Source organism: Microbacterium sp. (genome assembly GCF_017305435.1).
Classification (GTDB): Bacteria; Actinomycetota; Actinomycetes; order Actinomycetales; family Microbacteriaceae; genus Microbacterium.
This window is the reverse complement of sequence record NZ_JAFKIP010000003.1, coordinates 56,488-287,173: the sequence shown is the minus strand read 5'-3', so window position 1 is coordinate 287,173 and position 230,686 is coordinate 56,488. Positions and strand designations below refer to the sequence as shown.

General features: G+C 69.5%; 196 protein-coding genes, 3 tRNA genes, 4 pseudogenes and 1 riboswitch (2 of these 204 running past the window's edge). Of the genes and pseudogenes, 115 read left to right on the top strand and 88 right to left on the bottom strand.

The genetic code is table 11. The annotated features are described in order from the left end of the window. The 3 genes from radA to J0I43_RS04695 form a co-directional block, all read right to left on the bottom strand. A protein-coding gene (gene radA, locus J0I43_RS04705) for a DNA repair protein RadA (RefSeq protein WP_292859819.1) crosses the window boundary here: on the bottom strand, positions 1-109 show its 5' end (the start). 1,253 nt of this gene lie to the left of the window's left edge; 109 of the gene's 1,362 nt are visible here — the first part of the coding sequence; it begins with the start codon at positions 107-109; its stop codon lies off the left edge, out of view. Between the two features lie 61 nt (positions 110-170). Further along, positions 171-1,124 carry an L-lactate dehydrogenase gene (locus tag J0I43_RS04700; protein WP_292859816.1) on the bottom strand — a complete coding sequence of 318 codons (954 nt, stop codon included), beginning with the start codon at positions 1,122-1,124 and terminating at the stop codon, positions 171-173. Between the two features lie 4 nt (positions 1,125-1,128). Beyond that, positions 1,129-2,547, bottom strand: a complete 1,419-nt coding sequence (locus tag J0I43_RS04695; protein ID WP_292859813.1) for an MFS transporter — start codon at positions 2,545-2,547, stop codon at positions 1,129-1,131. A gap of 111 nt (positions 2,548-2,658) precedes the next feature. Between J0I43_RS04695 and J0I43_RS04690 the strand changes: the two genes are divergently transcribed. The 4 genes from J0I43_RS04690 (at position 2,659) to J0I43_RS04675 (ending at position 5,599) form a co-directional block, all read left to right on the top strand. After that, positions 2,659-2,749, top strand: a tRNA-Ser gene (locus J0I43_RS04690). Positions 2,750-2,909: 160 nt separating this feature from the next. Then, positions 2,910-4,634, top strand: a complete 1,725-nt coding sequence (locus J0I43_RS04685; protein WP_292859810.1) for an MDR family MFS transporter — start codon at positions 2,910-2,912, stop codon at positions 4,632-4,634. 1 nt (position 4,635) lies between these two features. Then, positions 4,636-5,109 carry a MarR family transcriptional regulator gene (locus J0I43_RS04680; RefSeq protein WP_292859807.1) on the top strand — a complete coding sequence of 158 codons (474 nt, stop codon included), beginning with the start codon at positions 4,636-4,638 and terminating at the stop codon, positions 5,107-5,109. A 52-nt stretch (positions 5,110-5,161) separates the two neighbouring features. Next, positions 5,162-5,599: a MarR family transcriptional regulator gene (locus tag J0I43_RS04675; RefSeq protein WP_292859804.1), complete on the top strand. Its 438-nt coding sequence runs from the start codon at positions 5,162-5,164 to the stop codon at positions 5,597-5,599. 36 nt (positions 5,600-5,635) lie between these two features. On the opposite strand, the gene J0I43_RS04670 is transcribed toward J0I43_RS04675, so the two are convergent. Beyond that, on the bottom strand, positions 5,636-6,559 hold the full coding sequence (locus J0I43_RS04670; protein ID WP_292859802.1) for a LysR family transcriptional regulator: 924 nt from the start codon (positions 6,557-6,559) through the stop codon (positions 5,636-5,638). Between the two features lie 54 nt (positions 6,560-6,613). Between J0I43_RS04670 and J0I43_RS04665 the strand changes: the two genes are divergently transcribed. The 9 genes from J0I43_RS04665 to J0I43_RS04625 all read left to right on the top strand — a co-directional run bounded on the left by J0I43_RS04665 (position 6,614) and on the right by J0I43_RS04625 (position 14,946). Further along, a complete protein-coding gene (locus J0I43_RS04665; RefSeq protein ID WP_292859799.1) occupies positions 6,614-7,396 on the top strand; it encodes an SDR family NAD(P)-dependent oxidoreductase in 783 nt (260 codons plus the stop codon). Then, entirely contained in the window at positions 7,393-8,109 is a 717-nt protein-coding gene (locus tag J0I43_RS04660; protein ID WP_292859796.1) for an SDR family oxidoreductase, read from the top strand. The genes J0I43_RS04665 and J0I43_RS04660 overlap by 4 nt, the downstream gene beginning before the upstream one ends. 46 nt (positions 8,110-8,155) lie before the next feature. After that, complete coding sequence (locus J0I43_RS04655; RefSeq protein WP_292859793.1) at positions 8,156-9,028, top strand: ABC transporter substrate-binding protein; 873 nt, start codon at positions 8,156-8,158, stop codon at positions 9,026-9,028. Between the two features lie 93 nt (positions 9,029-9,121). After that, complete coding sequence (locus J0I43_RS04650) at positions 9,122-9,907, top strand: amino acid ABC transporter ATP-binding protein (protein ID WP_292859790.1); 786 nt, start codon at positions 9,122-9,124, stop codon at positions 9,905-9,907. Between the two features lies 1 nt (position 9,908). After that, complete coding sequence (locus J0I43_RS04645; protein ID WP_292859787.1) at positions 9,909-10,571, top strand: amino acid ABC transporter permease; 663 nt, start codon at positions 9,909-9,911, stop codon at positions 10,569-10,571. Next, the gene (locus J0I43_RS04640) at positions 10,568-11,215 is read left to right on the top strand and encodes an amino acid ABC transporter permease (RefSeq protein ID WP_292859784.1); all 648 of its coding nucleotides are present in this window, start codon (positions 10,568-10,570) and stop codon (positions 11,213-11,215) included. Before J0I43_RS04645 ends, J0I43_RS04640 begins: the two co-directional genes overlap by 4 nt. Then, positions 11,212-12,045 (top strand): aspartate/glutamate racemase family protein, encoded by an 834-nt coding sequence (locus J0I43_RS04635; protein ID WP_292859781.1) that lies wholly within the window; start codon positions 11,212-11,214, stop codon positions 12,043-12,045. The genes J0I43_RS04640 and J0I43_RS04635 overlap by 4 nt, the downstream gene beginning before the upstream one ends. Continuing rightward, positions 12,042-13,334 (top strand): NAD(P)/FAD-dependent oxidoreductase, encoded by a 1,293-nt coding sequence (locus J0I43_RS04630; protein WP_292859778.1) that lies wholly within the window; start codon positions 12,042-12,044, stop codon positions 13,332-13,334. The genes J0I43_RS04635 and J0I43_RS04630 overlap by 4 nt, the downstream gene beginning before the upstream one ends. 22 nt (positions 13,335-13,356) lie before the next feature. Next, positions 13,357-14,946 carry an SLC13 family permease gene (locus J0I43_RS04625; protein ID WP_292859775.1) on the top strand — a complete coding sequence of 530 codons (1,590 nt, stop codon included), beginning with the start codon at positions 13,357-13,359 and terminating at the stop codon, positions 14,944-14,946. A gap of 6 nt (positions 14,947-14,952) precedes the next feature. Here the strand turns inward: J0I43_RS04625 and J0I43_RS04620 are convergent, their stop codons facing one another. Continuing rightward, a complete protein-coding gene (locus tag J0I43_RS04620) occupies positions 14,953-16,386 on the bottom strand; it encodes a D-alanyl-D-alanine carboxypeptidase (protein ID WP_292859772.1) in 1,434 nt (477 codons plus the stop codon). A 35-nt stretch (positions 16,387-16,421) separates the two neighbouring features. After that, positions 16,422-16,532, top strand: a riboswitch (TPP riboswitch). Between J0I43_RS04620 and J0I43_RS04615 the strand changes: the two genes are divergently transcribed. The 3 genes from J0I43_RS04615 (at position 16,524) to J0I43_RS04605 (ending at position 19,487) form a co-directional block, all read left to right on the top strand. Next, a complete protein-coding gene (locus J0I43_RS04615; RefSeq protein ID WP_292859769.1) occupies positions 16,524-17,186 on the top strand; it encodes an ECF transporter S component in 663 nt (220 codons plus the stop codon). Its footprint overlaps the riboswitch before it by 9 nt. A gap of 4 nt (positions 17,187-17,190) precedes the next feature. Further along, positions 17,191-18,702 (top strand): ABC transporter ATP-binding protein, encoded by a 1,512-nt coding sequence (locus J0I43_RS04610; RefSeq protein WP_292859766.1) that lies wholly within the window; start codon positions 17,191-17,193, stop codon positions 18,700-18,702. Then, the gene (locus J0I43_RS04605) at positions 18,699-19,487 is read left to right on the top strand and encodes an energy-coupling factor transporter transmembrane protein EcfT (RefSeq protein ID WP_292859762.1); all 789 of its coding nucleotides are present in this window, start codon (positions 18,699-18,701) and stop codon (positions 19,485-19,487) included. Before J0I43_RS04610 ends, J0I43_RS04605 begins: the two co-directional genes overlap by 4 nt. Before the next feature lie 53 nt (positions 19,488-19,540). Here the strand turns inward: J0I43_RS04605 and J0I43_RS04600 are convergent, their stop codons facing one another. Beyond that, entirely contained in the window at positions 19,541-20,530 is a 990-nt protein-coding gene (locus J0I43_RS04600; protein WP_292859759.1) for a sugar-binding transcriptional regulator, read from the bottom strand. A gap of 124 nt (positions 20,531-20,654) precedes the next feature. Here J0I43_RS04600 and J0I43_RS04595 point away from each other — a divergent pair, with 124 nt between their 5' ends. The 3 genes from J0I43_RS04595 to glpK all read left to right on the top strand — a co-directional run bounded on the left by J0I43_RS04595 (position 20,655) and on the right by glpK (position 24,784). Beyond that, positions 20,655-22,370, top strand: a complete 1,716-nt coding sequence (locus J0I43_RS04595; RefSeq protein ID WP_292859756.1) for a glycerol-3-phosphate dehydrogenase/oxidase — start codon at positions 20,655-20,657, stop codon at positions 22,368-22,370. Between the two features lie 90 nt (positions 22,371-22,460). Then, positions 22,461-23,219 (top strand): MIP/aquaporin family protein, encoded by a 759-nt coding sequence (locus tag J0I43_RS04590; protein WP_292859753.1) that lies wholly within the window; start codon positions 22,461-22,463, stop codon positions 23,217-23,219. A 50-nt stretch (positions 23,220-23,269) separates the two neighbouring features. Continuing rightward, positions 23,270-24,784, top strand: coding sequence for a glycerol kinase GlpK (glpK, locus tag J0I43_RS04585; protein WP_292859748.1), 1,515 nt, complete (start codon positions 23,270-23,272; stop codon positions 24,782-24,784). Between the two features lie 171 nt (positions 24,785-24,955). On the opposite strand, the gene J0I43_RS04580 is transcribed toward glpK, so the two are convergent. Continuing rightward, positions 24,956-25,348 carry an MmcQ/YjbR family DNA-binding protein gene (locus tag J0I43_RS04580; RefSeq protein ID WP_292859745.1) on the bottom strand — a complete coding sequence of 131 codons (393 nt, stop codon included), beginning with the start codon at positions 25,346-25,348 and terminating at the stop codon, positions 24,956-24,958. Positions 25,349-25,368: 20 nt separating this feature from the next. Continuing rightward, positions 25,369-26,094, bottom strand: coding sequence for an aminoglycoside 3'-phosphotransferase (locus tag J0I43_RS04575; protein ID WP_292859742.1), 726 nt, complete (start codon positions 26,092-26,094; stop codon positions 25,369-25,371). Between the two features lie 172 nt (positions 26,095-26,266). Between J0I43_RS04575 and J0I43_RS04570 the strand changes: the two genes are divergently transcribed. The 3 genes from J0I43_RS04570 to J0I43_RS04560 all read left to right on the top strand — a co-directional run bounded on the left by J0I43_RS04570 (position 26,267) and on the right by J0I43_RS04560 (position 28,892). Next, entirely contained in the window at positions 26,267-27,037 is a 771-nt protein-coding gene (locus J0I43_RS04570; RefSeq protein ID WP_292859739.1) for an SDR family NAD(P)-dependent oxidoreductase, read from the top strand. A 112-nt stretch (positions 27,038-27,149) separates the two neighbouring features. Next, complete coding sequence (locus tag J0I43_RS04565) at positions 27,150-27,938, top strand: enoyl-CoA hydratase/isomerase family protein (RefSeq protein WP_292859736.1); 789 nt, start codon at positions 27,150-27,152, stop codon at positions 27,936-27,938. A gap of 123 nt (positions 27,939-28,061) precedes the next feature. Continuing rightward, positions 28,062-28,892 carry an NAD(P)-dependent oxidoreductase gene (locus tag J0I43_RS04560; RefSeq protein WP_292859733.1) on the top strand — a complete coding sequence of 277 codons (831 nt, stop codon included), beginning with the start codon at positions 28,062-28,064 and terminating at the stop codon, positions 28,890-28,892. A gap of 197 nt (positions 28,893-29,089) precedes the next feature. On the opposite strand, the gene J0I43_RS04555 is transcribed toward J0I43_RS04560, so the two are convergent. The 5 genes from J0I43_RS04555 to J0I43_RS04535 form a co-directional block, all read right to left on the bottom strand. Then, complete coding sequence (locus J0I43_RS04555) at positions 29,090-29,977, bottom strand: Cof-type HAD-IIB family hydrolase (RefSeq protein WP_292859730.1); 888 nt, start codon at positions 29,975-29,977, stop codon at positions 29,090-29,092. A 33-nt stretch (positions 29,978-30,010) separates the two neighbouring features. Then, the gene (locus J0I43_RS04550; RefSeq protein ID WP_292859727.1) at positions 30,011-30,808 is read right to left on the bottom strand and encodes an HAD family hydrolase; all 798 of its coding nucleotides are present in this window, start codon (positions 30,806-30,808) and stop codon (positions 30,011-30,013) included. Between the two features lie 111 nt (positions 30,809-30,919). Then, complete coding sequence (locus J0I43_RS04545) at positions 30,920-32,338, bottom strand: glycoside hydrolase family 1 protein (protein WP_292859724.1); 1,419 nt, start codon at positions 32,336-32,338, stop codon at positions 30,920-30,922. 100 nt (positions 32,339-32,438) lie between these two features. After that, on the bottom strand, positions 32,439-34,310 hold the full coding sequence (locus tag J0I43_RS04540; RefSeq protein WP_292859721.1) for a beta-glucoside-specific PTS transporter subunit IIABC: 1,872 nt from the start codon (positions 34,308-34,310) through the stop codon (positions 32,439-32,441). 139 nt (positions 34,311-34,449) lie between these two features. Continuing rightward, positions 34,450-35,325, bottom strand: coding sequence for a PRD domain-containing protein (locus J0I43_RS04535; RefSeq protein ID WP_292859718.1), 876 nt, complete (start codon positions 35,323-35,325; stop codon positions 34,450-34,452). A gap of 102 nt (positions 35,326-35,427) precedes the next feature. Here J0I43_RS04535 and J0I43_RS04530 point away from each other — a divergent pair, with 102 nt between their 5' ends. The 4 genes from J0I43_RS04530 to J0I43_RS04515 are packed head-to-tail and all read left to right on the top strand — an operon-like array spanning position 35,428 to position 39,028. Then, on the top strand, positions 35,428-36,171 hold the full coding sequence (locus tag J0I43_RS04530) for a sulfite exporter TauE/SafE family protein (RefSeq protein WP_292859715.1): 744 nt from the start codon (positions 35,428-35,430) through the stop codon (positions 36,169-36,171). A gap of 48 nt (positions 36,172-36,219) precedes the next feature. Continuing rightward, entirely contained in the window at positions 36,220-37,461 is a 1,242-nt protein-coding gene (gene rlmN, locus J0I43_RS04525) for a 23S rRNA (adenine(2503)-C(2))-methyltransferase RlmN (RefSeq protein ID WP_292859712.1), read from the top strand. Between the two features lie 58 nt (positions 37,462-37,519). Further along, positions 37,520-38,533, top strand: coding sequence for an aldo/keto reductase family protein (locus tag J0I43_RS04520; RefSeq protein ID WP_292859709.1), 1,014 nt, complete (start codon positions 37,520-37,522; stop codon positions 38,531-38,533). Positions 38,534-38,539: 6 nt separating this feature from the next. Next, positions 38,540-39,028, top strand: coding sequence for an NUDIX domain-containing protein (locus J0I43_RS04515; protein WP_292859706.1), 489 nt, complete (start codon positions 38,540-38,542; stop codon positions 39,026-39,028). 147 nt (positions 39,029-39,175) lie between these two features. On the opposite strand, the gene J0I43_RS04510 is transcribed toward J0I43_RS04515, so the two are convergent. From J0I43_RS04510 to J0I43_RS04475, 8 genes are all read right to left on the bottom strand, one after another. Beyond that, a complete protein-coding gene (locus tag J0I43_RS04510; RefSeq protein ID WP_292859703.1) occupies positions 39,176-39,712 on the bottom strand; it encodes a ribonuclease H in 537 nt (178 codons plus the stop codon). A gap of 40 nt (positions 39,713-39,752) precedes the next feature. Then, a complete protein-coding gene (locus J0I43_RS04505; RefSeq protein ID WP_292859700.1) occupies positions 39,753-41,375 on the bottom strand; it encodes a polyketide antibiotic transporter in 1,623 nt (540 codons plus the stop codon). Beyond that, positions 41,372-42,328: an ABC transporter ATP-binding protein gene (locus J0I43_RS04500; RefSeq protein ID WP_292859697.1), complete on the bottom strand. Its 957-nt coding sequence runs from the start codon at positions 42,326-42,328 to the stop codon at positions 41,372-41,374. Before J0I43_RS04500 ends, J0I43_RS04505 begins: the two co-directional genes overlap by 4 nt. Before the next feature lie 43 nt (positions 42,329-42,371). Beyond that, the gene (locus J0I43_RS04495) at positions 42,372-43,565 is read right to left on the bottom strand and encodes an acetyl-CoA C-acyltransferase (protein ID WP_292859694.1); all 1,194 of its coding nucleotides are present in this window, start codon (positions 43,563-43,565) and stop codon (positions 42,372-42,374) included. A gap of 72 nt (positions 43,566-43,637) precedes the next feature. Continuing rightward, entirely contained in the window at positions 43,638-46,028 is a 2,391-nt protein-coding gene (gene ppsA, locus J0I43_RS04490; protein ID WP_292859692.1) for a phosphoenolpyruvate synthase, read from the bottom strand. A 63-nt stretch (positions 46,029-46,091) separates the two neighbouring features. After that, positions 46,092-46,946, bottom strand: a complete 855-nt coding sequence (locus J0I43_RS04485; protein WP_292859689.1) for a pyruvate, water dikinase regulatory protein — start codon at positions 46,944-46,946, stop codon at positions 46,092-46,094. 148 nt (positions 46,947-47,094) lie between these two features. Further along, complete coding sequence (locus J0I43_RS04480; protein WP_292859686.1) at positions 47,095-48,531, bottom strand: APC family permease; 1,437 nt, start codon at positions 48,529-48,531, stop codon at positions 47,095-47,097. Positions 48,532-48,692: 161 nt separating this feature from the next. Further along, positions 48,693-49,166 (bottom strand): Lrp/AsnC family transcriptional regulator, encoded by a 474-nt coding sequence (locus J0I43_RS04475; RefSeq protein WP_292859683.1) that lies wholly within the window; start codon positions 49,164-49,166, stop codon positions 48,693-48,695. A gap of 133 nt (positions 49,167-49,299) precedes the next feature. On the opposite strand from J0I43_RS04475, the gene ald reads away from it, so the two are divergent. From ald to J0I43_RS04445, 6 genes are all read left to right on the top strand, one after another. Beyond that, complete coding sequence (ald, locus tag J0I43_RS04470; protein ID WP_292859680.1) at positions 49,300-50,373, top strand: alanine dehydrogenase; 1,074 nt, start codon at positions 49,300-49,302, stop codon at positions 50,371-50,373. A gap of 192 nt (positions 50,374-50,565) precedes the next feature. Further along, complete coding sequence (locus J0I43_RS04465) at positions 50,566-53,475, top strand: aminotransferase (protein WP_292859677.1); 2,910 nt, start codon at positions 50,566-50,568, stop codon at positions 53,473-53,475. A 71-nt stretch (positions 53,476-53,546) separates the two neighbouring features. Next, positions 53,547-54,200, top strand: coding sequence for a GntR family transcriptional regulator (locus tag J0I43_RS04460; RefSeq protein WP_292859673.1), 654 nt, complete (start codon positions 53,547-53,549; stop codon positions 54,198-54,200). Beyond that, complete coding sequence (locus J0I43_RS04455) at positions 54,197-55,717, top strand: MmgE/PrpD family protein (RefSeq protein WP_292859671.1); 1,521 nt, start codon at positions 54,197-54,199, stop codon at positions 55,715-55,717. Before J0I43_RS04460 ends, J0I43_RS04455 begins: the two co-directional genes overlap by 4 nt. Further along, on the top strand, positions 55,717-56,619 hold the full coding sequence (prpB, locus tag J0I43_RS04450; RefSeq protein ID WP_292859668.1) for a methylisocitrate lyase: 903 nt from the start codon (positions 55,717-55,719) through the stop codon (positions 56,617-56,619). Before J0I43_RS04455 ends, prpB begins: the two co-directional genes overlap by 1 nt. A gap of 3 nt (positions 56,620-56,622) precedes the next feature. Then, a complete protein-coding gene (locus tag J0I43_RS04445; protein ID WP_292859665.1) occupies positions 56,623-57,807 on the top strand; it encodes a bifunctional 2-methylcitrate synthase/citrate synthase in 1,185 nt (394 codons plus the stop codon). A 62-nt stretch (positions 57,808-57,869) separates the two neighbouring features. Here the strand turns inward: J0I43_RS04445 and J0I43_RS04440 are convergent, their stop codons facing one another. Beyond that, positions 57,870-61,538 (bottom strand): choice-of-anchor I family protein, encoded by a 3,669-nt coding sequence (locus J0I43_RS04440; RefSeq protein ID WP_292859662.1) that lies wholly within the window; start codon positions 61,536-61,538, stop codon positions 57,870-57,872. A gap of 197 nt (positions 61,539-61,735) precedes the next feature. Here J0I43_RS04440 and J0I43_RS04435 point away from each other — a divergent pair, with 197 nt between their 5' ends. The 7 genes from J0I43_RS04435 to J0I43_RS04405 all read left to right on the top strand — a co-directional run bounded on the left by J0I43_RS04435 (position 61,736) and on the right by J0I43_RS04405 (position 69,833). Then, positions 61,736-62,893 (top strand): acyl-CoA dehydrogenase family protein, encoded by a 1,158-nt coding sequence (locus tag J0I43_RS04435; protein WP_292859659.1) that lies wholly within the window; start codon positions 61,736-61,738, stop codon positions 62,891-62,893. 31 nt (positions 62,894-62,924) lie between these two features. Beyond that, positions 62,925-63,701, top strand: a complete 777-nt coding sequence (locus J0I43_RS04430; protein WP_292859656.1) for an enoyl-CoA hydratase-related protein — start codon at positions 62,925-62,927, stop codon at positions 63,699-63,701. A gap of 83 nt (positions 63,702-63,784) precedes the next feature. Continuing rightward, on the top strand, positions 63,785-64,561 hold the full coding sequence (locus tag J0I43_RS04425) for an electron transfer flavoprotein subunit beta/FixA family protein (RefSeq protein ID WP_292859653.1): 777 nt from the start codon (positions 63,785-63,787) through the stop codon (positions 64,559-64,561). A gap of 10 nt (positions 64,562-64,571) precedes the next feature. Continuing rightward, positions 64,572-65,570 carry an electron transfer flavoprotein subunit alpha/FixB family protein gene (locus J0I43_RS04420; RefSeq protein WP_292859650.1) on the top strand — a complete coding sequence of 333 codons (999 nt, stop codon included), beginning with the start codon at positions 64,572-64,574 and terminating at the stop codon, positions 65,568-65,570. A gap of 98 nt (positions 65,571-65,668) precedes the next feature. Continuing rightward, positions 65,669-67,180: a cytochrome b/b6 domain-containing protein gene (locus tag J0I43_RS04415; protein WP_292859647.1), complete on the top strand. Its 1,512-nt coding sequence runs from the start codon at positions 65,669-65,671 to the stop codon at positions 67,178-67,180. Between the two features lie 27 nt (positions 67,181-67,207). After that, positions 67,208-68,212 (top strand): LacI family DNA-binding transcriptional regulator, encoded by a 1,005-nt coding sequence (locus J0I43_RS04410; protein ID WP_292859644.1) that lies wholly within the window; start codon positions 67,208-67,210, stop codon positions 68,210-68,212. Positions 68,213-68,321: 109 nt separating this feature from the next. Further along, positions 68,322-69,833: an alpha-N-arabinofuranosidase gene (locus J0I43_RS04405; RefSeq protein ID WP_292859641.1), complete on the top strand. Its 1,512-nt coding sequence runs from the start codon at positions 68,322-68,324 to the stop codon at positions 69,831-69,833. 88 nt (positions 69,834-69,921) lie between these two features. Here the strand turns inward: J0I43_RS04405 and J0I43_RS04400 are convergent, their stop codons facing one another. The 7 genes from J0I43_RS04400 to J0I43_RS04370 all read right to left on the bottom strand — a co-directional run bounded on the left by J0I43_RS04400 (position 69,922) and on the right by J0I43_RS04370 (position 79,478). Then, positions 69,922-70,428, bottom strand: a complete 507-nt coding sequence (locus J0I43_RS04400) for a GNAT family N-acetyltransferase (RefSeq protein WP_292859638.1) — start codon at positions 70,426-70,428, stop codon at positions 69,922-69,924. Between the two features lie 242 nt (positions 70,429-70,670). Beyond that, on the bottom strand, positions 70,671-71,726 hold the full coding sequence (locus J0I43_RS04395; RefSeq protein WP_292859635.1) for a zinc-dependent alcohol dehydrogenase family protein: 1,056 nt from the start codon (positions 71,724-71,726) through the stop codon (positions 70,671-70,673). Positions 71,727-71,804: 78 nt separating this feature from the next. After that, positions 71,805-72,581, bottom strand: a complete 777-nt coding sequence (locus J0I43_RS04390) for a hypothetical protein (protein ID WP_292859632.1) — start codon at positions 72,579-72,581, stop codon at positions 71,805-71,807. Beyond that, complete coding sequence (locus J0I43_RS04385; RefSeq protein ID WP_292859629.1) at positions 72,578-74,887, bottom strand: hydantoinase B/oxoprolinase family protein; 2,310 nt, start codon at positions 74,885-74,887, stop codon at positions 72,578-72,580. The genes J0I43_RS04390 and J0I43_RS04385 overlap by 4 nt, the downstream gene beginning before the upstream one ends. A 44-nt stretch (positions 74,888-74,931) precedes the next feature. Next, positions 74,932-77,058, bottom strand: a complete 2,127-nt coding sequence (locus tag J0I43_RS04380) for a hydantoinase/oxoprolinase family protein (RefSeq protein ID WP_292859626.1) — start codon at positions 77,056-77,058, stop codon at positions 74,932-74,934. After that, positions 77,058-77,501, bottom strand: a complete 444-nt coding sequence (locus J0I43_RS04375) for an acetone carboxylase subunit gamma (protein ID WP_292859623.1) — start codon at positions 77,499-77,501, stop codon at positions 77,058-77,060. Before J0I43_RS04375 ends, J0I43_RS04380 begins: the two co-directional genes overlap by 1 nt. Before the next feature lie 45 nt (positions 77,502-77,546). Next, a complete protein-coding gene (locus J0I43_RS04370) occupies positions 77,547-79,478 on the bottom strand; it encodes a hydantoinase/oxoprolinase family protein (RefSeq protein WP_292859620.1) in 1,932 nt (643 codons plus the stop codon). A gap of 163 nt (positions 79,479-79,641) precedes the next feature. Between J0I43_RS04370 and J0I43_RS04365 the strand changes: the two genes are divergently transcribed. Continuing rightward, positions 79,642-81,426 carry a helix-turn-helix domain-containing protein gene (locus tag J0I43_RS04365; RefSeq protein ID WP_292859617.1) on the top strand — a complete coding sequence of 595 codons (1,785 nt, stop codon included), beginning with the start codon at positions 79,642-79,644 and terminating at the stop codon, positions 81,424-81,426. Positions 81,427-81,626: 200 nt separating this feature from the next. After that, on the top strand, positions 81,627-82,187 hold the full coding sequence (locus J0I43_RS04360) for a thioesterase family protein (protein WP_292859614.1): 561 nt from the start codon (positions 81,627-81,629) through the stop codon (positions 82,185-82,187). 18 nt (positions 82,188-82,205) lie between these two features. On the opposite strand, the gene J0I43_RS04355 is transcribed toward J0I43_RS04360, so the two are convergent. Continuing rightward, positions 82,206-83,105, bottom strand: a complete 900-nt coding sequence (locus J0I43_RS04355; protein WP_292859611.1) for a LysR family transcriptional regulator — start codon at positions 83,103-83,105, stop codon at positions 82,206-82,208. A 92-nt stretch (positions 83,106-83,197) separates the two neighbouring features. On the opposite strand from J0I43_RS04355, the gene J0I43_RS04350 reads away from it, so the two are divergent. After that, the gene (locus J0I43_RS04350; protein WP_292859608.1) at positions 83,198-86,899 is read left to right on the top strand and encodes a bifunctional proline dehydrogenase/L-glutamate gamma-semialdehyde dehydrogenase; all 3,702 of its coding nucleotides are present in this window, start codon (positions 83,198-83,200) and stop codon (positions 86,897-86,899) included. A 233-nt stretch (positions 86,900-87,132) separates the two neighbouring features. Here J0I43_RS04350 and J0I43_RS04345 read toward each other — a convergent pair whose 3' ends face one another. After that, positions 87,133-87,867 carry a hypothetical protein gene (locus J0I43_RS04345; RefSeq protein ID WP_292859605.1) on the bottom strand — a complete coding sequence of 245 codons (735 nt, stop codon included), beginning with the start codon at positions 87,865-87,867 and terminating at the stop codon, positions 87,133-87,135. 201 nt (positions 87,868-88,068) lie between these two features. On the opposite strand from J0I43_RS04345, the gene ddaH reads away from it, so the two are divergent. Beyond that, positions 88,069-88,953, top strand: coding sequence for a dimethylargininase (gene ddaH, locus J0I43_RS04340; protein WP_292859602.1), 885 nt, complete (start codon positions 88,069-88,071; stop codon positions 88,951-88,953). Beyond that, complete coding sequence (gene rocD / locus J0I43_RS04335) at positions 88,950-90,167, top strand: ornithine--oxo-acid transaminase (RefSeq protein WP_292859599.1); 1,218 nt, start codon at positions 88,950-88,952, stop codon at positions 90,165-90,167. The genes ddaH and rocD overlap by 4 nt, the downstream gene beginning before the upstream one ends. Positions 90,168-90,193: 26 nt before the next feature. Here the strand turns inward: rocD and J0I43_RS04330 are convergent, their stop codons facing one another. Beyond that, positions 90,194-91,762, bottom strand: a complete 1,569-nt coding sequence (locus J0I43_RS04330) for a molybdopterin-dependent oxidoreductase (RefSeq protein WP_292859596.1) — start codon at positions 91,760-91,762, stop codon at positions 90,194-90,196. 110 nt (positions 91,763-91,872) lie between these two features. Between J0I43_RS04330 and J0I43_RS04325 the strand changes: the two genes are divergently transcribed. From J0I43_RS04325 to J0I43_RS04290, 8 genes are all read left to right on the top strand, one after another. Further along, positions 91,873-93,546, top strand: coding sequence for a circularly permuted type 2 ATP-grasp protein (locus tag J0I43_RS04325; RefSeq protein ID WP_292859593.1), 1,674 nt, complete (start codon positions 91,873-91,875; stop codon positions 93,544-93,546). Positions 93,547-93,609: 63 nt separating this feature from the next. Further along, the gene (locus J0I43_RS04320) at positions 93,610-94,542 is read left to right on the top strand and encodes an alpha-E domain-containing protein (protein WP_292859590.1); all 933 of its coding nucleotides are present in this window, start codon (positions 93,610-93,612) and stop codon (positions 94,540-94,542) included. After that, positions 94,539-95,411, top strand: a complete 873-nt coding sequence (locus J0I43_RS04315; protein ID WP_292859587.1) for a transglutaminase family protein — start codon at positions 94,539-94,541, stop codon at positions 95,409-95,411. Before J0I43_RS04320 ends, J0I43_RS04315 begins: the two co-directional genes overlap by 4 nt. A 97-nt stretch (positions 95,412-95,508) precedes the next feature. After that, positions 95,509-96,087: a TetR/AcrR family transcriptional regulator gene (locus J0I43_RS04310; RefSeq protein ID WP_292859584.1), complete on the top strand. Its 579-nt coding sequence runs from the start codon at positions 95,509-95,511 to the stop codon at positions 96,085-96,087. A gap of 140 nt (positions 96,088-96,227) precedes the next feature. After that, entirely contained in the window at positions 96,228-96,641 is a 414-nt protein-coding gene (locus J0I43_RS04305; RefSeq protein WP_292859581.1) for a PEP-utilizing enzyme, read from the top strand. A gap of 44 nt (positions 96,642-96,685) precedes the next feature. Then, a complete protein-coding gene (locus J0I43_RS04300; RefSeq protein ID WP_292859578.1) occupies positions 96,686-98,125 on the top strand; it encodes a hypothetical protein in 1,440 nt (479 codons plus the stop codon). A 106-nt stretch (positions 98,126-98,231) separates the two neighbouring features. Further along, positions 98,232-98,849 (top strand): hypothetical protein, encoded by a 618-nt coding sequence (locus tag J0I43_RS04295; protein ID WP_292859575.1) that lies wholly within the window; start codon positions 98,232-98,234, stop codon positions 98,847-98,849. Between the two features lie 5 nt (positions 98,850-98,854). Beyond that, a complete protein-coding gene (locus J0I43_RS04290; protein ID WP_292859572.1) occupies positions 98,855-101,407 on the top strand; it encodes a pyruvate, phosphate dikinase in 2,553 nt (850 codons plus the stop codon). Positions 101,408-101,438: 31 nt separating this feature from the next. Here J0I43_RS04290 and J0I43_RS04285 read toward each other — a convergent pair whose 3' ends face one another. The 8 genes from J0I43_RS04285 to J0I43_RS04250 all read right to left on the bottom strand — a co-directional run bounded on the left by J0I43_RS04285 (position 101,439) and on the right by J0I43_RS04250 (position 109,495). Further along, positions 101,439-103,574 (bottom strand): helix-turn-helix domain-containing protein, encoded by a 2,136-nt coding sequence (locus tag J0I43_RS04285; protein ID WP_292859569.1) that lies wholly within the window; start codon positions 103,572-103,574, stop codon positions 101,439-101,441. Positions 103,575-103,596: 22 nt separating this feature from the next. Continuing rightward, complete coding sequence (locus J0I43_RS04280; RefSeq protein WP_292859567.1) at positions 103,597-104,631, bottom strand: alcohol dehydrogenase catalytic domain-containing protein; 1,035 nt, start codon at positions 104,629-104,631, stop codon at positions 103,597-103,599. A gap of 1 nt (position 104,632) precedes the next feature. Further along, the gene (locus J0I43_RS04275; protein WP_292859564.1) at positions 104,633-105,934 is read right to left on the bottom strand and encodes a malate dehydrogenase; all 1,302 of its coding nucleotides are present in this window, start codon (positions 105,932-105,934) and stop codon (positions 104,633-104,635) included. Continuing rightward, a complete protein-coding gene (locus J0I43_RS04270) occupies positions 105,931-106,557 on the bottom strand; it encodes a BMC domain-containing protein (protein WP_205282173.1) in 627 nt (208 codons plus the stop codon). The genes J0I43_RS04275 and J0I43_RS04270 overlap by 4 nt, the downstream gene beginning before the upstream one ends. Next, entirely contained in the window at positions 106,554-107,414 is an 861-nt protein-coding gene (eutJ, locus tag J0I43_RS04265; protein ID WP_292859555.1) for an ethanolamine utilization protein EutJ, read from the bottom strand. The genes J0I43_RS04270 and eutJ overlap by 4 nt, the downstream gene beginning before the upstream one ends. Then, positions 107,411-108,787, bottom strand: a complete 1,377-nt coding sequence (locus J0I43_RS04260; RefSeq protein WP_292859552.1) for an aldehyde dehydrogenase family protein — start codon at positions 108,785-108,787, stop codon at positions 107,411-107,413. Before J0I43_RS04260 ends, eutJ begins: the two co-directional genes overlap by 4 nt. A gap of 71 nt (positions 108,788-108,858) precedes the next feature. Further along, positions 108,859-109,170: a BMC domain-containing protein gene (locus tag J0I43_RS04255; protein ID WP_292859549.1), complete on the bottom strand. Its 312-nt coding sequence runs from the start codon at positions 109,168-109,170 to the stop codon at positions 108,859-108,861. A gap of 40 nt (positions 109,171-109,210) precedes the next feature. Continuing rightward, entirely contained in the window at positions 109,211-109,495 is a 285-nt protein-coding gene (locus J0I43_RS04250; protein ID WP_292859546.1) for a EutN/CcmL family microcompartment protein, read from the bottom strand. A 249-nt stretch (positions 109,496-109,744) separates the two neighbouring features. Between J0I43_RS04250 and J0I43_RS04245 the strand changes: the two genes are divergently transcribed. The 3 genes from J0I43_RS04245 to J0I43_RS04235 are packed head-to-tail and all read left to right on the top strand — an operon-like array spanning position 109,745 to position 112,499. Next, the gene (locus J0I43_RS04245) at positions 109,745-110,788 is read left to right on the top strand and encodes a hypothetical protein (protein ID WP_292859543.1); all 1,044 of its coding nucleotides are present in this window, start codon (positions 109,745-109,747) and stop codon (positions 110,786-110,788) included. Positions 110,789-110,805: 17 nt separating this feature from the next. Further along, positions 110,806-111,795, top strand: coding sequence for an HAD family hydrolase (locus J0I43_RS04240; RefSeq protein WP_292859540.1), 990 nt, complete (start codon positions 110,806-110,808; stop codon positions 111,793-111,795). Beyond that, positions 111,792-112,499, top strand: coding sequence for a tyrosine-protein phosphatase (locus J0I43_RS04235; protein ID WP_292859537.1), 708 nt, complete (start codon positions 111,792-111,794; stop codon positions 112,497-112,499). The genes J0I43_RS04240 and J0I43_RS04235 overlap by 4 nt, the downstream gene beginning before the upstream one ends. Before the next feature lie 19 nt (positions 112,500-112,518). Here the strand turns inward: J0I43_RS04235 and J0I43_RS04230 are convergent, their stop codons facing one another. Genes J0I43_RS04230 through J0I43_RS04210 form a run of 5 tightly spaced genes read right to left on the bottom strand, consistent with a single transcriptional unit; the run spans position 112,519 to position 118,088 of the window. Then, positions 112,519-113,340, bottom strand: coding sequence for a CoA ester lyase (locus tag J0I43_RS04230; RefSeq protein ID WP_292859534.1), 822 nt, complete (start codon positions 113,338-113,340; stop codon positions 112,519-112,521). Next, on the bottom strand, positions 113,337-113,840 hold the full coding sequence (locus J0I43_RS04225; protein WP_292859532.1) for a MaoC family dehydratase: 504 nt from the start codon (positions 113,838-113,840) through the stop codon (positions 113,337-113,339). Before J0I43_RS04225 ends, J0I43_RS04230 begins: the two co-directional genes overlap by 4 nt. Further along, positions 113,837-115,870, bottom strand: coding sequence for a biotin carboxylase N-terminal domain-containing protein (locus J0I43_RS04220; RefSeq protein ID WP_292859529.1), 2,034 nt, complete (start codon positions 115,868-115,870; stop codon positions 113,837-113,839). The genes J0I43_RS04225 and J0I43_RS04220 overlap by 4 nt, the downstream gene beginning before the upstream one ends. Positions 115,871-115,875: 5 nt before the next feature. Then, entirely contained in the window at positions 115,876-117,456 is a 1,581-nt protein-coding gene (locus J0I43_RS04215) for a carboxyl transferase domain-containing protein (protein WP_292859526.1), read from the bottom strand. Then, the gene (locus J0I43_RS04210; protein ID WP_292859523.1) at positions 117,456-118,088 is read right to left on the bottom strand and encodes a biotin transporter BioY; all 633 of its coding nucleotides are present in this window, start codon (positions 118,086-118,088) and stop codon (positions 117,456-117,458) included. Before J0I43_RS04210 ends, J0I43_RS04215 begins: the two co-directional genes overlap by 1 nt. A gap of 145 nt (positions 118,089-118,233) precedes the next feature. On the opposite strand from J0I43_RS04210, the gene J0I43_RS04205 reads away from it, so the two are divergent. Beyond that, positions 118,234-118,725, top strand: a complete 492-nt coding sequence (locus tag J0I43_RS04205) for a MarR family transcriptional regulator (RefSeq protein ID WP_292859520.1) — start codon at positions 118,234-118,236, stop codon at positions 118,723-118,725. A gap of 45 nt (positions 118,726-118,770) precedes the next feature. On the opposite strand, the gene J0I43_RS04200 is transcribed toward J0I43_RS04205, so the two are convergent. Then, entirely contained in the window at positions 118,771-119,181 is a 411-nt protein-coding gene (locus tag J0I43_RS04200; RefSeq protein WP_292859517.1) for a MarR family transcriptional regulator, read from the bottom strand. Positions 119,182-119,375: 194 nt separating this feature from the next. On the opposite strand from J0I43_RS04200, the gene J0I43_RS04195 reads away from it, so the two are divergent. Together J0I43_RS04195 and J0I43_RS04190 are read left to right on the top strand one after the other, a co-directional pair. Further along, positions 119,376-119,702: an RNA polymerase subunit sigma gene (locus tag J0I43_RS04195; RefSeq protein WP_292859514.1), complete on the top strand. Its 327-nt coding sequence runs from the start codon at positions 119,376-119,378 to the stop codon at positions 119,700-119,702. Next, positions 119,699-120,037, top strand: coding sequence for a peptide ABC transporter permease (locus tag J0I43_RS04190; protein ID WP_292859511.1), 339 nt, complete (start codon positions 119,699-119,701; stop codon positions 120,035-120,037). The genes J0I43_RS04195 and J0I43_RS04190 overlap by 4 nt, the downstream gene beginning before the upstream one ends. Positions 120,038-120,051: 14 nt before the next feature. Here the strand turns inward: J0I43_RS04190 and J0I43_RS04185 are convergent, their stop codons facing one another. The 5 genes from J0I43_RS04185 to J0I43_RS04165 form a co-directional block, all read right to left on the bottom strand. Further along, the gene (locus J0I43_RS04185) at positions 120,052-120,411 is read right to left on the bottom strand and encodes a protein-L-isoaspartate carboxylmethyltransferase (RefSeq protein WP_292859507.1); all 360 of its coding nucleotides are present in this window, start codon (positions 120,409-120,411) and stop codon (positions 120,052-120,054) included. Between the two features lie 112 nt (positions 120,412-120,523). Next, a complete protein-coding gene (locus J0I43_RS04180) occupies positions 120,524-121,936 on the bottom strand; it encodes a rhamnulokinase family protein (protein WP_292859504.1) in 1,413 nt (470 codons plus the stop codon). Next, entirely contained in the window at positions 121,933-123,981 is a 2,049-nt protein-coding gene (locus J0I43_RS04175) for a bifunctional aldolase/short-chain dehydrogenase (protein WP_292859501.1), read from the bottom strand. The genes J0I43_RS04180 and J0I43_RS04175 overlap by 4 nt, the downstream gene beginning before the upstream one ends. Position 123,982: 1 nt before the next feature. Then, positions 123,983-125,155 carry an L-rhamnose isomerase gene (gene rhaI, locus J0I43_RS04170; RefSeq protein ID WP_292859498.1) on the bottom strand — a complete coding sequence of 391 codons (1,173 nt, stop codon included), beginning with the start codon at positions 125,153-125,155 and terminating at the stop codon, positions 123,983-123,985. Then, complete coding sequence (locus J0I43_RS04165; RefSeq protein ID WP_292859495.1) at positions 125,152-125,514, bottom strand: L-rhamnose mutarotase; 363 nt, start codon at positions 125,512-125,514, stop codon at positions 125,152-125,154. Before J0I43_RS04165 ends, rhaI begins: the two co-directional genes overlap by 4 nt. Before the next feature lie 133 nt (positions 125,515-125,647). On the opposite strand from J0I43_RS04165, the gene J0I43_RS04160 reads away from it, so the two are divergent. Continuing rightward, entirely contained in the window at positions 125,648-126,670 is a 1,023-nt protein-coding gene (locus tag J0I43_RS04160) for a LacI family DNA-binding transcriptional regulator (RefSeq protein ID WP_292859492.1), read from the top strand. 21 nt (positions 126,671-126,691) lie between these two features. Here J0I43_RS04160 and J0I43_RS04155 read toward each other — a convergent pair whose 3' ends face one another. Next, positions 126,692-127,702 (bottom strand): LacI family DNA-binding transcriptional regulator, encoded by a 1,011-nt coding sequence (locus J0I43_RS04155; RefSeq protein ID WP_292859489.1) that lies wholly within the window; start codon positions 127,700-127,702, stop codon positions 126,692-126,694. 164 nt (positions 127,703-127,866) lie between these two features. Here J0I43_RS04155 and J0I43_RS04150 point away from each other — a divergent pair, with 164 nt between their 5' ends. The 4 genes from J0I43_RS04150 to rhaS all read left to right on the top strand — a co-directional run bounded on the left by J0I43_RS04150 (position 127,867) and on the right by rhaS (position 132,575). Beyond that, positions 127,867-129,381, top strand: coding sequence for a sugar ABC transporter ATP-binding protein (locus tag J0I43_RS04150; protein WP_292859486.1), 1,515 nt, complete (start codon positions 127,867-127,869; stop codon positions 129,379-129,381). Next, complete coding sequence (locus J0I43_RS04145) at positions 129,378-130,409, top strand: ABC transporter permease (RefSeq protein WP_292859482.1); 1,032 nt, start codon at positions 129,378-129,380, stop codon at positions 130,407-130,409. The genes J0I43_RS04150 and J0I43_RS04145 overlap by 4 nt, the downstream gene beginning before the upstream one ends. Further along, the gene (locus J0I43_RS04140) at positions 130,406-131,464 is read left to right on the top strand and encodes an ABC transporter permease (protein ID WP_292859479.1); all 1,059 of its coding nucleotides are present in this window, start codon (positions 130,406-130,408) and stop codon (positions 131,462-131,464) included. The genes J0I43_RS04145 and J0I43_RS04140 overlap by 4 nt, the downstream gene beginning before the upstream one ends. A 61-nt stretch (positions 131,465-131,525) precedes the next feature. Then, positions 131,526-132,575 (top strand): rhamnose ABC transporter substrate-binding protein, encoded by a 1,050-nt coding sequence (gene rhaS, locus J0I43_RS04135; protein ID WP_292859476.1) that lies wholly within the window; start codon positions 131,526-131,528, stop codon positions 132,573-132,575. Between the two features lie 66 nt (positions 132,576-132,641). Here the strand turns inward: rhaS and J0I43_RS04130 are convergent, their stop codons facing one another. The 8 genes and pseudogenes from J0I43_RS04130 to J0I43_RS04095 all read right to left on the bottom strand — a co-directional run bounded on the left by J0I43_RS04130 (position 132,642) and on the right by J0I43_RS04095 (position 139,989). Continuing rightward, positions 132,642-133,367 carry a creatininase family protein gene (locus J0I43_RS04130; protein ID WP_292859472.1) on the bottom strand — a complete coding sequence of 242 codons (726 nt, stop codon included), beginning with the start codon at positions 133,365-133,367 and terminating at the stop codon, positions 132,642-132,644. Beyond that, positions 133,364-134,344: an aldo/keto reductase gene (locus tag J0I43_RS04125; protein WP_292859469.1), complete on the bottom strand. Its 981-nt coding sequence runs from the start codon at positions 134,342-134,344 to the stop codon at positions 133,364-133,366. The genes J0I43_RS04130 and J0I43_RS04125 overlap by 4 nt, the downstream gene beginning before the upstream one ends. A 142-nt stretch (positions 134,345-134,486) precedes the next feature. Next, complete coding sequence (locus J0I43_RS04120) at positions 134,487-135,353, bottom strand: AraC family transcriptional regulator (RefSeq protein ID WP_292859466.1); 867 nt, start codon at positions 135,351-135,353, stop codon at positions 134,487-134,489. Positions 135,354-135,375: 22 nt separating this feature from the next. Continuing rightward, complete coding sequence (locus J0I43_RS04115; protein WP_292859463.1) at positions 135,376-136,662, bottom strand: cytochrome P450; 1,287 nt, start codon at positions 136,660-136,662, stop codon at positions 135,376-135,378. Between the two features lie 31 nt (positions 136,663-136,693). Next, positions 136,694-137,869, bottom strand: coding sequence for an FAD/NAD(P)-binding oxidoreductase (locus tag J0I43_RS04110; RefSeq protein ID WP_292859461.1), 1,176 nt, complete (start codon positions 137,867-137,869; stop codon positions 136,694-136,696). After that, positions 137,866-138,063: pseudogene (locus tag J0I43_RS04105) on the bottom strand (ferredoxin); the annotation flags it as partial. The gene J0I43_RS04110 and the pseudogene J0I43_RS04105, both read right to left, overlap by 4 nt. Before the next feature lie 94 nt (positions 138,064-138,157). Continuing rightward, positions 138,158-139,534: an MFS transporter gene (locus tag J0I43_RS04100; protein ID WP_292860592.1), complete on the bottom strand. Its 1,377-nt coding sequence runs from the start codon at positions 139,532-139,534 to the stop codon at positions 138,158-138,160. 14 nt (positions 139,535-139,548) lie between these two features. Further along, positions 139,549-139,989, bottom strand: coding sequence for a MarR family winged helix-turn-helix transcriptional regulator (locus J0I43_RS04095; RefSeq protein ID WP_292859460.1), 441 nt, complete (start codon positions 139,987-139,989; stop codon positions 139,549-139,551). Positions 139,990-140,282: 293 nt separating this feature from the next. Here J0I43_RS04095 and J0I43_RS04090 point away from each other — a divergent pair, with 293 nt between their 5' ends. Then, positions 140,283-141,695 carry an HNH endonuclease signature motif containing protein gene (locus tag J0I43_RS04090; protein ID WP_292859458.1) on the top strand — a complete coding sequence of 471 codons (1,413 nt, stop codon included), beginning with the start codon at positions 140,283-140,285 and terminating at the stop codon, positions 141,693-141,695. Between the two features lie 3 nt (positions 141,696-141,698). On the opposite strand, the gene J0I43_RS04085 is transcribed toward J0I43_RS04090, so the two are convergent. Next, the gene (locus tag J0I43_RS04085) at positions 141,699-143,330 is read right to left on the bottom strand and encodes a DHA2 family efflux MFS transporter permease subunit (RefSeq protein ID WP_292859455.1); all 1,632 of its coding nucleotides are present in this window, start codon (positions 143,328-143,330) and stop codon (positions 141,699-141,701) included. A gap of 66 nt (positions 143,331-143,396) precedes the next feature. On the opposite strand from J0I43_RS04085, the gene J0I43_RS04080 reads away from it, so the two are divergent. The 5 genes from J0I43_RS04080 to J0I43_RS04060 are packed head-to-tail and all read left to right on the top strand — an operon-like array spanning position 143,397 to position 149,420. Then, the gene (locus tag J0I43_RS04080; protein ID WP_292859452.1) at positions 143,397-144,281 is read left to right on the top strand and encodes an alpha/beta hydrolase; all 885 of its coding nucleotides are present in this window, start codon (positions 143,397-143,399) and stop codon (positions 144,279-144,281) included. A 10-nt stretch (positions 144,282-144,291) separates the two neighbouring features. After that, entirely contained in the window at positions 144,292-146,007 is a 1,716-nt protein-coding gene (locus tag J0I43_RS04075) for a LuxR family transcriptional regulator (protein ID WP_292859449.1), read from the top strand. 9 nt (positions 146,008-146,016) lie between these two features. After that, positions 146,017-147,066 carry a biotin/lipoate A/B protein ligase family protein gene (locus J0I43_RS04070; protein WP_292859446.1) on the top strand — a complete coding sequence of 350 codons (1,050 nt, stop codon included), beginning with the start codon at positions 146,017-146,019 and terminating at the stop codon, positions 147,064-147,066. Next, a complete protein-coding gene (locus tag J0I43_RS04065) occupies positions 147,063-147,905 on the top strand; it encodes a DNA methyltransferase (protein ID WP_292859443.1) in 843 nt (280 codons plus the stop codon). The genes J0I43_RS04070 and J0I43_RS04065 overlap by 4 nt, the downstream gene beginning before the upstream one ends. Positions 147,906-147,959: 54 nt before the next feature. After that, entirely contained in the window at positions 147,960-149,420 is a 1,461-nt protein-coding gene (locus J0I43_RS04060; protein ID WP_292859440.1) for a carboxylesterase family protein, read from the top strand. On the opposite strand, the gene J0I43_RS04055 is transcribed toward J0I43_RS04060, so the two are convergent. Further along, positions 149,393-150,013: a TetR/AcrR family transcriptional regulator gene (locus J0I43_RS04055; protein ID WP_292859437.1), complete on the bottom strand. Its 621-nt coding sequence runs from the start codon at positions 150,011-150,013 to the stop codon at positions 149,393-149,395. The genes J0I43_RS04060 and J0I43_RS04055 overlap by 28 nt on opposite strands. Before the next feature lie 97 nt (positions 150,014-150,110). Here J0I43_RS04055 and J0I43_RS04050 point away from each other — a divergent pair, with 97 nt between their 5' ends. Both J0I43_RS04050 and J0I43_RS04045 read left to right on the top strand, forming a co-directional pair. Then, the gene (locus J0I43_RS04050; protein ID WP_292859434.1) at positions 150,111-151,412 is read left to right on the top strand and encodes an MFS transporter; all 1,302 of its coding nucleotides are present in this window, start codon (positions 150,111-150,113) and stop codon (positions 151,410-151,412) included. Between the two features lie 25 nt (positions 151,413-151,437). Next, the gene (locus tag J0I43_RS04045; RefSeq protein WP_292859431.1) at positions 151,438-153,708 is read left to right on the top strand and encodes a glycoside hydrolase family 3 C-terminal domain-containing protein; all 2,271 of its coding nucleotides are present in this window, start codon (positions 151,438-151,440) and stop codon (positions 153,706-153,708) included. A gap of 13 nt (positions 153,709-153,721) precedes the next feature. On the opposite strand, the gene J0I43_RS04040 is transcribed toward J0I43_RS04045, so the two are convergent. The 3 genes from J0I43_RS04040 to J0I43_RS04030 are packed head-to-tail and all read right to left on the bottom strand — an operon-like array spanning position 153,722 to position 157,009. Further along, the gene (locus tag J0I43_RS04040; RefSeq protein WP_292859428.1) at positions 153,722-154,573 is read right to left on the bottom strand and encodes an alpha/beta fold hydrolase; all 852 of its coding nucleotides are present in this window, start codon (positions 154,571-154,573) and stop codon (positions 153,722-153,724) included. Positions 154,574-154,592: 19 nt separating this feature from the next. Next, positions 154,593-155,753 (bottom strand): galactokinase, encoded by a 1,161-nt coding sequence (gene galK / locus J0I43_RS04035; RefSeq protein ID WP_292859425.1) that lies wholly within the window; start codon positions 155,751-155,753, stop codon positions 154,593-154,595. Next, entirely contained in the window at positions 155,750-157,009 is a 1,260-nt protein-coding gene (locus J0I43_RS04030; protein WP_292859422.1) for a galactose-1-phosphate uridylyltransferase, read from the bottom strand. The genes galK and J0I43_RS04030 overlap by 4 nt, the downstream gene beginning before the upstream one ends. Before the next feature lie 111 nt (positions 157,010-157,120). On the opposite strand from J0I43_RS04030, the gene J0I43_RS04025 reads away from it, so the two are divergent. Next, positions 157,121-158,089: a LacI family DNA-binding transcriptional regulator gene (locus J0I43_RS04025; RefSeq protein ID WP_292859419.1), complete on the top strand. Its 969-nt coding sequence runs from the start codon at positions 157,121-157,123 to the stop codon at positions 158,087-158,089. 108 nt (positions 158,090-158,197) lie between these two features. Here the strand turns inward: J0I43_RS04025 and galE are convergent, their stop codons facing one another. The 5 genes from galE to J0I43_RS04000 form a co-directional block, all read right to left on the bottom strand. After that, positions 158,198-159,187, bottom strand: coding sequence for a UDP-glucose 4-epimerase GalE (gene galE / locus J0I43_RS04020; RefSeq protein WP_292859416.1), 990 nt, complete (start codon positions 159,185-159,187; stop codon positions 158,198-158,200). Positions 159,188-159,205: 18 nt separating this feature from the next. Next, positions 159,206-160,969: a beta-galactosidase family protein gene (locus J0I43_RS04015; RefSeq protein WP_292859413.1), complete on the bottom strand. Its 1,764-nt coding sequence runs from the start codon at positions 160,967-160,969 to the stop codon at positions 159,206-159,208. Positions 160,970-161,066: 97 nt separating this feature from the next. Then, positions 161,067-162,413 carry a sugar ABC transporter substrate-binding protein gene (locus J0I43_RS04010; RefSeq protein ID WP_292859410.1) on the bottom strand — a complete coding sequence of 449 codons (1,347 nt, stop codon included), beginning with the start codon at positions 162,411-162,413 and terminating at the stop codon, positions 161,067-161,069. Between the two features lie 86 nt (positions 162,414-162,499). Continuing rightward, positions 162,500-163,378: a carbohydrate ABC transporter permease gene (locus J0I43_RS04005; RefSeq protein WP_292859407.1), complete on the bottom strand. Its 879-nt coding sequence runs from the start codon at positions 163,376-163,378 to the stop codon at positions 162,500-162,502. After that, complete coding sequence (locus J0I43_RS04000; protein WP_292859405.1) at positions 163,375-164,295, bottom strand: carbohydrate ABC transporter permease; 921 nt, start codon at positions 164,293-164,295, stop codon at positions 163,375-163,377. Before J0I43_RS04000 ends, J0I43_RS04005 begins: the two co-directional genes overlap by 4 nt. A 116-nt stretch (positions 164,296-164,411) precedes the next feature. Between J0I43_RS04000 and J0I43_RS03995 the strand changes: the two genes are divergently transcribed. Together J0I43_RS03995 and J0I43_RS03990 are read left to right on the top strand one after the other, a co-directional pair. Then, a complete protein-coding gene (locus tag J0I43_RS03995) occupies positions 164,412-165,452 on the top strand; it encodes a LacI family DNA-binding transcriptional regulator (protein WP_292859402.1) in 1,041 nt (346 codons plus the stop codon). 116 nt (positions 165,453-165,568) lie between these two features. Then, entirely contained in the window at positions 165,569-169,627 is a 4,059-nt protein-coding gene (locus tag J0I43_RS03990; protein WP_292859399.1) for a glycoside hydrolase, read from the top strand. 83 nt (positions 169,628-169,710) lie between these two features. Here J0I43_RS03990 and pgm read toward each other — a convergent pair whose 3' ends face one another. Both pgm and J0I43_RS03980 read right to left on the bottom strand, forming a co-directional pair. Continuing rightward, positions 169,711-171,354, bottom strand: a complete 1,644-nt coding sequence (pgm, locus tag J0I43_RS03985) for a phosphoglucomutase (alpha-D-glucose-1,6-bisphosphate-dependent) (RefSeq protein ID WP_292859396.1) — start codon at positions 171,352-171,354, stop codon at positions 169,711-169,713. Between the two features lie 56 nt (positions 171,355-171,410). Beyond that, positions 171,411-172,061, bottom strand: a complete 651-nt coding sequence (locus tag J0I43_RS03980; protein WP_292859393.1) for a hypothetical protein — start codon at positions 172,059-172,061, stop codon at positions 171,411-171,413. A 64-nt stretch (positions 172,062-172,125) separates the two neighbouring features. On the opposite strand from J0I43_RS03980, the gene pheA reads away from it, so the two are divergent. Then, positions 172,126-173,097: a prephenate dehydratase gene (pheA, locus tag J0I43_RS03975; protein ID WP_292859390.1), complete on the top strand. Its 972-nt coding sequence runs from the start codon at positions 172,126-172,128 to the stop codon at positions 173,095-173,097. A gap of 124 nt (positions 173,098-173,221) precedes the next feature. On the opposite strand, the gene J0I43_RS03970 is transcribed toward pheA, so the two are convergent. From J0I43_RS03970 to J0I43_RS03960, 3 genes are all read right to left on the bottom strand, one after another. Beyond that, complete coding sequence (locus J0I43_RS03970; protein WP_292859387.1) at positions 173,222-174,268, bottom strand: LLM class flavin-dependent oxidoreductase; 1,047 nt, start codon at positions 174,266-174,268, stop codon at positions 173,222-173,224. A gap of 157 nt (positions 174,269-174,425) precedes the next feature. Then, positions 174,426-175,775 (bottom strand): deoxyribodipyrimidine photo-lyase, encoded by a 1,350-nt coding sequence (locus J0I43_RS03965; protein ID WP_292859384.1) that lies wholly within the window; start codon positions 175,773-175,775, stop codon positions 174,426-174,428. A gap of 5 nt (positions 175,776-175,780) precedes the next feature. Further along, positions 175,781-176,803 (bottom strand): diacylglycerol kinase family protein, encoded by a 1,023-nt coding sequence (locus J0I43_RS03960; RefSeq protein ID WP_292859381.1) that lies wholly within the window; start codon positions 176,801-176,803, stop codon positions 175,781-175,783. An 87-nt stretch (positions 176,804-176,890) separates the two neighbouring features. Between J0I43_RS03960 and J0I43_RS03955 the strand changes: the two genes are divergently transcribed. The 19 genes and pseudogenes from J0I43_RS03955 to J0I43_RS03865 form a co-directional block, all read left to right on the top strand. After that, positions 176,891-177,700: a DNA-formamidopyrimidine glycosylase family protein gene (locus tag J0I43_RS03955; RefSeq protein WP_292859378.1), complete on the top strand. Its 810-nt coding sequence runs from the start codon at positions 176,891-176,893 to the stop codon at positions 177,698-177,700. A 46-nt stretch (positions 177,701-177,746) separates the two neighbouring features. Then, positions 177,747-179,027 carry a serine--tRNA ligase gene (gene serS, locus J0I43_RS03950; protein WP_292859375.1) on the top strand — a complete coding sequence of 427 codons (1,281 nt, stop codon included), beginning with the start codon at positions 177,747-177,749 and terminating at the stop codon, positions 179,025-179,027. After that, positions 179,024-179,950 carry an HAD family hydrolase gene (locus tag J0I43_RS03945; RefSeq protein WP_292859371.1) on the top strand — a complete coding sequence of 309 codons (927 nt, stop codon included), beginning with the start codon at positions 179,024-179,026 and terminating at the stop codon, positions 179,948-179,950. Before serS ends, J0I43_RS03945 begins: the two co-directional genes overlap by 4 nt. 112 nt (positions 179,951-180,062) lie before the next feature. Next, positions 180,063-180,147, top strand: a tRNA-Ser gene (locus J0I43_RS03940). 21 nt (positions 180,148-180,168) lie between these two features. After that, entirely contained in the window at positions 180,169-181,467 is a 1,299-nt protein-coding gene (locus J0I43_RS03935) for an LCP family protein (protein WP_292859368.1), read from the top strand. Positions 181,468-181,564: 97 nt separating this feature from the next. Beyond that, positions 181,565-181,653: transfer RNA gene (locus J0I43_RS03930), tRNA-Ser, on the top strand. Between the two features lie 263 nt (positions 181,654-181,916). After that, complete coding sequence (locus tag J0I43_RS03925; RefSeq protein WP_292859366.1) at positions 181,917-182,045, top strand: hypothetical protein; 129 nt, start codon at positions 181,917-181,919, stop codon at positions 182,043-182,045. Between the two features lie 129 nt (positions 182,046-182,174). Continuing rightward, complete coding sequence (locus J0I43_RS03920; RefSeq protein WP_292859363.1) at positions 182,175-183,197, top strand: substrate-binding domain-containing protein; 1,023 nt, start codon at positions 182,175-182,177, stop codon at positions 183,195-183,197. Between the two features lie 19 nt (positions 183,198-183,216). After that, on the top strand, positions 183,217-184,746 hold the full coding sequence (locus J0I43_RS03915) for a sugar ABC transporter ATP-binding protein (RefSeq protein WP_292859360.1): 1,530 nt from the start codon (positions 183,217-183,219) through the stop codon (positions 184,744-184,746). After that, entirely contained in the window at positions 184,739-185,683 is a 945-nt protein-coding gene (locus tag J0I43_RS03910; RefSeq protein ID WP_292859357.1) for an ABC transporter permease, read from the top strand. The genes J0I43_RS03915 and J0I43_RS03910 overlap by 8 nt, the downstream gene beginning before the upstream one ends. A gap of 31 nt (positions 185,684-185,714) precedes the next feature. After that, positions 185,715-186,104, top strand: coding sequence for a Rid family hydrolase (locus J0I43_RS03905; protein WP_292859354.1), 390 nt, complete (start codon positions 185,715-185,717; stop codon positions 186,102-186,104). Continuing rightward, the gene (gene hydA, locus J0I43_RS03900) at positions 186,101-187,480 is read left to right on the top strand and encodes a dihydropyrimidinase (protein WP_292859350.1); all 1,380 of its coding nucleotides are present in this window, start codon (positions 186,101-186,103) and stop codon (positions 187,478-187,480) included. Before J0I43_RS03905 ends, hydA begins: the two co-directional genes overlap by 4 nt. A gap of 1 nt (position 187,481) precedes the next feature. Continuing rightward, positions 187,482-188,738, top strand: a complete 1,257-nt coding sequence (locus tag J0I43_RS03895; protein WP_292859347.1) for an FAD-binding oxidoreductase — start codon at positions 187,482-187,484, stop codon at positions 188,736-188,738. 8 nt (positions 188,739-188,746) lie between these two features. Further along, positions 188,747-189,493: an aspartate/glutamate racemase family protein gene (locus J0I43_RS03890; RefSeq protein WP_292859344.1), complete on the top strand. Its 747-nt coding sequence runs from the start codon at positions 188,747-188,749 to the stop codon at positions 189,491-189,493. 8 nt (positions 189,494-189,501) lie between these two features. Beyond that, positions 189,502-190,461, top strand: coding sequence for a nitrilase-related carbon-nitrogen hydrolase (locus tag J0I43_RS03885; protein WP_292859341.1), 960 nt, complete (start codon positions 189,502-189,504; stop codon positions 190,459-190,461). Continuing rightward, positions 190,451-191,275: an FCD domain-containing protein gene (locus tag J0I43_RS03880; RefSeq protein WP_292859338.1), complete on the top strand. Its 825-nt coding sequence runs from the start codon at positions 190,451-190,453 to the stop codon at positions 191,273-191,275. Before J0I43_RS03885 ends, J0I43_RS03880 begins: the two co-directional genes overlap by 11 nt. Before the next feature lie 41 nt (positions 191,276-191,316). Then, positions 191,317-191,952: a bifunctional 4-hydroxy-2-oxoglutarate aldolase/2-dehydro-3-deoxy-phosphogluconate aldolase gene (locus tag J0I43_RS03875; protein WP_292859334.1), complete on the top strand. Its 636-nt coding sequence runs from the start codon at positions 191,317-191,319 to the stop codon at positions 191,950-191,952. Continuing rightward, the gene (locus J0I43_RS03870; protein ID WP_292859331.1) at positions 191,949-192,893 is read left to right on the top strand and encodes a sugar kinase; all 945 of its coding nucleotides are present in this window, start codon (positions 191,949-191,951) and stop codon (positions 192,891-192,893) included. The genes J0I43_RS03875 and J0I43_RS03870 overlap by 4 nt, the downstream gene beginning before the upstream one ends. A 28-nt stretch (positions 192,894-192,921) precedes the next feature. Continuing rightward, a pseudogene (locus J0I43_RS03865) lies at positions 192,922-193,113 on the top strand (cytochrome ubiquinol oxidase subunit I); the annotation flags it as partial. A 298-nt stretch (positions 193,114-193,411) separates the two neighbouring features. Here J0I43_RS03865 and J0I43_RS03860 read toward each other — a convergent pair. Both J0I43_RS03860 and J0I43_RS03855 read right to left on the bottom strand, forming a co-directional pair. Then, a complete protein-coding gene (locus J0I43_RS03860) occupies positions 193,412-194,404 on the bottom strand; it encodes a site-specific integrase (RefSeq protein ID WP_292859328.1) in 993 nt (330 codons plus the stop codon). Between the two features lie 139 nt (positions 194,405-194,543). Next, positions 194,544-195,134, bottom strand: coding sequence for a hypothetical protein (locus J0I43_RS03855; RefSeq protein WP_292859326.1), 591 nt, complete (start codon positions 195,132-195,134; stop codon positions 194,544-194,546). Positions 195,135-195,259: 125 nt separating this feature from the next. Here J0I43_RS03855 and J0I43_RS03850 point away from each other — a divergent pair, with 125 nt between their 5' ends. From J0I43_RS03850 to J0I43_RS03830, 5 genes are all read left to right on the top strand, one after another. After that, on the top strand, positions 195,260-195,511 hold the full coding sequence (locus J0I43_RS03850; RefSeq protein ID WP_292859324.1) for a helix-turn-helix domain-containing protein: 252 nt from the start codon (positions 195,260-195,262) through the stop codon (positions 195,509-195,511). Continuing rightward, entirely contained in the window at positions 195,508-195,771 is a 264-nt protein-coding gene (locus J0I43_RS03845; RefSeq protein WP_292859322.1) for a glutaredoxin family protein, read from the top strand. The genes J0I43_RS03850 and J0I43_RS03845 overlap by 4 nt, the downstream gene beginning before the upstream one ends. Then, positions 195,768-196,658 (top strand): hypothetical protein, encoded by an 891-nt coding sequence (locus tag J0I43_RS03840; RefSeq protein WP_292859319.1) that lies wholly within the window; start codon positions 195,768-195,770, stop codon positions 196,656-196,658. Before J0I43_RS03845 ends, J0I43_RS03840 begins: the two co-directional genes overlap by 4 nt. Beyond that, positions 196,655-196,930: a hypothetical protein gene (locus J0I43_RS03835; protein WP_292859316.1), complete on the top strand. Its 276-nt coding sequence runs from the start codon at positions 196,655-196,657 to the stop codon at positions 196,928-196,930. The genes J0I43_RS03840 and J0I43_RS03835 overlap by 4 nt, the downstream gene beginning before the upstream one ends. Before the next feature lie 233 nt (positions 196,931-197,163). Next, complete coding sequence (locus tag J0I43_RS03830; protein WP_292859313.1) at positions 197,164-197,361, top strand: hypothetical protein; 198 nt, start codon at positions 197,164-197,166, stop codon at positions 197,359-197,361. 11 nt (positions 197,362-197,372) lie between these two features. Here the strand turns inward: J0I43_RS03830 and J0I43_RS03825 are convergent, their stop codons facing one another. The 4 genes and pseudogenes from J0I43_RS03825 to J0I43_RS03810 form a co-directional block, all read right to left on the bottom strand. Continuing rightward, entirely contained in the window at positions 197,373-198,479 is a 1,107-nt protein-coding gene (locus J0I43_RS03825) for a zeta toxin family protein (protein ID WP_292859310.1), read from the bottom strand. Between the two features lie 184 nt (positions 198,480-198,663). Next, positions 198,664-199,020 carry an HNH endonuclease signature motif containing protein gene (locus J0I43_RS03820; RefSeq protein WP_292859307.1) on the bottom strand — a complete coding sequence of 119 codons (357 nt, stop codon included), beginning with the start codon at positions 199,018-199,020 and terminating at the stop codon, positions 198,664-198,666. 602 nt (positions 199,021-199,622) lie between these two features. Continuing rightward, positions 199,623-200,779: pseudogene (locus J0I43_RS03815) on the bottom strand (IS3 family transposase). 230 nt (positions 200,780-201,009) lie between these two features. Then, a complete protein-coding gene (locus tag J0I43_RS03810; RefSeq protein ID WP_292859304.1) occupies positions 201,010-202,056 on the bottom strand; it encodes a LacI family DNA-binding transcriptional regulator in 1,047 nt (348 codons plus the stop codon). A 184-nt stretch (positions 202,057-202,240) separates the two neighbouring features. Between J0I43_RS03810 and J0I43_RS03805 the strand changes: the two genes are divergently transcribed. The 6 genes from J0I43_RS03805 (at position 202,241) to J0I43_RS03780 (ending at position 209,275) form a co-directional block, all read left to right on the top strand. After that, positions 202,241-203,149, top strand: coding sequence for a nucleoside hydrolase (locus tag J0I43_RS03805; RefSeq protein ID WP_292859301.1), 909 nt, complete (start codon positions 202,241-202,243; stop codon positions 203,147-203,149). Positions 203,150-203,234: 85 nt separating this feature from the next. After that, positions 203,235-204,269 carry an ABC transporter substrate-binding protein gene (locus J0I43_RS03800; RefSeq protein WP_292859298.1) on the top strand — a complete coding sequence of 345 codons (1,035 nt, stop codon included), beginning with the start codon at positions 203,235-203,237 and terminating at the stop codon, positions 204,267-204,269. Further along, positions 204,266-205,042: an ABC transporter ATP-binding protein gene (locus tag J0I43_RS03795; RefSeq protein WP_292859295.1), complete on the top strand. Its 777-nt coding sequence runs from the start codon at positions 204,266-204,268 to the stop codon at positions 205,040-205,042. The genes J0I43_RS03800 and J0I43_RS03795 overlap by 4 nt, the downstream gene beginning before the upstream one ends. Next, positions 205,039-206,658, top strand: a complete 1,620-nt coding sequence (locus tag J0I43_RS03790; RefSeq protein ID WP_292859292.1) for an ABC transporter permease — start codon at positions 205,039-205,041, stop codon at positions 206,656-206,658. Before J0I43_RS03795 ends, J0I43_RS03790 begins: the two co-directional genes overlap by 4 nt. Before the next feature lie 33 nt (positions 206,659-206,691). Then, on the top strand, positions 206,692-208,068 hold the full coding sequence (locus J0I43_RS03785; protein ID WP_292859289.1) for an amidohydrolase family protein: 1,377 nt from the start codon (positions 206,692-206,694) through the stop codon (positions 208,066-208,068). A gap of 370 nt (positions 208,069-208,438) precedes the next feature. Further along, complete coding sequence (locus tag J0I43_RS03780; RefSeq protein WP_292859286.1) at positions 208,439-209,275, top strand: hypothetical protein; 837 nt, start codon at positions 208,439-208,441, stop codon at positions 209,273-209,275. A 467-nt stretch (positions 209,276-209,742) separates the two neighbouring features. On the opposite strand, the pseudogene J0I43_RS03775 reads toward J0I43_RS03780, so the two are convergent. The 4 genes and pseudogenes from J0I43_RS03775 to J0I43_RS03760 all read right to left on the bottom strand — a co-directional run. Further along, positions 209,743-210,816, bottom strand: a pseudogene (locus J0I43_RS03775) (ISL3 family transposase); the annotation flags it as partial. A 78-nt stretch (positions 210,817-210,894) separates the two neighbouring features. Beyond that, positions 210,895-211,503: a recombinase family protein gene (locus tag J0I43_RS03770; protein ID WP_292679364.1), complete on the bottom strand. Its 609-nt coding sequence runs from the start codon at positions 211,501-211,503 to the stop codon at positions 210,895-210,897. A gap of 212 nt (positions 211,504-211,715) precedes the next feature. Next, the gene (locus J0I43_RS03765) at positions 211,716-212,285 is read right to left on the bottom strand and encodes a CueP family metal-binding protein (RefSeq protein ID WP_292859283.1); all 570 of its coding nucleotides are present in this window, start codon (positions 212,283-212,285) and stop codon (positions 211,716-211,718) included. Positions 212,286-212,370: 85 nt separating this feature from the next. Continuing rightward, the gene (locus J0I43_RS03760; protein WP_292859280.1) at positions 212,371-212,775 is read right to left on the bottom strand and encodes a hypothetical protein; all 405 of its coding nucleotides are present in this window, start codon (positions 212,773-212,775) and stop codon (positions 212,371-212,373) included. Between the two features lie 121 nt (positions 212,776-212,896). On the opposite strand from J0I43_RS03760, the gene J0I43_RS03755 reads away from it, so the two are divergent. The 4 genes from J0I43_RS03755 (at position 212,897) to J0I43_RS03740 (ending at position 219,519) form a co-directional block, all read left to right on the top strand. Continuing rightward, positions 212,897-213,328: a DUF6153 family protein gene (locus J0I43_RS03755; protein WP_239282151.1), complete on the top strand. Its 432-nt coding sequence runs from the start codon at positions 212,897-212,899 to the stop codon at positions 213,326-213,328. 81 nt (positions 213,329-213,409) lie between these two features. Then, on the top strand, positions 213,410-214,015 hold the full coding sequence (locus J0I43_RS03750) for a DUF305 domain-containing protein (protein ID WP_292859274.1): 606 nt from the start codon (positions 213,410-213,412) through the stop codon (positions 214,013-214,015). Between the two features lie 258 nt (positions 214,016-214,273). Next, entirely contained in the window at positions 214,274-216,322 is a 2,049-nt protein-coding gene (locus J0I43_RS03745; RefSeq protein WP_292860589.1) for a heavy metal translocating P-type ATPase, read from the top strand. Positions 216,323-216,396: 74 nt separating this feature from the next. Beyond that, complete coding sequence (locus J0I43_RS03740) at positions 216,397-219,519, top strand: type ISP restriction/modification enzyme (protein ID WP_292859270.1); 3,123 nt, start codon at positions 216,397-216,399, stop codon at positions 219,517-219,519. Between the two features lie 161 nt (positions 219,520-219,680). On the opposite strand, the gene J0I43_RS03735 is transcribed toward J0I43_RS03740, so the two are convergent. Continuing rightward, on the bottom strand, positions 219,681-219,962 hold the full coding sequence (locus tag J0I43_RS03735; RefSeq protein ID WP_292859267.1) for a hypothetical protein: 282 nt from the start codon (positions 219,960-219,962) through the stop codon (positions 219,681-219,683). Between the two features lie 296 nt (positions 219,963-220,258). On the opposite strand from J0I43_RS03735, the gene mobF reads away from it, so the two are divergent. Next, entirely contained in the window at positions 220,259-223,306 is a 3,048-nt protein-coding gene (gene mobF / locus J0I43_RS03730) for a MobF family relaxase (protein WP_292859264.1), read from the top strand. Between the two features lie 4 nt (positions 223,307-223,310). On the opposite strand, the gene J0I43_RS03725 is transcribed toward mobF, so the two are convergent. Further along, complete coding sequence (locus J0I43_RS03725) at positions 223,311-223,571, bottom strand: hypothetical protein (protein WP_292859261.1); 261 nt, start codon at positions 223,569-223,571, stop codon at positions 223,311-223,313. 516 nt (positions 223,572-224,087) lie between these two features. Between J0I43_RS03725 and J0I43_RS03720 the strand changes: the two genes are divergently transcribed. The 5 genes from J0I43_RS03720 to J0I43_RS03700 all read left to right on the top strand — a co-directional run bounded on the left by J0I43_RS03720 (position 224,088) and on the right by J0I43_RS03700 (position 230,481). Next, positions 224,088-225,413 (top strand): ABC transporter substrate-binding protein, encoded by a 1,326-nt coding sequence (locus J0I43_RS03720; protein ID WP_292859258.1) that lies wholly within the window; start codon positions 224,088-224,090, stop codon positions 225,411-225,413. Between the two features lie 88 nt (positions 225,414-225,501). Beyond that, a complete protein-coding gene (locus J0I43_RS03715) occupies positions 225,502-226,371 on the top strand; it encodes a carbohydrate ABC transporter permease (protein WP_292859255.1) in 870 nt (289 codons plus the stop codon). A gap of 1 nt (position 226,372) precedes the next feature. Beyond that, positions 226,373-227,218: a carbohydrate ABC transporter permease gene (locus J0I43_RS03710; RefSeq protein ID WP_292859252.1), complete on the top strand. Its 846-nt coding sequence runs from the start codon at positions 226,373-226,375 to the stop codon at positions 227,216-227,218. Then, the gene (locus J0I43_RS03705; protein ID WP_292859248.1) at positions 227,118-229,397 is read left to right on the top strand and encodes a glycoside hydrolase family 2 protein; all 2,280 of its coding nucleotides are present in this window, start codon (positions 227,118-227,120) and stop codon (positions 229,395-229,397) included. The genes J0I43_RS03710 and J0I43_RS03705 overlap by 101 nt, the downstream gene beginning before the upstream one ends. 85 nt (positions 229,398-229,482) lie before the next feature. Beyond that, positions 229,483-230,481: a LacI family DNA-binding transcriptional regulator gene (locus J0I43_RS03700; protein WP_292859245.1), complete on the top strand. Its 999-nt coding sequence runs from the start codon at positions 229,483-229,485 to the stop codon at positions 230,479-230,481. 110 nt (positions 230,482-230,591) lie between these two features. Here the strand turns inward: J0I43_RS03700 and J0I43_RS03695 are convergent, their stop codons facing one another. Beyond that, a protein-coding gene (locus J0I43_RS03695; RefSeq protein WP_292859242.1) for a single-stranded DNA-binding protein crosses the window boundary here: on the bottom strand, positions 230,592-230,686 show its 3' portion. It continues 358 nt past the right edge of the window; 95 of the gene's 453 nt are visible here — the last part of the coding sequence; its start codon lies off the right edge, out of view; it ends in the stop codon at positions 230,592-230,594.

The following is a 230,686-nucleotide window of genomic DNA, read 5'->3' as shown; positions in this document are numbered from 1 at the left end:
CGGTGCCCCACTGCTGGCATTCGCCGCACCGGCCGACCCACTTGACGCTCGTCCAACCGCATTCGGTGCAGCGGTAGGCGAGCGTCGTCGCTGCGCGTTTGGATGCCATGGCTCCACGCTAGCCGCGGCTTCCGACATGGCGTCCCTTTTCCCGCGAGGGCAGAAGGGGGTCAGCGCAGCGAGTCGGCGACCTCGCGCAGCGCGTCGGCGGAGTGGTGGAACAGTTCGAGCTCGGAGGGCGAGAACGTGGTCTCGCGAATGGGCTGGGCTCCCACCGCGGACAGGACCGAGGGCACCGAGAGCGCGACGCCGCTGACGCCGTGGAAGTCCTCGAGCACGGTCGCGACGGGCATGACGGTGTGCTCGTCACCGAGGATCGCCTCGACGATGCGCGCGCCGGAGAGGCCGATCGCGTAGTTCGTGGCGCCCTTGCCCTGGATGACCTTGTAGGCGGCATCCCGCACATCGACGGCGATCTGGTCGAGCTCTTCGACGGTGAAGCGGGGCTGGCCGTCGAGCGGCTGCCATTCCAGGATCGGCACCGTGCCGATCGTGGCGTGCGACCACAGCGGGAACTCCGTGTCACCGTGCTCGCCGACGATGTACGCGTGCACGCTCGAGATCGAGACGCCCGCGCGCTGGGCGATCTTCCAGCGCAGGCGCGAGGTGTCGAGGACCGTGCCCGAACTGAAGACGCGCTCGCGCGGCAGGCCGCTGACCTCCTGCGCGATGACCGCCATGACGTCGGCGGGGTTCGTGACGACGACGAAGATCGCGTCGGGGGAGCGCTCGAGGAGGTCGGGGACGAGTGAGCGGAGGATGTTCGCGTTGATGCCGGCGAGGTCGATGCGCGTCTGCCCGGGCTTCTGTGCGGCGCCGGCGGTGATCACGACGACGTGCGAACCGGCGGTGACGTCGAGGTCGGCGCCGCCGATGATGTCGCTGGAGCCGGTGAACTGCGAGCCGTGGGCGAGGTCGAGGACCTCCGCCTCGACGCGCGCGGCGGCGATGTCGTAGAGCGCGACGTGGCGCGCCGATTCGCGGATGAGGGCGGCGTAGGCGACGGACGAGCCGACTGCTCCAGCGCCGACGACGGTCAGTTTCGAGTTCTCGATCACGCTCATGCGTTCAGTCTGACAGTGCGCGTGACCCCGTGCCACTGCCGTCCGGCGGGCGTGGCGCCCGCCGCGTCGGATTGCGTACCCCGATCGCCGAGATCACCGATCCCGCGACGAGGAGCGCCCCCGTGACGAGTGCGACCCGGTGGAACCCCGCGAGGTCGAGCGCGCCGCCGATGATCGCCGACAGCGACGCGATCGCGAGGAGGCCCGCGACGCGCGCGACCGCGTTGTTGACCGCCGAGGCGATCCCCGAGCGGGCCGGGTCGGCGGATCCGAGGATCGCCGCCGTCAGCGGCGACACCGTGATCGCGAGGCCGAGGCCGAGGATGATCATCGCGGGGAGGACCTGCCACCAGTAGTCGAAGTCGGTGCCGACGAGGAGCAGCAGGAGGCATCCCGCCGCCATGACGAACGGGCCGACGGTCATGAACAGGCGCGGCCCGAGGCGGCCGGACAGGATGCCGATGCGTGAGCTCAGTGCGATGACGAGGATCGTCGCGGGCAGGCTCGCGAGGCCCGCGAGCGTCGCGGAGAGGCCCGCACCCTGCTGGAGATAGACGGAGACGACGAACCCGTTGAGCGAGAGCGCGGCGTAGATGAAGAGCGTCGCGAGATTGCCGGCGGAGAAGGTGCCGCTGCGGAACAGGTCGAGCGGCAGGAGCGGGGGCGACGCCGTGCGCTGGCGCAGGACGAAGCCCGCGAAGAGCAGGATGCCGAGGCCCAGCGATCCCCACAGCCACGGCGTCGCGGGGCCGCCGGCCGCGGTCGGGAGCTCGATCAGCGCGAGCACGGCGAGCCCGAGCCCCGCTGTGCACAGGGCCGCGCCGATCCAGTCGATGCGCGCGTCCGGGCGCCGCTCGTCGCGGGTGTCGAGTCGTGGAAGGAGGGCGAGGGCGACGCCGATCGGCAGCACGTTGATGAGGAAGACCCAGCGCCAGGAGAGGTTGTCGACGATGACGCCGCCGAGGAGCGGGCCCACGATCATGGCGCCGGTCGTGAGTGCGGTCCACAGCCCGATCGCTCGCGAGCGCACCGGCTCGGCCATGGTCGACGTGATGAGCGCGAGCGAACTCGGCACGAGGAACGCGCCCGCGACGCCCTGGAGGGCGCGAGCGGCGATGAGGAGCTCGATCGACGGTGCAGCGGCGACGGCGACCGACGCGACGCCGAAACCGATGAGACCGATCCGCAGGACGAGCAGGCGTCCGTAGGCGTCGCTCGCCGCGCCCGCGACGAGGATGAGCGCGCCGAGGGTCACAAGGTAGGCGTCCACCGCCCACTGCTGTGTGGACAGTCCGCCGCCGAGCTCGCGCGCGATCGCGGGGAGCGCGACGTTCACGACGGTGCCGTCGAGGAAGGCGACGAACGATCCCAGCACCGCGATCGTGACGACGAGGCGCTGCTGCGGCGTCATCCGATCGGTCATGGTCCCACGCTAGGACGTGGCGCCGACACCGTGGGGTGAGCCGGTGATCGGTCGGATCGGTGGGATCACGCCGGTTCGCGGCATCCGCCGGACTGTCGTAAGATGGTCGACGGTGACGTGTCCGAGCGGCCGAAGGTGCAACTCTCGAAAAGTTGTGTAGGGTAACCCCCTACCGTGGGTTCAAATCCCACCGTCACCGCCATTCTCCCAGATCAGCCCCTGCTTTCGAGCGGGGGCTGATCTGCGTTCGGGCGCCCGTGCTCGCGCCCGCGTAATAGTTGACCGGTATCGATAGTCGACAAAGCGCAACTAATGAGATATGGTTGACGCCGATCAACTTTCAGCAAGGAGCACGACCCCTCTTGACCGCCGTCACCGCATCGCACCACACGCATCATTCCCCGCAGCGCACCCCGCGCGAAGTCTTCACGGCCATCTCCGGCCTCATCGTCGGCATGTTCGTCGCGGTGCTCTCGGGCACCGTCGTCTCGACGTCCATGCCCGTCATCATCGCCGACCTCGGCGGCACCCAGTCGCAGTACACCTGGGTGATCACCGCGAGCCTGCTGGCGACCGCCGTCTCGACCCCGATCTGGGGCAAGCTCGCCGACCTCGTCGACCGCAAGATCCTCATCCAGCTCTCGCTCATCCTGTTCACGGTCGGCACCGTCATCGCCGGATTCTCGACCGACACGAACATGCTCATCGCCGTCCGGGTCATCCAGGGCATCGGCGTCGGCGGCCTCATGTCGCTCGTGATGATCGCCGTCGCGCTCATCATCTCGCCGCGCGAGCGCGGCAAGTACATGGGCGTCGTCGGCGGCATCATGGCCCTCGGCACGATCGGCGGCCCGCTCCTCGGCGGTCTCATCACCGACTGGTGGGGCTGGCGTGCCAACTTCTTCGTGGGCGTGCCGTTCGCGATCGTCGCACTCGTGCTGCTGCAGTTCACTCTGCACCTGCCCAAGCCGCAGCGCGCGAAGGTGTCGATCGACTACCTCGGCATCGTCCTCCTCGCTGTCGGCGTATCGACCCTCCTGATCTGGGTGTCGATGGGCGGCAGCCAGTTCGCCTGGGACTCGGGCACGAGCTGGATGCTCGGCGTCGTCTCCATCGCCGCGATCATCGCCTTCGTCACCGTCGAGTTCTTCGTCGCGGAGCCGATCGTGCCGATGTCGCTCTTCCGCAACCGCACCTTCACGCTCTCGGTCCTGGCATCCATCGCCATCGGCGTCTCGATGTTCGCGACCTCCGTCTTCCTCGCGCAGTACTTCCAGCTCGCGCGCGGCGCGACGCCGACCGAGTCGGGCCTCATGACGATCCCGATGATCGTCGGGCAGATGGGCGCGTCGATCGTGATCGGCCAGCTCGTGAGTCGGTTCGGCAAATGGAAGGGCTGGATGCTCACCGGCTCGGTGCTCACCCTCATCGGTGTCACCCTGATGTCGACGCTCCGCTACGACACGGCGTTCTCGCTCGTCGCGGTGTACATGTTCGTGCTCGGCGCGGGCCTCGGCATGGTGATGCAGAATCTCACGCTCATCGTGCAGAACGACACCCCGCCGACGCAGCTGGGCGCGGCATCCTCGAACGTCAACTTCTTCCGCACGATCGCCGGCACGATCGGCGTGACGGTCATGGGCTCCATGCTCGCGACCAAGGTCACCGACTACATGACGGATGCCTTGACCGGCTTCACCCCGTCGAGCCAGGCCGAGATCGACGCCCTGAAGGCCCTCGGCTCGGGTGACGTGCCCAAGGTGTCGGCGCTTCCCGACTCCATCCGCGCACTCGTCGAATCGGCGTACGGGCACGGCATCGCCGATGTCTTCGTCATCGCGATCCCGCTCGCCGTGCTCGCGATCATCGCGATCGCGTTCGTGAAGAACAAGCCGCTGTCGACCAAGACCGCCGCCGAGCACCTGCGTGAGCAGGCCGAGGAGTCGGCGATCGGGGTGGCCGAGGCCGAGGTCGGCGCCTCCACCCCGACCGAGGCGATCCGGCTGCAGGCCGAGGGCGCGGATGCCTCCGTCTCCACCGGGCGCGTCGGCATCCTCACCGACGACGACGCGGAGCGCGGGCGCTGAGATGACCACGGCAGCGCTGGGCGGGGTCGACGAGGTCGCGCACAGCGACGACCTGGACGCGTCGCTGGGCGAGTTCCAGCTGCGCCTGAGCATGATCTTCGGTCGTGCTCGGGCGCAGTGGAAGGAGTCCGCGGCCCGCGTCCACCCCGATCTCCAGCCTGCCGGGTACAAGCTGCTGGCGTGCATCGCGCGGAGCGATCGGGCGAACGCGCATCAGCTCGCCGAACTGTTCGAGATGGACAAGTCGGTGATCAGCCGTCAAGTGCGCGCCCTCGAGGACTGGGGCCTCATCGTGTCGCGCCCCGACGACCGCGATGCGCGGCAGCGGGTGCTCACGGCCACCCCTGCAGCCCAGGCCGCGCTCGCGGACGTGCGGGTCGAGTACGCCGCGCGCCTGAGAGAGGTGCTCGCGCATCTCGCCCCCGAGGAGCTCGACGCGGCGGGCAAGGTGTTCCGCTGTCTGTCGGAGATGTGACGCGGCGCGGCCCGATCCGGGCTCGCACCGCTCTCCCCGTACACTTGCGGTCATGAGCGCGACCTCCGATCGGGATGCCGCGATCGCCCGTCTCGAGCAGGACTTCGGGGCGCTCTTCGCGCGCATCCGCGTGAACTGGCGTGAGGCGGCGGCGACGGTGCACCCGGATCTGCAGCCGCTCGGGTATCGCGTGCTCGTCGCGATCGCCGACGGCACGGTGACGTCGGCAGGGGAGATCATCGAGCGGTTCCAGACCGACAAGTCGGCCGTCAGTCGTCAGCTGCGCCAGCTCGAAGAGCTCGGCTTCGTCGAGAGCCGGCCAGATCCCGCCGATCGGCGGGCCCGCGTCCTGGCCGTCACCGACCTCGCCCGCGAACGCATCGCGGTGGCGCGCAGCGACCGCGAGGCCCGCCTCGGGGCGCGGTTGGATGCCTGGAGCGCCGACGACCTCGCGCTCGTCTCCGCCCTGCTGCGCGACCTCGCCCGCTGACGCGCGAGCCACGCGCGCGATCCGCGCCGCCCAGCGCTACCCGGTCTCGGGCGCGCCGAGTCGCGCCAGGATCTGACGCGCGAGCGTCATGAATGCCGCCGTCGCAGGAGAGATGGAACCCGTGCGCCGCGTGACGAACGCGTAGTGCTCCTCGACGGAGGGGACGAGCGGCGCCATGTAGAGGCCGCGCTCCGCGATCACCGAACGCCCGACGTGGTACGAGACCAGCGAGTCCCCGACGCCCTGGGCGGCGAGCTCCAGGGCGTGCGTCTGGAACTCGACCTCGATGATCGGCTCGAGCCGCACGCCGGCCGCCTGAGCACGCTCGAGCAGCGAGACGCGCAACGGGTCGTCCTGTGACCATCGCGCTTCCGAGAGGATCAGGGGACGCGTCGCGAGGGTCGTGATATCGATGGGCGTGCGCGTGTGCTCGGGGTTCCGTGACACGTAGACGACGTGATCCACGAACACTCCAGGCGTCAACTGCAGCTGACGGTCATCGATCGGCAGCTGGACGATTCCGGCTTCCAGATCGCCGGCACGCACCGATTCGGCGACCTCGGACGAGTTCAATCCGGTCACCTTCACCCGGACCGCGGGGTACCGCGCGTGGAACTCCCGGATCAGATCGGTTAGCAGGTAGAGGTGGGCGCTGTTGAAGGTGCCGAACAGGACCGTGCCCTCTTCGAGAGACCGGACGCGGCGGCCGAAGTCGGCGATCTCGCCCGCATCGGCGAGCGTCTTCTCGGCGAGTGGCACGAGCTGTTTGCCCACGTCTGTGAGGAGCAGGCGCCGTGACGTGCGGCTGAAGAGCTTGAGCCCGAGGCTCGTCTCCAGCACCGAGATCTGCTCCGAAAGGCTCGGCTGTGCGATGTGGTGCTCGGCGGCTGCGGCGGAGAACGTTCCCAATCGCGCCGCCGTCAGGAAGTACTGCAGCTGGCGGATCGTGGGGTGCGACATGGTCCTCATCTCAAGGAACTTCCTATAGTCAGCATACTGGTTTGAGGATTGTCCTTGGTCTTCCTCGATGGTCGACTTGTCCTGCACGACGACGAGACGACCGAGAGGGCACACGTGGACACGACGACCAAGCCGGTGGCATTGATCACCGGGGCCTCCAGCGGCATGGGGCGCAGCGCGGTAGAGGTGTTCCTCGACCGGGGGTACACGGTCGTGGCCCTCGATGTCGCGTCGGATGCCGCGCCGCCGGCAGCCGACGCGGGCGACCTCCTCCCGATCGTCGCCGACGTCCGCGTTCGTGACGACGTCGCCGCCGCACTCGAGGCGGTGCTGGCACCGGGACGGGCCATCGACGTCGTCGCCAACATCGCCGGCGTCTACCCGCCGACGACTCTCGCCACCTACGACGACGACACGTACCGGCGGATCTTCGACATCAACGTCCTGGGGGTGCTGAACGTCATCGCGGCCGCCCGACCTCGCCTGCGGCGTGGCGCCTCGATCGTCAACTTCGCGTCCGTGGACGCCTTCACGGTATCGCGCGGCCAGCTGCTCTACGGCGCCTCGAAGGCCGCGGTCGTGATGCTGACGAAGTCGCTCGCGCTCGAGCTCGCGCCCGACGGCATCCGCGTCAACGGCATCGCCCCCGGATGGGTCGCCACGCCCGGCAACTCCGCGACGGGCCGGATGGAGGCGGCCGCCGCGTCGATCCCCCTCGGCCGCGTGGCGACCCCCGAGGAGATCGCCGCATGGGTCTGGCTCGTCTCCCAGCCCGAGTACGGCGCCTTCCTCGACGGCGAGACGATCGTGCTCTCGGGAGCGGATGTCATGCGATGAGCACCGTCGTGATCACCGGCGCCGCCCGTGGTCAAGGAGCCGCGCACGCCGCCGCGCTCGCCGCCGCGGGCTATGCGCTCGTCCTCACCGACCGCATGGACGATGCGGGTGAGGAGGTCGCCTCGACACTGCGCTCATCCGGCGCCGACGCCCGCTACTACTCGCTCGACGTCGCCGACGAGGGCGGATGGGGCACTCTGGCGACGACGCTCGAACGCTCGGGTGCGCATCTCGTCGGGCTCGTCAACAACGCCGGCATCCTCCGCTACGGCACGATCGCCGAGACGGATGCCGCCACCTGGCTGCTGCACGACCGGGTGAACGCTCTCGGCGCCTTCCTCGGCATCCGCGCCCTCGCGCCGCTCATGACCGGCGGCGAGGGCTCGATCGTCAACATCTCGTCGACGGCGGCGCTCGTCGGCTCGGCCGGCTACGCCGCCTACTCGGCCTCCAAGGCCGCGCTGCTCGCACTCACCCGCGTCGCGGCCGTCGAGTACGCGCCCGCCGTCCGCGTCAACGCGATCTGCCCGGGCGGTGTCTCGACGCCCATGAACGACGACGAGCCCATCGGCGGGACCTCGTCGACGGCGCCGCTCGCCCGCCGCGCCCGCCCTGAGGAGATCTCGCCGCTCGTCACCTACCTGATCTCGCCCGCATCCGCGTTCGTCACCGGCTCCGTCCTGACGATCGACGGCGGACTCACGGCCGTCTGACCCCTCCGACCCGCGCTGTACCCGACCATCAAGAAAGCAGGAAGCCATGCCCCGCACCACCCGCGCCCGCGCGCTCACCGCGCTCGTGTCCGCCGCGTCCGTCGCACTGCTGCTGTCCGGCTGCGCCGGCGCAGCCGCACCCGCCTCGACCGTCTCGGCGGACTGCACTCCCGCTCACGAAGGACTGACCACCTTCACCCCCGGCACGCTCACCGTGGGAGTCCCGGAGAACCTCCCGTACACCCAGACCAAGGGCACGGATGCTGCGGGGCTCGAGATCGACGTCGTCCGCAAGCTCGCGGAAGCCGAGTGCCTCGCGCTCGCGTTCGTCCCGATCACCTACGCCAACGGCATCCCGATGATCAGCGAGCAGCACCGCACGGACATCATCACGGGCGGATGGTACGTGACCGAGGCCCGCGCGCAGCAGGTCGGCTTCACGAGCCCGACGTTCTTCGACTCGATGGGCATCATCTCGAAGGACGGCATCGACACGGTGTCCGGGCTCGAGAGCGTCGGTGCCGTCGGCTCCGGGGCGGGCTTCTCGTGGGAGGCCGACATGTCCCGCATCCTCGGCGGCAACTTCAAGACCTACCCCGGCACGGCGGAGATGAAGCAGGACCTCATCAACGGGCGCATCCAGGCGGCACTCGACGGCTACGCGGTCGCCACGGTGGCCTACGCCGACACCGACTTCGTGGTCAAGCCCGCCGCCGAGGACGACCGTGTCGCCATCACGACCGAGCAGCCCATGATCGCGTTCCCGATCGACAAGGACAACACGGCGCTCGCCGATGCCTTCAGCGCGCTCATCGACGGATTCCGCGCCGACGGAACGCTCGCCGAGCTCAACGCGAGCTACGGTCTGCCCGACTCGCTCATCGTCCCCGCGGACAAGGCGGCGACGTCCATCCGCTGACGCATCGCCCGGGCGGGGCGCCGCGCCGACCGGCCGCCCCGCCCGCGGCATCCCTCCCATCGGCCGTCCCGGCCCCGAATCCGAGGAGTACTCGTGGCACGACCCCTCATCACCCAGGCGAACGAGCTCGCCATCGCGGGCGTGACGATCGAACAACTGTCGAAGAGCTTCGGCGACCATCTCGTCCTCGATGACATCTCGATGACCGTCACTCCAGGCAGCGTGACGGCCCTCATCGGTCCGTCCGGGTCCGGCAAGAGCACGCTGCTGCGGTGCGTCAACCTGCTGGAGACACCGGATGCCGGGACGATTACGGTCGGCACGCAGACGATCCACGCCGGGCGCCGCGTCACCGATCGGGATCTCCTGGCCTTGCGCCGGCAGGTGGGCATGGTGTTCCAGTCGTTCAATCTCTTCCCGCATCTGAGCGTCCTGCGCAACGTCGCCTTCCCGCAGGAGAAGATCCTCGGCCGTTCCCGCGAGGAGGCGGAGGCTCGGGCGCTCACCTTGCTCGAGCGCGTCGGGCTCAAGGACAAGGCGCACCAGCACCCGGGGCGATGCTCCGGCGGCCAGCAGCAGCGCATCGCGATCGTGCGGGCCCTCGCTCTCAACCCGCGCGCCATGCTGTTCGACGAACCGACGAGCGCCCTGGATCCCGAGGTGGGCGTCGAGGTGCTCGCCGTCATGCGGGAGCTCGCCGAGTCCGGCATGACGATGATCGTCGTCACTCACGAGATGCAGTTCGCTCGCGACGTCGGCGACCACCTCGTGGTGATGGCCGACGGGCACATCATCGAGGAGGGCGTTCCGCGCGAGGTGATGGCCGACCCGCGCGAGGAACGGACCCGGCGGTTCCTCAGCGCCGTCCTGGAGCGGTGAGATGACTGGCGTGGACATCGGCGGCGCGATGCTGCTCGTGCTCATGGGGCTGCCGATGACGCTCCTGGTCACCGCGCTCGCCTACCTCATCGGGCTCGTCCTCGGCATCCCTCTCATGCTCGGGCTGCGCTCCCGGATCACTCCGTTCCGGCTCTTGCTGCGCTTCGTCGTGGACATCATCCGCGGCGTGCCGCCGATCGTCTGGCTCTTCCTGATCTACTTCGGCGTGCAGGTCGGGACCATCAGATTCGATTCGCTCTCCGCGGCGATCGTCGGCCTCGGCCTCATCTCCAGCGCCTACCTCGCCGAGATCTACCGCGGTGCGTTCGCGACCGTGCCGCGAGGGCAGTCCGAGGCCGCCGCGGCGCTCGGCTTCGGCTCCGTCACGACCTTCGCCCGCGTGCTCGTGCCGCAGGCGTTCCGCACGGCGCTGCCGTCGATGGCGACCTTTCTGCTCTCCCTCCTGAAGGACTCCTCGATCGCCTCGACGATCGGTGTCGCGGACATGGTCTTCCAGGCGACGATGTTCGCCCGGCAGAACCCCGCCGTCGCCGGCATCGTCCCGTTCGTCCTCGCCGCCGCGGTCTATCTCGTCGTCTCGCTGCCGATCGCCATCACGGCGCGCCGGCTCGACACGAAGCTCCGGAAGGAGGCGATCGCGTGATCGATCTCGCCGAATACCTGCCACGTCTCGGGCAGGGCCTCGTCGTGAGCCTCCAGCTGACCGCGCTCTCGGTCGTCTTCGGGTACCTCATCGGGCTGCTGTTCGCGCTGGGCGTGTCGGCGCAGCGGGGCTGGCTGCGCTGGCCGTGCCTCATCCTCGTCGAGATCGGTCGCGGCATCCCCGCTCTCGTGGTCCTCTACATCGTGTACTTCGGGCTGCCCGCGCTGGGTGTGCTCTTCGAGAACTTCTGGGCGGCGGTGCTGGGCCTCACCTTCACGGCTGCGGCGTACTCCTCCGAGATGATCCGCGCCGGCATCCAGTCCGTCGCGTCCGGTCAGCGGGAGGCGGCGGCCGCGCTCGGCCTCACGCGCACGACGACATTCGTGCGCGTCGTGCTGCCGCAGGGGCTGCGGGCGTCGATCCCTGCGCTCATGGGGCTCGCGATCATGTCCTTTCAGGGGACCTCGCTCGCCTACTCGATCTCGGTGAACGAACTGATGAGCCAGGCGTACCAGGTCAGCACGATCACGTTCCAGTACCTCCTCGTCTACGCCGTCACCGGCCTCATCTACGCCGCGATCGCCGTACCGACCACCTGGCTGTCGGTGTGGGTCGAACGCCGACTGAACAGGGGGTACGCGTGAAGACGCTCGTCTGGCTGGAGGCGACGGCGGGTGCACCCGAGCTCGCCCCGCTGTGGGAGTTCCTCGCGGATCGGGTCGACGCGCTGGCAGAGGGGCGGGTCGCGACGCGGGTCGTCCACGCCGGAATCGACGCGGGCGGCATCCGGACGGCGCCCAACCGGCTGCTGAGCGATGCCGCAGTCCTCGCACGCGCCGTCGAGGTGGATGCCGGGGACGCGGCGGATGCGCTCGTCATCGGCTGCTGGGGCGCGCCGACCTCGGCGGTGCGCGCCGCCGTCGGGATCCCGGCGACGGGGCTCGCCGACGCGAACGTCCGGGCCGTCGGGTCGCTCGCGCGCCGCGCCGTCGTGGTCACGGTGGCGGAGAGCCTCGTCCCGGTGTTCGCCGACGAGATCGACGCCCTCGGGTCGGCCGGCTTCCTCATGGACCGGCCGGTGCGGGCGTACGCCCCCGAATCGACCCACCTCGACGTGCTGCGGGCGATCGAGGACCCCACCGACCTCATCAGCCGGTTCGACGCGACGGCCCGGCGTGCCGTCGACGACGGCGCCGACGCGATCGTCGTCGGCTGCGGCTACCTCGCCCCGATCTTCGCCGCCCACGGCTACACGGCGGTCTCGACCGCCGCCGACGTGCCGATCCTCGACTGCAATCGCATCGCCCTCGAGCACGCCCTGCACCTGCGCACCCTCGCGGATGCCGGCATCGCGCCGACCGCCCGCGGATACCTGCGGCCGGTCCACGCGCGGCACCGGGCGCTCGCCTCGGCATCCCATCGTCTTCTCGGCTCGACGCCGCTGCCCATCCCCCAGGAAGGAACCACCCCATGACCGTCTACTGCGTGATCGGTGCCGGCGCCGCCGGTATGTCCGCGCTCGTCCAACTCACCCAGGCCGGCTACGACGTCGACTGCTTCGAGAAGAGCGACCGCGTCGGCGGGCACTGGAACACCGACTACGACGCGCTGCACCTCATCACGTCGCGCGACATGACCGGCTTCGAGGGCTTCCCGATGCCGACGGACTACCCCTACTTCCCGCGCCGCGACCAGGTCCGCGACTACCTCGGGTCCTACGCCCGTGAGCACGGCCTGTATGAGAAGGTCCGGTTCGGCGTGGAGGTCGTCGCGGTGTCGCCGCGCCCGTCCGCCGGTCCCCTCGGCTCCGCCGGGTGGACGGTGACGCTGTCAACGGGGGAGCGGCGGGACTATGACGGGGTGTTCGTCGCCAACGGGCACCTGTGGGATCAGAAGGTTCCCGCGATCGGCGCGGATTTCACCGGCACGCAGGTGCACTCGGGCTCATACCGGAACCCGTCCGACATCGCGGGGCGCAGGGTCCTCGTCGTCGGCGCCGGCAACTCGGGGTGCGATCTTGCCGTCGATGCCGCACAGCATCGGTTCGAGGTCGACATCGTGATGCGTGAGGGGATGTTCTTCCAGCCCAAGTCGTACTTCGGGGTGCCGCGGCAGGAGATCGCCTGGCTGGCCGGATTCTCTCCGGAGGAGCAGGACTTCCTCGCGCGCATGCTCGCGAAGGTGTCGATCGGCGAGGCGAAGGACTATGCCGGGATGCCGGCGCCGAAGGCCGCGACCCTCGCGGAGGGCAAGGCGGTCGTCAACGACCTGCTGCTCTACTGGGTGCAGCACGGACGGGTGCACATCCGCCCCGCGATCGACCGGATCGACGGGACGACGGTCCATTTCTCCGACGGCACGAGCGGCGAGTACGACACGATCCTGTGGGCGACGGGGTTCCACGTGTCGCTGCCGTTCCTCGACGAGACGCTCCTTGAGCGACGGGCGGCCGTGCCGCTGAGATACGGTGGCGGGATCGTACCGAAGGGCCTCGAGAAGCTGTACTTCATCGGGCTGACGGCCCCCCGCGGTCCGCAGCTGCCGATCTACGGCGTTCAGACGAAGCTCGCCATCCGGATGCTCGATCTGCACGAGCGTGCGGGCGGGTTCGCTCCGCTCGCGGCCTACCTCGGCGAGCTGCAGGATGCGGACGACCGTGTCGACATCGTGCGGCTCACGTGGCTCGAGCAGCTCGCCGATACGGAGCGACTGCTCGATGCGTTCGCGCTGTCGCGGGCGGGGGCTCTGTCCACGGCCGGATGATCGCGCGGTCTAGGCTCATGCCATGGATGCCGCGGCCTGGACCTTCCTCATCCTCGGCGTCGCGATCGTCGCGTTCGTCAGCGGCCGGGTTCCGCTCGCCGTCGTCTCGGTCGGGGTCGCTCTCGCTCTCTGGGCGACGGGCGTCCTCACGCTCGGCGAGGCGCTGTCGGGGTTCGGCGACCCGACCGTCCTCTTCATCGCGAGCCTCTTCGTCGTGAGCGAGGCGCTGGATGCCACGGGAGTCACCGCCTGGCTGGGTCAGCAGGTCGTGACGAGGGCGGGCACCGGGCGCGTGCGCCTCACGGTCGTGATCGGCGCGATGGTGGCGGTGCTGTCGGCGTTCATCTCGATCAACGGGGCCGTCGCGGCTCTGCTCCCGGTCGTCGTGGTGGTCGCGGTGCGGGCGGGGCTCGTCCCGTCGAAGCTGCTCATCCCGCTCGCCTTCGCCGCGAGCGCCGGCTCTCTGCTCACCCTCACGGGCACGCCCGTGAACATCGTCGTCTCCGAGGCCGCGGCGGCGGCCGGCGGCCGGGAGTTCGGCTACTTCGAGTTCGCACTCGTCGGCATCCCGCTCGTCCTCCTCACTGTGGCGACGGTCGCGCTCGGCGGCGATCGCCTGCTGCCGGCCCGCACACCGGAGCACTTCGGAGACGCCGCGGACCCCAGTGAGCTCGCCCGCGCGCTGCGTTCGAGCTACGACGTCTCCCTCGAGACGGGGGCGCTGTTCAGCGCGCGGCAAGGCGTCGCCGAGATCCTCGTCGCGCCGCGCTCGCGCCTCATCGGGCGCACCGTCACCGTCGGGATGACGACGCGCGACGACGGCCTCGTCATCCTGGGGCTGCGCCGAGGCGAAGACGATGGCGCGGGCGCGACCCGCACGACGGGCAGCGGGACGCTCACGCTCCAGGCCGGCGACGCCGTGCTGGTCCAGGGGCCCTGGGGTGCGTTGACGCACTACACGCGGTCGGCGGACGTGATCGCCGTGACCCCGCCGCAGGCCGTGCAGCGCGCCGTGCCGCTCGGCCGCGGGGCCAAGCGCGCGCTCGTGATCCTCGGGGTGATGATCGTGCTCCTCGCGACCGGACTCGTGCCCCCTGCCGTCGCGGGCCTCCTCGCGGCGGGCGCGATCATCCTCACCCGCGTGCTGACCGTGCCGCAGACCTATCGCGCGATCGAGTGGACCACGGTCATCCTCATCGCCGGCATGGTGCCACTCTCGGCGGCCTTCATCGCGACGGGCGCCGCCGCGCGGGTCGCCGACGTCGTCCTCGGGGCGATCGGCGACAGCGCGCCGCAGCTCGCGCTGCTCGTCCTCTGCGTCGTGACGATGGTGCTCGGCCAGTTCATCTCGAACGTCGCGACCGTCCTCATCGTGACGCCGATCGCGGTCGCCATCGCGCAGAGCCTCGAGCTCAGCATCCTGCCGTTCATGATGGCGCTCACGGTCGCCGGCGCCGCGTCGTTCCTCACGCCGATCGCGACGCCCGCGAACCTCATGGTCCTGCAGCCGGGCGGGTACCGCTTCGGCGACTACTGGCGCCTCGGCATCCCGCTCATGATCGTCTACCTCGCCGTCGCGGTGCTCTACGTGCCGCTCGTCTGGCCGTTCTGACGGCGGTCAGTCCGCGAGGCCGAACAGCTGCAGCGGGTGGGTCAGGCGCCACCACGGGTCGGGGTCGGGGATGTCGGCGGTCAGGCGTGCGCCCGTCGACGCCGCCCCGAGCGGACCCTTCGTCGACACGGTGCCGACCTCGGCGTCCGCCGCGCGGGCGTCTCCGAGCGACAGGTCGGATGCCACGGGAGCCGCCTGCGTGTTCCACAGCAGCAGGGACAGGTCACTCGTGGTGACGACCTGCGACGTCGCCCCCCACGCCGTCGTGACGGTGCCGACGATGGTCCCGGTCGGCAGCACGGTCGGCACGGAGGCTTCGGCTGCGACGTCGCTCAGCAGGCGCGCGGTCTCGCTGTCGCGCGCCGCGTCGTCGGGTTGCGCAAGCGCCACCGCGTACACCCGCAGGGTCGCGTCGCCGACGGGCTGGACCTTCGCGGCGAGCAGGTTGTAGAGGTCGGTGAGACTGCCGGTCTTCAGGCCCACGATCGCCGGATCGGCGAGCAGGTCGTTCGTGTTGACGACCTGGCCGGCGCCGGGGAGGTCGACGACCGGGGTCCGCACGATCTCGGCGATGACGGGGTTGGCGAGCGCGAGGCGCGCGAGCGTGATGAGGGATGCCGGGTCGGCGGTGTTCGCCGGATCGATCCCGGTCGGCTCGACGACGGTGATGCCCGGCAGGTTCTTGCGATCCAGCCACGCACGTGCGGCTTTCGCGAACACGGTGTCGGTCGGCCAGATCGTGCTCGCGAGGCGGTCGGTGTAGTTGCCGGCCGATCCGATCAGCATGCCCTGCAGCATCTGGTACTGGCTGAGGCTGCCGTCGACGGGGGCGTCGAGCGCGGACTCGTCCTCGGCGAGATAGTCGTAGTAGGTCTCCTGGTCGCTCTCGCCGAACGCGAACGACGGGCCGCTCTCGCCGACGGCGAGGGGCATCTGATCGAGCACCATGAGCGCCGTCACGAGCTTCGTGATGCTCGCCATCGGCACGGCGTCACCGGTCGATGCGGGTGTCGCGTCGATCCCGGCGACCCCGACGGCGGCGGCTCCCTGCGCCGGCCAGACGATCGCGGTCGGGGCTCCGACGAGGTCGGGGAGGGCGACCGGAGCGATCTGCGGCGCGACCGCCCAGAGCGGCCACAGCAGTGTGGTCGCCGCGTACGCGCCGATGACGCCGAGGCCTGAGAGGATCGGCACGACGACGCCGGGTCGCAGGGGCGAGCGGTGCGGCCGCCGCGCGAGCAGGTCGGGTGCGATCTCGGTGCCTGGCGTCGTGCGGAGGGCGACCGTGCCGTCCTCGAGCCAGCCGAGGGCCTGCCGTCCGCGCGCGTTGCGCACGACGACGGCATCGGTGCCCGGCGCCACGGCGTTCTCGTCGGTCGTGGCCGCCACCGACTCGCGATGCGCCCGCCGCGAGGTCACGGGGGCGTCCTCGATGGTCACCCGACCAAAGTTACCCGGTCCACGGCTATACTCATCGTCACACCCACGGGAGTCCGGTAAGCCGGGCTGAGAGGAAGCGATCCACGCTTCGACCGTCGAACCTGATCCGGATCATGCCGGCGCAGGGAGGAGAGAATATGCACGCGTCTGCGTCCCCATCCACCGTCCGCTCGTCGGATGCCGCCAGCGGCGCCCGACCGAACGGCCCCCGTTCCGGACGCCTGCGCTGGCGGGTCGTCGACATCGTCGTCGCGAGCGTCATCGGCGTGGCATCCGGCCTGATCTTCCTGCTCTGGAACATCGGCTACCTCGGCCCGAAGACACTCCTCGAGCCGCTGCTTCCCGGCCTGCAGGGCCTCCTCGACGGACCGTGGCTGTTCGCGGGCGTGCTCGGTGCGCTCATCATCCGCAAGCCCGGCGCCGCGATCTACACCGAGACGCTCGCGGCCGTCGTCTCGGCGCTCGTCGGCAACCAGTGGGGCGGGTTCCTCACGCTCGAGGCCGGCCTCGTGCAGGGCCTCGGCGCGGAGATCATCTTCCTCGTCTTCTTCTACCGTGCGTGGAGTCTGCCGGTCGCGATCCTCGCGGGCGCGGGCGCGGCGCTCGCGGGCGGCATCAACAACCTCATCCTCTGGTACGCCGGAGCCGATGCCGCGTTCACCGTCATCTACCTCATCAGCACCACCGTCTCGGGTGCCGTCATCGCGGGTGCCCTGTCGTGGTTCCTCGCGCGCGGCATCGCCGCGACCGGCGCGCTCGATCGCTTCGCGTCGGGCCGCGAGCGGCGCGAGCTCGTCTGACGGGATGCCCGGCTCCACAGCAGCCTCGCCCGCAGCCCCACCCGCGCGCGTCTCCGCGCGCGGGTGGGGCTGGCGGCATGCGTCGCGTCGGGCGTGGGCGCTCGCCGGGGTCGATCTGGAGATCGACCCCGGCGAGCGGGTCCTGCTCCTGGGTGCATCCGGGGCGGGCAAGTCGACGCTCCTGCACGCGCTCGCGGGCGTGCTGGGCGGGGACGAGGAGGGCGAGTCGCGCGGGGAGCTGCTCGTCGACGGCGAGCCCCCCGCGGCCGCGCGCGGTCGGTCGGGGCTCGTCCTGCAGGATCCCGACGCGCAGGTCATCCTCGCCCGCGTAGGCGACGATGTCGCGTTCGGGTGCGAGAACCTCGGCATCCCGCGCGAAGAGATCTGGCCCCGCGTGCGGCAGACGCTGGATGCCGTCGGTCTCGACGTTCCTCTCGACCGCCCGACCAAGGCGCTCTCCGGAGGGCAGAAGCAGCGCCTCGCGCTCGCCGGCGCGCTCGCGATGCGGCCGGGCCTGCTGCTCCTCGACGAACCCACGGCGAACCTCGACCCGGCGGGTGTCGCCGAGGTCCGTGACGCGGTGGGGCGCGTGCTCGATGCCACCGGCGCGACCTTCGTCGTCGTCGAGCATCGCGTCGACGTGTGGCTCCCGCTCGTCGACCGCGTGATCGTCCTGGGCGCGGAGGGCGTCGTCGCCGACGGCGCGCCGGACGCCGTGCTCGGCACCCGCGGAGCCGCGCTCGCCGCCGCGGGGGTCTGGGTCCCCGGCATCCCGCCTGCCCTGCCGCCCGCGCCGGAACGTCCCCCCGGGGAGGTGCTGCTGCGCGGGCGGGGTCTCGCCGTCGCGCGCGTACGGGGCGTGCCCGTCGCGTCGGGCCTCGACGTCGATGTGCGCGCCGGCGCCGCGCTCGCGATCACAGGCCCGAACGGCGCCGGCAAATCGACGCTGGCCCTCACGCTCGCGGGACTGCTGCCCGCCGCCGCGGGCGGCGTGGTCGCCGCCGAGACGCTGGATGCCGGGGCCGGCGACAGCCCGATCCGCTGGCGCTCGCGCGAGCTGCTGACCCGGATCGGGACGGTGTTCCAGGACCCCGAGCACCAGTTGCTGCGCACGACCGTGCGGGACGAGCTCGAGGTCGGCCCGCGGGCGCTGCAGCGGTCGGCGCGGGGCCCGAGCGATGCGCAGATCGCGGCCCGCACCGACGATCTGCTCGAGCGGCTGCGGCTCACGCCCCTCGCCCGTGCGAACCCGTACACGCTCTCCGGGGGCGAGAAGCGCCGTCTCACGGTCGCTGCGGCCCTCGCCACCTCGCCGCGCGTCCTCGTGCTGGACGAGCCGACGTTCGGTCAGGACGCGCGCACGTGGGCCGAACTCGTCGCCCTCCTCGCGGCCCTGCGCGACGAGGGGGGTGCGATCGTCGCGGTCACGCACGACGAGGCGGTCGTCGCGGCGCTGCACGCGGAGCGGTACGCGCTCACCGGGCCGGCGGGGACGGCCGCGGGGGAGGCGCCGTGACCCTCCTCGACACCCGCGCGCGAACGGGCGCCGTCGCGCGGATCAACCCCGTCGCCAAGCTCGCCGCGAGCGCGCTCATCGCGGTGCCGCTGATCCTGACGCTCGACCCGGTCTCGGCGGCGGTCGCCCTCGTGCTCGAGTGCGTGCTGTTCGTCTTCGCAGGGCTCACCTGGCGCGAGTTCTGGGTGCGCACCTGGCCGGTGTGGCTCGCGGCGCCGCTGACGGCGCTGACGATCGCACTGTACGGCGAGGCATCCGGCGAGATCTATCTGGAGTGGTTCGTCGTGCGCGTCAGCGAGGGGTCGTTGGCGCTCGCGCTCGCGGCATTCCTGCGGGTGCTCGCCGTCGCGCTGCCCTCGGTCGTCCTGTTCGTCACGGTCGATCCGACCGACCTCGCCGACGGGCTCGCACAGGTCGCGCACCTGCCCGCGCGGTTCGTGCTCGGAGCGCTCGCGGGCCTCCGGATGGTCGGGCTCTTCCTCGACGACTGGCGTGCGCTCGAGCTCGCCCGGCGGGCGCGGGGCGTCGCCGACCGCGGACGCATCCGGCGTTTCGTCGGCATGGCGTTCGCGCTGCTCGTGCTCTCCATCCGGCGGGGGTCGAAGCTCGCGACGGCGATGGAGGCGCGGGGCTTCGGCGCGCCCGTGCCGCGCACATGGGCGCGGACGTCGCGCTTCGGGGCCGCCGAATGGGGCCTCCTCGCGATCGGCGCCGCGATCTCGGCGCTCGCCGTCGGGGCGGCGGTGCTCGCCGGCACGTGGAACTTCATCCTCGGTCCGCGCTGAGTGGCGCTGAGTGGCGCTGAGCGGCGCAAGCCGCGCGAGCGTGCGCGGCGAGATCAGCGCCGCGTCGACCGCGCGGGTGCAGAGCTCACGAGGGCGCGGGCCACGCCCTCGTCGACGACGAGGTCGGTGACGAGCGCGGCCGCGAGCGCGCCGCGCAGCGCCGTCAGCTTCGAGAGGCTCGACACGATGCAGACGCGGCGGGGAATGCGCCGGATCGCCGTGAAGCTCGGCCCGCTGGAGCGTCGGTTCAGGTCGATGCCGTCACTCGATCCGTCTTCGCGGTAGAACACCGTCGCGCAGTCGCCGACGATGCCGTCGCGCAGGAGCGCGCGGGAGTCCTCGCCGGTGAGGTAACCGCCGGAGTAGACGTGCGAGGGCACGTCGGCGCGCGGCGAGCCGAGGCCGAAGATGAACATGCCGATGTCGTCCTGCGCGTCCAGCACCCGGCGGATCGACCGCTCGCGCCACATGAGGTCCTTCGTGTGCGGGTCGTCGAAGAGCGCCGGCACGGGGAACAGCTGCACGTCGGCGCCGAACGCATTCGCGAAGCGCTCGAGGATCGACGACGCGTACGGCAGCCCCGAGGTCATCGGGTTGGCGGCGCCGTTCATCTGCACGACGTGCACGTTGTGCAGCCGTCGCGCGGGCAGCTCGCGTGCGACGGCGGAGACCGTCGCCCCCCACGCGATGCCGATGCTCATGTTGTCGTCGGCGAGGGTCGCGACACGGCGTGCCGCCGAGCGGGCGACGCGGGCGAGGCGTTCCGCGTCGCTCGCGCGCACGGGCGTCGGCACGATCTCCGCCGTCACGCCGAACAGATCGGTGATCCGCTCGGCGAGGCTGTCGATGCCGTCCTGCGGTGAGTGCACCGTGATCTCGACGAGCCCGATCTCGCGCGCGTGGGCGAGGAGGCGCGAGATGGAGGAGCGGGAGATCCGCATCTCGGTCGCGATGTCCTCCATCGTGAGTTCCTGCACGTAGTAGAGGTGCGCGGCGCGCAGCGCGTCCCGTGTGCGCACGTTCGTGACGTCGTCGGACTCCATCGGGGCTCGCCTTCCTGCACGATCGTGCTCTTTTTCCCGGTGGTCGCACATTCGTGCAAGGGGACTTGTGCGAACGTGCGCAGTTGCTCAAGTGTAGGACGCGTCACCGAGGAAAGGATCGACGATGATCGACACGACACAGCTCCGTCCGAGCGTCCGGGCGCTCCGCGAGCGCCCCGAGGCCGATGTCCTCGTCATCGGCGGCGGCATCAACGGCGTCGCGACGTTCCGCGATCTCGCGCTGCAGGGGGTCGACGTGGCCCTCGTGGAGCGCGGCGACTATGTGTCGGGTGCGTCCTCGGCATCCAGCCACATGGTCCACGGCGGTGTGCGCTACCTCGAGAACGGCGAGTTCCGACTCGTGCAGGAGGCCGTCGTCGAGCGGAACGCGCTCGTCCGCAACGCGCCGCACTTCGTGAAGCCGCTCCCGACGACGATCCCGATCCACAAGACGTTCTCGGGCATCCTCACGGCTCCCTTCCGTCTCCTCTTCACGCACGGTCGCGGCAAGCCGCGCGAGCGCGGGGCGCTGCTCATCAAGGTCGGGCTCACGATGTACGACACGTTCTCCCGCGACGGCGGCTCGGTGCCGCGGCACACGTTCCACGGCCGCAAGGCCTCACGCGAGCGTTTCCCCGACCTCGACGACCGCTTCGCCTACACCGCGACCTACTACGACGCATCGATGCACGATCCTGAGCGCCTCGCCCTCGACGTCCTGCGCGACGGTCAGCAGGAGGGCGCCGCGCGCTCGGCGAACTACGTCAGCGCGGTCGGCGCGACCGGCAGCGCCGTGACCCTCCGCGACGAGGTCTCCGGCGAGGAGTTCGCCTTCACCGCGAAGGTCATCGTCAACACCAGCGGTCCCTGGACCGACCTGACCAACACCGCGCTCGGTGCGCCGACCCGCTTCATGGGCGGCACGAAGGGCTCGCACATCGTGCTCGAGAACGACGAGCTGCTCGCGGCGACCCGCGGCAACGAGATCTTCTTCGAGGCATCCGACGGCCGGATCGTCCTCATCTACCCGCTGAAGGGGCGCGTCATGGTCGGCACCACCGACATCGACGCCGATCCGACGAAGCCGGTCGTGTGCACCGACGACGAGATCGACTACTTCTTCGACCTCATCGCGCAGGTCTTCCCCCGCATCGCCGTCACGCGCGAGCAGATCGTCTACAGCTTCTCCGGCATCCGTCCGCTTCCGCGGCACGACGACGTCGCCCCCGGGTTCGTCTCGCGCGACTACCGCGTCGAGCAGGGCGACCTCGCCGGTACACCGGTGCTGAGCCTCGTCGGCGGCAAGTGGACGACGTTCCGGGCGCTGTCGGAGCATGTCGCGAACGACGCGCTGACACTCCTCGGCCGACGCCGCACACAGTCCACGGCGAACCTCGCGATCGGCGGGGGAGCGGGTTACCCGAAGGATGCCGGGGCGCGGGCCCGCTGGATCGATGCCCACCGCGGCGCTCACGAGGCGGCGTTCGCCGACCGCATGCTCGAGCGCTACGGCACCTATGCAGCGGAGCTCCTGACCGCCCTTCCGGTCGCGCAGCATCCTCTCGAGCACGCCCCCGGCTACTCCCGCGAGGAGATCGCCTTCCTCGCGGAGCGCGAGGAGGTGGTGAACCTCATGGACCTGCTGCTGCGCCGTACGTCGGTCGCGTTCGTCGGCGGCATGACGCCCGAGACGCTCGCGGAGATCGCGGATGCCGCAGCGCCCGCCCTCGGCTGGGATGCCGCGCGCACACGCACCGAGATCGAGGCGGCCACGGCGAGTCTGCGCGACGCGCATCGCGTCGACCTGGGCCACGCGGGGGTCGCCGCCCTCACCCACTGAGGCGGGGAGCGCACGCGCTCCCCGCCCACGACTCCGGCGCGGCCTGACGCCGGTCCCTCCTCAGGCCACCCACGAAAGGTCAATGTCGACATGCAAGACGTCAATCTGGGGCTCTACTTCCTGTCCGAGATGGTCGGTACCGGGATGCTCCTCCTCCTCGGTGGGGGTGTCGTCGCGAACGTCATCCTCAAGGGGACGAAGGGCAACGGCGGCGGCACGCTCATGATCAACTGGGGCTGGGGACTCGCGGTGTTCGCCGGTGTCCTCGTCTCGGCGTATTCCGGCGCGCAGCTCAACCCCGCCGTCTCGATCGGCCTGCTCATCGCAGGCAAGATCACGTTCACGCACTTCCTCGTGGCGATCGCCGCCCAGTTGGTCGGCGCCTTCCTCGGTGCCGTGCTCTGCTGGCTCGCGTACAAGGACCACTTCGACGCCGAGCCCGACCCGGCGACGAAGCTCGGTGTGTTCTCGACGGGTCCCGCGATCCGCTCGTACGGCTGGAACCTCGTCACCGAGATCATCGGCACGTTCGTCCTGGTCTTCGTCATCTTCGCGTTCGCCGACTACGGCGACGTGCAGATCGGCGTGCCGGGCGGCCTCGGCCCGCTGACGGCCGTCCCCGTGGCCCTCCTCGTGGTCGGCATCGGCGCATCCCTCGGTGGCCCGACCGGCTACGCCATCAACCCGGCGCGTGACCTCGGCCCGCGCATCGCGCACGCGATCCTCCCCATCAAGGGCAAGGGCTCGAGCGACTGGGCGTACTCCTGGGTGCCCGTCGTCGGTCCCCTCATCGGCGGCGCGCTCGCTGCGCTGGCCTCGCCGGTCCTGCTCCACCTCGCCGGCGCCTGAGCGGGCGCCGGATCCCTCCCGACCAGGCAACAGACAAGGAAGTCACTCTCATGGCTCAGTACATCATCGCCCTCGACCAGGGCACCACCTCCAGTCGCGCCATCATCTTCGACAAGAAGGGCTCGGTCATCTCCGTCGGCCAGAAGGAGCACGAGCAGATCATGCCGCGCGCCGGATGGGTCGAGCACGACCCGATCGAGATCCGCGACAACATGCGCGAGGTCATCGGCGTCGCGCTCGGTCGCGCCAACCTCACGCGGCACGACATCGCCGCGATCGGCATCACGAACCAGCGTGAGACGGCCGTCGTGTGGGACAAGAACACCGGCATCCCCGTCTACAACGCCATCGTCTGGCAGGACACCCGGACGCAGCCGATCGTCGACCGGCTCGCCGGCGACGAGGGCGTCGAGCGGTTCAAGGACATCGTCGGTCTGCCGCTGGCGACCTACTTCTCGGGCACGAAGATCGTGTGGATCCTCGAGAACGTCGAGGGTGCGCGCGAGAAGGCGGAGGCGGGCGACCTGATCTTCGGCACGACCGACACGTGGGTGCTGTGGAACCTCACCGGGGGTCCCGACGGGGGCGTGCACGCGACCGACGTGACGAACGCGTCGCGGACGCTGTTCATGGACCTGCACACGCTGCAGTGGCGCGAGGACATCCTCGCCGAGTTCGGCGTGCCGCTCTCGATGATGCCGGAGATCCGCTCCTCCTCGGAGGTCTACGGCGAGGCCCGCGACACGTCGCTGCTGCGCGAGACGCCGGTCGCCGGCATCCTCGGCGACCAGCAGGCGGCCACGTTCGGCCAGGCGGCGTTCGACGCGGGTGAGAGCAAGAACACCTACGGCACGGGCTGCTTCCTGATCTTCCAGACCGGGACCGACATCGTGAAGAGCGAGAACGGGCTGCTGACGACCGTCGGCTACAAGCTCGGCGACGAGCCGGCGCACTACGCACTGGAGGGGTCGATCGCGGTCACCGGGTCGCTCATCCAGTGGCTGCGCGACCAGCTCGGGATCATCTCCTCGGCGCCCGAGGTCGAAGAGCTCGCCCAGAAGGTCGAGGACAACGGCGGCGTGTACTTCGTGCCCGCGTTCTCGGGGCTGTTCGCGCCGTACTGGCGCCCCGACGCGCGTGGCGCGATCGTCGGCCTCACCCGCTACGCGAACCGCAACCACATCGCCCGCGCGGCGCTGGAGGCGACCGCGTTCCAGACCCGCGAGGTGCTGGATGCCGTGAACGCCGACTCGGGCGTCGACCTCACCGAGCTCAAGGTCGACGGCGGCATGATCGCCAACGACGCGCTCATGCAGTTCCAGGCCGACATCCTCGGAGTGCCGGTCGTGCGGCCGGTCGTCGCGGAGACGACGGCGCTGGGCGCGGCCTACGCGGCGGGCCTCGCGGTCGGGTTCTGGAACGACCTCGACGAACTGCGGGCCAACTGGCAGGAGGACAAGCGCTGGGAGCCCTCGGGCGATGTCTCGGAGCGCGAGCGTCAGCTGCGCCTGTGGAAGAAGGCCGTCACGAAGTCGATGGACTGGGTCGACGACGACGTCCGCTGAGCGGGGCTGAGCCCGCCGCCGCCGCCGCCGTCGTGCGGGCGAGCGGGCGGGGCCGGTGAACTCCGCAGAATGTCACGTACTCCGCAGCCGAAGGTGGATCCGGCTGCGGAGTACGTGCGTTTCTGCGGAGTACGTGCACGAGCTGCGGGGTGGGGGTGGATGCCTCGGGCGTCACCCGCGCGCATCGAGAGCCGTGACGAGCCGGTGCGGCGCGGACGCCCGGTACGAGGCATCCAGCAGTTCGCCGACCTCCGCCCAATCGGTCGACGGTCCGAGGTCGAGCGCGAGCCAGCCGTGCGGCCACAGGTACGCGGGCTCGAAGAAGCGGCCGTCCTGCCGGAGCGCGGGGTCGTCGGCGGGGTCAGGTCGGAACAGGAGCGCCGTGTCGTGGCGGCGGCCCGTCTCGCCGCGCGGCGCGCCGCCGTAGTAGGCGAACACCTTGGTCGTGAAGAACGTCGGCCGCCCGTGCGTGATCTTCTCCGCCGCCTCCGGCAGCGCGAGCGCGATCGCGCGGACACGCGCGAGCACCGGGTCGGCGTCGTCGAACATGATCGGGTGGGTCATGGGGCCATCCTGCCGCGTGGTTAGGTCGCGTTCCAGAGGGCGCGGTAGTAGCCGAGACGCTCCTCGTCGGGTTCGATGCCGTACGCATCTGCGAGAGCACGCTCCCATCCGGGTCCGTAGCTCCACGTGGTGCTCATTGCGGCGACGGCGATATCCGCCCAGCGATCGGCGACGCCGAGTGCGCCGAGATCGACGTGCGCGAGCGCACGCCCCTCGTCATCCAGCAGCGTGTTGGGCGCGCACGCGTCGCCGTGACAGACGACGAGCAGGTCGATCGGCGGGGGTGAAGGCAGAGCGTCGGTCACGTGGATGCCCCGCGCCGCGGCCTTCGCGATTCGCGTCGGAACAGACCAATCGAAAGGGCAGTCGGCAACCGGGAGGGCATCGTGCAGCGCGCGCAGCCCCGCGCCGATCGCGCGCACAGCAGTCGGCGGGTCGAGGAGCCAGCGTGGATCCACGGCTGAGAGGCCCGGCAGGGCGCGGGTCACGAGCCATTCGTCTTCCCCATCGTCGTCGAACTCGAGCACGTCGGGCACCACCGTGTACGCCGAGGCCCAGCGCAGACGTTCGGCCTCGGTGGACATCGAGGTCTCGTTGTGCAGCGGACCGAACTTGATGTACCGGTCGTCCTCCGCTCGGAACGTCACGCCGCCGACGCCGTTGATCCAGACGGGGCTGACCGCCGCACCGCGCGCGAGTGCGCGGACGCGCTCGGGGACGGCGAGATCCGGGGCTGGGACGCTCACGTCGCGTCCGCCGCCCGCTCATCGGCGCGCTTGACCTCGAGATCCATGCGCTCCAGTGAACGCCGTATCGTGCAGTCGCGCCACCCTCCTTCTCTTCGTGAAACTGGGTTTCTGCACTTTTGATACTCGATCTCATCGCCTAGGCTGGTCGGGAGTTCGAAGGAGAGCACACATGGACATCAGCGGAGCATCCGCGCTCGTCACGGGTGGCGCCAGCGGTCTCGGGTTCGCGACGGCGCAGCGCCTCGCCGCCGCCGGAGCGCACGTCGTGATCGTCGACCTGCCGTCCTCGCCCGGCGTCGACCGTGCGGCCGAACTCGGCGGCACCTTCGCCGCCGCCGATGTCACCGATCCGGATCAGGTCGCCGCGGCCGTCGCCGCCACCGGCGCCGCCGGGCCGCTCCGCGTCGTCGTCAACTGCGCGGGGATCGCGCCGCCCGCGAAGGTCCTCGACCGTGACGGAGCCCCCACCGACCTTGCGCACTTCGAGAAGATCGTCCGGGTGAACCTCGTCGGGACGTACAACGTCATCGCGCAGGCGTCGGCCGCGATGGCTCGGACCGAACCGACAGCGGGAGCCGGCGGCGGAGACCGCGGAGTCATCGTGAACACGGCATCCGTCGCCGCGTTCGACGGTCAGATCGGGCAGCCCGCGTACTCGGCATCCAAGGGCGGCGTCCACGCCATGACGCTGCCGATCGCGCGCGAGCTCGCGCGCTACGGCATCCGCGTGTGCACGATCGCGCCGGGGATCATGGAGACTCCGATGCTCGCGGGCCTTCCCGAGGCTGCGCAGGCGAGCCTCGGAGAGCAGGTGCCGTACCCGCAGCGCCTCGGACGCCCGGACGAGTACGCGTCGCTCGTGCTCGAGATCGTCCGCAACGGCTACCTCAACGGCGAGACGATCCGCCTGGACGGCGCGATCCGGATGGCGCCGAAGTGATGGTCGCGCCCGCCCGACTCACTCGAGCCGCCTGGCCCGCCTGACCCGCCTGACCCGCCCAACCTCTTCGAACCGCTCGACCGCTCGAACCGCCCGACCCGGAGACCCGCCGATGACCGACTCGATCCTCTACCGCCGCGAGGGCGCGCTCGCGCGCCTGACCTTCAACCGCCCCGCGTCGCTCAACGCGATGGGGTTCGAGATGGGCCGTCGCTGGCGCGATCTCGCGCACGAGGTGACCGCCGACGACACGGTCGGTGCCGTGCTGTTGGATGCCGAGGGCCCCGCCTTCTGCGCCGGCGGCGATGTGCTCGAGATGGCCACGAGCGGGGCCGGCGGAGCCGACGTCACGGCGATGGCGGAGATCATCCACGACGGCATCCGCACGTTCGTCGAGTCGGCGACGCCCGTCGTCGCCGCCGTGCAGGGGGCGGTCGCGGGCGGTGGCCTCGGGCTCATGCTGACGGCCGACTACGTCGTGGCGAGTCCGCGGGCGAAGTTCGTCAGCCGCTACGCCAACATCGGGCTCACCCCCGACCTCGGCGTCTCGACCCTCCTCCCCGCGGCGATCGGCCAGACCCGCGCGCTGCGTCTGCTGCTGCAGGACGAGACGATCGACGCCGCCACGGCGCTCGACTGGGGTCTCGTAGCCGAGGTCGCCGACGACCCCGGCGCCCGTGCCGCCGAGGTCGCGCACTTCTGGCTCGCGGGCGCGACCGCGGCCTTCGGTCAGGCGAAGCGCCTCGTGCGCGCGGGTGCGCGGCGAGCGTTCGAGGGCAACCTCGCCGACGAGGCGCGCTCGATCGGCGCGGCTTTCGACACCGCCGAGGCTCGCGCGCGCGTCGCGGCCTTCGCCGCGGCATCCCGCAAGAGCGCCGCCGCACCCCCGCCGCTCACCTGACCGTGTCCCACTTGTGGCTGGTTCTCGCCTCGCAAACCAGCCACAAGTGGGACAACCCCCACCCGAAGTGGGACGACCCGCACGAAGTGGGACAACACCACACACGCACCCAGAGGAGAACGCATGACCACGCTCGCCGGCAAGACCATCCTGATGTCGGGCGGCAGCCGCGGCATCGGGCTCGCGATCGCGCTGCGCGCGGCACGTGACGGCGCGAACATCGCACTCATCGCGAAGACCGACACTCCTCACCCGAAGCTCGAGGGCACGGTGCATTCGGCGGCCGAGCAGATCGAGGCGGCGGGCGGCCGCGCGCTCCCGATCGTCGGCGACGTGCGCGACGACGACACCGTCACCGAGGCCGTGCTGAAGACTCAGGGCGAGTTCGGCGGCATCGACATCGTGATCAACAACGCCTCGGTCATCGACCTGTCCGGGTCGCTCGAGCTGGCGGCGAAGAAGTACGACCTCATGCAGGACGTCAACGTCCGCGGCACGTTCATGCTCAGCCGCACTGCGGTGCCGATCCTCAAGGATGCCGAGAACCCGCACATCCTCTCCCTCTCACCGCCCCTGAACATCACCCCGCGGTGGCTCGGCGCGCACACGGGGTACACCCTCGCGAAGTACGGCATGACGATGGCGACGCTCGGGATGGCGGCCGAGTTCGCGAAGGACGGCATCGCCGCGAACAGCCTGTGGCCCGAGACGACGATCGCGACCGCGGCCGTGCAGTACGCCCTCGGGGGCGACCGCATGATGAAGGTCAGCCGCACGCCCGAGGTCTACGCCGACGCCGCCTACGAGGTTCTTCTCAAGCCGGCTCGCGAGTACAGCGGGCAGACGCTCATCGTCGAGCAGGTGCTGCGGGATGCCGGGGTCACCGACTTCTCCGGCTACGCCGCGACCCCCGGCACGCCCGACAGCGAGCTGTTCCCCGACATCTTCCTCTGAGCCGGCGGCCGTCCGCGGCGCGGCCGTCCGCGGATCGAGGCCGGGCGCCGCCCGCGGTTGCCGAGTGTCCAGGACACGCGGTCGCGGTACCCGCGGCATCCGCGTGTGTTGGACACTCGGCGGGGTCGGCGGCGGGCGGGGCGGGGCGGGGTCGGCGGCGGGCGGGGCGGGGCGGGGTCGGCGGCGGGCGGCGCGCGTCAGACGAGACCGAGGCGCACGAGCGCGCCGTGCACGCCGTCGTCCAGCACGCCCGTCGTGACGAGGTCCGCCTTCGCCTGCAGCTCGGGGTCGGCGCCGCCCATCGCGACGGCGGTGCCGACGACCGCGAACATCTCGACGTCGTTCCAGCTGTCGCCGATGCCGACGGTGTCCGCGGCATCCCGCCCCAGCGCCTGCAGCACTTCGAGGATCGCCGAGCCCTTGTTGACGCCGAGCATCGCGATCTCGCCGTTCGAGCCGCCGGGCATCGGGATCGACCCGGGGATCACATGGAACGTGTCGCCGAGGTCCTCCTCGGCGCGGTCGAGGGTGTCCGAGCTCGTGCTGATGAACGTCGCCTTGACGACCTGGTCGAGGTCGACGTCCGCGATCGGGCGGTATCCGATCATCGGTGCGGGCTCGTCCTCGTCGAGCCCGAGTGCGCGCAGGTCCTCGGCGTGGCGCTCGCGCCGCTGGCGGAAGAACTCCTCGGCGATGCCGGCGACGCCGCTCGACGCATACACGCCCTCGTCGGTCTGCAGGAAGTAGTGGATGCCGTGGCCCTCGAAGTACGCGATCATCCGGTCGACCGCGGCGCGCGGCATGAGGTGCGCGGCGAGGCGCTCCTCGCTGCCGTCCTCGCCGAGGCGCACGGCGAAGGCGCCGCCGTTGGTGATCGCGCCGTCGAAGCCGATCGCGCGGACCGACGGGTGGATGTCGCCCGCCGACCGGCCCGTGCACAAATACACCAGGTGGCCGTTCCGGCGTGCCGAGCGGATCGCGGTGACCGTCGATGGGGCGATGACCGTTCCGTGTTCGAGGATCGTCCCGTCGACGTCGATGAACACGATGCGCTGAGAGGAGTCCGTGGAAGTCACATGCCCCATCCTTTCGTATGCCGGTGAACGGATGCTGAGGCCTCAGATCAGCCCGTTGCGCACGAAGGCGTTGTAGACGCCGTCGTCGTCGATCGCCGTCGTGACCTGGTCGGCCAGCGCCTGCACCGCCGGCGCGGCATTGCCCATCGCGATGGACGTGCCGCACACCTCGAACATCTCGGCGTCGTTCCAGTTGTCCCCGATGCCGATCGCGTCGGCCGGGTCGATCCCCAGGTGGGCGAGCAGGGCGAGGATCGCCGCGCCCTTGTGCACGCCGCGCGGCGCCACCTCTCCCGACGCCCAGAACGCGACCGGAATCGTACCGCCGACGACCGCGAACTCGGCGGCGAGTTCCGAGAGCGCGCGCTCCGCGGCATCCCGATCATCGGTCACGAACACGAGCTTCGCCATCTGAGCGTCGTCGAAGTCCGCCGGGTCGTGGAACACCTTCATCGGGATCGCCGTGCCCTCGAGCTTCGCGGCCATCATCTCGGCCAGTCCTTCGCTCGCGAAAAGCTGGTCGTACGACTGGAAGTACGAGTGGATGCCCAGGCGCGCCAGATATCCGCGCAGTCGCGCGACCTCGGCCGGCGAGAACAACGTGCCGGCGACGATCTCGTCGCCGACCGAGGCGAACGCGCCGCCGTTGCTGACCGCGCCGTCGAAGCCGATCTCCTTCAGCTCGCCCTGAATCTCGGCCATGCCGCGGCCCGTGCTCAGGAAGACGAGGTGCCCGCGGGCGCGGGCGGTGCGGATGGCGGCCACGGCGGATGCCGGGATGTAGTGCCCGTCCTGCATGATCGTGCCGTCGACGTCGAGGAAGATCGCCTTCGTCGTCATATCGCTCCTAACCGAATGCGCGAGGGGTCGCGACACGCGGTGACCGCGCACAGCGCAGCCGCGTGTCGCGACCCCTCGCGAGGTGGTGGTGGTGGTGGGGTGAGGTGGAGGTCAGCTGTCCAGCGATGCGCCGTTCGTGCGGATGACCTCGGCATACCAGTCGAACGACTTCTTCTTGTAGCGGTCGAGGCTGCCCGAGCCGTCGTCGTTGCGATCGACGTAGATGAAGCCGTACCGCTTCGACAGCTGCGCCGTGGATGCTGAGACGAGGTCGATGCAGCCCCACGTCGTGTAACCGAGCACGTCGACGCCGTCGGCGATGGCTTCGCCGACCTGGACGAGGTGGTCGTTCAGGTAGGAGATGCGGTAATCGTCGACGACGGTCTTCACGCCGTCGACCTCGACGAGCTGGTCCTTGGCGCCGAGCCCGTTCTCCACGATGAACAGCGGCTTCTGCCAGCGGTCCCAGAACTGGTTCAAGACGATCCGCAGGCCCACCGGATCGATCTGCCAGCCCCACTCGCTCGCCTCGAGCGTCGGGTTCGGCACGCCGCCCATGATGTTGCCCTCGCCCTTCGCCTGCAGCGCGGGATCGGCGGTCGCGGCGACCGACATGTAGTAGCTGAACGACACGAAGTCGACCGTGTTCTGCAGGTCGTCGCGGTCCTCGTCGGTGATCTCCAACTCGATGCCCTTCTCGCGGAGGGTCCGCAGGAAGTAGCCCGGGTACGCGCCGCGCGTGTGCACGTCGCCGTAGACGAGGTTCGAGTGGTCGAAGTCCATGACCGCGAGAGCATCGGCCGGCGACGGGCTCAGCGGGTAGACCGGCATCGACAGCACCATGCAGCCGATCTGCGCGTTCGGGGCGACCTCGCGGGCGATGCGGGTGGCGCGCGCCGAAGCGACGAGCTCGTGGTGCATCGCCTGGTAGAGGGTCTGCTCGGAGAGTTCGTCCTTCGGGGTGTTGATGCCCCCCGACATGAACGGCGCGTGCAGCAGCGAGTTGATCTCGTTGAAGGTCAGCCAGTACTTCACGCGGGCGCCGAAGCGCTCGAAGAGCGTCCGCGCGTAGCGCTCGTAGAAACCGATCATGCGGCGGTCGGTCCAGCCGTCATACGTCTCGGCGAGGTGCAGCGGTGTCTCGTAGTGCGAGATCGTCACGAGCGGCTCGATGCCGTGCTTCTCGAGCTCGTCGAGCAGGCGGTCGTAGAAGGCGAGGCCCTCTTCGTTCGGGGTCTCCTCGTCGCCGAGCGGGAAGATGCGACTCCACGCGATCGAGAAGCGGTACGTCTTGAACCCCATCTCGGCGAAGAGGGCGATGTCCTCCGCGTAGCGGTGGTAGTGGTCGATGCCGACGAGCTTGAGGTTGTCCGGCGTCGGCTCCGCGACCCGGGGGAAGATGCCGCCGTCGGGCAGGACGTCCTGCACGGACAGTCCCTTGCCGCCCTGGTCGTACGCTCCCTCGAGCTGGTTCGCGGCGGTCGCGCCGCCCCAGAGGAAGGTCGCGGGGAAGGTCGGGGTGGTGCTCATGATGTCATCCGTTTCGTGTGTCTGCGTCGTGGAGAGCTGGGGTGGGATGCCGGGGGCGCGGGGCTTCACCGCGCCCCCGGCAGGTCGGTCGCCTCCCGCGTCAGCGGGTGGCGAGGGCCGATTCGACCGAGACGGCCGTGAAGAGCGGCTCGCCGTGGGCGATGGGGCCCGACGCGGCATCCGCGATCTCGGGGTAGAGGTCGGGGTTGGTGACGATCACGGGGGTCGTGAGGTCGTACCCGGCCTTCTCGATCGCGTCGCCGTCAAACTCGACGAGCAGGTCGCCCGCCTTCACCTGCTGGCCGCTCGTGACCTTGACCGCGAAGTGCTCGCCGTTCAGCTTGACCGTGTCGATGCCGACATGGATGAGCACCTCGGCGCCGTCCGCGTGGCGCAGGCCGAACGCATGCCCCGTGGGGAATGCGGCGACGACGGTCCCGTCGAACGGGGCGTAGACCGCACCCGAGCGGGGCAGGATCGCGACGCCCTTGCCGAGCGAGCCGTCGGCGAAGGCGGCGTCGCCGACCTCGGCGAGCGGAACGACCGTTCCGTCGAGAGGCGACAGGATCACGACGTCGTTGGCGGCGTCGGCGCCGGCGACCTCGACGGTCTCATCGACCGCGGGCTCCTTGAAGAAGGCGACCGTGAGAGCGAAGGAGAGACCGATCGCGACGAGCAGGCCGAGGCCCATCATCACCATGTTGCCGTTGCCCAGGAGCGCGGTGACCGCGAGGCCCGACGGGACGATGAACGCCGTCGAGAACACGCCACCGAGCGAGATGATCGCACCGCCGAGCGCACCGCCGACGATGCCGAAGGCGAAGGGGCGCTTGAGGGGCAGGTTGATGCCGTAGATCGCGGGCTCGGTGATGCCGGCGAGGAAGCCGGAGATCGTCGCGGGGGCAGCGAGCGAGCGGGTGTTCTTGTTGCGGGTGCGCACCCACACGCCGGCGACGGCGGCGGCCTGCGCGAGCACGGCGGCGAACACGGGGGCGATGAGCAGCATCTGACCGGTCGTCTGGAACTCCACCTGGAAGAGCGGCACGAGGCCCCAGTGCAGACCGAAGATGACGAACACCTGCCACAGGCCGCCCATGATCGCGCCGCCCAGCCACGGGGCGACCTCGAAGACCCAGCCGATCGCGCCGCCGATGCTGCGACCGACGATGTCGGAGATCGGGCCGACGACGACGAAGACGAGCGGCACGGCGACGAGCACGACGATCATCGGCGTGACGAAGCGCTTGATCGCACTCGGCAGCACCTTCATGAGCCAACGCTCGGCGTGGCTCTGCAGCCAGACGATGATGATGATCGGGATCACGCTCGACACGTAGCTGACCATCGTGAACGGGATGCCGAAGAACGTCAGGTCCGGAGCACCGACGACGGCGGTGATCGTCGGATACACGAGCGCGCCGGCGATCGCGAGCGACGTGAACTCCTGCGCCTTGAAGTAGCGCGCCGCCGTGATCGCGAGGGCGAGCGGCAGGAAGTTGATGAAGGCATCCGACAGGGCGTTGAGGACCAGGTAGGTCGAGCTCGTCGGGTCGATCCACGAGAACGTGACCGCCGCCGAGAGGAACGCCTTCAGCAGGCCGGTTCCGGCGAGGGCCCAGAGCACGGGGGTGAAGATCGAGGAGATCATCTTGATGAAGCGGTTGAACAGGTTGCCCTTGTTCTCCGGCTCGCCCGCGGCCTGCGCCGCAGCTCCCGCCCCGCCGATGCCGGAGATCTTGCCGATCTCGGCGAACACCTCGGGCACGTCGTTGCCGATGACGACCTGGTACTGGCCGCCGGCCTGTGCCGTCGTGATGACGCCGGGAACGGCCCGGATCGCCGCGGCATCCGCCTTCGACTCGTCCTTCAGCACGAAGCGCAGCCGCGTCATGCAGTGGACCAGCGAGGTCACGTTCTCTTCGCCGCCGACGCCCTTCAGGACGTCTGTGGCCGTCTTCGCGTAATCCGCCATCGGATTCGCCTTTCTCTGTGTGAGGGTCCGGGCATCGCTGCCCGGGCAACAAAAAAACCTGGACTCGATTCATCGTGTGAACGATGAGGTGAGTCCAGGTTTCGCCCGCTGATGCGGTAACGATCCTGAGGATCTGCCGTCAGGATACCACCGGTCGGAGGTTTTCGCCAGGGCCGATCTGCGACTTGAGTCTCTCGATGTGGACGATGAGGTAGAGCACCTCTTCGTCGGTGAGCTCCGACTCGGTCGCGGCCCGCACGTAGTCCTTCACCTCGGTCGCGATCTCGAACGACGCCGGGTAGGAGTGCTTCGCGAACTCGAAGAACGAGGTGTCATGACTGCGCAGCATGGTGCGCGAGACGAGCCGCTGCAGGAGGAACTGCACGTGCAGGACGAAGCGTGCGTAGTCGAGGCTCTCGGTGTCCAGATGCACGCCCAGTCCGTTCTCGACCGTGATCACGACGTGCTGCACGCGCCGGAACAGCAGGGCGGCGGTGCCGTTCGGCTCGTCGCGGGTGGCGTTGAGCAGATGCATCGTGAGGAACACCGACTCCTCGGGCGGCAGCGGCCTCTCCAGCGCCGTCGCGATGGACGCGGCCATCTCCGCGGCCGCGGCGAACTCCTGCGGGTGCAGGACGCGCAGCTCGGGCATGGATGCCGCGGGGATGCGCACCCCCTGATCCAGCCGCTCGAGCACGAACTGGATGTGGTCGATCACCGCGATCGTGAAGCCCCGTCCGAGGGCGCGGCCGAGTGTGCGCTCGGCGCCGTCGACGGCCCGGCTCACCGCCTCGAGCACGGGGTAGGGCACCTCGGCGAGCAGGCGCAGCTCGTTCTCGGCGCCGTCTCCGGCGTCGAGGATGAAGGTCTTCTCGACGCGGGCCGGGTCGATGGCATCCGTCGGCTTCAGCCCGAACCCGATGCCCCGTCCCATCAGGACGCGCTCACGTCCGGATTCGTCGATCTGGATGACGACGTTGTTGTTCAGCACTTTGTGCACTGCGACGCCGCCCATGCCCAGAAGTCTAGGGCGGCCCCGGGGCGCCCGGCCGGGCGTGACGGGAGGAAAAACCCGCAGACGATACCGTGGGCGACGTGATCGATGCGCGAGGGCGGGATGCCTGAACTCAGTGCCCTCGGCTGGGCGGTGCTCGTGCTCGGTGCCGCCGTGATCGGCCTCTCGAAGGCGGCGCTGCCCGGAGCCGGCACGGTCGCGGTGGCGCTGTTCGCCGCCGTGCTGCCCGCGAAGGAGTCGACGGGCACGATCCTCCTGCTCCTCATCGTCGGCGACGTCTTCGCGCTGATCAGCTACCGGCGGCACGCCGATTGGCGCACCATCGTGCGCCTCGCCCCGGCCGTCGTGGTCGGCCTCGTCATCGGCGCGGTGTTCCTCGGGTTCGCGTCGGACGTCGTCGTGCGGGTGACGATCGGGGTGCTGCTGCTGCTCGTCGTCGGGATCACCCTGTGGCGTCGCCGAGCGGTCGCCGCGGTCGTTGCCGAACCGAGCCGCGTCGCCGCGGGGCTCTACGGGAGCGTCGGCGGCTTCACGACGATGGTCGCGAATGCCGCGGGCCCGGTCATGTCGATGTACTTCCTGGCGGCGCGCTTCCCCGTGCAGGCGTTCCTCGGCACATCGGCGTGGTTCTTCGCGATAGTGAACGTGGCGAAGCTGCCGTTCTCGATCGGGCTCGGCCTGATCGGTCCGGGCGGCCTCCTCATCGACCTCGTGCTGGCTCCCGTGGTGATCGCGGCGGCCTTCGTCGGGCGCGCGATCGCACGGCGCATCGACCAGCGGCTGTTCGAGCGGATCGTCATCGTGCTGACCGTTGCGGGCTCGCTGTACCTCTTGCTGCCGCGCTGAGGCCACGCGCCCCGGCATCCGTCCAGTCGCCGCCGGTACCCTGGGATCATGACTGAACCGGGCCCCGTGCGCACGACGACTCCACGCCCCGCGCGCCAGGTGCGTCCTCGGACAGAGGGCTGGACCCAGAGAGTGGATGCCGAGGGCAAACCCCTCCTCCAGTTCGCGGCGCCCAAGAAGGGCATGCCGCCCACCCACCTCGCCGACCTCACGCCCGCTCAGCGGGTCGAGAAGGTGAAGGAGCTCGGGCTCCCGGGCTTCCGGGCGAAGCAGCTCGAGAAGCACTACTTCCAGCACTACACGGCCGACCCGGCGCACATGACCGACCTGCCGGCATCCGGTCGCGGCGAGCTCGTCACGGGCCTCCTGCCGCACCTGCTCACCGAAGTGCGCCGCCTGCAGACCGACCGCGGCGACACGATCAAGTTCCTCTGGAAGCTGCACGACGGCGCGCTCGTCGAGTCGGTGCTCATGCGCTACCCCGGCCGCATCACGCTGTGCGTGTCGAGCCAGGCCGGCTGCGGCATGAACTGCCCGTTCTGCGCGACGGGGCAGGCGGGCCTCACCCGCAACATGTCGGCGGGCGAGATCATCGATCAGGTCGTGCGGGCGAACGCGGCGATCCGCGCGGGGGAGCTGGGCCCCGCGGAGCACCCCGACGAGCGCGTCACGAACATCGTGTTCATGGGCATGGGGGAGCCGCTCGCCAACTACAACCGGGTCATCCAGGCCGTGAAGACCATGGTCGACAAGGATCACGGCCTCGGCATGAGCGCGCGCGGCGTGACGGTCTCCACCGTCGGACTGGTGCCGGCGATCAACAAGCTCGCCGACGAGAACATCCCGGTGACCTTCGCCCTGTCGCTGCACGCGCCCGACGACCTCCTGCGCGACGAGATGATCCCGATCAACTCGCGCTGGAAGGTCGACGAGGCGCTGGATGCCGCGCACCGCTATTTCGAGAAGACGGGCCGCCGCGTCTCGATCGAATACGCCCTCATCAAGGACATGAACGACCACGCCTGGCGCGCGGACCTCCTCGCCCAGAAGCTCAACGCACGCGGTCACGGCTGGGTGCACGTCAACCCCATCCCGCTGAACCCGACCCCCGGGTCGGTGTGGACGGCGTCGGAGAAGGACGTGCAGCGCGAGTTCGTGCGCCGGCTCAACGAGGCCGGCATCCCGACGACCCTCCGCGACACCCGCGGCAAGGAGATCGACGGCGCCTGCGGTCAGCTCGTCGCCACCGAGGAGGACCGCGCCGTCGCGGCATCCGTCCCCGTCGACTGATCGCGTCACATCCCGTCGCTCGGCCCGCGGCATCCACCGTCGCCGCTAGCGTGGGGTCATGGTCAACTATCGCTATCTCGGCAACAGCGGCTTCAAGATCTCGGAGATCACCTACGGCAACTGGGTCACGCACGCGTCGCAGGTGGGCGACGACGCGGCGATCACGACCGTGCACAAGGCGCTGGACCTCGGGATCACGACCTTCGACACCGCCGACACGTACGCCAACACGGCGGCGGAGGTCGTCCTCGCGAAGGCCCTGAAGGGGCAGCCGCGCGAGTCGCTCGAGATCTTCACGAAGGTGTACTTCCCGATCGGACGCAAGGGCGCGAACGACACCGGGCTGTCGCGCAAGCACATCTTCGACGGCATCCACGGGTCGCTGCGCCGCCTCGAGGTCGATTATGTCGACCTGTACCAGGCGCACCGCTACGACTACGAGACGCCGCTCGAAGAGACGATGCAGGCCTTCGCCGACATCGTCCGCCAGGGCAAAGCCCTCTACATCGGCGTGAGCGAATGGACGGCCGAGCAGCTGCGCGACGGCCACGCGCTCGCTCAGCAGCTGGGATTCCAGCTCGTCTCGAACCAGCCGCAGTACTCGGCGCTGTGGCGCGTGATCGAGGAGAAGGTGATCCCGGCGTCCGAAGAGCTCGGGATCTCTCAGATCGTCTGGTCGCCGCTCGCCCAGGGCGTGCTCACCGGCAAGTACCTGCCCGGCCAGCCCGTGCCGGAAGGATCGCGCGCGACCGACGAGAAGAGCGGCGCCAACTTCATCAAGCGGTTCCTGCGGGATGACGTGCTCGAGGCCGTGCAGAAGCTGACGCCGATCGCCGAGGAGGCCGGCATCACGGTCGCGCAGCTCTCGCTCGCGTGGGTGCTGCACAACCCGAACATCGCCGCGGCCCTGGTCGGAGCCTCGCGCCCCGAGCAGCTCGAGGACACGGTCAAGGCGTCCGAGATCGTGCTCGAGCAGTCGGCCTACGACGCGGTGAACGCCGCGCTCGCGTCCGTCGCGGTCTCGGACGGATCCGCGACGTACACGGTCTCGCCGAAGACGCGACTCGTCTGAACCGCCGTGGCGGTGACGAGCGCCGGCATCCTGCTGCACCGGGCACTCCCGGACGGTGAGGTGGTGGTGCTCGTCGCCCACATGGGCGGGCCTTTCTGGGCGCGCCGCCATGAGGGCGCGTGGTCGATCCCGAAGGGCGAGTTCGATCCGGCCCGCGAGACGGCGATCGATGCCGCGCGCCGGGAGTTCCGCGAAGAGCTCGGCGTCGACGCGCCTCCCGGGCCGTACGCCGAGCTCGGCACCTTCGCCTATGCGTCCGGCAAACGGGTGACCGTGTTCGCGGCGGACGGATCGGCGTTCGCGGCATCCGACCCGGTGTTCGTGTTCGGGGAGTTCGAGATGGAGTGGCCGCCGCGGTCCGGACGGCGGCAGTCGTTCCCCGAGGTCGACCGCGCGGAATGGGTGGGGCTCGCCGAAGCCCGCTCCCTTCTGGTCGCGGGCCAGCGCCCGGCCCTCGACCGACTGGTCGGGATGCTGGGCGTCGGCGGTTCCTGACCTCGGAGATCGGGCGCACCGGGCGTGGGTGCAGCGTGCACAACTCCTTCGATACGGTCGAGAGGCGCCCCCCGAATCGTTTCGCCCTGCCTGTGCGTGTCGAATCGAAGGAGTTGTGCACCGGCGATGCGCGGGCTCAGCGCATTCTCAGCGCTTCTTGGACGGCGCCGCGCTCACATCGAGGGCCGGATGCAGGCCGCCGAGGCTCGACCACGCGCTCGCGGTGCCCTTCGCGGCGTGATCGGCGCCGCGCACGGCGCGCTCGTCCGCCCACTCGTTGAGCACGTGCCCACGGTGCCCACGCACGTGCTCCAGCACGACGTCGGGGAGACCCGCCGCCCGCCGCGCGTCGCGGGCGGCGATGAGCTGCTCGAGCAGGTCGCGGTTCTTGGTCGGGGCGCCGGTGGAGGTCTTCCACCCCCGGCGGCGGTGGGCGTCCATCCACGAGGAATACGTGTCGATGGCGTACTTCGAGTCCGCCTGCACGACCAGATGCGGGATGCCGGCGTGATCCTCGATCGCCTTCAGCAGCCCCATCAGCTCGCCGATGTTGTTCGTCCCGACCGGGATCGCCCCCGCCGCCCACTGACCGTCCTCGCCGACCCAGGCCCAGCCGGTCGGTCCGGGGTTGCCCTTGCAGGCGCCGTCGGTGGCCACGGTGTACGTTTCGGCGGTCTCGCTCACTCCTCGACGGTAGTCGATGACCGCGCCGTCGTCGCCGCGGTCATCCCGCCGGCGCGAGCTCCCGTCGGCGCATCGCGGCCACGGATGCCGCGGTCAGCGCCACGACGGCGATGACGATCCACCACAGGCCGCCCGCGTCGATGCCGTCGGTGGTCGGCGACGGAGCTGCGGCGAACGGGGACACCTTCGTGGCGGACTCGGCCATGCCGAACAGCGGGCCGAACAGCCCGATCATCGCCGCGACCATCACCAGCACCCAGCCACCCGCGATCGTCAGGCGCGGTGCGAGCACGAAGATGAGCGCCGTGAGGCCGACGAAGACCCAGGCCGCCGGCAACTGGCCTGCCGCCGCGATCGCCGCGTCACGCACGAGGGTGCCCGTGTCGTCGGTCGTCAGCGCGCCGAAGACCGCCCCGGCCGTTCCGGCGACGAGGGTCAGCGCGGCGGCGACCATCGCCACGATGAGGTAGTCCGCGAGCCACCGCACGCGCGAGATCGGAGTCGCGAGCACGATCTCCGCGGTGCCGCGCGTCTCCTCCCGGCGCGCGAGGGCGATCGTCTGCACGCCCGCGCAGGCGGCGAGGATGCCGAGCATGAGGAAGAACACGACGACGATGCCCCGTTCGAGGTCGCCGCCTCCGCCCGCGAGCTTGTCGAGCACCTCGGCGACCGACGGGTTCTGGCCCCCGATCTGGTTCGCGACCGCCCCGAGCGACGTCGCGAGGACGCCCGTGAGCAGGCCGCCGACGACCCATCCGACAATCGACGCGGTCGACTGCCGGGTGATCAGCGCCAGGTTCGAGCCGAAGTCGGCCCGTGCTCGCGCCCGACCGGTGCGCTCCGCGACGAACGCGCCGCCGATGTCGCGCCGCGATTGCAGCGCTGCCGCGGCGGCGATGAACAGGGCCGAAGCGATGCCGAGCAGGCCGACGGGGCCGGCGGCATCGGCGTCGAAGGCGCGCACGTTCTCCGCCCAGCCGAACGGCGACAGCCAGGTCACCCACGAGCTGTACATGCGCGTGAGATCGTCGCTGGGGGTGCCGAGCGTGTTGCCGATGCCCGCGAGGACGAACGTGCCCACGAGGACCCAGACCGCGAGCGCGTTCGCTCCGCGCGACGTCGGCATGAGCTGCGCCGCGACGAGGCCGACCCCGAGGAACACGACGCCGACGAGGGTGCACGAGACCCCGACGAGCACCGATCCGGTCACGGCCGCGCCGTTCGCGAGGAACGCCGCTCCGACGAGGGCGCCCAGGGCGATGTTCGCGACGATGCCGTGCACGAGGGTCGCGACAAGCGGCATCCACCGCCCCGCCGGCGTCGCGGAGAGGAGCTCCAGGCGTCCGTCCTCCTCATCGCCGCGGGTGTGCCGCACCGCGAGGAACGAGCTCATGAGCGCGGCGAGCAGGAGCAGCCACGGCAGCAGCAGGAAGACGACCATCTGCGACTCGCCGGCGCCGGAGGGAAGGCCGCGGAAGAGCAGGATGACGGGGTTCGCCATGACCGTCGCGAGGAGCGCGGTGCGCTGCTCGGCGTCTCCGTAAGAGGTGACGACTCCCGCGAAGCCGGATACCGCGAGGGCCGCCGTGCCGCCGATCCACAGGATCAGCTGCACCGCATCGCGCCGCAGGCGCTGTCGCAGCAGGGGCAGGAGGGTGCTCATCGCTGCGCGCGCTCCCCGATCTGATCGCCGCGGCGGATGGGCGGCGTGCCGGCCGGATCGCCGTAGTGGCGCAGGAACAGCTCCTCGAGCGACGGCGGCGCGATCCGCAGGCCTTCGACGCCGAGGGCGCCGAGCCGGGGGAGGGATGCCGCGACCGCGTCGCTCGGCAGTGTGAAGCTGACGCGGCCGGCATCCTCCGCCACATCCTCGGCTCCCGGCACGGTCGCCGCCGTGGTGACGTCGACGGCCCCGCCCGCGATGAAGGAGACCTCGGTGCGGGTGAGGTGGCGCATGTCGGCGAGGGTTCCCGAGTCGACGATCCGCCCGGCGCGGATGATCGAGACGCGATCGCACAGCAGCTCGACCTCGGAGAGGATGTGGCTCGACAGCAGCACCGTCGCGCCGACGGCGCGCACGCGTGCGATCTCGCTGCGGAAGACGACCTCCATGAGGGGGTCGAGCCCGCTCGTCGGCTCGTCGAGGACGTAGAGGTCGGCGGGCACGGCGAAAGCGGCGATGAGTGCGACCTTCTGACGATTGCCCTTCGAGTACGCCCGGCCCTTCTTGCGCGGGTCGAACTGGAACGCGTCGTTCAGGCGCCGGACGGATGCCGCGTACTCGGCGCCGCGCCCCCCGCCGCGGAGGCGGCTGAGGAGGTCGATCGCCTCGCCGCCGGAGATGTTCGGCCAGAGGCTCACATCCCCCGGGACGTACGCGATGCGCCGGTGCAGCTGGGCGGCATCACGCCACGGATCCGTCCCGAAGACGCGCGCCTCGCCGCTCGTCGCCCGCGCGAGCCCCAGGAGGATGCGGATCGTCGTCGACTTCCCGGCGCCGTTCGGGCCGAGGAATCCGTGCACCTGACCGGCCTCGACGCTCAGGTCGAGTCCGTCGAGAGCATGGACGCGGCGGTAGTGCTTGTGGAGCGCACGCGTGCGAATGACAGCATCCATGAGGCTGAGAGTACGCCTCCGGTGTGCGATCAGATCCCTGCGATCAGATCCTCTCGATGACCGTGGCGTTCGCCATGCCCGCACCTTCGCACATCGTCTGCAAGCCGTAGCGGCCGCCGGTGGCCTCGAGCTGGTTCACCAGGGTCGCGAGCAGGCGCGTCCCGGACGAGCCGAGTGCGTGGCCGAGGGCGATCGCGCCGCCGCGGGGATTGAGCTTCGCGGGGTCGGCGCCGGTCTCGGCGAGCCACGCGAGCGGAACCGGAGCGAACGCCTCGTTGACCTCGAACGCGTCGATGTCGCCGATCGACAGGCCCGCACGGGAGAGGACCTTGGCGGTCGCCGGGATGGGGCCGGTCAGCATGTAGAGCGGATCGTCGCCGACGACGGAGAAGGCGGAGAAGCGGGCGCGGGGCCTGAGCCCCAGGGCCTTCGCCTTCTCCGCCGACATGATGAGCGCGGCCGAGGCGCCGTCGGTGAGCGGAGACGAGTTGCCGGGCGTGATCGCCCACGCGATCTGCGGGAAGCGTTCGGCGTAGTCCTCGCTGAAGAAGGAGGGGTTCAGCCCGCCGAGACCTGCGGAGGTCGTCGTGGCGCGCACGGTCTCGTCGACGGTGTGCGCGCGGAGGATGCCGTCGGCATTCGTCACGGGGACCGGTACGATCTCGCCGGAGAACAGGCCGTTCCGCTCGGCGGACGCGGCCCACGCGTGCGACTGGGCCGCGAAGTCGTCGAGCTGCGCGCGCGAGAAGCCCCACTTCGCCGCGATGAGCTCGGCCGAGACGCCCTGGTTCACGAGCCCTTCGGTGTACCGGGCGCGGAGCTTGCGGCCCGAGATGTCCTGCCCGAGGGTCGATGCGCCCATCGGCACGCGGCTCATGGATTCGACGCCGCACGCGATGACGACGTCCTGGGATCCGGACATGATCGCCTGCGCGGCGAAGGCAGCCGCCTGCTGGCTGGAGCCGCACTGGCGGTCGACGGTCGTCGCGGGCACGTGCTCGGGGAAGCCCGCTGCGAGAACCGCCTGGCGCGTGACGTTCGTGGACTGCTCACCCGCCTGCCCGACGCAGCCGCCGATCACGTCGTCGACGAGGGCCGGGTCGACACCCGTGCGCGCGACGAGCGCTTCGAGCACCGTCGCGAGCAGGTCGACGGGGTGGACGCCGAAGAGGGCGCCGCCCGGCTTGCCCTTCCCGGACGCGGTCCGGATGACGTCGACGATGACGGCTTCGTTCATGTCTCCAGGATGCCGCACGGAACTCGCGCCCGCGCGGCATCCCCTCGACGGATCCGAGAGGTGCGGCGCCTCTCAGCGCACGGGCGCCTGCGAAGCCCGATGCTCCACCCCGGCCAGGCGCAGCCACGTCTCGACGACGGTGTCAGGGTTGAGCGAGACCGACTCGATGCCTTCCTCGACGAGCCACTCGGCGAGGTCGGGGTGGTCAGACGGGCCCTGACCGCAGATGCCGACGTACTTGCCGGCCGTGCGGCAGGCCGCGATCGCGAGCGACAGCAGCTTCTTCACGGCCGGGTCGCGCTCGTCGAAGGTCGCCGCAACGAGCCCCGAGTCGCGGTCGAGCCCCAGCGTCAGCTGGGTCATGTCGTTCGAGCCGATCGAGAACCCGTCGAAGAACTCGAGGAACTCCTCCGCGAGCAGGGCGTTCGACGGCAGCTCGCACATCATGATGATCTTCAGATCGTTGAGCCCGCGGCGCAGGCCGTTCTCGGCCAGCAGCTCGACGACGGCGTGCCCCTCGCCGACCGTGCGCACGAACGGCACCATCACCTGGACGTTCGTGAAGCCCATCTCGTCGCGCACGAACTGCAGCGCCTCGCACTCCATGTCGAAGCACGCGCGGAAGTCGGGCGAGATGTACCGGGATGCCCCGCGGTAGCCGAGCATCGGGTTCTCCTCGTGCGGCTCGTACAGCTCGCCGCCGACGAGATTGGCGTACTCGTTCGACTTGAAGTCGCTCAGCCGCACGATGACGGGCTCGGGCCAGAACGCCGCCGCGATCATCGAGACCCCCTCGGCGACGCGGCGCACGAAGTAGTCGCGCGGCGAGTCGTAGGCGGCCGTCGCGGTCGCGATGCGGCTCTGCAGCTCGGTATCCAGGGCGTCGAACTCGAGCAGCGCCTTCGGGTGGATGCCGATCTGGCGGTTGATGATGAACTCGAGCCGCGCGAGGCCGACGCCCCGGTTCGGCAGACGCGAGAACGAGAACGCCTGGTCGGGCGTGCCGACGTTCATCATGATCTTGACGGGGGCATCCGGCATGGAATCGAGGCGCGTGACCTCCTCCTCGAACGGCAGGATGCCGCGGTACACGAACCCGGTGTCGCCCTCCGCGCACGAGACGGTGACCTCGTCGCCGTCTCGGATCGTCGTCGTGGCATCCCCCGTTCCGACGACGGCGGGGATGCCGAGCTCGCGTGCAATGATCGCCGCGTGGCACGTCCGACCGCCGCGATTGGTCACGATCGCGCTCGCGCGCTTCATGATGGGCTCCCAGTCCGGGTCGGTCATGTCGGCGACGAGCACCTCACCGGGCTGGAAGTCCGCCATCTGGTCGAGGCTGCGGAGCACCCGGGCGGGGCCGGCGCCGATCCGCTGGCCGATCGCCCGGCCGACGGTCGCGACCTCGCCGCGCGCGCCGAGCACGAATCGGCGCGTCACCCCGGCCTCGACACGGGAGACGACCGTCTCGGGCCGCGCCTGCAGGATGTAGATCCGACCGTCGATCCCATCCTTGCCCCACTCGATGTCCATCGGGCGCCCGTAATGCTCCTCGATGACGAGCGCCTGCCGGGCGAGCTCCACGAGATCGGCGTCGTCGATCGAGAAGCGCCGGCGGTCGTCCGCCGCGACGTCCTCGAAACGGGTGGAGGCGCCCGCCTCGGTGGCGTCGGTGTACCTCATGGCGATCGCCTTCTCGCCGACCGAGCGCTTGAGCACTGCGGGGCGCCCGGCGCGGAGCGCCACCTTCGAGACGTAGAACTCGTCGGGGTTGACAGCGCCCTGCACGACCGCCTCGCCGAGCCCGTAGGAGCTCGTGATGAAGACGGCCTCATCGAACCCCGACTCGGTGTCGACGGTGAACATGACGCCGGCGGCGCCCACGTCGGAACGCACCATCTTCTGGATGCCGGCCGACAGGGCGACCTCGTCGTGGTCGAAGCCGTGGTGGGCGCGGTAGGCGATCGCGCGGTCGTTGTAGAGCGAGGCGAACACGGAGCGGATCGCGGCGAGCACGTTGTCGATGCCTGCGACGTTCAGGAAGGTCTCCTGCTGGCCGGCGAAGGAGGCATCCGGCAGGTCTTCCGCGGTCGCCGACGAGCGCACGGCGAAGGATGCCTCGGGGTGCGCGCCCGCGAGCTTCTCGTACGCGGCGCGGATGTCCGCCTCGAGGTCTGCGGGGAACGGCTGCTCCTCGACCCACGCGCGGATCTGCGTGCCCGTGTGGGTGAGCGCGGCCACGTCTTCGACATCGACCCCGCGGATGATATCGGCGATCTGCTCTCTGAGGCCCCCCTCGGCGAGGAAGGCACGGTACGCGTCGGAGGTCGTTGCGAACCCGCCCGGCACGCTGACGCCGAGCGAGGAGAGATGCGAGACCATCTCGCCGAGCGATGCGTTCTTGCCACCCACGGCGGGGAGGTCTGCCATGCCGAGCTGGTCGAACCAGAGGATGCTGCTCATGTGTCGGGCCTTCCGTGAGGTGAGGCGCACCGGAGGGGTGCACGCCGGGGGAGCCGCACCGGGTCAGGTGCGGAGTTTGAGGGACTGCATGATGACGGCGGACATCTCCTCGACGCTCTTGGTCGACGAGTTGACGAAGGGGATGTGCGTGCGGCGGTAGAGGTCCTCCGCGCGGCGGAGCTCGAGCGTGCACTGCGCGAGCGAGGCGTACGTCGAGTCGGGTCGGCGCTCGTGGCGCACCTGGCTCAGGCGGAGCGGCGTCGTCGTCAGCCCGAAGCAGCGGGCGGCGAAGGGCGCGATCGGCCGGGGCAGGCCCTCGGTGGGGAAGTCGTCGTCGGTCAGCGGGTAGTTCGCGACGAGGAGCCCGTACTGGAGCGCCAGGTACATCGTCGTGGGCGTCTTGCCGCACCGCGAGGGGGCCACGATGATGACGTCGGCCTGATCGAGCGCACGCATCGACTGCGCGTCGTCGTGCTCGATCGCATACTCGACGGCGCGCATGCGCGCGAAGTACTGCTCGGTGTCGCCGACGGTGTGGAACGAGCCGAGCTGCTCGGAGGCCGTCGTGCCCAGGGCCTGCTCGAGTTCGGTGAGGTGCCCGCCGAGGAGGTCGATGTGGGTGGCGCGGGCGCCGCTGAGCACGCGCGCGACGGCGGGGGACCGGACGGTGTGGAAGACGATCGGCTGCGCCCCGGCATCCGCGGCGCGATCGATTTCGCGGAGGGCCGCCGCGGCGCCCTCCGCCGAGTCCACGAACGGGATCGTGTGGTGGCGGAACGTCACGCCGGGGAAGTTGACCAGCAGCGCGCGGCCGAGCGTCTCCGCGGTGATGCCCGTCGAGTCGGAGACGAAGTACGCCGCGCGCGGTGTGGCTTCGGCCGGAAGCGCCGACGGTGAACGGGGGGTAGGTGCCGCCATGGTCCGACGCTACGAAAAGTTCGGACCTCTCTCCCCCGATTCAGCTACACAAGAATCGAGGAACTTTCGAGTGGGAAAGGAAGAGGGGATGCCGAGGCCCCAGCCCCCGGCATCCCCGGCTCTTCCGCGTGCGGATCGCGAACGCGGATCAGATCTGCGAGCGCGGCCCCGGCTCGACGATCTTGTTGAACCCGGTGACGGGCTGGTTCTCGTCGAACGAGACGATCGGCCGTCGGAAGCCGCGCGTGAGGAACACCAGGTAGAGGAGGCCGAGACCCGTCCAGATGAGGCCCACGATGAGCGCGTGGTCGTCGAGGTTCACCCACAGCAGGCCCGTGAGGAGCATGCCGATCGCCGGCATCACGATGTACGTGAAGACGTCCTTCGGAGTCTTGCGGCGTCCGCGACGGACCGCGAAGTATGCGATCACCGAGATGTTGACGAACGTGAACGCGATGAGGGCGCCGTAGTTGATGTAGTCGACGATCTGGTCGAGCGTGAACGCGATCGCCGCCAGGCACACGATGCCGGTGAGGATGACGGTGAACACCGGAGTGTGCGTGCGCGGGCTGACGTAGCCGAAGAACCTCTTCGGGAGGACGCCGTTGCGGCCCATCACGAGCAGCATGCGCGCGACGGAGGCGTGCGAGGCGAGCCAGGATGCCAGGGTGGCCGCGAAACCGGCGGCGGTGAGCACGGCCTGGAGCCACAGGCCGCCGACCTGCGAGCCGATCTCGGGGAGCGTCGAGTCGGAGATCGCCTCTTCGGGGAACGCCTCGTACGACGGGAAGCGCAACTGCGTGAAGTACGCCGCGACGAGGAAGATCGCGCCGCCGATGAGCACCGTGAGGAGGATCGCGCGCGGCATGATCTTCGGCGTCTTCGCCTCCTCGGCGTACATCGTCACGGCGTCGAAGCCGATGAACGAGAAGCACACGACCGTGGCTCCCGCGAGGACCGCGCCGAAGGAGACCTCGGGGTGGATGAACGGCCGCACCGAGGCGATCGTGCCGGCGCCCGCACCCTGCAGGAGCTGGACGGCGACCATCACGACGAAGACCGTCATCACGATGATCGAGAAGACGAGCAGGATCATGTTGACGTTCGAGGTGCCCCGCATCGTGACGTAGATGATGCCGGTGACGCCGGCCGTGAACACCACGACCCAGATCCAGCCGGGCACGTCCGGGAAGAAGGCCTCCATGTAGCTGCGGAGGATGAGTGCGTTGACCAGCGGGAGCAGCAGGTAGTCGATGAGCGAGGTCCAGCCGACGAGGAAGCCGAGGCTCGGGTGCATCGACTCGCGCACGTACGTGTACGCGGACCCGGCGCTCGGGATCGCGCCGACCATCTTGCCGTAGCTGATCGCGGTGAAGCCCATGACGATCAGGGCGACGGCGTACGCGGCGGGGACGACGTTGTTCGTCTCGACGGCGACGTTGCCGAAGGTGTCGAAGATGACGGTCGGCGTCATGTAGCCGAGGCCGAGGCCGACGATCGACCAGAGGCCGAGTGTGCGGGCCAGGTTGGGTGTGCGGCGGGCGGTTGCGGTGCCCGCGAGTGACTCGTTCGTGATGACCTCCATGGACGTCGGCGCGGTGCGCGAAGGTGTCGGGTGATCGAACATTAGGGGCGCTGCGTTTCCGATGTGTAGCGTTCGTGTCTCACCGGATGACACGGCGCGGCCATGTCCGGACGGTTCGACCGGAGGAGGTGCTCGATGCGGACGATCGGTGCGGAGGCCGCTCAGACGCCGCGGCGGCCGTCGGTGCGCTCGAAGATGAGGCTCGTGTTCGTCGCGGCGACGATCGAGTGCGTCGACAGATGATCGGTGACGAACGAGCGGAGGTCCGCGCTGTCGCGCCCGCGGAAATGGATGACGAAGTCCTCCGCGCCCGCGACGTAGAAGTACTGCGCGACGTCGGGGTGCGCCTTCAGCTCCTCCGCGAAGCGGGTGAGCTGGGCGCGCGCACCCGGCCGGATGCGCACCGAGACGAGTGCCTCGGTGCGGTAGCCGAGCGCCGCGGGATCGACCTCGACGGTGAAGCGGCGGATCACCCCGCGCGACACGAGTCGCGCGATGCGCGCGTGCACGGTCGAGGCGGCGACGTCCAGGTGCTCCGCGAGGCGGCTGAGCGGCTGGCGCGCATCGATGCGCAACTCGTCGACGAGTCGGAGATCGGTGGCATCCATCGAAGGATTCGTCGCATCATGCGCCATGTACCGATCGTAGTTCGATGAGTCCCGCCGATTCCACCGAATCTGCGACGACTCTTGTCGGCTCCCCTCGCGCCTGTCATCGTTCACTCCGCGCCGCCTCGATCGAGGCCGCGCGGAGTGGAGGAGCGCGCGCATGATCATCGGTGTCCCGGCAGAGATCAAAGACAGCGAACGCCGCGTCGGCATGACGCCGACGGGCGTCGACGAGCTCGTCGCGCGCGGCCACCGCGTGCTCGTCCAGTCGGGTGCCGGCGCCGGGTCGGGCTTCTCCGACGACGCCTATCGTGCGGCGGGCGCCGAGGTGGTGGCGGGCGCCGCCGACGTGTGGGGAGCGGCGGAACTGCTCGTCAAGGTCAAGGAGCCCATCGCCTCCGAGTACGGCTATCTGCGCGCGGACCTCACCCTTTTCACCTATCTGCACCTCGCCGCCGCGCCCGCGTTGACGCAGGCGCTGCGGGATGCCGGGACCACCGCGATCGCGTACGAGACCGTCCAGCTCCCCGACCGGTCGCTGCCCCTGCTGGCGCCGATGAGCGAGATCGCGGGGCGCCTCTCGGTACAGGTCGGAGCGCAGCAGCTGCTCGGCCCGGCCGGCGGTCGCGGCATCCTGCTCGGCGGCGTCCCGGGGACGCCCCGCGGCCGCGTCGTCGTCATCGGCGGCGGCGTCGCGGGCACGCACGCGGCGCAGATGGCCGTCGGGCTCGGCGCGCACGTGACGATCGTGGACGTGTCGATCCCGCGCCTGCGCGTGCTCGACGAGCAGTTCGGCGGGCGGGTGGACACGCGCGTGTCGTCGCGGAGCGTCATCTCCGATCTCGTCGCCGACGCCGACCTCGTCGTCGGGTCGGTGCTCGTGCCGGGCGCCGCGGCGCCCAAGCTCGTGACGCTCGACATGGTCGAGCGGATGCGGCCCGGGTCGGTGCTCGTCGACATCGCGGTCGATCAGGGCGGCTGCTTCGAGGGCACGCACCCGACGACGCACTCCGACCCGACCTATCCCGTGCACGACGCGATCTACTACGCGGTCGCGAACATGCCGGGCGCAGTGCCGCTGACCTCGACCCTCGCGCTCACGAACGCGACTCTGCGGTACACGCTTGCACTCGCCGATCAGGGCGTGGATGCCGCGCTCGAGAGCGACGCGTCGCTGCGCGCCGGGCTCTCGATCCGCGGCGGCGAGGTCATCGACGCGCGCATCCTCGGCTGATTCCGGCTGATCTGGGCTGATCCCCGGCTGATTCCCGCCGGGTCTTCCGTCGGGTGGGCGTTCCGTATTCAGTCTCCGCGGAGCGGTCACCGCGGGCGGCCCGCGGAATTCCGGGGGAGAGGGCCGGGGCCGCGCCCGGGCAGACTGAATACGGAACGCCCGCCCGCCCGCCCGCACCCTATGCTGACGCGCATGACCGACGAATGGCTGCTCGCCCGGCCCGAGATCGACCTGGACGAGGCTCGCGCGCTCGCGCGCCTCGCGTACGGCGTGGATGGTGAGCTGCACGAGCTCGGCAGTCAGCAGGACCGCAACTTCCTCGTGACGGATGCCGCCGGCGCGGGCGTGCTGCTGAAGATCTTCCACCCCTCGGTGCCCGCCGAGGCGGTGGCGCTGTATCTCGCGGCATCCGATCGCCTCCGGGATGCCGGGATGCTGACCCCGCGCGTCCTGCCGACCGCGGACGGCGCGCGCGTGACGTCCATCGCGTGCGACGACGGCGCGACCGCGATCGTCGCCGCGTTCGAGATCGTCGACGGCGAGCCGCTGTCGGACGTCGCGACCGTCGACGGCGCCTACGCCGACGAGCTGGGCGAACTGGCAGGAGATGTCGTCGCCGCGTTCGCCGCGCTCCCCGAAGCGGGTGCCGACCGAAACCTCCAGTGGGAGCTCGGCAACGCCCTCGCCGTCGTCGAGCAGCTCCAGGGCGATCTGCCGGACGATCGGCGCGAGCTCTGCCTCGCCGCCGCGCGCGGCGCGGCCGCCGAGCTCGCCGCCGTCGCGGGAGCGCTGCCGCGCCAGATCATCCACGGAGACGTCACCGCGGACAACGTCATGCGAGACCGGCGCGGCCGGCACTGGGTGATCGACCTCGGCGACACCGCGCTCTCGTGGCGGGTCGGCGAGCTCGCCGTGCTGTGCGCGGACCTCTACGGTCGCACCGGCGACCTCACGATCGTCGGCCGCGCCGTCGCTGGTTTCGACCGCGCTGCGCCGCTCACCGACGACGAACTGCAGGCGCTCTGGCCCCTCGTGGTGCTGCGCGGAGCCGTGCTCGCCGTCAGCGGGTGGAGCCAGCTGCGCATCGACCCGGGCAACGACTACGCGCGCGAGCGCGTCGAGCACGAGTGGCGGGTGTTCGACGCGGCGCGCCGGGTCGCGTCGGCGGATGCCGAGCTGCAGCTGCGTCTCGCAGCGGGCCGGCCGCATCGCCGCGGGCTGATCTACGCCGCGCTGCTCGCCGCGGACGAGGATGCTGCGTCCGCGGCGCCGGCCGTGCTCGATCTGGGGGTGCGCAGCCCGCTGCTCGATCGGGGCCGCTTCCTCGAGCCGGGCATCGAGACGGCGCTCGCCGGCGCCGCCCTCGCGAGCCCCGACACGACCGCGGTGGCGGCACGGTTCGGCGAGGCGCGGCTCAGCCGCCTATCCGCCGATGTCACTCACCCGGCGGCGACGCGCGCGCGGGTGGTCGAGATCTGGACGGCGGCGGGCGCCGGCACCCATGCGCCCTTCGCGGGCATGCTCACCCGGGGCGACGGGTTCATCGAGCTGACGGATGCCACGGTCGTGCTCCGTATCGCCGGGGTCGCCGGCGACCCGGTCGCGCCGACGGGGCCGGTGGCGGCCGGGACCCCGATCGGCACGGCCCTTGCAGGCGACGACGGGCTCGGCCACCTGCTCGTCTCCCGTCGCCTCGCGGGTGCCGAGCGCGACGACCTCTTCGCCGGCGCCGAGGACGAGTTCGAGCGCCCCGGGGCCGCCGATCCGTCGGCGATCCTCGGCATCCAGCCCGCCCCGGATCCCATCCGGGCAGAGCGTCGCGCGCGCCGGCGTCGCGAGAACGCGATCGGGGCAGCGGCCGAGCGCTTCTACGCCGAGCCGCCGCAGATCGAGCGAGGGTGGCAGGCGCTCCTCATCGACACGCGCGGGCGCGCCTACGTCGACCTCGTCAACAACGTCACGGCGATCGGCCACGCCCACCCCGGCTTCGCCGACCGCGTGAGCCGCCAGCTGCACCTGCTCAACACGAACTCCCGCTTCCTCTACGACGCCTATGCGGAGTTCGCCGAGCGGCTCGTCGCGCACGCACCCGATCCGTCGCTCGACACCGTCATCCCGGTCAACAGCGGGTCGGAGGCCGTCGACCTCGCCCTCACCCTCGCGCGCGTCGCGACCGGCAGCCGCGACGTCATCGCGGTGCGCGAGAGCTATCACGGCTGGACGGCCGCCGCCGACGCGGTGTCGACGTCGGCGTTCGACAACCCCGCGGCCGCCGCGTCGCGCCCCGAGTGGGTGCACCTCGTCGACGCGCCCAACGCCTATCGCGGCCCTCATCGCGGGCCGGATGCCGGGGCGCAGTACGCGGCGGAGGTCGCGGCGCTCGCCGCCCGCCTCGCCGACGAAGGCCGACCCGCCGGCGCGTTCATCTGCGAGCCCGTCCTCGGCAACGCGGGCGGCGTGATCCCGCCCGAGGGGTACCTCGCCGCGGTCGCCGATGCCGTGCGCGCGCACGGCGGGCTCTTCATCGCCGACGAGGTGCAGGTCGGCTACGGCCGCCTCGGCGCGGCGTTCTGGGGCGCGCAGCTCCACGGCGTCGTGCCCGACATCATCGCCGTCGCGAAGGCCGCCGGCAACGCCTACCCGCTCGGGGCGGTGCTCACGCGACGCGAGATCGTCGACGCGCTCGCGCGGGAGGGCACGTTCTTCTCCTCGGCGGGGGGCACACCCGTGAGCGCCGTCGCCGGGTCCGCGATCCTCGACATCATCGACGGCGAGGATCTGCAGCAAAACGCCGCCGATGTCGGCGGTGCGATCGCGGACGGCGTCCGGGCGCTCGCCGAGCGGCATCCGCTCATCGGGGCCGTGCACGGCAGCGGGCTGTACCTCGGGATCGAGCTCGTGCGGGGCCGGGAGAGCCTCGAGCCCGCGCGCGCCGAGGCGGCGGAGGTGTGCGAGCGGATGCTGCGTGAGGGCTTCATCGTGCAGGCCGCCTCCGAGCGGCAGAACGTCCTGAAGGTCAAGCCTCCTCTCGTGCTGACCGCCGATCAGGCTCGTGCGTTCGTCGCCGCGCTCGATCGCGTGCTGACCTCTTTGTATACCTGAGAGAGAATAAGGCGCCCGCCGCTCCCGTGAGCGGGGATCTTTGTATACACTGACCTTCCAGGAGGTCACGGATGCGCGCGAGCGATCGGGCATACGCCACGCTGCTGGACGAGATCCAGTCCGGCGCACTGCGCCCCGGCACCGTGCTCGGCGAGGTCGAGCAGTCCTCCCGCCTCGGCGTCAGCCGGACCCCGCTGCGTGAAGCGCTCTCGCGCCTCACTGCCGACGGACTCGTCGCCCAGGCATCCCCCCGCGTGACCGTCGTCACCGACATCGACGCGGGCGACATCCGCGCCCTGTTCGAACTGCGCCGCGCGCTCGAGGAGACCGCGGCGCGCGCGGGCGCCACCCGGGGCGACCGCGAGGTCTTCCGCGCCCTCGCGAGCGAGTTCGCGGCGACGGATGCCTCGGCATCCCCCGACGCGTACTACGCCCTGATCGCCCGATTCGACCGAGAGCTGGATGCCGCCGTCGCGAACGACTACCTCACGGCGGCGCTGCGGAACGTCCGCACCCACCTCGTCCGCGTGCGACGGCTCGCGCGCGACAACCCCGATCGCCTCGCGGCATCCGTCGCCGAACACCGCGTGATCGCGGCGGCGATCGCCGCGGGCGACGGCGAGCTCGCGGCGCACGCGACCCACGTCCACCTGCACAACGCCCTCACGTCGATCCTCGACACCCTGCACGTCATCTCGTCCGACACCCCGGAGGCCACCCCATGACCGTCATCCATCACGTCCGCGTCCACCGGAGCGAAGAGAACCTCGCGCGGGAGGACCAGCTCGCGTACGAGATCGCCGAGGTCGCCGCCGACCCGGTCGCCGTCGACGCCGAGGTCGTGGAGATGATCATCAACCGCGTGATCGACAACGCGTCCGTCGCCGCCGCCTCGCTCACGCGCGGGCCTGTGACGGCGGCGCGCAGCCAGGCCCTCGACCACCCGGTGTCGCGGAACGGCCATGGCGGCACGGTGTTCGGCGAGCCGAACGAGACCGTGTCGAGCCCCGAGTGGGCGGCGTGGGCGAACGGCGTCGCCGTCCGCGAATTGGATTACCACGACACGTTCCTGGCGGCGGAGTACTCGCACCCGGGCGACAACATCCCGCCGATCCTCGCGGTCGCCCAGCATGTCGGCGCGGACGGCGCGGCACTGGTGCGCGGCATCGCGACGGGCTACGAGATCCAGATGGACCTCGTGCGCGCGATCTCGCTGCACAAGCACAAGATCGACCACGTCGCCCATCTCGGGCCGTCGGCCGCGGCCGGCATCGGCACGCTCCTCGGTCTCGACGTCGAGACGATCTCCCAAGCCGTCGGGCAGGCACTGCACACGACGACGGCCACGCGGCAGTCGCGCAAGGGCGAGATCTCCACGTGGAAGGCGCACGCCCCCGCCTTCGCCGGCAAGATGGCGGTCGAAGCCGTCGACCGTGCGATGCGCGGGCAGACCTCGCCGAGCCCCATCTACGAAGGCGAGGACGGCGTCATCGCGTGGATGCTCGACGGCCCGTCCGCGAGCTACGACGTGCCCCTCCCCGCGCCGGGCGAGCCCAAGCGCGCGATCCTCGACTCGTACACGAAGGAGCACTCGGCCGAGTACCAGGCGCAGGCGTGGATCGACCTCGCCCGCAAGCTCCACCACGAGGCATCCTTCGACCCCGCGGATGTCGCGTCGATCGTCCTGCACACGTCGCACCACACGCACTACGTGATCGGCTCGGGCGCGAACGACCCGCAGAAGTACGACCCCGCTGCCTCGCGCGAGACGCTCGACCACTCGATCCCGTACATCTTCGCGGTCGCCCTGCAGGACGGCGGCTGGCACCACGTCGACTCGTACCTGCCGTCGCGTGCTGCACGGGAGGACACCGTCGCGCTCTGGCACAAGATCACGACGGCGGAGGATCCGGAGTGGACCCGCCGATACCACTCCGAGGACCCGGACGAGAAGGCCTTCGGCGGGCGCGTCGAGATCACGCTGCAGGACGGCACCGTGATCACCGACGAGATCGCCGTCGCCGACGCGCACCCGCTCGGCGCTCGTCCGTTCGCCCGCGAGAACTACATCGCGAAGTTCCGCCTGCTCGCTGAGCCCGTGCTCGCGCCGGAGGAGATCGAGCGGTTCCTCGACCTCGCCCAGCGTCTGCCGGAGCTGACGGCCGCCGAGGTCCGGGAGCTCAACATCGTCGCGAAGGCGGGCGTCTTGGCATCCGTCACCAGCCCGAAGGGGCTCTTCTGATGCTGTACGCCCAGACTCCGGCCGCCGAGAAGCGACGGCTGCTGCGCGAGCGGCTCGCCGCGGGCGAGCTCCTGCGCTTTCCCGGTGCGTTCAATCCGCTGAGCGCCCGGCTCATCGAGCGGAAAGGCTTCGAGGGCGTGTACATCTCGGGCGCGGTGCTGTCGGCCGACCTGGGCCTGCCCGACATCGGCCTCACGACGCTCACCGAGGTCGCCGGGCGTGGGCAGCAGATCGCCCGCATGACCGAGCTCCCCGCGATCATCGACGCCGACACCGGGTTCGGCGAGCCGATGAACGTGGCCCGCACGATCCAGACGCTCGAGGATGCCGGGCTCGCCGGCACCCACATCGAGGATCAGGTCAACCCGAAGCGCTGCGGACACCTCGACGGCAAGCAGGTCGTCGACCAGGACACCGCGCTGAAGCGCATCCGCGCGGCCGTCGACGCCCGCCGCGACCCGAACTTCCTCATCATGGCGCGCACCGACATCCGCGCCGTCGACGGGCTCGCCGCCGCGATCGACCGCGCCAAGGCGCTCGTTGACGCCGGGGCCGACGCGATCTTCCCCGAGGCGATGGCCGATCTCGGTGAGTTCGAGGCCGTGGCATCCGCCGTCGACGTCCCGGTCCTCGCCAACATGACCGAGTTCGGCAAGAGCGAGCTGTTCTCGACCGCCCGGCTGAAGGATGCCGGGGTGCAGATCGTCATCTGGCCGGTGTCGCTGCTGCGGATGGCCATGGGGGCGGCGGGCCGCGCGCTCGATACCCTGAACGAGGAGGGGCACCTGACCTCGCAGCTGGATCAGATGCAGCACCGCGCCGACCTGTACGACCTCCTCGACTACGAGGCCTACAACCACTTCGACCAGAGCGTCTTCAACTTTCAGATCACGAGGGAGTGACCCATGACGGACATCAAGAAGGGCCTGGCCGGCGTCGTCGTCGACTACACGGCCATCAGCAAGGTCAACCCCGAGACGAACTCGCTGCTGTACCGCGGGTACCCCGTGCAGGAGCTCGCGGCGACCCAGCCGGCTGACGCCGTCGCCTACCTGCTGTGGAACGGTGAGCTGCCGACGCCGGAGCAGCTCGAGGCGCAGCGCGAGGAGGGCCGGCCGTGGCGCGCGCTCGCGCCCGAGGTGAAGGCCGCGATCGACGCTCTCCCGCTCGATTCGCACCCGATGGACGAAGTGCGCACCGCGGTCAGCGTGATCGGCGCGATCGACCTCGCGGGTATCGACAACGTGCTGGATGCCGTGGGCACGATCGAGCAGAACCGCGCCCGCAGCCTGCACCTGTACGCCGCGCTGCCCGCGATCGTCGCCTACGGCCAGCGCCGTCGGCACGGGCTCGAGCCGATCGAGTGGCGCGAGGACCTCGACTACGCCGCGAACTTCCTCTGGATGGCCTTCGGTGAGGAGCCCGAGCCCGTCGTCGTGGATGCCTTCAACCGCTCCCTGGTGCTCTACGCGGAGCATTCGTTCAACGCCTCGACGTTCACGGCGCGCGTCATCACGTCGACGCTCAGTGATCTGTACTCCGCCGTCACCGGGGCGATCGGCGCGCTCAAGGGACCCCTGCACGGCGGCGCCAACGAAGCCGTGATGCACATCTTCGACGAGATCGGCGAGGCCGCGAACGTGACGGCGTGGCTCGACGACGCTCTCGCATCCAAGCGCAAGATCATGGGCTTCGGTCACCGCGTCTACAAGCGTGGCGACTCGCGCGTCCCGACGATGCAGGCGGCGCTGTACAGCCTGGTCGACCACTATGACCGGCCCGACGTGAAGGAGCTCTACGACACCCTCGAGAGCGAGTTCGTGGGCCTCAAGGGCATCTACCCGAACCTCGACTACCCGTCCGGCCCCGCGTACAACCTGATGGGATTCGACACGCTGACCTTCACGCCGCTGTTCGTCGCGGCGCGCGTGGCGGGCTGGACGGCGCACATCATGGAGCAGATGGGGTCCAACGCCCTCATCCGGCCGCTCTCCGAGTACAACGGGCCCGACGAGCGCCACATCGAGGGCTACACCCCCGACACGGCCACCCTGCGGGTCGCGGAGCGCCCGGAGGAAGCCGCCGACTGACGTGCGGGACGAGAACGGCTCCGGATGCCAGGCATCCGGAGCCGTTCTCCGTGCGGGGTGGGTCAGACGCTCGCGCGCCCGCTGCGCCGTCGCGCGACCAGTACGAGACCGGCGGCGAGCAGGATCGCCGCGAGCACCGTGACGAACCCGATCGGGAACGTGCCGCCGGTGGCAGCGAGGCTGCCATCGGCGAGGACGGTCACGGGGAGCCGCACCTCACCCGTGCCCGACGTGAGCACGAGCGTGTGCGCGCCGGGGGTGAGGTTCGCCGGCACGGTGACCGTGAACGAGACGCGCCCGTCCGTTCCCGCAGCGGGGATGCCGGTGATCACGATCGGGTCGCTGAACAGCGTCGCCGCGAGCTGCTGAGCGGGCAGCAGTCCGGCCACGTTCACCGTGAACGACTCGCCCTGCAGGACGCGGCCCGTCCCGTACGTGATCGCGGCGGCCTCGAGTGCGGCGCCGAGCTCTTCGGCGGTCGGTCCGCCGGTGCTCGGAAGGTCGCCGCCGCCCGTGCGCACGACCGCGCGCCCGAGCGGTGCCGGGTCGACGACGTCGTGCGCCGCGAAGTACGCGACCGTCGCCTGCAGGTCGACCTGGCCCGTGTCGGTGCGGTCGGTGCCCTGCGCGAAGGTGACGAAGTTGTCTCCACCCGCCGCCAGGAACGAGTTGGTCACGACGGTGAACCGGTCGCTCGCGGCGATCGTCTTACCGTCGAGGCTCATCGACGCGATGCGCGTGCCGCGCGGGGCAGTCGGGTCGTACGTGTACGTGAAGCCCTCCGACACACCCAGGTGCAGCTTCGGTCGCGACGAGCCGTCCGGCTGCCACTGCTCCTCGAGCACCGCCTTCAGCTGCGCCCCGGTGAGGGTGACGGTGACGAGCGTGTTCGCGAACGGCTGCACGTTCGCCACGTCGCGGACGGTGACGGTGCCGTCGCCGACCTTGATGAGGTCGGCGCGCAGGCCTCCCGGGTTCATGAGGCCGATCTGCGCGGGCGTCCCCGCGTAGTCCTCGTTCGAGGTCGCCCACAGGTACAGGTCCGCGACGGTGTTCCCGAGCGAGGACTCGACGCCCCGATCCGAGCCGCCCGTGCCACCCCGCAGGATGTCCGCGCTGATGGCGCCGACCTCGACCGTGCCCTTCTCGTTCGCGACGGACACGGCGTCCGACACGATCTTCGCGACCGCGGGGTCCGCCGGGTAGGCGGCAGCGCCGTTCACGACGAGTGGAACCAGCGACGGCGTGACGGAGACGAGCTCCTTCGTGGTCGAGTCCACGGTCAGGTCGAGCTTTCCGAGCGTCGTGCCGTACTGGTGCGCCTGGATCACCGGGCGCTCGCCGCCGGGGCCGGCGACCTCGCACGCGAACGACTGGTGCGTGTGGCCGGTGACGATGGCATCCACCGCGGCGGATGCCCCGCGGATCAGCTCGCCGAACGCCGTCGTGTCACCGGCGACGGCCTCGCAGGACGCCGTCGCGGGGCCTTCGTGCGTGAGCAGCACGATGACGTCGGCGAGGTCGCCGTCGGTGATCTTCGCCGCGACGCGATTGACGGCCTTGAGCTGGTCGCCGAACTCGATGCCGGCGATCCCGGTCGGGGTGACCATCGCCGCGGTCTGCTCGGTGACGGTGCCGATGAAGGCGATGCGCACGCCGTCGACGGTCTCGACCCGGTACTCGTCGAGCGCCGGCGTCTTCGCGCCCTTGAGGTACACGTTCGCGCCCAGGGAGAGGTGGCTGCCGCCGAGGGCCGGCGTGACCCGGTTCTTGAGGTCGTCGAAGCCCGCGTCGAACTCGTGGTTGCCCACGGCGCCGACGTCGAGACCGGCGGCCCTGAGCGCCTGGATCGTCGGGGTGTCCTGCTGGATGAAGGACGTGAACGTGGATGCCCCGATGTTGTCGCCCGCCGAGACGAACAGCGTGTTCGGGTTCTGCGCCTCGAACGCGTCGACCGCGCCGGCGAGCACGGCGGCGCCGGCCTCCTTGTTGGCGAGGTTCTGCTCGATGCGCCCGTGGAAGTCGTTGATCGTCAGCACCTGGATGTCGGTGAGGCCGTTATCGATCGCGAAGAGGGTCGTCGTGCCGGAGACCTCGTTCGCGACGGCGAGCAGCGGCTCGCCGGTCGTGGACTGCTCCGCGGGGATGAACGTGACGCCCTCGGCGCCGAGGTCGAGCGATGCGGCGCTCGGCTCTTTGCCCGCCGTGAAGTCCCGGTTGTTGACGTAGGTGACGAAGGTCGCGGCGGCGGGGTCGGTGATGTCGTAGACCATGATCCCGCCGACCCGCTCGAGGCCGACGAATGCGTAGGTGCGGCCGTTCACGGCGCCGATCGCGACGTTCTCGGGTTCGGGGCCCTTCGCCGCGCTGCGGGTGTCGAACCCGGTCTCGTCGTGGCCCGAGTTGAAGTAGTCGGGGATGGCGTCGGCGATGATCTGCTCGAACCCGTCGCCGGAGTCGAAGACCTGCTCGCCGGCCGTCGTCCAGATCGAGAAGGAGCGCCCGCCGTAGCTGTAGAGCTCGCTGTAGCAGTCGGCACCGTCGGCGATGCCGAGGTCCGTCGCGATTTTGAGGCGTCCGAGCTTGGCGTCGGCCTTGGAACCGGAGAGCGGGCTGTCGGCGCAGACCGCGGCGAGCCCCTTCTTGCCGAGGTCCTTCACGCGGGCCTCGTCGATGTACGAGCCCCACTCACGCGCGTCGCCCTCGTTCGCGGTGACGAGGTAGGTCTGCCCGGCCGCCTGGTAGGACGCGATGCCGTCGGGCATGTACACGCCCTTCAGTCCCGGGTAGGTGGCGATGTCGATCGCCGAGTCGCGGTCGCTCGCGTCGAGGCCGTTGCCCGCCACACCGTGATCCTTGAATCCGAGCGAGTACAGGTCGGTGACGGATGCCGAGGCGAGGTCGATGACGGCGATCGCGTTCGCCTCCTGGATCGCGGCGTACGCCGTGCCGCCGTCGATCGTGATGTACTCGGGCTCGAGGTTGCGGCTGACGCGGTTCGCCGCGAGCGGGCGCTCGCCCTGGTCGGGCGCGGCGACGTCGGGGCCGAAGACGCGGACGTCCGCGGGGAGGTTCTCGCCTTCGTAGGCGCCGAAGCCGGCGAGGCGCACGTCGCTCTGCGACGGCGCCGCCTTCCCGGCGGGGAGGCTGACGACGCCGACCGAGCCCTCGGGGTCGAGCGAGAAGTCCGCGGCGGGTTCACCCTCGTTCGCGACGACGGCGTACCGGCCGTCCTTCGAGACCGTCACCATGTCGGGGAGGGCGCCGACGGTGACGCTGCCGAGCACGGTGGGGGCTGCGGCGTCCGCGTCGAAGAACACCAGGCGTCCGGGGTCGGTCTTCACAGGGTTCTCGAGCGCGATGACGCCGAGGCCGTCCGCGCGCACCGCGACCGAGTTCGCGATGCCGTCGGAGGCGATCTCGTAGAGCTCCGCGGGTGCGGTCGCGTCGGAGTAGTCGAGCACGGTGACGGCGCCGGCCTGCGCGTTCACGACGAAGAGGCGGTCGCTGTGGGCGGCGACGATCTCGGCGGCGGATTCGCCGAACACGCCGGTGGCGTGCGTCCCGATCGGGGTGAGCGAGATGGCGGCATCCTCCGCCGCGTGCACGAGCGGCACGGCGGGGTCGGGCGCGGCGAAGGCGGGGGAGGCGAGCGGTGTCAGGGCGAGCGTGCACACGAGTGCGGCGGTGGTGACGGCGCCGATCGTGCGACGCCGGACAGGCGAAGGCATGGATGTCCTCAGGTCGTATGGGCAGGGTGCCTTCTGCCTAACGATCTCCGGTGGCGCGGGCGTGACCCGCGGGTGAACGAACGGGTGGTCCGTGCCCTCCGGCGCTCGCCGCGGCGGACGGTCGTCACGTACACTGAGCAATGTGCCCTACCCGGCGCTGACGAAGATGTCGATTTGTCTCACGAGGACGTGACTGCATGAGCATGACTGCCATACCCACTGCGCTCTCCGCCGAAGAGCGGGATGCCATCCTGGACGCCGTCCGCGAGTTCGCGCAGACGCGGCTCGCGCCGGGCGCGCTCGATTGGGATCGGCGCAAGCACTTCCCCCGGGACGTCCTCGCCGAGGCGGGCGAGCTCGGCCTCGGGGCGCTGTACGTACGCGAGGACGTCGGCGGCACGGGCCTGCGGCGCGAGGACGCCGCGGCGATCTTCGAGGCGCTCGCGATGGGCGACCCGACGATCGCGGCGTACATCACGATCCACAACATGGTCGCGTGGATGATCGATCAGAACGGCACGCCCGCGCAGCGCGAGCAGTGGCTGCCGCGGCTGGCGACGCTGCGCGACCTCGGGGCGTACTGCCTCACCGAGCCCGGCGCCGGGTCGGACGCCGCGGCGATCACGACGAGCGCGATCGCGGACGGCGACGAGTACGTGCTGACGGGCGTCAAGCAGTTCATCTCGGGCGCCGGCGAGGCATCCGTCTACGTCGTCATGGCGCGGACGGGTGCGCCCGGCGCTCGGGGCATCACGGCGTTCCTCGTCCCGGCGGATGCCGTGGGCCTGAGCTTCGGCGCGAACGAGCACAAGATGGGGTGGAACGCGCAGCCGACGCGGCAGGTGATCCTCGACGAGGTGCGCGTCCCGGCATCCGCCGTCCTCGGCGAGCTCGGCGGCGGGTTCCGCATCGCGATGAAGGGCCTCAACGGCGGGCGCGTCAACATCGCCGCGTGCTCGATCGGCGGTGCGCAGTGGGCCCTCGACCGCGCCATCCGCTATGTGCACGAGCGCTTCACGTTCGGCGAGGCGCTCGCCGAACGCCAGTCGGTCGTGTTCGCCCTGGCCGACATGGCGACGGAGCTCGTCGCCGCGCGGGCGCTCGTCGAGCGGGCCGCGCGTGCGATCGACGAGGACGCCCCCGACGTCGCCGTCCAGTGCGCGATGGCGAAGCGCTTCGCGACGGATGCCGGGTTCGAGGTCGCCAATCGGGCGCTGCAGCTGCACGGCGGGTACGGATACCTGCAGGAGTACGGCATCGAGAAGGTCGTCCGTGATCTGCGCGTGCACCAGATCCTCGAGGGGACGAACGAGATCATGCGCGTCGTCATCGGCCGCGGCATCGTCGGCGCGTGATCGGCGCCGACGAGGCTGGAAGACTGACGCCATGACCGATTACGAGACGATCCTCGTCGAGACGCGCGGGCGCGTCGGCTGGATCACCCTGAACCGTCCCGAGGCCCTCAACGCCCTGAACACGCAGGTCATGCGCGACGTCGTCGCCGCCGCCGAGGCGTTCGACGCCGACACCGCGATCGGCGCGATCGTCGTGACCGGCAGTGAGCGGGCGTTCGCGGCGGGCGCGGACATCAAGGAGATGGAGCAGAAGTCGGGCCGCGAGATGCTCATGGACGACCATTTCGGCGCCTGGGCACGCTTCGCGGCGGTCCGCACGCCGGTGATCGCGGCGGTCTCGGGCTACGCGCTCGGCGGGGGATGCGAGCTCGCCATGATGTGCGACATCATCCTCGCGGCCGACACGGCGCGCTTCGGCCAGCCCGAGATCACTCTCGGGGTCATCCCGGGCATGGGCGGCACGCAGCGACTCGTCCGTGCCGTCGGGCCGTACGTCGCCGCGGATCTGGTGCTCACGGGGCGCCTGCTCGATGCCGCCGAGGCCGCCGAGGTCGGACTCGTCTCGCGTGTCGTCCCGGCATCCGAGCTCGTCGCGGAGGCGGAGAAGGTCGCGGCATCCGTCGCCGAGAAGTCGCTCGTCGCACTCTTCGCCGCGAAGGCGGCGCTGGATGCCGCCCTGGAGAGCTCGCTCGCCGAGGGTCTGCGGTTCGAGCGGCAGGCGTTCTCGGGCCTCTTCGACACCGAGGACCAGAAGGAGGGCATGGCCGCCTTCCGCGAGAAGAGGGCGCCGCGGTTCAGGAATCGCTGACGGTGGCGACGGTGATCCGCCGTCTCACACAATCTGAAACTGCGTCTCATCTCCTATGATGGGTACAGCGCGAAGGAGATGCGATGAAGATCGTGGTGCTGGTCAAGGAAGTCCCCGATACCTACGGTGATCGGAAGCTGAGCCTGGAGACGGGGCTCGCCGATCGCGCCGCCTCGGAGCGCGTCCTCGACGAGATCGGCGAACGCGCCCTCGAGGTCGCGCTGAGCTACGCCGACGCGAACCCCGGAACCGAGGTTCAGGTCGTGTCGATGGCGGCGGAGGCATCGGCCGCGACGATCCGCAAGGGTCTCGCGATGGGCGCGGCATCCGCGCTGCAGGTCGTCGACGAGGGTCTCGCCGGGGCCGATCTGGGGATCACCGCGCGCGTCCTCGCCGCAGCCGTGCAGCGGGCCGGATTCGACCTCGTCATCACGGGCAACCTCTCCACCGACGGCTCGGGCGGAGTGATCCCCGCGATGCTCGCGGAGCACCTCGGCGTCGCCCAGGCGACGGCGCTGTCGGCCGTCACGATCGCGGAGGGCGAGGTGTCGGGCACGCGTGCGACGGATGCCGGGACGGCCCAGGCCACCGCGACGCTGCCGGCGGTCATCTCGATCACCGAGGCGCTGCCCGACGCGCGGTTCCCGAACTTCAAGGGCATCATGGCGGCGAAGAAGAAGCCGTTCGAGACGGTGTCGCTCCAGGGCCTCGGGGCCGACGTCGACCCGGCATCCGCGCCGCAGTCGATCCTCACCGCGGTGAGCGAGAAGCCGCCGCGCGGCGCGGGCGTGAAGATCACCGACGAGGGCGATGCGGGCGAGAAGCTCGCGGCATACCTCATCGAGAACCGACTGGCGTAAGGGGCACACCATGGCGGAGTTCGCTGCGGATTCGATTCTGGTCGTGCTGGACGTCACACCGGGCGGCGCCCTGGCGTCGTCGTCGGCGGGGCTCCTGGGAGCCGCCGCCGAGATCGGCACGCCCGTCGCGCTGGTCGTCGCCGCGGACGAGGCGCTCGCGGCGCTCGCTGCGGCGGCCGGTGAGCTGGGCGCTCCGGTGGTGCTGACGGCTGCGCTCGGCGGCGCAGGCGGGGCCGACGACGCGCTGACGGTGCCGATCGTGGATGCCGCGGCATCCGCCTACGACCTCGTGCAGCCCGATGCGGTCCTCGTGTCGAACTCGATCGAGGGGCGCGACGTGGCGGGGCGGCTCGCCGCGCGGCGATCGCTCGCGCTCGCGGTCGACGCGGTCGGTGTCGCGCGCGACGAGGAGGGCGTCCTCGCGCAGCACTCGGTCTACGGCGGGGCGTTCAACGCCACGTCGGCCCCGACGTTCGGCGCACTCGTCGTGACGGTGCGGCAGGGTGCCATCGACGCGCGTGCGGAGGCCGTGGCATCCCCTGTCGTCGAAGAGCTCGCGGTGGCGGCATCGGGGCTCCCGGCGGCGCGGATCGCCTCGTTCACGGCGGAGGTCGCGACCTCGTCGCGCCCCGAGCTGCGCGGCGCGGCGAAGGTCGTCTCGGGCGGGCGCGGCCTTGGCTCGGCGGAGAAGTTCGTGCTCGTCGAGGAACTCGCCGACGCGCTGGGTGCTGCGGTCGGAGCGTCGCGCGCGGCCGTGGATGCCGGGTACATCCCGTATTCGCACCAGGTCGGGCAGACCGGGGTGTCCGTCGCGCCGCAGCTGTACGTCGCGCTGGGGATCTCGGGCGCCATCCAGCACAAAGCGGGCATGCAGACCGCGAAGACGATCGTCGCGATCAATAAGGACGGCGATGCGCCGATCTTCGAGATCGCCGACTACGGCATCGTGGGCGACGTGTTCCAGGTCGTGCCCCAGCTGATCGCCGCGCTCAACGCCAAGAAGGCCTGATGGCGTCGTCGGGTTCGGGGTCCACGCTGCGCCGCGGCCTGCCCCGCGTCGCCGGGGGAGAGCCGTGGCCCCCCGCGGGCGCAGCCGATGCTGCAGATGTGGCCACTTCTGCTGCGCCGGAGAGCGCCGCCCGACAGATCGGGACACTTCTGCAGGGCGAGGCTGCGGCCCTGCGCCGCGGCCTGCCGCGCACGCCCGGCGGCGAGCCGTGGCCGCCGGGTGGCGGTGCTCGCGCGGCACACGATGTTGCCTCGGCGGGGTCGAACCCGCAGGTACTGATTTCCGAGACGGATGCCGCGCCGGCTCTCGCGACGGCGCCCCCCACCTCCGAGGCATCCACCCACAGCGTGCCCTCCGACACGGATGCCACGGCGCTGCGCCGCGGACTGCCGCGCACGCCCGGCGGCGAGCCGTGGCCGCCCGGCGGAATCCTCGCGCGCGTGGGCGACCCCGCCGCCGCTCCCACCGCGAACGAGGGCGCCATCTCTCTGCCGGGGCGCCAGGAACCTCAGGCGCCGCTGCAGGAAACCGGCGCCGAACAGGCGGATGCCCCGGCCGCACCCGCGCGAGCAGCCGTCGCCGTCTCCGCGGCGCCGGACGGACCGCGGCCGCCGCTGCCGTTCACGCAGACGGTGTGGCCGGGACGTGCGGCATCTCACCGCCCCGCCCCGCCTGCCGAGCCGAAGCGCTACGGCCCCTTCACGAAGGCGCAGTGGGCGGGGGCGATCATCGTCGGCGGCGCGGGACTCCTCTTCGCTGCCGGGATGGCAGTCGTGTTCGTCCGCTGGTTCCTGAGCCTCGAGTTCATGCAGGACTTCCTCGTGACCTATCCGGGCGAGTACCACCTGCCCGAGGGGGCGCCCGTCGGCATCCCCGCGTGGCTCGGCTGGCAGCACTTCTTCAATGTGTTCCTGATGGTGCTGATCATCCGCACCGGCCTCACGATCCGTACCGAGAAACGCCCCGCCGTCTTCTGGACGCCCAAGCGGAACAAGAAGGGCAAGGTCAGCCTCACGATCTGGTTCCACCAGTCGCTCGACCTGCTCTGGATCGTCAACGGGTTCGTCTTCGTGGCCCTGCTCTTCGTCACGGGCCAGTGGATGCGGATCGTCCCGACGAGTTGGGAGGTCTTCCCCAACGCGTTGAGCGCCGCGCTGCAGTACGTCTCGCTCGACTGGCCGACCGAGAACGGCTGGGTGAACTACAACTCGCTGCAGCAGCTCGCGTACTTCTCCACGGTGTTCATCGCGGCGCCCCTGGCGATCGTGACGGGCTACCGCATGAGCGGTCTGTGGCCGAAGAAGAACGCGAAGCTCAGCGCTGCGTACCCCATCGAGTGGGCGCGCAAGGTGCACTTCCCCGTGATGCTGTACTTCGTCGTGTTCATCTTCATCCACGTCGCGCTCGTCCTCGCGACGGGCGCCCTGCGGAACCTCAACCACATGTACGCCGCCCAGGGTTCCGTCGACGGCGTCGCTTACGCCGACAACTGGACGGGGTTCTGGATGTTCGTGGCATCCCTCGCGGTCATCGCTGCCGCATGGATCGCGGCGCGCCCCCTCGTGCTCGCCCCGATCGCCAGACTGTTCGGCACCGTCAGCGGGCGTTGAACCGTCGTGGCGGCGACACTGCACGACGTGGCACGGCGGGCCGGTGTCTCGATAAAGACGGTCTCCAACGTCATCCACGATCACCCGCACGTGCGCGCCGAGACCCGGGAGCGGGTCCGTGAGGCGATCGCGGCGCTGGACTACACGCCGAATCTCACCGCGCGGGGGCTGCGCTCCGGCAGGACCGGTGCGATCGGGCTCGCTGTCCCCGACCTCGGGCTGAGCTACTTCGCCGAGCTCGCCGCCGGCACGATCGAGGCGGCGGAGCGCGCGGGCGTCGTCGTGCTCGTGGAGCAGACGGGCGGGCACCGCGATCGCGAGCTGGCGCTCCTGCGCAGCCCGCGCCGCAAGCTGACCGACGGCCTGCTCTTCAGCCCGCTCGGAATGACCGCGGACGATGTCGGGGCGTTGCGGACCCCCTACCCGATGGTCGTGCTCGGCGAGCGCATCTTCGGCGGTCCGGCCGATCACGTGACGATGCGCAACGTGGCGGCCGCTCGCGCCGCCACTCAGCACCTCATCGATCTGGGGCGTCGCCGTATCGCGGTGATCGGCGCCCACGCGGGCGATGTCGACGGCTCGCCGGGACTGCGTCTTCGTGGCTATCGCGAGGCGCTGGATGCCGCGGCGATCCGGTTCGATCCGGAGCTCATCCGACCGGCGCCGATCTGGCAGCGCGCCAACGGTGCGGCCGTCGTGCGCGCGCTGATCGCCGACGGTGTCCCGTTCGATGCGGTCTTCGGACTCAACGACACCCTCGCCCTGGGTGCCATGCGCGCGCTGAGCGAGGAGGGGATCGGGGTGCCGGGGCGCGTCGCCGTCGTCGGGTTCGACGACCTCGACGAGTCGCAGTACGCCGTCCCCTCGCTGACGACGATCGATCCGGGTCGCGAGTGGCTGCCACAGGCCGCGGTGTCGACGCTCCTGGAGCGGATCAGCGGCGACTACGCAGGGGCGCCGCGTCTGCTCGAAGCGGAGTATCGCCTCGTGGTGCGAGAATCCGCCCCGGCGACGGGCGCGCATCCGACCTGAGCGGCCGCATTGACAACCGCTCGGTGCGGCTTCAAGATTTACTACGACGTCCAATTACAACGTTTACCTATCCCCAGCGCCGCCGTGCGCTGCGATCCGAAAGGTCACCATGCCCACTGCGCGCATGACTCTGAGCCCCGACGCCGTCGTGGGCACCGTACGCCGCGAACTCTTCGGCGGTTTCGTCGAGCACCTCGGACGACACGTCTACGACGGCATCTACGAACCCGGCCATGAGAGCGCCGACGCCGAGGGGTTCCGTGAGGACGTCATCGAGCTCGTCAAGGAACTCGGCGTCTCGACCATCCGCTACCCCGGCGGCAACTTCGTCTCGGGTTTCCGCTGGGAGGACAGCGTGGGCCCGCGCGACGAGCGCCCGCGCCGCCTCGACCTGGCCTGGCACTCCACCGAGACCAACGAGGTCGGCCTGCACGAGTTCTCGCACTGGCTGGAGAAGGTCGGCAGCGACCTCATGCTCGCGGTGAACCTCGGCACCCGCGGGACGCTCGAAGCGATCGACCTGCTCGAGTACTGCAACCTTCCGGGCGGCACCGAGATCAGCGAGCGACGCATCCGCAACGGGCGCGGCGAGCCGTTCGACGTGCGCGTGTGGTGCCTCGGCAACGAGATGGACGGCCCCTGGCAGCTCGGCCATCGCTCCGCGGAGGACTACGGAAAGCTCGCCTCGCGCACCGCCAAGGGCATGCGGCAGCTCGACCCCGGCATCCGGCTCGTCGCGTGCGGCTCTTCGAGCGCGCACATGCCGACGTTCGGTGAGTGGGAACGCGTCGTCCTCACGCACACCTACGACGACATCGACCTCATCTCCTGCCACGCCTACTACGAAGAGCACGACGGCGACCTGGGGAGCTTCCTCGCGTCGGCGGTCGACATGGACGGGTTCATCGAGACCGTCGTGGCGACGGCTGACCACGTGCGCGCCGTGCGTGGCAGCGACAAGCAGATCGACATCTCCTTCGACGAGTGGAACGTCTGGTACCTGTCGCGCTTCGAGAACGTGGACAAGATCGAGGGCATCGACAACTGGCCCGTCGCGCCGCGACTGCTCGAGGACGTCTACTCGGTGAAGGATGCCGTCGTGTTCGGCAATCTGATGATCTCCCTGCTGAAGCACGCCGATCGCGTCGCGAGCGCTTCGCTCGCGCAGCTCGTCAACGTCATCGCGCCGATCATGACGGAGCCCGGTGGCCCGGCCTGGCGTCAGACGACGTTCTTCCCGTTCTCGATCACGTCGCGACTGGCGAAGGGCGTCGCGCTCAAGGTCGACGTCAGCGTCCCCACCTACGAGACCACGCGCTATGGCGCCGTTCCGCTCGTCGACGCCGTCGCTACGCATGACGCCAATTCCGCGGAGAGCGCGGTCTTCCTCGTGAACCGCAGCACGACGGATGCCGTGGTGGTCGCCGTCGACGTGTCAGCGCTCGGTGCGAGCGAGGTGCGTGAATCGCACACCCTCGCCGATACCGACCTCGATGCGGCGAACACGCTCGAGAACCCCGAGCGGGTCGCGCCGCACGTCAATGAGTCCGTCCGCCTCGCCGACGGCCTCCTCACCGTGACGCTGCCGCCGGTGTCCTGGACGGCGCTGGCGCTGGCGTAAGGCCTGACCGAGGGGTCGCGACGCGCCGCGCGAGGGCGCGAGGATGCCGCGTGTCGCGACCCTTCGCGGAGCGCGAGGGCCGGCCGGGTCAGCGGACGAAGCGGACTTCGGTCAGGGTCTCGCCGAGGAACGGCTCGGTGTGGGTCGCGCCGTCGAGGGCGAATCCGTTGCGCGTGTAGAAGCGGTGCGCGCGCGGGTTGTCGTCGGCGACCCACAGGTAGAGCGGCTCGCCCTCCTCGACGGCAGCGTCGAACAGGCGCTGGCCCGTGCCCGTGCCGTGGAACGCATCGAGCAGGTAGATGAAGTACAGCTCCCGGCCGCGCGGGGCGTCGCGATCGCGCGCGGGGCCAGACCCGACGAAGCCGACGATCTCGCCGTCGGCGAGCGCCGCGAACATCTTGAATTCGGGGCCCTGTGCGGCCCAGTGGGTCCACAACTCGGCGAGGCGCTTGGGTGAGACCTTCTCGAGAGCGGCCTTGCTGATCAGGTGGTCGTAGGTCTCGTGCCAGCAGGTGGCGTGCACCCGGCCCAGGGCCTCGGCATCCACGTCGCGAACAGGACGGACGACGATGTCGGTCTTCAGCTCGGCTTCCATGGCCAGACTCTACGTCCGGCCCGCGCACACGCCAAATCGGGGAGGGCGGGTCTCCCCGGAGTGCCCACGTGAGTATGGCGCAGATATCACGGCCGGACCCTTCACCTTCGCGCCAAGACGGATTCTCATGATTCGGTCCCATCTCCTGTGCGCTGCTCGGGCAGCGTGATTCTCGTTGCGGCCCTCACTCGAGATATGGGAGACACGCCATCGGTGGCGGGCCCGGGTGCACCGCTCTCACCTCAAGCGTTGAGCACGACCTTGAGCGCCTTGGTCTCGGCGGCGCGGCTGAAGGTGTCGTAGGCATCGAGGATCCTGTCCAGCGCGAAATGGTGGCTGATGTAGCCGCCGACATCCAAGCGACCTTGGGCGAGCAGCTTGATCAGCATCGGCGAGGTGTTCGTGTTGACCAGACCGGTGCGGATAGTGAGGTTCTCGCTCCAGAGCCTGTCGATCGGGAATGTCACGGGAACGCCGTGCACCCCCACGTTCGCGACGTTGCCACCCGCGCGGACGATGTCGAGTGCCATACCCCACGTGGCCGGGGCACCGACTGCCTCGATGGCGACGTCCACTCCCAGCCCGTCGGTGAGCGCCAGCACCTGCTCCTTCCAGTCGGGATCGGTGGAGAGTACCCCGTCGGTGGCGCCGAAGTGCTTGGCCTGCGCAACGCGGTTCGGGTCGAGGTCTATCGCGATCACCCGGCTGGGGCCGTACAGCGACGAGGTCGTGATCGCGGCCAGGCCCACCGGACCCGCGCCGATGACGGCGACGACATCGCCCGGCTTTACCTCGCCGTTGCGCACGCCGATCTCGTGACCGGTCGGCAGGATGTCGCTGATCAGCACGGCCTGCTCGGGTACGACTCCGTCGGGGAGCTTGTGCAGGGACGTGTCTGCGAACGGCACGCGCACGTACTCGGCCTGGGTTCCGTCGATCAGATGCCCGAAGATCCAGCCGACGCCCGGAGCGCCCTCGTCGGACTGGCAGTGCGAGTAGACGCCGGCGCGGCAGTATGCGCAGGTTCCGCACGTCGACACGCACGAGATGATCACGCGATCACCGACGGCGATGTTGGCGACCGCGTCGCCGACGGCGGTGACCACTCCTACGCCCTCGTGGCCGAGAATACGGCCTGGCTCCACGGCGGGAACGTCGCCCTTGAGGATGTGCAAGTCCGTGCCGCAGATCGTGGTGTGCTCGATCTTGACGACGGCATCCGTCGACTTCTGGAGGACCGGGTCGGGAACCTCCACCCACTCCTTCTGGCCCGGCCCCTGGTAAACGAGTGCTTTCATAGTGCTTTCTCCTCTATCTTCTCGAGAGTCCGTCTCGCTCTTCGTCGGCGGCCGCCGACGCGCCTCAATCGGGCTCGGTCATGCCTGAAGCCGCTTGCGCTGCCGGAGCACGTGCTCCGGCAGCGCACCCCCCGGGATCTCGGCGATCATTAGTGTCCCCATTGGTGCGTCGACCTCCGTGCCCTCCCAGAACTCCGGCGCGAGCTCCGCGGCGACGCCCGGGATCGACTGCACCTCGTCGCCACAGCGCAGTGCCAGTTGCCACCGGTGATGCTCGGCCACCCCCCGAAGCGGCCCGTAGCACTCCAGCGACTCCCCGACGGCGGCGCCGCGTCCGTCGAGCAGCACGGTGTCGATCGGCACCTCCGCCAGGCGACGTAGCCAGTCCGCGTAGTAGACCGAGGCGTTCTCGAGGTCGTCGACGTCTGCTTCGGCATCGACGCCGGCGAGTCGCGCCGTCTCGGGCAGCCACACGCCCGGCGACGGCAACTGCAACACGAGGGGAGACGACGCGGACGCCGCCACTACCCCGAGCAGCTGCACGACGGCGTCCCGGATCCGGTCGTCCCCGAGCATTGTTCTCAGCGCGTACCCGGCTCGCGAACGGACGGCCATCGCCTCGATCAACTCCGGGCGCTCCCGAAGCAGGTGGCGAACGAAGGCTCCGACGTCGACCAGTGTGCGGTCGGGGCGCAAGAGCGCGCCGAGCTGGCCGAGGAAGCGTGCGTGCTCGTTCGGCTCCCACGGAATCTCTCCGCCTTGCAGCAGCACGGCGCGACCGTAGTCGAGCGCATCGATGACGAGGACCGGGTGGCCGGTCTGGCGGCCGGCCACCCCTGGGAGGACGTCGCTCACGACTTCCTCGCGACGCGATCGCCGTACTTGTCCTCGAGCTCGCGCACGCGCGCCTCGAGCTCCGAGATCTTCACCTCGCGCTTGTCGGGCATGAGGATGATGGGCAGCTCGTCCACCGGGGCGACCACGCGCCGCCTTCCGTTGATGTCGAACACCGTCGCCGTCAGCTCGTCAGTGTCATCGCCCCACGCGCCGTAGTACAGGAGCTTCTCCGGCGGCTCGGGCTGGACGAACTCCTCGACGAACTCGGCGTAGGGCTTGCCCCGTCGCAATCTCGCCGCGCGCGCCTCCGACCGCAGCTGCTCGGTCGCCGTCACGTCGAGGCGCCGGGTCTCGGCACTCCACTCGACGGCGAAGATATCGCGGGCGACCTTCTGGCTGATACGGCCGAGCTCGAGGTCTTTTGCGACCGCCTGCGGTTCGCGGTCGAGCGGGTCGCCATAACCGCCGCCCGCGCCCTGAGAGATCATGTACAGCTCGCCGTCTTTCGCGACGTCGAACTGCAAGCCCATGTGTGCGGTCTTGTACTGGCCGCCCTCGAAGGGCTGCTCGTTCATGATTCGCTCCATTGACAGGTCGAAGGAGCCGGGCTTGGTGCGGAATTCCTCGTACGCGTTGATCCCCTTGACCATCGCGAGCGGGTAGGTGCCGCTGCCGTACCCGCCGAACTGGCCGTAGATCGACGAGAACTTCGCACCCGACGTCACCGTCATGAAACCCCACAGGGGAGTGCCCTCGCTGGCGACGATCATTTCGTAGCCCATGCCGCCGGTGTGCTTGCCGAAACCCATGTTGTCGCGCACGAGACGCTTGGCCACCAGCTGCATGAAGGGAACTTCCTCTTCCATCACCTCCTGCTCGGCGGTGTCGGCCATCGCGCAGAACAGCGGCGAGATGGCATCCTCGCCGTCGCGGAAAGCTTTGGCCCCGCCCGGCATGCCGTTCAGATCGGCGCAGAGGTTCCCCAGCTGGTCGCCGTGCTGGTTCACGCCACCCCACAAGAACGTGTTGATCTGGTTGAACCAGGGCGCCAGCACGTTCGAGAACTTCTCGGGGTTCGAGAACTGCAGCTTTGCCCACGGAGCCTGCAGCGCGGAGAAGCCGCGGAAGGATGCCTGAAGCGACTGCCCCATGGGGGCGTCGTAGGAGGCATCCGCCCAGGTCCCCTCATCGGAGATGATCGTGATCGGGCTCATGGCGGAGGTGCACCGCGGAAGGTCGGGCCACCAGAAGGCGAGGATCGCCTGCATCATCATCGACTTGACCGAGCACAGCGGCGAGTTCATCGCCCGATTGAGGATCTCGGGCCCCGTCCCGCGCAGATCGATCGTCATCTGGTCGCCGGCGACGGTGATGGCGCACGCGAACTTCAGCAGGACGTTCTCCTTCAAGGTCGAGTCCATGAACTGGTTGAAGCGCACCGTGCCGTCGGGCAGCTCCTTGATGCGGCGCCGCACCTCGGCCTCGACGTCCTCGACGGTGATCCGTAGCGCCGCGACGAAGGTGTCGACACCGACTTCATCGATGATCGCGTCGATGCGCTGCATGATGCGGGTGACCGAGGCGATCTTCACTTTGAGGTCTGCCAGCTGCAGCTTCGGGTCGCGCACCGAGTGCTGCAGGAACGTCAGCAGGTCGCGCCGAAGCTCGCCGCCCTCGACGATCTTGAAGGGGCTCATCCGCAGTCCGTCGTCGAAGGGAGTTTCCGAGCCCGACGGCATGCCGCCGGGCTCGCACGCGCCGTTCTCGCCCTCGTGGATCGTCGCCGCCACCCAGGCGAGTATCTCGCCGTCGCGGATGATGGGCATGATCATCGACTGGTCGGTGTTGTGCACATTGCCGTAGCGGGCGTCGTTGTGGATGAATCCGTCGCCTGGGTGGATCCCGACGGTGGGCTCGTCCTTCCAGTACTTCATGATGTAGCGGATCGGATGGTGCAGGATCGCCGAGAACGCGATCACCCCGTGGCACGAGAGGTAGGTGACGTCGCCTTCAGCGGTGTAGACCGCCGTGGTGAGATCGCCCCATTTGGCACCCGGTGCCGCCCCCTGCGCCTCGCACATCTCGAAGCCTTCGTCGAGGGCCGCCGCCAGACGCTTGCGGATGCGGTCGACTTCGAGCGGGTCGACCCCGCGCGAGATGTACTGGTTCTCGATCGCGGTGCGCGGCGCGATATGGTGCGAGCGCATGATCTCGGGGTCGGGCCCGAGGAACAGCGTCGTGTCGTCCATGAACTTGTTGACCCACTCTTGCTCGAGCGGGCTCAGTCCCACCGGTGTCGGGGCGGGCTGGTCGATGATCGTCATTGATGTCTCCTTGACTCAGTGCATGCGGGTTGGGGTCGGCGGCGTCAGTCTCGAAGGAACCACACCGCTCCCTGCTCGATCGGCTCCAGTCGCCACCCCGGCTCCACCAGGTAGGTGGTGTTCTCTGTGGTGACGATCGCCGGGCCCGGGATCACGCGGTCGCGCCGCAGCGCTGTCGCGTCGTAGAGGGGTGCGTCGACGGGCGCGTCGAGCGTGGTGATGTGGATGCTGCGGCGTCCGATCGGCTCGGGAACTGTGCGCTCGGCGTCGTCGTCCAGCGCGGTGAACTCCACCGTCTCGCCCTCGACGAACGACGCCACACGCACCGTGCCGATACGGATGCCGGCCTCGGGTGCCGCGCAATTCGACCCGAATCGGTGGCTGTATACGTCGCCGAAGACCTTCGCCACGTGCAACACGTCGCCCACGCTGGTGATGCGGTTGATGTCGAGCGTCACCGCCTGAGTGAGCAGTTGGTTGCCGTAGCGCATATCGAGCTCGAGACGGTAGCGCACCTGGCTCGGGTCGAAGCCCTGGCGAACGAGGTCCTCGCGCCCCTTCGCCTCGAGCTCTTCGACAATCGCGTTGAACTCGTCGTACTTGTCGAACAGCACGCGGTTGGTGGCGTTGTACAGCGTGATGTGCGCGCCTCGCTCGTGGAAGTGCATCTGGTTGAGGTTGCCCGCGCCCAGCGCGCTGAACACCGACGAGAAGGGCGGCGCGAGAACGCGGCGGATGCCGGCCTTCTCGGCGATCCCGCAGGCGTGCAGCGGCCCGTTGCCGCCATAGGCGAGCATCGTGAAGTCCTCCGGCATGTAACCCCGAACCCGCAGCTCCTTGGCGATGCCGAGAGCCATCTGCTCGTCGACGCCCTTCTTGATCTCTTTGGCCGCCTCGATGACGTCCATGTCGAGCGGGTCGCACAGCTCTTCCTCGATCGCGAACCTCGCCCGCTTCGGGTTGAGCTTGATGAAGCCGTTGGCGTAGTTGTCGGGATCGAGGTAGCCGAGCAGCAGGTCGGCGTCGGTGACCGTGGGTTTGAGGCCGCCGCGGTCGTAGCACGCGGGCCCGGGCGAGGACCCGGCGGACTCGGGGCCGAGCTTGACGCCCTTGTGGATCCGATCGAAGCTCGCGATCGACCCGCCCCCGGCCCCCAGCGTCAGCAGGTGCACCATCGGCACCGACACCAGCCACCGATCGATCGTCGGCTGGAAGTCGTAGTGCTTCACCCCGCCCTGCGGCACGAGGCCGATATCGAATGAGGTGCCGCCCATGTCGGTGGCGATCACCCCGCCGATGTCGGTTTTGGCGGACAGGTGATCGGCGGCGCTGACGCCGGCGATCGGACCGGAGTGGATCGTCTGCAGCGCGTCGGTAGAGTTCATCTGTGCCATGCCGCCGGAGTTGTGCACGACGAGCATCGGCTTGTCGTAACCAGATCCGCGCAGGTTGTTCGCCAGCTGTCCGAGAGCGTGGAACATCGTCTCGTGCAGGAACGCGTCCACGATGGTCGACGTCGCGCGCACGTACTCGCCTTTACGGCCGGAGACCTGGTGCCCGAGCAGGATCGGGATCGCCCCGAGCTCGTGCGGCGGGTACTCCTCGTGCAGGATCTCCTGGATGCGCAGCTCGTGCGTCGGGTTCTCGGTTGCGTTGGTCAGCGAGACGACGATCGCCTCGGCCCCGGCATCCACCAGTTGGCGCACCTGCTCGCGCACGTCCTGAGCGTCCAGGGGTGCGACCACCCCGCCGGCGGAGTTGACCCGTTCGCGCACGGACCGGATCAGGTGGCGCGGCACCAGCGGCACCGGGCGCTCGGCGGCGGGCAGGTTCTGCTGCATCGAAGGGTCGAGCCCTTCGCCGTAGCCGCGGCCGCGCGAGAGCGGGATGGTGTCCTCGAAACCGTGCGTGACGATCGCAGCGACCCGCGGTCCTTTCCGCTCGATGAGTGCGTTGGTGCCGAGCGTGGTGGCGTAGCGCACCGAGTCCACGCCCGACAGCACCGTGTCACGATTGAGTCCGGCACGGTCGCAGGCGATGTCGAGCGCTTCGTTGAAGCCCAGTGCGAGGTTGTGGTGCGTGGTCAGCGCCTTCGCTTCGATGTACGAGTCGTCCCACACGAAGAAGCAGTCAGTGAATGTGCCTCCGATGTCGACAGAGATGCGACGCATCAGCGAACACCCCCCTCGGCCAGTCGCGCCTTCAGCGTGCCGCCTCCGGTGTGGCGCTCGACGTCTTCGCCGGGGCCGTAGGCGATCACCGTCTCGGGATCGACGCCGCGCTCTTCCCATTGCGCGCGGATCGCGTCGATGTCCCACTCCATGTCGTGCACCGGCGGATGCCCCGGCGGCACGTACTCGGTCTCGAGCTGGGTCGCACACGTCGGGCAGTAGTACTCGAGGATTCGGCAGTACTCGGGGTCGGGCGAGAAGGTGTACTCGTAACGGTCCGGGTCGAGGATCGGCTGGTGGATCTCCCGGGGGTCACGGTCGTAGACGAGGGTGCCCTCTTTGTAGTTTCCGCGCGCATCTCCGAAGTCGTGGTCGCAGCGACGGCAGTGCCAGCGCTCATCATCGAAATCGATATACAGATACTCAGTCATCGGGATCTTCATGTGTTCCTCTTTCGTCTTTGAAGTTGAGGTGTGCGGGTTGGCGGGTCAGCGGGTGTCTTCGAGAAGCAGGTCTCCGGCGGCACTGACGCGGAAGTCCCACCCCTCCAGCACGCGGGCTGTGAAGAAGGGACCTTCGACGATCGCGGGGCCCGAGGCGGTGGCTCCGGGTGACAGGTCATCGAGGGTGAAGACGGGAACGTCGTTGACCGTGTCGGCTGCCGAACGCACCGCTCGCACGCCTTGCCGCTGTGCGGGCGCGGCGGGGACGGCGACGTCGTCGGGGAGGGATGCCTGCGGCAGCGCTGCGGTGATGTCGAGCCGCAGAAGTAGCCCATGACCGGCCGCGGGTTCGGGGAGCGCCTGCGGGTCGTAGTCGACGGACTCGACGTGCTCGCCGGCGGCGTCTTCGATCTCGACGCTCCATCGCAGATCGCAGTCTTCGATCGGGTAGCCCTCTTGGAAGATGTCGCGCTCGGCGCGCGCGGTGAGCGCGGCCTTCTGCTCCTCGACCGCCTCGACCGAGCGATCCGAGATCGTCGCCTCGTAGCTGCGGCCGAGGTTCGAGAACCCGATGCCGAACGCCGAAAACACCGCCGCCATCCGCGGCACGATGACGCGGCGGATTCCGGCGAGGTGCGCCGATCCCGCCGCGCTCATCGGGCCGGCGCCACCGAACGCGGCAAGTGTCGTGCGCGCGGGGTCGTCGCCGACGAACGCGTGGAAGGCGGCGGCCATGCGGGCAAAGTACGCCTGCTCCATCTGCACCAGGGCCTCTTCCAAGCTGATGCCGAGCGGCTCGGCGATCGTGGAGCGGATCACGGCCTCGGCGCGTGAGGCGTCGAGGCTGAAGTTGCCGTCGAGATAGGTGGAGGGGTCGAGCACGCCGAGCAGCAGATTGACATCGGTGATGGTTGCGCTCGTGCCACCGAAACCGAAGCTGGCGGGGCCGGGCGCGGCGCCGACGCTTTCGGGGCCGACGGTGATCTCGCCGTCGACCACCCGGATGATGCTGCTGCCGCCGACGCCGCTGGAGTGCACCTCGCTGAGCGGGTACGACACCGGCACACCTTCGATGCGGCCACGTCGTGTCGTCGCGATGGTTGCATCATCGACGATGCCGACGTCGGTGGTGGTGCCGCCGACGTCGACCATCAGCACGCGAGCGAGGTGGTAGGCGTCGGCGAGGGCTCGAGTGCCCTCGAGGCCGCCGCGCGGGCCGGAGGAGTATGTCTTCAGAGCGACCGACTTCGCGACGCGAGAGGAGGCGCCGTCATTGCGGTACACCAGCAGCGGGTGCTGCACTTTGTAGTCGCGCAGGCGGTCTTCGGTGTTGTAGAGGAATCGCTCCATCGTGGGGTGCAGGAACGAGTTCAGCAGCGCCGACCACACCCGGCGGTCGCGACGGCTGTCGTCGACGAACTCCCACGAGTACAGCAGAGGAACGCTCCCGAGCAGGTGGCGAGGGAAGGTGCGCAGCAGGATCGTTCGCAGGCGACGCTCAGTGATGCCGCGGTCTTGACCGACGGCGATGACGATGCGCGCGGCCCCTGCGTTGATCAGGGCGTTGACCTCTTTCACCGCGGCCTTCTCGAGCTCATCGTCCGACAGCCCCGTGTCGACGACGCCCACGCGACGGCCGATGATGTCGTCGAAGAGGTCGACCTCTTCGACAGTGTCGCGAAGGTCGTCGATGGTGCCCCGATCGTCGACGATGAGGCCCAGATCGGGTCCACGGCGCATCACCAAGGCATTCGTGCCCTGCGTCGTCGAGTAGCGGATGTGTCGTGTCTCGTGCAGCACCCGCGTGAGGGCGGCTTCTCCGTAGAGGTTCGTGGACGCCTTCTCGATCCCGTCGAACAGGCACTGCGAGAGGTCGTGGGGCGTGGTGAGCGTCTTGGTGAAGGTGAACTCCGAGCCATCCCAGACGCACACGTCGGTGAGGGTGCCGCCATTGTCGATGTTGATCAGCTTGTTCATTCCAGTGACTCCGTTGTCGTCGTTCGGCTTTGTCGCCGGGTTCCGATCGTGACTCGTGTCTCACCTCACTGGGGTGTCTCAAATCGAGACACCTCGCCCCGGCTGCTGCGGGGGATAATGTCGGAATCTCGGAACTTCCGGGCACGATGGCGTGCGGATCGACATGAATGAGATCAGACTGAGGCGGCTTCAGGTTGCGGCCGCGCGGGCGGACTTCCTCGCCGGCGACGAGCGCGCCGACAGCGACGTACGATCCGTGATCGCGGCGTCGTGGCGCAGGAGCCGCGCCATCGGCCTCGATGCTGGCGCCACCAGTGCGACCTTCTATTCCGACCCGCTCGTGGATACGCGGCTGGTGCGTCTCTCGCGCCCCATCCTCGATCGCGTCGCCGATGAGGCGTCCGAACTGGCGCTGAGTATCGCGCTCACCGACTCGAGATCGCGGCTGCTGCTCCGACTGGACTCGGAACCGCGAATCGGCCGACTCCTGGACGGCGTGCAGTTCGCTCCCGGGTTCGAGTACGGCGAAAGCACGATGGGGACGAACGGCATCGGCACCGCGTTGGAGTCGGGCCAGCCCGTCGAGGTGCACGGGCCGGAGCACTTCAGCGAGCGGCTCCAGGCGTTCTCCTGCACCGCCGCGCCGATCCGCGACCCGGTCACGGGTCGCGTGGAGGGCCTATTGGACGTGACCTGTCTGTTCGAGGACTCCACGCCACTGCTGCGCTCTCTCGTGCGCAGCGCCGCTCGCGAGATCGAGCGCAACCTGCTGATGGACCGCGGTGAGGACCAGCACGCCGTGTTCGACGCGTTCGCCCTCGCCACCTTGCGTGCCCGTTCAGCGGCGGTCGGGGCGGTCGGCATGACGATGATCCTCGCCGACCAGACGATGCACGAGAACTACACCCCCGAAGAACAGGAGGTGCTGCGCAGCCACGCGCGTTTCCTCGCCGAGCGCAGCGAGGCGGCCGTCGAGCAGATCGCGCTCGACGGTGGGCGCCTCGTGACGCTGCGCGCCCGCGCGGTCGAGGCCGCCGGACGCACGATCGGGGTCGTTTATGAGGCCTATGGGACACGAGGGGACGAGTTGGCTCTCCCGCACCCGGCGGGGACCTGCGCCGCTCCGGAACGGCGTGTCCAGGGTCCACAGACTCGCCCCAGTCGCACGCCGGCGTGGCGGCGCGCAACGGACGAGATCGGCGCGGCGCTGCGGGACGCCAGCCCCCTGCTGGTGCTCGGTGAGCGGGGAACAGGCCGTGCCACTGCGATCGTGCAGTCCTTCGCGGCGCAGCGACCCGAGGCTCCGCGGCTGATCCTGGATGCGTCACAGCCGGGCGTCGCCGAACGAGCGCGCGCGCAACTCGACGCTGCGGGGCGCCCCGCGCTCCTGCTGTTGCGCAACATCGACGCCGCGGAAGCGGCCGACGCCACGGCGCTCATTACGCTCATCGCGGGCGCGGGCCAGCGTGATGGCGTTGTCGTCGCGGCGACCTTCACGTCGGAACATGGGTCCGGCGGAGAGGGCTCTCCGCTTATTCGGTCGTTCGCGACGTGCGCAGTACTGCCGCCCCTGCGTCACCGACTCCCCGACCTGCCCGAGATCGCCGCGCAGATGCTGGCAGACCTGGGCTCGCAGCGCACCCTGTCGATTCACACTGAGAAGGCGCTCTCCAGGTATGAGTGGCCCGGCAACCTGACGCAGCTGCGAGCCGTGCTCCAATCGGCGTGCGCGCAACGGCCGGTAGGCCCCATCCGAGCCGAAGACCTTCCTCACGTGCTCTTCGCCGAGGTGGATCGGCCGGCGGGCAGCCTTGAGTCGGCGGAGCGAGACGCGATCATCACGGCGCTGCGCGGCAGCGAGGGGAATCGGGTGCGGGCGGCGGAACGGCTCGGCATCAGCCGCGCCACTCTCTATCGCAAGCTGCGGCAGTACAGCATCACGGTGTAAGACCGGCGAAGACGACACGGACGTCACGACGCTCCGAAGGGCTCATCGCGAGATCGCTGTCGGCCTCTGTCGACCTGGTTGGGGTGGTGCACCACCTCGACCCAGGCCATGTGTCTTCCCTGTCGCCCGCAGACCTCGCCGAATCGGACTGCAGCGAGCCTCACCGGAGATATGCGGAGACACGCGCTAGTCTCCGGCGAGTGAATGTGTGGTGGCGGACTCTCCTGACGATCTGGCGCGCGAAGACCCTGCTGCGCCGCCGCGGGCCGATCGCGCCCGACTCGGTCGGCCGGGTGCGCCTGACGACGCTCCCGACCGACATCGACCTGCTCATGCACATGAACAACGGGCGCTACGCCTCGCTGTTCGATCTGGGGCGGTTCGACCTTCTCATCCGCACCGGACTGTGGGATGCCATGAACGGGCGCGACTGGTACGCCGTCGTCGCGAGCGAGTCGGTCGTGTTCCGGAAGTCGCTCGAGCTGTGGCAGCGTTTCACGGTCGAGTCGCGCATCCTCGGGCACGATGACAAGGCGGTGTACCAGATCCACCGCGCGGTCGTCGGCGGCGAGGTCTATGCCGAGATGATCGTGCGCGCCCGGTTCCTCCGTAAGAGCGGGGGCGTCGTCAACACCGACGAGCTGTTCGCTGCGCTCGGTCGCCCCGACGACACCCCGCCGCTGCCGCAGTGGGTGATCGACTGGGCGGCGGGTTCCGCCCTCCCCTCGACGAAGTCTCCCGCCCCGAGCGTCTGGGAGTAGCCGGGACCCTCCTCGGCCTCACGCCCGCGCGGCGGCGAACGCCTCCGCGATCGCCTCCTGCACGAGGTGGATGCCGGGGCGCCCCGCGCTCGCGCGACGGGTCGCGGTGAAGATCTCTCGCACCGGGTCGCCCGGCAGTGCTCCGAGCGCGATCGGCGCCCGCGCGCCGACGAACAGCAGGTCGGGGAGCATCCCGACGGCGCGGCCCGCAGCGATGAGGGAGACATGCGCGCCGAGGTCGGCGAGTTCGAACCGGACGTCGGGCTCGAATCCCGCCGCGCGGCACTGCTGCACGGCCCAGTCCCGCGCAGCGGTGCCGGCGGGCTCCATGACCCAGGGATGCCCCGCGAGCGCAGCCAGCGGACGGGCCGCGCCGCCCCCCGTCCCCCCGCGCGCGGTCGCGAGGCGCATCGGGTCGCTCCCGAGGACGTGCCGCTCGAGGTCCGGGCGGTGAGCGCGCGTGAGCCCCGGGTACTGCTCGGCGATCGCGAGATCGAAGCCGCGTGCCGACAGCTCGAACAGGCCCTCTTCCGGCGGGACTTCGGACAGCTCGACGCGGAGCGCCGGCGCCCGCTCGGCGAGGAGGGTCAGCGCGGCCGGCACGATCGTGCGCGCCGCCGTCTGGAGCACGGCGACCCGCACCGGCGCGATGCCCGGCTGCAGCAGCTCGAGCTCGGCGCGGATCTGCTCGTCGGCGTCGAGGGCGCGGGCGGCGTGCGCCGCGAGCGCCGCGCCGTGCTCGGTGAGACGCACGCGCCGCCCGTCGGGGGCGAGCAGGGCCACGCCCGCCTCCCGCTCGAGCAGGGCGAGCTGCTGCGAGATCGTGGACGGGCTGTAGGCGAGCGCGTCGGCGACCGCGGCGAGAGTGCCGCGCAGAGCGAGTTCGTGCAGCAGACGGAGGCGGCGCAGCTCGAACACGGTCCCTCCTCGGCATCCATCGAGAAAATCGAGCGATATCAGTCATGGATGATCGCTTTTCCCGAACTATACGCGTGCCGCATCCTGAACGGATGACGACAGTGCAGGCTGGGACCGTGACCCACGAAGACGCCGCCCCGAAGCTTCCCGATCAGGCCGTCGCGCTCGCGCAGCGCTGGGTCGCCGAGTCCGCCGACGTGCCGGTCGACCCCGCCGCCGAGCGACTCGCCGGCGTGCTGAAGGACCCGAACGGTCTGCCCTTCACGATCGGATTCGTCGACGGCGTCATGCGCCCCGAGTCGCTCAGCGCCGCGGCATCCAATCTGCAGCGCGTCGCCCCGCTCGTCCCCGACTTCCTGCCGTGGTACCTGCGCGCGGCCGTCCGCACGGGCGGGGCCGTCGCGCCCGTGCTGCCGAGCCCCGTCGTGCCGATCGCCCGTCGCGTCCTGCGCGAGATGGTCGGCCACCTCGTCGTCGATGCGCGCCCCGACAAACTCGGCCCCGCGCTGGCGACCCTTCGCGGGTCGGGTGCGCGGCTGAACCTCAACCTCCTCGGCGAGGCGGTCCTGGGGGAGAAGGAGGCGCGGCGACGGCTCGACGGCATCCACGACCTCGTCCGTCGCGATGACGTCGACTACGTGTCGGTCAAGGTCTCGGCGATCGCGAGCCACATCTCGATGTGGGCGTTCGACGAGACGGTGGATGCCGTCGTCGAACGCCTCCTGCCGCTCTACCTCACCGCGGCGTCGAACGGCACCTTCCTCAACCTCGACATGGAGGAGTATCGCGACCTCGACCTCACGATCGCCGTGTTCACCCGGATCCTCGAGGACCCGCGCCTGACCGGCCTTGAGGCGGGCATCGTGCTGCAGGCGTACCTCCCCGACGCCCTCCCCGCCCTCCGGCAGCTCACCGCGTGGGCGCAGGAGCGCGTCGACGCCGGGGGCGCGGGCATCAAGGTGCGGCTGGTGAAGGGCGCGAACCTCGCGATGGAGCACGTGGATGCCGTCATGCACGGCTGGGAGCAGGCGACGCACGCGTCGAAGCTCGACTCGGATGCCTCGTACCTGCGCTGCCTCGATGAGGCGCTGCAGCCCGCCCACACCCGCGCGGTGCGGATCGGCGTCGCCGGCCACAACCTCTTCGACATCGCATACGCGTGGCTGCTCGCGGGGGAGCGGGGCGTCCGCCCCGACCTCGAGTTCGAGATGCTGCTCGGCATGGCCCAGGGCCAGGTCGACGCCGTCGCGCGCGAGGTCGGTCACGTCCTCGTCTACGTCCCCGTGGTGCGGCCCGACGAGTTCGACGTCGCGATCAGCTACCTCGTACGGCGGCTCGAAGAGAACGCTTCGAGCGACAACTTCCTCTCCGCGGTCTTCGAGCTCTCGAGCGACGAGGCGATGTTCGCGCGCGAGCGCGACCGGTTCCTCGCGTCCGTGGAACGCGCGCACGACCCGTCGCTCCCCGTCGGGCCGAACCGCCGCCAGGATCGCACCGCGGCGCCGGCGCCCGCCGCGCCGTCGCTCACGCGTCCCGGCGCCGAAGACGGCGACCTCACGCAGGCGGTCCTGTCGATCGCGCGCGCAGCCGCGCGCAGCGAGGACGACGACGTCGCAGAGCCCGCCGGCTTCGGCGACGACTGGGTGGAGACGGCGGTGTTCTCCGCGCGTGAGTCGAGTGCCGTGGCATCCGGAGCCGCCGGCTTCGCCAATGCGCCGGACAGCGACCCCGCCCTCCCCGCCAACCGGGTGTGGTCCGCCGAGATCCTCGCGCGCGTCGAGACCTCGACAGCGGGAGACGACACGATCGCCGCCGCCCGGTTGGACGCCGAGGATGTTCTCGACACGGTCGTGCAGCGCGTGCGCGGGGCGGCCGAGGAGTGGGGCGCGCGCCCCGCCGTCGAGCGCAGCGCGGTGCTCCAGGCCGTCGCCCGGGCGCTCGAGACGCGCCGCGGCGAGCTCATCGAGGTCGCGGCATCCGAGACGGGCAAGGTCTTCGCCGAGGCCGACGTCGAGGTGAGCGAGGCGGTCGACTTCGCCGATTACTACGCCGCGACCGCGAAGGAGCTCGATCGCGTGCCCGGCGCCGTCTTCGTGCCCGCGCGCCTCACGGTCGTGACGCCGCCGTGGAACTTCCCCATCGCGATCCCGGCGGGCGGCGTCCTCGCAGCACTCGCGGCCGGTTCGGGCGTCGTGTTCAAGCCGGCCCCTCAGGCGCGCCGGTGCGCCGCCGTCGTCGCGGAGGCGATCTGGGCGGCGCTCGACGACGCCGGCATCCCGCGCGACATCCTGGCCCTCGTCGACATCGACGAGGGCGGGCTCGGACGCCAGCTCATCGCGCACGAGGGTGTCGACCGCGTCATCCTCACCGGATCGTGGGAGACCGCGGCGCTCTTCCGCTCGTGGCGTGCCGACCTGCCGCTCCTCGCCGAGACGAGCGGCAAGAACGCCATGATCGTCATGCCCTCGGCCGATCTCGACCTCGCGGCATCCGACCTCGTGAAGAGCGCCTTCGGCCACGCCGGCCAGAAGTGCTCGGCGGCGTCCCTCGCGATCCTCGTGGGTCCCGTCGCGCGCTCCGCGCGCTTCGCGCGGCAGCTGGTGGATGCCACCGAGTCGCTCCGCGTCGGGCCGCCCTCCGACCCGCGCAGTGAGGTAGGCCCGGTCATCGAACCCCCGCGGGGCAAGCTCGCATGGGCGCTCACGACGCTCGATGAGGGCGAGCAGTGGCTCGTCGAGCCGCGCCTCGTCGAGGACGCGCCCGCCGAGTATGCCGAACGGCTCTGGCGCCCCGGCATCCGCACGGGGGTGAAGCCCGGCTCACGTATGCACCTGGAGGAATTCTTCGGACCCGTCATGGGCGTCCTGCATGCGTCGTCGCTCGCGGAGGCGATCGAGCTGCAGAACGCCGTCGCCTATGGACTGACGGCGGGCCTCTACACGCAGGATCCGGCCGATCTCGAGCTCTGGCTCGACGAGGTGCAGGCCGGAAACCTCTACGTCAATCGCGGCATCACGGGCGCGATCGTGCAGCGTCAGCCGTTCGGGGGCTGGAAGCGCTCCTCGGTCGGCGCGGGGACGAAGGCGGGCGGCCCGAACTACCTCGTGGGGCTCGGCTCGTGGCGGGCCACGTCGGGCGGAGCACCCTCGTCGACGCTGCACCTGCGCGGGCTCGACACGCGCATCACCGACCTCATCGAGGCCGCCCAGCCCTCCCTCGACTACGAGAGCTTCGAATGGCTGCGCCGGGGAGCGCTGTCGGACGCCGTCGTGTGGGATCGCGAGTTCGGCCGGGTGCGGGACGTCTCGAGGCTCGGTGTAGAGCGGAACCTCTTCCGCTACCGGCCGGTCCCGGTGGCGGTGCGGGCGACCGGGGATGCCACGTGGCAGTCGGTCCTCCGCGTCGTCGTCGCGGGCGTGCGTGCGGGAGGGGGGTTCAGCCTGAGCGCTCCGGTGGGCCTTCCGGGCCCGGTGCGCCGTGCGCTGGGCGAGCTCGATGTGCCCGTCTTCATCGAGACGGATGATGAGTGGATCACGCGCGTGCGCCACGAGCGCGACGCGGGGGGCACCGGGCGGGTGCGGATCGTCGGGCGAGCGGGCTCGCCCCACGCGTCGGTGACGCTGCAGGATGCGCTCGCCGCCGCGACCGCCGGCGACCCCGACCTCGCGGTGTACGCGAACGAGGTCACGACCGCGGGGCGCATCGAGCTGCTGCCCTTCCTCCATGAGCAGTCCGTGTCGATCACGGCGCACCGCTTCGGCAACCCCGACCACTGGAGCGAGGCGGTCATCTGAGCTCATCGGTTTGATGGATGGCATCCATCAAACCGCCGCCGAAAGAAAGAACTTATCTTTCTGGCGCGCACGTTCGGGGCGAGTCAGCATGTGAGTGGCGCATCTGGGGAGCGCCGATGGCGACAAGAGGACGACCGCATCGCGGAGCCACTCGTCCGCTGTCGTTTGACACACCGGGGGGAGTGTCGCTCTGGGGTTGGGGGTACTCGGCTCCAGAGCTCCCGCCCGTGTCGTCAGCGGGCGGTCTCGGCGCCGGCGGGGACTGCCGTCATGAACTCGTTGACGAGCGCGCGCACGCCCAGGGCGAACAGCGTCCACTCGCCGGCCGGGATCTCGTCGCCGTTGGTGGACTCGTACCGCGGGTGCTCCAGGCCTTCGAGCGCGCGGATCGCGAACCCCTCGCCCATCGCCGCCATCGCCTCCGTGAAGTCGGTGATCGTCAGCGGCGACTTCATCCGCAGCCCGTACGCCTCCATCAGATACGCGTAGAACTCCGCGAACGCCGCAATGGACTCGCGGTGGCGTTCGTTCGCGGCATCCCGCAGTTCCGGCCACGTCTGCGCCGTCGTGCGCAGCGCGAGCGAGATCAGGAACTGCTGTGTGTCGAGGACGGTCGTCGGGTCGTCCGCGTCGGCATCGGCGACCGTGGCGCGCACGTGCGCCTGCGCAGCGGCGCGGATGACGTCGTCGCCCGGGGCGCCCGACGCGATGAGGTCGTCGACCGCCGTGCGGACGTAATCCGCGGGGCCGCTCAGACGCAGCTGCACCATCGAGACGGCGAGGTCGCGCTGGTAATCCTCCTGGTCGCCCCACAGGCGGTACGCCGCGCCCGTCGTGAGACCCGCCCGTCGCAGCACCTCCTGCAGGCGGATGTGCTGGACGCCGGCCGAGACCCCACGCTCCAGCAGCATCTGCATCCCCACCCGCAGCAACAGTGCGCGGGTCTCGTCTCCCGAGCGACGCCCCATGCAGAAGAAACCTACTCTCCACCGCTCCGCGCCCGATAGGCCCCGTCTGGCAGAATGGATGCCGGCGTGCCCGCCCCGACCTCTCCTCGCCGCACCCACGGTCGATTCGAGCGTCGACGGGCCTCTGGACAGCGTCCGCCGCCTGGGATCCACGCCCTGGGACTCACACCCGGGGAAGCAGACGAGGACAAGAGGAGCGAGATGTCCACCTCTCCGGAGTCGACGGCCGCGGCCGCGCACCCCGCACCCGAGCGCATCGCGCAGCACCGCCGTTATCTGATGTGCCGGCCGGAGCACTTCACGGTGAGCTACACGATCAACCCATGGATGGAGCCGCAGAACCCCACCGACACGGCCACGGCGCTCGCGCAGTGGCAGACGCTCTACGACACCTACGTCGCCCTCGGCCACGACGTCGAGCTCATCGATCCCGTTCCGGGCCTTCCCGACATGGTCTACACGGCCAACGGCGGGTTCGTCATCGATGGGACGGCGCTCGGCGTGCGCTTCCGTGTCGAGGAGCGCCGCGGTGAGGAGCGCCCGTTCATGGACTGGTTCGCCCGCCACGGACTCGAGGTCGTGGAGCCCGTCGAGATCCAGGAGGGGGAAGGCGACTTCCTGCTCGTGGGCGACGTGATCCTCGCGGGCACGGGCTTCCGCTCCGTCGGCGACAGCCACCGCGAGGTCGCCGAGGTGTTCGGGCGCGAGGTCGTCTCGCTGCGCCTCATCGACCCGCGCTTCTATCACCTCGACACCGCGATCTCGGTGCTCGATCCCGTGGAGGGCCCCGGAGGCGTCGAGAAGGCGAACATCGCCTACCTGCCCACCGCGTTCGACGACGAGTCGCGCCGCATCCTCGCCGAGCGCTACCCCGACGCGATCCTGGTATCCGACGCGGACGGCGCCGTGTTCGGTCTCAACTCGGCATCCGACGGCCGCAACGTCTTCGTCTCGCCGCGCGCGACGGGCTTCCAAGCCCAGCTGCGCGAACGCGGCTATAACCCCGTTCTCGTCGACCTGTCCGAGCTGCTGCTCGGCGGCGGCGGCATCAAGTGCTGCACACTCGAACTGCGAGGAAAGTCATGACCCCGGCCTCCGACGACCTCACCGCGGACTTCATCCGGGCGGAGGAGGCGCACGTCGCGCACAACTACCACCCGCTCCCGGTCGTCGTCGCGCACGGCGAAGGGGCCTGGGTGACGGATGCCGTGGGCAAGCGCTACCTCGACCTCCTCTCGGCCTACTCGGCGCTGAACTTCGGTCACCGGCATCCTGCGCTCGTCGCCGCTGCGACGGCGCAGCTGGGGCGCGTGACGCTCACGAGCCGGGCCTTCCACAACGACCAGCTCGGGCCGTTCGCCGCGGCGCTCGCGGAACTCTGCGGCAAGGAGATGGTGCTCCCGATGAACACGGGCGCCGAGGCCGTCGAGACCGGCATCAAGGTCGCGCGCGCGTGGGCGTACCGGGTGAAGGGCGTGCCGGCCGGCGCAGCGAAGATCGTCGTCGCCGACGGCAACTTCCACGGTCGTACGACGACGATCGTGAGCTTCAGCGACGATCCGCAGGCGCGCGACGGGTTCGGCCCCTTCACGCCCGGCTTCGTGTCGGTGCCGTACGGGGATGCCGAGGTCATCGCCGCCGCGATCGACGAGAACACCGCGGCGGTGCTCGTCGAGCCGATCCAGGGCGAGGCGGGCGTGGTGATCCCGCCCGAGGGGTACCTGCGGCGCATCCGCGAGGTCTGCGACGAGAGGAACGTCCTCTTCATCGCCGACGAGATCCAGTCGGGCCTCGCGCGCGTCGGCACCACGTTCGCGTGCGACCGGGAGGGTGTCGTCCCCGACGTGTACCTTCTCGGCAAGGCGCTCGGCGGCGGCATCGTGCCGCTGTCGGCCGTCGTGGCGGACGCCGACGTGCTCGGGGTCATCCGACCCGGCGAGCACGGATCGACGTTCGGCGGCAACCCGCTCGCCTGCGCCGTCGGGCGGCAGATCGTCGACATGCTCTCCTCCGGAGAGTTCCAGACGCGCGCGCAGGCCCTTGGGGAGCACCTCGAGGGGGCGCTCGGCGCGCTCGTGGGAGCCGGGGTCACCGGCATCCGCGTCGCGGGCCTCTGGGCGGGCGTCGACATCGACCCGGCCGTCGGCACGGGGCGTGAGATCGCCGAGAAGCTGCTCGCCCGCGGCGTGCTCGTGAAGGACACGCACGGTCAGACGATCCGCATCGCGCCGCCCCTCGTCGTCCGCGCGACCGAGCTCGACTGGGCCGTCGAGCAGCTGCGCCTGGTGCTCGCCGGCTGACCCGCCCCGCTGCGCCCGCGTGCGGGTCAGGCGACCTGGACCCGCACCTCGTGCCACCCGGTCGCGCCGTCGGGGACGACCCCCGTGACGGTCGAGGTCTGCGTCTCACCGGTCGCCGAGATCGCGCGGCAGCGGAGGGTGTGGATGCCGCTCGTCGCCCGCCAGGGCAGCGACCATTGCACCCAGGTGTCGCCCGAGACGGCCGACGCGAGCGTCGCGGCCTGCCACTCCCCGTCGTCGACCTGCACCTCGACGCCGGCGACGCCGACGTGCTGCTGCCAGGCGACGCCCGCGATGACCGCGTCACCGGCATCCACCGCCGTTCCCGCGCGCGGCACGTCGATGCGTGACTCGAGCTTCACGGGGCCGCGCGGCGACCATCCGCGATCGGTCCAGTACGCCGTCGCGTCCGCGAAGCGGGTCACCTCGAGATCCACGACCCACTTCGTCGCCGAGACGTAGCCGTACAGGCCCGGCACGACCATCCGCACGGGGAAGCCGTGCTCCGCCGGCAGCGGCTCGCCGTTCATCCCGACCGCGAGGATCGCCGCGCGGTCGTCGGTGAGCACGTCGAGGGGAGTGGATGCCGTGAACCCGTCGATCGACGTCGAGAGCACCATGTCGGCGTCGGCGGCCGGCTCCGCACGGGCGAGGAGCGCGCGGATCGGGTAACCCAGCCACACGGCGTTCGAGATGAGGTCGCCCCCGACGTCGTTCGAGACGCACGCGAGCGTCGTCACGCTCTCCTCGAGCGGGAGGGCGAGCAGCTCGTCCCACGTGAGCGTCACCTCGTGCGCGACGAGTCCGTGGATGCGCAGCCGCCAGTCGGCGGGGTCGATCTGCGGCACGACCAGCGCCGTGTCGATGCGGTAGAAGCTCTCGTTCGGGGTCACGTACGGGGCGAGGCCGGGGATGCCGAGCTCCGCAGCCGCGGGGACCGCGACCGTCGCGACGGGCTGCGGCAGGCGGACCGCGGCACGCACCGCCGACGCCGCCTGGCTGCTCGCGCGCACGATCCCGCCGCCGACGAGTGCGATCGCCCCCGCGACGGTCGCGACGCCCGACCAGAGGAGAAACGTCCGGCGATCGGCGCCGCGGCCGTCCGGATCGGCACCGGCTACCGGGGTCGCCGGGCTCACCGCACGGGCGGTGCCGCGCGCGCGTCGCGCGAGCGCGCCCAGGATCAGCGCGGCGGCGACGCCGGCGACCACCGACGGCACAGCCCAGATCGGGGATGCCTGGGCGCGCGTCAGAGCGGCGGCCACGCCGACCGCACCGAGAGCGAGGGCGGCGACACGCCCCCACGGCGGGCGGCGCAGCTCGAGCCACCCGGCGGCGCACGCGACCGCGAACAGGGCGATCGCGATCCCGGTGAGCAGGGCCGCTTTATCGTTCGTGCCGAAGAGCGAGATCGCGGCGTCCTTCGCCCACGCCGGAGCGGCGTCGATCAGCGCGCCGCCGATCGAGGCGACCGGGCTCGACGACGGCGTGATGGCGAGGGCGGTGAGTTCACCCAGCCCCGCCCCGAGCGTCACCGCCGCGACGCCCGCGAGCGCGCCGAGGTGCGCCGGAGCGGCGGCGCTGTCGGTGTCCATGTGCGGAGCCTACGACCGTCCGGCGTGTGCGGGGTGGGGGTCTCGTGCGAACGAGGGATGCCGGGGCATCCGACACACTCTGGAAACACGCCCGCGACTAGGCTCACTGCATGGGTGATCTGTTCGACGGCTACGGCTCCACGCTGGCGCCGCGCAAGACGGTGTCGGGCGTACCCGCGTTCGACGAGATGTTCGAGCACCCCGCGCACGCGGGCCAGGAGGCCCCCTCCCGCGCGGCGTACCGAGAGCTGTACCAGGCGCTCGCGCAGCTCACGCAGGAGGAGCTGCGCGGCCGCACCGAGTCGCTCGCCAGCTCGTACCTCGCACAGGGCGTGACGTTCGACTTCGCGGGTGAGGAGCGGCCGTTCCCGCTGGATGCCGTGCCCCGCATCATCGACTACGACGAGTGGTCCCGCGTCGAGGCGGGTGTCAAGCAGCGGGTGCGCGCGCTGGAGGCGTTCCTCGACGACGCGTACGGCCACCAGTACTGCGTGCGCGACGGCGTGCTGCCGGCGGCGCTCATCGCGAGTTCGCAGTACTTCTACCGCCAGGCGGCCGGCATCCACTCCGCCAACGGTGTGCGCATCCAGGTCGCCGGCATCGACCTCATCCGCGACGAGCACGGCGAGATGCGCGTGCTCGAGGACAACGTGCGCGTGCCCTCCGGCGTGAGCTACGTCATCTCGAACCGACGTGTCATGGCGCAGACGCTGCCCGAGCTCTTCCACTCCATGCGGGTGCAGCCGGTCGGCGATTACCCGAACAAGCTGCTGCACGCCCTGCGCAATTCGGCGCCGCCCGGTGTCGAGGATCCGAACGTCGTGGTGCTCACGCCCGGCGTCTACAACTCGGCCTACTTCGAGCACACCCTGCTCGCCCGCCTCATGGGCGTCGAGCTCGTCGAGGGCCGCGACCTGCAGTGCCTCGGCGGCAAGGTCTTCATGCGCACGACGCGCGGCCCCAAGCGGGTCGACGTCATCTATCGCCGCGTCGACGACGACTTCCTCGATCCGCTGCAATTCCGTGCCGACTCGATGCTCGGCGCGCCGGGCCTCATGCTCGCCGCACGGCTCGGCAACGTCACGATCGCGAACGCGGTCGGCAACGGCGTCGCCGACGACAAGCTGCTCTACACGTACGTGCCCGACCTCATCCGCTACTACCTGTCCGAGGAGCCCCTCCTCGGAAACGTCGACACGTGGCGCCTCGAGGAGCCGGCGGCGCTCGAAGAGGTGCTGGACCGCCTGCACGAGCTCGTTGTGAAGCCCGTCGACGGCTCCGGCGGCAAGGGGCTCGTCGTCGGGCCGGATGCCTCGCCCGCGGAACTCGAGAAGCTGCGCAAGAAGCTCATCAAGGACCCCCGCGGGTGGATCGCGCAGCCCGTCATCATGCTCTCGACCATCCCGACGCTCGTGGAGGACGGCATGCGGCCGCGGCATGCGGACCTGCGCCCCTTCGCGGTCAACAGCGGCGACGACATCTGGGTGCTGCCCGGCGGGCTCACCCGGGTCGCGCTCCCCGAGGGGCAGCTCGTCGTCAACTCGTCGCAGGGCGGCGGATCGAAGGACACCTGGATCGTCGGCGGCGACGCGCCGCAGCGGAGCATCCGGGGACCCCACGAGTCGGGCGGCCTGGCGAGCCTGGTCGCCGACCAGGCATCCGTCACGCAGGCGATCCCGATCATCTACGACCCGCAGGCGTCGCCCGCCCAGGCCCCGCGCGACGCCGGCCCGCTCTCGGAGCAGCAGGAGCAGCAGCAGCAGGGGCAGGTGGCATCGTGCTGAGCCGCATCGCCGTGTTTCGATACGCGCCCTGCGGGCGCTACTCAACAACCGAAGGAGGCCGCGATGCTTAGTCGCATCGCCGAATCTCTGTTCTGGATCGGGAGGTACATCGAGCGTGCCGACGGCACGGCGCGGATTCTCGACGTGCACCTGCAGCTCCTTCTCGAAGACCCGTGGATCGACGAGGACACGGCCTGCCGCTCGCTCATGGGAGTGATGGGGTCGTTCCCCCCGCCGGCGACCGCGGACGTCACGCGCGGCGACGTGCTGACGAGTCTCGCCGTCGACCGGACGAACCCGTCGAGCATCGCGTACGCGCTGCAGTCCGCCCGCGAGAACGCGCGTCGCGCGCGAGAGATCGTGTCGACGGAGATCTGGGAGACCCTCAACACGACCTACTCGCGGATGCCGCGGCGGATCAACAACGAGAAGGCGCACGAGTTCTTCCAGTGGGTGCGCGAGCGTTCGGCCCTCGCGATCGGGGTGACCGACTCGTCGACGAGCCGTGACGAGGCCTGGCAGTTCCTGACGCTCGGGCGCGCGATCGAGCGCACGGACATGACGGCGCGCCTCCTCGCGACACGCGCCCTGACCGAGGCATCCGGCCCGTCCTGGACGACGATCCTGCGTTCGTGCGGCGCCTACGAGGCCTACCTGCGCACGTATCGCGGGATGCCGAGCGCCGCGAACGCCGCCGAGTTCCTGCTGCTCGACCGCCTGTTCCCGCGGTCGGTGATCCACTCGATCACGGTCGCCGAGAACTGCATGAGCGCGATCGACCCCGTCGCCGATCGCGTGGGCCACTCGAACACCGTGCTGCGGGCGCTCGGCCGCATCCGCAACGACCTCGAGTACCGCCCGATCGAGGAGATCCTCGCGGAGCTGCCCGAGCACATGGAGCAGGTGCAGAAGGTGACGCGTCAGGCGTCGGAGGCGATCCGCGACCGCTTCTTCCCGACGCACGCCGAGCCCAGCTGGATCGGAGAGACCTCATGACCCTTCGCCAGACCGTCGGTACCGTCCGTCGGCTGCGTATCGAGCACGCGACCGGGTTCACCTACCCGGGCGATGTCGGGGCCTCCTACAACGAGGCGCGCATGCTGCCGGGGTCGACGGACGCGCAGTTCGTGCTGAGCTCGCAGCTCGACATCGAGCCGTCCACGAGCGTCAACTACTACACCGACTACTTCGGCACGCGCGTCGCGGCGTTCGACGTGCTCGCGGGGCACAGTGCGCTCGACATCACGTCCCGCTCGCTCGTCGAGGTGCGGCCCCGGCCCATCGAGTTCGCCGACATCGCGTGGGACCGTCTGGAACGCGAGGCGGGGCGCTCGATCGCGACCGTCGAGATGCTCGGGCAGTCCGCACGCACGGCGCCGCACCCCGAGGTCGCCGACATCGCGCGCTCGATCGCATCGCAGCACACCGACCCGGGGCGGGCGGCCATCGCGATCGCCGGAGCGATCGGCGACGCCGTGGAGTACATGCCCGGCGTGACGGGCGTCCATTCGACGGGCGCCGAGGCGTGGGTCGAGCGCAAGGGCGTCTGCCAGGACATCACCCACATCACGCTCGGGGCGCTCCGGGAGGTCGGCATCCCGGCGCGGTACGTGTCCGGCTACCTGCACCCGAGCGCGCACCCCGAAGTCGGCGTGCCCGTGACGGGTGAGTCGCACGCGTGGGTGGAGTGGTTCGGCGGCGATTGGCAGGGCTACGACCCGACCAACGGCAGCGAGATCGGTGACCGGCACGTGCTCGTCGGGCGGGGTCGCGACTACAACGACGTGCCGCCGCTCCGCGGTGTCTACGCGGGCCCGGTGAAGGGCGAGCTGCACGTCCAGGTGACGATCACCCGCGAGGCGTAGCCTCGCAGCCGTCGGTCCCTGAGTAGCCGCGTGCAGCGCGGCGTATCGACGGGGATTCGCGAGGCGTAGCCTCGTAGGCCGCCCCTAGACTCGCCGTATGGCATCGGGATGGCGCGCTGTGCAGAAGGCGAGCCGTCGCGCCGAGCTGCTGCGGGCCGCCGCCGGGCTCTTCGCCGAGCGCGGGTTCGCCGCGGTCTCCACGGTGGAACTCGGGGATGCCGTGGGTATGAGCGGCCCTGCGCTCTACAACTACGTCCGCAGCAAGGATGAGCTGCTGCAGGAGCTGCTGCAGGGAGCGAGTGAGCAGCTCGTCGCGGGTGCACGGGAGATTCTGGCCGAGAAGCTGACCCCGCTCGAGACGCTCGTCGCTCTCATCGGCTTCCACATCGACTTCGCCACGAGCGAGCCGGATATCATCCGCATCCAGGATCGTGAGCTCGCCCAGCTGCCCGTCGAGGTCAACCGTCGTGTCCGCGCGCTGCAGCGCGAGTACGTCCAGAACTGGGACGGCGTGCTCGCTCGCCACCGATCTGACCTCTCCGGGCCCGAGCGTCAGGTGCGTCTTCTGGGGACCTTCGGCCTCCTCAACTCGACGCCGTACTCGGCACCCGCCACGCATCGCGACGCAGGACGGATCCTGGGGGACATGGCGTTGCGGTCTCTGATCGAGGGGTGAGGCAGCACTTGTCCGCGCGGGATAGCACGCTCCCTGTTTGCTATCTGGCGGGATCATGAGGAGTCGAGGGGCGCGGCGAATCATGGGATCACGCCCGACGTCGACGTCGGGACTCTGCGTACCGAACAAGGAGGATCGGTGTGACTGTTCTCGCTGAGGGCTTCAATGCCTTCGAAACCAACAAGCAGCCCGAAGGCGAAGTAAAGTTCCTGGGCTCCCCGCAAGACGTCATCGCCCTGCTCTCGAGCGGCAAGTTGAAGGACCACATCCTGCTCGTTCGCGGCGGGACCACGACGTTCCTGTCCCCCGCGCTGAGCATGGGCGCGATCGGCATCATCACGATGTCGGGTGCGCCCGAATCGCACCTCGGCATCCTGTCGCGCGAGTTCCAGACTCCGTGCGTCATGACCGCCCACCTCACCTCGAGCGACTCGCGCTACGAGGTCGGCAACACCGATGAAGCGCATTTCGAGGAGATCCGCGCAGGCCTGGAAGGCAAGCGCGTTCGCCTCGAAGTGGACGACTCCGAGACGGGACGCGTCGTCGAGGTCTGATCGACGGCGCGCAGACCACCACACGAAGAAGTGAGGAACAGGACATGACGATGCAGTTCGAGGCCGGACAGAAGGCCACATACAAAGACCGCTACCGCGAGGAGGACGACGGGCTCCGCTTCCAGGACCTCGAGTTCGTCGGCAACTTCGTCGGGCAGGAGCCACTCAAGGACGGCATCCTCGGCGACAAGGTGCAGAAGCAGCGCGCGAAGTCGAAGGTGCTCGAGAAGGTCAGCCGCGAAGAGGTCCTCAAGGACCAGTTCACGATCGACGAGCTCAACGACCTCAACAACTACCTGGCCTGGAACATCTGGGATGTTCTGGTCATGCGTGCCACAGAGGGCGTCTCGGGTATGATCCCGCGGCAAGAGTACGAGATCCTCGCCTTCATGCACGAGTTCTACCGCTGGCCCGAATTCCTGCGGAAGACGACCGACGAGGTCGGCGCCGAAGGCGTGCTCGAGATCGGCGCCTCTGCCCGCCGGGAGATCGGCACGAAGATCAACGCGGTGCACGACTGGTCGATTGGCGCGGTCGGCTTCGGCATGGGCCGATGCGGCCTGCTCGCGCTGGAGGCGATCAAGGCCGACGACTATGTCGCCGAGAGCAACGACATCCTCAAGTTCATGCAGCGCGTGCTGTGGGGCAAGAAGCAGGACGGCTACCTGCTGAACTCGCAGGACCGCTACCGCTGCACCATCCACGACGACGACTTCCTGCAGCCGATCATCTCCCAGGTGGAGCAGCTCGAGCCGGGGAGTCCCGCGCACGACTCGTTCACGCGCTTCAACGCCGCCGCCGAGCTGCTCTCGTTCCTCGACCATTTCGACTGCCGCCTCGGACTCGGCGACACCGGACCGTACGAGCTCCCCGACGGGAACATCCTCATCCTTCGGGACCTGTTCGTGAACGAGGCCGAGTACCACTGGAGCGATGTCTGCGAGGATGAGGGGCTGCCCCACGCGTACACCCTGGCTATCGTGCTGGACGCGAACGCCATGGGCCTGCAGGAGATTCGCGTCAACGACATCGGCACGACCTTCACGCGTCCGAAGAACTACATCCCCTACATCGTCGGGGGCGCGGTCTTCGCGCGGGAGAAGTGGGACACCCCGATGGGCGAGGTGCGCAACATCCCCATCGCCGATCTCGGCACGGACCTCGAGAAGATCCAGCGCGCGACGCTGAAGCTGTACCGCAAGGTGTCGACGATGTCCAAGCGCGAGCTCATCTGGGCCGGCCACGACGTCTACTACTACGGCATGATCCTCCCGCACCTCCGGAAGGCCGGTACGTGGGACCGCGCCGTGAACGAGTGGCAGATCAAGGAAGTCGACCAGCGCGTCGCGAACTACTACTACGACATCCAGAAGCGCGGATTCGCGCAGGAGACGGTGCCGCTGAAGATCTTCTCCGGAGCGGGATACCTCCCCTTCGGTGAGAACGCGGACATCCGGGCGTCGAAGTACGCGCAGCTGTTCTGACGCCTCGCCGGCCCGACCGACACAGACCCGGTGCGGCCGCGGACGGAAGAACCCGCGGCCGCACCGTCATCCCTCTTTCGCACTCCCGATCCCGGAGGCCACGATCGTGACCGACACCCTGACCGACACCGACTACACCGTCCTCAACGCCGTCGCGCTGAAGAAGATGGCCACCGCCGCGCAGATCGCCGCGGCGACGGATGTGGCCGAAGCCGAAGCGCGTGCCGCGCTGGATCGCCTCGCCGATCAGGGATCGCTCGTCATGGTCGGCGACGCGGCACTGCCGAGCGACGACGCCACCGAGCAATTGGCCCAGGCGGCCGCCCAGCGATACGCGCAGTTGCGCGAGGACCCCGAGGTCCACGAGATGGCCGAGCGGTTCGAGGTCGTCAACTCGCAGTTCCTCCAGACGATCAGCGCGTGGCAGCTCGTTGAGGTCGGCGGCAAGAAGGTCGCCAACGATCACGCCGACGCGGACTACGACGGCAAGATCCTCGACCGGCTCGACAAGCAGGTCGCGCGCCTCTCCCGCCTGATCGAGGTGCTGGAGGCTCGCGATCCCCGCTTCCACGCGTACGTGCGCCGGTTCGCGGATGCCGGTGACGCCGTCAATCGCGGCGATGTCGACCTGGTCTCTTCGCCCGTGCGCGATTCGATCCACAACGTGTGGTTCGAATTCCACGAAGACCTCCTGCGCACCCTCGGGCGCGCCCGGAAGGAGTGAGCGTGGTGGCTACGGCGACCGGAACGGTCGCGTTCGACACCGACCTCACCTACTTCGTCGCCGACGCGGGGACCGACGACCGCGCACTCCTGGGCGGCAAGGGCTCGGGCCTCGTCTCGATGACGCGCCGGGGTCTCCGGGTGCCGCCGGCATTCGTCCTCGCAACCTCATGCTGCGCGGCCTACCTCCGCGAGCGGTCGCTCCCGGAGGGCCTCGTCCGCGACATCCATCGCCGCCTCGCTCAGGTCGAGGCGGCGACGGGACGCGCCTTCGGCGGTGCCGACGACCCGCTTCTGCTCTCGGTGCGCTCGGGGGCGCCCATCTCCATGCCGGGGATGATGGACACGGTCCTGAACCTCGGCCTCGACCGGAACGCCGCGATCGCTGTCGCGCGCCGCTCGGGCAGCGCGCGGTTCATGGCCGACATCCTCGCGCGATTCCATGCGATGTACGCCGAGATCGTGCTCGATGCGATGGAGCCGCCTGCATCTCCCGTGGATGCCGTCCTTGACGAGCTCGGCGAGGATGCCGAAGCCGGCGCCGTCTACGACGCCGTCTGGCGCCGCCTGCAGGATGAGCTGGAGGCGGCGGGCGAGGACACCGTTCCCGATGACCCGCACGAGCAACTCCTCGGCGCGATCGCCGCAGTGTTCCGGTCGTGGAACACACGGCGTGCGATCACGTATCGCGAGCTCCACGGCATCGACCACGCGATGGGGACGGCCGTCGTCGTCCAGACGATGGTCTTCGGCAACCGCGACGAGAATTCCGGATCGGGTGTGGTGTTCTCTCGGAACCCGGTTACGGGCGAGCCCGGCCTCTACGGCGAATACCTCGCGGCGAGTCAGGGTGAAGACGTCGTCGCCGGCATCCGCACCCCTGAACCGGTCGCCTCCCTCGCCGCGCATCAGCCGGAGCTGTTCGACGAGCTCCGCAGCACCGTCGCCGCGCTCGAAGACGCGCATAGAGATGTCCTCGACATCGAGTTCACCGTGGAGTCGGGAGTCCTGTACTTCCTTCAGGTGCGTTCGGCAAAGCGCACGGCGCCCGCGGCTGTCCGCATCGCCGCGGACTTCCTGCGCGACAACGGGGATACGGCGGCATCGATCCTCGAGACCGTCACCCTCGACCACATCCGCGGCGTCGTGCGCCCCGCCTTCGACGAGAAGGCCGTCGGTGCGGCTCGCGCGTCGGGTGACCTGCTGGCCGAGGGCATCGGCGCATCCCCCGGGAACGTCAGCGGCATCGTCGCCCTGGATCCTGACCGTGCGGGCGAGCTTGCGCGTTCCGGCGAGTCGGTCATCCTGGTCCGCGAGGTGACGAGCCCGACAGATCTGCACGGCATGATCGCCGCCGCTGGCGTCGTGACCGCGACCGGGGGCGCGACATCGCACGCGGCGGTCGTCGCGCGCGCCCTCGGCAAGACGTGCGTCGTCGGTTGCGCCCCGCTGTCGATCGACGGAGACGTGCTGCGCGTCGGGGACCGTTCCCTCCGCGAAGGAGACTGGGTCTCTGTCGACGGCGGCACCGGCGAGGTCTACGCCGGGCGGATCCCCGTCGTCGATGCGCTCACGGGCAACGCCGACCTCGACGCCGTGATGGCGTACTGCCGCGCGATCGCAGGCGTCGACCTCCTCGCGCGCGCCGCAACCGCGGAGGAGATCGCCCGCGCCCGCCACCTCGGCGCCGTCGGCGTGGTCGTCGCGGCGGCGGATGCGCTCGCGACGAGCCCCGAGCTCACCGACATCCTGCGCGAGATCGGCGCGCCCGAACCGGGTGAGGCGGGGCTTGCGCGGCTGTCGGCGGTGATCGAGACGGCGTTCGCGCCGCTGTTCGCCGCCGCCGGCGACCTGGAGTTCGGCGTGCGCGCCATCGACTTCCTCGTCGACGAGACGAGCGAGCTGCTGCAGTCCGTGGCGCTCACCGATGTGCGCCCGGAGCTGGCGCTGCCGGTCGGGGTTCCCGCGCTGCTCACCTCGCAGCTGCGCGGTCTCGCCGCGGCTCGCGGACACATAGAGGGCGAGGGAGGACCACGCGTCCACCTGTCGGTGCGGAACGTGTCGGATGCCGGTGAAGCCGACGCGATCGTCGCACTCGCCGAGCCGTTCGCGCCCGCCGTCGTGCCCGGTGCGTACATCGCGAGCCCGCGTGGCGCCCTCGCCGCGGCATCCCTCTCAGAGCGTCTGGACCCGATCTGGGTGGAGTTACGTCTCCTGCAGGCCGCGATGCTCGGGCTGCCGCCGCGCGTCCTGCTGACCGCGCAGCCCCTCGAACGCTACGTGGCGTCGGGGCTGCTCAGCTCCGATCCGCGGCACGAGATCGACCCCAGCGTCGAACCGCTGCTGCAGTCGGTGGCGGACGCGGCCGCGGAAGGCCCCGGTCATCGCATCGGCTGGCGTGTCAGCGGGCCTGTCTCGGAATCGATGCTCGCGCGCCTGCGGAAATCGGGCGTCACGCGGATCGCGGTCGACGTCGACGAGGCGGGCCCGGCGTTGCTGGCGCTGGCGAAGGCGGCCGTCGCAGACGGGCGCGCGGCCGGCACGGGACTCGACCGCTGATGGGCGTCTGAGCACCGGCGAGCGGGGCTGCTCAGAGGCTCGCGGCGCCGGGTTGCTCGCTCAGCTGCAGCATACGCAGCGCGAGGTCGGCGCGCATGCGGTCGTCGTGCCTGGTGAGATCGAGGGCGCTCAGTTCGCTGATCTGCGCCAGTCGATAACTGAGCGTCTTCGGGTGGATGAAGAGAGCGTCCGCGGCCCGGCGCTGGGAGCAGTCGTTGTCGAAGAAGGCCCGCAGGGTCTGTACGAGCGAGCCGTCGTGCTTGCGATCGTACTCGCGCAGCGGTCCGGTGACATCGTCGACGAACGTCTGCAGGTCGGGATTGTCCCCGCCGCTGCCGAGGAGCAGGCGCACGATGCCCAGCTCGTCGTAGAGCGAGAACTGGCCCGGTCGCATGCGTCGCGCGCCGTCGAGCGCGGTCACCGCCTCGCGGTAGGCCGTCGGCAGCATCATGAGGTCCGTGTATGCCGAGCTCGCCCCCCACGTCATCCGCAATCCCGGAAGCGCGGTAGCCGCCGCCTCGCGGAGCGCGCCGACCGTTTCTCGCGCATCCGCGGCCGTCTCGGTGCCGACGATCGCGACGATCCAATCGCCGCGCATGCTGAGCAGTCGCATCCGACGCGCGGTGTCGCCGGCGCGGACGGCCCGCAGGACAGCGCGTCGCGCGTCCTCATGCGCGGCGTTGTGCCAGCCCTTCTCGCGGGCGAGCTCCCCGAGGTTGTCGAATCCGCCCTGCACGACGCGGTGCGCGCCGTGCAGGGCGATGCCGAGCTCCGAGGCGCGGCTCAGCGCCGCGGAGCGGTGCTCGGGCGGACCTTCGACGAGATCCCAGACGATCTGCTCGTAGGCCGCGTTGCGGGCCTGGCTCGCCGCGCGCTGCTCGAGACGCGCGAGTGCGCACGCCATGGCGACCTGGGCCGCCGCCGCGGCCATCGCTTCGTCCGATTCCGTCCCGCCGACGAGCACGACCCAGCCGATCTCCTGGTCGCCCGAGACGACGGGGTGCGTCCACGCGGTGCGGTCTCCGCCGACCGAATGCCGGGACGCGGCTCGGCCCGTGCGCGAGCCCTGCACCGCAGGCACGACACGGGTGATGTCGTCGTCGCCGAGGTCGCCGGCGCTCGCTTCGAGAGTGCCGTTGCGACGTACGTAGGCGGCGCCGCACGAGAATTCGTCCGCGACGGTACGCATGATCTGGTCGAAGGCGCCGGTGCGATCGAGCACGACACGCACGAGCGCGTTCTGCAGGCGTGACGTGCGGTCGAGCAGCGCCACTTGGTGCTCCATCGCCTCGTGTGCGGCGCTCAGTCGCGCAAGCGTCACCTTCTGCAGGTCGTACAGGCGGGCATTCTCGATCGCGATCGTCGCGAGCGAGCCGAGCGCGATCATCCGCCGCACGTCCGTCTCGGTGAAGACGCTGTCGCGTCGACGCCACACCTCGAGCACGCCGATGACGTCGTCGTGGGCGAGGAGCGGGACGGCGAGGGCGGAGCGCGTGTCTTCCTGACCGGCGAGCGGAATGAAGTCGGCGCTGATCGTTCGGTCGTCGGCATAGCTGTCGACGACGCCGTGTCGACGCTGCTCGAAGACGAGTCCGGCGAGCCCTTGACCGCGTTGCATGCGTAGGTGCGCCGTCTCGACCATCCGGTGACCGACGCACGCGGTCATCTTGATGACATCGCCGTCTCGCAGCAGGACGCCGCAGATATCCGAGTCGAGGAGCACCAGGGTGCGGTTCACGATCGACAGCAGCACCTGCTCGAGGTCGCGCACCTCGAGGATCTCGTGCGCGACGTCGGACTGCGACTCGGCCTCAGCGGTGGTCGCATCGAGGTCGACACGATATCGATCGCGCTCGGCGATGAGCCGAATCCACGACTCGATCGCTCGGACCGTCTCGGACGTGTCCTCCCGGGCCGCTTCGGGGCCCGGGACCCGCACCACCCGCACGCCTTCAGCGAGTTCGGAAAGTGCGGCTCCGCGCCCGACGAGATCGGTCCAGCGTCGCCCGTCGCACAGCGCGATCGACCACCCGCCGCCGTAGGCGTCCGTGAGAGCGGATGCCGCGATGAGGGCCGCTTCGTGCACGTTCGCCGGCTGCGTCGTCACCGTGCGCAGCACGACGCGAGCGCGGTCGACGCCGGGCGCGTTCGTCGCGGTGTCGGTCATCCTCGACCTCCTCTCGCCCAGGCTACAACTCGATGACGGCCTTGAGTTCGGTCATCGCCGCGGCCCGTGCGTACAGGTCGCGCGCTCCCGCCAGCGGCGCGGAGCCGCTGATGACGGCGCTCGGGGTCAGCAGCCCCGCGGTGACGAGCGGCGTGAACCTGTCCCGATCGCGGATGGCGTCGCCGACCGCGAACGACAGCGTCACCTCGCGCACGAAGGCCTCGCGCACGGGTGCGTCCCACCGGTCGGTGTGGGGGACGCCCACCGAGCAGATCCGGCCGCGGGAGCGGACGAGGCTCAGCGCGGCATCCAGCCCGTGCGCGCCGCCCACGCCGTCGATGACGACATCGGCCCCGCGACCCGAGGTGATCTCGTGAACCACCCCGACCGCCTCGCCGGGGGAGACCGCGGTCGCCCCGAGCGCGGCGGCAACGTCGCGCCGCCCGGCGTCGGGTTCGCTGATGATGACGGGACCGGCTCCGGTCGCCTGCGCCACGAGGCTCGCCACCTGCCCGACGGGGCCGCCGCCCGTGATGACGACGGTCTCCCCGTGGCGGAGTCCCGCGCGCTCGAGCGCGGCCCAGCCGGTGGGAACGAGGTCGCCGAGGAAGACGGCGTCGCGGTCACTCACGCCATCGGGAATCTCCGCGAGGACGGTGTCGGCGAACGGTACGCGTACGTATTCGGCCTGCCCCCCGGGCAGCGTCTGCCCGAAGGCCTCGCCCGTGCCGAAGAAGCGGCGCTCCGGACAGTGCCAGTGGGCGCCCTCACGGCACCACCAGCACAGGCCACACGCAGTGTAGTCGCAGGCGACGACGCGCATGCCGGGGCGGATGCCGCGGACCGCAGATCCGACCGACTGGACCTCGCCGACGAACTCGTGGCCGAGGATGGTTCCGCGCGGCAGCCGCCCGGGCTCGCGGAGAAGCCCCAGGTCGGTGCCGCAGATCGCGGCAGTGGTGACGCGGACGATCGCGTCGGTGTCGCGCCCGAGTGTGGGCTTGGCGGCCTCGACGACGTCGACGGTCCCGTCGCCGAGAGCGATGACGGCGCGCATGTCACCCGCCCATCACGGCGGCGGGGAGTTCGCTCACGCGTACCCGGATCTTCGCGGCCGCTTCGCGTAGCGCCACGGTCTCCGCGGCTTCCAGCGGAAGAGTCACGATCTCGGCGAGGCCAGCGCGAGCCAGTCGCACGGGGAGGCCCACGTACACCCCGTCGATGCCGTACTCGCCGTGGGGGCGCACGGTCGCCGAGAGCAACGCGCCGTCGCCCCGGATCATGCTCTCCACCATGCGGGCCGCGGCGAGACCCGGGGTGATGAAGGCGCTGCCCTTGCCGAGGAGGCCGACGACCTCCGCGCCCGAGTTGCGGGCGCGGTCGACCGTCGCGGCGAAGCGGTCGCCCAGCCGAGCCGACGCCGTGTCGGAGCCGATGCGGGCCTGGCTGGAGGGAAAGACCATCTCGTCGCCGTGGCTGCCGAGCGCGATCCCGCTGACCGCGTCGGCGCGTCCGTCCGAGGCGAGAGCTGCGAGAGCCTGGAACCGGGCCGAGTCGAGGAGCCCGGCCATGCCGATCACGTGCGTCTCAGGGAGGCCGGAACGGCGCCAGGCCAGTTCGGTCATCTCGTCGAGCGGGTTCGTCACGACGACGATGACGCCGTCGGGTGAGATGCGGCCCACCGCCTCGGCGAGGGTTCCGACGATCTCGGCGTTGGTCGCCGTGAGGTCGGTGCGGCTCATGCCGGGCTGCCGGGGGCGACCCGCCGTGATGATCGTGTAGTCGGAGCGGCCGGCGGCCGCGATCGATGACTCTCCGCGGATGCGCGACGCGAAGCCGAGCAGCCCTGCCGCATGGGTGAGGTCGAGCGCGACGCCGCGGGCGAGACCCTCGACGACGTCGACCAGCACGACCTCGTTGACGAGGTCGGTTTCGGCCAGGCGCATAGCGGCGTGCGTTCCGACGTTGCCCGCGCCGACGACCGTGACGCGGGCGACCCTTCCGCCACCGGCTGCCGGGGGTGTCCGCGATCCAGCGCTCGGTGCTGCCGGGGTGGAGCGGCCGCGAAGTCCCGGGTATGGTGCGCCGCGCCGGAAAAGCGCGGGCACGGGCGGGGAGGGGAGTGCGCCGCGCGCGGAGAGGTCGACGCGTGGCAGGGAACCCCGCGGTGCGCTCGGCGCGGCGGGTACGGCGGAGGGGGCGCCGGGTACGCGCGGCGACGAGGGCGCGGCTTCGACGATCTCGACACCGAGCTCCGCCGCGCGATCGCGCGCGAGCGGCGTGACGCGGTCGCCGGCGTTGACGACGAGCCGACCGAATGGGGCGGCTGCATCGACCGCGTCGGCGCCGAGGATGCTCATCGCCGGCCCTCCTCGACTCCCGTGATGTCGGCCAGGGCGGCGACCGCCGCCTCCATGGCCGTGCGGACGTCCGATTCGGTGCCGGAGAGGAACATCCGGCCGAAGCGACCCACGGCGCGGATCTCGATGACCTTGATGTTCGCGGCCTTCTCGGCTTCGTTCGCGGCCAACGCCACGTAAGCCGCGGGGGCGCACTCGAGGATGAACAGGCTGTCGCCGGGCATGAGGAGCGATCCCTTGCGCCACTTGTTGAGCAGCTGCGCCTGGTAGGGGTGCACGTTCGTGATGAACTGCGTCGACGAGACCTGCGGCTTGATGCGATCGCTCTCGGTGAGGCCCAGCGTGTCGAGGATCGCCTGGCCCGAGGCGAGCACCTCGGCCTGCTGCTCGGAATGGATCTCCAGCAGGCCGTACTCGCGCTCGACGATCTGCAGGGCGGGCCGCACGCCCGCGGCCTTCAGAGCGATGTCCGCGGCGCGGAAGACCTCGTTGCCGGGGGCCATCTCGATGAACAGCTCGGCCATTCCCGCGATCGGCACATCGCCGGGGCTCGTGGCGGCGACATGCGCCGCGCACTGCGGCTGCATCCGGTCGATGAATGCATACGTGCGAAGCGAACTCATAGCAGGGTCCTCGCGATTCCGACGGGGGTGATGAACAGGGAGTGGGGGTAGGTGTGCACCTCGCGGCCGAGCTCTCCCGCGATGATCTCGCGGGCGCCGTCGACCATGACGGCGCCGCCCGCGAGATGCACGGGAAGGTCTCCGGCATCCGGGCTCATGGCGGCGATGGATGCCGCGATGCGCTGGATCCCGGGCTTGAGGATGCCCCGGTAGGACGCCGAATCGGTGCGCTTGCGGCGCTCCGCCTCGGCGACGTCGACGCCGAGGCCGCCCGCGAGGATCAAGTCGAGGTGCGTCCCGCCGCCCGGGCGGTCGTCGACGCGAACGAGCTCGCCACCCCGGAAGATGCCGACACCCGTCGATCCGCCGCCGACGTCCACCAGCACGCCGTCGGTGAGGCCGAGTGCGGCCTGCGCCGCGGAGACCTCGTCGAGAAGGACCACCTCGTCGATCCCAGCGGACTCGAGCACGAAGCGGCAGGCCGCCGCCTCCGACGTGGGGACGCCCGGCGGATAGGCGACGCCCGCGCGGGTGATCTCTATGCCGAGCGCCGCTTCGGCATCCGCCTTGAGCGATGCGGTGGCGTCGCGCGCGCCGAAGAAGTCGACGACGACGCCGTCGCGCACCGCTGCGGTCGGCCGGGCGTCGACCCACGCGGGGCCGCCGTCAGCGTCGACGACGACGATGACGCACGTCGCCGTACCGAGGTCGATGCCGACGGCGGCGGGCTGCGCCCCCGCGATCGCGTGCCGGAATGCGGCCGCCGCGCGGTTCAGGAGCGCGTCGGCGCGGGCGCTCGCGTCACCCTCGTCGCTCTGCGTGGAGGCGGGTCGGTCGGCCACGACGGCGCCGATCACGCGAACACCGAACGCCAGGGGCGCACTTCGTGGGCGACGCGCTTGACATTGACGAGGTGCAGAGGGGTGACGTTATCGGAGCAGATGGAGCCCGACCACGTGCCCGTGCCGAGCTGGAACGAGGGGTCCATCTCGCATGAGTACCCCATGCCGCCGAACAGTGCCGGGCTGTTGACGATGATGCGCCCCGCGGGCAGAGCCGCGAAGTTCGCGAGGACGTCGGGATCGGTCGCGTGCACCGCGACGGAGTGCCCTTCGCCGCCGAGAGCGAGGATCTCGCGCGTGCGCCGCCAGCCCGCCTGCGCGTCGGGTTCGCTGTACACCGAGAGGACGGGGCCGAGGATCTCGCGGCTGAGGAACTCGTCCTTGTGTACGCGGTCGAGCCGGGCGGCCAGCACCTTCGTGCCCGCGGGAGCACTGAACCCGGACAGCTCGGCGAGACGGTTCGCCGACTGGCCGACGGCATCCGGGCGCAGACCGCCGCGTTCGTCGAAGATCGTGCGCGTCAGCTGCTTCTGCGCGTGGGCGTCGAGCCAGAACGCGCCTTCGGCCTCCATCGCGCGGAACAGCTCGTCGGCGATCGCGTCGTGCGCGACGACCGACTGCTCCGCGACGCACGCCGTGCCGTTGTCGAACGACTTCGACGCGATGATCATCGTCGCCGACTCGTGCACATCGGGCGTTGATGCGTCGACGTATGCCGGCACATTGCCCGCGCCGACGGCGATCGTCGGCTTGCCGCTCGAGTAGGCCGCGGCGACCATGCCTGGGCCGCCCGTGGCGAGCACGAGCCGCACGGCCCGATGCCGCATGAGTGCAGCCGTCGCCTCGAGGGTGGGCGTCGTGAGGCATCCGATGATGCCTTCCGGTGCCCCAGCCTTGATCGCCGCCTCCGCCATGATCTCCGCGGCCAGGTTCGAGCACTTCGTGGCGCGCGGATGCGGCGCGTGGACGATCGCGTTGCCGGCCTTGACGGCCGCGAGCGACTTGAACAGCACGGTCGCCGTCGGGTTCGTCACGGGGATGATCCCCGCGATGAGGCCCATCGGCGAGCCGATCGCGGTGACCTTGCGCTCCTCATCGACCCACAGGACGCCGACGGCCCGCCGCTCGAGCATCCAGTCGGCGACGAATCCGGTGTTGAAGCGGTTCTTCACCACCTTGTCTTCGTAGACGCCGTAGCCCGTCTCGTCCGCCGCGAGCCGTGCGAGCTGCTCGGAGGCGGCGTAGCCCGCCTTCGACATCGCTCGCACGAGCTCGTCGAGGAAGCCCTGATCGGCATCCTCGAGCGCCTTCGCGGCCTGCGCCCCGGCATCCGCTTTGCGGCGCACCTCCGCGAGGGCCTGAAGATCGGCATCCAGCGTGATCGTCATCTCATCTCTCCGTCTTTCGTAGGCACGCGTGTGCCCGGTTCATCCCTACGTGAGTGCGCGCCGGGCGGCGCTCACTTGCCGCGGACGATGATCGAGAGGATGTCCTCGGTCTCGTCGTGCGGACGGGGGATGACGTGGACGGAGACGACCTCGCCCGCCTTGCCGGCGGCGACGGCCCCGGCGTCGGTGGCGGCCTTGACGGCGCCGACGTCCCCGCGGACGAGGACCGTGACGAGGCCTCCGCCGATCTCGCGCGTGCCGACGACGTGGACGTTCGCAGCCTTGACCATGGCATCCGCCGCCTCGATCGCGCCGACGAGTCCCTTGGTCTCGATGAGACCCAGCGCGCCGATGCGCTGCGGGGTCGTTTCGGTTGCAGCCATTTGTCTGTTCCGTTCTCTTGCGTTTCTTCTGGTGGATCGTCTACTTGCTGTAGACGACATCTCCGGCGTCGATCACCGAGTCGGCGATGGCGACGACCGCGCAGTCGACGACCGTGCCCGAGGTGGCCTGCGCTTCGCGCGCGGCGCTGCCGCTGACGCACAGGACGACCTCGCCTCGCCCTGCGCCGACGAGGTCGGCGGCGACGAACGGCTCCCGGTTCGGGTCGCCGGGGAGCATCGGCTCGATGATGAGGAGCGTCAGCCCCGCGAGCGAGGGGTCCTTGGCGGTCGATACGACCTGACCGGTGACCTTTCCGAGCCTCATGTGCTCGCTCCTTCGCGTGCGTGTCGGACTCATCCGACGCCTTCGTCGTGGTGGACGGTCCCGTCATCGGGACGCCTTCACGCTAGGTCCGCGCCGGCTCATCGTCGGTTATCCCGTTCGGATAGCACATCCCGAGGTCGTTATCCCCCTGTCGCGTTTGCTCGCAGCGTCGTGGCGCGGGATGCTGGCACCGGGCGTCACCGCAGATGCCCCCGCGCATGCACCGCGCACTCGACGAGGAGGACCCGCGTGATCACCGATGCCGACGCCGATTTCCATGAGCCGACCAGCGACGGCCAGACGTGGGCGGAAACCAACTTCTTCGGCTGCTACGTGCCGGGAGCGACGCCCGACGCGGCGCCCATCAACATCGGGGTGTACGCCCTGTTCCGCCCGAACGCGGGTGTCGTGATTTCGACGGTCCACATCAACTCGCGTTTCGTCGACCAGCCGTGGCAGGGCGACTTCTGGGACGCGCAGCACCACCTCGCGATCCCCGAGCCGCGGAACCTCCGCGACTACACGCTCGCCAACGGGCTCAGCGTGAAGACGATCGAGCCGAACCGCGTCTGGGACGTCGCGTACTCGAACGGCCGCAACGTCGATCTGCACTTCCGCTACACGGCCCTCATGCCCGCCTACGACATCTCCGACCCCGCGCAGGACCCCATCACCGCGGCGCAGCAGGCCGACACCTCCTTCGCGTGGGGCGCCGCCTACAAGGGGCACTTCGACCAGACCGGCCGCTTCGAGGGCGAGCTGACCTTGCGCGGCCAGAAGCACGCGATCGACTGCGTCTCGACGATGGACCACTCCTGGGGTCTGCGCGACGAGCACCAGGGCCACAACATGACGTGGCTGCACGCGCACTTCTCGAAGGACTTCGCGATCCACGGCATCTTCGACCTCGACCATTCCGCCGGCCCCGACACCCCCACCGAGGGCGCCGTCACGCACGGCTACGTCCTCGACCACGGCGAGGTCTACGGCATCCGAGCGGGCCGCAATCGCGTCATCCGCCAGGGCTTCTACGCCAAGGCGCTCGAGATCGAGGTCGAGGACGTGCGCGGCAAGACCCACCACCTCACGGGCTTCGGACGCACGAGCTTCCCGTGGCAGGCCGGACCGGGCACCGTCGGCTACAACGTGCTCGCCGAGTGGCGGCGGCGCGACGACGCGGATGCCCGCGGGTGGGGCGAGATCCAGGAGTTCGTCGGCCCGCAGTTCCTCACTGACCTGTACTCCGCCCGGGCGGCTGCGGCGGCGTCGGCCGCCGTCGACGGCGCACACTGAACCGGATCGACACGAGCATGCCCGCGCAGCCCGCCACCAGGATCGTCTTCGATCTCGACGGCACCCTCGTCCAGACGCGGGTCGCGTCGTGGGAGGTCTTTCAGGGTGTCCAGGAGGAGTTCGGACTGGGCATCGACACCGCCGAGGACTTTTTCTCGCACTTCGAGGGCAACTTCTTCGCGTCGATCCGCGCTTTCTGCGAGGACGAGAGACTGGCGGATGCCGTCATCGACCGCTTCTTCGAGAAGCTCGAGTCCGACTACCGCCCGACGCTCGTCCCGGGGATCGCCGACGTGGTCCACGCGCTCGCGCCGCGCGCCACCCTCGCGGTGCTGTCGTCGAACGCGACGAGTGTCATCCGGCGGGTGCTCGACGAGAACGGCCTGCAGTTCTGCTTCGCGCACGTGTTCGGCGGCGATGTCGAGCCCGACAAGAGCGCGGGGCTGAGGCGGTTCCTCGCCGACGCCGCGCAGGGCGTCGGTCGTCGGTGCTCGCCGTCCTTCGACGAGGGGTCTGCGGACGCCGAGGCGGCAGCCTCCGACACGGTGCTCGTGACCGATACGGTCGGCGATGCCGAGGCGGCGCTCGCCGCGGGAGTGCGGGTGGTGGGGGTCAGTTGGGGAATGCACTCGGCCGACCGGCTGCGGGCGGCGGGTGCGGAGTTCGTCGCGGTGTGGCCGCAGGAGCTCATCGCGTATCTCGCGCCCGCGGGCACGGCCATCGCGTGCGAGGTCATCGTGCCCGCCGCCCCGGACTCTGCCGCGGTGGCGCCAACCGGGGGGGTGGGTGCAGCCGTTTCCCCGCAGATCGCGACGCCGGCGGACATCCGTCGCGCGCGGCGCCTCGGGGCGGCGGGCCTCGCCGCTCTGCGCCCGGGCGCTGCCGCAGCGCCGAACTGCGGATGCGCCCCGATGGCGCTCCCGCACGCCGTCCCTCCCGCCGAGCGCGGGTCCGGCGCGACCATCGAGCTCGCGGCAGCGATGCGCGCGATCACGAGTGCGCCGTGAGCACGATCGCACGGCATCTCGATCTCGAGGGGGCGTTCAACGCGCGCGCATTCTTCGCAGCGAGTTCCGCACAGCCCTGGCTCGTGCGGTCGTCTGCGCTGCACGAGCTGACGCCCGCCGGGGCCGAGGTGCTGCGCGCGTTCGGGGTCGTGCGTGTCATCGACCTTCGCGAACCGGGCGAAGGCGCTGCCGGCGCCCACGAGATCGAGGTCGCCGCCCTGCCCGTCTACCGCTTCCCCGGAAACACCGTCCCCATCGACGGCAACCTCGAGCAGCTCATGCAGCAGGTCATCGAGACGCGGGGCGAAGTGCTCGCCGAGATCGTGGATGCCGTGGCATCCGCCGAGGGGCCCGTCGCCGTGCACTGCACGATCGGGAAGGACCGCACGGGCCTGATCGTCGCTCTCGTGCTGTCGGCGGCCGGAGCGACGGAGGCCGACATCATCGCCGACTACGCGCTGTCGGGCGATCAGGTCTACCCACACCGGCGCGAGTACGTCGAACAGATGCTCGCGTCTCGGGACCTCGGCGAACGTGAGATCGCGGAGGCATGGCGGTTGAACGTCGAGAGCCCGGCCGAGGTGATGGAGTACATCCTCGCGTTGCTGAGGGCGGAGGGCGGTGCGGCGGAATACCTGCGTGCGCACGGTCTGAGCGCGCACGCGCTCGCCGCGCTCCGAGCTCGTTCCCGCGCGTTCGGCTGAGACCCGCGCCCCGGCGTCGTCAGCGGCGACCCCGCACGAGTTCGCATGCCTGTCGCAGGATCGGTTCGTCGATCATGCGCCCCTCGAAGCGGAAGACCCCCGGCTGCCGGGTCGCCTCGTCGAGCACGCGCGCGGCCCAGGCGCGTTCTTCCTCCGTGGGCGCGTAGGCGGCGCGGATGACCTCGACCTGCGTCGGGTGGATGCAGGCGGTCGCCTGGAAGCCGGAGGCGGCGGCATCCTCGGCCTCGGCGCGAAGCCCGTCCGTATCGGCGATGTCGATGTGTACGGCGTCGATCGCGACCTTCCCGAACGCGCGGGCATGCAGCAGCACCGTCGCGCGCGCGTGTCGGGCGACGTCGCGGTAGCTCCCGTCGGGGAAGCGGCTCGTGCGACCCGTCATGCTCGCGATGAGATCCTCCGCACCCCACATCATGCCGATGACGGCGGGGTGCGCGGCGATCTCTGCGGAACGCGTGACGCCCAGGGCGGTCTCGCACAGGGCGATCACACGGAAGGCGTCATCGCTCGAGGCGAGCGCGTCGACCTGCACCGCGCTCTCGGCCTTGGCGAGCATGAGGGTCGTGAACGCCGTCTGCCGCACGGCCTGCAGGTCTCGCGCGAACTCCTCGGTCGTGGCGGGATTGACGCGCACGATCGTTGTGGCCGGGTCGAGGGATGCCGCGGATGCCGCCGCGACGAGAGCCTCGCGCGCCCGGGCCTTGTCGGCGGGGGCGACGGCGTCCTCGAGATCGATGATGACCGTGTCGGCCGCGGCCGCCGCTTTCGCGTAGCGCTCGGGCCGGTCCCCGGGGCAGAACAGCAGTGCGGGTCCGGCGATCACGGGGCATCCTCCGTCGCCCCGGGAACGCACAGCATGAGGGTTTTGCGCGTGGCCTCGGCGACGACCTCGCCGCGCTGGTTGCGCATCGTATGCGCGAACTCGACGATGCCCTGACCGGGCCGCGACGACGACGGACGCTTGCCGGCGATGAGGGTCTCGGCGTAGAGCGTGTCGCCCACCCGCACGGGCGCGGGGAACCGCACCTGATCGAACCCGAGGTTCGCGACGATCGTGCCCTGCGTGAGCTGCGCGACCGAGAGCCCGACCATCGTCGACAGCGTGAACATCGAATTGACGAGGCGCTCGCCGAACTCCGTCTCCGCCGACCAGGCGGCATCCAGGTGCAGCGACTGCGTGTTCATCGTGAGCGTCGTGAAAAGCACGTTGTCGGCCTCGGTGACGGTGCGTCCGGGGGCGTGCACGTAGACCGCGCCCTCGATGAATTCCTCGAAGTAGAGCCCGCGCTGGGTGATCCGCGCGGGAGCCATGCCGCCACTCATGCTTCCTCCGTCTCGATTGTCGCCACGACGCCTCCGCGTGCGACCTGGTCGCCGACGGCGACCCCCAGCCTCACGGTACCGGCGACGGTCGCGCGCAGCACGTGCTCCATCTTCATCGCCTCGACCGCGACGACCGCGTCACCCACCTCGACGTGGGCGCCGTCGCTCACCGACACCATGACGACGGTGCCGGGGAGGGGCGAGACGAGGGTCGGGGAGGCATCGGATGCCGCGTCCGCCCCGTAGGCTGCGCGATGCTCGCGCACGAGGGTGGCGTCACCCTCGCCCGTCAGCCAGACGCCTCCCGGGACGGGCGCGGTCGGGAAGGAGCGCCCGAGGCCGCCGATGCTCACCGTCGCCCGGCCGCCGTCGAGAGTGACCGCGGCGGCCTGCGGGTCGCCGTCGCCGACCGCAACGCGCAGGCCGGTATCGGCTGGCGATGCCCACACGCGGACCTCTTCGCGCCGCGCCGGTGTCTCCAGCTCGAACACGCTCGGTGCCGCAGGGCCGAGCCGCCAACCGTCGACGCGCGTCCACGGTCCGGTCGGCTCGCTCGGTGCGCTCGACCCGGAGGGCCCGGTGGCGGTCGACGACGCCTGCTGCGTGTGCAGGATGAGGGCCGCTTCGGCGAAGGTCCGCTCGGATGTCTCGGGGAAGGCGAGGTCGTCGAAGACGCGTGCGATGAGGCCGGTGTCGAGGTCGCCGGCGGCGACCTCGGGGCGCTCGAGCAGGAGCTTCAGGAAGGTGAGGTTCGTCTTGAAGCCGAAGATCGCGGTGCTCTCGATGGCGCCGATGAGCCGGGCACGTGCCTCCTCGCGGTTCGGCGCCCACGCGATGATCTTCGCGAGCATCGGGTCGTAGTCGGTCGAGACGTCCAGGCCGCCTTCGAGCGCCGTGTCGACGCGGATGCCGGGGCCCGACGGGTGCACGACCCGCTCGACGTGCCCTCCCGTGGGCAGGAACCCGGCGCGCGGGTCTTCGGCGTAGACGCGCACTTCGATGGCGTGGCCGTTCAGCCTCACATCGTCCTGGCCGAACGGCAGGGGTTCGCCGGCCGCGATCCGCACCTGCAACTCCACGAGGTCGAGGCCCGTGATGAGCTCCGTCACGGGGTGCTCGACCTGCAGACGCGTGTTCATCTCCATGAAGAAGAACTCGTCCGGGCTGTCGCCGGGCACGATGAACTCCACCGTGCCGGCGCCCACGTACCCGACGCTGCGGGCCGTCTCGCACGCGGCCTGGCCGATGCGCGCACGCGTTGCCTCGTCGAGGAGCGGCGACGGTGCCTCCTCGACGACCTTCTGGTGACGACGCTGCAGCGAGCACTCGCGCTCGCCGAGGTGCACGACGTTGCCGTGTGCGTCGGCGAGGATCTGCACCTCGATGTGCCGCGGTGTCGTGACGTACCGCTCGAGGAACAGGGTGTCGTCGCCGAAGGACGCCGCCGCCTCGCGCCGGGCCGCGGCGACCGCCGCCGCGAGCTGCGCTTCGTCTTCAACGACGTGCATGCCCTTGCCGCCGCCACCCGCGGAGGGCTTGATGAGGACGGGGAAGCCGACGCCTGCGGCGCCGGCGATCAGCTCGTCGTCGGTCAGGCCGGGGCGGGCGAGGCCCGGCACCGTGGGCACGTCGCGCACCTCGACCGTCTGCTTGGCCGAGATCTTGTCGCCCATGATCTCGATCGCCTCGGCGCTCGGGCCGATGAACACGATGCCGGCCTCGGCACACGCGCGCGCGAACGCGGCGTTCTCGGCGAGGAAGCCGAAGCCGGGGTGGATCGCCTGCGCGCCGGTCTGGTGTGCGGCATCCAGCACCCGCTCGATCGAGAGATAGCTCTGCGCGGCCGCGGCGGGTCCGAGCCGCACGGCTTCGTCGGCGAGGCGCACGTGCACGGCGCCCGCGTCGGCGTCGCTGTAGACCGCGACGGAGCGGATGCCGAGGCTGCGGAGCGTGCGGATGATGCGCACCGCGATCTCGCCGCGGTTGGCGATGAGAACCTTCGTGATGCGGGTGGAGGCGGTGGTGGTCATTGCGATCACATCCGGAAGACGCCGTAGCCGGCATCGGCCATCGGGGCGCGGGAGACGACGTCGAGGGCGAGGCCGAGGATGTCGCGGGTCTGCGCCGGTTCGATCACGCCGTCGTCCCACAGGCGCGAGGTCGAATAGTAGGGGCTGCCCTGGCGTTCGTACTGCTCCCGGATCGGCTGCTCGAACGCGGCCCGCTCTTCGTCCGTCCAGGGTGTGCCGGCGGCATCCAGCTGTTCCGCCCGCACCGTGGAGAGGACGGATGCCGCCTGCGGCCCACCCATCACCGACACCCGCGCGCCCGGCCAGAGCCAGAGGAAACGCGGCGAGTACGCCCGCCCGCACATCGAGTACGTGCCGGCGCCGAACGAGCCGCCCACGACGACCGTCAGCTTCGGCACGCGGGCGCACGCGACGGCGTTGACCATCTTGGCGCCGTGCTTGGCGATGCCGCCGTGCTCGTACTCGCGCCCGACCATGAAGCCCGTGATGTTCTGCAGGAACAGCAGCGGAATGCCGCGCTGATCGCACAGCTCGATGAAGTGCGCCCCCTTCATCGCGGACTCCGCGAACAGGACGCCGTTGTTGGCGACGATGCCGACGGGGTGCCCGTGGATGTGCGCGAAACCCGTGACGAGGGTGTCGCCGTATTCGCGTTTGAACTCCGTGAATCGGCTGCCGTCGACGAGTCGGATGATGATCTCGCGGGCGTCGTAGGGAGTCGTCAGCTCGACCGGGACGACGTCGGTGAGCGTCTCGGGGTCATGCAGCGGCGGGTCGGCGGGGAGCTCGAGGTCGTACGGCAGCGGCGCCGATCGGGGGAGCGTGGCGACGATCTCCCGGACGATCTCGAGCGCGTGGTGATCGTTCTCGGCGAGATGATCCGTGACGCCTGAGACTCGCGAGTGGGTCACGCCGCCGCCGAGCTCCTCGGCGCTCACGATCTCGCCGGTCGCCGCCTTCACGAGCGGCGGCCCGCCGAGGAAGATCGTGCCCTGGTTCCGGACGATGACGGTCTCGTCGCTCATCGCGGGCACATAGGCGCCGCCGGCTGTCGACGAACCCATGACGGCGGCGATCTGAGCGATGCCGTCGCGGGACATCCGCGCCTGGTTGTAGAAGATGCGGCCGAAGTGGTCGCGATCGGGGAAGACCTCGTCCTGCATCGGCAGGAACGCGCCGCCCGAGTCGACGAGGGAGATGCAGGGCAGCCGGTTCTCGGCGGCGACCTCCTGCGCGCGCAGGTGCTTCTTCACCGTGAGCGGGTGGTAGGTGCCGCCCTTGACCGTGGCGTCGTTGGCGACGATCATGACGTGGCGGCCGGCGACCAGGCCGATCCCAGCGACGACGCCGGCGGCGGGCCAGTCGTCGCCGAGGTCGCACGCGGCGAGCGGCGCGAGCTCGAGGAAGGGCGAGCCCCGATCGAGCAGAGTGTCGATGCGGTCGCGGGCCAGCAGCTTGCCGCGAGCGACGTGCCGGGCGCGGGAGGCCTCGGGGCCGCCGCGGGCAATCCGATCGGTCCGTTCACGCAGATCGTCGATGAGGTTTCTGTACGCCGTGGTCACGGTCGTCTGTGCGGTGACGGCCATCAGAGCCCTCGCCCGTTCGCGCGGAGGCGGCGGTGGAGTCGCCATGCGGCCGGGAGTGCGAGCGCCGCGAGGGCAGCCTTGATCGCTCCGCCGAGGAGGAAGGGCCACACGCCCCACGCGAGCGCCTCGGCGAGGGTCGGGGGGTTCCCGCTCGCCGCGAGGATCACGCCCAGGTACGGGACGCCGATGACGAAGGGAACCACGGTCGCGGCGGTCGCGGCGGCTGCTGCCTTCGGCACGCTGCGATCCCATCCGCGGTCGGCGAGGAGCCCGGCCAGCCAGGCCGCGGGGATGAATCCGATCACATATCCAAACGACGGCGACAGCACGCTCAGCGGTCCCGCCGTCGGCCCGGCGAAGACGGGGATGCCGAGGAGCCCGACCAGGCCGTACGCCGTGAGAGTCGCTGCTCCCCGACGGGCGCCGAAGGCGGCGCCGACCAAGAGGACGCCGAGCGTCTGCCCCGTGATGGGCACCGGCACCATCGGCACGCTGACCTTGGCGAGCAGGGCGATGAGGGTGATTCCCGCCGTGACGGCGATGATCTCCCGTGCCCATCGTCGCGGCCGGTCGGAGATGAGCGTCGACGCGAGGGAACGCGTCGGCGCCGCAGGGACGGATGCGGTGGCCATGTGGGGCTCCTTCGCCCGATTATCGATCAGTAACTGGAATTCAGATTACTGATCGGTAATCGGATTGTCCAGGTCCGCGCTGAGTGGCAGGGCGCGCCGCGGTGCACGACGTGCACGCACGGCGCCCGCGCGCGAGAATGTCCGAATGAGCACGACTGAGGATCGCCCGGGGTCCTACTGGTACGCCGACGACGATGCGCGTTCGACCTCCGTCATGGAGGCGATGCGCTCCTACCGGGCTGCCGAGGTCGCGATGCGCCGGCGCACGCAGCAGTCGATGGACATGGGGGAGAACGAGCTCCTCGTGCTGCGCTTCCTGACCCGTGCCCAGCAGCAGGGCGACCGTGTGACGCCGGTCACGCTCAGTCGGTACCTGGGCATCACCTCGGCATCCACGACGGCGCTCCTCGATCGCCTCGAGCGCAGCGGTCACATCGCGCGGACGCCGAACCCGGATGACCGTCGGAGCGTGCTCATCTCGTCGAGCGAGAAGTCGGATGCCGAGGTTCGTCACACCCTCGGCGCGATGCACGAACGCATGATGGCGGTCGTGCGCGGGATGAGCGTCGAGGACCGCGCGACCGTCATCGGGTTCCTCGACGACATGCGCGAGGCCGTCGACACGATCGACGCGTGATCGGGGCGACCGGGAGCGTTCGCACGGAACCGAGCTCGACCCGGCTCAGGCGAAGCTGCGTTCCCGGCGACGGGCTGGGGCGATGTCGTCCGCGGCCTCTGTCACGGCGTCGAGGAAGCCGATGACGACAGCGCGCTCCGCCACGCTCAGCGCGTCGATCGCGCGGCCGACGCGGTCGGCGAAGGCGTCCACGACGTCGGCGACTTCGTCGACGGCACGGTCGGTGGGCGCGATCAGGATGCTGCGGCGGTCCGTCGGGTGGGTCCGCCGCTCGACACTGCCCTGACGCTCGAGGCGATCGATCAGCGCGGTCGTCGAGGCCGAGCTGATGCCGAGGTGACGCGAGATCTCGCTCGGCTTCACGTCGAACCCGTCCCGGCGGCGGGTGAGGAGGAGCTGCAGGATCCTCAGTTCGTTCTCGCCCAGGGAGGTCGTCGCGCGAATGCGCTGATGCATCTCCGCCTCCGCGGCGCGAACGCGCGCCAAGGCGGTCCGCACGTCCTCCGTGCTCTCGGATGCCCCCATGACCTCACCCCCACGTCTCGGTTCCGCCAATATATCTCAGAATCGAGGTAGCTCCTCATGTATCTCGCTTGACTAACTACTTATCTTCGGAATAACCTTCTTCGCAACCGACGAGAGGAGTCAGCATGGGCCGTCTGTACTACGGAAACAGCACCGAGGCGATCGCCGTGGACGATCGTGAGCTCGCCCACCTCAAGATGGTGGCGACCGCCAAGCTGCGCCGCTCCGAGGGTTTCGCCGTCTCCTTCTCGTCCGCCCGACACGGCCGGTCCACGGTCTGGGTCCACTGCGCGATCCCGCTCCGCTTCGACTTCGACGATGCCGAGCCGATCCGGCTCGACCCCGCCCACGTCAACGAGCTCGCGCAGGCGGCGGCATCCACGATGGGCATCGTGATCGACCTGGATGCCGCAGCGCGCGCCGAACGTCCCGAGCTGGCGGTCGTGGCATGACGAGCGTCCTGCCGCCGCGCACGATCGGCGGCGCACGGGTGACGTGGGTCCGCGTCGAGTCGGGCTTCCATGTCGCATCGCGCGCGGGAGAATATGTCGGGTACACCGAACGCACGGGCGACGGCCACTTCGTCGGTTTCGACGGACGGTCCACGCCGGTGGGTCGCTACACGACCTTGGCTGATGCCCAGCGCGCGGTCGAGACGGCACCGTCGGGATCGCCGACAGCGTTGTCTCCCCGCGCCGAAGCGGGCTTCCACCTCGCCGCCGCAGTCACCGGGGTCATCGCGATCGGCACCTTCGCCACCGCTGTGCTGACGTTGCCGGTGGTCTGACGCCAGGCTCCGCGTCAGAGCGACGCGGAGGCGGCGCCCGCGACCATCGCCTGTTCCGTACGCTCCTGCAGGTATGCGCAGATGCCGGCCAGCTCGGCGAGGTCCGCCGACAGTCGGGCGACGCTCGCGGCATCCAGATCGAAGGCGTCCGAGCGGGGCTCGAAGGTGACGACCCAGTGCGGCCCGCGGTCGTCGACGACCGCCTGGATGTACGTGACGGTCGATGCGTTGCGCAGCGAGACGACGACCATGCCCGATTCGGGGCCCGGCGTGAAGTCCTTCTCCAGGACGGTGACGACGATCGACTCGCTCGGGTGCGATGACAGGTAGTCATCCACCCAGCTCTGCACGGTGGCCTTGTTCCGGTACGGCATCCACCCTCGATTCGTCCCGCGTCGTGAGCCTGGTCGGCAGCGTGCCGGATGGCACTGTGCCCATTATGCCTGCTCGTGGACGGGGCCCCCTCAGGAGGTTTCCGCGCCGGCGTCAGCGCGGATCGAAGCGCGTCGGTGCGTGCGTGCGACCGACGAGATCGCGCAGTGCCTCGAGGGACCCGGTGACGAGACCCGCCGCGCGCGCCTGCACGAGGACGTTCCCGAGCGCCGTCGCCTCGACCGGCCCCGCGAGGACGGGCAGCCCCGACCGGTCGGCCGTGCGCTGGCAGAGGAGGGTGTTGAGCGCGCCGCCGCCGACGATGTGGATCGCGCGCACGTCGACTCCTCCGAGACGCGCGGCCGTCGCCACGGCGTCGGCGAACGCCTGGGCGAGCGATTCCACGATCGCGCGCGTGTAGCCCGCGCGCGTCGCGGGTGCGGCGACGCCGTGCTCGGCGCACCACGCGTCGATGCGGGCGGGCATGTCGCCCGGGGGCAGGAACCGCGGGTCGTCGACATCGAAGACGGGGACGGTGGATGCCGGGACCTCCGCCGCGGCATCCAGCAGCGTCGGCAGGTCCTGCGCGTGGCCGCCCTGCTCCCAGCCGCGCACCGTCTCGCTGAGGATCCACAGCCCCATGACGTTGTGCAGCAGCCGAACCCGGCGGTCGACCCCGCCCTCGTTCGTGAAGTTCGCGGCGAGGGCGGCCGGGGTGAGGACGGGCCGCTCGACCTCGACCCCGACGAGACCCCACGTACCGCACGAGATGTAGGCCGCGGCCTCCGGCTGCATGGGCACCGCGACGACCGCCGACGCGGTGTCGTGCGAGCCGACCGCGATGACATCGGCCTGGCCGCCGAGCGCGGCGGCAACGTCGGCGCGCAGCGGGGCGAGACGTTCGCCGGGCGTGATCAGGGGCGCGAACAGGCCGCGCGGGATGCCGAGGCGCGCGATGAGCGCGTCGTCCCACGTGTGATCCAGCCAGCGCAGGAGCCCCGTGGTCGACGCGTTCGTGACCTCGGCGCGGGCGGCGCCGGTGAGCCAGTACCCGATGAGATCGGGGACGAGAAGTGCCCTGTCGGCGAAGCCGAGGACATCGGCCGGTTCGCCGGCGAGCTGGTACAGGGTGTTGAACGGCAGGAACTGCAGTCCGTTCCGCTCGAACAGCTCGGCGTGCGGCATCCGCTCGTGCACCGCCGCGACGCCGCGCGCCGTGCGCTCGTCGCGGTAGTGGAACGGCTCGCCGAGGAGGCGCCCGCCCCGGAAGAGGCCGTAGTCGACCGCCCATGAGTCGACCCCGATGCCGGCGAGGTCCGGCGCCTGCCGGAACGCCTCGCGCAGCCCGCGCAGGGTCGCGCCGTAGAGCCCCAGGATGTCCCAGTGCAGGCCGTCGCCGGCGCGCACCGGGTCGTTCGCGAAGCGCGCGACCGTCGTCGTCTCGACCCGATCCGGCCCGACATGCCCGACGATGACCCGCCCGCTCGTCGCGCCCAAGTCGACCGCCGCGACCGCACCCGCCGTCATCGCAGGAACGCCGCCGCGACGCCCGAGTCGACGGGGATGTGCAGGCCCGTCGTGCGCGTGAGCTCGGGGCCGGTGAGGACGTACACGGCATCGGCCACGTTCTCGGGCACGACCTCGCGCTTGAGGATCGTGCGGTTCGCGTAGAACTGGCCGAGGTCCTCCTCCGCGACGCCGTAGGTCGCGGCGCGGTTCGCGCCCCAGCCCGACGCGAAGATGCCCGAGCCGCGCACGACGCCATCGGGGTTGATCCCGTTGACGCGCACGCCGTACTCGCCGAGTTCGACCGCGAGGAGCCGCACCTGGTGCGCCTGATCGGCCTTCGTCGCCGAATAGGCGATGTTGTTGGGCCCGGCGAACACCGAGTTCTTCGACGAGATGTAGATGATGTCGCCGCCGAGCCGCTGCGCGATGAGCACGGATGCCGCGGCCTTCGACACGAGGAACGAGCCCTTCGCCATGACGTCGTGCTGCAGGTCCCAGTCCTTCTCGGTGGTCTCGAGCAGGGGCTTCGACAGCGAGAGGCCCGCGTTGTTGACGATGAGGTCGACGCCACCGAACGCGAGGACGGCGGCGTCGATCGCGGCCTGTACGGCGCCCTGATCCGCGACGTTCGCCGCGACGCCGATCGCGACATCGCTGTTCCCGAGCTCAGCCGCGGCGGCCTGCGCCTTCTCGAGGTCGAGGTCGGCGACCACGACGCACGCACCCTCGGCGGCGAGGCGGGTCGCGATCGCCTTGCCGATGCCCGATGCCGCGCCGGTGACGAACGCGATGCGACCCTGGTGGGTCTTGGGCCTCGGCATCCGCTGCAGCTTCGCCTCCTCGAGCGCCCAGTACTCGATGCGGAACTTCTCCGCGTCGCTGATCGGGGTGTAGGTCGAGAGCGACTCGGCGCCGCGCATGACATTGATCGCGTTGACGTAGAACTCGCCCGCGACCCGGGCGGTCTGCTTGTTCGCGCCATAGCTGAACATGCCGACGCCCGGAACCAGCACGATGAGCGGGTCGGCGCCGCGGATCGCGGGGGACGAGGCATCCGCGTGCGCGTCGTAGTACGCCTGGTAGTCCGCGCGATACTCGGCGTGCAGCTTCTGCAGGCGCGTGATCTGCTCATCGAGCGGGGCGGATGCCGGCAGGTCGAGGATGAGCGGCTTGACCTTCGTGCGCAGGAAGTGGTCGGGGCAGCTCGTCCCGAGGGCGGCGAGCTCCGGCGCGCGCTCGGATGCCAGGAAGTCGAGCACGATGTCGGAGTCGGTGTAGTGCCCCACCATCGGCTTGTCGGTCGAGGCCATGCCGCGGATCGTCGGCGCGAGCGCCGCGGCGCGGGCACGCCGCTCCGCCGCGGGCAGCGCTTCGTACTCGGGACGGACACCGCCGAACGGGTCGGCCGCGCCGTGCTCGGCGATGTACGCGGCGGCGGTGTCGATGATCCAGAGACTGTTCGCCTCGGCATCCTCGCTCGTGTCGCCCCACGCGGTGATGCCGTGGCCGCCGAGGATGCAGCCGATCGCGACGGGGTTCTGCGCCTTGATCTCCGCGATGTCGAGGCCCAGCTGGAAGCCCGGACGACGCCACGGCACCCAGACGACCTTGTCGCCGAAGATCTTCCGCGTGAGCTCCGGCCCGTCGGCGGCGGTCGCGATCGCGATTCCCGAATCGGGGTGCAGGTGATCGACGTGCGCGGCATCCACGAGGCCGTGCATCGCGGTGTCGATCGACGGGGCCGCCCCGCCCTTGCCGTGCAGGCAGTAGTCGAAGGCGGCGACCATCTCGTCTTCGCGATCGATACCCGGGTAGACGTTCACGAGGGCGCGCATCCGGTCGAGCCGCAGCACGGCGAGGCCTTCGGGCTTCAGCGTGCCGAGGTCGCCGCCCGAGCCCTTGACCCACAGCAGCTCGACGGGCTCACCCGTGACGGGGTCGATCTCGGTGCCCTTGGCCGACGTGTTGCCGCCGGCGTAGTTCGTGTTCTTCGGGTCGGCGCCCAGGCGGTTGCTGCGCGCGATCAGCGCGGCGGCGGTGGGATTCACGGTGGGATTCGTCATCTCAGGCACCCCATCCCGCCTGCACGCCACCGACGCGCTCCTCGGCGATCCTCTGCTGGTAGCCGGATGCCAGGTATGCCGCCATCGGGTCTTCGGCCAGGCCCCGCGAGGCCCGCCACGCGGCGAGCTGGGGGCGCACGTCGGTCTGGAAGGCATCCATCAGGATCGCGTTCGCGGCGAGCACGTCGTTCTCCTGCTGCGCTGCGGCGAGGGCGTCGCGGTCGATGAGGAGGGCGCGCGCGGTCATCTCCTGGACGTTGAGCACGGAGCGGATCTGGCCCGGGATCTTGTCCTCGATGTTGTGGCACTGGTCGAGCATGAAGGCGACGTCGGGGTTGTTCAGGCCGCCGCCGCGGATCACCTCGGCGAGGATGCGGAACAGCTGGAACGGGTCGGCGGCGCCGACGATCAGGTCGTCGTCGGCATAGAAGCGACTGTTGAAGTCGAACGAGCCGAGCTTGCCGAGGCGCAGCAGCTGCATCACGATGAACTCGATGTTGGTGCCGGGGGCGTGGTGCCCCGTGTCGAGGCACACCATCGCCTTGTCGCCGAGGGCGGCGACCTGCACGTAGCTCGTCCCCCAGTCCGGGACGTCGGTGTGATAGAAAGCCGGCTCGAAGAACTTGTACTCCAGCACGAGGCGCTGGTCATCGCCCAGGCGTGCGTAGATCTGCTGCAGCGAGTCCTGCAGGCGGTCCTGACGCGCGCGCATGTCGTTCTGGCCGGGGTAATTGGAGCCCTCGGCGAGCCAGATCTTGAGGTCGCGCGAGCCCGTGGCATCCATGATGTCGATGCACTCGAGGTGGTGATCGATCGCCTTCTGACGGATGCACTCGTTCTGGTGGGTGAGCGCGCCGAACTTGTAGTCCTCGTCCTGGAACGTGTTCGAGTTGACCGTGCCGAGCGTCACGCCGAGATCCTCGGCGTGACGGCGGAGCGCCGCGTAGCCATCGACCTTGTCCCACGGGATGTGCAGGGCGACGGCGGGCGCGAGCCGGGTGAAGGCGTGGACCTGCGCGGCATCCGCGATCTTCTCGAACGGGTCGCGCGGTGTGCCCGGCGTCGGGAACACGCGGAAGCGAGTGCCCGAGTTGCCGAACGCCCAGCTGGGGAGCTCGATCGCCTGGGCTTCGAGGGCGGAGAGGTGCTCGGCAGTCAGAGTGCGAGTGCTCATGAGGGGGTGCTTTCTGTGAGCTGGTCGTGCAGGTTGAAGACTTCGACGAGGGCGGTGGCGGCCTGATCGGCTCGGCCTCCCTCGTTCGCGGGAGGCAGGTCGGTGAAGAACTCGGCCATGGATGCCTCCCAACGGGTGGCCACGTCGGAGGACGCGAGGTACGCGCGGGACGCCTCGTCGTCGTCGGTCTCGTACGAGCCGAACAGGGTGGCGTTCTCGCGGTCGAGGAAGATCGAGTAGTTGCGGCGGCCGGATGCGGCGATCTCGGCGAGCATCTCGGGCCAGACGGGGCTGTGCCGCGCGATGTACGCGTCGATCATGTCGGGGCGCACCGTCAGGCGGAAGGCGACGCGGGTCATGTCACTCCTTCGTGAGTGTCGCGATGTCTGTGTGTGAAACGATCCAGACGCGGATCTCGACGACCCGTTATGAATCGTTTCAAACGATAGTGTGGACGAAACGATCCGTCAAGCGCGACGAGGAGGTGCCCCGATGGCCGTCAGCGTGAAGGATGTGGCCGCCGCGGCATCCGTCTCCGTCGGGACGGTGTCCAACGTCCTCAACCGGCCGGACAAGGTGGCGCCCGACACCGTGGCGCGCGTGCAGGCGGCGATCGACCGACTGGGCTTCGTCCGCAACGACGCGGCCCGCCAGCTGCGCGCGGGGCGGAGCCGGTCGATCGGTCTCGTCGTGCTCGATTCGGCGAACCCGTTCTTCGCGGAGGTGGCCCGCGGGGCCGAGGAGAGGGCGGCCGCCGACGGTCTGTCGGTGCTCCTGGGCAACAGCGACCAGTCGCCCGAGCGCGAAGCCGCGTACCTCGACCTCTTCCGCGAACAGCGGGTGAACGGCGTCCTCGTCACGCCGAGCGGGCTCGATCCCGCCGCCGTACGTCGCCTGACCGACGCCGGAGTGCCCGTCGTCCTCGTCGATGCCGCGTTCGCGGGCGGCGAGGTCGCGTCCGTCGCCGTCGACGACGTCGAGGGCGGTCACCTCGCCGCGCAGCACCTGCTGGCGCAGGGGCGGCGCCGACTTGCGTTCGTGGGCGGGCCCCGCGGCATCCGTCAGGTCGCCGATCGCCTCGCCGGAGCGCGTCGTGCGCTCGAGGCCGTGCCGGATGCCACGCTCGAGGTGATCGAGCAGGGCGCGCTCACCGTCCTGCACGGGCGTCGCGCCGGCGAGGACATCGCCCGGCGCCGCGCCGAGGATCGCCCGGACGCCGTCTTCTGCGCGAACGATCTGCTGGCGGTCGGGGTCCTGCAGGGGGCATCCATTCTGGGGGAGATCCGCGTTCCGGAGGACCTCGCCCTCATCGGCTACGACGACATCGACTTCGCGCAGTCGACGGTCGTGCCGCTGTCGTCGATCCGGCAGCCCGCGCGCGAGATCGGCGCGTCCGCCGTCGAGCTGCTGCTCGAGACGATGGCGGATGCCGCGGCGGCGCCCGCCTCGCCGCGCTCGCCCCGCCAGGTGCGCTTCCGCCCGGAACTGGTGGTGCGGGCTTCGAGCGGCGGCTGACCGCCGCGCTGGTCCGGGGTGTCAGCCCGTCGCCGTCGAGCGCCGGACGACGGGCTCGGGCTGGAACACCGTCTGGCGCGGGATGAGCTCGCCGTCGTCGCACTCCTCGAGGAGGATCCGCAGCGCCGTCCGTCCGATCATGCCGCTCGGCTGACGGATGGAGGAGATCGGCACGGCTGCGGCCGCGGCGAAGGAGATGTCGTCGAAGCCGATCAGCGCGATCTCGTGCGGCACGAGCATGCGCCCGTCGACGACGAGCGATTGCAGCAGCCCCAGCGCGACCAGGTCGTTCGCGGCGAACATGGCGTCGGGCCACTCGCGGCGCGGTCGCGCGAGCACCCGCCGGCCGACCGCGACGCCCTCCTCGACCGTCATCGCAGCGGTCGAGAGCACTTCCAGTTCGACGCGCTCCAGCGCGTTGTCGATCGCGACGCGCGCACCGGCGATGCGATCGGTGACCTGGCGCATCTCCATCGGTCCGCCGACGAACGCGATGCGCCGCCGCCCCGTCTCGATGAGATGCTCGATCGCCATCCGGCCACCGGCGACCGAGTCGACCGAGACCGAGGAGAATCGGCTCGCGCCACCGAACCGGTCGACGAGCACGGCTCGGATGCCGCGGGAGCGCAGCCGCTCGAGCCGCGGCAGGATGTCGCCGTAGGGCGAGATGAGCACGCCGCGCACCTGCTGCTCTTCGAAGAGATCGAGGTACATGCGTTCGCGGGTCGTGTCCTCGTCGGTGTTGCCGTAGAGGATCGCGATGCCGTGCCGGGATGCCTCGTCCTCCGCGCCGCGCACGACATCGTTGAAGAACGGATTCTGGCCGTTCAGCACGACGAACCCCACGGTCGTCGAGACGCCCCCGCGGAGCTTGCGTGCCGCATCGTTGCGCACGTAGCCGAGGTGATCGATGGCTTTGAGCACCCGGTCGGCGGACTCGGCGGACACCGTCTCCGGCCGGTTGAGCACGTTCGACACCGTGCCGACGGAGACGCCCGCGGCATCCGCGACGTCTTTGATGCTCACCGCCATGTGGGCCCCTCCTCTCCTCCGACCCGCCCTTGGGTCTCGATCCCTGCTGCGACGCGCCGTTTCCGATCCGTGACTTGACCGCGTGCTGTGCGATGCCTACAGTATCCATGAATCGAACCTGAATCGATTCATTCTTCATTCAGAACCTCAACGAGGAGGAAACCGTGCCGACACCCGACGCACCCGTCGTCCTCGAGCTCTCGAAGGTCGTCAAGTCGTTCGGCGCCGTCGTCGCCCTCCGCTCCGGCAGCCTGCGGCTTCAGGCGGGCTCGATCCATGCGCTCATCGGCGAGAACGGCGCCGGCAAGTCGACGCTCGTGAAGATCGTCGCGGGCCTCTACCGACGCGACGGCGGCGACTTCCGGCTGGAAGGCGAGGAGGTCGACTTCACCTCCACGGCCCAGTCGAAGGCCGCCGGCATCGCGGTGATCTACCAGGAGCCGACGCTCTTCCCCGACCTGTCGGTGACGGAGAACATCTTCATGGGCCGCCAGCTGGTCGGCCGGTTCGGCCGCATCGACCGCAAGGCGATGCGCCACGAGGTCGAGCGCCTGTTCACCCGGCTCGGCGTGCAGATCGACCCCGACCGCCCGGCCGAGGGACTCTCGATCGCCGATCAGCAGGTCATCGAGATCGCCAAGGCCGTGTCGCTGGACGCCAAGGTCCTCATCATGGACGAGCCGACGGCGGCCCTCTCGGGCGTCGAGGTCGAGCGCCTGTTCACGATCGCGCGGAGCCTGCGCGACGAGGGCCGCGGGCTCATCTTCATCTCACACCGCTTCGACGAGGTCTTCGCCCTCTGCGACACCGTCACCGTCATGCGCGACGGCTCGTACATCGCGACGACCCCGATCGCCGACACGACGCCCGCCGAACTCGTGCGCCAGATGGTCGGCCGCGATGTCACGGATCTCTTCCCGAAGCAGGATGCCACGATCGGCGATCCCCTCCTCGAGGTCGAGGGACTCACGAGCCCCGGGGTGTTCCACGACATCAGCTTCACCGTTCGCTCCGGCGAGATCGTCGGGCTCGCCGGCCTCGTCGGCGCCGGCCGCAGCGAGGTCGCGCGCGCCGTCTTCGGCGTCGACGACTACCGCGAGGGCACCGTCACGATGAAGGGCCGGGCGGTGCGCCGCGGCCGCCCGACGGAGGCGATGCGCGCAGGGCTCGCACTCGTCCCCGAGGATCGTCGCAAACAGGGCCTCGTCACCGACTCGGGAGTCGCCCGGAACATCACGATGGCGATCCGCCGCCAGCTCGCCCACTTCGGCCTCATCACGAACGGCATGGAGAACCGCGCCGCCCGTGAATGGGCGAGCCGGCTCGAGGTCAAGTCCCATGCGCTCGACACCGTCGCCGCGACGCTCTCCGGCGGCAACCAGCAGAAGGTCGTCCTCGCGAAGTGGCTCGCCACGAAGCCCGACGTCCTCATCATCGATGAGCCCACCCGCGGCATCGACGTCGGCACGAAGTCGGAGGTCCACCGGTTCCTCTCCGAGCTCGCCGGCCAAGGCATGGGCATCCTCATGATCTCCTCCGAGCTCCCCGAAGTGCTCGGTATGGCCGACCGTGTCCTCGTCATGCGCGAGGGCCGGATCACCGCCGAGATCGACCGCGCGGACGCCACCAGCGAGAACGTCATGTTCGCCGCGACGCACGCATCGGAGCATCACGCATGACTTTCACATCCACGACCCGCATCCCCGTCTCGGGCCTCACGAAGCGCATCGGCACGCTCGGCAAGGCGCGTGAGGTCGGCATCCTCATCGCGCTGTTCCTCGTGGTGATCGCGGCGACGGCGAAGAACCCGTCATTCCTCTTCTCGCCCGACGGATGGCGCGACCTGCTGCTGACGCCGTCGATCCTCGTGCTCGTCGCGATCGGCCAGGCGATCGTCATCATCACCCGCAACGTCGACCTCTCGGTCGGCTCGGTGATGGGTCTGTCCGCTTACCTCACCGGGCGCCTGTTCATCGACGCCCCGAGCCTGCCGATCCCCGTCGTCGTCGTGCTCGCCGTCCTGTTCGGAGCGCTGCTCGGCCTCATCAACGGTGCGCTCGTCGCGTTCGCCCGCGTCCCCGCGATGGTGATCACACTCGGCACGCTGTATGCCTACCGCGGCATCAACGTCATGTGGGCGGGGTCGACGCGTGTCAACGCCTCCGACATCCCGAGGGAATTCCTGGCCGTCGGCACAGGACAGATTCTGTGGATCCCGATCCTCGCGATCGTCGCGTTCGTCATCCTCGCCGCCGCCGCCTGGTACATGCGCAACACGCGCGGCGGGCGGGAGTACTACGCGATCGGCTCCGACCCGGCGGCCGCCGAACTGTACGGCCTGAAGGTCACGCGCCGCGTGCTCAGCGCCTTCATCCTCTCCGGCGCCCTCGCCGGCCTCGCGGGCGTCTTCTACGTCGCGCGCTACGGCACCGTGAGTTCGCAGGCCGGTGCCGGCTGGGAGCTGGATGCCGTCGGCGCGGCCGTCATCGGCGGCGTCGCCATCACCGGTGGCGTCGGCACCGTCTGGGGCGCCGCGATCGGCGCGATGCTCCTCATGACGATCAACCGCGCTCTGCCGATCCTCGGCATCCCCGATTTCTGGCAGCGCGCCGTCGTCGGTGTGCTCATCATCGGCGCCATCGTGCTCGACCGTGCTCTCGCGGTGCGGCAGAAACGGCGCCTCATCGAAGCGAGGGACCAGTCATGACCGCCGCGACGACAGCGACGACCTCCACCAACCGGGTCTCGCGCGACTTCGAGAAGCCGCTCTGGCGGCGCGTGCTGATCACCCGCGAGAGCGCGATCGTGGCGCTCCTGGTGGTCGTGACGATCTACGCCATCGTTGCGGTGCGCGGGTTCGGTCAGCCGATCACGCTGAACTACCTGCTTCTGGATGTCGCTCCGATCCTTCTCATCGCCCTGCCGATGACGCTCATCATGATCACGGGCGAGATCGATCTGTCCGTCGGCAGCATGGTGGGGCTCGCGAGCGTCATCACGGGTGCCGGAGTACAGGCCGGACTGCCGTTCGAAGTGGCTGCCGTGCTCGCGCTCGCCGTCGGTCTCATCGGGGGAGCGTTCAACGGCTTCCTCGTGACGGTCGTCGGTCTTCCCTCCCTCGCCGTCACGATCGGAACGCTCGCACTCTTCCGCGGCATCGCGGTGGGTGTGCTCGGAACGACCGCCGTCACCGACTTCCCGCCGGCCTGGACGGCCCTCGCGAAGGCGAAGATCAGCGGCACGACGATCCCGTACATCATGGTGCCGTTCCTGATCCTGCTCGTGATCTTCATCATCGTTCTGCACTTCACACCGTTCGGTCGCGGCATCTACGCCATCGGCCTGTCGAAGGATGCCGCGCGGTTCTCCGGCATCCACGTCGAGCGCACGAAGTTCCTGCTGTTCGCCGCCGCCGGGCTCGTCTCCGCCTTCGCGGGCATCTACTTCACGCTCCGGTTCGGCAGCGCCCGTGGGGATAACGCGACCGGCCTCGAGCTGCAGGTGATCGCAGCGGTGGTCCTCGGCGGCGTGTCCGTGTTCGGCGGTCGCGGTCAGCTCTACGGCGTGGTCGCCGCCGTGCTCCTCATCGGAGTACTCTCCAGCGCTCTGCGTCTCGCGAACGTGACCTCCGACGTCATCAACGTCATCACCGGCGTCCTGCTCGTCGTCTCGGTCGTCGGCGCGAGCGTCCTCGCCTGGCTCCAGAAGATCCGGCGGCGTCCGCGCCGTCTCACCCCCGTCGCAGCGACCACAGCATCATGACGCAGCTGCGCTCCCGACCGGCGGCACCCGCCGCGGTCGTCCACACGAAAGGAAAGAAACAATGACGTTTGCACGCAAGCGTGTGGCCGCTGTGGCCGCCGTCGCGGTCGCCGCGGCGCTCGCCCTCTCGGGTTGTGCCGACACGGGCACCACCGGCGGCGGCGGTTCGACCGGCGACGCCGGCTCGGGCGGCAGCGACAACCTCGCGATCACCTTCCTGCCCAAGAGCCTCGGCAACCCGTACTTCGACACGTCGAGCAAGGGTGGCAAGGCCGCGGTCGAGGAGCTCGCCGGCACGTTCGCCGAGGTCGGCCCCGCCGAGTCCACGCCCGACGCCCAGGTGAGCTACATCAACACCGCGACCCAGCAGGGCGTCGGCGCCCTCGTCGTGTCGGCGAATGACCCGAAGGCCATCTGCGACGCGCTCGACGAGGCCCGCTCCGCGGGCGTCAAGGTCGTCACGTTCGACTCCGACACGAACCCCGAATGCCGCGACCTGTTCGTCAACCAGGCGACTTCCGACGGCATCGCGAAGGTCCAGGTCGACCTCATCGCGAAGCAGATCGGCGACGCCGGCGAGATCGCGATCGTCTCCTCGACGGCCAACGCGACGAACCAGAACGCGTGGATCGACAAGATGAAGGCGCTCCTGGCCGCGGACCACCCGAACATCCAGCTGGTCGACGTCGTCTATGGGGACGACGACGAGCAGATCTCGTTCGACAAGACCGCGGCCGTGCTGCAGTCGCACCCGAACCTGAAGGGCATCATCTCGCCCACGACGATCGGCATCTCGGCCGCAGCCCGCTACCTCTCGACGTCGGACTACAAGGGCAAGGTCGCGCTGACCGGCCTCGGAACCCCGAACCAGATGCGCGAGTACGTCAAGGACGGCACCGTCACCGCGTTCGCGCTGTGGAACCCGGAAGACCTCGGCTACCTCGCGGCGTATGCCTCGGCGGCGCTCATCAAGGGAGAGATCACGGGCAAGGAGGGCGACACGTTCGAGGCCGGCAAGCTGGGCTCGTTCACGGTCGGCGCCGACGCCACGGTGCTCCTCGGCGACCCGTACGTGTTCGACAAGGACAACATCGACGACTTCGACTTCTGAGTCGAGATCGGAAGAAGCGCCCCGGTTCGCTCGAACCGGGGCGCTTCTGTGCGTGTGTGACGGTGCTCAGTCGGCACGCGCGAGCGTGGCGACCCAGGCCGTCAGGTGCGCGAACAGCGGAGCGGCGGCGTCGATGTCGAGCCCGCGGGGGTCGGCGCCGAAGATCCCGTGGAGGGGGTGGTCGCCGTGATGACGGCCGTGACCGTACGGGTCCTCGCTCGCGGGTGCGGGGTGGGTGGCGGCATCCGGCAGCAGGTCGACATGGACGAGCTCGGGCGCCACGGCGTGCAGCACGAGGGATTCGAACCGACCGGCGTGATCGGGGAGGACGGGCGGCTCGGGGGCCTGCCCGAGCGTCCGGGCGACGGCGCGGAGCCCGCTCCCGCGTGCGTTCCAGCGGTCGGCGACGCGCTCGATGAGCTCGCGCTGCGCGTCGGCGAAGTGCCCGCTGAACAGGATGGCACGGTGGACGCCCAGTTCGTCGAGGCGGGCGAGGGCCTCGCCGAGGAGCGCTTCGATGGCGTCCGGACGGTCGCTCATGAGCGTCCACGGGTAGCGGGCGTGCTCACCGCCGACGGCCTGATAGTACGGCGGCAGCACGACGCCGCCGTGCTGCTCGGCGGCGGCGAGGCAGAGGCCCTGCGCCGTCAAGGCGTCGAGCCCGATCGGCAGGTGCGGGCCATGGAACTCGAGCGAGCCGAGCGGCAGATAGGCGACGGATGCCACCGCGAGGCGACGTTCGATCTCGTCGGGGCTCAGCCGCTCGATCGCGGCGGGGGACGGTGTGCTCATACGTAGAAGTTCCTTCTCCACTCGAAGCCGGCGAGACGCTCGTGCAGGCCGTCGGCCAGACCGCGGCCGTCGGCGAACGACAGGTTCCGGGCGATCCGACGCTCGGAGGTCATGCCGACGATCGCCGTGGAGACGGCGGGGTCGTCGAGCACGAACCGCACCGCCGCCTCGTCGAGGCCGTCGTAGTCGCGCGCGGTGATGCGTTCGATCTCCTCGACGCGGGCGAGCGTCTCGGTGAACCGCTCTCCGCGGAATATCGTCTTGAGGACCGAGCCGTCTTCCCACGTGTCGTAGGTATCGGCCGTCCACGCGCCGCTGAGCGCGCCCGAGTCCAGGGCCACGCGGGCGATGATCGCCGTCTCCGACGCACGCGCCGCGGGGAAGAGCTCCCGCTCGGGCTGCTGTTCGAAGATGTTGTAGATCACCTGGATCGAGTCCACGAGGCCGGATGCCGCGAGTGCGACCCCCTCGTCGGGGCGATAGTCGCGCAGCGAGACGCCGATCCGGTCGATCAGGCCTTCGCTCTGCAGGGCGCGGAGGGTCTCCAGCCACTCGAGGTCGCGCAATCCGCCCGGCATCCAGCAGTGCAGTTGGTAGAGGTCGATCCGATCGACGCCGAGGCGGCGCAGCGACTGCTCCGCCTGCGCGCGCAGATACTCGGGACGGTACGCGGCGGCGATGTCGGGGTCATCGACGGACGGGTGCGGCCACTGCGGCGGCTGGACCTTCGTCGCCACATGGATGCGCTCGCCGCGCCACTGGGCGAGCGCCCGGCCGACGACCTCCTCGCTGTGGCCCGAGCCGTACATCTCAGCGGTGTCGACGAAGTTGATGCCCTCCTCGAACGCGCGGTGGAGAGTGCGGATGGAGGCCGCATCGTCGACGGCGCCCCACTGCCCGCCGAGCTGCCACGCGCCGAAGGCGACTTCGCTGATCTTCCACCCGGTGCGTCCGAACGGTCGTCGATGAACGGTCATGTGCTGGTGCGCTCCTTCACGCGTGCGGGCGCAGCTTCGTGCGCAGGGTCCCCTCGAATCTATGGAGGGGACGCGTGGCGGCGCCGGATGCCGAAGCGCAGAAACATGGACAGGACGATCACCCTCGTCGCGGGACCGCTGGTCAGGGACGCAGCGTCGCGCGCGCGAACTCGCTCGGCGCGACGCCGAACGCGCGGCGAAACGCACGAGAGAAGTACAGCGGATCCGCGTAGCCGACGAGCTGGGCGACCTCGCTCACACGCAATCCGGTCGTCCGCAGCAGGGTCGCCGCCTCGCGCAGGCGCAGCTGCCGGATCCACGCTTGCATGGACTCGCCGGTGTGCCGGGTGAAGAGTCGCTGGGCCGTCGCGGGGCTGCACCGTGCGGATTCGGCGACGCGCGCGACGGTGAGCGGCTCGGCGACGTGGTGGCGGATGAACGTCATCATCAGCTCGAGCGAGCCGGGAAGGAGCGCCTGGTGCGTGTGGGTGCGCGACCAGGCCGCGTTTTCGGCGAGGACGAGATGACCGAGCGCGCGGAAGTACGCCTCGTCATAGGGGCCTTCGCCGAGCCGTTCGATCGCGATCGTGCCGAACTCGGTGATGCGACGCGCGGCTGCGTTGCGCATCGACGACAGCCCGGGCCGGAACTGGGCGGCATCGCCGTGGCGCGCCGGATCCTCCAGCAGGGGATCCCCCGGCAGGAACGCGACGCGGGGCACCACGGGGGCGTTGCGATCGTGCCGCGGCACGACGTGGAGGGTGCCGATGTGGAACGGACCCCGCGTGTGCGCGCGGTACTCGACGCGGTGGTGCCAGGGGAGGCGCACCACGTGCTGAGCGTCGACCGCGAAGCGCTGCCCGCCTGCGAGGATCTCGCCGCCGCCGCTCACGATCCATACGAACGAGACGCTCATGACGTGTTCGTTGACGATCCGCTCGCCCGAGGCGAACCGGTACCAGTTCGCCCCGACGACGACCGGGTCGTCGTCGGGGCGAAGGGAGGTCACGAGGTCGATGCTAGCTCCGGGGTCAGGCCGGCGCGGCGATCGCGGCGGCGCCGTCGAGACGGACGATCACGGACCCCGCTTCGTACACCGCGACGGGGTGCGCGAACGGCTGCGGGCGGAGCTGCTCGGCATCCACGAGCGCGATGTCGGGGAAGTGCTCGAGCAGCGCGGTGATCGCCTCGCGGATCTCGACGCGCGCGACCTGCTGGCCGATGCAGCCGTGGATGCCGTAGCCGAACCCGATGTGCCCGAACGCGTCCCGCGACGCGTTGAAGCTCTCCGGGTCGTCGCCCCAGTGCGCGGGGTCGCGGTTCGCGGCGACGGGCGAGACCGACACCGAGGTCCCGGCGGGGATGAGTGTGCCCTCGACCTCGACGTCCTCGGTCGCCGTGCGTGCGAAGAGGGTCACGAACATCGCGCCGGCGCGCATGAACTCCTCCACGGCGGGGCGGATCCTCTCCGGCTCCCCTCGCAGCGCCGCGAGCTGGTCGGGGTGCGTGAGCAGGGCGACGGATGCCGTCGCGATGAGATACGCGACCGAGTCGCGGCCGGCGCCCATCAGCAGGCGCAGCAGCCCCTCGATCTCGATGCGGTCGAGGTCGGGGTTGGCGAGCAGGTCCGTGATGACGTCCTCGCCGGGGTCGCCGGCGCGCTCCTCCAGCAGCCCGCGGATGAAGTCGTACTTCTGCTGCGCCGTGGAGGGCTCGACGAACAGCGCGACGAACGTGTCGAAGTGGTGCTCCGGGATGCCGATGACGTGGCAGTGCGTCCGCGCCGAGATGTGCATGGCGTAGTCGCGCCACAGATCGACCTCGGGGCCCTTCTCGCGCAGTCGTTCGATCTCGGCGGCGACCATCGCATGGATCCACGGCTCACGCCCCCGCGCCTGCCGCACCGAGAAGCGGGGCATGACGGCACGGCGCAGCTTCGCGTGCTCCGCGCCGTCGAGATTCAGCAGGTTGAGCTCGTCGGAGGCGCGACCCGCCTCGTCGAGCTCACCGGGCAGCTCCAGCGGGACGGCCTCCGCCTCGGCCGTCGGCGCGTGCCCGCTGTCACCGTGGGCGGTCGCGTCGTCGACGGCGGGACCCACCGGCATCCGACTCGGGCGCATGCTGAAGCGCGGATCCTGCAGCACGCTCACGACGGCGTCGTAGCGCGTCGCGACGAGTCCCTCGTGACCATCCTGGAAGTCGAGCGGCGAGAAGGCGCCCTCCTCCCGCCAGGCGGCGAGCTGGGGCGAGGGCTTCAGTGGAGTGCCGTCGCCCGGGAGCGAGCGGGCGTGGAATGGGCAGGCAGCGGGGATCGACATCGATCGTCCTCCTTCGGGATGGGTGTTGAGGTCAGAGTGCGGCCGTAATCGGCGCGGCGGGGATGTGGATGGCGGCGCGCGCAGCGCGGAACGCGCGCGGGGTGGCGTTCCAGCCGACGACCCCACGCAGTTCGCCGTCGTCGTCGTGACTGCCGTAGAGGCGTCCGCGGGCGTCGTCATCGCCCGTGATGTCAGCGAGTGGCCGGGTGGTGTCGAACCAGCCGTAGGACTGGATGCGCGTTCCGTGGATCTCGGACCAGAACAGCGGCACGGGCGCCGGGCTCTCCGCGCCGTGCGCGAGACGCAGCGCCACCGAGAGCGCCTGCTCGATCGCGTAGCTCTGATGCTCGATGCGCCGCGGTGCGCCGGTCGCCGGATCGGTCCACGCCGCCACGTCTCCGACGGCCCAGACGCCCGGCACCGCGCGACCGACGACATCGCACACGACGCCGTCGGCGAGGTCGAGGCCCGCACCGCTCAGCCATGCGACCCGCGGGGAGCCGCCGATCATGGCGACGACGAGATCCGCCGCGCGCTCGCCGCCGCCCACGAGACGCAGGTGCGAGGTTCCGGATGCCGAGGCATCCATCGACTCGATCTCGGTGTGCAGGGCCAGTTCGACGCCGTGCTCCTCGTGCAGCCGGATCAGTTCTTTCGAGAGCAGGGTGCCGACGCCGCCGAAGCCGAGCGCGCCGGAGCGTCCGATGAGGAGGGTGTCGGCGTCGTGCTTGCGTGCGGCCGATGCGATCTCGGACCCGAGGATGCCGGAGCCGACGACGGCGACGCGACGCGCGCTCCGCAGGCGCTGACGCAGTGCGACGGCGTCGTCCATCGTGCGGAGCATGAGCGCCCCGGGCAGCGTCGGATGGCGGCGGGGCTCCGTACCCGTTGCGATGACGACCTCGTCGTAGGCGAGCGCGCCGTCGGTGGTGTGCACCGTGCGGGCGGCCACGTCGAGGCCGATGGCGGTGCACCCCGTGCGCACCTGGATGTCGAGTCCGTCGAGCTCGGCCGCGGTGCGGATCGCGGCGTCGGCCGGTTCCCACTCGCCCATCAGGATCTGCTTGGACAGCGGTGGGCGGGTGTACGGCAGGTGAGGTTCGTCGCCGACGAGGACGATCTCGCCGGCGAAGCCCTCCTGGCGCAGGGTCTCGGCGACCGTGAGGCCGGCGATGGATGCGCCGACGACGACGATGCGGCCGGTCACGGCGCGGTCAGGGCGATCGCACGCGCCGGGCACAGGCGCGCGGCCTTCGTCGCGGCATCCAGGTCGGCGCCCTGCGGCTCGGCCTCGAGCAGCAGCACGATCCCGTCATCGTCCTGATCGAACACGTCCGGTGCGACCAGCGCGCACTGACCTGCCCCGACGCAGGCGCTCGTCTGGACCACAACGCTCATCGGTACTCCTCTGTACTCGGTAGAACAATGCGGTCAATTCAAGTCGGACCTCGCCGTGATTCCCATGCAAACCGCGGTCAGAATATGGACAGAACGCTCACGCGCGCCGTGTGCGATCGGGCGCGACCTCGGGCACGTCGATGTCGGGGACGTCCATCTCGGGGAGGCGGATCGGCGTCGTCCCGGCGACTTCGTCGCTGAACTCCTCCGGGGCGACCGCGGCGACGACGGCGATCGGGCGCGTCTCGTCGAGAGTGAGGACGAACCGACGTGAGTCGTTGCGGTGCAGCCGGCCCGAGTACAGGAGCCAGCAGAACCCGATCGCGAAGGCGACGAGGCCCGCGACGCCGCCGACGCTGATCGCGACGCGGGGGCCGAACGTGTCGGCCACCCATCCGGCGATGGGTGCGCCGATGGGCGTCGAGCCCATCAGGATCGCCATGTACAGCGCCATCACGCGTCCGCGCAGCGCGGGATCGGTCGTTGTCTGCACGTACCCGTTGGCGGTCGTCATCATCGAGACGGTGCAGAACCCGACGAGTACGAGCATCGCGGCGTACAGAACGTACAGCGGCATCGTCGCCGAGACCAGCGAGACGACGCCGAAGCCCCCGGCGGCATACATGACGACGCGCATCCGGGCGCGGTCTCGGCGCGCCGCGAGCAGGGCTCCGGCCAGCGAGCCGATCGCGAGCACCGAGCTGAGCAGGCCGTAGCCGTCGGCGTTGCGGCCGAATTCGATCGCCATCGTCGACGCGAAGATCGGGAAGTTCATGCCGAACGCGCCGATGAGGAACACCATCGCGAAGGTCACCATGAGGTCGGGGCGCCCCCGCACGTAGCGGAAGCCATCGGCGAGACGTGCGGCTCCGGGAGCCTTCACGCGGGGCACGAGCTCGCCGGCACGGATGACGGCGAGGGCGATCAGCATCGCGAAGAACGTCAGTGCGTTGACGAGGAACATCCAGCCCGCGCCGACGAGGACGATCATCACACCGCCGATGGCGGGGCCGATGAGGCGTGCCGTGTTGAAGGATGCCGCGTTGAGCGCGACGGCGTTCGACGCGTTCTCCCGTGCGACGAGGTCGGAGACGAAGGCCTGGCGGGCGGGGCTGTCGAACGCGTTCGCGACGCCGAACATGAGCGCGAACATCCACATCAGCGGGAGGGTCATAACGTTCGTGAGCAGAAGGACGCCGACGGCGATGCCGAGCAGCATGAGCGACGACTGAGTGACCATCAGCAGCTTGCGCCGGTCGAACCGGTCGGCGACCCAGCCCGTGATCGGCACGAGTACGAGCGGTGGGCCGAACTGCAGCGCCATCGTCACGCCCATCGCCGTCGCGTCGTTGTCGGTCAGCTGCGTCAGCACGACCCAGTCCTGCGCCGTCGACTGCATCCAGCCGCCGATGTTGGACACGAGCGCGCCGATGAACCACACGCGGTAGTTGAAGAGCGACAGCGAGCGGAACATCGAGCCCCCGCCGCTCATCGTGCCGCCACCTCCCGCATGAGGTCGGCTGCCTGCCGGAGCAGGTCGCGCTGCTGCGGGCTGAGCTCGGCGAGGGCCTGCTCGAGCCACGAGTCGCGCCGGCGCACCGTCTCGGCGACGACGGCGCGGCCCTCGTCCGTGAGAGCGATGTTGACCTTCCGGCGGTCGGTCTCGTCAGGGGTGCGGGTCAGGTAGCCGGACTCTTCGAGGCAGTTGACGGTGCGATTCATCGACGGCGCCGTCACGCGCTCCCGGTCGGCGAGCTCGCCGAGCGTGTGTGCACCGTGGACGTTCAGTGCCGCGAGCACCGCGAACTGCCCGTCACTCATCGTGTCGACCGCGCGCTGCGAGCGGAGCCGCCGCGCGAGGCGGAAGGTCGCCATCCGCAGCGAGGATGCCTCGGTGGTGGTATCTGCGGGTGTGTGCGGCGAGCTCATTCTTTTCCTTAGCATAGCTCATTAGCCTTGCTAAGGAAACCGCCGATGCGGCCGCCGACTCGGTGATCGAGTGCCGACGGGTCGTGGGGTCGTGGAATCGGTGATCGAGTGCCGACGCGCAGCGGCGGTGTATCGAGATCACAAAACTATCGAACAAAGAGAGTATTCTCTCTTGCCCCCTGTTGCATTTCTGTAATACAATTGATCTATTGGCGATCGAGCCCTGGAGAGGGGCGCCTCGGTTCTGGAAGATGCCTCCAGACACAGTCCGTCTGACGTGTCCGGAGGTCCCCATGGTCGCTTTCTCGCCCCGCGAAGAGGCCATGGACGCTGCGCGGAGGCCGGGCGTCGTCGATCCGCACTGGACGGAGCTGTCCGCGCTGGTGTCACGCGCGGAGCGGAACCGCGCGGAGATGTCTCGGCTGCAGGCTGAACGTGCCGAGGTGTGCGCAGCGGCGCTCGATCTCGTGGCGTTGCGGGTCGGTCAGCGGCGCGCCGCTCGCCCCGGCGCGGGCGGGGAGGTGGGCGACACGATCCCGCTGCGTGAAGTGCTCGCCGAACTCGCCACAGTGCTGCACGTCAGCGAGCGCACGGTGTCGAACTGGCTGGGCGACGGGGCCGCGCTCGTCGGCACCTATCCCGCCACCCTCGCCGCTCTCCGAGAGGGGCGGATCGACGAACGCCACGCGTCCGCGATCATCGATGCCGGGATGCCCCTGCGTCCGGAGAACCGGGAACGCTACGAGGAGGCGATCCTCCCCATCGCCCAGAACGAGACAGCCTCCGCGGTGCGTGACTATGCCCGCGCGATCGCCGCACGCCTTCAACCCGACATCGTCGAAGACAACCGGCGCCGCGCGTTCGATGGTCGGCGCGTACGCACGTTCGACCTCGACGACGGCCTCAGCCGGCTCCTCCTGGACGCCCCCACGACGCTCGTCCGCGGCATCTACGAACGCCTCACGACGATGGGCATTGCGCAGGGCGAGGTGGATGCCGAGGCATCCGACTCGGCGTCGACCGACACCTCTGCGGACGCGAGCGTGAGCGACCTCGATCAAGCCCCCGACGAACGCACTCTCGACCAGCGCCGCGCGGACTTCATGTGCGACCTGCTGCTCGCTGGCGCGCCCGCAGCCGTCGGCGACGCCGGGCTCGGCGCAATCCGCGCGACCGTACAGATCACGATCCCGCTGCTCACGCTCGCGGGACTCGATGACGACCCCGCCCTCCTCGACGGCACGACTCCCATCGACCCGGGCACCGCCCGCGCGCTCGCCGCCGCCGCACCCTGCTGGCACCGTGTCATGATCCATCCGGTCACCGCAGAACCCCTGCGGCTCGACGTTTATCGCCCCGGCACGCACCTCCGCCGCTTGATCGCCGCCCGCGATCAGCATTGCCGATGGCCCGGATGCCGCCGCCCCGCGCATCGCGCGGACATCGACCACACCGTTCCTTTCGCCGACGGTGGGCGCACCCGCCCCGACAACCTCGAGGTTCTCTGCAGGAGCCACCACACGCTGAAACACGCCTCCCCCTGGCGAGTCATCCAGTGCGGGGGCGGAACACTCGAGTTCGTCTCGCCCACCGGCAGAATTCACCGCAACGATGCTCCTCCCGTCGTCGTCGCCCGAGCCGCCCCATCGCGTGGGGCGTCGCTCTTCACCACCGCTCGCGACCCCGCCGACGTTCCACCGTTCTGAAGTTCAATCGTGGGAGTCGACCTGGCCTGTGCTCCGCGACGACGATGACTCCACACCGGGGTGCTCCCGCCGCGACGCGCGCCCCAGCGGGATCGTCGCAAGCAGCCCGATCGCGAGGAACCCGGCGGCGGTGAAGGCCGCGAGCCGCGTGCCGTCCGAGAAGGCGGCTTTGGCGTCGGCCGCCGCATCCGCGGTCTGCGGGTTCTGTTCGAGCCCGGCGATCGCGGCGCCCGCGCTGTCGACGACCGACGACACGATCTGATCACGCTCGGCCGCCGGGAGGCCGCGGTCATCCAGCGACGACGACAGGATGCCGGCCGTGGACGAGAAGAGCACCGTCCCGAGGATCGCGATGCCGAGCGCCGACCCCACCTGGCGCGCGGTCGACTGCGTCCCCGACCCCTGCCCCGACAGCTCGACGGGCACGTCCTGCAGGATCACCCCGGTCAGCTGCGCCGTCGCGAGGCCCACCCCGAATCCGTAGACGAACAGCGCGGGCAGCAGCCACCCCCACGCGGCATCCGGTCCGACGACGAGGCCCACCCAGGCGATGCCGACGATCTCGGCCACGAGCCCCACCCGCACGATCAGGACGGGGCTCACCTTGCCGCTGGATGCCCCGGCGAACCCGCTCGCGACGAAGGACCCCACCGCGAGCGCGATCAGCACGAGCCCCGTCTGCAGCGCATCGAAGCCGAGCACGAACTGCAGCCAGATCGGCAGCGACAGGATGATGCCGAACTCGCCGAGCGCGACGACGAGCGCGGCGAGGTTGCCGCTGCGGAACGTCCTGATGGAGAAGAGCTTCGGGTCGAGCAGCGTCGCCAGCCCGGCGCGCGAACGGTGCCGCGCCCACAGCAGGAACGCGATGAGCGCGAGGACGCTGATCGCGAAAGCCACGGGCACCGGTGAGAGATCCCACGGCCACGTCCAGCCGCCGAGCGTGAACGGGTCGTTCACCGCCCACCAGCCGAGCGTGCGTCCCTCGATCAGCCCGAAGACGAGCGCACCGAACAGCGCCACCGACAGCACGGCGCCGATGACGTCGATGCGACCGGCACCGCCCTCCCGCGACTCCGACACCGTCAGCAGCACGCCGATGAAGATCAGGATGCCGAGGGGCACATTGATCCCGAACGCCCACCGCCACGAGAAGTCCGTCGTCAGCCACCCGCCGAGGAGCGGCCCGACCGCCGCCATGCCCCCGATCGTCGAGCCCCACACGGCGAACGCGATGCCGCGCTCCCGACCCCGGAACGTCGCGTTCAGCAGCGACAGCGTGCTCGGCAGCATCATCGCGCCGCCCACGCCCTGCACGAGTCGCGCTGCGATCAGGAGGTCGCCCGACGCCGCGAGACCCGCCGCGACGGATGCGCCCGCGAACAGCACGACGCCGGTCAGCAGCATGCGCCGACGCCCGAATCGGTCGGCGAGGGACCCGAAGAGCAGCAGCATCGACGCGAAGACGAGCGTGTACGCCTCCTGCACCCACTGCACCTGCGTCGACGAGATCTTGAGGTCGTCCACGATCGCGGGCACGGCGACGTTGACGATCGTCGAGTCCACGATGATGAGCGCAACCGCGAGGCTGATGAAGACGAGGCCGACCCAGCGGCGCGACGAGAGATCCTTCACAAATCGCTAGTTTAGCTAGCGAAGTCATCCGATGTAAGAGGGTATCTGCGTCACTAGACTCACGCCATGTCCACCCCCTCCGCAGACGGCAACGGCACCGAGCGCGCGTTCACCGATAGTTACGGCATCCGCATCGTCTTCGATCACTACGCGGCCGCGGCCGAACCTCGGGGCGTCGTGCAGCTCCTGCACGGAGTCGGCGAGCACGCCGGCCGCTATGGAGCGCTGATCTCACGGCTGACCGGCGCCGGGTTCATCGTGTACGCCGACGACCACCGCGGTCACGGACGCACGGGCCTCGGCCAGCACGGCGGCGACCATCGGAAGCTCGGCACGCTCGGCCCCGGGGGCCTGCGCGCCGCCAAGGAGGCGTGCGGGCAGCTCACGGAGCTCATCCACAGCGAGAATCCCGACCTTCCGCTCGTTCTCATCGGACACTCGTGGGGATCCTTCCTCGCGCAGATGCTCGTGAACGAGCACGCGGATGCCTACGATGCCGTCGTCCTGAGCGGTTCGGCCTTCCGGTGGCCCGGTTCCCTCAACGCGGGCGACCTCAACGCCCCGTGGAAGGCGCCCGGCGCGATGGGCACCGAATGGCTCTCGTCCGATCTCTCCGTCGGTCGTGCCTTCCTCGACGATCCGCTGACGACGACCGACTCCGTGCTCAAGCTGTTCGGCCCGGTCGACGGGCTGCGACTGTTCGGCAGGCCCGCCAGGAACCTCCCGCGCGACGTCCCGGTGCTCTTGATGGTGGGGCGCGATGACACGGTCGGCGGTCCGCGCAGCGTCCACCGGCTCGCCAATGCGTACCGCACGCGCTCCGGGCTCACCGACGTGACGACGCTCGTCTACCCGGGGGCGCGGCACGAGATCTTCAACGAGACGATCTCGCAGCAGGTCTCCGACGACCTGCTGGCATGGCTCGACGCGCGCTTCCCGATGCGGGGGTGATGGAGCTCACGTGAGGCCGACGGTCACGGAGGGCGGCGACGACGCGTGCGCCCTTCTCGATGAGACGCTCGTCGCGGTGTTCTCGGGCGACGCGGCAGCGCATCTGGCGCGGCTCGAGTCCGCCATCGCGCAGCTCGACACCGACGATCCGGGCGGCGCCGAGCGCAGAGCCCGCCTGGGCGTCGCGGCGGCGATGGCTGCCGTCATCGCCTGCCGGTTCCGCGCGGCAGCCGATCACGCGGCCGCCGCTGCTGACGCGTCGTCTGGTGGCAGCTCCGCTGTCGTCCGGATGGGTGGCGCCGCGGTGCTCATGACCGACGCGATGGTCGGCACGGCGCATGCGGAAGAGCGGGGGATCTCCCTCGCGGCCCTGCGCGTATCGACGGCATCCGACGCGGGCTCCGGGTCGTCGCGTCGTCGTCGCGACGACCTGCTCACGCGCTACCTCCTCGCCGAGGCGGCGCTCAGCGTCGCCGCTTTCGATGTCGCCGAACAGCTGATCGAGGAGTCGGGGCTGGCTCCGGGCCAGGTGACCGCGCCCGGCGAGGACGACGGCCGCATCGACGGCGCCGCGCTGACACTGCAGCTCCTCCGGGCGCGACTGCACGCGTTCCGCGGCACGTCCGGCCAGGCCCGCGACATCCGCGACGGGTTCATGCGCCACGGGGAAGGCGTGCCCGCTCGTGCCCTCGTCGTGCTGGACGCGATCGCCGCCTACGGCAATGCGCAGATCGGCGACCGGCGGAGCTTCGAACGGGCATCCGCGGAGGTTCTCCTCCGGGCGCGCGGTGACGTCAACTATCTGAGCGTGGGTTCGTGCCTCTATATCGGGTGGGGGATGCGGACACTCGGCCAGCTGCAGGCGTCCGCGGCGCTCCTCGCCGCCGTGGGCGGCACGGATCTGTCGCGCTGCAAGCTGTGGGACCGGGCCTTCGCGTACGAGATCATCATCCTCGCGGCGGCCCAGCGCGGCGACCTCGCGCGTGCCGAGGAGCTGCTCGATCGCGCCACCGAGCTCAGCGGCTACCTCGTCGCGGCATCCGCCGTGGCCCGGTCGCAGGGGGCGATCGCCGCGATGAGGGGCCGGTTGGACGAGGCACGCGCGCACGCCATCGCGTCGGTGGAGCTCGACGAGGCGCTCGGCTCGCACATCGAAGCCCTGCGCGGCCGTCAGCTGCACGCGAGCCTCGACCCCGACCCGGTCCGGGCCGCGGCGGCGCTCCGGGAGATCGCCTCGGAGGCCGACCGGCTCGGCGTCGAGTCCGTCCGCGCGCTGGCCGCGCGGGAGTGGCGCCGGCTCGCGGCCGCCCACACCGGCCTCGTCGGCGACCTCAGCGTGCTCAGCTCTCGCGAGCGTGAGATCGCCGCCCTCCTCGCGGAGGGCCACAGCAACCCCACGATCGCCCGGCTGCGTTTCCTCTCACTCGGAACGGTGAAATCGCACGTCGCCGAGGTGCTGGCCGTGCTCGGTGTCCGGTCCCGGGTGGAGCTCGCCGCCCGCTTGGCCGGAGCGCCGGTCGCGGGAGACGTCGCCGACCTCAGCCCGCGTCAGCTCGAGGTCGCTCGCCTGGTCGCGGCGGGCCGGCGCAATGCCCAGATCGCCGATCTCCTGGGCCTCAGCGAGCGCACGGTCGAGAAGCACGTCTCGGCGATCCTCGACCGTCTCGACGTCACCTCACGCGCGGCGATCGCGGCGCGCATCCCGCCGGGGGCACCGACCTCGTAGGCTGGAATCATGCACGGGGAGTACAAGGTTCCGGGCGGGAAGCTCGTCGTCGTCGATCTCGAGGTGACGGACGGCCGCATCGCCGACTTCCACCTTGCCGGAGACTTCTTCCTCGAACCCGACGACGCCCTGCAGGACATCGACGCCGCGGTCACGGGCCTGCCGGTGGAGACGGATGCCGCGGGCATCGCCGCCGCCGTCCGCGCCGCACTGCCCGAGGGTGCCCAGCTCCTCGGCTTCACGCCCGAGGCGGTCGGCACCGCCGTCCGCCGCGCGCTCGTCACCGCGCCGGGGTGGAAGGACTTCACGTGGGAGATCGTCCACGAGAAGGCGGTGTCGCCACGCATGAACCTCGCCCTCGACGAGGTGCTCACAGGTCGCGTCGGCGCGGGGCTGCGCAATCCCACACTGCGGATCTGGGAGTGGAACGAATCGGCGGTCGTGATCGGCTCGTTCCAGTCCTACCGCAACGAGGTCGACCCCGAGGGGGCCGCCCGCCACGGCTACGACGTCGTGCGGCGCATCTCCGGCGGCGGCGCGATGATGATGGGCGCAGGGTCGATCGTGACGTACTCCCTGTACGTGCCGGCATCCCTCGTCGCGGGTCTCACGTTCGCCGACTCCTACGCGTTCCTCGACGACTGGGTGCTGCAGGCGCTGCGTTCCCTCGGTGTGGATGCCACGTATCAGCCGCTCAACGACATCGCCTCGTCGAAGGGCAAGATCGGCGGCGCCGCCCAGAAGCGGCTCGCCGGGGGCGGCGTGTTGCACCACGCGACGATGTCGTACGACATGGACGGTCAGGTCATGACCGAAGTCCTCCGGATCGGGCGCGAGAAGCTGAGCGACAAGGGCACGACGTCCGCGGCGAAGCGGGTCGATCCGCTGCGGTCGCAGACCGGCCTGCCGCGCGAGGCCATCATCGAGCGCCTCAAGGACACGTTCGCGAACCTCTACGGCGCGCAGCCCGGTCATATCACCGAAGAGGAATATGCCGAGGCCGAGGCGCTCGTGGCGTCCAAGTTCGCGACGGATGCCTGGCTGCACCGCGTTCCGTGACCGTCGAGATCATCCACGGCGACAATCTCGAGGTCGCCCGGTCGCTGCCGGACGCGAGCTTCACGCTCGTCTACCTCGATCCGCCCTTCAACACCGGTCGGTCACGGACGCGCACCGACAGCGCCGCGCCGCGCACGGGGGAGCGCGGGACGCAGACGGGCTTCCGCGGCACCGGGTACGCGCGTCTGCGGGGCGGCGTGCGCGTCTACGACGACCGCTTCGACGACTACGAGGCCTTCCTCGCGCCGCGCCTGCGCGAGGCGCGGCGGCTGCTGACGGACGACGGAACCCTGTACCTGCACCTCGACTACCGCGAGGCGCACTACGCCAAGGTCCTGCTCGACGCGCTCTTCGGACGCGAGTGCTTCCTCAACGAGCTCATCTGGGCGTACGACTACGGCGCCAAGTCGAAGCGGCGCTGGCCGACCAAGCACGACACGATCCTCGTGTACGTCAAGGATCCGGACCGCTATTGGTTCGACTCCGACGCCGTGGACCGGGAGCCCTACATGGCTCCCGGGCTCGTGTCGGCCGAGAAGGCCGAGCGCGGCAAACTCCCCACCGACGTCTGGTGGCACACGATCGTGCCGACGGGCGGCGCGGAGCGGACGGGTTATCCCACGCAGAAGCCCGAGGGGGTCCTGCGGCGCATCGTGCAGGCATCCAGCCGCCCCGGAGACCGGGTGCTCGACCTCTTCGCGGGCAGCGGGACGACCGGGGCGGTGGCGGCGGCCCTCGGACGCGATGCCGTGCTGGTCGACGACAATCCCGAGGCGATCGCCGTCATCCGCCGGCGGATTCCGGATGCCGTGATGAGATCGGGCGACCCGCAGGGCTAGTCTGATTCCCGAACGTCACACGGTATTGAGGTGGAAGGCTCGAGGAGGAGCGCGATGGGTCCCGAAGAGTTCGTCGACGTCGACACCGTCTCGGGCCGCGTGCGCGGCCGATGGCGCGAGATCCCCGACTCGAACGCGCGATCGGCCGCGTTCCTCGGCATCCCGTTCGCGCAGGCGCCCGTCGGCGAGCTGCGGTTCGCGGCGCCGGAGCCGGTGCCCGCGTGGGAGGGCGTGCGCGACGCGCTCGCGTTCGGTGCGACGGCTCAGCGCGGCGACCCCGGGGTGACGCTCATCCCCGAACCGAGTGTGCCCGGCGACGCGACGCTCAACGTCAACGTCTTCACCCCCGATCCGACCGCGACGGGTCTGCCCGTCCTCGTCTGGATCCACGGTGGCGGCTTCTTCGCCGGTTCGCCCGCGAGCCCCTGGTACGACGGCCGAGCGTTCAATCGCGACGGCGTCGTGACCGTGTCGCTCTCGTACCGGCTGGGGTTCGACGGCTTCGGCTGGATCGACGGCGCGCCCTCGAACCGCGGCGTCCGCGACTGGATCGCCGGCCTCGAGTGGGTGCAGCAGAACATCGCCGCGTTCGGCGGCGACCCGGGCCGTGTGACCATCGCGGGGCAGTCGGCCGGCGGCGGCGCCGTGCTGACGCTGCTCGGGATGCCGAGCGCGCAGCACCTCTTCCACGGAGTGTGGTCGCTGTCGGGCGCCCTCGCCGACGTGTCGCGTGAGCGGGCGATCGCGCTCGCCGAGAAGCTCGCGACCGCTGCGGGCGTCGCCTGCGACCGCGCCGGTTTCGCGACCCTGTCGGAAGAGCGTCTGCTCGAGGTGCAGCGCGCCGCGACGGCGATGACGCCGGCCGCGATGTCCGAGATGATGACCACCGGGCTGGGGCTCGGCCCCACCGTGGACGGTGACCTGCTCACGATGTCGACGGTCGACTCGCTGCGTGCCGGCGTCGGCGCGGACAAGCCGCTCGTCATGGGGACGACCGATGACGAGTTCACGATGGCGCTGATCGGTCAGGAGAAGCTGATGCGCTGGATTCCGCGCCGGGTCGTGCTCGGCAGGCTCGGGCTGACCGGCACCGTTCGCCGCGACTATCTCGCGGCGAACGCGGATGTCGCGAAGCTCAGCACGGCCCGCGTCGCGGGCAGGTATCTCACCGACCGCATGTTCCGGGCGCGGCTGCCGATCATCGCCGATGCGCGTGGTGACGCGCCGTCGTGGGCGTACCGGTTCTCGTGGCCGTCCGGCGCGTTCGGCTTCGCCGAGCACTGCCTCGACGTGCCGTTCTTCTTCGACTGCCTCGACGGCCCTGCCATCGAGGCGCTCGCGGGCCCGCAGCCGCCGCAGGAGCTCGCCGAGCGCATGCACTCGGACGCGGTCCGCTTCGTGGTGTCCGGTGCGGTGCCGTGGCCGCGCTGGGTCCCGGACGAGACGGCGCGGGTCTACGACGTCCCCGTGCGCGACCAGGGGGATGCCTACGCGTCGGTCGCGCCGCTGCGCTGAGCCGTCAGAAGCGTGAAGACGGCGTCGATCGTCGCCGCCATATCGACGTCGGGGTCGAGCATCCACTGCAGCTGCATGCCGTCCGCGACGGCCTGCAGGATGCGGGCGAGCGTCTCGGCGTCGACGTCGGAGGTGAGCGCGCCCTCCCGCTGGGCGCGCTCGAGCGCGTCGACGTAGAGGACTCGCAGTCCGGCGCCGCGCGCGAGGAAGTAGTCGTGCGCGGGGTGGGCGGGGTCCGCGGCATCCACCGCGAGTCGTGAGAAGAGGTGGACGAGCCCGGGGACGTCGGTGTTGTGGCGCACGACCGCGACGTAGCCCTCGTGCAGCTCCTCGGCGGTCGCGCTGGTCGCATCGACGCCGCCGAAGAGCGCGGCATCCACCTCATCGCGCTTCCGCAGGATCTCGGTGAAGAGCTCCTCCTTCGAATCGAAGTAGTGCAGCAGCCCCGCCTGGCTCAAGCCGACGGCGTCGGCGATCGCACGCACCGAGGCCCCCGCGTAGCCCTCGCTCGCGATGACGTCCAGGGCGCGCTCGAGGATCTCCTCGCGCTTGGCGATTCCTTTCGCGTACGAGCCGCGTCGTTTCTCGCTCATGGGAAGAGTTAAGCGAAGAACGGTTGATTTTCAAAACCTAGTGTCATATGGTTTTCGCGGTGGCGCTCAGGGTGAGCGCCGAGAGGACTTGACGACGATGTCAGATTCGCCCACCGTGCCGTCCGCACCGATGACCGAGAACACGTTCATCGCACAGGCTTCCGGGCAAGACGATCCGCCCGCTCCCGTGAAGGGTCTGCGGCGACTGCTGTGGTGGATCTTCCCCGCGAACGTCGCGGTCTTCATGGTGTGGGGTGCGGTCCCCGGCATCCTGCTGCCCCACCAGGTGACGCTCGCGTTCGGCGAGGCGAATCAGGCGAACGTCGCGAACCTCGCCATCATCTCGACGATCGGCGCGTTCGCCGCGATGGTCGCCCAGCCCATCGCGGGCCAGATCTCCGACCGCACGCGGTCGCGCTTCGGGCGCCGCGCCCCGTGGATCGTCCTCGGCGCTCTCGCCGGCGCGCTCTCGCTCATCGGGCTCGCGTTCGCGTCGACCCTCGTCGGCTTCATCATCGCCTGGACGCTCGTGCAGATCTGCTACAACTTCGCCCAGGGCCCGCTGTCGGCGATCATGCCCGATCGCGTCCCGCAGGCACGCCGCGGCACGTTCGCCGCGATCACCGGGATCGGCCTCATGGTCGGCGCGATCGGCGGCCAGATCGTCGGGTCGCTGTTCTTCAACAGCATCACCGCCGGCTACATCACCTTCGCGGTGCTGTCGGTCGTGATCCTCACCCTCTTCGTCGTGGCCAACCCCGACCGATCGAGCACGCGCATCACGCCCGAGCCGTTCAGCCTCGGCGAGTTCCTGCGCACGTTCTGGGTGAACCCGGTCGCGAACCCCGACTTCTTCTGGGCGTTCACGGGGCGCCTTCTCCTGTACACCGGCTACTTCGCCGTCACGGGCTACCAGCTCTACCTGCTGCAGTACTACTTCCACGTCGACCACCCCGAGACCGTGATCCCGATGCTGGGGCTCCTGAGCCTCGTCGGCATCATCATCTCGACGGCGGTCTCCGGGCCGCTCTCCGACCGGGTCGGCCGCCGCAAGCCCTTCGTCTTCGGCTCCGCCGCGTTCGTGAGTCTCGCGTTCCTCCTGCCGTGGATGTGGCAGGACATCACGGCGTGGATGATCATGACCTTCATCGCCGGCTTCGGGTTCGGCATGTTCCAGGCCGTCGACACCGCCCTCATCAGCGAAGTGCTGCCGTCGGCGAAGTCCTTCGCGAAGGATCTCGGCGTCGTCAACATCGCCGCGACGCTGCCGCAGACCCTCGCCCCCGCCGTCGCCGGCGCGATCGTGCTCGCCGTCGGATACGCGGGGCTCTTCCCCGTCGCGATCGTCCTCGGTATCCTCGGCGCCCTCGCCATCTGGCCGATCAAGTCCGTCCGCTGACACGCCTCCACGAAAGGAACCGCCCATGGCCGACATCTCGGCATCCGACCTCACCCTCGAGGAGAAGGCGTCGCTCACCAGCGGCGCGAGCTTCTGGTACACCAAGCCGATCGATCGGGTGGGGCTGCCGGCGATCATGCTCACCGACGGCCCGCACGGCCTGCGCAAGCAGCGCGAGGGCGGCGACCACCTCGGGATGGGCGACTCGGTCCCCGCGACCTGTTTCCCGCCGGCTGTGGGTCTCGGTTCGTCGTGGGATGTCGATCTGATCGAGCGTGTCGGCCGCGCGCTCGGCGCGGAGACCTCGATCGAGAACGTCGCGGTGCTGCTCGGCCCGGGCATCAACATCAAGCGCTCGCCGCTGTGCGGCCGCAACTTCGAGTACTTCTCCGAGGACCCGATCGTCTCGGGCGTGCTGGGAACGGCCATCGTCCGCGGCATCCAGTCGCAGGGCGTGGGCACGTCGCTCAAGCATTTCGCGGCGAACAACCAGGAGGAGGACCGCATGCGGATCTCGTCCGACGTCGACCCCCGCCCGCTGCGCGAGATCTACCTGCGCGGCTTCGAGCGGGTCGTGAAGGATGCCCAGCCGTGGACCGTCATGTGCGCCTACAACAAGATCAACGGCGTCTACGCGTCGGAGGACCCGTGGCTGCTGACCCAGGTGCTGCGCGATGACTGGGGGTACGACGGGGTCGTCGTGAGCGACTGGGGCGCTGTCAACGACCGCGTGAAGGGGCTGCCGGCGGGCCTCGACCTCGAGATGCCGTCGTCGAACGGCGTCACCGACCGCCAGCTCGTCGCCGCGGTGCACGACGGATCGCTCGACGAGGCGGCGCTGGATGTCGCCGCGCAGCGCGTGATCGACCTCGTCGAGAAGGCGCAGGCCGGCGCCGGGCGCGTCTCCGGTCCGCTCGACGTCGACGCGCATCACGCGCTCGCCCGCGAGGCGGCGGGTCGCTCAGCCGTGCTGCTGCAGAACCAGGAGGGCCTGCTCCCGCTGCGCCGTGACGCGAAGCTCGCCGTCGTCGGCGCGTTCGCCGAGAAGCCGCGCTACCAGGGCGCCGGTTCGTCGATGATCAACCCCACGCGCCTCGACGACGCGCTCACCGCGATCCGGGCGGCGGCGGGCGGTGACGTCGCGTACGCGGCCGGCTTCTCGGTCGCGCCGGGAGCGACGGATGCCGAGCAGACGGCCCTCCGCGAAGAGGCCGTCGCCGCGGCATCCGGCGTCGACACCGTCGTGCTCTTCCTCGGGCTCCCCGCACGCATCGAGTCGGAGGGGTACGACCGCACCGACATCGACCTGCCCGCGGAGCAGCTGGCGCTGCTCGACGCGCTGCTCGAGGTCACCCCGAACATCGTCGTCGTGCTGTCGAACGGCGGCGTCGTCGCGCTGCCGTTCGCCGGCCGCGTGCCCGCGATCGTGGAGGCCTGGCTGCTCGGTCAGGCCGGCGGCTCTGCGACCGCCGACGTCCTGTTCGGTGATGTCAACCCGTCGGGCAAGCTCACCGAGACGATCCCGCTGCGGCTGTCGGACACCCCGGCGTACCTCGACTTCCCGGGAGAGTTCGGGCACGTCCGCTACGGCGAGGGACTGTTCGTCGGGTACCGCTGGTACGACGCGCGCGGCCTCGATGTCGCCTTCCCCTTCGGACACGGGCTGTCCTACACGACCTTCGCGTACGGGGATGCCTCGGCATCCGTCGGCGCCGACGGCGATGTCGTCGTGACGGTGCCGGTGACGAACACGGGGGCGGTCGCCGGTCGCGAGGTCGTGCAGGCGTACGTCGCGCCGGTCGCCTCGGCGGTGCAGCGCGCGCCGCGGGAACTCAAGGCTTTCGCGTCCGTCGCGCTCGAGCCCGGGGAGACCCGTTCGGTCTCCCTGACGGTGCGTCGCGACGACCTCGCCTACTGGGACACGCGCGTCGACCGCTGGGTCGTCGAGGGCGGCGAGTACACGGTCGAGGTCGCGGCGTCGAGCCGTGACGTCCGGTCGACGGTGACGGTCGCGATCGACGGCGACCAGGTCGTGCTGCCGCTCAGCCGCGAATCGTCGATGGGCGAGGTCCTGGCGCACCCGATCGCCGGCCCGATCATCCAGGCCGCGATCGCCCAGATGATGCAGGGCATGGAGGGCGTCGCCGACATCATGCCCGAGGGCGTCGATCCGACCGCGATGATGGCGTCGTTCCCGTTCGGCCGCATCTCGATGATGGCCGGCGACGCGGCATCCCCCGAGATGATCGACGGCCTCATCGCGATGGCCAACGCCGGGGGCGCCCCGCAGGCCTGATCTCGTCGCGCGGTCACGCGCGCAGGAACGCGAGCAGCGCCTCGTTCACCTCGGCGCCGTGCGTGCGCAGCAGGCCGTGCGGGGCGCCGTCGATCTCGACATAGGTGAGCGGCGTCGCCTCCGGCACGAGTTCGCGGAACCGCCGCGCGGTCTTGTCGATCGGCAGGATGTTGTCGGCCGTGCCGTGCAGGATGAGGGTCGGCACGGTGATCGCGGGGATGTCCCCGCGGAAATCGGTCGGCCACGTCAGGGGCGCGGCCGCGATCGCGGCGTTCCCCGCGAGGCCCGCCACCTGCACCGAGGCATCCACCGCCTCCTGCGAGATGCGGGAACCCAGATTGTCGTCGAGGTTGTAGAAGTCGCGGAAGAACCCGGTGAGGAACGCGTACCGGTCCTCCGCGACGGCGGTCGCCGTGCCGTCGAAGTACGCCTGGTCGCCGGCGCCGTCCGGGTTGTCGTCCGTGATGAGGAGATACGGTTCGAGCGAACCGAGGAAGGCGACCTTCGCGACGTGGCTCGCGCCGTAGCGCGACAGGTACCGCGCGATCTCGCCCGTTCCCATCGAGAAGCCGACGAGCACGGCGTCTTCGAGCTCGAGATCGTCGACGAGCGCGTGCAGATCGGCCGCGAACGTGTCGTAGTCGGAGCCCGTCGCCGTCTTCGTGGAGGCGCCGAACCCGCGCCGGTCGTACGCGATCACGCGGTACCCGGCATCCAGGAGAGCCCGGCTCTGCAGGTCCCACGATTCGCCGTTCAGCGGGAAGCCGTGGATGAGGACGACGGGCTGAGCGTCCGCCGGTCCGTGATCGGTGTAGAAGATCTCGATGTCGGCCGAGTTCTCGGTGCCGACAGTGATGAAGGCCATGGTCCGACGCTACCCTCGCTCACGCGTCGCGGCGAGCCCCCTCCGACGGACGCACGGTGAAGATGTGCGGTGCGCCGAATCCGGCCTCGGCGAACGCCGCCTCGACCGCCGCGGTCACGTCGGCGACGAGGCCCGCGTCGACGAGGGCGATCGCGGCGCCGCCGAAGCCGCCGCCGGTCATCCGCGCGCCGATCGCGCCGGCGGCGCGTGCCGCCTCGACCGCCGTGTCGAGCTCGGGCACCGAGATCTCGAAGTCGTCGCGCATCGAGGCGTGCGAGGCATCCAGCAGTCCCCCGATCGCGCGGGGGCCGTCGGCGCGGAGCGTCGCGACGGTGTCGAGCACGCGCTGATCCTCCGTCACCACGTGACGCACGCGGCGGAAGGTGACGTCGTCCATCAGCTCCTGCGCACGCGGCAGGTCGGCGACGCCGAGGTCGCGCAGCGCCGGAACGCCCATGATCGCCGCGCCCCGCTCGCACGCGGCGCGGCGCTCGCCGTAGCCGCCGGTCGAGTGCGCGTGGGTCACGCGGGTGTCGATGACGAGGAGTTCCAGGCCCGCGGGGGCGAACCCGAGGTCCGTGACCTCGGCATCCAGCGTCCGGCAGTCGAGGAACGTGCCGGCGTCGGTGCGGCCGAGGAGGGATGCCATCTGGTCCATGATCCCGGTGGGGGCGCCGACCGCCTCGTTCTCGGCCCGGCGTCCGACCTTCGCGAGCGCGACGCGGTCCTGGCCGAGGCCCCAGACGTCGTTCAGGGCGACCGCCGTCGCGCCCTCGATCGCCGCGGACGACGAGAGCCCCGCGCCGACGGGCACGTCGGAGCGGAAGACGAGGTCGACGCCCGGCACGGATGCCGCACTCCGCCTCGTCGCCCGAAGGAGCGCCCACGCGACGCCGAGTGGATAGCGCGCCCATTCGACGACCTCGTCGCGGCGGCCGGGGAAGAGGTCGTCGAGGTCGGCGAGGGCGACCTCGACCGGGTCCGGGTCGAACGACGACGAGACGCGGATGCGGCCGTCGGCGCGCACCGCGAGGTCGACGCTCGTGCGGTACTCGATCGCGAACGGGAAGACGAAGCCGTCGTTGTAGTCCGTGTGCTCGCCGATGAGGTTGACGCGGCCGGGCGCTGACCAGGTGCCTTCGGCTCGGGCAGACCAGGTTGCGGACGTGGGCGTGCTCACAGCGTCACTCCTTCGACGGCTTCGCGAAGCCGGGTGGCGGCGGTCTCGGGGGGGACATCGCCGATCCAGGCGCCCATCGCCGCCTCGGAGCCGGCGAGGTACTTGAGCTTGTCGGCCGCGCGTCGCGGGCTCGTCAGCTGCAGGTTGAGGCGGACCGTGTCGCGGCCGACGTGCACGGGGGCCTGGTGCCACGCGGCGATGTAGGGGGTTGGGGCCCCGAGCACGGAGGCTCCGCCCGACGCGTCAGCGGCGGGTGGAGTGTGCTTGGGGAGTGTGTCGTAGAGCGCGTCGATGCCGCGCAGCAGCCGCAGGTAGAAGGGGGCGAGTTCGTCGCGCTCGGCATCCGTCAGCGCGGCGAGATCGGGGACGTGGCGGTGCGGCAGGACGTGCAGCTCGATGGGCCACCGCGCCGCGAACGGCACGAACGCGGTGAAGTGCTCGCCGCGCAGGACGACGCGCGGGCCGTTCTGCTCGAACTCGAGGATGCGCTCGAAGAGGTCCGGCGCGGTGCGGTCGATCGAGTCGAGCAGGCGGAGCGTCCGCGGTGTCACATACGGGTAGGAGTAGATCTGCCCGTGCGGGTGGTGCAGGGTGACCCCGATCGCCTCGCCGCGGTTCTCGAACGGGAAGACCTGCTGGATGCCGGGCAGCTGCGACAGAGCGGCGGTGCGGTCGGCCCACGCCTCGATGACGGTGCGCGCGCGGGTGACCGTCTGGGTGCCGAACGAGCCCGTGTGCTCGGGGGAGAAGCAGACGACCTCGCATCGGCCGACGCTCGTGCGGGTGCGGCCGAGCCCGAGGTGGGCGAGGTCGTCGAGCCCGCGCGGCGGGTCGGCGGCGACGGGGGCGTCTCCCGTGGCTTCGGCGATGCCCGTGACCTCCGCCAACGCGGGGCCGAACGACGGCGAGCGGTTCTCGAAGACCGCGACATCGTAGGACGACGGGATCTCGGACGGGTTGGTCGGTGTCTGCGGGGCGAGCGGGTCGAGCTCGGCGGGCGGGAGGAAGGCGCGATTCTGACGGGCCGCGGCGACCGAGATCCAGTCGCCGGTGAGGATGTCCTGGCGCATGGTGGCCGTCTCCGGGCGGGGGTCGAGCGTGCGGGCATCGACCGCGCGCGCGGCGCCGGGGGTCGTACCCGGGTCGTCGAAGTAGATCAGCTCGCGCCCATCGGCGAGGCGGGTGGGCCGCTTGACGACGCCCCCGCCGAGGGGGAAGGCGGGCAGATCCTGCGTGCGAAACTCCGTTATGTTCACGATCACACGGTACCTCAGCGAACGTGTTATCGTCAACACAACCCGATTCGAAGGAGTTTCGTCATGGCGGCAGAGCAACCGGGCGCCACGCGGGCGCCGAGACGAGCCTCCATGGCGGATGTCGCCGCCGTCGCGGGGGTGTCGTCGCAGACGGTCTCCCGCGTCGTGAACGACTCGCCGCGGGTCGACCCCGCCACGCGCGCCCGCGTCGAGGCGGCGATGGAAGACCTCGGCTACCGCATGCATCGCGCGGCCCGGGCGCTCCGCACCGGCCGCACCGACACGATCGGGCTGATCGTGTCGACGCTCGCCTCCGTCGGCAATTCCCGCATGCTGCAGGCGCTCGCCGACGCCGCGGCGGCACGCGGGTTCGCGCTCACCGTCGTCACGGCGGCGGGCCGCGAGGCCGTCGCCGAGGGCTTCGCGCGCCTGCGCGACCAGGGCGTCGACGGCGCCGTGATCCTCAACGAGGCGACGGCGCTCGCGCGCGGGCTCGACGTTCCGGAGGGGCTCGCCCTCGTCGTCGTCGACGCGCCGGCCGACGATCGGGCCGCCGGAGCGCCGCGGTTCGTCACGGTGCAGACCGACCATGCCGCCGGTGCCCGGGCCGCAACCCGCCGGCTGCTCGCTCTCGGGCGCGGCACGGTCCATCACCTCGCGGGGCCGTCGGGGTCGTTCGCGGCCGCGGAGCGCGAACGCGGGTGGCGGCAAGAGCTCGAGGCGGCCGGGCTCGCCGCGCCGGAGCTGGTGCGCGGCGACTGGACCGCGGCATCCGGCTTCGCGGCCGCATCTGCGCTCGGCGACGGCGTCCCGGCGCTCTTCTGCGCGAACGATCAGATGGCGCTCGGCGCGCTCCGCGCCCTGGCCGACCGCGGACGGCGCGTGCCCGAAGACGTCGCCGTCGTCGGGTTCGACGACATTGCGGATGCCGCCGACTACCGTCCGCCGCTCACGACGCTCCGGCAGGACTTCGACGGTCTCGGCCGTGCGGCGATCGCGTCGCTCGTCGCGCGCATCGAGGGCGACCCCGTCGCGCCCGTCCTGCTCAGGCCGGAACTCGTCATCCGGGCATCCGCGTAGGAACTACGCAAGATGTGACGAACTCCGCAACCGATCGCGTGTCCGGCTGCGGAGTTCGTGTCATTCTGCGGAGTTCGTGGCCAGCGCAAACTTTGAGCTGGGGCGGACTCAGTTCGCGGCGCGGCGGGCCTCCCAGCCCGTGCGGACCATCTCGTCCACCGTGTAGCGGTTCTGCCACTCGAGGTCGCGCGCGGCGAGCTCGCCGGTCGCGACGATGCGGTCGGGGTCCCCGGCTCGACGCGGGCCGATGACGGGCGTGAACGGGATGCCGGTGACCCGGGCCATGGCATCCATGATCTCCTTCACGCTGAGCCCGTTCTGCGAGCCGAGGTTGTAGGCCGGCTCGACGGGCGCACCCGACTCGAGGCGCTGCGCGGCGACGACATGGGCGGCCGCGATGTCCCCGACGTGAACGTAGTCGCGCACGTTCGTGCCGTCGGCGGTGTCGTAGTCGTCGCCGTTGATCTGCGGCGTCTCGCCCGCGAGGAGCTTCTCGAACACGATCGGGAAGAGATTGTGCGGGCTCGTGTCGTACACGGTCGGGTCGGCGGAGCCCACGACGTTGAAGTACCGCAGCGACGTGTGCCGGAGGGGCGCGTCGGAGGATGCCGTGGCCGTGGCCTGGTCGCGCAGCAGCCACTCGCCGATGAGCTTCGACTCGCCGTAGGGCGACGCCGGGCGCTTGGGTAGATCCTCGGTCACGAGCGGCACGTCGGGGGTGCCGTAGACCGCCGCGGAGGAGGAGAACACGATGTTGTGGACACCGGCATCCGCCATCGCCTGCAGGACCACCCGCGTGCCCTCGACGTTCTGCGCGTACGTGTGCAGAGGGCGCTGCACCGAGACGCCCGCGTACTTGAAGCCCGCGACGTGGATGACGCCCGTGACGTCGTGCTCGCGGAGCGTCGCGGCGAGCAGTTCGCCGTCGAGGATCGTGCCGCGCACGAACGGCACACCGCCGGGGACGAACCCCGCGTGCCCGCTGGAGAGGTCGTCCACGACGACGGGTGCGATGCCCGCCGCCTGCAGTGCGCGCACCACGTGCGCTCCGATATAGCCGGCTCCGCCGGTCACAAGCCACGTCGTCATGTCATCCATCCTGCCCGATGCGGGCGGTCACTCCTCGCGGTGCCCGAGGTCGGGGGCGGCGACGAAGGCGGCGACCGATGCGACGACCTGGTCCAGTTCCAGCACGACGATCTCGTTCGCGCCGGCGCGCGTGACGGGGCCGGGCACGTAGAGCGTGCGCTGCGGTCCGGCCGCCCAGTAGCGCCCGAGGAAGAACCCGTTGACGAACACGTAGCCCTTGCCCCATGCCGCGGTGTCGAGGAAGAGGTCGGATGCCGCGTCGAGGGCGAACGCGCCGCGCAGAGCGGTCCGGCCGGCGGCCGCGCCCGAGCCGGCGGCCGCTCGCGGCGCCGCGAGGTCCGCCGCGATCCGCTCGACGTCGACGAGCGTCGCCGACCAGCCCTCGAGCTGCCGGCCGGCGAGCGTCACGGGACCGATCAGACCCTTCTCCTCGCCCAGGCGGTGGTCGTAGTTGACGCGGCCCTGGTCCTCCACGACGACCGTGAGGCGCACGCCGCGCGGGATCGTGAGGGCGCGCTCGTGCAGCGCGCGCGAGAGGCGCCCGACGGTCACGCCGTCGACGGCGACCCAGGCCAGGTCGCGCACCTCCGCGAAGACGAGCGGCGCCGCGTCGGCGGTGCCGAAGAGCTCCTCCGGCAGGGTGACGTCGTAGCGCACGAGAGGGCCGAGCTGACCCAGGTCCTCGAAGGTCGGCGGCACGGCAGCGGCCCCGGCATCCGCGGCGGGCGTGGGGAGCCAGTCGCCCGTCGCCGTCAGCGGTACGTCGAACGCGGGAGCCGTCGGCCGGACGGGGACGGACTCGGCCGGCACGGGCGCGTACTTCGCGATGACCTCGCGGAACGCGTGGAACTTCTCCGTCGCGAACCCGGACTCGTCGAGCGGCGCGTCATAGTCGTACGACGTCACGATCGGCGCGTAGCGGCCCTTGTCGTTCGCGCCGTTCGTCGTGCCGAAGTTGGTGCCTCCGTGCAGCATGTAGATGTTGACCGACGCGCCGGCGGCGAGGAGCGCGTCGAGTTCGGCGGCGGATGCCGCGGCGTCGGTCGTGTGGTGCACGCCGCCCCACCAGTCGAACCAGCCGTCCCAGAACTCGGAGCACATGAGCGGTCCCGTGCTCTGGTGCTCGCGGAGGGTGGCGAGACGCTCGGTCGCGCGCGACCCGAACGAGCCCGTGCGATGAAGTTCGGGAAGGCTCCCGTCCCGGAGCATGCCGGGTTCGGGCTGGTCGACCGTCGTGAGGGGCACCGTGATGCCGGCGTCGCGCGTCACCCGCACGAGCTCGCGCAGGTACTCGGCATCCGACCCGTACGCCCCGTACTCGTTCTCGATCTGGACGAGCACGACATTGCCGCCGCGATCGATCTGGCGCGGCACGACGATCTCGTAGACGCGGCGCAGGAACTCCGTGACCGCCGCGAGGTACTGCGGCTCGCTGCGGCGCAGGCCGATCCCGGGGGTGCTCGTGAGCCACACCGGCAGGCCGCCGTTGTGCCACTCGGCGCAGATGTACGGGCCGGGGCGCACGATCGCGTGCATGCCCTCCGCGGCGACGAGGTCGAGGAAGCGTCCGAGGTCGTTCGCACCCGTGGCATCCCACTCGCCGCGGACGGGCTCGTGCGCGTTCCACGCGACGTACGTCTCGATCGTGTTGAGCCCCATGAGGCGCGCCTTGCGGATGCGATCGGCCCAGTGGTCGGGGTGGATGCGGAAGTAGTGCAGCGCGCCGGCGATGACCCGGTGCGGGGCGCCGTCGAGGAGGAAGTCGGAGGCGCCGATGGTGAAGGTGGTCACGATGTCTTTCGTTCGGTTCTGTTCGTTCGGCGGGCGTCTCGATCGTGGAACGCGACGAGGGGCGGGCCGGATGATGCGACCCGCCCCTCGCGTGCGATTACTTGTTGACGCTGAAGCCCTGCTCGTTGCCGTAGCTCACGAGCTGCTTCTGCCAGGCCGCCAGGCCGTCGTTCAGGTCACCCTTCGACGCGTAGGCCTGGCCCACGGTGTCGCCGAAGATGCTGTTCGCGTAGACCTGGAAGGGGAGGTACTGCCAGCCCTTGCGGACGTCCTGGGACGCCTGCACGAGCACCTGGTTGATCTGCTGGCCGCCGAAGTACTCCGACTTGGCGTTCAGGAACGCGTCCGACGTGAGGTCGGCGGTCGTGGACGGGAAGCCGCCCGACGCGGAGAAGATGTCGATGCTCGCCTGGTCGTTGTTGAGCCACTTCAGGAACGCGGCCGCGAGGGCCGGGTTCTGGCTCTGCTTGGTCACGGCCTGGCCGCCGCCGCCGTTCTCGGCCGACACCGCGGTGCCGTCGTAGGTCGGCATCGGGGCGACGCGCCAGTCACCGGCGGCGTCGGGCACGGAGGCCTCGAGGTTCCCCGGCATCCAGGCGCCGATGATCAGGGTCGCGATCGAGCCGTCGCCGAGGCCCTTGAACCACTCGTCGCTCCAGCTGGAGGCGTCCGAGAGGAGACCGCCCGAGACGAGCTGGTTCCACGTGTTCGCCCACTTCTGCGAGCCCTCGTCGGCGAGGTCGATCGTGACGTTCGTGCCGTCGACCTGGAACGGCTGTCCGCCGGCCTGCCAGATCATCGAGGTCGCGAAGCCGGGGTCGCCGGTGTCGTTCGTGATCTTCTTCGTCGGGTCGGCCGCGGTCAGCTGCTTCGCCGTCGCGATGTACTCGTCCCACGTGGTCGGCACGGTGAGCCCGTACTGGTCGAACACGCTCTTGTTGTAGAACATCGCCATGGGGCCCGAGTCCTGCGGCAGGCCGTAGATCTTGCCGTCGAAGTCGACGGAGTTCCACGTGGATGCCGTGTAGTCGCCCTCCAGGTCGCCGAAGCCGTACGAGGAGAGGTCGAGCAGGCCGTCGGTGAGGGCGAACTGCGGGAAGGCGTAGTACTCGATCTGCACGACGTCGGGGGCGCCCGAACCGGCCTTGATCGCGTTCTGCAGCTTGGTGTACTCCTCGGTGTTGGTGCCGGCGTTGACGACGTTCACCTTCACGTTCGGGTACTGCTTCTCGAAGGCGGCGGCCTGGTCCTCGGCGGACGGGGTCCACGACCAGTACGTGATCTCGCCGCCCTTCTCCAGGGCTGCCGCGAGGTCGTCGGCCGAGCCGGAGCCGGACGTGGAGCCGCCCGACGAGCACGCGGCGAGCGATCCGCCGACGAGGGCGGCGGCGGTCGCGACGATCGCGACGCGGCGCAGCACCGAGCCAGTGCGCAGGTGTGACATGGGTGTTCCTTCACTTCGTTGTTGTGGATTCCGGGGCAGGACGCACCGGCGGTGAGGGGGAGTGCGGGGTCAGGCAGTGCCCCTCATCACTGCTTGACGCTTCCGGCGCTGAGTCCCGACTGCCAGAACCTCTGCAGCAGCAGGAACGCGACGACGATGGGGATGATCGACAGGAGCGACCCCGTGATCACCAGGTTGTAGATGGGCTGGGCGGCGGCGCCCGTGGCCTGGGCGTTCCACTGGTTGAGGCCGACGGTGAGCGGGTACCAGGCCGGATCGCTCAGCATGATGAGCGGCAGGAAGTAGTTGTTCCAGGTCGCGACGACGGTGAAGAGGACCACGGTGACGATGCCGGGGGTCAGGAGCTTCATCGAGATGGTGAAGAAGGTCCGGAACTCACCCGCCCCATCCATCCGCGCGGCTTCCAGCAGCTCGGTGGGCACCGCGTCGGCGGCGAAGACCCACATGAGGTAGAGGCCGAACGGGCTGATGAGGGAGGGGATGATGATCGCCCAGGGGGTGTTCGTGAGCCCGAGCTGGCTGAACATGAGGAAGGTCGGCACCGCGAGCGCCGTGCCCGGCACCGCGACGGCGCCGATCACGACGGCGAAGACCGCCTTCCGGCCGCGGAAGTTGTACTTGGCGAGGCCGTAGCCCGCCATCGTGGCGAGGATCGTCGCGCCGCCCGCGCCGACGACGACGTACAGCAGGGTGTTGCCGAGCCAGCGCAGGAAGATCCCGTCACGATAGGTGAAGGTCTCGACGATGTTGTCCCACAGGTGGAAGCTGTCGCCGAACCACAGGCCGAACGTCGTGAACAGGTCGCCCTGCTCCTTGGTCGCGTTGATGACGAGCCAGAAGAGCGGCAGCAGTGTGTAGAGGATGAACAGGCTCATCACGACCGTGAGCACGACGGACTTCCGCCGGGCGAACGGTGTCGAGCGGGCGAGCGCGGGGGCGGTCATCGCATCTCCTGACGGGAGCCGCGCAGCTGCACCACGTAGGCCACGATCGCGGTGATCAGGCCCATGATGATGGCGACGGTGGCGGCGTAGTTGTACTGCTGTCCGGCGAACGACAGGTTGTAGGCGTACATGTTCGGCGTGTAGAACGTCGTGATCGTGTTCGGTGCGAGCGGCTTCAGGATGTTGGGCTCGTTGAACAGCTGGAAGCTGCCGATGATCGAGAAGATCGTCGCGATGACGATGGATCCGCGCAGCGCCGGGAGCTTGATCGAGAAGATCGTCCGCCACGTGCCGGCCCCGTCGAGGGCGGCGGCTTCGTAGAGGTCGCCCGGGATGGTCTTCAGCGACGAGTAGAAGATCAGCATGTTGTAGCCGACGAACTGCCACGTGACGATGTTGCCGATCGAGACCATCATCCATTCCGGGACGAAGGGCTTCAGCACTTCGCCGCCGAGGAGGTCGTTGAGGTTGCCGACGAGGCCGAACTGGTCGCCGTAGATGTAGCCCCACATGAGCACCGCGACGACGGCCGGGACGGCGTAGGGCAGGAAGATCACGATGCGGTAGAAGCCCGATGCGTGCAGGCGCGCGCTGTCGATCGCGAGTGCGGCGGCGAGGGCCAGCACGAGCATGATCGGCACCTGGATGAGCAGGAACAGCAGCACGCGGACGAAGCCGTCCCAGAGCTTGGGGTCGGCGAAGGCCGCCCCGTAGTTCTCGAACCCGACGAAGGCGTTGCCGCCGATGATCTGCTCGCGGAAGAAGCTGAGGTAGAGCGAGTAGACGAGCGGTGCGAGGAAGACGAGCGCGAAGACGATCGCGAAGGGGGCGACGAACAGCCATCCCCTCTGCTCGACGCTGACGCGTCGTCTGCGGGTGCTCCGCAGCCTTTCGGGTGGTGCTGCCGTGGTCGTCATCGTCCGATGCCTCTTCTATGAACGCAGGTTCCGCCGGCCTCGACCGGAGGATGTTGACGTAAACATAACTCGCTTCGGGCTAGCATGTCAACGTCAACATCACGGAGGGGCCGGACATGGGCGAAGGCGCGTCGACGACGACGGGTGAGGGCCGCACGCGGCGACGCGAGGTCTCCATGGCGGATGTCGCGGAGGCGGCGGGCGTCTCGGGCCAGACGGTCTCGCGCGTGGCGAACGACCGCAGCAACGTCGATCCCGACACCCGAGCACGCGTTCTCGAGGCGATGAACCGCCTCGGCTATCGCCCGAACAGCGCCGCCCGTGCGCTTCGCTCGGGCCGCTTCCACTCGATCGGCGTCATCATGTTCTCGCTGTCGAGCTATGGAAACACGCGGACTCTGGACGCCGTGGCATCCGTCGCCGCCGCCGAGGGCTACTCGCTCACCCTCATCACCGTCGCCTCGGCGACCCAGTCCGACGTGTCCGGTGCGTTCGTGCGCCTCCGGGAGCACGCCGTGGATGGGGTCGTGATCCTCATCGAGACGCACCGGATCGACGAGTCCGAGCTCGCACTGCCGAGCGGCCTCCCGGTCGTCGTCGTCGACTCCAACGCCGCCTACGCGTACCCGATCGTCGACAACGACCAGGCGCAGGGGGCTCGGCTGGCGACCGAGCATCTGCTCGATCTCGGTCACGAGACGGTCTGGCACGTGTCCGGCCCGCGCGAGTCGTACGCGGCCGAGCGCCGCATCGTCGCCTGGCGCGACGCGCTCGAGGCGCGCGGCGCGAGGGTCCCGGAGGTCGCGGTGGGGGACTGGACCGCGGAGTCCGGCCACCGGATCGGTGCGTGGCTGGCGGCGGATGCCGAGGTCACGGCGGTCTTCGCGGCGAACGATCAGATGGCCCTCGGAGTGATCCGGGCGCTGCACGAGGCGGGACGCGCCGTGCCCGCGGATGTCAGTGTCGTGGGCTTCGACGACATGCCCGAGTCGGGCAACTACTGGCCGCCGCTCACGACCGTCCGCCAGCACTTCGCGCGTGTCGGCGAAGCCGCGATCCGCGCGCTCCTCTCCGAGATCGACGGCGAACGCGCACAGCAGCTGACGCTCGTCCCGACTGAGCTCGTCCTCCGCGAGAGCACGGCCGCGCGCGGCTGAGTCGTCCGCGCGAGCGCGGACGACTCGATCGTCCTCGGACGTTGTGCCGGCGACGCGTCGTCCGATAGGGTGCGTGTTGACGTCAACATGTTGACGTCAACACGAAAGGAATGACGATGACGTCCCACCGCCTCCTGTCGCTCGTGTGCGCCGGAGCCCTCGCCGCGAGCGGCCTCGTCGCGGGAGCCGCAACGGCATCGCCCGCCGTATCGGTCGCTGCTGCGGCGACGACGACCACTCGGATCACGCCGAACCCGACCACCCCCGGCGAGCCCTTCGAGGGCTGGGGGACGAGCCTCGTGTGGTTCGCCAACGCCACGGGAAACTACCCCGCCGACGTGCGGCAGGACCTCTTCGACGCCGTCTTCGGCGAGGAGGGTCTGAACCTCAACATCGCGCGCTACAACATCGGCGGCGGGAACGCGACGGACGTGCCTTCGTACCTCCGCCCGGGCGGCGCCGTGCCGGGGTGGTGGAACCCCGATCTCGACGCGAGCGACGGGCAGGGCGAGATCACCTCGACGTACGCCGATCGCGATCGCTATGCGGCCGCGTGGAACGGCGAGGACCCGGCATCCTACGATTTCGACGCCGACGGCGCGCAGCGCTGGTGGATCGACGCGCTCAAGGACAAGGTCACCCACTGGGAGGCCTTCAGCAACTCACCGCCGTACTTCCTCACGGAGAGCGGCTTCGTCTCCGGCGGCATCAACAACGCGACCAGCGAACAGCTGCCGACGAGCAAGATGGACGACTTCGCCAGCTACCTCGTGAACGTCGTCGAAGAGCTCGAGCGCGCCCACGGCATCCACTTCGACACCCTCGACCCGTTCAACGAGCCCAACACGAACTACTGGCAGACCCGCATCCCCGCGGGGTCGCAGTGGCCCACGAGCGCCAGCCGTCAGGAGGGCGCCCACATCGGCCCTGCGCGGCAGGACCAGATGATCCAGGTGCTCGCCGAGCGTCTCGCGCAGCCGGGCACGACGACGGACGTCAAGATCTCGGCGATGGACGAGACGAACCCGTCGATCTTCGTGCAGAACTGGAACGGCTGGTCCACGCAGTCGAAGGGCCTCGTCGACCAGCTCAACGTGCACACGTACGGCACGGGCGACCGCCTCGTCGCCCGTGACATCGCCAAGGCATCCGACAAGCCGCTCTGGATGAGCGAAGTCGAAGGCGACTGGGACGGCACGGGCTTCAACCAGACGAACATCGAGAACGGGCTCGGCATGGCCGCCCGCATCGTCGACGATCTGCGCGAGCTCGAGCCGAGCGCGTGGGTGTTCTGGCAGCCGGTCGAGGACCTCTACAACATGCAGCGCGTGGAGAAGCTCAACTGGGGGAGCGTCTTCATCGACTTCGACTGCAACGCCGACGGCAACTCGGAGCGACGGCTGGCGGCGGGCGAGGCCGACCCGTCGTGCAAGGTACTCACAAATGCGAAGTTCAACACCGTGCGGAACTTCACCCACTACATCCAGCCCGGTGACCGCCTCATCCCGACCGACAACACGCAGACTACGGCGGCCCTGACCGACGAGGGCGTGACCCTCGTGCACATCAACTCCGATGCCGCGGAGCGCGACGTGCAGCTCGATCTCTCCCGCTTCGGCGAGATCGCGCCGGGCGCGACCGTCACCCCGATCGTCACGACGCAGTCGTCTGCGCAGGACGTCACCGATCACGCGCTCGTCGCCGGCGCCCCCGTCGCGGTCGACGCAGCCACGAAGTCGGCGACCCTCACCGTGCCGGCGAAGTCGGTGACGACGTTCATCGTGACCGGGGTCTCCGGTGTCGCGGCGGATGCCGCGGTGTTCGAAGACGGCGAGACGTACCAGCTCATCGGCGTGCAGAGCGGCAAGGCGCTCACGGCGGGGGCGGGCCTCGCGATCCGCACGAGCGGCGTCGATGCGGCATCCGCGACTCCGCAGGCGTGGACCGTCGAGTCGATCTCGGGTGCGGGCACGAACCGGCACCGGATCGCGCTGAAGAACGCCGACGGCCGCTATCTCGGCGTCGACGGCACGAGCACGCGCCTCGTCACGGCCGCTGCCGCGGCGGACGACCCCTCGCTGCAGTGGATCCCCACGACGACCGACGGAAAGACCTGGTCGCTGCTCAGCGTCAGCGCCGAGCGCGTGCTCGACGTCAACGGACAGGGCACGGCGGACGGCACCACCGTCGGCACGTGGACCTCCAACAACGGCGGGAACCAGCGCTGGACGCCGGCATCCACGCGTGTCGAGGGCATCGTCCCCGTCACGGCGGCGACGGTCGTCGGCGAGGCGCCCGCCCTCCCCGCGGCCGTGACGCTGCAGTATCGCGGCGGCGTCACCCGCACGGCATCCGTCGAGTGGGATCTCGCCGGCGCGGACTTCTCCGCCCCCGGCACCGCCCGCGTCACCGGCCACGGCACCGACATCTTCGGCGCGCCGTTCACGGGCGCCGTCGCCACGATCGAGGTCGGCGCGTACGCCGCGACGCGGCCCGTCTCGCTCACGACCTATGCGGGTGCGACGCTCGCGCACGTGCAGGCCGCCGCGCCCGCCTCGGTTCCCGCCGAGGTGCGCCTGGGCGGAACGGCCTATGACGCGCCGGTCACGTGGGAGTGGGGCGACGTGACGGATGCCTCCTTCGCGAACACCGGCGTCGTCTCGGTCCCCGGTACGATCACGACCGGCGACGGCACGGTCGCGGCGACGCTCAACGTCATCGTGACCGCCGCCTCGGAGCGCAACGTCGCTCCCAACAGCCGCGCATCGGCGACGTTCACCGAGAGCGCGAGCTACAGCGTCGACCGGACGAAGAACGGCGTGACGAGCGACAAGGGCTGGTCGAACTGGCGCTCCGGCACGAAGAACGCCCAGGACACCCTGACCTACGTCCTCGCGGGCACCGAACAGGTCGGCCACGTGAAGGTCTTCTTCTATCGCGACGGCGGCACCACGTGGGCGCAGACGCTCCGCGTCGAGCACCGCACCGCGGGCGGCGAGTGGGTCGCGGGCGAGGAGATCGACGTGCCGGCACCGGCGACCGGTGCGCCCGTCGTCGATGTGCCGCTCGGCGGGGTCACCGCCGACGAGGTACGCGTCGTGCTGCAGGCGCGCCCGGCGACGCACATGATCGTCTCCGAGGTCGAGATCTACGGTCTCGCCGCGGCGCCCGCGGGCATCGCGGACCTCGCCCGCCTCGTCGTCGGCGGGAACGGGGTCGACGGGTTCGCCGCCGACCGCCTCGACTACGACGTCGTCACGCCCGGCTCGGCGTGGCCGCAGGTGTCGGCGGTCGCCGTCGACGCGGACGCACGTGTGCAGGTCGTGCAGCCGGCGGACGGTGCGGGTGTCGCGACCGTGACGGTCACGGCGCCGGACGAGACGTCGAAGACGTACCGTGTGGCGGTGCAGCGGACGACCGTGCTCGGACAGGTCTCGATCACGGGCACGGCGGAAGTGGGGTCGCAGCTGTCGGCCTCGGCCCTATCGGTCGACCCCGTCGGTGCGACGCTCGCCTACCAGTGGACGCGCGACGGCGAGCCGCTCGCGGACGCGACGGCGCCGACCTACACGGTGACGGCGGCGGATGTCGACCGCGAACTGCGGGTCGCGGTGACCGCGGTGGCGGAGGGATTCGTCACGGGCGACGCGGTCGTGTCGTCGCCGATCGTGGGCGTCGCGGCACCGACCGGCCCGGGCACGGGTGAGCCGGGCACGGGTGAGCCGGGAACGGGGTTGCCCGAGACGGGCGGGCCGGGCGCACCGGCATCCTCGGCGCTCACCGATCAGACGCGAGGGCCGGTCACCGCACCGTCGACCGTCACGGCGGGCACGGCGTTCACGGTGGGCGTCGGCGCGGGGCGTGCCGGAGCGTCGGTGGATGCCTGGCTGTTCTCGTCGCCCGTGCACCTCGGCACGCGCACGGTCTCCGCGGCGGGCGAGATCTCCGTGACGATCCCCGCCGACACGGCACCCGGGGCGCATCGCCTCGCGGTGACGGATGCCGACGGCGCGCTGATCGGCTGGGCTCCCGTGACGGTGCGGGCTCCCGGCGACCTCGCCGCGACCGGCGGTCAGCTGGATGCCGTGCTGCCCCTCGGCGCGCTCGTGGCGCTGCTCGCGGGTCTTGCCCTGACGGTGGCCGTCCGCCGTTCGCGCCGGGCACGGGTGCACTGAGAGGCGCCCCCGCGACCTCGAGGAGCGGGATCTCTGCTGAGACGGGATGCGATGCGTTCCGTCTCAGCAGAGATGTGCGTTGATCAGACCCCGCCGAGCGCTTCCGCGACGACGGCGCGGGCCTCGGCCTGCACCTCGGCGAGATGCTCCGGCCCGCGCAGGGACTCGGCGTAGAGCTTGTACACGTCCTCCGTGCCCGACGGGCGCGCCGCGAACCACGCGTGCTCCGTCTGCACCTTCAGGCCGCCGATCGCGGCGCCGTTGCCGGGGGCGTGCGACAGCTTCGCCGTGATCGGCTCGCCGGCGAGCTCGGTCGCGGTGACCGCGTCGGGGGAGAGCCGGGAGAGCGCGGACTTCTGTGCGGGCGTCGCCGGGGCATCCACCCGCTGGTACGCCGATGCGCCGAACTCGGCCTCCAGCTCCGCGTAGCGCTGCGACGGCGTCTTGCCGGTCACCGCGAGCATCTCGGAGGCCAGCAGGCACAGCAGGATGCCGTCCTTGTCGGTCGTCCACACGGTGCCGTCGAAACGCAGGAACGACGCTCCGGCCGACTCCTCGCCGCCGAAGGCGACGGAGCCGTCGAGCAGTCCCGGAACGAACCACTTGAATCCGACCGGCACCTCGAGGAGCCTCCGCCCGAGCGCCGCGGCGACCCGGTCGATGATCATCGACGACACGAGCGTCTTGCCGACCGCCGCGTCCGCCGGCCAGCTCGGTCGGTGCCCGTAGAGGTAGTCGATCGCGACGGCGAGGTAGTGGTTGGGGTTCATGAGCCCGGCATCCGGCGTCACGATGCCGTGCCGGTCGGCATCCGCATCGTTGCCGGTGAGGATGTCGTACTCGTGGCGACGCGCGACGAGGGATGCCATGGCCGAGGGCGACGAGGGATCCATCCGGATCTTCTCGTCCCAGTCGAGGGTCATGAACCGCCACGTCGGGTCGACCTCGGGATTCACGACGGTGAGGTCGAGCCCGTACCGCTCGCCGATGAGGGCCCAGTACTCGACCGAGGCTCCGCCGAGCGGGTCCGCACCGATCCGGACCCCGGCGCGACGGATCGCCTCGACGTCGATGATGTTCGCGAGATCGGCGACGTACCCCTCGCGGAAGTCGTACGTGCCGAGGCCGTCGGCGTCGATGTCGGCGAAGCGGGTGCGCGTGACACCCTCGAGCCCGGCGGCGATGAGGGCGTTGGCGCGGTCGGCGATCCAGCCCGTCGCGTCGGTGTCGGCGGGGCCGCCGTGCGGCGGGTTGTACTTGAAGCCGCCGTCACGCGGCGGGTTGTGCGACGGCGTCACCACGATGCCGTCCGCCCGGCCCGAGTCGTCGGCGGCGCGCCCGCGGTTGTAGGTCAGGATCGCGTGCGAGAGCGCGGGCGTCGGCACCCACGAGTCGCGGGAGTCGACGCGGACGTCGACGCCGTTCGCGACGAGGACCTCGACCGCGGTCCGCTCGGCGGGCAGCGAGAGCCCGTGCGTGTCGCGCCCGAGGAAGAGCGGGCCCGTGATGCCCTGCGTCGCGCGGTAGTCGACGATCGCCTGCGTCGTGGCGAGGATGTGGTCCTCGTTGAAGCTCGTCGAGAGCGACGACCCGCGATGGCCGCTCGTGCCGAAGGCGACTCGCTGCTCCGGCACGGAGGCATCGGGCTTGCGATCGTAGTAGGCGGCGATCAGCTCATCGATGTCGATGAGGTCGGAGGCTTCTGCGGGCTGTCCTGCGCGGCTCATGTCCACAGTCTGTCACTGCCGGCGCCGGCCTGCATCGACCGTGCTCAGGCGCGGCGTCAGCCTCGGTGGAGGACGGATGTCGCGGGGGCGCCGCCGATCTGCGACACGAGGGTCAAGGTGTCGCCCGCGCATGTGTACGACGCGTCGGTGACGGGCGCGCCCGCGATCTCCTGGGTCACGGTGCCCGCATCGGTCTCCGCGCCGTTGATCGTCGCCGAGACCTGCAGCCCATCGGTCGACTGGTTCGCCGTCGTGATCCGGTCGGCCGTCGCGGAGTAGGTGCCGGTGATGTCGCCCCCGATGGTTACGAGGATCGTCGTGCCCGACACGGCGGCATCCAGCTGTACCGCCGGCGTCCAGGTGAACGCGCCGTCCGCGCCCAGCGCGAGGGTCGCCGAACCCTGCGGCGTGAAGGTCACTCCGGCGCCGGCCAGAGCGCCGTTGACGTCGGCGTAGAAGCTCTCCAGCTCGCTCTGGCCCATGTTCCACGTCCCGACGAGGCACGCCGCGGCGTCCCCCGACGGGGAGGTCGCGGGCGTGGCCGACGCCGTGCCGGATGCCGAGGCGGAGGGACGCGCCGACGCGCTCGACCCCGACGGGCTCGGTGAGGCGGACTCCGGCACGCACGCGCTCAGGCCGAGCGTGAGGACGGCGGCGACGGAGACCGCGGCGACGGGGAGGAGACGGCGGAGGCGGGGAGTCGTCATGTCGTTCAGGATACGTGGCGCCCGCCGAGGTCGGGAGGCGGTCGCGCGGCTAGGCTTGAGCCTCGTGAGCCTTGATTCCGCCGCACCCGACACCACGCGGACGCGCCGCACGTACAGCTATCTCGGGCCGGCCGGCACGTTCACCGAGGCGGCGCTCAGCCAGGTGCCCGAGGCGCGCGATCAGATCTGGCGCCCCGTGCGCAACGTCGGCGAAGCGCTCGCGGACGTCGTCGACGGGCGCTCGGATGCCGCGATGATCGCGATCGAGAACTCCGTCGACGGGGGCGTCTCGACGGCGCAGGACGCGCTCGCCACCATGCCGGGCCTCCGGATCGTGGGCGAGTACCTCGTGCCGGTGAACTTCGTGCTCGTCGCACGCCCGGGCACGCGCCTCGAGGACGTGAACCTCGTCGCCGCCCACCCCGTCGCGTATGCGCAGTGCCTGCGGTGGCTCTCGAAAGAGCTGCCCGAGCACGCGCACATCCCCGCGGCCTCGAACGTCGCGGCGGCGGTCGGGATCATCGACGGCGTGAGCGATGCGGATGCCGCGATCGCACCCCCCGGCATCCTCGACCACTACGACCTCGAACTGCTCGCCGAGCGCATCGGCGACAATGCGAACGCCGTGACACGGTTCGTGCTCGTGAGCCGCACCGCCCCCGCACCCGCACCCACGGGGGCGGACAAGACGTCCCTCATCGTCGAGCTGCCCGAGGAGTACCCGGGTGCGCTGCTGGAGCTGCTCGAGCAGTTCGCGACGCGCGGCATCAACCTCTCGCTGCTCGCCTCGCGCCCCATCGGCGACGCGCTCGGGCGCTACCGGTTCGTGATCGACGCCGACGGGCACGTGCAGGACGAGCGCATGGCCGATGCGCTGCTGGGCCTGCGCCGGTTCAGCCCGAAGGTCATCTACCTGGGGTCGTACCCGCGCGCGGACCGCGCGATCGTGCACTACCCCGAGCGTTACTCCGACGACGTCTTCCTCGAAGCGCGCGACTGGTTGCGCGGCCTCATCTCCGGCGAACCCGAGGCCTGACCCCTCGCCTCGCGCGGGGGTGCCTTCGTTTCGCGCGGGGGTGCCTTTGTTTGCGTCCACGTGGTGTTCGGCGCCAGAACGAGTGCACCCTCGGCGGAAACGAGTGCACCCTCGGGAGGGAGGGTCAGGCGGCGAGGAGTTCGAGCGTGCGGGTGCGGCCGGTCGCGGCATCCATCGGCTCGGCGGCGTAGGCGCCGGCGACGGGCGAGATCATGATCTCGTCGACGCCGTGCGCCGCGGCGAACGCGGCGAGGCGGCCCCGCTGTTCCGCGCCCTCGCCGACGAACCAGCGGCGGCGGAGCGCGTCGATGAGCGGTGCGGCGAGGCGATCGGAGCCCTCGGCATCCTGCGCCTGTTCGACGGTCTCGAGCGCGACGAGCGGGCGTCCGCCGCGCAGGCGCGCCATCATGCGGGCCTGCGGCAGCATCCGCTCCTCGGCTTCCGCCGCGGTGTCGGCGACGACGGCGTTCGCCGTGAGGAACGTGCGGGGAGCGGTGAGGTGCGCGGACGGCTGGAAGTTCTGCCGGTACAGGTCGAGTGCGCGCTCGAGGCCGTCGCCGGAGAAGTGGTTGGCGAAGACGTACGGCAGGCCGAAGGCCGCCGCGAGCTGCGCCGAGTAGTCCGACGAGCCGAGCAGCCACAGTTCGGGAGCCCCGGTCGCCGCGGGCGTCGCGTGCACGCCGTAGTGGTCCTCGCCGTCCGGGCGTCCGGCGAGGCGGTAGCCCGCGCCCTCGGGGGAGGTGAGCGCGAGGATGTCGCGGATGTGGTCGGGGAAGCGGTCGACGTCGCTCGTCGTGCCGCTCATGCGCAGCAGCTGCGTGATGACGGGGTCGCTCCCCGGGGCGCGCCCGATGCCGAGGTCGACGCGGCCCGGCGCGATCGCCTCGAGCGCCGCGAACTGCTCGGCCACGACGAGGGGCGCGTGATTGGGCAGCATGACTCCGCCCGAGCCGACGCGGATGCTCTTCGTGCGCGCTGCGGCGGCGGCGGCGAGGACCGGCGGGGTCGTCGAGGCGACGGCCGGCATGTTGTGGTGCTCGGCGAACCAGTAGCGGCGGTAGCCGAGCTCGTCGGCGCGGGCGGCCAGCGCGAGCGAGGCGGCGACGGCCTGCGCACTGGTCTGGCTGGTGCGGACGGGGACGAGATCGAGGACGGAGAGCGCGGGAGTCATCCTTCACCCCAACGCTGCGCGCCCCGCCGCCATTCCGCACGCCCGCGAGTGTCCAAGACACGCGGAGCCCCGGCGCGCCCCGTCCGCGTGTCTTGGACACTCGGCGCAGGCGCGCGCAGGCGAAGGCTCGGCGAAGGCGCAGCGGGCGGACGCTGGGTCAGGCGCGCTTGACGACCTCGTACGCGGCGAGAGCCGCCTTCCGGGTCTCGGCGAGGTCGACGATCGGCTCCCGAGCGTCGTCGTCGACGGCATCCGGCGCCCACTCGCGGATGTACCGGCGGTCGGGATCGAACTTCTTCGCCTGCAGTTCCGGGTTGAAGATCCGGAAGTAGGGGGCGGCGTCGGCGCCCGACCCGGCGACCCACTGCCAGTTGAAGGGGTTCGATGCGGCATCCGCGTCGACGAGCGTGTCCCAGAACCACTCCTCGCCGCGGCGCCAGTCGATGAGGAGGTTCTTGACGAGGAAGGATGCCGTGACCATCCGCACGCGGTTGTGCATGTAGCCGGATCGCCAGAGTTCGCGCATCCCGGCATCGACGAGCGGGTAGCCGGTCTCGCCGCGCTGCCACGCGCGCAGTCGCGTCGGGTGCAGGCGCGGCCACGGGAACGCGTCGAACGCGGAGCGCAGGTTCTTCGTCGCGAGCTCGGGGAAGTGGAAGAGGATGTGCCAGGCGAACTCGCGCCAGCCGAGCTCGGAGAGGAAGCCGCCGACCGGCGCATCCGACGACACGGCCGCGTGCCAGATCGCGTGCGGGCTGAGCTCACCCCAGCGCAGACGCGGCGACAGGAGCGAGGTGGCGCCGCCGGCGGGTTCGTCGCGGGCGCGGTCGTAGTCCGCGGCATCCTCGCGCAGGAACTCGTCCAGGCGCGCCCGCGCCGCGACTTCGCCGGGCTGCCAGCGCTCGCGCAGGCCCGCGGCCCAGTCGGGCGCGGTCGGCACCAGGCCCCAGTCGTCGAGAGCGTCGGATGCCGGGTGCCGCCCGGGCCTGCGGAGCTCGCGCGGCTCGGGCAGGGGCTCCCGCGGCGGCGGGAGCTGGCGGCACGCGTTCCAGAACGGCGTGAAGACGCCGTAGGGCGTTCCCGCTCCCGTCCGCACCGTCCACGGCTCGAAGAGGACGGATGCCGCGAACGACGACACCTCGATGCCGTCCGCGCGGAGCGTCTCCTTGAGCCCGGCGTCGACGCCCCGTTCCGCGCCGCCGTAGCGCCGGTTCCAGTACACGGCTCCGGCGCCCGCCTCCTGCACGAGGGCGGGCAGGACGTCGGCGGCGGCCCCGCGGCGGAGGACGAGCGCCGAGCCCTTCTCGCGCAGTCGCTCGCCGAGCTCGGCGAGGGAATGGTGCAGCCACCAGCGTGCCGCGCCGCCGAGGGGTCGGATGCCGGGACTCTCCTCATCGAGGAGGTAGACCCCGATGATCGGCTCGTCGCGGTCCACGGCGGCGCGCAGCGCGGGGTTGTCGGCGAGTCGCAGGTCGTCGCGGAACCAGACGAGCGAAGGCGAGGGCATGGAGACTACCGGCCGGGCGCGGGGTGCCCGGCCGGGACGGCGAGGCGGAGGGCACCGGCATCCACTCGCGCGCTCACCGCGGTCGCCTCGCCGAACTCGTCGCCGTCGAGCTGGATCGGCTGCGCCGCCGCGGCGGCGAGCTCGACCCCGGCGCCCTTCGCGTACCGCACCGAGTTGTCCTTCGTGCGCAGGCGCAGGATGCGCCGGCCGGCGCGGAACTTCCGCAGCACGCTGTTGTCCCACGCGACACGGCGCCAGACGGCGAGCCAGCCGATCGGATTCTTGGGCTGGAAGATGACGACGTCGAGGTCGCCGTCGGCGACGGATGCCTCGGGGATCAGCTCGAGACCGGCCGGCAGCGACCCGCAGTTCGCGAACAGGACGCTCTGGATGTGCGCGCGATGCATCCGGTGCCCGAGCACCTGATACATGATCGGGAAGGGCTTGGCCTTCACGAGGGACTTCGCGGCGCCGTCGACGTACGCGACCCAGCCGACCTTCTTCTTGAGGTCGCCGCGCGTGTTCGCGATCATCGCGGCGTCGAGGCCCATGCCGCCCATCACGACGAACGCGTGCTCCTCGTGACTCCCGTCCGGACGCACGAGTCGCGCCCAGCCGACGTCGATCGCGTGCACGTCGCCCTCGAATGCCGCCGCGACCATCGCGGCCGGGTCGGCGAGCGGCAGGCCGAGGTTGCGGGCGAGGAGGTTTCCGGTGCCGCTGGGCACGATCGCCAGCGGCACGCCGGAGCCCGCCATCGCCTGGCTGACGGCGCGGACGGTGCCGTCGCCGCCCGCGACGAGGACGGCCGTTGCCCCGGCATCCAAGGCTTCGCGCGTCACGCCGTCGCCGAGGTCGTCCACAGTCGTCTCGTAGAAGAGCGGCTCGGCCCAGCCTGCGCGGGAGGCGTGGTCGGTCACCTGCGCGCGCAGCGCGTCGGCATCCACCTTCGTCGGGTTGTAGACGAGCGCCGCGCGCTTCGTCGACGCGGCGGGCTCGGGGGTCGTCGCGCTGTCGGCCGGGGGCATGTCGCCACGATACCGGTGCGCGTCGGGGGCGGCGCGACCGAAGGCGCGCTCTGGTGCCGACGCACGCGAGATGGGACCATGGGGCGCATGCCGGAGTTGCCCGAAGTCGCCGCTCTCGCGGGCTTCCTGCGGGAGCATCTGGTCGGGTCTCGGATCGTGGGGATCGAGCTCGAGGAGTATGGCGCCCTGAAGACCCGCGACCGTTCCCTCGACGAGCTGGCGGGCCGGACCGTCAGCGGCATCCGGCGTTTCGGCAAGCACGTCGCGATCGACACCGACGGGCCGTCGCTCGTCGTCGGGTTCGGGCGGGCGGGGTGGATGGCGTGGCCCGATGCGGATGCCGCGGACGGCGCCGCGCCGGTCATCGCGCGCATGGCCCTGGAAAGCGGCGCCGTGCTGCAGATCACGGATGCCGGCGCGTGGCTGTCGCTCACCCTCTCGGTCGCGGACGACGCCGGAGCGCTGCCCGCGCTCGCGAAGCTTGGTCCCGACCCGGCATCCGCCGACTACGCGACCGAAGATCTCGACCGCGTGCTCGTCGGCAGGCGCAAGCAGCTCAAGGCGCTCCTGCAGGAGCAGGAGTCGCTCGCCGGCATCGGCAACGCGTACTCCGACGAGATCCTCCACGCCGCGCGGCTCTGGCCGCTCACGCACGCGGCGGACCTCGATGCGGGGCAGCGCGCGTCGCTGTACGAGGCGATGCGCGGCGAGCTCGCAGCGGCGTTCAGGGCGCGCGAGGGGGTGCCGATCGACCAGCTCAAGGCGCGGAAGGTCGCGGCGATGCGCGTGCACGGGCGCAGGGGTGCGCCGTGCCCCGTGTGCGGGAACACCGTCGCCGACCTCCCCGGCTCGAAGGGCGCCGCGCAATACTGCCCGACGTGTCAGCCGGAGCCTTGACCTCAAGCCCGCCGTCGGGTGTATGGCACCTAACTAGACTGTCCGGGTGATCGATCTCGTTCTCCTCCGCGACAACCCTGACCTCGTCAAGCGCTCGCAGGAGGCGCGCGGGCAGTCGCCGGAGACGGTGGATGCCGCCGTCGCGGCCGATCGTGCGCGTCGGGCCGCGATCACGGCGTTCGAGGAGCTGCGCGCGGAGCAGAACGCGCACGGCAAGCTCGTCGCGAAGGCGCCGAAGGAGGACAAGCCCGCCCTCGTCGCGCAGGCGAAGGACCTCAGCGACCGCGTGAAGGCCGCGCAGACCGCCGTCACCGAGGCCGAGGCCGAGGCCGAGACCGCGCTCGCGCGCATCGAGAACATCGTCATCGACGGGGTCCCGGCCGGGGGAGAGGACGACTTCGTCACGCTCCGCACGCACGGCGAGCCGCGCGCCTTCGACTTCGAGCCGCTCGACCACCTCGCCCTCGGCGAGAAGCTCGGCGCGATCGACATGGAGCGGGGCACCAAGGTGTCGGGCTCGCGCTTCTACTTCCTCACCGGGATCGGCGCGCGCCTCGAGTACGCGCTCATGTCGCTCGCGCTGCAGCGCGCGGTGGATGCCGGGTTCATCCCGATGATCCCGCCGACGCTCGTCCGCCCCGAGGTCATGCGGGGCACGGGCTTCCTGGGTCAGCACGCGGACGAGGTCTACAAGCTCGAGGCCGACGACCTCTATCTCGTCGGGACGAGCGAGGTGCCCCTCGCCGGCTATCACATGGGCGAGATCCTCGACCTGGCATCCGGCGCCAAGCGCTACGCCGGCTGGTCGACCTGCTATCGCCGTGAGGCGGGTTCCTACGGCAAGGACACGCGCGGCATCATCCGCGTGCACCAGTTCAACAAGCTCGAGATGTTCGTCTACACGACCCCGGAGGATGCCGAGGCGGAGCACCTGCGGCTCGTCGCGCTGCAGGAGCAGATGCTGCAGGACCTCGGTCTCAGCTACCGCGTCATCGATGTCGCTGCCGGCGACCTCGGTTCGTCGGCGGCGCGCAAGTACGACGTCGAGGCGTGGGTGCCCACGCAGGGCGCCTATCGGGAGCTCACGAGCACGTCGAACTGCACGAGCTACCAGGCGCGTCGGCTCGACGTGCGCTACCGCCCGGCCCCGGATGCGAAGACGGGGCCCGTCGCGACGCTGAACGGCACGCTCGCGACGACCCGTTGGATCGTCGCGATCCTCGAGACGCACCAGCAGGCGGACGGATCGGTCGTCATCCCCGAGGTGCTGAGGCCGTACCTCGGCGGGCTGTCCGAGGCGAGGCCGGTCGCGGAGTCGACTCCGTGACGGGCGCGGGCGAGGCGAAGCTGCCGCCGACGGGCTCGATCGAGATCGTGAAGCCGCGGAAGGTGGCGGACCTCGTCGAAGAGATCGCGGCGGATGCCGAGGATCCCACCGTTCCCACCGAGCCGCTCCTCATCGCGCTCGACGTCGACGGGACCGTGCTGCTCGAGGACGAGACGCTCAGCCCGGGCGTCGTCGAAGCGATCGCTCACGCGCACCGCGCGGGGCACGAGGTGATGCTCGCGACGGGGCGGTCGTGGGAGGGGACCCGCGGCATCCAGCACGTCCTGGCGCTCGCTCCCGAATACGCGGTCTGTTCGAACGGGGCCGTCATCATGAAGCGTGCGTCGGGCGACCTCGGCGAGGAGAGCCTGTACGAGCGGTTCCACGTCGAGACGTTCGACCCGACCGAGGTGCTGGCGCACCTGCGCGATCATCTGCCGCGCGCGAAGTACATGGTCGAGCTCGCCGACGGGGCGCGGCTGTACACCGAGCCGATGGATGACTGGAACCTCGTGCACGCGCGCCGGGTGACCTTCGCGGAGCTGTCCGCGCAGCCCGTCTGCCGCGTCGTGGTCGTCTCGCCGGACGAGTCCGACGAGGACTTCCTCTCGCTCGTCGAACGGATCGGGCTCACCAAGGTGTCGTACGCCGTCGGGTGGTCGGCCTGGCTCGACATCGCGCCCCAGGGCGTCGATAAGTCGACGGCCCTCGAGAAGGTGCGCACCTGGCTCGGCGTCCCGCCGGAGCGCGTTCTCGTGATGGGCGACGGCCGCAACGACGTCGGGATGTTCCGCTGGGCGCTGGAGCACGGCGGGCGGGCGATCGCGATGGGCCAGGGTCCCGATGAGGTGCGCCGCGAGGCGGGCGAGACGACGGCATCCGTGCACTCCGGCGGCGTCGCCGACGTGCTCCGCGCGCTCTGACCGCGCGGGTACCCGGCATGCATGCGGCGTGTTCTGCCGTGCCGTTCAGGGGCCGCTCAGGCGCGCGCGGGAAGATGAGGGGTCGCCTCGACTAGACTCGCCCTGCTGTACGGGAGGGTTGTCCGAGCGGCCGATGGACCTGGTCTTGAAAACCAGTGGGCAGCAATGTCCCGTGGGTTCGAATCCCACACCCTCCGCTTTTCGTCGAAAGGACACCCGTGAGCGCACGCAGTGATCGCGCGCGACGGACGCCCGTTGCACGGCACGGCATCCTCCGCTCCCCGAACCCGTTCCTGCAGGTGCTCACGGTGCTCGGTGCGATCGTCGCGGTCGCCGTCATCAGCGTGAGCGCGGTCGGTGCGTTTGCGGTGTGGGATGCCGCGCGCGCCGTCGAGGCGGCCGGTGTCTCGATCGGCGACGACGATTCGCAGCTGCCCCCGTCGATCGGCGAGATCGAGGGCGGCGTGAACATGCTGCTCGTGGGGACTGACTCGTGTGAGGGGCCGAACACGGCTCTGTCGGGCGCGTGCCAGGCGGGCGACACCGACGGCGAGCGCAACGACGTCACGATGCTCGTGCACATCTCCGACGAGCCGCGGCGGGTCACGGTCGTCTCCTTCCCTCGCGACATGATCGTCCCGATCCCGGCGTGCACGGGGGAGGACGGCACCCAGTATTCGGCGATGAGTGCGCAGATGCTGAACGTCTCGTACATGTACGGCGGTCTGGCGTGCTCGGTGGCTACGGTCGAGCAGCTCACCGGTGTCGACATCACGTACGCCGCGGCGATCCGCTGGACGGGCGTCATCAGCATGTCCGACGCCATCGGCGGCGTCGACGTCTGCGTCGCGGACGACATCAGCGACGATCACACGGGCCTCAACCTCACGGCCGGTACCCACACGCTCCAGGGCGTCGAGGCGCTCCAGTTCCTGCGCATCCGCCATGGGATCGGCGATGGTTCGGACCTCGGCCGCATTTCGAACCAGCAGCAGTTCATGAGTTCGATGGTGCGGAAGCTCCAGTCCGGCGGCGTGCTCGGCAACCCCGCGACGCTCCTGAACCTCGCGACAACCGCCGTGCAGCAGGTGACGAACGGGCAGCTCGTGCTGAGCAACTCTCTGGCCAACCCGCAGCGCATGGTGCAGATCGCGATGGCCGTGCGTTCCGTGCCGTACGAGGACATCGCCTTCGTGCAGTACCCGACCGCCTATGCCTCTGACGGTTCGCGCGTCGTGCCTCTGACGGATGCCGCGTCGGTGCTCTTCGACGCGCTCGCCGCCAACCAGCCGTTCCAGCTGACCGGGTCGACGAGCGACGGCTACGGCACCGCCGTCGTCGGCGAGGCGGACCAGGCGCCGGCCACGCCGTCGGCGACGCCGGACCCGACCGCGACGGATGCCGCGGCGCCGGATGCCGGGACGGATGCGGCGGCGACGGAGACCCCGGTCGCGCTCCCGCCGACCATCACCGGCCAGACCGCCAAGCAGGTGACCTGCACGCAGGCACAGCGCTGATCCTTCGGCCGTCCAGCGGCTGTCGTGGTTCGGCGGGAGCGTCGGCACCGGTTATGATTGCCGGGTGCGTTCGCACGGCTTCGGCCGTTGGACGCCTGGAGACGTCGCATAGTCAGGCCTAGTGCACCACCCTGCTAAGGTGGAGTCCCCTTACGGGGACCGAGGGTTCAAATCCCTCCGTCTCCGCGAACTGAAATGGCCCGAGATCCCTTGAAAACACTGGGATCGCGGGCCATAGCTTTCTCATAGAGTTGCCTGCTTGCGTAAGATTTGCGTAAAGCCGCACGAACTCGCTCTGTGATCCCTCTTTTGTCAGATCCCGATGCCGGGGGCCTCGGGAGGGAGCACAATCGGCGGCTCGCTGGGCCGGTAGATCGGTCGCCGTGGCTCTTGCCAGCGGCGTTCTGACGGAAGACTGCCTCGGCGCGGGGGGGGGCAAGCCTGACCCCGTGGATGAGCAGGACGGTGCGCTGACGCGCCCCACGCCATGGGCGGGTGGCGTGCTTGGCGGTCGGCACCTCATCGTTTACATCTTGGAAATATCGGTGGAACGCCACCGACTCGTCTATCACTTCTGATAGACATGACGCTATCGTGATGATGTCAAAGCGAATGCGATGACCCGGTAGCGATCAACGAGGACACCACCAGGAGGAACGATGAAGCACACTTTGATGCGCCTAGCGGCGGTAGCCGCCGCCGGGGCGATGGCCGTGACCGGCCTTGTCGGCTGCAGCAGCGACGGCACGGGCGGCGACGTAGGGGGTGCGGAGACCATCTCCGTGGGCTTCTCCCTCAAGACCCAGGATGCGCCCTATTTTGTCGCGCTCGGTGAGGCGATCAAGAAGCATGGCGAAGAGATGGGATGGGACGTCTCCGTCCTGGATGCCGGGAACGACGTCCAGCAGGAGGCGTCCAACCTCGAGACCTTCATTTCCCAGAAGAAGGACGTCATCTTCATCGACCCGGTGGAGCCGGAAGCGGCGTTGCCGAGCATCGCGCTCGCGGACGAGGCCGGGATCCCCGTGATCGCGGTGGACAATGCAGCAGCTGAAGGCGCGAAGATCGTGACGAACGTCTACGCGAACAACCCCGAGAACGCCCGGCTTGTCGGTGAGGCCTACGCCCAGAGCACCACGAAGCCCATCGAAGGTGTGATTTTGAGCGGCTCGAAGGTGGATCTCGGGAGCTACCAGCGTCGAGTGGGCCTGCTCGCCGGGTTCATCGAACAGCGCACCGGTCAGCCGGCCGCAGACGCCCTCAAGGAAGCCGAGGAGTTGGAGCAGACACTCAAGGACACCGGATCTGCGGCCTACCCCGACGCGCAGCTCAAGATCGTGGCACAAGGCTTCGGCGACTGGTCTGAGGACGGCGGCCTTCAGGCGATGGAGGACATCATCACTGCGCACCCGAACATCACCACGGTCTTTGGCGAGAACGACGACATGCTCTTCGGAGCGATGACCGCGCTGGCGAACGCCGGCAAGGACGACGTGGACATCGTGGCAGCTGCCGACGGCGCCGCCAAAGCGCTCGCCCTCATCGCGGACGGCAAGTACTTCGCCACTGGTCTGAACAGCCCCGACCTCATCGGCGAGACCGCCGTCGACATCGCGGCTCAGATCCTCTCGGGTGAGAAGACCGCTGACGACTTCGACTTCGTGACGCTGACAGAGGCCGTCGCGATCACAAAGGAGAACGTCGCCCAGTACATGGACCGAGGGTTCTGAGAGGCCCCGGGACGAAGCGATGAACGACAACACAGAGCACATGAGCGGCAGCAGGGCGCCGGTGGTGGAGATGCGGGGCATCTCCAAGCAGTTCGGTGGCATCCACGCGCTGAGCGATGTCGACCTGTCGCTTCGTCCCGGGGAGATCCAGGGCCTTATCGGCGAGAACGGAGCCGGCAAGTCCACACTCATCAAAATCCTTGCCGGCGCCTACCGGCGAGACAGCGGCACAGTCGTGGTGGCGGGAGAGGAGATCCACGCGGTCTCCCCGCGCACTATGCGAGACCACGGTATCGCCATCATCTACCAGGAGTTCATGCTGGCTCCCGACCTCACCGTCGTGGAGAGTCTGTTCCTGGACGAGCTGCACCAGAAAGGCCGCCCGTACATCAACTGGCGCAGTCTGGAGCGACGCGCGTCGACTCTCCTCACAGATATTGGCTTCGGTCACATCGACCCGCGACAGAGCATCCAAGAGCTCACGGTGGCTGAACAGCAGATCGTGGAGATTTGCAAAGCGCTGGTGGGTTCGCCTCGCGTGATTGTCTTCGACGAGCCCACCGCGGTACTCACCGCTTCGGAGTCGCGCGCCCTCCTCCAGCTGATCCGCAAGCTCAAGGAGGAAGACGTGGCAATCCTCTACGTCTCACACCGGCTCAATGAGCTCTTCGAGATCTGCGACCGGCTGACCGTGCTCAAGGACGGGCGGCTGGTGGACAGCAGGCCCACCGCAGACGTCACCGAGGAAAGCCTCATCAGGATGATGGTGGGGCGAGACCTGCAGCAGATGTTCCCGCCGAAGGACCGTGTGCCCGGCGCCGAGATCCTCCGAGTGGAGAACCTGCGGGCAGGGTCGCGCGTCAAGAACGGGTCATTCACCGCCCGTTCCGGCGAAATCGTCGGCTTCGCCGGACTCGTCGGATCCGGGCGCACCGAGCTCATGCGTGCGGTGTTCGGAGCCGACCGAGCAACCTCCGGGACGGTGTCGTTCGAGGGTGAGCGCTTGCATGTGCGCGGTCCGAGGGGGGCAGTCAGCCGCGGAATCGGTCTCGTGCCGGAGGACCGCAAGCATCAAGGACTCGTGCAGGAGCAGAGCATCCGCTTCAACACGGCGATGGTCGGGCAGACGGCTGTCGGCTTCATCAACCCGCGGCCGGAGGGCCAGCGGGTGCGGGACCTCCTCGCCAAGCTCGACACGAAGTACGGCTCGATAGAGGACCCGGTCTCGTCGCTGTCAGGCGGGAACCAGCAGAAGGTGTCCGTCGCCAAATGGCTCGCGAGAGAACTCAAGCTCATCATCCTCGACGAGCCAACGCGAGGAGTGGACGTCGGAGCCAAAGGCGAGATCTACAAGAACATCGGGGCGCTTGCTCGAGAGGGATTCGCGGTGATCGTCGTGTCCTCCGAGCTCCCCGAAGTCATCGGACTGTGCGACCGGGTCTACGTCATGCGCGAGGGAGAGACCGTCGCCGAATTGACGGGCTCCGACATAAACGAGGAAGAAATCATGCAGCACGCCATGGGAGTGAAGCGGGAAGACCGTGCCTAAGACGACCATCAACATCAAACAAGTTCTCATCAGGAACAACATCTTCATCATCTTCGTGATGCTGATTGTCGCGTGCGCGTTCATGTCGGACGCGTTCCTGGACCCGATGAATCTGCGAAACATCCTCCTTCAACAGGCGGGGCCCATGCTGGTCGCGCTGGGGATGCTGTTCGTCATCCAAGCGGGCGGCATCGACCTGTCGGTCGGGTCGCTGATGGCTGTGGGCGCGACGACGGCCGCGGCGCTGATGAGCGTCGGAGTCAACGTCTGGCTCGCCGTCGGCGCGGCCCTGCTCACGGGCCTGGCATTCGGCGTGATCTCGGGCGCCATGGTCGCCTTCGGGAAGGTCCAAGGCTTCGTCGCCACCCTCGCGGTGATGACCATTGCCCGGGGCACGTCCTACCTCATCACCAACGGCCGGCCCATCCAGATCGAGCAGAACCTCAACGTGCTGGCCAGCCCGCAAATGGGATACCCACTGATCTGGATCACGGCGATCGTCGTTATCGCCTGCCTCTTCGTCCAGCGCTTCACCGGCTACGGGCGAAAGGTCATCGGAATCGGCAGCAACGAGACCGCACTTCGCCTGGCCGGTGTGCGGACAAAGGGCTTCGTGCTGTCCACCTACGTGCTCTCCGGCGTCTTCGCCGCCGGTGCCGGCGTATTCCTCGCGTCGCGGACATCCACGGCCAGCGCAGGAATGGGCATGGGCTCAGAGCTCGACGCCATCGCCGCGGTCGTCATCGGCGGCGCCAGCCTGGCCGGCGGTCGCGGCTTCGTGATGAACACCGTGGTCGGGGTCCTCATCCTCGGACTCATCAGCAACATCATGAACCTCATGGGCGTCCCGTCGTACCCGCAGGACATCATCAAGGGCGTCATCATCGCCGCCGCGGTTCTGCTGCAAGTCGCCACCGGGCGAAAGAACACCCGCTAAAGCGAAGGAAACGAATCAGATGATGCATCACTTGGAAACCGTCGAAGGCCGCGCCCTGCCGGGAGGAAGCTACTCCCTCGCCGTCGCCGACGAACACACCGTGTACCTCGCAGGCCACTTCGGCAAGAGCGCCGAAGGCGAACTGCCCGAACGGTTTGAGGACGAGGTTGCTCTGGCACTGGATAACTTCGGGGCCACCCTCGCGGAGTACGGCCTGAGCTTCGCGGACGTCGCGCAGGTGACGTGCGTGCTCACCGACGTCGCCTCCTTCGCTGAGTTCGACCGGGTGTACCGGACGCGGTTCACCGCGCCCTTCCCCGCCCGCATGACCTACGGGGTCGCGCTTGCAGGCGGGCTGCGGTTCGAGATCATCGGCACCGCGGTTCGCGGCGGCGCCGGCAAGGCGGCAACACGCGCATGACCAGTTTCGTCATCACCAACGGCACCGTCGTGACCGAGGACGGCCCTATCGACACCGACATCCTCGTCGACGACGGAGTCATCGCCAGGCTTGCGCCCCCCGGCAGTGCGAGGGCCGAGTCGGTCATCGACGCCTCAGGACTTGTGGTGCTCCCCGGTGGGGTAGATGTGCACACGCACATGGACTCCCCGTCAGGCCTGGGGCACACCACCGATACGCATCAGACGGGAACACGAGCCGCAGCGGCCGGTGGGACCACCACCATCATCGACTTCGCCCCTCAAAGCAAGGGCGAGCCTCTGCCGGCCCTCTACGAGCGGTGGTCGGAGAAGATGTACGGTCAGTGCGCGGTCGACTACTCCTTCCACGCCACCATCTCGTCCTGGTATCCCAGCATCACCACCGACATGGCGTCACTGGTGAACGATGGGATCAGCTCCTTCAAGGTCTACATGGCCTACAAGGGCGCGGTCATGGTCGATGACCGTCAGCTCTTCGAGGTTCTTCGCGCCTCCGCATCCCAGGGAAGTCGCATCTGCATCCACGCGGAGAACGGTGACGTCATCGACGCCATCTCGCAGCAGCTCGTGGACGAGGGCAAGACCCTGCCGCGATACCACAAGCTCGCCCGTCCCTCCGCGACAGAGGCGGAGGCGGTGAACCGGGCCATCATGATCGCGCGACTCACCGACTCCGCCCCCTACTTCGTCCACCTCTCCACCGAAGAAGCGGTCGACCGCGTGCAAGAGGCGCGAGCCGAGGGGCTTCCGGTGTCCGCGGAGACCTGCACGCACTACCTGTCGCTTGATGACTCCGTGTACGACTCCGACGACTTCGACGTCGCTAAATACGTTCTCACCCCGCCGCTGCGAACCCGACGAGACCAGGCGCGGTTGTGGAAGGCACTGGGTGAGGGTGACCTCTCCGTCGTCTCCTCCGACCACTGCCCCCTGTGCCTGGTGGGTCAGAAGGACAAGGGGCGGCACGACTTCCGCGACATCCCCAACGGCGGGCCCGGGGTGGAGAACCGCGTGCTCGTGACGTACTCCGAGGGTGTGGCCAAGGGCCGGTTGACGCTGGAGAAGTTCGCGCAGGTCATCGCCACGGAACCAGCGAAGACATTCGGCCTCTACCCCCGTAAGGGGGCCATCCGGGTCGGCGCGGACGCCGACCTCACTCTCCTCAACCCCGACTCCACCACCGTCCTGTCCGCGGAAACGCAGACGCAGAATGTGGACTACAACCTTTGGGAAGGGTGGGCGGTGCGCGGACGCATCCACAGCGTGTACTCGCGCGGTGTTCTCGTCGGCTCCGACGGTCGCCACGTGGGGCCAGATCATCACGGCCAGTTCATCGAACGAGCAGTGAGGAGCTGAGGTGTCCGAGAAAGCAGTGGCAGTCGTCGGTGCAGGGGCGGTAGGCCTTTTCACCGCGTACGAGCTGACCAAGCGGGGCGCGGACGTCACCGTCTACGAGCGCCAGCCCCTCGACGAGCTGCGCAATGCATCGTGGGGGAACGCCGGGCACATCGTCCCCGTAATGTCGGTTCCGCTGACGAGCGTGGCGAACATCACCTCAGTCTTCAAGAGCGTGTTCCAGCGCAACTCCTTCATGGTGCTGCCGCGGACGGTGAGCATGCGGTCGGTGGAGTTCCTGGGAAAGTTCGCGATGAACAGCCGCCAGGGCAAGTGGCTGCGCTCCGTTGAGAGCCTCGTGCACATCGACCGCCTCGCGCTCAGCGAATTCGAGCGGGTGCAAGACGAGGGCCTGGCGCTCAGCTTCGAGCGCGCGCCGTTCGTCTCAGCGTTCCGCACCCAGCATGCCGCGCACGCTCAGATCTCCGACCTCCTACAGGTCACCAGTCGAGGGCTCGAGCTCGACATCGCTCTCCTCGACGAGGCGGAGCTCTTCCGGCGGGAGCCGTTGGCCCGAGCAGAGGGACGCTTCGGAGTCGTGCTCGAAAACCAAGGTCTTGTGCAGCCGCCCGTGCTTATGGAGACCCTGCGTGCCGAACTTGCCGGCAGGGGCGTGGAGTTCGTGAGCGCGTCCGTGGAGTCGGTCGACCCGGTGGGGGGCGAAGGTCCTTCCTCCGGCATCCAAGTGCTGACGACGAGCGGAACACAAAGTCGCTTCGACCAGGCGGTGATCTGCAGTGGCGCGTGGCTGGATGACCTCACCACGATGCACGGCGTGGGCCCACGGGTCCTTGCCGGCTTCGGCTACTCCCTCCGCGTCGACGTTCCCGATCTGCCCCAGGGGATGCTCTATTTTCCGGAGGCGAAGATCGCGACGACGCGAATGGGTGATTCCCTGCGGATCTCCACCCTGATGCAGATCGATGACCCGAATGGTGCATTCTCGCCTCGCGGGGCGCGCCGCCTGGAGGAGAACGCCCGCCGCGTCCTGCCGATGGCCCACTGGAATTCGGTTCGCGAGGTGTGGCACGGGGGTCGACCCATCTCCAGTGATGGCATGCCCATCGTCGGACAGACCCGAACGAAGAACATCTACGTCAACGGAGGCCACGGGATGTGGGGAGTGACGCTCGGGCCGGTCTCGGGCCGCCTGCTCGCCGAGGCCATGGTCGAGGGCAGACCCGATATCGACCTAGCCGGATTCAGCGCCACAAGGTGAGAGAACCCATGAACATCCTTGTCGTCAACCCCAACACCTCACCCGAGATGACGCGGACGATCGAAGCCGCCCTCGCAGAATTCGATGAGGCGGTGTCTATCGACGTGCGGAACGTCCCATGGGGGCCGCTCTCCGTCGAAAGTGAGACAGACAACATCATCGCGGCGAGCGCGGTCATCGACACGGTCTGGAACGCGAAGGACAAGTACGACGGCTTCGTCATCGCCTGCTTCGACGACCCCGGCCTGGAAGCCTGCCGAGAACTGGTGCCGCAGCCAGTCGTCGGCATTGGAGCCAGCGCCCTCCTAGCGGCTAAGGAGGCCGTAGAACGCGTCGGCGTCATCGTCGTGGACACGCGAGTGGTGCCCCGAGTCGCCGCGCACTGCGCCCGGAACGGACTCGATTCTGACCGAGTGCTCTTCGGCAGCCTGGACGGGACGGTGGTCGAACTCAACGCCGACAGCGCGGAAGTCACGGCACGGTTCGCCCAGGTGGCCGATGACCTCCTCGCGCGCGGGGCACAGTGCCTCGTCCTCGCCTGCGCGGGATTCAGCGACCAAGCCGAACGCCTCGAACGCAGGACCGGGGTCCCGGTCTTCGACGGCAACCTGTTCGGTGCGGAGAGCGTGCGCAGGTTGGTCGAGCGCGGTCACCGCAACACCGACACCGTCGCGCCGCAGCCGTTCACGGGAGACAGAACCGCCAAGCCGGCCTGGTCGGCGACCGCAGGAGTGGAAGAGAGAGCACAGCTATGAGTCGCCGCATGATTGTTGGAGCCGCGCAGATGGGTCCCGTCGAGAGGCGGCACACCGCGGACGAGGTCTCCGAACGCATGGTCGCCCTCCTGGAGAAGGCATCGGCGCGCGGTGTCGAGCTGCTCGTCTTCCCGGAACTGGCAAGCGTGCCGTTCTTCCCCCACTGGGTCATCGAAGATCGCGAGGAGCTGCTGAGCTACTACGATCTGGACACGCCATTCGCGCGCGTCGCCCCGCTGTTCACGCGCGCCGCCGAACTCGGCATCGCGGTCGTGATGGGCTACGCAGAGCGCACCAATGAGGGGCGTCTGTTCAACTCCAGCGTGCTCGCAGACGAGCACGGGGACGTCGCACTGAAATACCGCAAGGTCCACCTCCCCGGCTTCGGGGAACCCCAGCGCGCCGAGCATCAGCTCCTGGAAAAACGCTACTTCGAGGTCGGGGACCTGGGATTCCCTGTGGTCGATTGGAAACGGACACGGCTCGGCCTCGCCATCTGTAACGACCGCAGATGGGCGGAGACATACCGGATGCTTGCGCTCGCGCGAGCGGAGATCGTCTGCATCGGCTACAACACACCCGTCAAGACTCCGCATCTGCCCGAGATCGACACCCTCACGGAGTTCCACAACCACCTGTCCATGCAGGCCGGCGCGTACCAGAACTCCCTGTGGGTCATTGGGGTGGGAAAGGGGGGCGTCGAAGAGGGCGTCGAGCAGATCGGCGGCTCCGTTATCGTGGCCCCCAGCGGTGAGATCGTCGCCCTCGCTAGTTCGCGTGACGACGAAGTAATCACCGCGGATATCGATCTCGACATGGTGAAGAAGTACCGTCGAGACGTGTTCAATTTCGCCCATCATCGGCGCCCCGAGCACTACGGCGCGATCACCGCGCCTGTTGACCCTCGCTGGTCAGACGACGTGCGACGCGTCGGGGCACTTCCTGGTTCGGACGACGATGGCGCTTAAGGAGTCCGCGCGCGCGGATGCCCGACCCGCGCGCGCCCCCGCGGAAGAGGGACACTTCTCTCCGGAGACCGTCTCGGTGTTGGAGATACTGGCCGTAAGCGCCGAGCCGAGGGGCGCGCGGCTTGTCGCGCGAGAACTGCAGGAAGCGGGCTACTCCATCAGCGAGCCCACCGTCTCACGCCTGCTCACGAAGCTGGACGAGTCCGGGCTCACCTCCGCAGCAGGCGGGAAAGGCAGAGTCCTCACCGAACGTGGCCGCATCCTCGTTGAGGAAATCATCCGCAACAGAAGCCGCGGGGAAGGACTCTCCGGGGCGCTGGACATCCAGCACGTTGACCAGTTGCTCGATCTTCTCCGCGCACGGCGGGGACTGGAACGGGAGGTGATCCTGCTCGCCACCGAGCGTTGCACTGAGGAAGACTTCGCCGACCTCGAATCGGCGCTGAGCGACCACCGGCGCATGGTCGCCGGCGAGTCGTATGAGGGGTACGTCGCGAACCACTTCCACAAGCTCCTCGTGCGGTGTTCCCGCAGCACCCTTTTCGAGGCCTTGAGCACTGTCGTGCTCTATGACGCCCTCGATGCCCTCGACCCGCTCCTTCTCGTCGTCACGTCACTGCACGGGACCGTTCACGACGCGCCGGATGAACACCGGGCCCTTCTCGAGGCGATGCGACGGCGGGACGGGGCAACAGCGCAGGCCCTGCTCGATGAGCACCTGTCGCGTCTGATTGAAGAGGTAGAGGACTTCAAGAGGCGTGACCGCGAGGGGCTCTTCGCGAACCTGCTCTCCCTGACACACGGAGGGTCGTAAATGCCGCACTTCGTCCGAGGGCGCACCGATGAGGAGCAGCAGTGACTACCGAGAACTCCAGCGTCCTGTCCGGGCAACGCCTCGTGCCGCTGGCCACGCCCCAGAACGCGGATCACACGCTCGCGCTGCGAGAGGGGCTCCTGGGTGGCGGGTTGGGCATCGTCGAGGTCGGCCTGCGCAACCCGTATGCGATGAGAGCCCTCGCTGACCTTGCAGCGGGTGGGGATCTCATCGTTGGGGCCGGGACGGTGCTCGATGCCGCGCAGGCAGAGGCCGCGCTCGACGCGGGTGCCTCCTTCCTCGTTACGCCCGCATACGCGGACGACATCATCGCCGTCGCGCAGCGCCGGGGTGTCCCCGTTGTTCCCGGCGTTGCAACCGCGACAGAAGTGCTTGCCGCGCGTCGCGCTGGCGTACAGCTCGTGAAGCTGTTTCCCGCCAACCTCCTCGGCGGGTTGAGGCTCCTCGATGCGTTCCGGTCGGTGTTCGCGGACATGGCATTCATGCCCTCGGGTGGGGTTACGCAGCACACACTCGCCGAGCACCTCGCCCACCCGGCGGTGGCTGCCGTCAGCGGCAGCTGGCTTACGTCGAACGCAATGCTCGAGCGTGGAGCGGGCGCTGTCGCTGAGGCAGTGCGTGCCTCGGTGGCCATCGCGGAAGGAGTACCCCGGTGAGCGGGCTTGTCACCATCGGAGAGAGCCTCGCATTGGTCTACTCCACGAGGACCGGAGGGTTCGACACCGTCGGCGACGCTGGAATCAGCTTCGGAGGATCAGAGAGCAACGTCGCCATTGCCGCAGCGCGCCTTGGAGCGAAGACCACATGGATCGGCCGGGTCGGTGACGACGCATTCGGGCGGCGGATCGTGCGCGCCATTCGAGGAGAAGGCGTGGAGGTGGTCGCGACGGTGGATCCGGATGCGCCTACCGCCCTCATGATCAAGGATCGCCCGGCCCGCGGTCGGACTCGCGTGGTCTACTACCGAGGGGAGAACGCCGGCAGTCGCCTCACCCCCGAAGACGTGCCGGCGGGCTCTCTGTCGTCCGCCAGGATCTTTCACTTCACCGGCATCAGCCTGGCTGTCAGCGAAGTGCTTGCGAGAACCGTGCTCAACGCCGCGCGCGACGCCAAAGCGGCTGGGGCAGCGATTGCGTTCGACGTGAATCACCGCTCGCGGCTGTGGGCGGAGGACTCTGCGCGCGCAGCGTACCTCCATGCCTTCGCGCTGGCCGATATCGTCTTCGCCGGCGACGACGAGGCGGCAATCGCCGTAGGGCCAGGCGCAACGGCGGACCTCGCCTCCCGTATCGCCGCCTTCGGCCCCGGGGAGGTCATCATCAAGCTCGGCGAACGCGGGGCCTACGCGCTCGAGGGCGAGACGGTGTGCCAGCAGGATGCCTTCCAGGTCGAGGTCGCTGACACCGTGGGAGCAGGCGACGCCTTCGTCGGCGGTTACCTCGCGGAGCGACTCGAAGGCCGTGATCTTGCTCAGCGGATGCGCACCGCCGCAGCGGTCGGTGCGTGCGCCTGCCGTGGGGACGGCGACTGGGAGATGATGCCCACTCGTCGCGACATCGCCGAACTCATCGTCGAGGGCGATCCCGTCGCCCGCTGAAAACCCGTCGATGGGAAACCGTGCTCAGCGTCCGGCCCCTCGGGTCACCGTGAACCACCCTGGGGGTATGGCGTCTCCCTCGAGTGCGACGTCGTGTCCACCTCCGGGCTATAACTTCACGTCGATCGCCCGCACCCGCAGCGAGCGGCCCGCGTTCGATCTGAATCACCCTGACGAGGGGAACTCGCGGCGGGAACATCCGCGGGAACAATCGCGGTGAACCCGATGTGATCCAGTGCAGCACTTGAGAACTCGGACCCTTGATTTCACGCGGTTCTGTGACCCCAAGTGATCCCTTGTGATCCCTCTTTGCGAGGATTCAGGACCGGGGCGACGAAACGGCATCTGGGCGACGGGGAACACGACACACCTGGTCCGCGCCGAGCGTCTCCTTGCGGACTGCGGCCGTGCGGCACCCACAGTGGGGAGGCGTCGTGGGCCGCCTGAGCCCACGGCGCAAGCTCTCTCCTGAAGACCCCGGAACGATCACTGGCCGAGCCACATCGCCGGGGTTTCGTCTAGAGTCCGAGTCCGCCGCCGATCGGGAACTGCGGCTGGGTGGGGGCGGCGGCTGACGCGTGCGCCGCGCGGTCGAGTGCTGTGGCGACGTCGTCGAGGTCGTCGTCGAAGAGGTCGGAGTAGACGTCGAGCGTCATCGCCGCTGAGGTGTGTCCGAGCATCCGTTGGATGGTCTTGACGTTGGCTCCCGACTGGACGGCGAGGGACGCGGCGGTGTGGCGAAGATCGTGCAGAGTCATGAGGGGGAGTGCCGCTTCGCGCAGCGCTGTCTTGAACCACGACTTGGAGCCGTCGCTCGCTCGGGTGCGGCGCATGAAGCCGCCATCGGGCGCGGGGAAGACGAGCGCGTCGCGACCTCGGCCCGCGACGACGCGCGCGAGCTCGTCGAGGATGAAGCGTGGAACGGGTACGGCACGGGAGTCGTGCGACTTGGGTGTGCCCACGTGGAACTGTCCGTGGACCTCGACGGCGTTGCGCGAGATGTGCAGCCGGCCGCGGGCGAAGTCGATGTCCTCGACGCGCAGGGCTGCCATCTCACCCCACCGGATGCCGGTGTAGGCGAGAAGGAGGACAAGGAGCCGGTGCTCGCCGGATGCCTCCGCGAGCCGGCGCACTTGCGCGTGGGTGAGGTAGCCGTGGCGTCTCCTCGTTTTGCGGGGGAGTGCGATGCCGCCTTTGCGTGCCGGGTTGACGGCGATGCGCCCGTCGTAGACGGCGTCGTCGAGGATGCTGGCGAGTACGCCGTAGGTGCGGATGGTGACGGTTGCCCCGACCTCTTGGCTGAGGTCGGTGACCCAGGCGCGCACGTCACTGTGCAGGATGTCGGCAACCGACCACGCTCCCCACTTCGGTCGGACGCGGAGTCGCCAGGCGGTCTCGACGGGCGCGAACGATGACGGCTTCATCGAGTGGCGTTTGGATTCGAGCCAGACCTTGCCGAGGTCGTCGACTTTGATGCGTGCAGCCTGGGGGTCGACGAACCCGCCCTTCACGCGGGCGGTCTCGATCTCCGCAAGCCACAGCTCTGCGTCGCGCTTCCGAACGAAGCCGCGCTTACCGCCGTGCGTCCCGTCCGGCTTCCTGTAGCGAACTTCGTATCGCTTGCCCTGAGCGCTTGTGTAGGGGCGAATGCTACCCACCTGCCGGTCGACCGGCGTGGAAGTTCATGCCCTTGAGGCGTCCGGCGGCGCGGGCGTCGATGATCCATGCGGATGCCGTGCGGTGCGGGATGCCGAGTTCAGCCTGGATCAGCTTCGCAGGCGGCAGCCCTGCGAGGGCGGCGGTGCCGTAGAGCAACTCGATGGCATCCAATCGCGCCTCACTCACGCCGCGCTTGACGACCTCTGCCGCGACGGCTGGGGGCAGGATGCGGCCCTTGGCTGTGGTGAGCGCATCGACGCTGATCCAGGTCGCGAGGGGGTCGTCCTCGCGATCCAAGGTCAGGAAGATGCAGCGGGGCGCGGCGGCCTGCACGATCGCCTGGGTGCCGAGCTTCGCGACCGTCGGGTAGTTGACCTCGACGTCGTCGCGCAGCGCGGTGTGGGTCACCTCGCGGGTGACGTAGCGACCCTCGCCCGTAAGGTAGCTCGCGGTCAGCGACGTCCTGACGCCCGCGGCGTCATCCAAACGTGTCGCGACGAACGTCGGGACAATGCGCAGCGCGGACCCGACCGCCTGCGCGGCGTCACGCCAGGTGATGTCCTGACCGTCGGGTGTTCTCACGTCGACCTTCACCTCCCTAGTTTGCCTAACCGCGCGGCGCTTTCACATTCGCCTCTTGTGAAGAGTAGCAGATAGTGCTTCACTCATGTCTAACCAATCCGAACATGACACGAGAGAGGTGAATCATGGTCAGTGTTCTTCAGTTGCAGGTTGAGGATCCCGAGCACACGTTCCTCACGCCCCAGGAGCTTGCCGAGCAGCTCGGTCTGTGTGTGAGCAGGCTCAGCGCATGGCGGCAGCACGGGGGAGGGCCGGCTTTCGTCAAGCTGGGCCGCTCCGTCATCTACAAGGTGGCTGACATCGAGCGGTGGCTCGACGCGTCCACCCGATCGAGCACCTCGGATGCCCCTATCCCGCGCGGGAGGCGAGTGCCATGAAAGGCGTGGTGCTCTTCTCCACCGGCGAAGAGTGTCAGGGCTGCCGGCTCACGCGGATGTGCATGGATGCCGCGGGCATCCCGTATCGCGACATCGACCTCACTGACCCGGCCAACGCGCGGTACCTCGTCTACGTCACGCGCGTGCTCGGGCATGTCAGGGCGCCGGTCGTGGTGGTCGATGACGATCACCACTGGTCGGGGTTTCGTCCGGATCTGATTTCTGAGCTGCACGCCAGCGGGACGGGGATGTCGCGATGAGCGAGGAACCCTTCGCCGGCGACATCGTACAGGCGGAAGCGCTGATAGCTCGGTTGCGTGACCAGCTCGGCCGACTCAACGACGAGGAGGAAGACGCACGACGTGAGGCGCGCCGGGCGTACTCGCGCGCCTACTACGCGGCCCACCGTGACGAGCAGCGCGCGTACCAGAAGCAGCAGCGCGAGAAGCGCAAGCAGGCCGACCCCGAGCGTTACCGTGCGCAGCGGCGCGACGCCCGGCGACGCTGGGAGGCGGGACACCGCGACGAGATCAACGCCGCCAACCGCAAGCGCTACCAGGAGAACCGCGTCGAGGTCACGGAGGCCCGGCGGCAGAAGTACTGGGCCGACCCCGAGACAGCGCGCCGCAAGCGCCGCGAGTCCTACGCGACCCAGAAAGCGCGAACTGCCGAGGTCGAGGCAGCGCTGCCTCCGAGCGCGACGTACCGAGCCGAGCTGGGGATGCCGGTGTCCGGCCTGCATCCCGTGGCTTCGCAGACGAGGCGACGCAACCTGGCAGAGGCGAATGCGTTCTTCGCGCGGCCGCGGAGCGAGGCGGAGCTGAACCGCATCCGCACCGAGGGGTCAACGCCGATAGAACTGCTGGCCGCGTGGGAGCGGGACTCTCGCCGGGCACGCGCCGCACACCACGTCGCGACCCAGGGCGAAGAACTCGCACGGCTGCACGCCGAGCTCGCTCGCCTCGAGAAGCGTCGCAACCCGGGGCCGCGTGCCCAGCGCGAGGCCGAGGAGGCCCGCCTCGACGCCATCGGCCGCCAGGTCAACGAACGGCTGCGCCCGCGCGACCGACGCCCCGTCCAAACGGGCGACCCGGCCGCACCCCACCTCTACCTCATCCAGCACAACCAGACAGGACTCCAGCGATGAACACCACAACCGAATCCATCCAGCTCGACCGGGCCGTGGCGGAGGCGGTCATCTACCGCGTCGCCCTGAGCGCCTTCACGTACTTCCCCGGCAGGGAGGACCACGAACCCGGCTACTCACTCGCCGAAGACATCGACTGGTGCCTCGCACTGATCCCGCTCGTCGACCGCATCCGGAACCGCGGTCTGCGCGCGCAGGTCGAGCACGTGATCACCCATCCCGACGCGGATCGTCAGGCATTCATGCTCGCGATCCTCAATCTCACAAGTTAGGAGCAGCAGATGCGCGCGAGCGTCTTCCTGGCCCGCCATCGTGGCTCCGCCGACGCGCTCCGGAAGGGGCTTTCGCGGCATATCCTCCCTCGCTGCGCTCAGTCCGGTATTCCACGGTCCCCTTCACTCCGCCCGCCTCTGTCGCTCTCGAGGCTGGGTACCAGGCAGACGCCACCAGTGCAGTCACGTTCGAAACAGCCCAGGTGCGCCGAATGATGGATAAATTTCTCACGATGGATGCCGGGAAGGTGATCATCCTCGCGGCGAGCGTGGTCGGACTGATCTCCGTGATCGTGACAGTCCGTGCCGTCACCCGAGCAAACCTGCGGCGGGCGTGTTCCGCCGCGCTCGCCGGCGCGGCGTGCATCACCATCGCAGCCATCGGCGCCACCTGGCTCGGGCTCGACGCGCTTCGGGCGCTGGCCGGCTGAGCGCGTGAGGTTCAGCGGGAAAGGCCGATCGTAACGTCGGGCGCGGTGATCGACGGTGCTGCCGCGTCGACCAACGTGGGCCCGGCGGCACGGCGCAACCGGTCAGCTCGCTCAGCAATGGCAACCGATGCGTTGGCACGGGCGAGGGACTCCGGCGGCAGGACAATCCGCGGGAGCACCTCCTCCACGGCGATTCCCTGCAGCTCAAGGAGCACGTCAACGGTTGACCGGTCTAGTGAGTCATCAGTGATCGCGTAATCGGTCGCTGCGCGGAGCTCGGACAGCCAGCGCATCGCGGACGCATTCGTCATCGGCGTCGAGTGGGCCGCGATGAGCGTTCGGCTTGCCCCCGCGAATGCGCGTTCATCGGACCGGGCTGCGTCGAACAAGACCGTCCCGGCGTCATCGAACAGGCTGAGCTGATCGACCGCGGGAGTGGCCTCCAGGCCGCCGACAAGGGCCCTAACCGCGTTCCACGACTCGTCATGCGCCGAGAGGGCTGGGGGAGTGCTGGTGCGTCCCGCGCGTCTCTCCAAGAGGTGGCCCGAGGCAGCGGCGAGGAGACTCTGCGCTCGCGGCGTCGCTACGACGATTACCCGGATGGCGAAGCCGCCGCGGGAGAACGACTCAGCCAGCCGCAGCGCCGTAGAGGGTGAGCTGATCGATGTCTCCACGATGAGCGAGCGAGCCGTCTCACGCGCGTGTGTGAGTGCCTGCGCAGCCCAATACGCGGCTGGTTCAGACAGCAACGTCAGTGCGCGCGGCGAGCGTGACCGAACGAGGTCGGGGTAGCGCGGATGGAGCGCCTGCAGGGTGTCGGCACTGATCACTGCGCTGTCGGGAGCGTCAGATAGCACTCGGCTCGTTGCGCGAGGTGATCCGGAGCCGGGTTGACCGGTGACCACGGTGAGTGTGGGAGCAGGCGAGGCGTGTGCGTCCCCGAAGATGACCGGCAAGATGCGGCGCTCGAGCAGGTCACGCTGCTGCTCGTCGGTGAGTGACAGCTCAGCCACGATCGGCCGATCGCAGTTCGGTGAGGCGCTCGTCAAATCGCTCCCGTGCAGCATCCACGGCAGCGCGATCGAACCCGTCGACGGAACGTGCGTCTTGAAGCACATCGCGCGCTTCTGAGAGCGCTGGTCCAGATGTGCTGAGCAGCAGCGAAGCGACGGCATTCGCTGTTGCACGCATCTGCGTGTACGCGGCCGAGTCGCCCGCCCGCCATGCTGACCTCTCGACCGGCATCCTGCCTCCTGGCTGAAGTTTATCGGCGAACCGATCACGGGCGTCGCTGCCTCTGCTTCAGCCCAGGGTCGCTCCTTTTCTCCGGTTGCACGGGGCGCACAAGAGCTGAAGGTTCCGCATGGTGTTGGCTCCTCCCAACGAAAGCGGAATGATGTGGTCGAGTTCGAGCTCCTTCTGGCTATGGCAGTCGATGCACCGGCCTTGATCCCGCTGCCACACAGCGAGCTTGACGTCCTGCGGGATCGGCTCGCGGCGGACCTTTCGATCGAGCTCCTCTGTCATAGCCTGCAGGGCGTGCGCCCGCTCCAGTTGGAGCCGTTGACGGTTAGCCTGCTCGCTCACGAGGGTGCGAACGTCTGCCGATGTGAGCGCGAAATCATCGGTCAGGTAGGTCTTCTCCTGAAAGAGCCACACGTGGCTGAGGAAGTGGACGCCGATCTCTTAGGGCGCCGATCCGAAAGAGTCCGCCTCGCGACGAGCCGCAGCGTCCCAATACTCGCTCGGGAGTCGCTTCGCGAAATCGTTCGAGAGACGCGCTGGCTCCTGATTCGAAATCGCAACGAACGGCGCGCTCCTATCCGCGCGCTAACCGTTGACGGGGGCCAGCGGTCGGTAGACGATGTCTCCGGGCTGGCGCTGGGGCTAGTCCGTCGCGTCGGAACTCTCAAAACGCCACTACCGCATAGGGTCGATGCGCTCTGCGATCGCGATTGCGTCGACGAACGCTAGGTTGCATGCCCGGCAGACGTAGCCGCGTCGTGCAGTCTCGAGCACGGTGCCGCATTCCGGGCACCGAGGCTGCTGCGCGTCGTCGAACGGATCCACAAACGCGACGCTACGCCGACCAAGCGCGTCGCGCGAGCGGATCCGTATCCGCGCGGCGCGCGATGGTGGGACTTCCGCGGTCGTAGCGGATCCACAAATGGGCTCTTCGGACATCCGGTGGGGGTAGGGCTCGCCGGATGTCCGAAGAGCCATTTTGACCTGCCCCACGGATTCGGTTCCAGTCCGGGTCACTAACTCGCGGCGGGGATGTCGTTGATTTCGAGTGTCTCGTATTCGATTGGGGTGCGGTAGCCGAGAGCAGAGTGTCGGCGCTGACGGTTGTGGAAGATCTCGATGTACTCAAAGATCGCGTTGGCGAGCTCGACCCTCGTCTTCCACTTCTTCCGTTTCAGCAGCTCGATCTGCATGGATGACCAGAAGCTTTCCATCATCGCGTTGTCCAGCCCGTCGCCGACCGATCCGAATGAGGGCAGCAGGCCTGCGGAGCGGATCTTCTCCCCGAAGAGCCACGAGGTGAACTGCGTTCCATGATCCGCATGCACGATCCCGCCCGGTGCTGGACGACGATTCCGGATCGCCATGTCGAGCGCGTTGATGACGAGGGTGGTGTCCTGCTTCGAGTCGATCGACCAGCCGATGATGCGGCGACTGTAGGCGTCGAGGACCGCGGCGCAGTAGACCCAGCCTTCGCGCGTACGGTGCTGCGTGATGTCCGTGACCCAGAGTTCGTTCGGACGCGGGCGGGCGAACTTGCGGTTCACGAGATCATCGGCGGTGACGACTCCTCGGAGTCGCTTGGTGCGGACCGGCCCGGGGAGCCCGTAGATCCCGGCGAGACGCATCAGTTTGTGCACCGTGCGCTCGCTGACGGTGACACCCATGGCCATGGTCAGTTCGGCGTGGACGCGGCGGTATCCGTATGTGCCGCGTGAGGTGACGTGCACTTCCCGGATCAGCCCGGTCAGCCATTGCCGGCGCAGCTCGGACTGGGTCAGCGGCTTCCGTTTGACACGGTAGTAGTGCTGCCCCGCGACCCCGAGGACGCGGCAGCAACGGTCGATCGGGATCCCGGCGTCGGCGAGGCGGTCGATCACCGGGAAGAGTCTTTTGGGCGGGGACGCTCCTCGTCGAGAAGCTTCGCCGCCTGCCGGACGATCAGCAACTCCATCTCGAGCTCTCGAATGCGGCGTCTCGCAGCTCGCAGCTCCGCCGATTCGGACGACGGGACACCCGGACGGCGACCGTTATCGATATCGTCCTGGCGGATCCAGTTCGAGAGCGTGACAGGGTGAATCCCGAGTTCGACGGCGGTCTGCTTGGCCTGCTTGCCGGCACGCACGAGCGCGACAGCGCGAGCACAAAACTCCCGCGGATAGGGACGAGGCATGAGGATGAGCCTCCCGGATCAGGCCACCAGTTACCCACCGAAACTGGAACCCTTTTCGTGGGGCAGGTCAAGATGTCACCTATCCCTGCAGCAGTCCCCAGCGCACGCCTGACCCGGGCGCGCGCCCTAGAAGGGCGCTGGGCCCTCCGCGGGAGGGCACCGGACCATCCGCGGGAGGGCGCCGTACTACCCGCGGGCACCCCACCCCATCCGCCCGAGCGCGCGCCGAACTAACCCAGGGAGACCACCGGGCCCGACGATGCACCGGCGCGGGTGGATCCGCGCACGATGACCCGGGGTGCGGGCGCCGTACGGCGGGGCACCGGCGCGTCGTCCAGCAGCGCGACCAGCATCGCCACGGCGATCCGGCCCATCTCCGGCAGGTCGAGGTCGAGGGTCGTCAGCTGTGGGCTGCACGCGGCGGCACGGGGCCCGTCGTAGTTGGTGGCGATGCGCACGTCGTCCGGCACGCGGCGCCCGGAGGCCGTCACCGCCTGCATCGCCCCCACGGCGAACGCGTCGAGCGGGGCGTACACGGCGTCCAGGCCGGGCTCGCGGGCGAGCAACTCAGCGGTGACGCGGGCTCCCGCATCCGTCCCGTCCGAGGCTCGCGCCCGCGCGAGGACGATCTCGGCGTCGCCGCGACGCCATCCCCACGCCGCGAAGGCGTCGGGCAGAAGGGCCGACAGGGCGTGCTGCTCCTCGGAGACGATGACGCCGATACGTCGGGCGCCCTCGGCAACGAGGTGGTCGATCATCGTCTCGGCACCGGCGAGCCCGCGCTCGAGCACGCCGTCGGGAACGACGCCGCGGGCTTCTCCGATCGTCACCACGGTGATCCCCCGCGCCGACAGCGCCGCCCAGTTCGGGTCGTCCTCGCGCGGGTCGAGCACGATGGCGCCGTCGATGTCCAGTCCATCGAGGTGCTCGCGCGGGGCGCCCGGGGGCACGAGCAGCATGGCGTACCCGTGCGCGAGGCATGCCCGCGCGGCGGGGACGGCGAGGTCGATGAGGAATCCCATCTCGGAGTTCTCGCCGACGATCGACGGCGGCAGGGCCGACAGGATGGCGACCGTCTTGGAGCGCCCACCGCGCAGCCGCTGCGCGCGGACGTTCGGACGATAGCCCAACCTCTCGGCGGCAGCCGAGACCCGCGCGCGGGTTGCGGGGTCGACACGACCCTTGCCGGTCAGCGCGTGCGAGACGGTGGTGCGCGAGACGCCCGCTTCGCGCGCGACGTCGGCGATCCTGACCGAGCCGCGTGCCGATGTGCTCATCCCGGCGCCCTCCCTCGCTCATGCTAATCAGCCCCGGCCGCCGACGCCCGCGCCACGTGACGGTCGGATTCCCGCCGTGTAACAGTCTCGTTTCCGCGGCGGTCGGTCGCGCAGCGGCGGCGTAGGTTGATGCCAAATCGATTTGGCGTTTGCCATCGTCTCATGACCGACCCGCAGGAGTCCCGTGTACATCATCGACACCGACCCCGGCCTCGACGACGCCCATGCCCTGGCGATGGCGTGCCGGATGCTGCCGCCCGAGCAGCTGGTCATCACCACCGTCGCGGGCAACGTCGGCCTCGGGGCCGTCACCGAGAACGCGGCCTGGCTGCTCGAGCAGTGGGCTCCCGAGGTGGCGCTGTACGCCGGAGCCGCGCTCCCGCTCTCGGGCGCTCCGGTCGACGCCGCGCACATCCACGGTGACGACGGGCTCGCGGGATTCCCGCGCGAACGCGCGACGCGCCGGCCGCACTCCGAGCACGCGGCGGTCGCCATCGCGAAGCTCGCCCGACAGCATCCGGGCACCCTGCGGATCATCGCTCTCGGTCCGCTCACGAACCTCGCCCTGGCCATCGCGCTCGAGCCCGGGCTTCCCGACCTGGTCGCCGACCTCACGATCATGGGCGGCAGTCCCGCGCAGCACGGGAACGCCTCGCTCAACGCGGAGTTCAACATCTTCGCCGATCCGGTCGCCGCCGAGGTCGTGTTCGCGCGGATGCGTCACGTCACCCTGCTGACCTGGGATGCGTCGCTGGCGCACCGCTTCTCACGGGCCGAGCTCGAGGGATTCTGGGCGGGCGGCAGTGCGCCCGCGCGCACCCTGCGCGCGCTGCACGAGCACCGTATCTCGAACGATCCCGAGTACGCGGCGAACACGGACTTCGGCCGCCCCGACCCCCTCGCGATGGCCGCCGCCCTGGCGCCCGGGTGCATCGCATCCGCGCGCGAACACCGTGTGCGCGTCGTCCACGACGGCGGGCTCGCCCACGGCGTCACTGTGGTCGACGAGCGCGATGCCACCTCGGACCGCGCACCGGTGCGACTGATCGACGCGTTCCACGCCGACGCGCTCCGAACGGCGCTCACTGTGTGACCGCTCCGGCCTCCGGATCCCCCGAGGCCGGCCACAGACCCCCATCCGCTCCACCCGACACCGCACCCACACCATCGGAGGAACCATGCCTGTCCCCTTCATCCGCCCCGCCCGCCGCACGGCTCTCGCGGCCGGCGCCCTGCTCGCCGTCGCCGGCGTCGCCCTCGCCGGTTGCGCCGGCGGGACCACCACCGACGACGGCTCCGCGCAGACCCTCACGCCCGTCTCGATCCAGCTGGGCTGGACGCCCAACGTCGAGAACATGGCCACCATCGTCGCCGCCGAGAAGGGCTACTTCGCCGACGAGGGCATCGACATCACCCTGCTGCCCGGCGGCCCCGACGTGACGGCCGATGCGCAGGTCGCGGGCGGCAACGCCCTCATGGGCGTGCTGTCGGCGGAGGCTCTCGCACGGTCCGCGGCCGCGGGATCGGGCCTGGTCGGTCTCGCAGCGACCTACCAGACGACCTCCTCGGCGATCGTCACGCTCGCGGACTCCGGGATCACCGAGCCGAGCGACCTCGTGGGCCACACGCTCGGCATGTCGCAGACCGACCAGCCGGTGTACGACCCCTTCTTCCGGCTCGTGGGCGTCGACCCGGACCAGATCGAGCGGGTGATGGTCGGCTCCGACCCGGCAGCGCTCGCCTCGGGTGAGGTCGATGCGATCACCGGCACCCTCGCCAACCAGCCCGTCGCGCTCGAGCAGCAGGGTCTCGACGTGGTCAGCATCCCGCTGGCCGACTACGGCTACGACCGCTGGAGCGGCGTCTTCGTGTCGCGCGCGTCGTCGCTGCAGGACGATGAGGAGCGCTCGCTGATCACCTCGATGCTGCGGGCCGTGCGTCACGGCGCCGAAGACGCGGCCGCCGACCCCGAGGCCGCCGGCCAGATCGTGTACGACACGTACGGCGCCGACCTCGGTCTGGACCTCGACGCGCAGATCGCGGGAGCGAAGATCTGGGCGGAGCTCTCGGAAGAGAACATCGGCGAGCACGGCCTGCTGTATGTCGACGAGGCGGGACTCGCGCGGCTCCAGACGTTCTTCGACACCGTGGGCATCGACGCGGACACGTCCGAGCTGTTCGACCTGTCGGTCGAGGACGAGGCGTTCGAGTGACCACCGGCCTGAACGCCGCGCACGTCGGAAAGCAGTTCCGCACGCGCACGGGCACGGTCGAGGCGCTCCGTGACGTCTCGCTCAGCACGGCGGCCGGCTCCTTCACGGCGCTGATCGGGCCGTCCGGATGCGGCAAGTCGACGCTGCTGCGCATGTTCGCCGGACTCGAGTCCCCGACCGGCGGCTCGCTGAGCGTGCTCGGCGTCCCACCCGAGCGCGTGCAGGCGCAGCACGAGATCGGCGTCGCCTTCCAGGACTCCGCTCTCCTGCCCTGGCGGTCGGTGGAGGCGAACATCGCCCTGCCGCTGCAGGTGGCCGGACGGCGCACGGACAAGAAGGCGATCGCCGACCTCATCGCGCTGACGGGACTGGGTGGCTTCGAGCACGCTCGACCCTCGCAGCTGTCGGGCGGGATGCGGCAGCGGGTGGCGATCGCGCGATCGCTCGTGCTCGAACCCAAGGTGCTCCTGCTCGACGAACCGTTCGGCGCGCTCGACGACATGACGCGGCAGAGCATGAACCTGGAACTGCAGCGCATCTGGACCGAGCGCCCGACCACCACACTGCTGGTCACCCACTCGCTGGACGAGGCGGTCATGCTCTCGGACCGCGTGTTCGTGATGGCCGCCCGGCCCGGTCGCATCGTCGAAGAGGTGCCGATCGACCTGGACCGGCCGCGATCGGCGGCGCAGCAGCGGAGCCCGGAGTTCCACTCCCTGCGCGACCGCCTGTCGGATCTCCTGTTCGCCGCGCGGTCGGGAGCGGCCGCGTGAGCGTCGCCCTCCCCCGCGTCCGGCGCGGCGGGGGCGCGACCGGCGGCACGCTGCGCAGCCTCGCGCTCGGCACCGCGGTGGTGCTCGTCATCCTGGCCGTCTGGTGCGCCGTGGCGTTCGCGTTCTCCTCGTCGGGGATCGTGCCGTACCCGACGACGCTCGTCGCCCAGCTGATCGCCGATGCCGACCTCCTCCTGCGGGGAGCGTCGGTCACGCTGCAGATGGCCGGCAGCGGTCTGCTCGCCGCGGTCGCGGTCATGGTGCCGCTCGCCGCGCTGTGTCTGCTGATTCCGGTGAGCGAACCGGTCGTGATGCGGGTCGCGATCGTGATCCACGCCATCCCCTTCGTCGCGATCGCGCCGATCCTGATCGTCGCGCTCGCGCCCGACACCTCCCGCATCGTGATCACGGCCCTGCAGGTGTACTTCCCGCTGCTGGTCGGCCTGCTGCTGGGACTGCGGTCCACGGATTCCGCGGCGCTGGATGTGGTGACCGCCAGCGGCGGACGCAACCTCGCCCGGCTGCGCTTCGTTCGCGCGGCGAGCGCCGTCCCCCAGCTCGTCGCCGGACTGCAGATCGCCGTGCCGGCGGCGGTGCTCGGAGCGGTGATCAGCGAGTTCTTCGGGGCCGACAAGGGGCTCGGGGCGATCATCGTGAACTCGCAGCAGGCGTTCCTCACCGACCGCACCTGGGCGGTCGCGGTGTTCATCGGCGCGATCGCGGCGCTCGGCTACGGCGTCATCGCACTCCTGGCGCGCGTCCTGCTGCCGTGGGCCGGCCGCGGCGCCGGAGTCGGCACGGGCGTGGCCGGTTCCGAGACGTCCCGCCTGCCGCGGTGGCAGGCCCTCATCGCGGCGGCAGTGTCGCTCGTGCTTCTCGTCGGGTTCTGGCAGGCGCTGCGGTCGGTGTTCGATCTGCCGGCGTTCTTCACCAAGACGCCGGGCGAGATCGTGGAATTCCTCGTCGCAGGCAATCCGCTCACCGGTGAGCCGGCGTCGGCGTTCTGGGGCGCGTTCGGCGGCGGACTGGGACAAACGCTCCTCGATGCCGTCGTCGGGTTCGCCGTGGGCACCGTCCTGGCGGTCGCTGCGGCCGTGCTGTTCGCCGCCCTCCCGGCGCTCGGGCGCACGCTCATGCCCTTCGCCATCGTGCTTCGCTCCATTCCGCTGCTCGCCCTCACGCCGCTGCTCATGGTGGTGTTCGGGCGGGGCCTGCTGGGCGTGACGGTGCTGGTCACCCTCGTGACGTTCTTCCCGACGCTCGTCACGGTGTCGGCCGGACTGCGCTCGGCGCCCGACGGTGCGCTGGATGTCATCCGCGCGTCGGGTGGCTCGTCGTCACGGGCCGCCGTGCTGGTGCGCATCCCGTACGCACTCCCCTCGATCACCGCCTCGGCGCGCATCGCCGTACCCGCGGCGATCAGCGGTGCGACGCTGGCCGAGTGGCTGGCCACCGGCAAGGGCCTCGGCCAGTTGCTGACCCAGTCATCCATCAGCGCGGACTACTTCGCGCTGTGGGCGGCGGGCGTGCTGCTGGTCGTCGTCGCCCTGGTCGCCTACGCCGCCATCGGCTGGCTCGATCGGGTCGTGACCGCCCGGCTCGGCATCGCCGCCTGATCCTCCCCCGTCCTCCCAAACCTCAGGAGTCCCATGTCCACGCCCCGTTCCATCGATCTGCTCCTCGAGCACGCGTTCGTCGTGACCTTCGACGACGACCGCACCGTCCACCGCGACGGAGCGATCGCCGTGCATGACGGAGCCATCGTCGCGATCGGCGACACCGCCGACCTGCGCGCCCGGTTCTCACCCGCCGCACGCCGCGATCTGCAGGGGCGCATCGTCATGCCGGGCCTGGTCGACGCGCACCTGCACACGGCGCAGACCATGATGCGGGGACTCATCTCGACCCTGCGCCGATCGCGGGCGCTGCGGGTGCCGACCTGGCGGGAGTACCTGGTGCCGTTCGAGGCGGCTCTCAGCGAAGACGACGTCGAGCTGTCGGGGCTGCTGGCGTACTCCGCGATGCTCGCAACCGGGACGACGACGTTCTTCGAGGCCGGTGGCCCGCATCCGGAGGCGATGGCGCGCGCCGCCTGGCGCACCGGCATCCGTGGATCCGTGTCGGTGAGCACGATGGACGGCGGCGGGCGCATCCCGGGTTCGATGCAACAGACGACCGAGCGGTCGCTGCAGCAGAACATCGATGTCGTCGAGGCGCTGCCGTCGGCGGCGGACGGATCGATCCGGGTGACGGGTGGGATGTCGCTGCGGCAGATCATCGCGTGCTCGACGCCGCTCGTCGTCGACGTGCATCGCGAGGCACGCGAGCGGGGCGTCAAGGTGCACACGCACCTCGTCGAGGGCACGTACGAGATCGACTACGCGCTGGAGAATTTCGGCCACCGACCGGTGGAGTACCTGGAATCCATCGGGGTCTTCACGCCCGCGCTCCACGGTGCCCACTCGGTCCTCGTCGGCGACGAGGACATCACGGCGTTCGCGCGCGCGGGCGTCTCGGCGGCGCATTGCGCGAAGGGCAACTTCGGCATCGGCCCGGCTCCGGCGGTACGGATGTGGCGGCGCGGCGTCGACATCGGCCTGGGCACCGACGGCGTGGCGTCGCTCGGCACCCTCGATCTGTTCCGCGTCGCGATGATCGCGCGGGTCGGTCAGCAGCTCGTCGAGGGCGTGCACCGGCACAACCGCAACGAGATCGATCCCGCGGAGCCGCTCGAGATGGCGGTGCGCGGCGGGGCGCAGGCCATGGGCCTGGGCGCGGTGATCGGGTCGCTCGAGACCGGCAAGCGCGCGGACCTCGTCGTGATCTCGATGGACAGCCCGGATGCTGCCGGCTACGACTCGGAGGAGTCGTTCCTGTACGAGTGCGCCAGCGGGCGCGACGTCGTGGAGGTCTATGTCGAGGGCGCGCAGGTCGTCTCCGATGGCCGCGTGACGACGGTGGATGCTGCCGACATCAGCGCACGGGCCCGTCGCCGTCAGCGCGAGCTCGCCGACGTGATCGCCTGACCCGCGCGCTTCCCTTCCGCGGGGCTGCCACGCGCCTGCGCTACGTCAACCCGATCGCGCGATCCGGTCCGGCGGGCCTACGGTGCGCCTCAAGGACGGAAGGACGCGACCATGAGCGACGCGCAGCGGGGCAACACGAAGCACGGGCCGCGGCTCGACGAGCAGATGGAGCAGGAGACCCGCGGGATGGTGCAGGGCAGCCCGGGCGCCCCGCAGTCTCAGCGCCCGAACCGTCGGTACCCGCAAGGTCCGAGGTGTCGGCGTCGACACGTGCCGACGAACCCTCCTGCGGTGCGGGCGCGGAGTCCGTCTCGCGGTCTGCGGGGGCGCGTCGGATGCCGGCGGCTGCTCCGTTCCGGAAACGGGGTCCGTGACCTCGCCCGCCGACGGCGAGTCGGCCGGCTGCGCGGGCACGGAGGCCCCCGGCACGAACATCGCGAACCCGAACCGGGTCCCGACACTCGCGCGAGGAGTGACCGCGTTCGCGCCACCGGTGGTGATGCAGCGAAGCCCGTCGAAGTTCCCCGCAGAGGCACCGATGCTGAGCCTCCTTCGTGGATGGAACGTCGCGGGACCGGACGGGGCACTGTCGCCGCTGTGGACCCCCGTCGGTCTCGTGTCGAGCGTGGAAGCGACGGGCCGGGTCGCCCCTTCGAGGTTCAAGGTCACCGAAACCACCGACGCTTACGGGCGGATCACGGCCCCGCTCGACAGTCGGGTGAACCTCGTCAAGGGCGGCATCGCCCACCTGCTCATGCTGGTGAAAGCAGACGCGCCGGCGAACGGGTTCGCGTGGACCATCGGTGGGCTCACGGCCCGGCGGCAGAGCATCAACGAGCTCCACAGCGCCCGCGACTATCAGACTGGTGCGCTCCGGTGGGTGCACTCGGTCGCGAGGTACGAGTCCGGTGACTCGTTCGGTGCCTCGCCGACGCTCACGATCTGGTTCAACTACAACGGCATCAAGTCCGACCTGAACGTCGAGATCGAGGGAGTCTGGCTGTTCGCCGCTCCGTTCACGGATCAGCGACCGGAGTTCGACTTCACCGCGCCGCTGCTTTCCGCGGGGGCACCGTCACAGGGTGCGTGGGCGCGCGGCCAGAGGGTCGAGCACGGCGCGCCTTCCGCCAGTGGTAGCGCCGGCTGGGTCTGCACGGCGAGTGGAACGCCCGGCACATGGAAGTCGTACTCGGCTATCTCCGCATGATCGGTCGACGACTGTTTGACGTGGGGTCGGGGGTGACTCTTTCATTCCCGACCCCACCGGGGGATGGCTTCTCCGCCTCCGACACGACCAAAGCGGATGCGCAGACGGCGAGTGTAAGCCGCATGACCGGATGGGACATATTGGGTTCCCCCACGACTTTTGCGGTGAGGATCGCGATGAGCGCCCACATGGCCGGTTCGAATTCCGATCGCTTCCTCCACGCGGCTCGGAGCGCCCAGGCGACAATCGACGCGAAGAGAACGGTGCCCAGTATTCCGACATTCGACACGAGCATGGCGAAGAAGCTGGACGGGCGACTACTGCCGAGCCCGACCCCCAGACCGAACGTCTGCGCCAGTAGGTCGAAGGAGAACGAGTCCGCTGACGATCGAGCGAAGAAGGAAGATGATCGATCTCCCCGTTACGAGATCGAGCGCATAACTGGCTCTTCGGACATCCGGTGGGGGTCATGGGGTGAGTCCGCCGGCGGCGAGGAGCATGCGGAGTCGGTAGTTGTGGCGGTTGCGGTAGCCGCGGGCGAGGCGGCGGTGGAGCTCGATGATCCCGTTCACCGCCTCGGTGCCGCCGTTGTTCGCGCGGCCGGTGGTGAAGTAGGCCACGAACGCTGACCGCCAGCGGCGGAGGGTGCGGCCGAGGCGGGCGATCTCGGGGATCGGGCAGGTGTGGAACGTCTCGACGACCTGCTCGGCGATCCGCCGCCCGGCGGCGAGGTCCTTCTGGTGGTAGGCGGAGCGAAGTTGCTGCGCGCACTGCCACGCGACGAACACCTCGTCGTGCGCGGGGTCGGCCTCGATCGCGGCGGTGAGCCGTGCTCGCTGTTTCTCGGTGAGGTTCTCGGCGCCGGCGCGGAGGATGGTCTGGATCCCGTAGAGCGGGTCGCCCTTACGGCCGCGATGCCCGAGAGTGTCCTGCTGGACGCGCCGGCGGACCTCGTCAACGGCGGCGGTGCCGAGCTTGACGGCGTGGAACGCGTCGAGCACCGCGGTGGCGTCCTGCAGCTTGTCGTCGATCGCAGTCTTGTAACCCGCGAACGGATCGAGAGCTGCCACTCGCACGTTCTTCCGGAACGCGTCGCCACGATCACCGAGCCAGGAGGCATACGCCTTCCCCGATCGGCCCGGGACGAGATCCAGCAGCCGGGCCCGCGTCTTTCCGTGCTCGTCGCGGGTGAGGTCGACCATCCCGGTCAACTCCTTCGGGCCGCGCTTGCGGGGGTCGACGTGGTGCCAGATGTGCTCGTCGACGCCGAGCGTGGTGACGTTCTCGAACCGGGTCTCATCGACGGCCAGCTTGACGAGTTCGGGTTCGACGGCCCGCCACACCGTCTTCCACGACGTCCCGAGCTGCCGGGCCAGGCCCGCGATCGTGGCGTGCTCGCGACGCAGCTGCCCGATCGCCCAGCCGATAGCGCGCGTCGTGATCGACCCGCGCCGGGCAACCAGCGACGGCAGCTGCTCCTTGAACGTCTTCCGCAGACAGCCCTCGTCGTCGCATCGCCAGACCCGCTGCCGCCACACGATCCCTCCGCGGGCACTGTCAGTACGCGCCCCCGCCGGCGGCGACCCAAGGCCATCGCCGGTAGGGGCTGCGGCCTGGGCTCAGAAGATGTGCGCGTCGCTCGCGGCACGGAACGCTGCCCGGCGACGCTGTAGTTCGCGGTAGACGGTGGCCCGAGAGACACTGAACAGCTCGGCGATCTCGGTTTGGGTGTACTCGCCGCGGTCCTGGACGTCGAACATCAGCTTTCGCTGCGTTGTCGACATCTTCGGCTGCTTACCCTTTAGGTGACCTTTCGCGCGGGCGACCGCCATCCCCTCCTTCGTGCGCATGCTGATTAGGTCGCGTTCGAACTCGGCAACCATCGCGAGCACATTGAACAGCAACCGCCCCACTGGGTCGGTGGGGTCGTACCTGCTGCCGCCAAGACTGAGCGCGACGCCTTTCGTCGTCAGCTCGTCGGCGATGTCGCGCGCATCCTTCACGGACCTGGCGAGCCGGTCGAGCTTTGTGACTACGAGGGTGTCGCCTTCTCGGACTGCGGCGAGCGCTTCGCGGAGCCCTGGCCTGGCGCGGTTGGTGCCGGTCAGCCCGTGATCGACATAGATGTTCGAATCGAGAACCCCGAGCCGCAATAGCCCGTCCCGCTGCGAAGTGAGGTCCTGATCAGCGGTCGAGACTCTGGCATAGCCAATCTGTATTCCATTCATGCCATCGAGCTTGATCCCGGAGGTCGGCGGCGGACCCCGGTCGGATCCGTATCCGGGCGATGCGCAGTCAGGGGGTGTTGCGGGCGTGGCGTGATCGTGCGGGCGAGGGGAGGCGCCGTTCATTCGCGCAGCGACGACGATCGGCGTGACGTCTCCCGCGCCGCCGCCACGTAGCGGGCGGCCCGAGAGGCGGGGTCGCTTCCTCGGGCCCTCTACGTGAGAGGCAGATCGGTGAGGCAGGTGGGGTCATCCGCGCCAGTGGAGATGGGGGTGGTGATCGAGCCGTTCTCGTGCGTGATAGTGAGTGTGGCGTCGATGTCGCGGGGAAGCCACAGTCCGACGAAGCCGTTGCTGTTCGTCGTGCGTTCTTCGTCGAGCAGCACCTCGCCATCGTCGCCGACGACCGTGAGGTGGAGGGGCTCGTCGCCGAGCTCTCCGACGCAGGTGGTCAGACTGTGGAAGTAGCAGTCGTGCGTGGTGTTCCGGTACGGCGCGACGGAGAGGTAGAACTCGTCCTCGAGTGGGACGGAGGTCTCGGGCCCACCGTCGACGGTGAACAGCACGGCGTTCGGGCGCACGGATGCGATCAGGTCGTCGCGTCGGTCGTCGACCGGTGTCGCTTCGAGCTCGTCGATGACCTGGTGGATGGTCTGGTCGGGGAAACCGGCGGCGGCGAGTGGATCGGTGGTCGTACTGTCGGGGGTGGCGGCTGCGCAGCCGGTGACGAGGAGCAGGGTGGTCGCGAGGATCACGCCGAGGTTGGTTTTCGATGCGCGAGGCATGGCAGGGTTCACTTTCGTCGAAGGTTGTGTGGGCGCCCGGGGACGGGCGATGCGGTTGCCGGCGAACAGTCCCGGCGGGCCGCACTCACGTTCGACTGACTGAAAGCTCCCAGAGCGTGAGGGAGCGCGGCGCAGCTGCTCCTTCGGCGGGCGACGGCTGTCGTGCGCCGGGAGACAGCGCGCGGAACCAGGCTCGCGTCGGCACCACGCCCGCATGCACGGTGGGTGGCTGCAACGTCATCCCGCAGTGCACGCCCATCGCGGCGTGCGGGCTGCCGTTTCCATCCGGGCACACCGCGCACCCCGCGCAGTCCGAGAGATCCGGGGAGTGGGTGCTCTCGCTCTGCGTCGACATCGCGGGCGCGGCATCCGCGGCCGTCGCGGGAGAAACATGCAGGGCGAGGAGAGCAACGAGGACCAGCCCGATGACCGCGCACATGCTGCGCCACCGCGCGTAGCGGCGAGAGCTGGTGATCGCGGACGAGGTCATGACTCCCTCAGGATGTCACGACGATCGCGTGCCCCCACCCAGCCTTCTGACAGGAAAAACCAGCTGGCGGCGGGGTGGGGGTGAATACCCCGGTGGGGTACTCTGCGAACCAAGGAGATCTGTGGCCCTGGACACGACGCGAACTCGTCTGCATCCGCCGATGCTGTGGCGGTGGATGCTGTCGGTGTTGCTCGCGGCGCTGGTGATGGTGGGGCTGCTGGGCATGCACACGCTCATGACCGGGCACCCCGAAGCGCCGATGACGGCCGTTTCGAGCATCGGCGCCGAACACGGCCACGGCCCCTCGTCGGACACCGGTGTCGTCGCCGAGACCGCCTGTGCGGACTGCGCGCCCGGTGCGGCGCATGACGCGTTGATGGCGGCGTGCGTGCTCGGTCTGCTGGCGGTGGTGCTGTGGGCGGCGCGCTCCGGCCCCGGGGTCATCCGCGGCCGAAGCCGCGGGCCGAGCCCGCCGGCGCGTGTGGTCGGGGTGCTGTTGTCGGTACTGCCCCGTCCGCCGTCGCTGCTGGACCTGTCCATCAGTCGAACGTGAACCGACCGTCCCGGCCCTCGTGGCCGGGGCTGAGTCATGCCCGCACGCGGGCGAAGTTCACCGATCGATGGAGAAGGACCAATGGTTGTGAAGAAGTTCCGATGGACGGTATTGACCGTCGTGCCGCTCGCGGTGGCGGTGTCGCTGGCAGGGTGCGCCTATGTCGGCGGCGGATCGATGCCGGGGATGGGCCAGGGCGGGATGATGTCGCCCACGTCGCCGTCTGCCCAGGTCAACGCGGCGGACGAGATGTTCGTGATCATGATGATCCCCCACCACGAGCAGGCGGTGGAGATGAGCGACACGATCCTCGGCAAGGACGGCATCGACGATCAGGTGCAGGCCCTGGCGCAGCAGATCAAGGACGCGCAGGCCCCCGAGATCGAGCTCATGCAGTCCTGGCTCACCAATTGGGGAATGAGCTCCAGCGGCGACATGAGCGGGATGGGGCACGGTGACGGAATGATGTCCGATGGCGACATGGCGGCACTGGAAGCCGCCGACGGCGCGGAGGCGGCGCGGTTGTTCCTGGAGCAGATGATCGTGCACCACGAGGGCGCGATCGAGATGGCGCAGACCGAACTCGACCAGGGAGCAAACGAGGAGGTGATCGCGCTCGCGCAAGCGATCCTGGACACGCAGACTACCGAGATCGCCACGATGGAGAACCTGCTCACCCAGAACTGAGGAATCATTCCGAGGGTCTCGCCCTGTCGAACGCGAGACCCGTCGGAATACCCGAGGGGGGTATCCCGGTTGATGAATGACATGTCGGCAATCCGAGGAAGGGCACCCCGCCTGACGCCGGAATCATCCGACCACAGACCAGCGAGGAGGCTCGTCATGACCGATCCGCACGCACACCACCACGACCCATCACGGGGAACACGCGAGGCGCCGGTCGGCTCTCACGCCGCTGAGCACGGTGGCCACCACGTGAACGGCATGGACCACCCGGCCGGGCACGACCCTCACGGCGAGCATGATCACCCCGGTGGGCATGCCGGGCACGGGGCCGATCATGTGGCACGGTTCCGGCAGTTGTTCTGGATCAACCTGATCCTCGCGGTGCCGGTGGTCGCGTTCTCGAGCATGTTCGCCATGCTCTTCGGGTACTCGCTGCCCGACGCCCCCGGCATCAACCTGATCGCCCCGCTGGTCGGTACGGTCATGTACTTCTGGGGCGGCTGGCCGTTCCTGTCCGGCGCGGTCAGCGAACTGCGCGCACGCACACCCGGGATGATGCTGCTCGTCGGCGCGGCGATCACCGTCGCGTTTCTCGCATCCTGGGGCGCCAGTCTGGGCCTGCTGCACCATGAACTCGAGTTCTGGTGGGAGCTCGCGCTGCTGATCGTGATCATGCTCCTCGGCCACTGGATCGAGATGCGCTCCCTCGCCCAGACCACATCAGCCCTGGATTCACTCGCCGCGCTTCTGCCTGACGAGGCCGAGCGCGTCGACGGCGACCAGATCGTGACGGTTTCCCCCGCAGACCTCCGTGTCGGCGATGTGGTCGTGGTCCGTCCCGGCGGCAGCGTCCCCGCCGACGGCCGGATCGTCGACGGGCGGGCGGACATGGACGAGTCCATGGTCACCGGCGAATCACGCCCCGTCTCCCGCAGCACCGGCGACACCGTCACCGCGGGGACCGTCGCGACCGACTCCGGCCTGCGCGTCCAGGTCACCGCGACCGGAGACCAGACCACCCTCGCCGGCATCCAACGACTCGTCACCGACGCGCAGAACTCCACCTCCCGCGCCCAGCGCATCGCCGACCGCGCCGCCGGCTGGCTGTTCTGGTTCGCCCTCGGCGCCGCCGCGGTCACCGCCGTCGTCTGGACCCTCGTGGGCAGCCCGGACGACGCCGTCATCCGCACCATCACCGTCCTCGTCATCGCCTGCCCGCACGCGCTCGGACTGGCGATCCCGCTCGTGGTGTCCATCGCGACCGAACGCGCCGCCCGCGGCGGGGTGCTGATCAAAGACCGTCTCGCGCTCGAACAGATGCGCACCATCGACGCCGTCCTGTTCGACAAGACCGGAACCCTCACCAAGGGTGAACCCGTCGTCACCGCCATCGCCCCCACCGGCGGTCACGACGCCGACACGGTGCTCGCGATCGCCGCCGCGGCAGAAGCCGACAGCGAGCACCCACTCGCCAAAGCCATCGTCCGTGCCGCGCAACACCGTGGCCTCCAGATCGAGAACGTCACCGGATTCACCTCCTCCCCGGCGGTCGGCGTGACCGCCACCCTGGACGGTCACGAGATCCGTGTCGGCGGTCCCCGCCTGCTCGAAGAGCTCGGCGCATCGGAAGTCGATGAAGCGGCAACCTGGCGCGCAGACGGCGCAATCATCCTGCACGTCGTCCAAGACGGCGCCGTGATCGGCGGACTCGAACTCGCCGACGAAATCCGTCCGGAATCCCGCGAGGCCGTCGACGCGCTCCACAAGCTCGGCGTCGAGGTCGTAATGATCACGGGCGACGCCGAGGCCGTTGCCCACGCGGTCAGCACCGACCTGGGCATCGACCGCGTCTTCGCCGGGGTGCGCCCGGAAGACAAGGCCGCCAAGATCGGTGCGCTCCAGGCCGAGGGGAAGAAAGTCGCCATGATCGGCGACGGCGTCAACGACGCCCCCGCCCTCGCAACCGCCGACGTCGGCATCGCTATCGGTGCCGGCACGGACGTCGCGATCGCCTCAGCCGGCGTGATCCTCGCCAGCTCCGACCCGCGCTCCGTGCTGTCCGTGATCGAACTGTCCCGCGCCAGCTACCGCAAGATGAAGCAGAACCTCTGGTGGGCCGCAGGCTACAACCTGATCTCTGTACCGCTCGCCGCCGGCATCCTCGCCCCCATCGGATTCGTGCTGCCGATGGCAGTCGGCGCGATCCTTATGTCCCTGTCCACCCTCGTCGTCGCCCTCAACGCCCAACTCCTGCGCCGGCTGGACCTCGACCCCGGGGTAAGCACGCGCGCGATCCTAACGAGATAGCTCAGAAGCACACCCGGTACGCGGGATCCCTTCTCGGTCGGATGTCCTGACCCGTGGGTAGGCTGACCCTCAACATGAACAACGCACTTCGCGCCGCCCTAGCCTCATACCGCGATGAGCTTCGCAGTCAACACGCGACCGGGCACGCCAAGGAGCACGCTTATCGCCCCGCGCTGAAGACGCTCATGGAAGCATTCGACAACATCATCGCGATCAACGACCCCAAGAAGTCCGATCACGGGAACCCTGACTTCGTTTTCTTGCAGAAGGACAACTCCGCGATCGTCCGGGGGTACGCCGAGGCGAAGGACATCGACGTCAACCTCGACAGCGTCGAGGGATCAGAACAGATGGAGCGTTATCGCGGCTACGCGAACCTTTACCTGACGAGCTACCTCGACTTCCGGTTCTTCAAGAATGGCGAGAAGTACAAGACGATCGTCATCGGCACACGCACGCCAGACGGCCTTTCTTTCGATGATGAGGCGAGCGAGGCGCTGCTCCGGGAGATGGCGCAGTTCGTCGCCCTACCGCCTGAGAAGATCACATCGGGAAAGCGACTTGCAACCCTGATGGGCGCAAAGGCGCGGCGTCTTCGCGACGACGTCACGGACTTCGTCAAGAACGGCGATGTGGAGCTCACCAAGATCATGCACATGATCAAGGACCGCCTCGTGCCGGACATCGACGCAGCAAAGTTCGCCGACATGTACTCACAGACCCTCGTTTACGGTCTGTTCGTTGCGCGCTACGCCGACAGCACCCCGGGCACGTTCTCGCGCCAGGAAGCTCGAGATCTGGTGCCGAAGACGAACCCATTCTTGCGCGCGTTCTTCGATCACATAGCCGGCGCAGACTTCGACGACCGGCTCGCTTACATAGTCGACGAGCTCTGCGCGGTCTTCCGTGTGAGCGACGTGGAAGGGATCGTAACGAAGCATCTCAAGCTGTCGGAAGTTGCGAAGTCCGAGAAGGACCCGATCATCCACTTCTACGAGGACTTCCTCGCGACGTACGACCCGAAGATGAAGCGAGCCATGGGGGCGTTCTACACGCCAGTGCCTGTAGTTCGGTACATCGTGCGCCGCGTTGACGAAGTACTCAAGCTCCATTTCGGTATCCCCGACGGTTTGGCCGACACTGAGAAAGTCACCTACTCCCCTAAGACCAGCACGCATCCGCTCAGCGCACAGGCCGAGGCGGCACGCGCGCTGGCTGCAGCCGACGTGGATCTCGCCAGAGTGCAGGTGCTCGACCCGGCGGTCGGTACGGGCACGTTTCTCAACGAGACGATCAAGTACGTCCACACGCAGTTTGTGGACCAGCAAGGGCGTTGGCCTAAGTACGTCGACGAGGAACTTCTCCCTCGCGTTTATGGGTTCGAACTGATGATGGCTCCCTACACCGTCGCCCATCTCAAGCTCGGAATGACGCTGGCCGAGACTGGAGCCGGCAAGCCCAAGTCGCGCGTCAACGTCTTCCTCACGAACTCGCTTCAAGAGGGCCTCGTGTCTGAGCCAGGACTTCTTGAGTTCGGACTCTCTGAGGCCGTCACGGAGGAAAGCCAACTCGCGGCGGAGGTGAAGACCAACAGGCCCATCATGGTCGTGCTCGGCAATCCGCCCTACTCAGCGAGCAGCAACAACCGTACGAAGTTCGCGAACAGCCTTGTCGACAAGTACAAGGTCGAGCCAGGTGGTCACGGAAAGCTCGTCGAGGACAAGACTTGGCTCAACGACGACTACGTCAAGTTCATCGCTTTCGCCGAAGGCATGATTGCAAAAGCCGGTACTGGCGTCGTGGCTATGATCACGAACAACGGATACCTGGACAACCCGACTTTCCGCGGACTCCGATGGCACCTCCTACGGACTTTCGATGACATCTACGTGATCGACCTTCACGGGAACGCGAACAAGGGCGAGGTCGCCCCGGATGGGTCGAAGGATGAGAACGTCTTCTCGATCAGGCAGGGTGTCGGAATCATTGTCGCGGTCAAGACCACAAACAAGAGCGATCTCGCCACCGTGCATCACAGCGAGCTTTGGGGCAAGCGCGCTGCCAAGTTCGAGGCACTTATCAACGACGACCTCCATTGGCAGGAAGTGGCGCTCGACCCCGGGTTCCTGTTCTTCGTTCCTCGCGCAACTGTGGGCAAGGAGCAGTACGACCGCGGCATCGCTGTCGACAAACTCTTCCGCATTGGGTCCACGGGCATCGTCACCCGCGGCGACAGCTTCATCATTGATTCCAGCAAGAGCGTCATCGAGGACCGCGTCAAGAAATTGGTCGGGGGTGGGTACGAGGCTGCCGCGATGACCAAGGAGTTTGGTCTCGGCGATGCCTACGCGCCGTGGGCGCTCGCCAGGCGCGACGACGTGGAATTCGAGAGTGACAAGATCGTGCCCCTCGGATATCGCCCCTTCGATCGCCGATACACCTACTTCAGCAATAGGCTCCTGTGGCGGTGGCGTGAGGAGGTGATGATCCACTTTCTCGACCCTAAGAGGAACAACATCGGGCTCGTCACCACTCGGCTCCAGAAGGCGAACCCCGGCGCATTCGTGAGCGACTCGATGATCGGGCACAAGGTGTTCAATTCGTACGACTCGAACTCACTCTTCCCGCTGTACGTGTTCTCTGAGGACGGCGCGAGGGAATCTAACCTCGACGCGACCCAGGTGTCTGCGCTTGCCGCTCGGCTGCAGGCAATGCCAACGCCCGAGCAGGTGTTCGATTACGTCTACGGAGTGCTCTACACGCCCAAGTTTCGGGAGGCATACTCAGGCTTCATGGTGTCCGGGTTCCCGCGGATCCCCATCCCTGAGTCTGACGAGGCGTTCCAAGAGATCGGGCGTCTCGGTGCTGAGCTCCGTGAGCTTCACTTGCTCACCAAGAAGCTGCCGATCACGACCACGTATCCGGTAGCAGGCGACGATATGGTCCGTGAGGTCAAGTACGCCGCCGGTGCCGTCTGGATCAACAAGACGCAGTTCTTCGGAAACGTTAGCGAGAGCGCCTGGGGCCAATTCATCGGCGGGTACCGACCTGCCTACCAGTGGTTGCAAGATCGCCGCCATAGGTCCCTTACGAACGCCGACCTGACCCACTATCAGCAGATCATCCCGATCCTAGGGAGAACCGCTGACCTGATGGTTGAGCTGGAGGATGCCTCACCGCCCTACGGGGTCTCCTAACTCGCCATGACGGGCCGCGCCCGCACTGCTGTCGTAGCTCCTCAACCGGAGGGCCGCAATTCTGAATCTGACTGGATTGGTGGCTCTTCGGACTTCCGGTGGGGGTCATGGGGTGAGGCCGCCGGAAGTCCGAAGAGCCCGTTATCCGACGCATCGAAGCGTTACTCGAGAAATCCTCCGCGCTCCGTGACTTTCCGAGCGAGTTGCGTCGCGTCGAGCGCAGCGGCGATCGTCCAACGCATTCGCTCTGCGGGTTCCGCTTCGGCATGATCTTTATATGCCTCGATGGCGCGGCCCAGACCTTCGTCACTAAACATGGTCTCAAGCGCCACGCGCAGTTCTTCGAGCCCGGCCTTGGCGCCAGCGTCGAATCCAATTCTCAGCGCGCTGTCTTCGCTGCTCCTCGTCTGCAACGCCTGCAGGTAGATCGTGGTGAAGTCCATGAACTGGATCATCGCACCCGAACTCATCCGGTCGAACTCGAGCGCTCCGGCGGCGCGAATGCCGGTCCTTAATCGGGCGCGCTAGGAGCCGAGCCGCGCGTCTGATCGTCGTTGATATCCGACGGCACGCACGACCCGCCCGCAGCAAATCTCAGATGGCGTGCCTCAAATGAACGCGAAGCGCGAGGCTCGACCGATCCCGTCGTTCGAGCCGTCATCAACCGAGAGAACAATGCACGCAGGCACTTTCTGTGTAAGCACTCGCTACTTAGGCCTAATAAGCGTACTCTGAACTCATGCGAGGTGGCCTCGAACGGTGGAAGCGGGGTGTCGGATCGCAGGGAGTCCGGCAGGCGATGGCCTACGCGTTCAGGGGCAGCTGCGACTCGCACCTCCGTGCGGTGACCGGCGTCGAGGCGCTCGCCGGCTACAGCGGAGCGGATGCCGGGAGCGTCCAGCGCTTCACCGTCACCGACGGCAAGGTCACCGTCGGCGCTCTTGACGCGGAGGAGTTGCGGCGTTGGGTTGACGGCCACGATCCGATCACCGACGAGCTGCGCGGTCGCGACCTCACCCTGCCGACGGCCGACCTGATTCTCGACGGCACGATCAACGCACCAAAGTCCTACAGCATCGCCGCGCTCCTCCACCCGGAACTCGCGACCGAGTTCGAGGCTCTCCAAGACCGACTCCGCAACTCAATCATCACGACCTGGCAGCGCGATCTGAACGCGCGCCGCGGTGCCGGCGGACGCATCCGTGAGTCGCTTCACCGCATTGAAGTCGTCGAACTGCAGCACCGTCGCTCGCGCGCACTCGACCCGCACATCCATCGTCACCTGTGGCTCAATGTGAAGGTCCAGGGGCAGGACGGCAAATGGTCGAACGTCGACTCGCGCGTGGCCATGAAACTCCACACCCTCATCAACGCCGAGGGCGAACTGGCGGCACGCACCGACCCGCAGTGGCTGCGCGCGCTCGCCGACCACGGCTACACCCTCGACGCACACGGCGAGATCGCCGAACTCGCGTCGCTCGTCCGCCCGCTGTCGCGCAGGTCGACACAGATCGAAACGCACCGGGCGCGCCTCCTGGTCGAGTGGCGCGACGCGCACCCCGGCCAAGAACCCGACCACGCGATCTTGCAGCAGATCGACCGGCGCGCGTGGGCGACCGGCCGACCCCAGAAACCGGCCCCTCTCGAAGAGGACGAATGGGAGCAGCGCATCCGCGACGAGATCGCTGCCGTCGCCCCCGACGCGGTCGCCGACCGCGAACCCATCGCAACCAACCCGATCCCAATCGGAGCGCTCGACCGCGACCTGCTCGCGGCGAAGGCGATCGTGGATGCGGACGCGCGCTCCACCGGATGCGGCGGACGTTTCTCGCCCTACGACGTGCGAGCTGGCGCCACCCGGGCGGTCGCCGCTAGTGGGATCGTCAGCGGACGAGCGCACGTCCAAGAACTCATCGAGGACGTCGCCGCTCGCGCCCGGAAACTCACGGTCGACCTGCTTCCGGACCAGAGGGAATGCCCCGAGCATGTGAAGGTTTTCATGGCGGCATCCACCGCGATGTTGAAGGTTGACCTCGCAAACCGCTTCGACGTGCTCACGCACCAAGGAATCCTCTTCGATCAAGACGCCATCGAAGAGATCGGCGATATGCTCCTCGGCAGCGCCGCGAGCTTCGACCCTGGTCAGGTCGATTCGGCCGCGGCTATCGCGGGGACCGACCGGTTGGTGTCGGTGACGGGGCCGGCGGGCGCGGGCAAGACGACCCTTCTACGGGTCGCGCGCGTCGCGCTGAAGCAGCAAGGCCGAGGGATGATCGTCGTCGCACCCACGAAGAAGGCCGCCACCGTCGCCGGCCGCGAGATCGGCGCGACCGCAATCAGCCTCCACGCCCTCCTCGCCGACCACGGCTGGCGATGGGGTCGCGACGACGCAGGCGCCGAGGAATGGTCTCGGCTCGCGGTCGGCGACATGGATGCGCGTACAGGGCGCGCTTACCAGGGTCCCCGCCTCTACCCGCTACGGCCAGGTGATCGGGTGGTCGTGGACGAAGCGGGCATGGTTGATCTCCACACTGCGAACGCCCTCGCGGCCCTCGCGCAAGAGAGCGGCGCCGGCATCGCGATGGTCGGCGACCACCTGCAGGCCATGCCCGTCGGCCACGCCGGCGCGATGGCCTGCCTCACCCGCCGCGCGACCGCCGTCGTCGAACTCACCGCCGTGCACCGCTTCCACGACCCCACCTATGCTGCGCTAACGCTACGCATGCGCGAACCGGCATCCATCGACGATGCAGCCCGCGTCGCTGGCGACCTCGATGAGCGCGGACTCATCCAGCGCGTGGCCGATGCGGACGCCGCCCGCGCCGCGATGGTGTCGGCCTACTTCCGATGGGCGGGGGAGGGTAAGCGTGTCGCGCTCGTGACCGGAACGAACGACGAGGCGACCGCGATCAACGAGCAAATCCAGGAGCAGCGCGTGCAGCGGGGGCAGCTCGACCCGCGACGCATGTCGGTCGGGCAGGGCGAGCAGCGCATTCTCGAGGGCGACGTTGTCCAGACCCGCCAGAACGATCGCGGGCTGGGCGTGGAGAACCGCGCGCTATGGACGGTGCGGCGCATCCTGCCCGACGCGGTCGAGGTGGCGAGCATCACCGACAGCGCCGACGTCCGCCGCGTGAGCAGCGACTACGTCGGCCAGCACGTCCACCTTGCGTACGCGTCGACCGTTCACGGCATCCAAGGAGAGACGACGGATGCCGCGGTCGTTGGCCCCGGAGTGGATGCCGCGGGGCTCTACGTCGGTATGACCCGCGGCCGACTCCACAATGAAGCAATCGCGATCGCGCAGGATGCCGCAACCGCGCGAGAGCAGATCGCCGACAACATGATGCGGGGCCGCGTCGAGGTCTCGATCGACGACTCCCGCGGTGCGGCCCGCGTCGAGCTGGGGCGTGCCGCGCGGCCAGTGCCGTCGGCGGATGTCGCGGCGTGGAACGATCGTGCGCGACGACCGCTCGGTGCGCAGCCGAGCATCGATCTCATCGCTGCCCGGGCGGAGCGTCGGGCCTCGGAGCTCGCTGAGGAGATTCGTCGGGTGCGTGACAGTGGCGTCACCCCGTCGACCGAAGTACAGAACCGGCTGCGGGAAATGTCGGCTGACTACGGGCGGCGGATCGAACTCAGGGATGCCGCGATCGCTGAGCGGTACGTGCGCGAACAGCTTCCGGCATCCCGTCGGGTCGAGGAGGATCGTGCGCGGGCGACGCTGGCTGCCGCAGCAGACGCCGCCGTCGCCTCGCCAGGGAAGGACTCGATCTCGATTCGGTAGCTCGTCAGGCGTAAGTGTGGTGGACGTGCCAGCCGGTCTCGGATGGGTGGACATCAAAGACGAAGCTCTCGCCGGCGTCGTCGGTCGCCTGAAATCGCCACCCGTACAGTCCGTTTCGGGGAGCGGACGCGAACGCCCACACCGAGTCGCGGAGCCGGGTCGGCGTTTCGGACACCCTCCAGCGACGCCCCGCGAAGTACATCCGCGACGGCACCTCATCGACCAAACAGATGGTCACTTCCTGTTCGACGATCGGTGTCCTCATGGATCTCAATATCAGAACATAAATGCTACATTTGAAAGATCGCGATTACCGAAGCGAGATTAACGAAGAGTGCCGATCGAGGTAAGGCGAATGGGCGCGGACCGCTTCGAACCCCTTACTGCGCTGGGGCTGCAACTCGACATGCTCGCCGTCACAAGCGAAGCAAACTCTGAGACGGGTGCGCGTGGGTGGCCGCGTGGGCGGGCCTCAGGTCAATGTCCATGATCGTGGATGCCGGGGCCGGCGAGTGGTCCGATAATGCACCCACAAATTCGTTTCCAGGCGCGCGATCGATGGTGCCCCCCGGCGCATTGGGCGAGAGTGACGGATTGACTGAGCCATTGCGAGTCGATCGGTGGCGCGTCGAACGCGTCGATGCGACGCCGCGAAGTCGGACTTTGATGGCTTCCGCGCGAAATCGTGGATCTGCTTTCCGGTCTCTTGACGTGCGGTCGACAGCCCACTAGAGTCCAACTACTGACAAGGTTGTCAGGTGGCTCTAGAATGGAGATATCAGTGACGCTATTACCTGCCCGACAAGTGACCCGTCGGATCGCGATTGCGATCGCTTCGATGGTCACCGCGTCGCTCGCTCTCGCCGGCTGCGGCACGGCGGCATCGACTGAGGTGGTTAAGGATCAGACCACCTTCAACTACCTGACGTCTAGGCCGAGCTCGGACGGTGCACTGAGTGCCTTGAATGCCGTCGCTGATGCCTACAGTCAGACGGCCGAGGGCGCCGGCTTCAAGCTCACTGTCGAGAGCGTGGCCGACCGTCCGGCGTACCTCCAGAAAGTCAAGGTGCTCGCATCGAGCAATGCCCTCCCTGACATGTTCGACGCAGACCCGGAGCCGTACTTCAAGCAGATTGTCGACACCGGTGTCGTTGCGGATATTGGCGCGCTCTACAAGGAAGCGGGCGTCACCGACAAGTTCTTCCCGATATCCATCGACTATCCGAAGTGGCCCGACGGCACGCTCAACCTCATCACGCTCCAGGCCAACGCGGAGTACTTCTTCTACAACAAGGACCTATTCAAGAAGGCCGGAGTGACGCCCCCGCAGACTTTCTCCGAGATGCTTTCCGCCCTCGACGCGCTCCAAGGAAGCGGCATCACCCCCATCGCCGTCGCTGGCAAAGAGCAGTGGCCCTATTTTCGCTACATGTCGATGTATGCCTTCCGTCAGACGGGCAATGACTTCATCGACAGCCTCGCGGACGGCAGCGGTAGCATGGCCAGCCCTGCCGGTGTAGGCTCCGCCAAATTCCTGCAGACCCTGTCGCCGTACTTCCAGTCCGGATCAACCAATACCGACTACACGACAGCGGTCGACCTCTTCACGAGCGGGAAGGCTGCCATTCTCTACAACGGGACGTGGGAGTTGCCCTCGTTCGTCGATGAGAAGGACAACCTCAAGCCGAACATCGGGTACTTCAAGATGCCGACTCTGAGCGCGACCGACGCGGTGCCCGCAACTGACTTCTTCGCCAACTCGGGTATTGGCATCGCGCTCAAGAAGTCTTCCCTAAACGACTCGATGAGAGGGTTCTTAAACTACTTCTTCGAGAATTACGGGAATACAGCCTTCCACGACTTCAATGTCATCCCCTCGATCCGTCCGGACCTTGATAGCAGTGTGAGCGAACTGTACGCGAACATCATGGATGACATCGCGAACGTCAAAGACTTTGCAAGGGTATGGGACGTCATGCTTGACGCAAACTCTGTGAGTGTGCTTGGTCGTGCAGCGGGCGAACTCGTCGTCGGTCAGACGTCGCCAGAAGGGCTAGCTGATCAGGTCGACGAGGCATTGGCACAGCAGGGTCAGAGCTCCCAATGATCTGTCACAGTGCGGGGGCGCCAGTCGGCGCCCCCGCCACCGCTCCAGAGGCGCCAGGGACCCCTTTCGCGGACGGAGGAACTCTCGGATGATCGGACGTTCCCGGGTGACCCCGTGGCTATATGTTGCACCAGCGCTATTGGTGTTCACGGCCACGGTTACCGCCCCCATCCTCTGGTCTCTCTCGCTGAGCTTCTTCCGCTGGAATGGACTAGGCGCGCCCCAGTTCGCTGGTATGCAGAACTTCGGTCAGTTGTTCGTAGACGGGATCTTCCGCCAAGCCGTCGTCAACAATCTCGTATTCACTGGGCTTGGAACACTTGTCCAGATGGTCGTCGGGATGGTCATGGCGATTCTTCTGCTCTCCATCCGCCGGTTCCGGAACATTATCCGCGTCGCGTACTTTGTGCCGTGCGTTATCTCGTCGGTCGCGATCTCGCAGATCTTTGCGCAGCTGCTGTCCGCGAACCCTCCGGGCGTTCTTAACGCGATGCTTGGGTCGGCGGGTGCCGACACAGTGCCGTTCCTTTCGGATCCTCGCCTCACGTTAGTCATCGTCACACTTGTCGATGCATACAAGTTCTGTGCGATTTACATGGTGATCTACTACGCGGCATTCATGGCCGTCGATCGTGAGGTGCTCGAGGCTGCCGAACTAGATGGTTGCAACTGGTGGCAACAGTACGTCTATGTCAAGTTCCCGCTCGTCGCGGCCGTGGTCGCGTCGACAGTCGTGATGCTTGTGAGCGGCACATTGAAGGGTTTTGACGTCTCGTACATCTTGACGAACGGCGGGCCAGGTGCCTCCAGCGAGCTCGTGTCCACCTATCTCTACAAGACGATCTTCACGTCAGCCAACTTCGGCTACGGCAGTGCACAGAGCGTCTTCCTCGTCATCGAGTGCCTGATCATCGTCGCCATCTTGCGACGGTTGTTCCGACATGATCCGGAGGCCTGACATGCAAACCGCGACCAAGAGGCGGAGTCCGGCCAGCCGCCTCGTATACGTCTTCGTGGCACTCTTCCTTCTGCTGCAGCTCTACCCAGTTTTCTGGGTGCTGGCATCGTCGTTTAAGACTCCGGAGCAACTCGCCGGCGCCGCACCGTACTCACTTCCGACGAGTCTCTACTTCGGCAACTATGTGCGAGCATTTGAGGACTCTCAGATCCCTCTGTACCTGCTCAACAGCACGATCGTTGCTCTACTCACGATCGGTCTGACGATCGCACTCGGGGCGCCCGCCGCATTCGCCATCACCAAGCTCGGCTTCCGGGCTGGGCAGAAAATCCTGGGCTACTTCCTGTTCGGAATCATGGTGCCGATCTTCGTCGTGCTCCTGCCGATGTTCCAGGCATACGGAGTCCTGGGGCTGCGCGACAGCCTGTGGGCCGTGATCATTCCGCAGATCGGGTTCAATCTGCCCCTTTGCATCTACCTGTACACGACCTTCATGCGGTACATCCCCGATTCGTTGATCGAGGCGGCACGCATCGACGGCGCAGGGACCTTTCGGATCCTCACGCGGATCGTCTTCCCGCTGTCGGCGAACACGACGGTCACGATCATCACCTTCAACTTCGTGTTCGTTTGGAACGAATTCGTCTTCGCCAACACGTTCCTGACGTCTGTATCGAACAAAACACTGCCGATCGGGCTCAACGACTACGTCGGTGTGTTCGGCAAGACGGATTTCGGCGCAACGTATGCGGCGATCGTCGTGTCTCTCGTGCCCACCCTCATTCTCTACTTCATCCTCAACCGACAAGTCATCAACGGCATGGCCGCCGGAGCCGTCCGCGGATGACGACCTCACCACCCCGAATCCTCGAAGAAAGCGCGCATTACCCATGGAGCTGAACCTCGACACCCGCTGGCAGATCCTCCAAGACGTCCACGACAACGGCGAAGAACTGGGGCTTCCCGTCGGCATCGAGTTGACTGCCCTCGGGCATCAACTCTCCGAGTGGGAACCGCTACGGCACCTGCGGCACCTGCAGCTCGAGCTTGAGAACACCCCGTACTGGGGGCGGCGGCTGCGCTACTTCAACGACGCTCCGTGGTGGTACCTGAATGAGTTCGAGTTCGCCGATTCCGCGGCCGAGTGCGTGACACTGTCGTTCACGAATGTGGACTACTTCTGTCGAGTGTGGCTCAACGGCGAGTATCTCGGCGAACACGAGGGATACGCGACTCCGTTCTCGTTCGACATCACGGGCGTGATCCGCCACGAAGCCACCAACCGGCTCGTCGTCAAGGTGTGGTCGCCCTGGGACAGCGAGATCGAGAAGAACGCCCCTGAGCTGCGCACCTTCCGCGTGAAGCGAGATCTCGTCAAGGGCACGTACGAGCACGACGACACGCTCATCGCGCGCGACGTCAATCCCGTCGGGATCTACGGCACAGTACGGATCACCTCGACGCGAGGTGCCCGCTTCGACGGTGAACCGCGCGTATCGTACGAGCTGGACATGGACGCCCGTCAAGCAAGCGTTTGCTTCGCGGGCGAACTCGCCGCCGCCCCGGATGCCAAACTCGAGCTCGAACTCGTCCACCTGTCGACCGGCAAGACGATCGCTCATACGGCCACCCGCATCGCGGAGGGAGCTTTTGCCGCACGCTTCGACGCACACGGTGTGCGGCTCTGGACCACGTGGGATCGAGGTCATCCCCACCTCTACGAGCTGCGTGTCACGCTCGACGGTGTACCCCAGCGTCCGCGCCGGATGGGCTTTCGACGCGTCACCCTCGACCGTACACCGGGCCGCACCGCCTACTCGCTAAACGGCCACCCTCTGTACGTGCGCGGCACGTCCTACTTCCCGGACGTGTATGTCTCATCGCTGAGCCCGCAAAGATACCGGCGCGACCTGTTGGCGATCAAGGCGGCCGGTTTCAATGTCATCCGCGTCCATGTCCACGTCGAACTGGACAGCTTCTACGACCTATGCGACGAACTTGGCATCGCCCTATTGCAGGACTCCGAATACAACTGGACTCATCCCGTGAGCGACGCGTGGGCAGAGCGGATGGTTCGCATCTACTCCGACACGATCCTGATGCTCGAGGACCACCCCTCGCTCATCACCTGGATCTGTCTCAACGAGCCGGGAGTGGCCGACGTGCTGTTCGACGGGACGCCGAACAACCGGGCGATGGAGGTGAGCCCCGGGCCAGCGCTCGTCGACGCCGTTACCGCGCTTGACCCATCGCGCCCCCTCATCAAAGGCTCGTACTGCGAGGACGACCCGCTCAGCGGTGACAGCCACAACTACCTCGGGTCGCTCCACGGCGGCGAGTACACCGAGATCGACGGGACGACCGAGAAGCTCAACACCGAATTCGGTGTCGACGCGCCCGGGATTCGGAGCAATCTTGAAAAGGAGCCCGACCTCGAAAGACGCCTCGGGTCACTCCTGGATGGCCTGGAGCCCATCCAGGAGTACCAGTACCGGCTGTTGAAGCACTACATCGAGCACTACCGGCTGCAGAAGGACGCACCGAACACCGGATACGTGCAATTCATGTTCATCGACCTCTCGCCTCAGAGCTTCTACGGCGTCTACGACTGGTGGGGTGTGCCCAAGAGAGGGCTCGACGCCCTGTCGGAGAGCAACCAACCCACCGCCGTGATGCTCCGCGTTTCCTCCGGACGGGCCGACTCGCTCTGGTTTGTCAACGACACAGGCGATCAGCTGCCGCACCTCGTCGCCCGGTGGAGTCTGCGTGACGGGACAACGGGAGCGCTGCTCGACGAGGGTGAGTCCGTGCCGGCGAGCTGCGGTCCGGATGGCATCGTGCGGTTGGCGACGATGAGCATCGCTGCCAGTGAGACCCCCGTCAGTTTCCGCGTGAGCGTCTTCGATGGTGCTGATCGTGTCATCGCGGAGAACCGCTACGAACGGCTCTTCGATCATCCCCGTCGGCTCGAGGGGCATCCTGACCGGATGAGCCACGAGCTCGGGATGCGCCTTTATCACGCGTAGTGTCGCTCGGGCACGGCAGAATTCTCACATGAGTACTCATGAAGTTGCACTCTCGCGAGTCCGGCTCGGGCCTGTGCGTCCAACGATGACCCAGGTTGCCGAGCAGGCAGGTGTGTCACTTAAGACGGTCTCCCGAGTAATCAACAACGAGAAGTGGGTTTCGGAGCAGACCGCCAAACGCGTTCTGAGGGTGATCGCAGAGTTGGGCTATGAAGCAGACATACAAGCGGGGAACCTCAGACGGCTGGATGGGCTGACGCGATCGATCGGTCTCCTCGTCGGCGCTATCGACAATCCCTTCCACGCCGTGCTGGCGCGGGCCATAGAAGAGGAGGCAATCAGCCGTGAAGTCACTGTACTCATCAACAGCCTCGATCACGACGCGGAGCGCGAGCGTAAGGTGGTCTCCGGTTTTCTCCGACGCCGTGTCGACGGTCTGTTGCTGACGACCGCGACGCAGTCCCAGGAGTATTTGTCCATCGAACAGACGCACGGGACACCTGTGGTGTTCATTGACTCGATCCCGAAGGGCATCGCCGCCGACGCTGTGCTCAGCGACAGCAAGGAGGGCGCTTTCCTCGGTGCGAATCACCTGATCGAGCGCGGGCATCGCCGCATCGCCTACATCGATCTCAGCGAAGCGACGACCACCCTGAGGGAGCGGCACGAGGGGTTTCTCGCCGCGATCGCGGCGGCAGGTATCCCGGCATCGATGACCCCCACCGTTCTCACGGGACTGGACGCGTCGGAGGCGGAGCGGGCCATCGCGCATCTGCTGCGCTCGGACGATCCGCCCACGGCGATTTTCAGCGCGCATTACATCACGACAATCGGCGTCGTCCGTGCGCTGCAGCACGCAGACCGCCACCGCAGTGTCGCCCTCGTCGGGTTCGATGACCTGGCCTTCGCAGATCTCCTCGATCCGGGCATCACCGTCGTGACCCAGGACCCGCGGCGGATCGGCATTCGCGCCGCTGAACTCGTGTTCGACCGCTTAGACGGCAAATCCGCACCGCCCGCCATCCACCGCATCCCCACGACGTTGATCCCGAGGGGGTCGGGCGAGATCGTCCCGGCGGCGTAGCCGTATCGCTGTTTCTTGCACTGCGAGACGGAGATACATGTCGGGACTTCGCATCTGATACAGAGGCGGGCAGGAGTACGCTGACTCCTGCCCGCCTCTGTCGTGATGGCTCAGCGAGCAACCTCGGCGCCGGTGTACGAGACCGGTGCTGCTACCGGCCCCGTGGCGGATACGTCCGTAGCGGGGCCGTTAGCTTTTGGGGCGC

Excerpts from the sequence above, each read along its gene's own strand:
- J0I43_RS03760 (WP_292859280.1), bottom strand. The coding sequence starts at position 212,775 with ATGACCTCGTCCGCGATCACCAGCTCTCGCCGCTACGCGCGGTGGCGC.
- J0I43_RS04140 (WP_292859479.1), top strand. The coding sequence starts at position 130,406 with ATGACCGCCGCGACGACAGCGACGACCTCCACCAACCGGGTCTCGCGC.
- galE (WP_292859416.1), bottom strand. The coding sequence starts at position 159,187 with ATGGATGACATGACGACGTGGCTTGTGACCGGCGGAGCCGGCTATATC.
- J0I43_RS03970 (WP_292859387.1), bottom strand. The coding sequence starts at position 174,268 with ATGACTCCCGCGCTCTCCGTCCTCGATCTCGTCCCCGTCCGCACCAGC.
- J0I43_RS04225 (WP_292859532.1), bottom strand. The coding sequence starts at position 113,840 with ATGAGTGGCGGCATGGCTCCCGCGCGGATCACCCAGCGCGGGCTCTAC.
- J0I43_RS04430 (WP_292859656.1), top strand. The coding sequence starts at position 62,925 with ATGACCGATTACGAGACGATCCTCGTCGAGACGCGCGGGCGCGTCGGC.
- J0I43_RS04125 (WP_292859469.1), bottom strand. The coding sequence starts at position 134,344 with ATGACCGTTCATCGACGACCGTTCGGACGCACCGGGTGGAAGATCAGC.
- J0I43_RS04365 (WP_292859617.1), top strand. The coding sequence starts at position 79,642 with ATGAATGAGATCAGACTGAGGCGGCTTCAGGTTGCGGCCGCGCGGGCG.
- J0I43_RS04070 (WP_292859446.1), top strand. The coding sequence starts at position 146,017 with ATGCACGGGGAGTACAAGGTTCCGGGCGGGAAGCTCGTCGTCGTCGAT.
- ppsA (WP_292859692.1), bottom strand. The coding sequence starts at position 46,028 with ATGAGCAGCATCCTCTGGTTCGACCAGCTCGGCATGGCAGACCTCCCC.
- mobF (WP_292859264.1), top strand. The coding sequence starts at position 220,259 with ATGCGAGGTGGCCTCGAACGGTGGAAGCGGGGTGTCGGATCGCAGGGA.
- J0I43_RS04160 (WP_292859492.1), top strand. The coding sequence starts at position 125,648 with ATGGCCGTCAGCGTGAAGGATGTGGCCGCCGCGGCATCCGTCTCCGTC.
- J0I43_RS03980 (WP_292859393.1), bottom strand. The coding sequence starts at position 172,061 with ATGACGACTCCCCGCCTCCGCCGTCTCCTCCCCGTCGCCGCGGTCTCC.
- J0I43_RS04270 (WP_205282173.1), bottom strand. The coding sequence starts at position 106,557 with ATGAGTTCGCTTCGCACGTATGCATTCATCGACCGGATGCAGCCGCAG.
- J0I43_RS04080 (WP_292859452.1), top strand. The coding sequence starts at position 143,397 with ATGTCCACCCCCTCCGCAGACGGCAACGGCACCGAGCGCGCGTTCACC.
- J0I43_RS03715 (WP_292859255.1), top strand. The coding sequence starts at position 225,502 with ATGATCGGACGTTCCCGGGTGACCCCGTGGCTATATGTTGCACCAGCG.
- J0I43_RS03960 (WP_292859381.1), bottom strand. The coding sequence starts at position 176,803 with ATGCCCCCGGCCGACAGCGCGACGACCCCCGAGCCCGCCGCGTCGACG.
- J0I43_RS04455 (WP_292859671.1), top strand. The coding sequence starts at position 54,197 with ATGACCGTCATCCATCACGTCCGCGTCCACCGGAGCGAAGAGAACCTC.
- J0I43_RS04300 (WP_292859578.1), top strand. The coding sequence starts at position 96,686 with ATGACGATGCAGTTCGAGGCCGGACAGAAGGCCACATACAAAGACCGC.
- J0I43_RS04495 (WP_292859694.1), bottom strand. The coding sequence starts at position 43,565 with ATGAACGAAGCCGTCATCGTCGACGTCATCCGGACCGCGTCCGGGAAG.
- J0I43_RS04500 (WP_292859697.1), bottom strand. The coding sequence starts at position 42,328 with ATGGATGCTGTCATTCGCACGCGTGCGCTCCACAAGCACTACCGCCGC.
- J0I43_RS04055 (WP_292859437.1), bottom strand. The coding sequence starts at position 150,013 with ATGAGCGAGAAACGACGCGGCTCGTACGCGAAAGGAATCGCCAAGCGC.
- J0I43_RS04205 (WP_292859520.1), top strand. The coding sequence starts at position 118,234 with ATGAGCACGACTGAGGATCGCCCGGGGTCCTACTGGTACGCCGACGAC.
- rlmN (WP_292859712.1), top strand. The coding sequence starts at position 36,220 with ATGACTGAACCGGGCCCCGTGCGCACGACGACTCCACGCCCCGCGCGC.
- J0I43_RS04380 (WP_292859626.1), bottom strand. The coding sequence starts at position 77,058 with ATGCGTCGCATCTCTGTCGACATCGGAGGCACATTCACTGACTGCTTC.
- J0I43_RS04445 (WP_292859665.1), top strand. The coding sequence starts at position 56,623 with ATGACGGACATCAAGAAGGGCCTGGCCGGCGTCGTCGTCGACTACACG.
- J0I43_RS04570 (WP_292859739.1), top strand. The coding sequence starts at position 26,267 with ATGGACATCAGCGGAGCATCCGCGCTCGTCACGGGTGGCGCCAGCGGT.
- J0I43_RS04190 (WP_292859511.1), top strand. The coding sequence starts at position 119,699 with ATGACGAGCGTCCTGCCGCCGCGCACGATCGGCGGCGCACGGGTGACG.
- J0I43_RS04420 (WP_292859650.1), top strand. The coding sequence starts at position 64,572 with ATGGCGGAGTTCGCTGCGGATTCGATTCTGGTCGTGCTGGACGTCACA.
- J0I43_RS04395 (WP_292859635.1), bottom strand. The coding sequence starts at position 71,726 with ATGAAAGCACTCGTTTACCAGGGGCCGGGCCAGAAGGAGTGGGTGGAG.
- J0I43_RS04165 (WP_292859495.1), bottom strand. The coding sequence starts at position 125,514 with ATGACCCGCGTCGCCTTCCGCCTGACGGTGCGCCCCGACATGATCGAC.
- J0I43_RS03990 (WP_292859399.1), top strand. The coding sequence starts at position 165,569 with ATGACGTCCCACCGCCTCCTGTCGCTCGTGTGCGCCGGAGCCCTCGCC.
- J0I43_RS04670 (WP_292859802.1), bottom strand. The coding sequence starts at position 6,559 with ATGTCGCACCCCACGATCCGCCAGCTGCAGTACTTCCTGACGGCGGCG.
- J0I43_RS03810 (WP_292859304.1), bottom strand. The coding sequence starts at position 202,056 with ATGAGCACATCGGCACGCGGCTCGGTCAGGATCGCCGACGTCGCGCGC.
- J0I43_RS04180 (WP_292859504.1), bottom strand. The coding sequence starts at position 121,936 with ATGACGGCGGGTGCGGTCGCGGCGGTCGACTTGGGCGCGACGAGCGGG.
- J0I43_RS03705 (WP_292859248.1), top strand. The coding sequence starts at position 227,118 with ATGCGGCGATCGTCGTGTCTCTCGTGCCCACCCTCATTCTCTACTTCA.
- J0I43_RS04275 (WP_292859564.1), bottom strand. The coding sequence starts at position 105,934 with ATGAGCATCCTCGGCGCCGACGCGGTCGATGCAGCCGCCCCATTCGGT.
- J0I43_RS04465 (WP_292859677.1), top strand. The coding sequence starts at position 50,566 with ATGACCGACGAATGGCTGCTCGCCCGGCCCGAGATCGACCTGGACGAG.
- J0I43_RS04655 (WP_292859793.1), top strand. The coding sequence starts at position 8,156 with ATGCCCCGCACCACCCGCGCCCGCGCGCTCACCGCGCTCGTGTCCGCC.
- J0I43_RS04630 (WP_292859778.1), top strand. The coding sequence starts at position 12,042 with ATGACCGTCTACTGCGTGATCGGTGCCGGCGCCGCCGGTATGTCCGCG.
- J0I43_RS03915 (WP_292859360.1), top strand. The coding sequence starts at position 183,217 with ATGAACGACAACACAGAGCACATGAGCGGCAGCAGGGCGCCGGTGGTG.
- J0I43_RS04520 (WP_292859709.1), top strand. The coding sequence starts at position 37,520 with ATGGTCAACTATCGCTATCTCGGCAACAGCGGCTTCAAGATCTCGGAG.
- J0I43_RS04400 (WP_292859638.1), bottom strand. The coding sequence starts at position 70,428 with ATGGAAGCCGAGCTGAAGACCGACATCGTCGTCCGTCCTGTTCGCGAC.
- J0I43_RS03735 (WP_292859267.1), bottom strand. The coding sequence starts at position 219,962 with ATGGACTTCACCACGATCTACCTGCAGGCGTTGCAGACGAGGAGCAGC.
- J0I43_RS04480 (WP_292859686.1), bottom strand. The coding sequence starts at position 48,531 with ATGGAGGTCATCACGAACGAGTCACTCGCGGGCACCGCAACCGCCCGC.
- J0I43_RS04320 (WP_292859590.1), top strand. The coding sequence starts at position 93,610 with ATGCTTAGTCGCATCGCCGAATCTCTGTTCTGGATCGGGAGGTACATC.
- J0I43_RS04220 (WP_292859529.1), bottom strand. The coding sequence starts at position 115,870 with ATGACCACCACCGCCTCCACCCGCATCACGAAGGTTCTCATCGCCAAC.
- glpK (WP_292859748.1), top strand. The coding sequence starts at position 23,270 with ATGGCTCAGTACATCATCGCCCTCGACCAGGGCACCACCTCCAGTCGC.
- prpB (WP_292859668.1), top strand. The coding sequence starts at position 55,717 with ATGCTGTACGCCCAGACTCCGGCCGCCGAGAAGCGACGGCTGCTGCGC.
- J0I43_RS03710 (WP_292859252.1), top strand. The coding sequence starts at position 226,373 with ATGCAAACCGCGACCAAGAGGCGGAGTCCGGCCAGCCGCCTCGTATAC.
- J0I43_RS04695 (WP_292859813.1), bottom strand. The coding sequence starts at position 2,547 with ATGACCGATCGGATGACGCCGCAGCAGCGCCTCGTCGTCACGATCGCG.
- J0I43_RS04505 (WP_292859700.1), bottom strand. The coding sequence starts at position 41,375 with ATGAGCACCCTCCTGCCCCTGCTGCGACAGCGCCTGCGGCGCGATGCG.
- J0I43_RS04210 (WP_292859523.1), bottom strand. The coding sequence starts at position 118,088 with ATGGCCACCGCATCCGTCCCTGCGGCGCCGACGCGTTCCCTCGCGTCG.
- J0I43_RS04540 (WP_292859721.1), bottom strand. The coding sequence starts at position 34,310 with ATGGCGGATTACGCGAAGACGGCCACAGACGTCCTGAAGGGCGTCGGC.
- J0I43_RS04595 (WP_292859756.1), top strand. The coding sequence starts at position 20,655 with ATGATCGACACGACACAGCTCCGTCCGAGCGTCCGGGCGCTCCGCGAG.
- J0I43_RS04175 (WP_292859501.1), bottom strand. The coding sequence starts at position 123,981 with ATGACGAATCCCACCGTGAATCCCACCGCCGCCGCGCTGATCGCGCGC.
- J0I43_RS04555 (WP_292859730.1), bottom strand. The coding sequence starts at position 29,977 with ATGGGGCATGTGACTTCCACGGACTCCTCTCAGCGCATCGTGTTCATC.
- J0I43_RS04560 (WP_292859733.1), top strand. The coding sequence starts at position 28,062 with ATGACCACGCTCGCCGGCAAGACCATCCTGATGTCGGGCGGCAGCCGC.
- J0I43_RS04200 (WP_292859517.1), bottom strand. The coding sequence starts at position 119,181 with ATGCATCAGCGCATTCGCGCGACGACCTCCCTGGGCGAGAACGAACTG.
- J0I43_RS03850 (WP_292859324.1), top strand. The coding sequence starts at position 195,260 with ATGGTCAGTGTTCTTCAGTTGCAGGTTGAGGATCCCGAGCACACGTTC.
- pgm (WP_292859396.1), bottom strand. The coding sequence starts at position 171,354 with ATGAGCCGCGCAGGACAGCCCGCAGAAGCCTCCGACCTCATCGACATC.
- J0I43_RS04185 (WP_292859507.1), bottom strand. The coding sequence starts at position 120,411 with ATGCCGTACCGGAACAAGGCCACCGTGCAGAGCTGGGTGGATGACTAC.
- J0I43_RS04530 (WP_292859715.1), top strand. The coding sequence starts at position 35,428 with ATGCCTGAACTCAGTGCCCTCGGCTGGGCGGTGCTCGTGCTCGGTGCC.
- J0I43_RS04405 (WP_292859641.1), top strand. The coding sequence starts at position 68,322 with ATGCCCACTGCGCGCATGACTCTGAGCCCCGACGCCGTCGTGGGCACC.
- J0I43_RS04700 (WP_292859816.1), bottom strand. The coding sequence starts at position 1,124 with ATGAGCGTGATCGAGAACTCGAAACTGACCGTCGTCGGCGCTGGAGCA.
- J0I43_RS03965 (WP_292859384.1), bottom strand. The coding sequence starts at position 175,775 with ATGCCCTCGCCTTCGCTCGTCTGGTTCCGCGACGACCTGCGACTCGCC.
- J0I43_RS04600 (WP_292859759.1), bottom strand. The coding sequence starts at position 20,530 with ATGGAGTCCGACGACGTCACGAACGTGCGCACACGGGACGCGCTGCGC.
- J0I43_RS04060 (WP_292859440.1), top strand. The coding sequence starts at position 147,960 with ATGGGTCCCGAAGAGTTCGTCGACGTCGACACCGTCTCGGGCCGCGTG.
- J0I43_RS03745 (WP_292860589.1), top strand. The coding sequence starts at position 214,274 with ATGGACCACCCGGCCGGGCACGACCCTCACGGCGAGCATGATCACCCC.
- J0I43_RS04385 (WP_292859629.1), bottom strand. The coding sequence starts at position 74,887 with ATGACGATCATCGACCAGCCCGCCCCGACACCGGTGGGACTGAGCCCG.
- J0I43_RS04040 (WP_292859428.1), bottom strand. The coding sequence starts at position 154,573 with ATGGCCTTCATCACTGTCGGCACCGAGAACTCGGCCGACATCGAGATC.
- J0I43_RS04215 (WP_292859526.1), bottom strand. The coding sequence starts at position 117,456 with ATGGCCGTCACCGCACAGACGACCGTGACCACGGCGTACAGAAACCTC.
- J0I43_RS04435 (WP_292859659.1), top strand. The coding sequence starts at position 61,736 with ATGAGCATGACTGCCATACCCACTGCGCTCTCCGCCGAAGAGCGGGAT.
- J0I43_RS04545 (WP_292859724.1), bottom strand. The coding sequence starts at position 32,338 with ATGAGCACCACCCCGACCTTCCCCGCGACCTTCCTCTGGGGCGGCGCG.
- J0I43_RS04025 (WP_292859419.1), top strand. The coding sequence starts at position 157,121 with ATGGCGGATGTCGCCGCCGTCGCGGGGGTGTCGTCGCAGACGGTCTCC.
- J0I43_RS03825 (WP_292859310.1), bottom strand. The coding sequence starts at position 198,479 with ATGTGCTTCAAGACGCACGTTCCGTCGACGGGTTCGATCGCGCTGCCG.
- J0I43_RS04100 (WP_292860592.1), bottom strand. The coding sequence starts at position 139,534 with ATGTTCCGCTCGCTGTCGCTCTTCAACTACCGCGTGTGGTTCATCGGC.
- J0I43_RS03890 (WP_292859344.1), top strand. The coding sequence starts at position 188,747 with ATGAACATCCTTGTCGTCAACCCCAACACCTCACCCGAGATGACGCGG.
- J0I43_RS04115 (WP_292859463.1), bottom strand. The coding sequence starts at position 136,662 with ATGTCGATCCCCGCTGCCTGCCCATTCCACGCCCGCTCGCTCCCGGGC.
- rocD (WP_292859599.1), top strand. The coding sequence starts at position 88,950 with ATGACCCCGGCCTCCGACGACCTCACCGCGGACTTCATCCGGGCGGAG.
- J0I43_RS03785 (WP_292859289.1), top strand. The coding sequence starts at position 206,692 with ATGTCCACGCCCCGTTCCATCGATCTGCTCCTCGAGCACGCGTTCGTC.
- J0I43_RS03995 (WP_292859402.1), top strand. The coding sequence starts at position 164,412 with ATGGGCGAAGGCGCGTCGACGACGACGGGTGAGGGCCGCACGCGGCGA.
- J0I43_RS04090 (WP_292859458.1), top strand. The coding sequence starts at position 140,283 with ATGGTCGCTTTCTCGCCCCGCGAAGAGGCCATGGACGCTGCGCGGAGG.
- J0I43_RS04645 (WP_292859787.1), top strand. The coding sequence starts at position 9,909 with ATGACTGGCGTGGACATCGGCGGCGCGATGCTGCTCGTGCTCATGGGG.
- J0I43_RS03740 (WP_292859270.1), top strand. The coding sequence starts at position 216,397 with ATGAACAACGCACTTCGCGCCGCCCTAGCCTCATACCGCGATGAGCTT.
- J0I43_RS04195 (WP_292859514.1), top strand. The coding sequence starts at position 119,376 with ATGGGCCGTCTGTACTACGGAAACAGCACCGAGGCGATCGCCGTGGAC.
- J0I43_RS04610 (WP_292859766.1), top strand. The coding sequence starts at position 17,191 with ATGCCCGGCTCCACAGCAGCCTCGCCCGCAGCCCCACCCGCGCGCGTC.
- J0I43_RS04310 (WP_292859584.1), top strand. The coding sequence starts at position 95,509 with ATGGCATCGGGATGGCGCGCTGTGCAGAAGGCGAGCCGTCGCGCCGAG.
- J0I43_RS04535 (WP_292859718.1), bottom strand. The coding sequence starts at position 35,325 with ATGGGCGGCGTCGCAGTGCACAAAGTGCTGAACAACAACGTCGTCATC.
- J0I43_RS04675 (WP_292859804.1), top strand. The coding sequence starts at position 5,162 with ATGAGCGCGACCTCCGATCGGGATGCCGCGATCGCCCGTCTCGAGCAG.
- J0I43_RS04375 (WP_292859623.1), bottom strand. The coding sequence starts at position 77,501 with ATGAAGATCCCGATGACTGAGTATCTGTATATCGATTTCGATGATGAG.
- J0I43_RS04330 (WP_292859596.1), bottom strand. The coding sequence starts at position 91,762 with ATGGACACCGACAGCGCCGCCGCTCCGGCGCACCTCGGCGCGCTCGCG.
- J0I43_RS04045 (WP_292859431.1), top strand. The coding sequence starts at position 151,438 with ATGGCCGACATCTCGGCATCCGACCTCACCCTCGAGGAGAAGGCGTCG.
- J0I43_RS04485 (WP_292859689.1), bottom strand. The coding sequence starts at position 46,946 with ATGGCGGCACCTACCCCCCGTTCACCGTCGGCGCTTCCGGCCGAAGCC.
- ald (WP_292859680.1), top strand. The coding sequence starts at position 49,300 with ATGATCATCGGTGTCCCGGCAGAGATCAAAGACAGCGAACGCCGCGTC.
- J0I43_RS03765 (WP_292859283.1), bottom strand. The coding sequence starts at position 212,285 with ATGCCTCGCGCATCGAAAACCAACCTCGGCGTGATCCTCGCGACCACC.
- rhaI (WP_292859498.1), bottom strand. The coding sequence starts at position 125,155 with ATGAGCACTCGCACTCTGACTGCCGAGCACCTCTCCGCCCTCGAAGCC.
- J0I43_RS04260 (WP_292859552.1), bottom strand. The coding sequence starts at position 108,787 with ATGACGATCACGCTGGATGCCGATCTTCAGGCCCTCGCGGAGGTGCGC.
- J0I43_RS04660 (WP_292859796.1), top strand. The coding sequence starts at position 7,393 with ATGAGCACCGTCGTGATCACCGGCGCCGCCCGTGGTCAAGGAGCCGCG.
- J0I43_RS04440 (WP_292859662.1), bottom strand. The coding sequence starts at position 61,538 with ATGCCTTCGCCTGTCCGGCGTCGCACGATCGGCGCCGTCACCACCGCC.
- J0I43_RS04000 (WP_292859405.1), bottom strand. The coding sequence starts at position 164,295 with ATGACGACCACGGCAGCACCACCCGAAAGGCTGCGGAGCACCCGCAGA.
- ddaH (WP_292859602.1), top strand. The coding sequence starts at position 88,069 with ATGTCCACCTCTCCGGAGTCGACGGCCGCGGCCGCGCACCCCGCACCC.
- J0I43_RS03845 (WP_292859322.1), top strand. The coding sequence starts at position 195,508 with ATGAAAGGCGTGGTGCTCTTCTCCACCGGCGAAGAGTGTCAGGGCTGC.
- J0I43_RS04615 (WP_292859769.1), top strand. The coding sequence starts at position 16,524 with ATGCACGCGTCTGCGTCCCCATCCACCGTCCGCTCGTCGGATGCCGCC.
- J0I43_RS04240 (WP_292859540.1), top strand. The coding sequence starts at position 110,806 with ATGCCCGCGCAGCCCGCCACCAGGATCGTCTTCGATCTCGACGGCACC.
- J0I43_RS04475 (WP_292859683.1), bottom strand. The coding sequence starts at position 49,166 with ATGGCGCATGATGCGACGAATCCTTCGATGGATGCCACCGATCTCCGA.
- J0I43_RS03835 (WP_292859316.1), top strand. The coding sequence starts at position 196,655 with ATGAACACCACAACCGAATCCATCCAGCTCGACCGGGCCGTGGCGGAG.
- J0I43_RS04010 (WP_292859410.1), bottom strand. The coding sequence starts at position 162,413 with ATGTCACACCTGCGCACTGGCTCGGTGCTGCGCCGCGTCGCGATCGTC.
- J0I43_RS04625 (WP_292859775.1), top strand. The coding sequence starts at position 13,357 with ATGGATGCCGCGGCCTGGACCTTCCTCATCCTCGGCGTCGCGATCGTC.
- J0I43_RS03700 (WP_292859245.1), top strand. The coding sequence starts at position 229,483 with ATGACCCAGGTTGCCGAGCAGGCAGGTGTGTCACTTAAGACGGTCTCC.
- J0I43_RS03955 (WP_292859378.1), top strand. The coding sequence starts at position 176,891 with ATGCCGGAGTTGCCCGAAGTCGCCGCTCTCGCGGGCTTCCTGCGGGAG.
- J0I43_RS04325 (WP_292859593.1), top strand. The coding sequence starts at position 91,873 with ATGGGTGATCTGTTCGACGGCTACGGCTCCACGCTGGCGCCGCGCAAG.
- J0I43_RS04285 (WP_292859569.1), bottom strand. The coding sequence starts at position 103,574 with ATGACCGACACCGCGACGAACGCGCCCGGCGTCGACCGCGCTCGCGTC.
- J0I43_RS03830 (WP_292859313.1), top strand. The coding sequence starts at position 197,164 with ATGGATGCCGGGAAGGTGATCATCCTCGCGGCGAGCGTGGTCGGACTG.
- J0I43_RS03800 (WP_292859298.1), top strand. The coding sequence starts at position 203,235 with ATGCCTGTCCCCTTCATCCGCCCCGCCCGCCGCACGGCTCTCGCGGCC.
- J0I43_RS03725 (WP_292859261.1), bottom strand. The coding sequence starts at position 223,571 with ATGAGGACACCGATCGTCGAACAGGAAGTGACCATCTGTTTGGTCGAT.
- J0I43_RS03920 (WP_292859363.1), top strand. The coding sequence starts at position 182,175 with ATGGCCGTGACCGGCCTTGTCGGCTGCAGCAGCGACGGCACGGGCGGC.
- J0I43_RS04350 (WP_292859608.1), top strand. The coding sequence starts at position 83,198 with ATGACGACAGTGCAGGCTGGGACCGTGACCCACGAAGACGCCGCCCCG.
- J0I43_RS04050 (WP_292859434.1), top strand. The coding sequence starts at position 150,111 with ATGTCAGATTCGCCCACCGTGCCGTCCGCACCGATGACCGAGAACACG.
- J0I43_RS03885 (WP_292859341.1), top strand. The coding sequence starts at position 189,502 with ATGATTGTTGGAGCCGCGCAGATGGGTCCCGTCGAGAGGCGGCACACC.
- J0I43_RS03770 (WP_292679364.1), bottom strand. The coding sequence starts at position 211,503 with ATGAATGGAATACAGATTGGCTATGCCAGAGTCTCGACCGCTGATCAG.
- J0I43_RS04145 (WP_292859482.1), top strand. The coding sequence starts at position 129,378 with ATGACTTTCACATCCACGACCCGCATCCCCGTCTCGGGCCTCACGAAG.
- J0I43_RS04095 (WP_292859460.1), bottom strand. The coding sequence starts at position 139,989 with ATGAGCTCGCCGCACACACCCGCAGATACCACCACCGAGGCATCCTCG.
- J0I43_RS04250 (WP_292859546.1), bottom strand. The coding sequence starts at position 109,495 with ATGAGGCTCGGAAAGGTCACCGGTCAGGTCGTATCGACCGCCAAGGAC.
- J0I43_RS04680 (WP_292859807.1), top strand. The coding sequence starts at position 4,636 with ATGACCACGGCAGCGCTGGGCGGGGTCGACGAGGTCGCGCACAGCGAC.
- J0I43_RS04565 (WP_292859736.1), top strand. The coding sequence starts at position 27,150 with ATGACCGACTCGATCCTCTACCGCCGCGAGGGCGCGCTCGCGCGCCTG.
- hydA (WP_292859350.1), top strand. The coding sequence starts at position 186,101 with ATGACCAGTTTCGTCATCACCAACGGCACCGTCGTGACCGAGGACGGC.
- rhaS (WP_292859476.1), top strand. The coding sequence starts at position 131,526 with ATGACGTTTGCACGCAAGCGTGTGGCCGCTGTGGCCGCCGTCGCGGTC.
- J0I43_RS04425 (WP_292859653.1), top strand. The coding sequence starts at position 63,785 with ATGAAGATCGTGGTGCTGGTCAAGGAAGTCCCCGATACCTACGGTGAT.
- J0I43_RS04315 (WP_292859587.1), top strand. The coding sequence starts at position 94,539 with ATGACCCTTCGCCAGACCGTCGGTACCGTCCGTCGGCTGCGTATCGAG.
- J0I43_RS04460 (WP_292859673.1), top strand. The coding sequence starts at position 53,547 with ATGCGCGCGAGCGATCGGGCATACGCCACGCTGCTGGACGAGATCCAG.
- J0I43_RS04130 (WP_292859472.1), bottom strand. The coding sequence starts at position 133,367 with ATGAGCACACCGTCCCCCGCCGCGATCGAGCGGCTGAGCCCCGACGAG.
- J0I43_RS03880 (WP_292859338.1), top strand. The coding sequence starts at position 190,451 with ATGGCGCTTAAGGAGTCCGCGCGCGCGGATGCCCGACCCGCGCGCGCC.
- J0I43_RS04255 (WP_292859549.1), bottom strand. The coding sequence starts at position 109,170 with ATGGCTGCAACCGAAACGACCCCGCAGCGCATCGGCGCGCTGGGTCTC.
- J0I43_RS04005 (WP_292859407.1), bottom strand. The coding sequence starts at position 163,378 with ATGACCGCCCCCGCGCTCGCCCGCTCGACACCGTTCGCCCGGCGGAAG.
- J0I43_RS04590 (WP_292859753.1), top strand. The coding sequence starts at position 22,461 with ATGCAAGACGTCAATCTGGGGCTCTACTTCCTGTCCGAGATGGTCGGT.
- J0I43_RS03750 (WP_292859274.1), top strand. The coding sequence starts at position 213,410 with ATGGTTGTGAAGAAGTTCCGATGGACGGTATTGACCGTCGTGCCGCTC.
- J0I43_RS04580 (WP_292859745.1), bottom strand. The coding sequence starts at position 25,348 with ATGACCCACCCGATCATGTTCGACGACGCCGACCCGGTGCTCGCGCGT.
- J0I43_RS04370 (WP_292859620.1), bottom strand. The coding sequence starts at position 79,478 with ATGAACAAGCTGATCAACATCGACAATGGCGGCACCCTCACCGACGTG.
- J0I43_RS04550 (WP_292859727.1), bottom strand. The coding sequence starts at position 30,808 with ATGACGACGAAGGCGATCTTCCTCGACGTCGACGGCACGATCATGCAG.
- J0I43_RS04155 (WP_292859489.1), bottom strand. The coding sequence starts at position 127,702 with ATGGCGGTGAGCATCAAAGACGTCGCGGATGCCGCGGGCGTCTCCGTC.
- J0I43_RS03840 (WP_292859319.1), top strand. The coding sequence starts at position 195,768 with ATGAGCGAGGAACCCTTCGCCGGCGACATCGTACAGGCGGAAGCGCTG.
- J0I43_RS04345 (WP_292859605.1), bottom strand. The coding sequence starts at position 87,867 with ATGGGGCGTCGCTCGGGAGACGAGACCCGCGCACTGTTGCTGCGGGTG.
- J0I43_RS04280 (WP_292859567.1), bottom strand. The coding sequence starts at position 104,631 with ATGCGCGCCGTCATCGCTCTCGGCGACGGGACCGTCGACGTCGTCGAG.